Genomic DNA, 230,686 nt, shown 5'->3' with positions numbered 1-230,686 from the left:
CGTTACTGCCGGCGGCCACCGACATCGTGGCGATGCTTGGCCTGACCGGGCACCTGGTCGGGCGTACCCATGAGTGTGACTGGCCGCCGGGGGCCCTGGCCGAGGTCCCGGCGGTGACTGCGACGTCCCTGCCGGAGGCCCTGACCAGCCGGGAGATCTCGGCGGCGATCGCCGGTGACGCGCACCGGGGATCATCGCTGTACCAGCTCGACGTCGCCATGCTGGAGGACCTGAAGCCGGATCTGATCCTGACCCAGGATCTGTGCGACGTGTGTGCGGTCTCGTACGAGCGGGTCAACGACGCGGTTCGTCTGATCGATCTCGACACCACTGTGGTCTCCCTGGAGGCGCGGACCATCGACGGGATCCTGGACACCGTCGATGCCGTGGCCGCGCTGACCGGCGCCGAGGGCCGGGCGGCGGAGATCCGAGCTGACGCCGGACGTCGCCTCGCCGCGCTGCCCGGATCGGTGACCGGCGCCCCGACGGTGTTGTTCGTCGAGTGGCTCGACCCGCTGATGCCCGGCGGACACTGGGTGCCGGAGCAGATCGCCTATGCGGGTGGGCGGTCCCTGCTGCTCGGGCCGGGCGCGCACAGCACCCCGCACCTGTGGTCGGTGGTCGCCGACCTGGCTCCCGAGGTCGTGGTGTTCGGGCCGTGCGGGTTCACGCCCGAGCGCACCTTCGACGAGTTGTCGGTGGCGACGGCGCAACCCGGGTGGGCGGACCTGCCCGCGGTGCGTCAGGGGCAGGTGTGGGTGGTCGACGGGCCTGCCTACTTCAACCGCCCCGGCCCGAGGGTCGTCGACGGCGCGGAGATCCTCGCCGGCATCCTCGCGGGCCGTCCCGACTCCCGCGCTCGACGGGTACCCCTCGACGTGGCGTGACACCTCCGCGCCCGAGCTGCCGGGACGACCATCGGTCGGACCGCCGCCGCCTGCGTCGACATCGGCCGGGTCCGCCCGCGCGCCGTCACTCGGCAGCGGGGAGGGACACGACGCGGCGCTCGTAGGGTGCGATGGTGATGTTCGTGACGAGTCCGTCGTGGACGCTGATCCGGATCAGCGCGAGCGGGTGCCCGCCGGGAGCGACGACCGCGCCGGGGCGGCCGTCGACGAGGACTGGGACGGCGACGGCGATGCGGTCCACGAATGCCCTTGTCTCCTCCGCGACCGCCCGCGCGCCGCGGACGACGGGCTCGGCGCCGTTGGCGAGGAACCCGAGGTCGGCCGTGCGGACGACGTCGGGTGCCAGGAGCGTGACGAGCCGCGCGATGTCGCCACCACGCGCGGCGTCGAGGAAGGCGTCGATGACCTCGAGCTGGCGTGCGGGCCGCGGTGGGTCGACCGGACCGGCCGCCCGGAGTCGGATCCGCGCCCGACTCGCGAGCTTCTTCGCCGCGACCGTCGTCGTGTCGAGCACGGACGCGACCTGGTCGAACGGGACAACGAAGAGGTCGTGGAGCACGTAGGCCACCCGCTGCGGGGGAGAGAGTTCGCCGAGGACGACGAGCAGCGCGCGGGAGATGTTCTCACGACGGATGAACTCCTCGTCGGTCGCGAGGTGCGCGTCGGGGATGTTGTCGGCCCGGAGCGGGAGCTCGCCCCTGCGGTGGCGGGCGCGGAGCTGGTCCAGGCACAGGCGTGCGGTCACCGTGGTGAGCCAGCCGTCGAGGTTCACCAGTTGCGCGGGGTCGGCTGAACGCGCGCGCAGCCAGGCGGCCTGCACCGCGTCCTCGGCGTCGTGGTGCGAGCCGACGATGCGATAGGCCAACGACATCAGTCGTGCCCGCGACGCCTCGAAGTGATCGATCAGTTCCACGTCTGGTCACCTTTCCCGCGTGCCGGGCGTCAGGAGGGGCGGGAAACCAGAACCTGACGACCCTGCGCACATGGGAGGCACTGATGAGCTTACCGATCCCTCGACCACGTCGGCGCGCGTCATGATCGCCGTACTCGAAGGCGTGCTGCTCGGTGCGACGATCCTCTGCGCCCTCGCCAACGGCTTCGAGGTGGTGGCGAAGGCGATCAGGGCCGATTTCGTGCTGCGCAACTGCGCCGAGGTCGGGCTGTCCACGCGGTGGATCCCGTACCTCGCGTTGCTCGAGGGAGCCGGCGTCGTGGGGCTGGTGCTCGGCCTCCTGGGCGTGCGTCTCATCGGGCTGGCCGCGGCCGTCGGTCTCGTCCTGTTCTTCGTCGGCGCGCTCCTGGCTCACGTCCGGGCGCGGGTGTTCCACACCATCGCGTTTCCCGCCGTGTTCCTCGTCCTCGCCGTGGCCGCCGTGCCGCATTTCGGGTGGACGGCCGCCTGATCGGTGCTGCGAGCCGGAGATCCGCGGTAGGCCGTGATGTGATAGCCGGCATGGACTTGCTGATTCTCGGTGGAACGGCATGGCTGGGACGTGAGATCGCGCGGCAGGCGCTCGACCGCGGGCACCGCGTCACCTGTCTGGCCCGTGGTGACAGCGGTCCGGTGGCCGACGGTGCCGAGCTGGTGCGCGCCGATCGGCTCGGAGCGGACGCCTACGCGCGGGTAGCCGATCGGGATTGGGACGCGGTGCTGGAGGTCTCGTGGCAGCCCGCGATGGTGCGGGCGGCACTCGACGCGCTGGCCGGGAAGGCCCGTCACTGGTCGTACGTGTCCTCGGTGAACGCGTACGCGGACACCGATGTGCCCGGCGCCGACGAGTCCGCCCGCGTGGCCGAGCCGCTGACCGGGGACGAGGCGGACGGCGAGCAGTACGGCCCGGCCAAGGTCGCGTGCGAGCAGGCGTCCACGGCCGCGTGCGGCGACCGGCTGCTGATCGTGCGGCCGGGGCTGATCGGCGGTCCCGGCGACGACAGTGGCCGCACCGGCTACTGGGTCGCCCGGGCGGCGCGTGCCCCGCAGGAGCCGATGCTGGTGCCCGACACCCCCGACGTGGCCACCCAGGTGATCGACGTTCGCGATCTGGCGTTGTGGCTGGTGACCACGGCCGAGGACGGCCTCACCGGCACGTTCAACGCGGTCGGCCCGACCGTCCCGTTCGGTGATTGGGTGGAGCTGTGCCGGACCGCGGGCGGCCACGACGGCCCGGTCCGGCGGGTGCCGGCCGCCGCGCTGCTCGAGCAGAAGGTCGCGCAGTGGGCCGGCACCGACTCGCTGGCCATGTGGCTCGTCGAGCCCGGTTGGGAGGGCTGGTCCACCCGGGACGGTTCGGCGGCGACCCGGGCCGGGCTGCGCCACCGCTCCCGCGCGGACCTGGTCGCGGACACTCTGGCCTGGGAACGCGACAAGGGGCTGGACCGGGAGCGGGGCGCTGGCCTGAGCCCGCAACGGGAACGGGAGCTGATCGAGGCGCTGACCTAGCGGCCGCTGAGCAGCTCGGGTTCCAGTGGGCCGTCGGGGGAGCGGCGCGTCATGATCACTTCCTTGTGCGGGTCGCCGTCGAGCATCGCCTGCAGGATGTTGCTTCGGCCCTCGCTCACGCCCAGCAGCGTCGCGCCACCGTAGAGGGTGCGCAACTGACGCGGCTCCAGGCCGCTGGCCGCGCTCAGCTCGGCGGCGACGTCCGAATCGGGGCCGCCGGCGAGGAAATCGTGGATCTCGTCCAGGCGGTCCAACAGATGCGGTCGCTCCCGGGTCAGATAGTCGCCGAGCCGCTCGCCCTTGCCCGCGAAGGGGGAGTAGACCATGCAGATCAACTGCTCCTCGCCGAGCCCGTACGCCTCTGCGGCGAAGCCGTTGGCCCGCTCCCGCATCCGCACGGCGGCGTCCGGGCCGTCGTACCGCTGCCGCACCCGGTCGACAAGCCAGTCGGGGAACTCCTTGGTGTGCATCAGCCGGGTGGCGAAGGCGACGTACTCGTCGAGGCCCTCGCCGTAGTCCCGGCCGTACAGCCGCTCGCACTTGAGCCCGCGCAGGTGCGCCATCAGCGTCGGGTTGGCGCAGTCGGACTCGGTGAAGCTGAACGCCAGCTCGTCGAACGCGAAGCCGAGGAAGCCGGTCAGCAGCGGCCAGTGGTGCAACGAGGAGTAGCCGGTGTCCTCGAAGATAGAGAAGAACCGCAGCTCCTTCGGCACGTCCGAGGCCACGCCCCGGGCGGCCACCTCGTCTTTCGCGTCGGCGCCGAAGATCTCGGTGAAGTACACACCCGCGATCGCGTCGGCGGAGCGCAGGAAGCTGCCGAAACCGGCGTCCCCCGTCTGGCGCGGCTGCCGGCCGTGGTTACGCGCCAGCCGGTTCACCCAGAGGTAGTAGGACCGCTGCTCGGCAGGTGAGTCGCCGGTGATGACGAGATCGACCCCGCCGTCGTACGCGGTCGCGATGCCAAACGAGTTGACCATGCTGAGGTTGCACGAGTTGCAGAACGTGGGCCGGCCCTCGGCCATCGTCCGGTGCCCGGTCATCAGCATGTCCAGGCGGTTGCGGGCGAGCACCCGGGGCGACGCCGGCTCGTCGCGGCGGAACGGGCGCACCTCGTCGTCCTCGATCATGATCGCGGTGCAGTCCGGGTCCTCCGCGAAACCCAGCGCCTGGTACGCCCGGTCGATGTTGTCCATCACCGCCTGCGGCATGCCCGCCTGTCGGTTGGTGGCCGAGCGGAGCCGGAACGTGCTGCCGTACCGGTCGTGCAACAGCAGCTGCACCATCCGGACGAACGCCAGCGTGTACGTGCTGTCCTTGCCGCCTCCGTACGCGACGAGGACGACGTTGTCGCCGGGCCGCTCCCGGACCGGCAGCGCCGCGTACAGCCGCTGCGCGCAGTTCTCGGCGCCCGCGACGTCCTCGGCGGACAGCGCGTCGCGGAGCCCGGCGAGCGTGCGCGCTCGAATGTCGGCGAGGTCGGGCGGGACGGTCCTGGTTGTCGGCATGCGGTTTCCCCCGGGAGCGAACGGCGTACGGAATTCGTCGAGTGCATCGACGACCGTGCGCCGAAGACGGAACGAGACGGAATCAGGTGGTGGTCCGCGACCGGCGGGCGGCGGAGAGCTGGGCGGTCCGGCGCGCCGAACCGCGCTCGCTGCCGGTGGACACGGACTCGGGCGCGGCCGCACCGGTGAGGAACGTCGCCATGGCACGGATGGTCGGATGCCGGAACAGGTCGATGACGTGGACGTCACGACCGAACGCGGCGCGCAGGGCCTCCCGCAGCCGGATGATCAGCAGCGAGTTGCCGCCCGCGTCGAAGAAGTTGTCGGTCGCGCCGGCCGCGCCGCCGAGCACCTCCGCCCAGCAGGCGGCCACCCGCTCCTCGGCCTCGCCGACGGTGGCCTCCTTGGGCCGGTCGGCGGAACCGGCCGCGAGCAGGGCCAGCACCGCCTTACGGTCCAGCTTGCCGCTCGGCAGCAGCGGCAGGCTGTCGGTCACCCGCAGCACCGCGGGCACCATGTACGCGGGCAGCCGGTCGGCCAGGAAACCGCGCAGCTCGGCATCGCTCACCGCAGCGCCCGGTCGGGGTGCGGCCGCCGCCACCAGTTCGTCGCCGGACGCCGCGCGGCGCACCATCGCACAGGCCTCGCCGACCGCCGGATGGGTGAGGATGATCGCCTCGACCTCGCCCAGCTCGATCCGCGCTCCGCGCAGTTTGACCTGGTGGTCGACCCGGCCGACGTAGAGGATGCGCCCGTCCGAGGCGTACCGGACGAGGTCGCCGGTGGCGTACAGCCGCTCGCCGCCGGTGGTGGAGAACGGGTCGGGGATGAACCGCTCGGCGGTGAGCGCCGGCCGGTTCAGGTAGCCGCGGGTGACCCCGGCGCCGCCGAGGTGCAGCTCGCCGACCACCCCCGGCGGCACCGGACGCTTGCGCGGATCCAGGATGTACGCCTTGGTGTTGAGCATCGGCCGCCCGATCGGGATCGCTTCCCCCGGACGCACGATGTTGAACAGTGAGAACGTGGTGGTCTCGGTCGGGGCGTACATGTTGTAGATCCGCTCGACGCCGGGCAGTTCGGCGAGCCCCCGCAGCACCGACGGGGCCAGCACCTCGCCGTTGGAGACGACGGTGGGCGGGGAGCCGGGCGGGCCACCCATCTTCAGCAGCTCGCTCCAGATCGACGGCACCGCTGTGACAAGCGACAACGTGTCGGTGCCCGGTGTACGCGGCAGCGCGAGCGCGTCCTCGGCGATCACCACCGTGCCACCGCCGGCCAGCGCGGTGAAGATCTCCCACATGCACACGTCGAAGGTCATCGAGCTGATCAGCGGCACCGAGGTGAAGGTCTCCGGGCCCAGCTCACGGTGCGCCCAGGTGATGATGTTGATCAGGTTGCGGTGCTCCAGCACCACCCCCTTGGGGCCGCCGGTCGAGCCGGAGGTGAACAGGATGTACGCGGCGTTGGCCGGCCGTACCGGCGAGTCGACCGGGCCGTCCGGGCCGGTGCGCAGCCGCGGATCGTCCTCGGTCAGCTCGACGTGCCGGGCGGGATACCCGGCCACCCGCTCGGCGTACCGCGGCGCCGCGACGATCACGGCCAGGCCGGCATCCGCGACGATCTGGTCGAGCCGTCGCTGCGGGAGTGCCGGGTCCAGCGGCACCCACACGCCACCGGCCTTGAAGATGCCGAGCATGACGGCGAGCATCTCCAGCGAGCGGGGCAGACACACGCCGACCCGGGCCTCGGGGACGACGCCGAGATCCAGCAGCAGGTGACCGGCGCGGTTCGCGGCGGCGTCGAGCTCGCGGTAGCTCCACCGCCGGTCCCCGGAGCGGGCCGCGACGGCGTCCGGGGTGACCGCCGCCTGGCGTTCGAGCAACTGGTGGATGAGCAGGTCGGGCACCTCACCCGTGGTGTCGTTCCAGTCGTGCAGAACGAGCCGGACGTCCGCGTCGGTGGCCGCGATCAGGTCGGAGACCGGCTGCGCCGGATCCTCGACGATCCGGCCGAGGATCGTCTCCAGCCGCTCCAGCATGCGTTGCACGGTCACCGCGTCGAACAGGTCCTCGCGGTAGCCGATCCGGAACCGCAGACCCTGTTCCGTACGGGTGAGCGCGAAGTCCAGCTCCACCTTGGCCGTCGGGAGCAGCGGATAGGACACGCGGACGGTCAGCTCACCCGCGCTGGCCGGCGCGGGCACCTCCTCGTAACCGAACATGACCTGGTAGAACGGGTAGTAGCTGGGGTCGTGGGCGACGCCGAGCGCCCCCAGCACCGTCTCGAACGGCAGGTCCGGCTGCTCCATCGCGTCCAGCAGGCTGCCCCGCACGCGGCCCAGCAGGTCGCCGAACGACGGGTCGTCGCCGAACTCGGTGCGCACCACGACCGGCCGGGCGAGATAGCCGATCAGCTCGGCCGTCGCCGGATCGTCGCGGCCGGCGAGCGCGAGCGCGGTCACCACGTCGGTGACGCCGTGCTGGCGGAGCAGCACGTCGCAGGCCGCCTTGGTGAGCATGTACTCGCTCGCCCGGAACCGTCGGGCCACACCGGCGAGCCGGTCGGCCACGGCCGGGGCGAGCGTCCGGCTCAGGTACGCCATCCGGTGCCGCGTCACCGCCGGGCGGGAGCGGTCCAGCGGCAGGTCCATCACCTCCGGAGCGCCGGTCAGGTGTTTGGTCCAGAACGCCGCCGCGCCGTCACCGACCGCCGCCGCACGGCGACGAGAGTAACCGGCGTAGTCGGCGGGCTCCCGCGGCGCCGGCTCGGCGCCCGCGGCGTACGTCGCGTACAGGCTGATCAGCTCGGTGCGGAAGAGGTCCAGCGAGACGCCGTCGAAGACGACGTGGTGCACGCAGCCGACCAGCCGGTGCTCCGTCTCGGACACCCGGACCAGCAGGAACCGGGCGAGCGGCTCGGCGGCGAGGTCGAAGCCCCGGTCGAGGAAGGCCGCGACGTCGTCGTCCTGCCCAATCGCCACCTGCACCGGTCCGGGCGCCGCCACGACCTGCTCGACGTGGCCGTCGACGGCGCGCAGCCCGGTCCGCAGCGCGGGTTGCCGCCGGGCCAGTTCGGTCAGCGCGCGGCGCAGCGCCGCCGGGTCGAGCGGCCCGTCGAACCGCACCTCGAACGGCACGTTGTAGAACGGGTCGCCCGGCCGCATCTCCGCCATGAACCACAGCCGCTGCTGTGCCGCGGACGCGGGCAGGATCTCGACGCTCATCAGGCGTCCTCCCTCGGCTCGTTCAGTACGGCTGCGACCGCGGCCACCAGCGGCTCGCGCATCATCGTGTAGTGGTTGCCGTCGACCGTCCGGACGGTGAGCCCGCCGCCGGCCAGCTCGGTCCAGCGGGCGTACAGCGCCGGGTCCTCGTCGCGGGCCAGCACCAGCGTGTACGGCGTGGCCAGCGGCCGCGGCCGGTACTTCCACACCAGGTGCAGGTTCGCGACCCACAGGTCGAGCACCAGCGCCATCCGGTCACGGCCGGCGTCCGGCGGCAGGTAGTCGCCCTTGCGCGCGATGTCGAGCAGGTAGTCCAGGTGCTCGTCGTCGGTCATCTCGCGCAGCTGGTCGAGGCCGAGCAGACCGTCGCCGTAGTCCCACTGCAGGTTCTGCGCGAGGGCCGCCACGATGTCCGACCGGTCGGGCTCCTGGTCCGCGGTGACGAAGACCGGCGGGTGCGAGTCGAACAACGTCAGCTCGACCTGCTCGCCCTGGCTCTCCAACTCGGCGGCGATGGCGAACGCGTTGACGCCGCCGTAGCACCACCCGGCGACCGTGTACGGGCCGGCCGGCTGCTGCCGGCGGATCAGCTCGACGTACGCGGCGGCCCGCTGCTCGAACGTCGCGTACGGCAACTCGCCGTCGACAAGCGGTGGGGGTGCGATCGCGTACATGGGACGGTGCAGCGGCTCGGTCAGCCGGGCGAACGGCATGTAGCAGACCACCTCGCTGCCGGCCGGGTGCGCGAAGAAGATCGGCCGCCCGGCGGTCCCGAACCGGATCTCCACCAGGTGCGCCTCCTGCTCCGGCGCGTAGCCGTCGCGCAGCAGGTGGGCGAACCGTTCCACGGTCGCGCCCTGGAAGATCGCCGCCATCGGCAACTGCCGGCCGAACCTGCTCTCGATCTCGGTCATCAGCTTCAGCACCAGCAGCGAGTGGCCGCCCAGGTCGAAGAACCTGTCGTGCAGGCCGACCGGGCGGGTGCCGAGCACGTCCTCCCAGATCGCGGCCACGGCGAGTTCCACCGGGTCGCGGGGCGCGACGAACCCCGCGCCCTGTCGTTCGGCAGGTGGTGGCGGCAACGCCCGGCGGTCGATCTTGCCGCTGGTGGTCAGCGGGAAGTCGGCCATCGCGACCAGGGCGGCGGGCACCATGTAGTCGGGCACGAACGCGCGCAGATGCTCGCGCAGGTCCTCGGGCCGGAACGCCTCACCGCTCGGCTGGACATAGGCGACCAGGCGGCGGTCGCCGGGCCGGTCCTCGCGCACCATGGCGACCGCGCGGGCCACCTCCGGATGCCCGGCCAGCCGGGTCTCGATCTCGCCCAGCTCGATCCGGTAGCCGCGCAGTTTCACCTGGCCGTCGTCGCGGCCGAGGAAGAGCAGGGTGCCGTCCGGGCGGTAGCGGACCTGGTCGCCGGTGCGGTACAGCCGGGCGCCGGGGCGACCGCTGAGGTGGTCGGGCACGAACCGTCCGGCGGTGAGCCCGGGCCGGTCGTGGTAGCCGCGGGCCACCCCGGCGCCGCCGATGTACAGCTCGCCGGGCAGCCCGGCACTCACCGGTTCCAGGTGCTCGTCCAGGACGTACACCTCGGTGTTCGCGATCGGGCGGCCGATGGAGATCTGACCCGCGCCCGGCTCGACCCGCCAGCAGGTGGACCAGATCGTCGTCTCGGTCGGGCCGTACACGTTCCACACCGGAGCGGGACCGTCGGCGAGGACACCGGCCAGCACCGGCGGCAGCGCCTCACCGCCGACCAGCACCCGCAGCGCGCCGGTGTTGCGCCAGCCCGACCCGGTCAGCAGGTGCCAGGTGGCCGGGGTCGCCTGCATGACGGTGGCGCCGCGGTCGGTGAGCAGATCGCGCAGGGCGGCACCGTCCTGGCCGACCGCGCGAGGCACGACCACGACCTCGGCGCCACGCGCCAGCGGTGTGTACAGCTCCAGACCGGCGATGTCGAACGAGACGGAGGTGACCGCGGCCAGGACGTCGCCGGCGGTCAGTTCGATCTCGTCGGCCATGCCCAGCACCAGGTTCACCAGGTTGCGGTGGGTGACCTCGACGCCCTTCGGCCGCCCGGTCGACCCGGACGTGTAGATGACGTACGCGAGCCGCTCGTCGGACAGCGCCGGACCGGCCCCGAGCGGCCCGCAGGCGGCGATCGCGTCCCGGTCGAGATCCAGGCAGACCACCTCGCCGGCACACTCCGCGAGCGCCGGGCGCAGCTCCGCCTCGGTCAGCAGCGCCATCGCGCCCGCGTCGGCGCACGTGGTGGCGAGCCGCTGCGGCGGATGGCCGGGATCGAGGGGGAGATAGGCCGCGCCGGACATCAGCACGCCGAGCAGACCCACCACCAGGTCGACGGACCGCTCCAGGCAGACGCCGACCACGCGCTCCGGCCCGGCGCCGCGCTCGCGCAGGTACGTCGCCAGGGCGCCGGCCCGCTCGACGAGTTCGGCGTACGTGATCCGCTCGTCGCCGGACGACACCGCGACCGCCGCCGGGCTCGCCGCGGCCTGCCGCCGGATCAGCCCGTCCAGGGTGAGCCCGGCCTCCCGGGGGACGGCCGTGCTGTTCCATGCCGTCAGCATCGTGGCGAGCTCGGCGTCGTCGGCAAGCGACAGGCGGCCGACCGGCCGGCCGGTATGGGTCACCCCCTGCTCCAGCAGCCGGCGCAGGTAGCGGGCCAACCGTGCGATCGTCTCGGTGTCGAACAGGTCGGTGTTGTACTCGAAGAGCCCGAACAGGTGGTCGGCCAGCACCGCGTCGTCGAAGACGCAGAGCATGCACTCGTCCTTGGCCGTGTGGTTGTCGAAGATCAGCGCTTCCAGCCGCAGCCCGGACAACGGCACCGGGTCCTCGTGGAAGTCGACGAACATGAACGACGTCTGGTAGACCGGGTTGCGGCTCGGATCCCGGTCGACGTCCAGCTCGTCGAGCAGCGTCCCGAACGGGATGTCCTTGTGGTCGAACGCGTCCACCACGGTGCGCCGCACCGAGTGCAGCAGCTCCCGGAACGTCATCTCCGGACGGATGACCGTCCGCAGCGGCAGCATGGTCAGGAAATAGCCGATCAGCGCCTCCAGCTCGGACCGGCTGCGGGTCGAGGAGGTGGTGCCGACGATGATGTCCTGCTGCCCGGTGAGCCGGTGCAGCAGCAACTGCCACGCCGCCAGCACGACGACGTACACGGTCGTGCCCTCGCGGCGGGCCAACTCCCGGACCGCCTCGGTGAGCGCGACCGGCAGGTGGAACTCGTAGCGGGCGCCGTTGAACGTCTGCACCGGCGGCCGGGGCCGGTCGGCCGGTAGCTCCAGCACCATCGACGCCCCGCCGAGCCGCTCCCGCCAGTACGGCACCTCACGCGCCTTGATCCGCTTGTCCACCCAGCGCGGCTGCCACTCGGCGTAGTCGGCGTACTGGACCGGCAGGGCGCCCAGCTCGGGCTCCCGGCCGGCCAGCTTCGCGTTGTAGAACTCGGCGACCTCGGCGCCGAAGACGCCGAGCGACCGCCGGTCCCAGACCAGGTGGTCGATCGTGGCGATCATGACGGTGTGGTCCGCGGCCAGCCGGAGCACCGAGATGCGTACCAGCGGTCCGGCGACGATGTCGAACGGCCGGCGCACCTCGCCGGCGCCGAGCTCCCACATCCGTTGTTCCCGGGCCTCGGCAGGCTCGTCCGTCAGGTCGAACTCGCGGTATTCGTACGCCAGCTCGTCGTGCACCACCTGCACCGGCCGCAGACCGTCGAGCCGGAACGTGGTCCGCAGCGCCTCGTGTCGGGCGACGAGCGCGCCGAGGGCCCAGCGCAGCGCGTCCAGCCGCAGGTCACCGCGCAGGCGCCAGGCGAAGAAGACGTTGTACGCCGGGTCGTCACTGTCGAACTGGTGAATCAGCCAGATCCGCTCCTGGTCCACGGTGAGCGGACTGGGCCGGCCGTGGCCGCGCGGGGTGATCGGCTGCTCGGACGGCGCGGCGCCGCCCCGTTCCCGCAGCCGCCTGTCGAGCAGCGCCCGCTGCTGCGGGGTGAGTTTTGCCAGCCGGTCGGCGATGTCGGTCATGCCGCGTCCTGCTCGCCGCGGTAACGGTCCTTCAGCTCGGTGAGGTGCCGCAGGCTGTCCAGCACCCGGGCCTGCTCGACGCCGAAGTCGACGAGGCAGGCCACCTCGTGCACCCCGATGTCGACCAGATCCTCGATCAGCGTCTCGCACTTGTCGGGCGTGCCCAACAGCGCGATCGTGTCGTAGTAGCGATCGAACATCGCGCTCAGCATGGCCTCCCGCTCCTCTGTGTTCAGCTGCGAGAACACGCTGCCGAAGCTGTCCTGTTGGGCCAGGAAGTCGGTGAGGTAGTCGATCAGCGGGCGGCGGACCAGCTCACGGACCTCGTCGTCGGACGTGCCGACGAACGTGTGCGCCATCGCGCCGACCCGCCCGGGACCGTGACCGTTGTCCCGCCTGGCCTCCTGGTAGGCGGCGATCTTGCGGCCCAGGTCTGGCAGCTGCTGGGCGACCAGCCCGGTCAGCACGTTCGCGCCGGCCCGGCCGGCCTGGACGAACGTGTCGATGTTGCCCGATGCGGAGATCCAGATCGGCAGCTCCGGCTGCAACGGGCGCGGCATCGACCGGACCTGGATGGTCTCGCCGTCCGGCCGCTGCAACGGCACGGATTCGCCGCGCCACAGCCGCTGCACAAGCGTGATCCGCTCGAACATCTCGGTCCGGCGCTGCTGGTAGCGGTCCGGGCTCGGATCCGGGGCGAGCACGAAGTCGTCCGGATGCCAGCCGGAGGCGCAGGAGATCGACACCCGGCCGCCGGAGAGGTTGTCCACCACCGACCAGTCCTCGGCGATCCGGACCGGATGGTGCAGCGGCACGACCACGCTGCCCGCCCGGATCGACAGCCGCTCGGTCACCGTCGCGATCGCCGCCGCCAGCAGCGCCGGGTTCGGGAACAGGCCGCCGAAGTCGACGAAGTGCCGCTCCGGCACCCAGATGCCGGCGAAGCCGTGCTGGTCGGCGTACCGCGCGCAGTCCAGCAGCATCCGGTATTTGCCCGGGCCCTCGATCGAGCCGTCGCTGGAGAAGAAGAACAGGCTGAAGTCCATCCGGCTGGTCGGCCGCCGGGTGCGGCGGTCCCGGCCGGCCCGGGTGCCCGGCGATCCCTCGTCGGGCCGGGCGAACCACGGCAGTGCGCTGCGCCGCTCCTGCAACCTGCGTTCCAGCAGCCGGCGCTGCGGTTCGGACAGCGACGCCACCCGCTCCCGCAGCGCCCGAGTCGTGTCGACGTCAGACATCATTCTCCCCCAGCCGGTCGGCGGTCTCCTCGGCGGACAGCCCTTCCACCTCGCGCAGCAGCGCCTCGAACTCGTCGAGGCCGAGGCCCGCGGCCTGCTGCTGCCGGATCGCGGCGGCCACCCCGGGCACCGTCGCGGCCTCGAAGATGACGTTCATCGGCAGATCACCGTGCAGTTCGCGGAGCCGGGCGATGATCTGGATGGCGAACAGCGAGTTTCCGCCGAGCTCGAAGAAGTCGTCGTCCGCGGCGAAGCCGTCGCGGCCGAGGACGTCGTGCCACACCCGGGCGACGCTCTGTGCCACCTCGTCGTCGGGCCAGGTGTCGGCCGGATCCCAGGAGGAAGCCGCGGTGGCCGGGCCGCGCAACGACTCGGCGACCGCGTGCGCGTCGAGGGCGGCCCCGCCGGCCAGCACCGACCGCAGATCCACCGCGGACACCACGGCGCGCGGAAGCCCGGCGGCCAGTACCGCCCGGGCGGCGGCCACGCCCTCCTGCGCCCGTACGCCGGCCTCGCGCCGGTGCCTGGCGAAACCGTCGCGCATCGCCGGAGTGCCGGCCTGCTGTTCGTGCCAGTCGTCGAAGGCCCACTGCGCCCACGCGATAGTGGTCACCGGCCGGCCACTCGCGGCGCGCGCGTCCGCGAACGCGTCGAGGAACGTGGCCACCGCGGCGTTCTCCGCCTGGCCGATCCCACCGACAAGTCCGGTCGTGCTGGAAACGGTGAGGAAGAAGTCCAGGTCGCCAGGGAGCAGTTCGTCGAGCAGCAGGGTTGAGCGCACCCGGGCGTTCAGCACCGTGTCGATCTGCTCGGCGGTCTTCAGGGCGATCAGCCCGGAACCGCGTACGTCCACCGCGTGCACGACCCCGTCGACGGTGCCGAGGTGGTCGCGGGCCGCGTCCACCACCCGCCGCACGTCTTCCCTACTGGCCAGGTCGGCCGCGACGAAGCCGATTCGGCCGGACTCGGCCAACCGGACGAGCCGGTCCCGGGTCTGCGCCGGCAGCTCGGTCGTGGCCCACTCGTCGAGCGCCGGGAAGCCGGGCGGCCCGGCCAGCATGACCCGCGCGCCCTGGCCGATCATGTCCTCGGCGAAGGACAACCCGGGTTCGTGCGTGGCGCCGGTGACCAGATAGGTGGCGTCGCGGTTCCAGACCTGGTCGGCCGGCGCCGGGCCGAGGTCGATTCCCGCGTACGCCGGAAGCCAGCGCCGGCCGCCGCGCAGCGCGACCACCTCGTCGGGGCTGTCGGCGCTCAGTTCGGCCACCAGGTGCTCGGCCAGCCCGGTGTCGGACCGGCGGACGTCGACGCAGCGTGTACGGATGGCGTCGAACTCCTGGGCCAGCACCCGGGCCGCGCCGAGCACCGTCGCCCGTTGCGGCCCGTGCGCGCCCGTGCCGTCCACGTCGTGCAGCTCGTCGGTCAGCACGTCGATCCGGACCGGCCGGCTGTCTCCGGAGGCGCCGAGCGAGCGGGCAACGTCGAACAGTGCCGGCAGGCCCGGGTCGCCGCCGATGCCACGGGCGTCCACGACGTGATCGAACCGGCCGGCGGGCAGGCCGTCGTCGGCGATCCGCACGGTGTCGCCGCGGGCTTCCAGCAACGGCACGAGACTCGCGGCCAGACCGGCGTGGTCGGGCAGGACCAACCAGCTGCGCGGGCCGGTCGGCGCGGGTGCCGGCCGCGGTGCCCGCCGCCACACCGGCACGCTCGTCCAGCGGGCCGGGTCGAGACGGCCCGTCGGGCTCTGCTCACCCGGGCGGGGCAGCAGGTGGTCGTCGCCCTCGAACGGATAGCCCGGCAGTGAGACCCGACGCCCGGCAGTCCCGTGCCACGCCGCCCAGTCCACCGGCACGCCGCGGCTCCACAGCTCGGCGACGCCGTCGCGGAAGGACTTGACCTCGTCGGTGGGTGAACCCTGGCGGTGCCGCAGCAGAGCCACCGCGGCGACCGGCGCGTCGTCGCTGCCGTGCGCCCCGGCCAGGGTGGTCAGCGCGCTGCCCGGCCCGGCTTCCACAAGCACCCCGCGACCCAACACCGTGCGTACGCCGTCGGAGAACCGGACCGGTTGGCGGACGTGCCCGACCCAGTAGTGCGGGTCGGTGGCCTGCTCGTCGGTGATCCACGTGCCGGTCACGTTGGACACGAACGGGATCCTCGGCGCGGCGAGCGGGATGCCCCGAAGGACGTCGCCGAACTCCGGCAGGGCCGGCTCGACGAGCGCGGTGTGGAAGGCGTGCGAGGTGGCCAGCGCCTTCGGCCGCAGACCGTGCTCGGTGAGCCGCCGCTCGGCCTCGGCGATCTCGTCCGGCGTACCCGCGACCACGCAGGAGCGCGGGCTGTTGACGGCGGCGACCACGGCGTTTCCGTCGCCGTCGAGCAGCTTCTCGACGGTCTCGGCGGGCGCGGCCACGGTCAGCATCCGGCCCGGCGCCGCCTGGTTCATCAACCGTGCCCGCGCGGCCACCACGGTGATCGCGTCGTCCAGCGTGAACACGCCGGCCAGGCACGCGGCGACCAACTCGCCCAGGCTGTGCCCGAGCAGGGCTGCGGGCCGGATCCCGGCGGCCAGCAGCGTGCGCGCCACCGCGTAGTCGAGGCTGAACAGGACCGGCTGGGTGTGCACGGTCTGCCGCAGCCGCTCGGCCGCCGTGTCGTCGTCGGCGAAGGCGACCGCGTGCAGGTCGATCCCGAGCCGGCTGCCGAACCCCTTGGCGCACTCGTCGAAGGCGGCCCGAAACTCCGGCTCGCTGTCGTAGAGCCGCGCGCCCGCGCCCGGATACTGGCTGCCCTGGCCGGGGAGGAGGAAGACGGCGGCGGCCGGCTCGGACCGCGTCGCGGTGCGCGTGGCGCGCAGGGCCGCGATCACGTCGGCGGCGTCCGTGCCGGTCACCGCCCGCCGGAACGGGAATTCGGCACGGCCGCTCTGCAACGTGTACGCGACGTCCGGGAGGTGCAGTCCGGCGTCCGCGGCCAGCCGGTCGGCGAGCCGGGCACAGGCGGCGTCGAGCGCGGCCGGCGTCCGAGCCGACACCGGAAGGACCTGGCGGGTCTGCTCCGGCAGCCCACGGGCGGCCGTCGCCGGCGGCGCCTCCAGGACGACGTGGACGTTCGTGCCGCCGATACCGAACGAGCTGACCCCGGCCCGGGCGGGATCGGGCGTTCGCGGCCACGGCTCACCTGTCGCGCTGACCCGGAACGGGCTGCCGTCCAGGCCGGTCGCCGGATTGGCGCTCCGGTAGTGCAGCGTCGGCGGGAGGTACCGGTGCGCGATGGCCAGGGCCGCCTTGATCAGGCCGACCACGCCGGCGGCCGTGTCGAGGTGGCCGACGTTGCCCTTCACCGAGCCGAGCAGGCAGCTCCCCGGCGCGGCCACCGGCCCGAACACCTCGGTCAGCGCCCGCACCTCGATCGGGTCACCAAGCGGGGTCCCGGTGCCGTGCGCTTCGACGTACCGCACGGTCGCCGGGTCGACCCCGGCCACCGCCAGCGCCTCCGCGATCACCTCGGCCTGGCCGCGCGGCGACGGCGCGGTGAACCCGGCCTTCTCGGCGCCGTCGTTGTTGACCGCCGAGCCGCGGATCACGGCGTACACGTGGTCGCCGTCGCGCTGGGCGTCGTCGAGCCGCTTCAGGACGACCACCGCGGTCCCGTCGCCGACGACAGTGCCCGCTGCAGCCGCGTCGAACGGCCGGCAGTGCCCGTCCGGCGACAGGATGCCACCCTCGTCGTAGTGGTAGCCCTGGGCGTCGAGCAGCCGCACGGCAGCGCCGCCGGCCAACGCGACGTCGCACTCGCGCAGCAGCAGGCTCTGCGCTGCCAGGTGCACCGCCACCAACGACGAGGAACAGGCGGTCTGCACGGTCACGGCCGGGCCGCGCAGGTCGAGTTTGTACGCCACGCGCAGCGCGAGCATGTCGAGGTCGGTGCTGACGGCTGCCTGCACCGGAAGTGTGGTGCGACGGCGTTCCGGGTCGGCGTCGATGCGCTGCGACCGGTACCCGCTCGTGCTGCCGCTGGCGAAGACCCCGACCCGGCCGGTGAGCTGCTGCGGGGCGTACCCGGCGTCTTCCAGCGCGTGCCACGCGGTTTCCAGCAGCATCCGCTGTTCCGGGTCGGTCAGCTCCGCCTCGGCCGGGGTGTAACCGAAGAACTCGGCGTCGAACCGGGCGGGCCGTCGCAGGGCGCCGACCACCGGCACGTACGCCGGATCGTCACGGGTCTCGGCCGGCACACCGGCGTCGGCGAGCTGGTCCGGGGTCCACCGGGTGAGCCCCTCCTCGCCGGCCACCAGGGCGGCCCAGAACGCGTCGAGGGTCTCGGCACCCGGCAGGCGACCGGCCATCCCGACGATCGCAATGCCGAGCCCGTCGTCACCGTTGTCAGCCATGCCGTCCTCCCCGGGATCTGATTCGTCCCGCTGTATTCACTTTTCGAAATGGTTGTGCGACCTTGGAGACCACTGCGGCGTTTGTGGGGGAACGATGAACGAAGTGATCTTCCGCGTGGTCCGGAACGACGAGGAGCAGTACTCGGTCTGGCCGGCCGACAGCGACCTGCCGCCGGGCTGGTCGGCGACCGGCTTCGAAGGCGGCCGGGACGAGTGCCTGGCACACGTCGACCAGGTGTGGACGGACATGCGACCGGCGAGTGTGCGCCGGGCGGCCGGCTGAACGACCACGGTCAGCCCCCGACCCGCGTGATCAGGCCGGCGAGCAACCGGCCGACCTCGCCCAACTGTGCACGGTGGAAGAAATGGCCGCCGGGCAGCAGGACGATCTCCAGCGGGCCGTCCACGACGTCGGCCCACGACCCGAGCGCGGACGCCGGGCAGCGCAGGTCCGCCGTACCGCCGAGCACGACCACCGGCGCGTGCACCCGCTCCCGGCCGGCCGAACTCGCGGCCGCGACCGCGGACGTCCGCCGGGCGAAGGCCAGCCCCCGCCGAACCAGCGGGAGATAGAAGGAGCGCGCGTCGGCGTCGTCGAGGACGGCGGCGGGAATGTCGCCGTCGGCGCCCAGCGCGGCAGCGAGGGCGGCGTCGCTCAGCACGCTGAGGTCGGGCACGAGGTGGCCCTGGTGGGCCGGCACCGAGCCGGACAGCAGCAGCGCGTCGACCGGCCGGCCGGCGGCCTGTAGCACCAGGGCCACCTCGTAGGCCAGCATCGCGCCGAGGCTGTGCCCGCCGAGGATCAGAAGCCTGCCGTCCAACTGTGCCCGCACCTCGGCCAGCAGCCCGGCCAGCTCGGTGATCATGACGGCCGGGTCGTCGATCGGCTCTTCGCTGATCCGGGAGCCGTAGCCGGGGTACTCGACCGCCGACAGCGCGAACTCGGCCGGGAGAATCGACGCCCAGTCCCGGTACGCGTAGGCGCTGCCACCCGCGTGCGGCAGCATGATCAGCTGACCCGTCGTCACCGGCCGGACGATCGGCCGCAGCCACGGCGAGTCCGACAGGGACTGTGCTGTCACCCGTACGTTATCCACGGCACCTCCTCCAGGGCCGCGACCGTTTCGGCGAGCTCGTCGTGGGTCGCCACCGTGCCGGATATGGCGGCCGCGTTGACGGTGGCGCCGAGCTCCCAGCCGGCCGGGCTGCCCGGGCTGGTCAGCACCGTCACCCGGTCGGCGTTGGGGACCCGGCGCAGGGCCGGCACGCCGTGGATGGCCCGCACCTCCGTCACCCCGACGGGCGGGACGAGCAGGTAGTGGAAGGCGATCGGGTTGTCCGGCACGGCCTCGCGGCGTCCGTCGAACGGCAGACCGAGCGCGGCGCGTACGGCCACCTCGGCCGGGACCGCCGACTCGGACCGTACGGCGAGGTCGTCGACCCAGGCGCCGAGCCGGCCGTTCACCTCGATCACCCGCGGCCCGTCCGGGGTCAGCTTGATCTCGACGTCGGCGATGCCGGTGGTGACACCGAGCGCCTCGACCGCCCGGCAGGCGAGCGCCTCGACCTCGGCGACGAGTGCCGGCTCCACCACGGACCGGGTGCCGTACGCGCCGCGCTCCCGGAACGGCTCGGCTAGCGTGAACTTGCTGGAGGTGAACAGCGCCTCGGCGCGGCCCTGCCGGACGGCGCAGTCGACGGCCATGTAGTCGCCCCACGGCGCCGGCGTGGGCCGGCCGACGAGCAGCTCCTCGATGATCAGCGCGCTCTCCGGAACCCCGGGGCCGGTGCCGGCGAGCAGCCCGGTGACGAAGGCGTGCGCCTCGGCCGCCGTGTGCACGGCGCGGGTGTTCCGGCTGGACGCGCCCCACACCGGCTTGACCACGGCGGGAAGGCCGACCTTCTCCAGAGCCGCCTCCAGCTGGCCGGGCGCCGTGACCACCTCGGCGCGCAGCGCGTCGACGCCGCGTTCGGCGAACCGTTGCCGCTGGGCGTCCTTGAGGGTGATGGCCGGGATGTCGTCGAGCGCGTGGTGCGGCAGACCGAGCCGGGCGGCCAGCCGGGCCGTCGGCGCCAGCTGGAACTCGCTGAAGGTGACGATGCCGGCCGGTTGGTGCGCGTCGATCGCGGTGAGCAGCTCGTCCAGCCGGCCCGGCACGCCGGTCACGACCTCACCGCACATGCGCAGCGCCGGCATCATCTCCTCGGCGTGTGCCGCGGCCGCGGGGATCGGCGTTCCGGTCGCCGCCTCGGCGCCCACCACGAAAAGCAACTCGGCCTCGTTGCACGCGGCCACCTCGGCCAGCCGGGTCGGTGACAGGCTGCCGCGGTCGTAGACGACCACGAGTGTCGAACGGTCAGCCACGACGCGCCTCCGACGGCTCGGCCCGCACGCTGACATCGACCTCGCCGGCCGCCCGGCCGTCGACGATGGCGGCGGCCAACCGCGCGACGGTCGGGAACCGGAAGATCGCCTGGATCGGCACCGTGAGCAGAAACTCGCTCTGCAGCTCCCGGGTGACCTGGGTGGCCAGCAGCGAGTCGCCGCCCAGCGCGAAGAAGTCGTCGTGCACGTCGAGGTCGTCGGCCCACAGCGCCTTCTGCCAGATCCGGGCCACGGCCCGCTCGGCAGCCGTGCGGGGTCGGGTCAGGTCGGAGGTCGCCGATGCGGCGTCGTCCGGCGGCCAGGCGAGGATCTCCGCCGGGCCGGGCAGCGACCGGTCGTCGATCTTGCCGCTGCCGGTCAGCGGAAGCGCGGGCAGTCGCAGGCAGACCGTCGGCACGAGATGGCCGGGCAGCGTGACCGCACACCACTCCCGCAGCTCGCCGAGGGGCATCGGCTTGTCCCCGGCGGTGACGACGAAGGCGACCAGCCGGGTGTCGCCGGGGCCGAACTCGCGGGCCCGGACCACCGACGCCACGATGTCCGGGTGCTCGTTCAACCGGGCCTCCACCTCGCCCGGCTCGATCCGGTAGCCGCGAACCTTCACCTGGGCGTCGATCCGGCCCAGCAGGCGCAGCCGACCGTCCGGCGCCCACCAGGCCAGATCGCCGGTGCGGTACACGGTGGACGGCGTCGCCTCGTGTCCCCAGCGGTCCGGTACGAACCGATCGGCGGTCAACTCCGGCCGGCGCAGATAGCCGCGTGCCACGTTCGTCCCGCCGATCAGCAGCTCACCCGGCACACCCGCCGGTAGGGGCCGGTCGTGCTCGTCGACGACGTGCAGGACCGTGCCGTCGACCGGCTCACCGACGGTGACCTCGTCGGCCGTGGTGATCTCCGCAACGGTCGAGTAGATGGTGGTCTCGGTGGGGCCGTACCCGTTGAAGACCCTGCCCGCGACGGCCAGCAGCCGGCCGGCCAGCGCGGGCGTCAGCGGTTCGCCCGCCGCGACGACCTGTAGCCACTCCCGGCGGCCGCCCGGCGCCAGCGCCTCGGCCAGAGCCCACCAGGCCGACGGGGTGGCCTGCACCAGCCGTACCCGGTGCCTGTCGATCAGCCGGGCCAGCTCGTCCGGCGCGCGGACCTGATCGCGGTCGGCGATCACCAGGTGGCCGCCGTTGAGCAGCGGCAGATAGATCTCCACGGTGGAGATGTCGAAGGCGGCGGACGAGCTGACCAGGACGGCGTCCCCGGGCCGCACCCGCACCAGCCGGCCGACGGCGTCCAGCAGCCGGCCGACGGCCGCCTCCGGCACGGCCACACACTTCGGCTCGCCGACGGAGCCCGAGGTGTAGAGCAGGTATCCGAGCCGCGCCTCGGCCACCGCCCGCTCCGGGGCGAGGGCCGAGCCGCCCGCGCCCGCGTCCGGGCCGGGGTGGGTCACCGCACGGTCGGCGGGACCGGCCGCGATCGGTTCCGGGCCGAGGCGGATCACCGGGCGGTCGGCGGGAACCGTGGCGTCCGGGGTGGCCAGCACCACGCGGGCGTCGGCGTCGTCGAGCAGGAAGGCGATCCGCGCCGCGGGATAGCCCGGATCGACCGGCAGGTAACACCCGCCCGCCCTGAGCACGGCCAGTTGAGCGACGACGAGGTCGAAGCCCGGCGGCAGGCACACCGCGACCGCGACGTCCGGCCCCACGCCGTAAGCGACCAGGCGGTCGGCAAGCGTGTCGGCCCGCTTGTCGAGGTCGCCGTAGGTGAGCCGGTGCGAACCGTGGACCGCCGCGAGCCGGTCGGGCTCCCGACGTGCCCATTCCCGAACGATCTCGTGCCGAGGGCTCGGCGTGTCCGCCGCCTGTCCGGCGGCCCTGCGCCACACCTCGGGCGGGCCGGTGTCCTCCCCGCTGAACGCCCGGAGCCGCGTCAACGGCACCGACGGGTCGGCGGCGATGCGCTCCGCCGTACGGGCGACAAGGCCCGCCAGCAACGCGGCCTGGACCGGGCCGACCGACCCGGCGCTCAGCCCGACCCGTCCCTGTTCGATGACCAGAGCGACGTCGTCGGCCGCGTCGACCGCGTCCGTGCCACCCGCCGCACACGCCGCGACGAGATCGGCTCCGGTCCCGAGGGCGTCCAGGTCGGCCTCGATCACCCGGTGCGTCCCGTCGACGGTCACGGCCGGCCGCACCGTGCCGCTGCGGCGCAGCGCGCCGAGGACTATCGCCCAGGCGGCCACCACGGTCGGGGCGTCGACCGTCACCGGCACTCCGACGGTGGCGCTCATGACGCTGCCCGGGCGGGCTGCCGGTCGATCCTGCGGGTGGTGCGTGTCAACGCGATCGCGGGCACGATCAGGATCACCCCGGTGACGATGATCGACGCGGCGATGCCGAGAAAGTTGGCGGCCGCGCCGCCGAGCAGCACACCGATGATCGTGAAGTTGACCATCAGGGCGTTGAGCAGCGCGATCCCGCGCCCGCGCAGATCGTCGGGCAGGTCGCGCAGCAGGATGTTCGCGACGGGCACCTGGACCAGGCTCATGCCCATCCCGGCGAGTGCGCACCAGGCGCAGATCACGGCCAGGCCGCCGAACCGGAAGTGGTCGATCGGCCAGAGCAGCACCAGCGACACGGCGAACAGGGCCACCGCGGCGGCGAGCAGGTCGGCCAGCGGTACGCGTTTGACGAGCACCGGCCCGAAGAAGGCGCCGAGGATCGCACCCGCCCCGAGCATCGCCGTGGCCAGGCCGAAGTCGAAGGCGCCCAGCCCGAACGCGACGAGCAGCTGGGTGTTCACGTTCGTGGTGAACACCCCGAACGCGATCATCGCCGGCACCATCATCCAGGCCACGATCCGCAGCGTCGGGATGCCGAGCGCGCGGCGGATGCCGTCGCGCAGCGACTGCCAGTACTGCCCGGCCGGGGTGGCCACCACCGACGCGTTCCGCAGCACGGCCAGGTTGCCGAGCAGGAGCGCGCTGACGACGAACGTGGCGGCGTCGATGATGAACGACCACCGTACGCCTGTCGTCGCGATGAGCACGCCGCCGACCAGCGGGCCGACCAGGTTGAGCGTCTGCACCGTGCTCTGGAACAGCCCGATCGCCGCCGGGAGGCTGTGGTTGCCGACGACCTTCGGGATGGCCGCCATCCGGGCCGTCTCGAAGACCGCCTTGCCCAGGCCCTCCAGGAAGATCAGGACGAGTAGCAGGGCCGCGTGGTGTGACGCCGGGATCATCGCCAGCACGATCGCGACCCGGGCCAGGTCGGCCCCGACGAGCAGGCTACGCGGCGACATCCGGTCCACCAGCGGCCCGATGAAGGTGCCGAGGATCCCGGAGGGCACCAGCTGGGCGATCACCACCGCGGCGATGAACAGCGCCGGGGCGTCGGTCAAGGTGGCGGCCACGTAGACCACGGTGACCTTCACGATGCCGTCACCCAGATAGGAGACGACCACGGCCAGCCAGTAGCGGAGGTAGACCTTGTCGCGCAGCAGTTCTCTCACGTTCTCGACTCCACGGGAGCATTCGGGGACAGGTCCGGTACGGGGTCTTCGTCGAGCAGCCCGGCGAGCAGGCCCACGGTCGGCGCGTCGAACAGCGCGCGCAGCGACACGGCGAGCCCGTAGCGCTCCCGGGCCAGCGCGACGGCACGGGTGGCGAGCATCGAGTGCCCGCCCAGGTCGAAGAAGTCGTCGTCGAGACCGACCTCGGCGACGCCGAGCACCTCGGCCCAGATCTCGGCGAGCTGCTGCTGCACCGGGGTCCGCGGCTGGACCAGCGGGGCCGACAGGGCCGGCCGATCGGTGCCCGGCTCCGGCAGGGCAGCCCGGTCCACCTTGCCGTTCCCGGTCAGCGGCAGCCGATCCATCGTCACGAAGACGGCGGGCAGCATGTAGTCCGGCAGCGACCGGGCCAGGTGGGCGCGCAGCTCGTCCGGCGCCGCGGCGGCGCCGAGGACGACGTACGCGACAAGCCGCGCGTCCTGCTCGGCGCGCTCGTCGAGGACTGTCACCGCTTCGTGTACGGCGGGATGGTCGCCGAGGGCCGCGTCGATCTCGCCGAGCTCGATCCGGTGCCCACGGAGTTTCACCTGGTGGTCGAGGCGGCCCAGATACTGCAACTCGCCGTCCGGACGGACGAGACAGCTGTCACCCGAGCGATACAGCCGGCCACCCCACTCCGGTGGCCCGGTCACGAACCGGGCCCGGGTGAGATCGGGCCGCCCGGCGTAGCCGCGGGCCACCCCGGCCCCGCCGACGTGAAGCTCGCCGGGCGTACCGGTGGGCGCCGGCTGGCCGGCCTCGTCCAGGACCACGGCCGTCCAGCCCGCCAGCGGCAGACCGATCAGGCTGGCGTCGGGCTCGGCCAGGTCGGCCGTGGTCATCCGCCGCCACGTCGAGTGCACAGTGGTCTCGGTGATGCCGTACATGTTGACGAGCAGTGGCTGCTCGTCCCCGTGCCGGTGCAGCCAGGGCCGCAGCATCTCCGGCGTCAGCGACTCACCGGCGAAGATCACCCGGCGCAGGGCGGGCAGCGTGGCCGCGTCGGTGTCCTCCTCGTGGCGCGACAACTGACGGAAGGCGGCGGGCGTGAGATTCAGGACCGTGACGTTCTCCCGGCGCAGCAGATCGTGCAGCGCTGCCGGTGAGCGGCGGTCGTCCTCGTCGACGATCACGAGCCGCGCGCCGTGCAGGAGGGCGCCCCACATCTCCCACACCGACACGTCGAACGCCAGCGAGGCGAACAACGTCCACACGTCGTCGCGTGTGAACCCGAACCGGGCGCTGGTGCTGCCGAGCAGGGCGACGACGTTCGCGTGCTCCACCTGGACGCCCTTGGGCCGGCCGGTCGAGCCGCTCGTGTAGATCAGGTACGCCAGGTCGCCGGCCTCGGCGCCCGTCGCCTCCGGCGCCGTGTCGACGCCCGGGCCGACCGCGGCGATGTCGAGGACCGGCAGGCCGGACGGATGCTCCGCCGGCTGGTCCGTGACCAGCAGCCGGGCACCCGAGTCGGCGCAGACGAAGGCGTGCCGGTCAGCCGGGTGGGCGGGGTCGAGTGGAACGTACGCGCCACCGGCCTTGACCACCCCCAGCAGCGCGACCACCGCGTCCGGCGTCCGGCGCACTCGGACGGCGACCAGGACGCCCGGGCCGACGCCCTCCGCGCGCAGCCGGTGGGCCAGCGCGTTCGCCCGTCTGTCGAGCTCTCGATAGGTGAGGTGGCGACCGGCGTGCGTCACCGCGACGGCGTCCGGGTGGGCGGCGGCCCGCTCCGCGAACAGCTCGTGCAGGCAGGCCCGCAGCCCCGGCGTCAACGCGGTCATCAGGACGCCGCCTGGTCGAGGCCGCCGGCGCGTTGCCGGCTTCGCCGGATGGCACCCTCGAAGCCGCTCGGCGCGGACAGGTCGACGAGCGCGTCCGGATCGCGCACGAGCGCGTGCAGGGCTTCCGTGTAGGCGTCCAGCACCGCCGCCGCGGTCTCCCGCTCGTAGACATCGGTGTCGTACTCCAGCTCAAGCCGCATTCCGGGACCTCGGCCGATCGCGTACAGGCTCAGGTCGTACTTGGCCGACCCGGGCGGGCTGGAGAACTCGGGTGCGGTGTCGGCCAGGCCGTGAAAGGCGACGAGCGGCGAGTTCGGTTGGTACGAGAAGAGGACCGGGGCCACCTGCCCGGACGCCCGCACCAGCCGGTCGAACGGTGCGTCCTGCGCGTCCAGGGCCTCCCACGTCGCCTCGCTGACCTGGGCGACAAGCGCGGTGCCCGTCGCCGCGGCGGCGGGCCGGACGACGACCGGCACCACGTTCACGAAACAACCGACGGTCTCCTGCCACCGTGCGTGGACCCGCCCGGACGCCGGTGTGGCGACCGTGAACTCCGGCTGCCGGCCGGCCCGGCCGAGCACGACGACGAACGCCGCCATCAGGATCGCGAACGGGGTGACCCGGCACCGCCCGGCGAGCCGCCGCACCGCACCGACCGCGGCGGGCTCCAGGCGGTCGTGGACGGCCGCGCCGACGAACCGCGCCAGGCGGGGGCGTGGCCGATCCGTCGGCAACCGCACCGGGGGGACACCGGCGAGCGCGGCGGCCCGGGCCGCGACAGCACGGTCCATCGCCGCGGACCCGTCCGGTGACGATTCCCACCGGGCCACGTCGCCGTACGCCCGGGGGGCGCCGCCGGAAGCCGCGACATCGCCGCGCACCCGGGCCGAATACCTGTCGCCCAGGTCGCGGACCAGCTTGTTCACCGTCACCCAGTCGACGGCGATGTGGTGGAACGTCGCGACCAGGACGAGACGGGACCGGCCGCGGCGCGCCAGCACGAGCCGTACGGGTGGCTCCTGCTCCAGCCGGAAGGGGATCGCCGCCTGCTGGGTCGCGAGGCTGTCGAGGGCCGCGGCGGGATCCGCCTCGGCGGACAGGTCGATCGATGGCAGCGGCGGCGGCGCATCCGGTGCACCGACCCTGGCCAGCGGAATCCCGGCCGTCACGGGATAGGTCGTGCGCAGGATCTCGTACGCTGCCCAGACGTCGGCGAGCGCCCCCCGCAGGGCGTCCTCGTCGACCGGGCCGGCGAGTTCGAGCCGGACCGGCACGTTGTAGGGCACCGCGTCGTCGGCGAGCTGCTGGACGAACCAGATCCGCTGCTGGGCCGACGACAGGGGATGGTCGGCGGCGGCGGTCGCGGCCGGCTCGCCGGACGCGGGCGGGGGACCGACCAGGGCGGCCTGGACGACGGCGCAGACCTCGGCGACCGAGCGCTTGCCGAGCAGGTCGTCCGCCGTGAGATCGATCGTGAAGAGGGAGTTGATCCGGGCGGCGAGTCGGGCCGCGCCGTCGGGGCCGGCCGTCGTCGGCGACGCGTCCCAGATGGCGCCGACCTCCTCCAGCAGGTACCTGGAGACAGGCGGCAGCGTGTCGTCCATATCGCTCCCCCCGTGGCCCGGACGATGTGGACACTTGCACAGCTCAAACCGGCGGTCAAGCCACATATAGAGGATGAAAAATAATTCGGCAAGGATCTCTGGATGACTATTCGTCCATTGATCATCGTCGCCCTCCGTGACTGATCATCGTGGCGGTGGGGGAGCAACGCGGATTGCCCGGGGCGGTTAATCTAGGCCCGCGTTACCGGTCCATTCCCACGATTCCGCAGGCCACCCCACCCGGAGGATTCCTCGACGATGAATCGCGACGCTGGAAAGACCCGAGTCCTGATCATCGGCCTGGGTGACCTGGGCCGGCGACTGCTGCACATGCTGATCGCCGAGCCCGGCTCGCCGTACCAGGTGGTGGTGGCCGCGCGCTCGGCCGAGACCGCGCTGCGGCACGCCAACCTGGCCCGGTACACAGCGGCGAACCTGGGCGTGTTCACCTCGGTCGGCTCGGCCGCGATCGACCTGGAGGACATCGACCGCACCGCCGAGCAGATCGACCGGATCGGGCCCGACGTCATCGTCAACGCCGCCTCCCTGCAGGCCGCCCGGGCCATCCTCGACCTGCCGGCGGAGGTCTTCCGCGAGGTCGACGAGGCACAGCTCGGACCGTGGCTGCCCATGCACCTGGCGCTCAACCACCACCTGATGCTCGCGCGCAGCCGGGCCGACTCGGCCGCGGCCACGGTCAACACCGCCTACCCGGACGCGGTCGGTCCCGCACTGGCGTCGATCGGGATGGCGCCGCACATCGGCATCGGCAACGTGGGCAACATCGTCCCGGCGCTCACCTTCGCGGCCGCCGGTGAGCTGGGCCGCGACCCGGCCGGGCTGACCGTACGCCTGATCGCCCACCACTACTTCAGCCACCACGTGCACCGCTTCGGCGAGGCGCAGGGTGTCCCGTTCGCGATCGAGGTGTCCGACCGGGACACCGGCGAGGTGCTGGCGCCCGAGCCGGAGCGGATGTTCGCCCGCCTGACCGGGGAGCTGAAACGCCAGGGCGGGACACACGGTCAGCAGCTCACCGCGGCTTCGGCGCTGCAGGTGATCCGGGCCCTGTCCGGCGCCGAGGAGCAACGCCTGCACGCGCCGGGGCCACAGGGTCGCACCGGCGGCTATCCGGTCCTGGTCTCGGCCCACGGCATCCGGCTCGACCTGCCGGCCGGGATGACCGAGGCCGCGGCCGTCGCCGTCAACGAGGAGTGCCAGCGCATCGACGGCATCGACAGCATCCACCCCGGCGGCCGGATCGTCTTCGCCAAGGAGAACATGTCGATCATGCAGCAGCTGTTCGGCTACTACTGCCCCGAGATGGTCGTCGAGGACAGCCTGCCGCTCGCCCGTGAGCTGGCGGTCAAGTACGACGCCTTCGCCGACCGGGTGCGGTGAACGATGGCCGGGCCGAAGGTCGTCCTCTTCGATCTGGACGGGGTTCTCGTCGACAGCCAGGGAGCCGAGAACGACGCCCTGCTGTATCTCGCCGACCTGGTCGGCGCACCCATCACGGCGGCGGACGCCGAACTGATGTTCACCGGGCGCCGCATCGCGGAAAGTGTCGACTATCTGACCGAGTACGCGACGCGGCCGATGCCGGCGGACCCGGTCGGTGTCGTGCGGGCCCGGTGTGAGGAATTGGTCGCCGGTCGGATGCAGGCGGTACCGGGGGTCGAGTCGGCGCTGCGCGCCATCACCGTGCCGAAGTACGTCGTGTCGAATTCGCCGCTGGAGATGATCGGCGACCGGCTCCGGATGACGGGACTCGACGGTTACTTCCCCGAGGCGCATTTCTCGGCGTACGAACTCGGGGTGTGGAAACCCGATCCGGGGCTCTATCGCATTGCCGCCGAGTCGGTTGCGGTCGAGCCCGCTGACGCCTTGGTGATCGAGGACAGCATGGTAGGGGTGGTCGCCGCCGCGACGGCGGGAATGCGGGTCCTGTGGTACCGCCCGCAACCTGATCCGGCCGATCCTGACATCCCCGGCGTCCGCAGACTCCCGGACATGTTCGGCCTCGCCACCGCGGCGGCGACTGAGAGCGGAGACCTGTGGCATTTCGCCCCGCAGGCCAAAAAACCAATTCCGGATCGCGCATAGTACGGCGACGGCAGTAGGCGAATCGAGTCCGGTTCGCGTCCGTTGGTCTGCGTGTCGTCACGGCAACCTCTTCCGGCTCTTCGAAGTTAAGCGGGGTTGGGGTGTCCGCGGTGGCGTCGGGTGGTCGCGGTACGGGTCCGTAGCCGCTGATTCTCCGGATTCCGGAAGCCGTAGGCGTCGCGGGCGACGGTTTTGATGACGCGGTTGGTTCCTTCGGAGCCGGCGTTGGTGATCCCGGTGGTCAGGAACGCGTTGATTTGCGGCCACCAGGTCTCGATCGTGGTGGCGAGCCGGTGCAGTTCGGGCAGGTCAGAGGCGGCGCAGCGGTTGTAGAAGCGGTGCAACAGTCCGTGGACGAGTTCTCGGTCGGGCCGGGTGCGGGCGGTCGCGAGCAGGTCGAGCAGGTCTTCTTTCGCGTTCCACGCGGTCAGGATCGGAGCGCCGATCTTGGCCGGTAAGTTGTCGAGGATGTCGGCGAGACGGTCGACGTGTTTGCCGCTCATCCGGGCCGCCGAGCGAGTCAGCCGGTTACGGATGCGCCATTCGGGATCGGTGCTGCGGCCACGACGTCCGCGCTGGGTGAGGGTGACCCGGCGGCGGACCTCGGTGACGGCCCGATTGCCCAGCTGCACGACGTGGAAGTGGTCGACGACCAGCAGCGCGTGCGGCAACACCTGGCGGATCGCGGCCTTGAACACGGTGCACATGTCGATCGCGACCGCGGTGACCTGCTCGCGCCAGGCCGGTGAACGTGCGGCGAGCCAGCCGGTGACCGTAGTGGTGGTGCGGCCTTCGACCTGGGCCAGCAAACCTTGACCACCGGACAGGTCGCAGAAGCCGACATGCCACCGATCAGCGGTGACCGTCCACGATCCGGCCCGCTCGTCCCAGATCCAATGCGGCTTGCCGCGGCGGACCTCGTCGATGCCGAGGACCGCGACCGGCTCCGGCTCGGTCGGCAACACCGCGGCGGCATGGGCGGTGAACGCGGCGGCGACGATCGACCAGGAGAGGCCGTGATCGCGGGCGGCTTGCACGATCGTGCGGCCGCGGTCGGCGACCGCCGCCCCGGCCGCCTGCCGCAACCGGGCGGTCAGCCGCGAGCGGGCTGGGACCTGGGCCACCTGCTCGGTGAACGACTTGCGAGGGCAGGCGAGTGTCGCGCAGTACCAGCGGCGTTTACGCCAGCGCAGCCGCACCGCCCTGCCGGCGACCGTCAGGTCACGCGGGCGGGTCGTGGTCCACTGCTTCACGCGTACCGCCCGCTGACCGCACTGCGGGCAGCATCGTGCCTGTTCACAACCGGTGGACAGGTCCACCACGGGAACGCCCGCGGCGTCCAGCTCGACCCGCTCGGCGACCAGGCCGTCCAGGCCCAGCAGCCGGGTCGTATCGTTGACCATGCTCGCAGCTCTTCACTTGTGACTGTCCGATCTAGACACTCAGATGATCACCGATGGGCTGCGAGCTCCTATATCCGGGTCGCCGTCAGCCGCGAACCCCGCTCAACTTCGAAGTTCCGCGATTCGCCGCCCTCCGAGGAGACGATATTGTGAACCCGCTTCTACTGCCCGTCGTCGCCGCTGAGGCGTTGTGGGTACGCCTTGTGACCAGAGGGGCACCCCCAGCTGCCGGCCCAACCACGGGAACTGTGGGGGACGCCTCGGGACCGCTGGTGCGCATCGGTGTCCTGGGCGAGTCGCCCGCAGCTGGCTGCGGAGTTGACACACATGACAACGGGTTCCCAGGCTGCTTCGCGCGTGAACTCGTCGCACGCACAGGCCGGCCGGTCCAGTGGGAAGTGGTCGGGCAGGACGCTGCGACCGCCCGCCGCATCCGCTACCGACTCCTACCACAGCTCGGCGATGACCTGACTCTTGCTGTGCTCATCGCGGGCACTAACGACGTCCTCTCCCGACGCGCCCCCGAACAGTGGGGCGATGATCTCGCTGCCATCGTTGACGATCTAACAGAGCGCGCGGAGCACGTTGTCGTGACCGGGGTCCCACCCTTCGAGGCTTTCCCGTCGCTACCGACCACCCTGGGTCGTTACCTCGCCCAGCGCGGGGCCGCAATCGATGAGGCCTCTCAGCAGATCTGTGCGGAGCGGCCGCGGGCAACGTGGATCAGCTCGGCGGATTTCCCCCCTGAAGGCCCGGATTTCCCGCCTGCAGGACCGGACTACTTCGCTGAAGACCGTTTCCACCTCTCGGCCTTCGGTTACCGTCATTGGGCGCGATATGTCGCAGGCCACCTCGCCCTCGGCGAGCTTTGCTCCTGATCATTCAATGTGGCCAAAACGAGGAGGAGACCTGCCCCTCGTGCGCCCAGAACTGGACAGTGATGGACAACGACCTTCCGTTCATCGACGAACATCGCCTGCTCGTGTCAGCCCCCGCGCTTGCGGTATGGCGTTCTCTCGCCACAGTGCTCCCAGGTCCTTCAGGCCTGAGCACGGGAATCTTCGCCTGTCTGCTAGGCGCAGCGCCGCGCCAAGCCGCTGGGACGCCTCTCGACGAAGGCGCGACCTGGCCCGGATTCGAGGTCTCACAAGCCACGCGCGCGCGTCTCGTGCGGCTCACCGGGCGTCATCGATTCTCGCGGTACGCCTTGGTTTTGACCCTGGATCCACAGCCCGAAGGAATGATGCTCAGCGCTCGAACGTACGCGAGATTTCCAGGAGTCCACGGATGGGTCTATCAGCAATTGGTCATAGGTTCAGGCGCCCATCGTATCGTGGTGGCGCGCCTGCTCCGCAAGGTACGTCGCCGGGCTGAGACCCACGGCGGACACTGAGCCATTCCACGCAACGCGTTGAATCAGCGGCAGCGGACCCGCACCGCGGCCACCCGACGCCACCTCGGACACCTCAACCCCGCTTAACTTCGAAGAGCCCCTCTTCCTCGCCGGTCATCGCCGCAGACGGTGAGATCCGGTGCCAGCGCATCGCTGGTTAGACTGCCGTCCTTCACGACGATGAAAGCGAAGGCCGTGACCGCGACCCTCCCCACCAACACGCCGGCACCGGCACCGGCACCGGCACTGGAACCCGAACCGGGACCGCGGAATGAGCCCGCTCCGCCACCGACCAGCGTCGCCCCGCCCCGGCTCTACGCCCTGGACCTGCTGCGATTCGGTGCCGCAATGGCAGTCGTCCTCTATCACACCTTGCCGGTCGTCGCCTTGCGCTCCTTCGTATCCGTCGAGGACCTCGTCGGACACCCGTTGGCAAAGCTGTCGGCGTACGGCTGGCTCGGCGTGCAACTGTTCTTCCTCATCAGCGGCTTCGTCATCTGCATGTCCTCGTGGGGGCGCCGCCCGACCCAGTTCTTCACGTCGCGGGTGACCCGCCTCATGCCCGCGTACGTCCTGGCCGTGCTGATCACCGCCGCCGTGCTGACACTCTGGCCCGACCCGGACCCCAACGCGCACCCCGTCACCATGCGCCGACTCCTGGCCAACCTCACGATGTACCAATTCCACCTGGGCCAGGAACACATCGACCCGGTGTACTGGACCCTGGTGATCGAGGTGACGTTCTACGTCCTCTTCCTCGGTCTCGTCGTGGCCGGCCTCACCTACAAGCGCGTAGTCGCGTTCTGCCTGGTGTGGACGGTTGCCTCGTTCTACGCCCAGGCCTCGCACAGCGCGCTGCTGTCCACGGTCCTCGTGCCGACCTACGCCCCGTTCTTCGTCGCGGGGATCGTGCTCTACCTCATGCACCGGTTCGGCCGGAACCTGATGCTCTGGATGACGCTGGCGGTGACGTTTGCTCTCGCGGCGCAGTCGGTGATCGAGGAGACCGATGCCCGCAGCCAACGCGGCGACCAGATCAACAGTACGAACGCGACCCTGGCCCTGGTCGCGTTCTACGTCGTGATGATCGGTGTGGCATGCGGCTGGTTCGACTGGATCCGCTGGCGCGGCCTGGTCCTCGTCGGCGCCCTGACGTACCCGCTCTACCTGCTGCACGACGTGATCGGCGCGACGATAGCCCGCGAGACGTTATTTGTCCTCGGGCCGTACCAGATGTTGGCGGTGACCCTCGGTGGGCCCCTGTTACTCGCTTACCTGGTCTACCGGCTGTGGGAACGGCCGGCGGCCCGCTGGATAGGTCGAAACCTGCGGTCGAGCTTCGCCCAGATGCGGGCCCAGGGCCGACCGAGATCCTGACGTGGATCGACCAGAGGGCCCCGGGGTGGCCCCGGGGCCCTCTGTCATTTCGGCCGGACAGGTCCGACCCGTCCAGGAGGCGGAAAAGAGCCGTCGCCAGGTCGGTGCCGCAGCGGGGCGGCGGCAAAACGCGACGTGGAGTACCGTCAACGGGACGGCGCTGCTCGTCCCCCCGTGCGAGCAGCGCCGTCCTTGGCTGCTCGGCGCCAGGAGTTGCCGGACCGGCGTTGGCACCGCTTCTGCCGACGGTGGCAGCAACAGCATCTGGTCGGGGGCGACCATCCGGAACGTCTTGGTCACCGCCTCAGACGGTCGCCGGCTGCAGCTGATGCGGCATGTTCCAGCCCTCGGCGAGCCTGGACGGATGCACGTTCTGTCCGCCGCCGAAGAACTCGGTGAACTTCATGATGAGCGGGTCCCACTTCAGCGGGTCAACGTAGTGCGTCCCCGGGATGATCAGCTCCTCCTCGACGTGGGTCCGGAGGATCTCGACCTGGAAGGCGGTGGCGAAGGAGGGGGCGCCGCCGAAAGGGGTCGCCGACACGACCTTGCACTCCATCTGGATCGGGCATTCCGCGGCCCGGGGCGGAAGGACCAGATCCGAGGCCTGCTCGGTCAGGCCGGCGGTGACGAACTTCTCGGGCTCGTACCGGTAGCCCTGCGCTGCCTTGCCTTCCGGCACCACAGGCCTCCCGGTGGTCATCGCGATCCGGTCGACTGCTTCGACCATCGCCGACGACGGCAGGTTCAGGACGCATTCGCCCTCGCGCAGCAGGTTCGCCGTCGTCTGGCCGTGGTTACCCAGCCCCAACATGCATGACTGGCCCAGCCACCACGCCGAGGACATCGGCGCGAGGTTCGCGGTGCCGTCCTCGTTGCGGGTGCTGATCAGCACCACCGGGGTTCCGAAGTACAGCACCCTGAGCCCGGGGACCACATGCATGTCATTGCCTTTCGCAGGACGTGAGCGGAACCGACTCGCCGTGCGCAGCGCGAGCCGTGTTCGACTATCCGTGAACCACGCGAAAGGCGCTGGCGGCAATCGGACCCCGCGTTTCGGGCCGGACGGGTCGCCTACCGGAGGCACCGACCACCTCAGCCCCACCGTGCCCGGCGTCGGCTACCACGCCGCCCACACCGCGCGGGCGTGGCAGGCGGTTCTCGACGTGTTCGGCGAGAGCATCGGGGCGCGGTGACCCGAGGAGGGCCGCACGTCGGCGGTGGGGCAGGAGGCCCGTCGTCGGGTGAAAGGGCCGGTCACTGTCTCTGCACGGCGTCGGGACGGCGGGTCCGGTCCCCGGCCCAGGCCGCTTCGAGGATCGCGGTCAGGCTGGCGGTGTCGCTCGGGCCCGGATGGTTCTGGATCAGGCGGGTGACGCCACTGGCCATCTCCGCGAAGCGCGGGAGGTCGGCGCGTGCCACGCCGATGTCCGCCAGGGTGGGAGGGATGCCGATGTCGGCAAGGAGCCCGTCGAGCCAGGTGAGGAACGTATCCGCGGCCTCGGCATCCGAGGCGTCGGCCACGTCGAGCCCGCACACCCCGGCGAGGATGGCCAACCGGTCGCTGATGGCATCCCTGGCCGCGTCCAGCGCGTAGGGCAGGAGCAGCCCGACGCCCAGGCCGTGCGGCGTGTGCGTGGCCGCGCCGATGGGGTACTGGAGAGCGTGCGGGGCCGCGTTGCCCGCGTGGGAGAAGGCGAGCCCGGCGAGCATCGACCCGTAGGACATGTCCGCGCGCGCGTCCGTGTCGCCTCCGTCCCGGACCGCACGACGCAGGCTGCGGGCGATCCGCTCCGCGGCCAGGAGCGCGTAGTGGTCGGTGATCGAGTTGCGGCCGAGGAACACCTGCTCCACCGGGTCGCGCGGTCCGTGGGCCCGGGGTCGCGCGGTGTAGCTCTCCACCGCGTGACAGAACGCGTCGATGCCGGAGTGGGCGGTGACCGTCGCCGGGCAGGTGTAGGTGAGCTCGGGGTCGACGATGGCGAAGTCGGGCACGATGTGGACGCTGGAAACCCCCACCTTCAGCTCACGGTCCGGGTCGGTCAACACCGAGACGGGCGTGAGCTCGGAGCCGGTGCCTGACGTCGTCGGGACCGCGACGAGAGGAATCGTCGGCCCCGGCACCTTCGACTCGCCGTAGAAGTCGCGCGGCGACCCACCGTGGCGTCGGATGACGCCGACGATTTTGGCGAGGTCGATCACCGTGCCACCCCCGATGGCGAGGATCACGTCCGCGTCCACCTCGGCGGCGGCCGAGACGGCCAGGGCGACGTCGGCGAGCGGCACGTCCGAGGTCGCGTCGGAAAACACCTCGACGACTCCGACCTTCTCCCGCACGGCGGCCACGATCTCGGCCACGCCCGGCTGCCCCAGGAGAACCTGGTCGGTCACGATGAGGACGCGCGAGCCACTCTCGGCCACCACTCGTGGGATGTTCTGCGCGACCCCTTCGCCCACGATCAGCTGGCGTGGTCCGCGGACGGTCTCAAGCATGTCGGTGCCTCTCCGGAACGTCGGCGGCGATGTGCGGGGCGGACGTCCAGGTCACCTGCGCGACCCCGAGGGCGTCGGCAGGGTCGGCCAGCGGGTTCGTGCCGGCCGTGGCCCGGGTCGCGTCCGCCGGGTGGGGTCCGGTCACGGTAGGTCGATCGCCGCGTAGGTGAGGTCGAGGTACTCGAGGATGCCCTCGTGCGACCCCTCCCTGCCGATCCCGGACTGCTTCACGCCTCCGAACGGAGCGGACGGGTCCGAGATCAGACCACGGTTGATGCCGAGCATCCCCGTATCCAGGCCCTCGGCGAACCGCAGCGCCCGCTGAAGGTCACGGGTGAAGATGTAGCCGACCAGGCCGTACTCGGTGTCGTTGGCCTTCGCCAGCACCTCGTCGTCGGACGTGAACGAGACGATCGGCGCCACCGGGCCGAAGATCTCCGCCTCCAGCATCCGCGCGCCCTCGGGCACGTCGACGAGGACGGTGGGCGGGTAGAAGTAGCCGGGCCCGTCCGGACGCTCACCGCCCACCAGGACCCGCGCGCCGCGCTCGACCGCGTCGGCGACGAGCTCGTCGATCTTGGAGACCGAGGCCTCGTCGATCAACGCCCCGACGTCCACGCCGTCGTCGAGTCCGTGGCCCATCGACAGCGCGCCCATCCGCTCGGTGAAGCGCGCCGTGAACTCCTCGCGCACCGGCTCCTCGACGTAGATCCGGTTGGCCGCGATGCAGGACTCCCCGATGTTGCGCATCTTGGCAACCATGGCACCGTCGACCGCGACGTCCAGGTCAGCGTCGGCACACACGATCAGCGCCGCGTTGCCGCCCAGTTCCATCGAGGTACGCAGCACGTTGTCCGCCGCCTGTCGGAGCAGCACGCGCCCGACCTCGGTCGACCCGGTGAACGAGAGCTTGCGGGTCCGACTGTCGGCCAGCAGTGCGGAGACCACCGTGCCGGAACGCTTGGTGGTCACCACGTTGACGACGCCCGGGGGAACGCCGACCTCCTCCATGATGCGGGCCAGGAGCAGCATGGTGAGTGGCGTCTGCCCCGCCGGCTTGGTGATCGTCGTGCAGCCCGCGGCCAGCGCAGGAGCGATCTTGCGGGCACCCATGGCCAACGGGAAGTTCCAGGGCGTCACGAAGACGCACGGTCCGACCGGCTTCGGCACGGTGAGGATGCGATAGCCACCTCCGGGAGCGGTGCTGTAGCGCCCCTCGACGCGTACCGCCTCCTCGGCGAACCAGCGGAAGAACTCGGCGCCGTAGGCCACCTCACCCCGGGCCTCGGCGAGCGGCTTGCCCATCTCGAGCGTTATCAGCCGGGCGACCTCCTCGGATCGCTCGGTCAGTGCCCGGTACGTCGCGGTCAACAACTCCGACCGTCTCCGTGGCGGGGTCGCCGCCCACTCCGCCATCGCCCTGCTCGCCGCGTCCAGAGCGGCGAGCCCGTCGACGACGTCGGCGTCCGCCACCTCGGCGATGGTCTTGCCGGTGGCGGGGTCCTCGACGGCAAAGGTGGCTCCGCTCGCGGCGTCGCGCCAGGCGTCGCCGATCCGGAGCCGCCGGTGCTCGGGGGCCAGGACGTTCATCGGGTCACTCACTGCGTCGCCTCCGGTGATCTTCGTGGTGCCAGGTGCGGGCGCATGTCGACACACGCCCTAGCGTCCAGCCTCGGACAGCGACAGCCCGGTGTCCGCGTCGAACAGGTGCGCACGGTCCAGGTCGACCGTGACCTGCAGCCGCTCGCCCGGCGTACCGGTGACTGTGGGTCGTGCCTTGACCTTGACCATCTCGGTCCCCACTCGGACGTCGACCACCGTGCGGTCACCGAGCGGCTCAAGCCCGTAGAGTTCCCCCGCCAACGACGCGTCCCCGCGCTGCTCGACGGACAGGTCCTCCGCGCGCAGGCCCAGCAGCAGGGCACGACCGTCCTCGGCCGTGGTCCAACGGGGCCGCGGCAGCGTCCAGCCCTCGGCACCGACCAGACGGTCTCCCTCGGCACGGCAGGCGAGCAGGCTGATCGGTGGGCTCCCGACGAATCCGGCGACCCACTTGTTGGCGGGACGTTCGTACACCTCGGTCGGTGTTCCGACCTGTTGCACAGTTCCCTCCTTGAGGACCGCGACCTGGTCGGCCATGGACAGGGCCTCGACCTGGTCGTTCGTCACGTAGACGAATGTCGCGCCGAGGCTGCGGTGGATGCGGGTGAGCTCGGTGCGCATCTCGACGCGGAGTTTGAGGTCGAGGTTCGTCAGCGGCTCGTCCATGAGGAACGCGCGTGGGCTACGGACCAGCGCCCGGGCCAGGGCGACACGCTGCATCTCACCGCCCGACAACTGTGCGGGTCGACGCCGCAGCAGACGTTCGATGTGCAGCAGGTTCGACATCTGCTCGACGGCAGCGGCGATCTCGCTCGACGAACAGCGCCGCGCTCGCAGCGGCGAGGCGATGTTCTCGTACACCGTGTGTCGCGGGTAGAGGGCGTAGCTCTGGAAGACCATGGCCAGGTCGCGCGCGGCCGGGGTGTCACCTGTCGCGTCCCTCCCGTCCAGGTGCACCGATCCGGCGTCGAGCTTGTCCAGGCCGGCGATCGCTCGCAGGGTCGTCGTCTTGCCCGCCCCGGAGGGTCCGAGCACGACGAAGAACGCGCCGTCCGGCACGTCCAGCGTCACCCCGTCCAGGGCCTGGACTTTGCCGAAGGACTTGCGCAGCCCTTGCACTGCAACGGTTCCCATCAGGCCACCAGCTCTTCCGTGCTCACGTCGTAGACCGCCGGGGTACCACCGGTGTGCCGTAGCCCGACCTTCGCGTCAGCGGCGAAACGGACAGTCGGTGGCATCCGAACCCGGACGTCGCGCTGACCGCTGTGGTCGACCACGTAGATGATCTCGTCGCCCAGCCACTCCGCCGAGACCACGCGGGCCGGGACCGACCGTTCCGCCCCTGGTGCGGTGACTTCCAGCGCCTCCGGTCGGACGCCCGCGACCAGGCGACGGTCGCGCGACAGGCCCGGCGGTGGCGTGAGGACCAGTCCGCCCTGGCCGCGTAGCTCACCGTCGGCCACCTCGACCTCGATGAGGTTCATCGGCGGTGAGCCGATGAATGCGGCGCAGAACAGACTCGCCGGACGGTCGTAGACCTCCAGGGGTGTGCCGATCTGCTCGACGCGGCCCTTGTTGAGAATGGCGATCCGGTGACCGAGCGACATCGCCTCGACCTGGTCGTGGGTGACGTAGACCATCGTCGCCCCCAGTTCCCCCTGCAGGTGCTTGATCTCCGTGCGCATGTCCGCTCTCAGCTCGGCGTCCAGATTGGTGAGCGGCTCGTCCATGAGGAATGCGCGCGGTCGTCGTACCAGGGCGCGAGCGAGCGCGACGCGCTGCTGCTCCCCGCCGGACAGCTGACGCGGTCGCCGGTCCAGGAGCGGACCGAGCCGCATCAGCCGGGCGGCCTCGTCGACCCGCTTGTGCACCTCGGCCTTGGGCAGTCCCTCGGCACGCAGTGGGAACGCCAGGTTGTCGCGGGTCTTCAGGTGCGGGTAGAGAGCGTAGAACTGGAACACCATGGCGATGTCGCGCTCGGCGGGCGGCAGGTCGTTGACGAGCGTGTCGCCGATGCGGATGTCGCCGGTCGTCTGCCTCTCCAGGCCGGCGATGGCCCGCAGCGTGGTCGTCTTGCCGCAACCCGAGGGGCCGAGCATCACGAACAGCTCGCCGTCGCCGATGGACAGGTCCACGTGCTCGACCGCGACCGTCCCGTCGGGGTAGCGCTTGTGCAGCGCGGTCACCTCGATGCCCGCCATCAGCGACGCACCGCCCCGAGCGTGACGCCGGCGATGAGGTGCTTGCGCACCAGGTAGGCGAAGACGAGCACCGGTAGGGCGAACACCACGGACGCGGCGGCCACGAGACCCCAGTCCGTGGTGGTGCCACCGATGAGGCCGGCGATGGCGGGTGGAGCCGTCCGCACGTTGTCGCTGGAGGTGAGGAAGATGGCGAACACGAACTCGTTCCAGGAGAAGATGAGCGCGAAGACCGCCGTCGCGGCGATCCCGGGCACGAGCAGCGGCAGGGTGTATCGCCAGAACGCCTGCAACCGGGTGTAGCCGTCGAGCATCGCGGCGTCCTCGTACTCGGCCGGCACCTCGTCGACGAACCCCTTCATCATCCAGATGGTGAACGGGACGTTGAACGCGGCGTAGATGAGGATCAGGCCGAGCTTGCTGTCGATGAGCCCGACCTGGCGGTACATGAGGAAGATCGGGACCACGACCACCACGGGCGGCATGAAGCGGGTGGACAGGATGAAGAACAGTTGGTCCTTCTTGGCCTTCAGGGTGAAGCGTGAGTAGGCCCAGGCCGCCGGCACCCCCAGCACGGTGGCCAGCACCGTGGAGACCCCGGCGACCACGACGGAGTTGAGGAACGCGACGGACACGGCCGACCGGCCGCCGCCGGGCGCCACGAACACGTCCTTGAAATGCTCCATGGTGACGCTGAAGCCGAAGAACTTGGCCGGGATGGCGTAGACGTCCCGGTTCTCCTTGATGGACGTCTCGATCATCCACAGCACCGGAAAGAGCATCACGACGGCCAGCACGATCAGCAGCGCGACCTCCAGCCCGGAGCGGCCCCGGCTGCCAAGGCGGCGCGCGGGGGGCGTGTGATCCGCGGCCGGACCTGTGGCCACGGCCTCGTCGACGGAGACGGCCATCAGCCCTCCTTGAGCTTGTTCAGATAACGCAGGTAGAGCTGCGTGAGGACGATGACGACGAGGACCATGAGGATGCCGTACGCCGAGGCGGTCCCGGTGTTGAAGCCCAGGAACGCGACCTTGTAGACGTGGAACGACAAGGTCTCGGTGGAGACACCCGGACCGCCGCTGGTGAGGATGTAGACGAGGTCGAACAGCCGGAAGGCCTCGATGGCCCGGAACAACACGGCGATGAGGAGCAGCGGCCACACCAGCGGAAGGGTGATGGTGCGGAACCGGAACCACTCGGACGCCCGGTCGATCGAGGCAGCCTCGTACAGGTACTTGGGAACCGCGGTGAGGCCCGCGAGCGCGATGAGCATGATGAACGGCGTCCACTGCCAGGTGTCGACGACGATCAGGGAGACAAGTGCCGTCCGCTGCTTCGTGAGCCACTCCACCTGCCCCAGGCCGAGCGAGCCGAGCATGCTGTTGATCACGCCGAACTGCGCGTCGAGCATGAATCGCCAGAACAGCCCGACCACGACCGGCGACAGCATCATCGGCACCAGGAACAGAGTGGTCAGCACTCCCCGCCCGCGCGTACGCCGGGAGATCAGGTAGGCGATGGTGAAACCGAGCACGGTCTGCAGGCCGACCGCGCCGATCACGTAGATCAACGTCGTCAGGGCCCGCTGGTGGACCTGCGCCGACGTCAGGATGGCGGTGTAGTTGCCGAAGCCGACGAAGTTGGCGGGCCCCCCGCGGGTGGCCGAGTAGTCGGTGAACGACAGGTACAACGCCCACAGCAACGGGAACACCGACATCGCGAGCAACAGCAGCAGCGCGGGGGAGATGAAGGCCACGGCGAGCCCGCGATCGCTCAGCCGGCGGGACCGACCCGGTGCAGGTGGCGTCGCGGACGCCACCTGCCCGGGGTGTTCGGTCGTCAGAGGGACAGAGTCACTCACAGTCCGCCGCCGCCCTTGCGGCTGCTGGAGTCGAGCACGCCCTGCTGCTCCTTTGCGATGTCGTCGAGCGCGTCCTTCGGCTTCTTCGCACCGTTGAGAGCCGCGTTCACGTTTGTGTTCTCGATGTTGACCAGGCGCGCGTACTCGGGCACGTTCCACATGTCCCGCATCCGCGCGACCGAGTCGGTGTACACCTGGTTGAACGGCCCGGCGTTGAGGAACTCGGGCGACTCCAGGGCGTCCGTACGCGATGGCACGCCACCGGCCGCGGCCCACTTCTTCTGGACATCAGCCTGCTCGAACCACTTCATGAAGTTCAGGGCCTCGGCCTGGTTGGCCTTCGAGGAGTACGCCGAGACGTGCATCCCCATGCCGCCGAGCGGGACCAGGTTCGTCTTCTGGGTCGGCAGGGTGGCGAAACCCAGCTTGTCGAGGATCTGCGCCCGCGTGGTGCCGAGCGTCGACTGCTTCGGATCGAGCAGGCCGCCGCTGGCGGCGATCCAGTTGAACGCGATGCAGGCCTTGCCCTGGGCGACGGCCGCGTTCACCTCGTCGATGAACCAGTTGCCGGAGCCCTTGGCGGTCAGCGGCTTCATCTTGTTGACCAGGACGTCCATCGCCTCCTGGCCCGCGGCGTCGTTGAGGACGCCGTCGATCTTGCGAGTCTTGGAGTCCCAGAGGTTGCCGCCGTAGACGCCGTTGACCGTGTTGTAGGTGACGGCCGCGGCGTCGGAGCCGTTCGCCTGGTGGAAGGCCAGCCCGCTGACGCCGGGGTTCTCCGCCTGGCACTTCTCGGCGGCTGCGATCATCTGGTCCCAGGTCTGCGGTGGCTTGTCGCCGATCAGGTCCTTGCGGTAGATCATCGTCCAGGTGTCACCGAGCAGCGGCAGCCCGTACAGGCTGGCGTTCTCGTCGCGCTTGCCGGTCTCCGCCTGGGGATACTGGCCGTAGGCGGCCAGGAGGTACGGGTTGTAGGCAGTGACGTCGATGTTCTGCTTGACGAAGTCGGTGAGGTCGAGGATGTTGCCGTTCGTCACGGCCTCGCCGATGTGCTGCGAGTCCAGGATCGCGATGTCGAAGTCGGTCTTGTGCGCGGCGAACTGGGTGAACATCGCGTCGTGCCAGTTCGCGTTCGGCACGGTGTTGACCTTGATGGTCGCGTTCGGCCGTTCCTTCTTGTACTCCGTGTTCGCGAAGGTCTCCAGTGCCTGGGCGGGGGGCCAGTCGAACCAGATGAAGCTGAGGGTCAGCGGGTCCTTGGTGAGCTCCGGGACGGTCGCCGGCGCCTTCGGGGCGCTCGCCTTCGCGTCGTCGTCCTTGCTGTCGCCGCAGGCCGCCACGGTCGTGGCCATCAGCAACAGGGCCGCCGTCGCCAGCCGCACCTTTCGGCCGGGAACGGATGTTCGTCCTGTTCGGTGTGGATGCCGCATTCTCTTGCCTGCTTTCTGGTGGTGGGGGACTTCTAAGCCTCGCTATGCGCTTCGCCGAGCAGTTGCTGGGTCGTTCAAGCGTGTTACCGGGCTGTCGCGGGGCCGACCCGCGAACCGTCGTCACGGGATCGATGTGGAGCGATGGCGGGTGGAGCCGCGATGGTGCAGGATGGCGAGCATCCGGCACTTTTCCTATACGATCCAGTGGGGGCGTCAGCATCCCGCAGCGTTGTGACTGATGTCAACAGGTTCCCGAAGGCGCAAGAAAGGACCTCAGGTCACGATGGACGAGGAAGCGATGATCGCTCCGGGCCGTAGGGCCGTAACGGGTGGAACGCCGCCGGGCAGATCCGGCGGCCGGCTTGCCGACGAGGTGTACGACACGCTGCTCGGACAGCTGATGTCGCTACGGATCGAGCCCGGATCCCGCGTCACGATCGACGTCCTGGCGCGCGAGCTGGGGGTCTCGCAGACACCGATCCGAGACGCTCTGAACCGCATGGAGGCCGAGGGGCTGGTCGTGCGTGTGCCCCATGCCGGCTACCGTATTCCGCCCCAGATCACCCGTCACCGATTCGAGGACATGCTCGAGGTTCGCCTGCTCCTCGAGCCGGCGGCGGCACGCAGATCCGCCGAACGCGCATCCTCGGCGCAGGTGGCCGGTCTACAACGGATGCTGGAGGAGATGGCGGAGCTGGAGGGAGGCAGCGGGCACGCGGCCTACGGCGCCTTCGGGCTACGCGACGCCGCTTTCCACGACCTCGTCGCCCTGAGCGCGGAGAACCAGGTCATCCGTGAGGCGCTCGCTCGCCTGCACAGTCACGTGCACCTCTTCCGGCTTCACCACGACACCCAGGTCACCCACCTGGCCATGGCCGAGCACGAGGAGGTGGTGGCCGCGATCGCCGCGCGTGACCCGGACGCCGCCGCCTACGCGATGCGTCGGCACATCCTGCGATCGGGCGAACGTTTTCGACGATTGTTCGACGAGGTCAGGGACGCGGAGGGAATGGCGGTAGAGGCTTGACGGGCGGGCTGGGCCGAGGAATGCTATCAATCGATCGGATCGGATTGGATTTACCCCACCCCCAGACGCGAGGAGAAGCAGGTGCCCAGAGCGCTGCTCCTGACCGGCGACGCCGCCGAGGAGCTCGACACCATGTATCCCTACTATCGCGTGCAGGAGGGCGGTTGGGACGTCGAGGTCTCGTCCCGGACGTTGCGTGACGTGCAACTGGTCATCCACGAGTTCGACCCCAACTCCGACGCCTACGTGGAGAAGAACGGCCGGAAGCTGCCGGTCGACGTGCCCTGGGCCGAGGTCGACGTCGAGCGCTACGACGCCCTCATCATTCCCGGGGGGCGTGCCCCCGAGTGGATTCGGGTCGACGCCGACGTCCGGCGCATCACCGAGCACTTCTTCGCTCGCAACCTCCCCATCGCGCTCGTGTGCCACGGCGCGCAGGTGCCAGCGGTGTACGGGCTGCTCAAGGGTCGTAAGACTGCGTGCTTCCCGCCCATCACCGGCGACATGGAGAACGCGGGCGCGACGGTCATCGACGCTCCCGACGTCGTGGACGGCAACCTCGTCTCCTGCCGGGGATGGCCCGACATGCCGCAGTTCGGCAGGGCGATGATGGAGCTCTTCTCGAAGTCGGTCGACTCCGCATCGGCATGAGCACGACTGGCCTGCCCCGGTGACGGCACTTCGGACTGTCACTGTCGACGGCTCTCCCGTCCAGGTCCTGGAGGGCGGCACCGGGCCCGCGGTGCTGATGCTGCACGGCTCCGGACCCGGCACGACCGGGTCCGGCGCCTGGGCACCGACGGCGCAGGCGTTGGGCGCGTCCTGGCGCGTGGTGGCTCCCGACCAGGCGGGGTTCGGCCGTACACCTGTCCCGACGGGCCTCCGGGGCGGGCTTCGACTGTGGACGGAGCAGGCCGCCGCCCTGATGGATGCTCTCGGTATCGAGCACTACGCCGTGGTGGGTCACTCCATGGGCGGTGCCGTGGCGTTGGCGTTGGCCGCCGCCCGCCCCCAGCAGGTCACAGGTGTCGTGGCGGTCTCGACGATGGGCGCCCCCGGGGCGCCGCTGTCCGCCGACCTCGACGCGCTCTGGGCCGCCCCCGCCGGCCCGCTCGGGGCCCGAGACATGCTGAGCCGCCTCCTCTTCGACCAGGCGCTCGTGACCGATTCGGCAGTCGAAGCCCGTGCGACCGCGATGCGGGCGGGGGAGGCCGCGTTCGCGTCGTTGTTCCCTCCACCCAGGGCACGATGGGTCGACGATCTCACCCTCTCGGCGCAGACGCTGGCAGCGGTGCGCGCGCCAGTGCTGCTCGTGCACGGCGCCGAGGACCGCGTCACCCCGCTCGGGACGGCAGCCCGGCCCCTGCTCGAACACCTGGCCGATGTCCGTCTGCACGTGTTCGGCCGATGCGGGCACGTGCCGGCGATCGAGCACCCGCAGGAGTTCAGGGAACTGCTGTCGTGCTTCCTCCGCCGCCCGGCGCGCGGGCTCGTACCCGGGTAGAAGTCGCCGGTTCGCCGCGAAGGCGGCGGTCTTCCGCACGGCAACCACGCGGGTGGCTGCCTCGTCCCGGTCTCAGGTGTCGGCGGGCGCGGCGACCGGGCGGGTCAGCCGCGCCACCACGGATGCCAGCCGGTCGTCGAAGGCGGCGGCGTCCAGTGCGGCACCGAGTTCGGTGCGGCTGACCCGGGTGGCCGCGGCGTGCCGCTCGGTGCCCAGGTCGGTGATCTGGCAGTAGACGCCGCGGCGGTCGTGGTCGCAGCTGACCCGGGCGGCGAGTTGCTTGGCGGTGAGGCGACTGACCAGGCGGCTCATCGAGGACTGGTCGAGGGCCACCGCGTCGCTGAGGTCCTGGATGCGCATGCCGCGTGGATTGCCGCGGGTCAGCTCGTCGAGCACCAGCAACTCGGTGAGGGTGAGGTCGAACTCCCGCACGAGGCGCTTGTCGAGGGTCTGGCCCAGGCGGCCGGTGAGGACCGTCAGTTGCCGCCACAGGTCGAGCACGTCCGGCTGCCCGCCGCGTCGTTCCGCCATCCCGACCGCCCTCCAAGTCGTCGCCGTACATCTTACACGTCCATGTACACGCATTCATTCTTCGTAAGGCCGGAGCCCAGGACGCGGCCGGCTAGGGCGTAGAACGCTTAAAAATGTCTGCACCTACATGTATTCTGTGCGCGTCAATCCGGATTGCGCACCCGCTCGGAGGTAACGACCATGGCCAGCGACACCAGCGCGCCCCAACGCGCTCCCGGCGACAGGCCCGCTGTTCCGGATGCCGACCGCCTCGATCCCGCGTTCCTCAAGATGGCCGGAGTCCTGCTGCTGGCACTGCTCATGGCCCTGCTGGACGAGACCATCGTCAACGTCGGGGTGGACCGCCTCGGCACGGTCTTCGGGACCACGCTGCCGACCATCCAGTGGGTCACCGCCGGATACCTGCTCGCCGTCGCGGTCGCGACCCCGATCTCCGGCTGGGGCGTGGACCGGTTCGGCGTCCGTCAGGTCTGGGTGTTCTCGGTCGTCCTGTTCACCATCGGTTCGCTGCTGTCCGGACTGGCCTGGTCGGCCGGCAGCCTGATCGCATTCCGCCTGCTCCAGGGGCTCGGCGGCGGAATGATCTTCCCGGTCGTGCAGGCCGCCATCGCCCGCGCGGCGGGCCCGGCCAGGGTCACCAAGGCGATGGGCCTGATCTCGATCCCGCTGACCGTCGGGCCGGTGTTGGGTCCGATTCTCGGCGGCTTCTTCGTCGACGACATCAGCTGGCGTTGGATGTTCCTCATCAACCTGCCGGTCGGTGTCATCGCTCTGCTGCTCGCGCTCCGGACGCTGCCGGCCGACGCGCCGGACCCCGCAGCGCCGCGGCCACGCCTCGACGTCATCGGCCTGGCCCTGCTCTCACCCGGCTTCGCGGTGCTCATCTACGGGCTCACCACCGCGGCCCACCGTGGCGACCTCGGCGATCCGGCGGCGGTCACCGCCTTCGCCGTCGGCGCGGCACTGCTGCTGGCGTACGTGCTGCACGCCCGCCGCGTGACCGAGCCCCTGATCGACGTACGGCTGTTCACCCGGCGCGGTTTCACGATGTCGGTGGTCACCATGCTGCTCGTCGGGGCGGTCGCCAACACGCTGCTGTTCCTGACACCGCTGTACTACCAGCAGTCACGCGCGTTCGGAGCCCTGCACGCGGGCCTGCTCATGGTGCCCTCGGGCATCCTCGGCGCCGCAGGGGCGATCTCCGTCGGCAAGGCCGGCGCCCGGCTCACCGCCCGCGTGACCGCTCCGATCGGGATGCTGCTCGCCGCGATCGCCGCGCTGGTGCTGTCCGGCGTCGGTGACCACACCTCGACGGCCCTGACCGCGATCGCCTTCGGCGTCGGTGGCTTCGGCATCGGCTTCACCGTGCCCGGCCTGATGGGGTTCATGTACCTCGCGGTCGGCCCCGACGACGCTCCCCGGGCCACCAGCGCCCTGTTCATCCTCAACCAGATCGGCGGGTCGTTGGGCATCGCGGTGGTCGCGGTCGCATTGCAACAGCGGCTCAGTGACACCTCGGGCTTTCCCTCGCAAGCGTACGGCCGAACGTACTGGCTGGTGGCGGGCTTCGCCGTGGTGGCGGGGCTCGCCGCAGCCCTCCTACCCGGGCCGTGGCGGACCCCGCAGCAGCAACGACATCGCCCTCTTCGGTGAGCGGCGCGGCTGCTGACCGGAGAGGGCGACGTCGGTGCGGGTCACCGCCGTGGGCGTGTGCGCCGTACCGTTCGGGTCAGCGCGTACGTCACCATGATCGCCACCACGGTCGGCGCGCCGACCGTCCACGCGACCCGGAACGTCTCGACGAACAGCATGCTCACGACCACCGCCGCCATCGCGACCGCCGCCGCCGCGCTCGTGCGCCAACCGCCGGGCAGTGCCAGCGGCGACCGGCGCGTCTCGTCGGCGGTGCGCCGGCGGCGGAAGGCCACGTGGGTCGCGAAGATGAGCACCCAGGTCGTGGCGACGCCGAACAACGCGATGCCCAGCAGTTTCGCGAACGCGTCGTCGGGCGAGACGAGCGACACCGCCACCGCCAGGGGGAGCCCGATGGCCGACGCGGCGACCGCGTTCACCGGCACGCCGTGGCGGTTGACCCGCCTCGCCCAGGCGGGCGCCTGGCCGTCGACCGCGAGCGAGTGCAGCGTGCGGGTCGACACGTAGAAGACCGTGTTGAGGGCCGACAGCGCGGCGGTGAGCACCACGAAGTTCATCACCGCGGCGGCGGCCGGCAGCCCGGTCCATTCGAAGACCAACACGAACGGGCTGGTGGTGAGCGCGCCGTCCGGCGCCCGGCCGACGGCCTGCGACACCGAGACGATGACCACCATGCTGAGCAGGTAGTACAGGCATACGCGCAGAATCGTCCCCCGCGCGGCGCGTGGTAGGTCGCGTCCGGGGTCGGCCGACTCGGCGGCGGTCAGCACGAGCGCCTCGGTGCCACCGAAGCTGAATGTCGCCACGATCAGCGCGACCACGAGGCCGGTGAGTCCGTGTGGCAGGTAGGACGGCGCGTCGGTGATCGCCGACAGGCCGGTCGCCGGCCGGTCGGGCAGCCCGACGGTGACGAGCACGGCGCCGAGGACGAGGAACACCACGATCGCGGCGACCTTGATGGACGAGAACCAGTATTCGACGGTGCCGAAGGCTCGCACCGGAAACACGTTGACCGTGATGATCGCCGCGGCGGCGAGGGTGACCGGGATCCACAGCGGCACCTGCGGCCACCAGTACCGGACGTAGATTCCCACGGCGACGGTCTCGGTGCCGGCGCCGATCGCGACCACACCCCAGTACAGCCAGCGTTGGGTGAACCCGGCGAGGGGGCCGAGGTAGCGGTGGGCGAGCGCGCCGAACCCGTGCAGGTCGGGATGGGCGACCGCCATCTCGGTGGCGGCGTAGGTGAGGGCGATCGCGAGGAGTCCGCCGACGACGAAGGTGACAAGCACGGCCGGGCCGGCCATGGAGACGGCAAGTCCGGAGCCGAGGAACAGCCCGGTGCCGATGACCCCGCCGATCGTGAGCATCCCGATCTGGCCCGACGTGAGGCCACGGTGGAGCGATGACCTGGTAACAGGAGGTGACATGACCATGTCACCATGCAAACAAGCTGGTCGGGGCCGGACAACGAAGGAGAATACGCAGAACGTCAGGCAGGATCGGTGCCGTCGGTAGAAGCCGGACCTCCACCAGATCTTCGGAGGTGGTCCTCGGCGTCGGGCAGCGCGGACCTATCCGGGGATCGTCGTGTGGTCGATCGACGGCTCGGCGAGTTCGCCGAGGAGACGTTCGGCGCGCCGGGCGAAGAGCAGGGCCCCGCAGGCGGTGGAGTGGGCCCCGGCGCGTTCGGCCGCGGCCCGGACCACCGCGAGGGGTTCCCCCCGTGCCTGCGACAGGCGCGCCCGCAGCAGCAGGAGCAGCCCTTCGCCGTAGCGCTGGCCGTGCTCCCAGACGGCCTGGTCGGCCCGGTCGAGGGCGGCTCCGGCCCGGTCCGGGAGGCCGGCCGCCAGCCACATCTCCGCGATCAGAGCATGGTGGTAGGCGATTCCCCACTGTGGCGGGTCCAGCAGATTGGCGGCCAGCAGTGCCTCGGCCTCGGCGGCGACACCGGCCGGGTCGTCGCCGGTGAGAGCCCGTGCCCAGCACCAGCTCTGCCTGATGTAATGGTCGATCTGGGATTGGAGGCGGGCCAGCCCGGCGGAGACCCAGCGCTCGCCGGCACGTCTGGCCAGCTCCGCGTCACCGGCCATGGACGCGATCATCGTGGTGTAGTAGACCCAGACCGCGGCCGCGTACGGATCACCCGGGGTGTCCCAGGTATCGACGAAGGCCAGCGCCGACTCGACGTCACCGTGCAGCGCGGTCATCACGGCCCGCCATCCGGGTCCTTCCCCCGGAATGCTGCCGTCGCGCCGCAGCGGGGTTTCCTCGTCCGGCACGGAGGGGTCGCCGTCCTCTCCGGCGAAACAGCGGTACGCCTCGCCGATGTTGCCGAGGTCCCAGTGGTACAGGCCCCAGGCCTGTCGCCCGTATCGTCGGGCACCCGGATCGGAGGACGTCTGACCGTACTCGTGCATCCGGCGGGCGAACCGCCCACGATTCCTCTCCAGGCAGGTGTACGCGCCCATCAGGCGGATGAAGGCGAAGTCGGCGGCCTCCGCCTCCCGGGCGAGACCGCGGGCCAGATATTCGGCCCGCTCCAATAGATCGAAGGTCGAGGCGTCGTAGCCGGACTGCCGTCTGACCACGATGGCGAGCAGCGTGAGGGCCGACAGCTCCAGCTCCATGAGACCCGCTGCCCGGGTGATCTGCACGGCGGCACGCAGGTGCCGATTGGCGGACTCGAACGCGAGCTTGGACGCCGCGTAGCGTCCGGCGCGGATCAGCGCCTCGCCGGTGCGATCAGGCTCGGCCAGGGCGCCGGCTGCCCACAGGTGGAAGGCGAGACGTTCGGCGGCGGCCTCGTCGTGGGCGTGGGTCCCTTCGAGGGCATCCGCGACGCGCAGGTGTAGCCGGACGATCTGCTGTTTCGTCGTGGTCTCGGAGACCGACTCGCGCACCAGGTCGTGCGCGAAGCGTATCGAGGACGGATTGTCCGGCCCGGGTTCGAGCAGGCCGAGGGCGTGCAGCGGTTCGAGGCTTTCGAGGCAGTCCGCGACGTCCACGCCGGCGGCGCGCGAGAGCAGCCGCAGGTCGATGTCACGGCCGATGAGCGCGGCGACGTGCAGCAGTTCGCGGGCGTGGTCGTCGAGGCCGGCCATCCGGTCGCGGACGACGTCGCGCACTGTGGACGGAACCCCCGCCGGCGCGGATGCGCCGTCCTCGCTGAGCGCGCCGTCCTCGCTGAGCAACCGGGACAGTTCCCGGACGAAGAACGGGTTGCCGGCGGTACGGGCGTGGATGGCGCGGGCGACGGCGTCGTCGGGATCGTGGCCGGCCTCGTGGCGGATGAGTGCGGTGACGTCGGTCAGCCCGAGCGGGCCGAGTCGGAGCCTACGGTGGCCGGGCAGCCGGCTGGCCGTGGCAAGCACCTGGGAGAGGGCCGAATCGAGCACCGGCGCCCGGTCGCGAAGCGCGCCGAGGATGGCGGTGCCGTCGGGCAGCCGGCCGGCCAGGTGACTGAACAACCGCCGGGAGGCATCATCGGCCCATTGCAGGTCGTCGAGGATCAGGAGTGTCGGTCGTTGTGCCGAGGCGCTTCTGACGAGGGCGACCACCTGCTCGAAGAGCCGGAACCGGGCGCTACCGTCGGGGACCGCCCGGACGGCGTCGCTGCCCGGCCCGAGCAGGATGCCGAGCTCGCTGGCGAGCCACTTCTCCCGCTCCAGCGCGGGCAGACTGTCGACGACCGCGCTCAGCGCCTGCTCCCACGGCCACATCGACGGTGTTCCGTCGCCCTCCAGACAGCGGCCCCAGATCACCAGGGCGCCGTGCTGGTCCGCCATCGTCGCGGCCTCTTCCAGCAGGCGGGTCTTGCCGACCCCTGGTTCGCCCTCGAGGATGCCGATGGCCGTGCCCCCGGCGACGGCACTCTGCACGGTGCGTCGCAGCACGGCGAGTTCCTCGGTCCGGCCGACCAGACCGACCCCGGTGGTCACCCGGACCTCGCCCGCCGTGTCCACTGACGACGGCGACACCGACGGCTGGGCCAGAACCCGCAGATGTGCCTCCGCAAGTGCCGGACCCGGGTCGACGCCCAACTCGTCGGCGAGGCGGTCGCGGACCGCACGGAAGACCGCGAGTGCCTCCGCCTGGCGGCCTGCGGCACCGAGGGCACCGACCAGGCCGGCGTGCACGGGTTCGTGGAAGGGCGCCATCGATGCGGCAAGTCGCAGGGCGCGAAGCACCCGCTCCGGTCGGCCCAGGGACACCGCCCGCTCGGCGGCGGCCGAGCAGGTGTCGTAGAACTCGTCGTCGAGCACGGTGAGGGCGGCCGCCGCGCTCGTCCCGTCGGCGATCCCGCCACCTGCCGGGCCGTGCCACAGGCCGAGCGCACCGACATAGTGGTCGAGCGCCGCTTCGTGGTGCTGTGCCGAGGCGGCCGTGGCCGCGCCGACGAGTCTTCGGAAGGTGACGAGGTCCAGCGTGCCGGGGGCGGCGACGAACAGGTAGGAGTTGCCGCGACGGTGCAGGAACGAGCCAGCGCTGCGGGCGGGAAGGTCCGGTTCGAGGATCCGTCGTAGCGCGCCGACGTACTTCTGGATCACGTTGAGGGCGCTGGCGGGGGCGTCGTCGCCCCAGATCAGATCGATCAGCTCGCTCGTGCTGACCGGCCTGCCGACGCGGGCCAGGAGCAGCGCGAGGAGGTATGCCTGTTGCGGGGGGCCGGCGTCCAGCTCGACGCCGTCGCGCCAGATCCGGAGCGGGCCGAGGATCTGTAGGGACAGCGAGGACCGACCAACCGGCGGATCTTCGTCGCCGGGTGGGTCGGGAGGGACTGGCACGGCCACGCTTATCGACCCCGAACCGACATGACAGCGATCGTCGCTTGCGCCCACCTGCACGGCGTACGTGGACCAGTCGATTCTACCGGTTCGGCAAGTCGGCCTTGTTACGTCGAGGTGCGACGGTCGGCGGGTACCCGGTGGTTGCGGCGCCGAATCCGCTGCGCGGCGTCGCCTCCGACGCGGCCGGGGTCCGGGCGCTGCTGGACCGCATCGAGGGGCCGATCGTGCTTGTCGGCCACTCCTACGGAGGTGCTGTCATCTCCACGGCCGCGGCCGGCAGCGCGCACGTGCGGGCGCTTGTCTACCTGGCGGCGTTCGTGCCGGACACCGGTGAGGCGGTCGAGGAGTTGGTCGCCAAGTTCCCGGGCAGCACGGTGAACGAGTCGCTGAAGGTGGTGCCGCTGACCGACGGACACGTCGACCTGTACATCGACCCGGCGGTCTACCACGACCGGTTCGCGGCCGACGTCCCCGCCGAGGACGCGGCCGTGTACGCGATCGCGCAGCGGCCGGCCGCGGCGGCGGCGTTCGGCGAGCCGGCAGCCGGGCCGCAGGCGTGGTACACGATCCCGTCCTACACGCTCGTCAGCGGCGCCGACCTGATCATCCCGCCGGAGACGCAGGAGTTCATGGCGGAGCGGGCCGGGGCCACCGTCCGGGTGGCCGACGGCGCTTCGCACCTGGTCTTCGTCTCGCACCCGGACACCACCGTGGCCCTCATCGACCAGGCGGCCCGCGAGACCGCGAGCTGACGGGTCCGTTCCGCCGGGGCGCCGGCCTGGGACAGACAGTCGACGAGCTGTCCCAGGCCTGCCGTGGAGAAGGGTCAGTAGCGACGCAGGACGCGCTTGTCGGCATCCAGGTCGCGGTCCAGCTTGAGCACGATGAACTCGTTGTTGTCCGCCTGGCCGGCGGTGCGGCCCGAGGACGACGGGAAGTTGTTGTCGTTGAGGACGGCGATCGTACGGTCGTCGAGGATCACCACGTCCTCGATGGTCTGGAACGGGAACGTGAAGGTGCTGCCGAACCCGCCGACGTGCCGCGGGTTGGCGATGTTCATCAGGTCGGCGACAAGTGTCTTGTCGAGGCGCCCGTCCCGGTTCCGGTCGCGCTTGTCGGCCAGGTAGATCCTCTTCACCTTCGCCGTCTCACCCTGGCCGTTGTCCCGTTCGATGATCAGGAAACGGTCCCGGTCGACCATGATCGCGTCACCGATCGCGTGGTCGGCGGCGTCGAGCGCGTAGGTCCAGTGCCGACCGGTGTAGGCGTTGGTCCGGACGTCGAACTCGTTGAGCCGAAGGGTGCCCGTCGGGTCGCCCGCGACCGTGCCCTCGAGCAGCGGATAGAGCGTGCCGCCGTCCGGTGACTGGGCCATGCCCTCGAAGCCCTTGCTGCTGGAGATGTTGGCCGGGGTCGTACCGCGGGTCGGGTTCTCCGGAGCGAACACGCCGGGCAGTGGCACGGGCGCCTGCAGGAGACGACCCGCGCGGTCGAAGTGCAGCAGGTACGGACCGAACTCGTCACCGATCCAGTACGTGCCGTCGGCCGTCCGGGTGATCGACTCGACGTCGAAATCGGCGCCGGTGAGCACGCGGTCGGCACGGGTGAGAGCGAACGGAACCTTGCCGTACGGGTCGGTCAGGTTGATGCCGCCGACCACGTCGACGGCGCCGCCCGCGAAGCCGGGCGCGACCCGCTGGACCCGCAGCAGGAAGTCGGCGCTGTTGGCCTTGTTGCCGAAACCGTTGTCGGACAACACGTCGAAGGTGCCGTCGGTGTTGCGAAGGACGCCGCTGAACCCCTGGACCGGTTGGTCGAGGAACGGCGGGGTGATCCCGTTGATCGGGGCAGTGCCGAGTGCCGCGCCGGAGGGTTCGCTACCGGGAACGAATGTCGCCGCCGGCAGCATGGCGAACTTGATCAACTCGGCTCGGTGCCGCGTGCTCTGCTCGGCCGCGGACGCGGCGCCCGGCAGCGTCAGGATCAGCGCGGCCACCGCAGCGCCCACGCCCACCCGCTTGCGTACTGCCATCAATCCTCATTTCGTGGAGAACGAAGGACCATGGTGATCCGATGGCAAGGTAGAGAGACGCGGTGAACTCGGACTGGCCACAGGGAATCCGCGCCCGGACCGTGCGGTGACCCTTCAACGCGTGTCGGTGGTCAGCGGGGCAACGGGGGCAGCGTCGGGCTGTCGAGCCAGGCGGCGAACAGATCGTCCAGGGGCTCGCGGGCGAAGCGCTGGGCGTGCAGCCGGAACTGCTCGGTCGTGACTGTCGCGTGCTGGTGCTCGGCGACCCACGCCCGCAGGAGCGCGAAGAACGACTCGTCGCCAACCCGCCGGCGGAGGGCGTGCACCGTGAGCGCGCCACGCTTGTAGACGAGCGGGTCGAACATCCGGTTGACGCCGGGATCCGCGACGACGACGGTGCGCGGGCGATCCGCGACCCACGCGTACCACCGGGCGGCCAGGGCGTCTGTCGGCAGGTCGCCGCACACGCCGGACCACAGCCACTCGGCGTACGTGGCGAAGCCCTCGTTGAGCCAGATGTGCCGCCAGTCCGCCACGGTGAGGCTGTTGCCGAACCACTGGTGGGCCAGCTCGTGCACGATCAGCCGTTCGTGCGTGCGCCGGCCGTCGACGTGGTTGCGGCCGAAGACCGCCATGCCCTGCGCCTCGACCGGGTCGTCGAGGTCGTCGTCGGCGACCACGACGACATACTGCGTGAAGGGGTACGGCCCGAAGAGCCGCTGTAGCGCCGCCATGATCTCGCCGTGCCGGCCGAAGTCGTGGGCGACGGTGCGGCGCAGCGCGGGCGGCACCGCGGCGCGCTGCGCCACCTCACCGACAGCCAGGTCCACCATCTCGTAGCGGCCGATCTGGACGCTCATCAGGTACGGCGAGGTGGGCTCGCGCCGCTCGTACACCCAGGTCGTGGTGCCCGCGCCACGGTGCTGTCGCACGGGATCGCCGGTCACCAGGACCGTGTACGGGGAGGGGGTCGTGACCGCCACCCGGAAGGTGGCCTTGGCGCCGGGCTGGTCGTCGCACGGGAACCACGACGGCGATCCGTTCGGCTGGCTGGCCACGAGCACCCCGTCGGTGAGCTCCTCCCACCCGAGGTTGCCCCAGCGGCCGGAGATGGGCACCGGCTTTCCCGCGTACCGGATCTCCACCCGGAAGGTGTCTCCGACGCCGATCGGCCGCTCGGGTTTGATCTGCAGCTTGTCCGGGCGGTGCAGGTACTTCGCCGGGCGCCCGTCCACCCGGACGTCCTGGACGCGGAGCCGACCGAGATCGAGGGTGAACCGCGACAGCGACTGCACGGCCACCGCGGTGAGGTCCGCCCGGCCACCGAGGCGGTTCGTCGCGACCCGGTAGTCGAGTTCGAGGTCGTAGTGCCGCACCCGGTAGCCGCCGTTGCCGTGCTCGGGCAGGTAGGAGTCGCCGGAGCGGTCGGCGCCGGGCGTCGCGCCGCTCGACGTCGACGCCGCCGTCGGACTCACGCCGACCGTGCCGCTGGCGCCGGCCAGGTGGTGATCGGGTTACCCAACCACCGGCTGTCGCACGGCACGGCGTCGCCCCGGGTCACAAGCGAACCGGGCCCGACGGTGGTCCGCGCCCCGATGCTCGCGCCCGGCAGGACGATGCCGTGCGGGCCCAGCGCGGCGCCCGCGCCCAGTGTCACCTCGTCCATGCTCATGACACGATCATGGAACAGATGGGTCTGCACCACACAACCGCGGTTCACCGTCGCGCCGTCGCCGAGGCGCACCAGGTCGTACTCGGGCAGCCAGTACGTTTCCAGCCAGACGCCCCGGCCGATCGTCGCGCCGAGCGTGCGCAGCCACGCCGCCAGCAGTGGCGTGCCGGTCGCGAAACGGACCAGCCACGGCGCGGCGAGGACCTCGACGAACGTGTCGGCGAGTTCGTTACGCCAGACGAAGGAGGTCCACAGCGCGCGCTCGGTGACCCGGAAGCGCCCGACCAGCAGCCATTTCGCGGCCGTCGCGAGGGCGGCGGCGATGATCGCCGCGCCGAGCAGCACCGGCCCGGCGGTGAGCGCGGCCGCCCACCACCCGCCGGTCCGCCACACGAGCGCGAGGACGGCCAGCAGGCCGACCGCCAGGGCGCCGGCGCACATCACCGGAACGATCCGGCACAGTTCGATCGCGGCCCGGGCGAGCTTCAGCCGCAGTGGCGGGTCGAAGGTGCGGCTGGTGTCGGCCGCCTCCACGGTCCGGCGCAGCGGCATCGGCGGCGCGCCGAGCCACGACGAGCCCTTCTTCGCCTTGAACGGCGCCGACGACAACACGCCGACAAGCCCACGCTTGGGCACCGAACGCCCGGGCGCCGCCATCCCGGAGTTGCCGAGGAACGCCTGCTTGCCGATGCGGGCCGGGGCGACGCGCAGCCACCCGTGGCTCAGCTCGTAGGTCGCGACCATCGTGTCGTCGGCCAGGAAGGCCCCGTCGGCGACAGTTGTCATCGCCGGCACCGCGAGCACTGTGGAAGCCTCCACCCCGCGCCCCACCTTGGCGCCCAGCAGCCGTAACCACACGGGCGTGAAGAGACTGGCGTAGAGCGGGAACAGCCCGACCCGCGCCAACCCCATCAGCCGCTCGGTCGTCCACACCTGCCACGCCACCCGCCCCTGCACCTGGTGGTACCCGGTGCGCAGGCCGATGCTGAGCGCCCGGACAGCCCCGAGGATCAGCAGCGCGTAGCCCAGCACGTAGGCGACGCTCGCCACCGCGACGGCGGCCAGCACCGCGCCGACCGTCGGCCGGGCGGCGAGAGTCCAACCCAGCAGGGCGATCGCCGGCAGGGCGGCCACGACCGGCACCAGCCCCAGCAGTTGGGCGGTCAGCGCGTACGCGACCGGCCAGCCGCGCGACCGCAGTCGCGTTCGCGGGGGCCGCTGACCGGGCCACTCGGCGGGATCCTTGGCAGCGGGCGCGGCTGGCGAGCCGGCCCAGCGCTGATTCGCCGGTACGGCGCCGGTCACTGTCGAGCCGGCGGCGATACGAGCGCCCTTGCCGACGCGGGCGCCGGGCATCAGGGTGCTGCGGGAACCGACCCGGGCGCCCGCGCCGACGCGGACCCTGCCGACATGGACGACATCGCCGTCGACCCAGTGGCCGGACAGATCGACCTCCGGCTCGATCGCCGCGCCGCGACCGAGCTTCAGCAGGCCGGTGACCGGCGGCGCGGAGTGCAGGTCCACGTCGGGAGCGATGGACGCGCCGAGCGCCCTGGCGTACGTGGTCATCCAGGATGCCCCGGCGACACTTGTGGCGCCGGTCAGCTCCGCGAGGCGTTCGGCGGCCCACAGCCGCAGGTGTACGCCGCCACCACGCGGGTAGCTGCCGGGGCGTACCCCGCGCAGCAGCAGTCGCGCTCCCGCCGCGGCCAGGGCGATCCGGCCGAGCGGGCTGAACAGCAGAAGCCAGCCCAGCGCCACCCACCACCACGACACGTCAGGCGCCCACGGTGTCGGCACGAGCAGGGTGAGCACGGTGCCGAGGGCGGCCAGGACGGTCAGCCAGCGCAGCCCGACAAGCGCGAGCATCGGCGCCATCAGCGCGGCCTGGATCAGCCCGGCCCGCCTCGGCGTCGGCCGGACCTCCCGACGGACCGCCGCCGTGGTGTCGAGCGCGTCGACCATCGCCGCGAGCCGCGACAGTTTCGGGTGAAGATAGATGTCCGCCACCGAGACGCGGGGGTGCCGGCGGCGGATCCACGCCACCAGTTGCGCCGCGTTCAGGCTCCCGCCGCCGTGACTGAAGAAGTCCGCGTCGGCCTCGGTGGGGCGTACGCCCAGGATCTCGGCCCAACCGCCGGCGAGCCATTCCTCCGTCGCGGTCAGCTCGCCCGCGGTGTCCTGCGGCGTGGCCAGCGGCCAGGGCAGCGCGGCCCGATCCACCTTGCCGGACGTACGGGTCGGCAACTCGTCCACCACGGCCAGCAGCGGCACGAGCGCGGCCGGCAGTTGCTCGCGGATCCGCAGCGCCGCCGACGCGGCGTCGAACGTGACACCGTCGTGCGGGACCACGTACCCCACAAGCAGTTGGTTGCCGGCGGCGGTGCGTCGCACGGCCGCGGTGGCGCCGGCGACGTCGGGCAGCGCCTGGAGCGCGGCGTCGATCTCACCCAGCTCGATCCGGCGTCCGCCGAGCTTCACCTGTTCGTCACCGCGGCCGACGAACAGGAGTCCCTCGGGCTCCGCCCGGACGATGTCGCCGCTGCGGTACGCCCGCTGCCAGCCGAGCGCGGGCAGCGCCGCGAACTTCTCGGCGTCCTTGCCGGCGTCCAGGTAGCGGGCGAGTCCCACCCCGCCGATCACCAACTCGCCGGTCTCGCCCATTGCCACCGGAGCGCCGGAGGCGTCGACCACCGCGAGGTCCCAGCCGGCCAGCGGCAGCCCGATGCGTACCGGCCCCTCGCCGGTCATCCGCGCGGCGCAGGCCACCACCGTCGCCTCGGTCGGTCCGTAGGTGTTCCAGACCTCGCGGCCCTCCACGGCGAGGCGCTGCGCCAGTTCCGGCGGGCAGGCCTCGCCACCGAAGATCAGCAGCCGGACCTCCTCCAGCGCCTCGACGGGCCACAGCGCGGCGAGCGTCGGGACCGTCGACACCACCGAGATGCGCTGCTCGGCCAGCCACGGACCGAGGTCGACGCCGCTGCGGACGAGCGCCCGCGCGGCCGGCACCAGGCAGGCGCCGTGCCGCCACGCCAGCCACATCTCCTCGCAGGACGCGTCGAACGCCACCGACAGGCCGGCCAGGACCCGGTCCTGCGGACCGATCGCCTCGCTGGCCTCGTCGGCGAGGAACAACAGTGCCTCGGCGTCCACGAAAGCCGCCGCCGCGCCGTGGCTGACCGCCACCCCCTTCGGGGTGCCCGTCGAGCCCGAGGTGAAGATGATCCAGGCGTCGTCGTCCGGGCCGGGCCGGCCGTTCCGACCCCCGGGGGTACGACGCAGCGACACCGCCAACCCGTCGCCGAGGACCGCCGCGACTCCCGCCTCGGTGAAGACGAGCTCGGCGCGCTCCTCCGGATCGTCCGCGTCCACCGGCACGTAGGCCGCGCCCGCCGCGAGAACGCCGAGGATCGCCAGGTACAGCTCGGCCGTACCGGAGGAGATCCGGACACCCACGCGGTCGCCGACACCGATGCCGTGCCCGGCCAGCGACCTGCGGACGGCCTCGACCTCGTCGGCCAGGTCGCGGTACGTCAGCGCCGTGGCGCCGCTGTCGAGCGCGGCCGCGTCGGCGTGCGCGCGCACGGAGTCGTCGAGAATGTCGACGAGCGTGCGGCGGGCCGCCGCCGGGGAGGATCGGAACACCGCGGGGACCGCCGGTGCGGCAACGGTCGGCGGCAGCGAAGCCACCTGGGGTTGACTTGTCACGGGCACCCGGCGTTCACCATCTTCGTCTCACGGATCAGCGTCAACCAGGGGTGCGGCATGCGGACCCGCCCTGGGCAGCCCTCAACGCTACGTCGCGTCCGGCCGGAAGAGACGGCGAAGTAACGGCTTCGTGTCCACCACCACAGCGGCCCCTTCCACGAACACCGAACGGCTGCGACCTGCCGCCGACGACCGCACACACCCCGGTCCCCAATCAGGCTGTTTCGTCGTTGCGGGTGTGCACGGGTTTGCCGCCGCCGCGCAGATCCTCCGTCACCTGCTTTTCGGTCAGGGCGACAAGGTGCGAGTCGACGGTCGCCTCCTCCTTGAGGCGTGCGTGCGTCTCGTGAACGCGGGCGGAGAGATCGGCCTCGTCAGCCTCCGGAAATCGTTGTTTCAGCGTCTCAACCTGGCGTCGCAGGGCGATCTCCGGGTCAACGAGGCCGCCACTGGCTGCGGGTTCGGTCATCACACACCTCGCGTCTCATCATCAGTGTCTCCACCTGTGGTGCCCCGAACATCCACTCGACACTCATTCGTTCGCGCAAAGTTCACCTCCGGGTGCAGGCCTTCGCCCTCCGTCGGTGGGACGTTCAAGGAGGCTCATTCCCCTGACGTTTGGGCAGCCCATGATCATTAGTGTGGTCCTCACGCTGACGCTGTTCGGCGCCACGACATGGTCGGCGCTACAGCAACCGTTCGCCCGTCGCCCGGCCTTCCACCACCGCCTTACCGGAGCGCTGCTGGCGCTGAGTCTGGCGGTGGCCGCCGCGCTGATCACGACCGTGCTCGTGGCCCATCCGTGACGGCCGGCTGATCGTCTGTCGGCCGGTCCGAAGCCGACTTGTTCGAGGCGGCCCGCCCCGACGCCACTGGGCCGGGTAACGGCCCGACCGCTGGGCGCGACTCGGGCTTTCCCGTGCGACCACGACCCCACTTCTGCGTCGTCGATTTCACTCGTAGTTCACCGCAACCGGTGTGCGTCAACGGTGTTCCCGCAGGCAGCGGCGGCGTTGGCCGGTGGGCCGTCGTGTTCACCAGGTGAACGCGCCCGTTACCAAGATCCTTCCGAGCGTCGGCCGGAGTTCATCCGCGGCCCTCAGTTGGTCCCTAGGGTCTTGCGCCGGCACGCCTTTCGCTGTCCGCGACGCCCGGGAGCCCTTCATGAGTCAGGCCATCGACATCCGCACCCCGCCGGTGGGGGAGGGTCCACTGTGGCAGGCGATCGTCGCGCAGGCCCGGCGCCGGCCCGCGGCTGCGGCCGTGGTCGACGGCGCGGGTGCCCTGACCTACGCGGAGCTCGTCGCCCGCGTCGAGGAGCGGGCGGCGGAGTTGACGGTGGCCGGGGTGTCGGGCGGCGACCTGGTGGTTTTGCGCATGCCGCGCGGCCGGGATGCGATCGTGGCGATGCTTGCGGTCCTGCGGGTGGGCGCGGGCTACGTGCCCATCGACCCGGCCTATCCGGCGGCCCGTCAGGAGCTCATCCTCGCTGACGCGAGGCCCCGCGCGGTCATCACCCCGGATGGCGTCGCCGCGACGGACACCCCGGTCGGCACGGAAGCGCACGGAGTGGCCGGCGCGGCGTACGTCGTGTACACGTCCGGGTCGACGGGGCGGCCCAAGGGCGTGGTCGTGCCGATGTCCGCGCTCGCCGCGTTCTGCGCCGCCGCCCGGGAGCGCTACGCGCTGTCCGCCGCCGACCGCGTCCTGCAGTTCGCGTCGTTGAGCTTCGACGCCAGCGTCGAGGAGATCTTCCCGGCGTTGACCTGTGGGGCAGCCGTCGTGCTGCGCGACGATGACATGATCAGTCGCCCCGACCTGTTCCTGGACGGCTGCGCGGGACTCGGCATCACCGTGCTGGACCTGCCGACCGCGTACTGGCACGACCTGGTCGCCGCCCTGGACCGCGGCGAGGCGACCCTGCCCGCCACGATCCGGTTGACGATCATCGGGGGCGAGGCCGCGCGGCCCGACGCGGTGCGCCGGTGGCAGCGTGCCGCCGGCCCCCGGGTACGGCTGCTCAACACCTACGGGCCGACCGAGACCACAGTCGTCGCCACCGCCGCCGACCTGACCGGCTGGGCCGGCGACGTCGTGCCGATCGGGCACCCACTGCCCGGCGTCACCTGTCGCGTACTGGCCCCGGACGGCGCGGAGACCCCAGACGGTGAACCCGGGGAGCTGGCGATCGGCGGAGCCCAGGTCGCGGCTGGGTACCTGCGCCGGCCGGACCTGACCGCCGAGCGGTTCCGGCCCGAGCCCACCGGTCGCGAGTACCGCACCGGCGACCGGGTACGCCGTGCCGCGGACGGGTCGCTGGAGTTCCTGGGACGCCTCGACGAGCAGATGAAGATCCGTGGTTTCCGGGTGGAGCCGGGGGAGATCGAGGCGGCGCTGCGGACCGTGACGGGCATCGAGGACGCGGTTGTGGTGCTCGGTGAGCGGGGCGGCCAGGCGCGGCTGACCGGACACGTGGTGGGCGCGCGCGGGATCGACCTGACCGCCGTTCGCGCCGCCCTGGCCGAGGTGCTTCCCGCGTACCTGGTCCCGGCAGCTCTGGTGCGCCACGACCGCCTGCCGCTCACCGTGCAGGGCAAGGTCGATCGGCGGTCCCTGGCCGCGGTCGTCCCGGACGGCCCGGTCGTGGACGCCGGCCTCACCCCCGCGCAGCGCGCGGTCGCCCGGATCTGGACGGCGGTGCTCGGCATCCCGCAGGTACGCCAGGACGACGACTTTCTCGCGCTCGGCGGCGACTCACTCGACGCCGTACGGATGATCAGCGCCCTGCGGCACGAGCACGGCGTGGAGCTGACGCTGAGCCGGCTCTACGCGGCGCCCACCCTGGCGGAGGTGGCCACCCTCGTCCGGAGCGCCGACACCGGCGGGGTAGCCGAGACGGTCGCCGTGGCCGAGGGCGTCCCGGTGGCGCTGAGCGCCCTGCAGCGGGACTTCTGGATCGCCGAGCAGGTCTGCGCCGACCTGCCCGCGCACACCCTGGGCATCCGCTACCGCTTCGCCGAGCCGGTCGACCCCGCCGCGTTGGCCCGAGCCCTGACCGCGCTGGCTCGTCGACACCCACTGCTGCGCGCCCGGTTTCCCGACGACGGCGCCGAGCCGCGGATGGTGATCGGTTCCGACGCCCTGCTCGAGCTGGTGCAGGGGGAGCCGGTCACGGCGACGTTCGACCTCGCCGCCGGCCCGCTCGCGCGGGCGTACCTGGGCGCCGACGGTAGGCACCTGGTTCTGGCCGTCCACCATCTGGTGTTCGACGGCTGGTCCGCCACGGTCGTCGGGGAGGAGTTGGCCGCGCTGTACCGCGCTGCCCACACCGGTGCGGAGCCCGACCTGGCCCCTGCCGTCGCGCTGCCCGATCTGGCGGCGCGGAACACGGCCGCCCGCTCCGACGCCGCCCTGCGGGAGTACTGGCGGCAGCGGTTCGTCGACGCGGACCTCGACCTGGAACTGCCCGTCGACCGGCCGCGCCCGGTGGCCCGGTCCTTCGCCGCCGCGCGGCTCACCCGTTGCGTCGACCCGGCGCTGCTGGAGCGGCTGCGCGCCTACGGGCGAGGCGAGCGCGCGAGCCTGTTCATGGTGGTGCTGGCCGGGCTGCAGACGGTCCTCGCCCGCTACACCGGCCGCACCGACGTGACCGTGCTGACTCCGGTCGCCGGGCGCACCGGACCGGGCGAGGCCGCCCTGGTCGGGCCGCTGCTCAACATCCTGCCGATGCGCGGTGACGTGGCCGGCGCGCCGACGTTCGCCGAGTTGGTTGCGCGGGTCCGCGACGCCGTCCTGGCCGACCTCGACCACCAGACGCTCGCCCTGCCCGACCTTGTCGACGCGTTGGCGCGGCCCGGCAGCGGCAACCGGAACCGGGTCAGCCCGGTGATGCTCACCGTGCACAACACGCCGACGCCGCGCGACACGACCGTCCGGTACGCCGGGGAACTCGCGCCCGCCGCCACCATGGTGGACCTCGCCGTCGGCCTGGACTTCCCGGCCGACGGACCGCTGCTGACCATCGACTACGCCACCGAAATGTTCGACGAGCCACGGGTGGCGGCGCTGGCCGACCATCTGCTCACCCTGCTGGCCGCCGCCGCGAGCGACCCGTGCACCGAGGTGCTACGCCTGCCGCTGCTGACCGCCGAGGAGCGGCACCGGATCCTGCACGACTGGAACGACGTCGCGGCGCCCGTTCCGGATGCGAGGACGGTCCACGAGCTGTTCGAGCGGCACGCCGCGGCCACACCCGACGCGCCGGCGCTGACGTTCCGCGGCGTCACGATGAGCTACGGCGACGTGAACACGAGGGCCAACCGCATCGCCCGGCGGCTGCGGGCCGCGGATGTCCAACCCGGCGACCGCGTGGCGATCTGCCTGGATCGGGGCCTCGACCTGTTCGTCGCGATGTGGGGCGTGCTCAAGGCGGGCGCGGCCTACGTGCCACTCGACCCCGCCTACCCGCGCGAACGGCTCGACTACATGCTCGCCGACAGCGGCGCCGCCGTGCTGATCGACGCCGCGTACCTGCGGGACCCGCTGCCGGAGGACGGCAGCGACCTGCCGCCGGCCGCCGCGGCGGACGACCCGGCGTACGTCATCTACACCTCCGGCTCCACCGGCAAGGCCAAGGGCGTCGTCGTGACACACCGCAACCTGGTGCACGCCGCCGACATGTGGCAGCGCGCCTACGGCCTTCGCCCGGAATGGACGTACCAGCAGGCGGCCAGCTTCTCCTTCGACATGTTCGTCGGGGAGACGCTGCGGGCCCACACCACCGGCGGGCGGCTGGTCGTCGTGCCCCGGGAGACGCTGCTCGACCCGGCCGACCTGTACGAGCTGATGCGCGCCGAACGGGTCGAGTGCACCGAACTGGTCCCTGCCGTGCTGCGTGGGCTGCTCGCACACGCCGACCGCACCGGCGCGGGCCTCACCTGGCTGCGGATGCTCATCGGCGGCGGCGAGAAGTGGCACGTGCACGAGTACGAGCTGGCCCGCCGACTGGTCGGGCCGCACGGCCGGGTGGTGAACGCGTACGGCGTGACCGAGGTGACAGTCGACAACGTGTGGTTCGACGGCTCCGCGGCGCACCTGCCCGCCGAGGCGCCGCTGCCGATCGGGCGCCCGTTTCCCCGCAACCGCGTGTACGTGCTGGACGCCCACGGCGAGCCCGTACCCGCAGGTGTCGTCGGGGAGCTGTACCTGGGCGGCGCCGGTGTCGCCCCCGGATACCACGGGCGGCCCGAGCTGACCGCTCAACGTTTCGTCGACGACCCGTACGCCCCCGCACCCGGGGCCTGCATGTACCGCACCGGCGACGCCGCCCGCTTCCACGCCGACGGCACAGTCGACTTCCTCGGCCGCCTCGACGACCAGGTCAAGGTCAACGGTTACCGGATCGAACTGGGTGAGGTGGAGGCCGCGCTGGGCGCCCTGCCGGGCGTCGCGTCGTGCGCGGTCGCCGTGCACACCCCGACCTCGGGCATCGCCCGGCTGATCGGATACGTGGTCACGGCGACCGGCGAGGAGGCCGACGAGGCCGCGCTCCGTGACTCGCTGGGTCGTACCCTGCCCGTGCACATGGTCCCCGCCCGCGTGCTGACCCTGAGCGCGTTGCCGTTGACACCCAACGGCAAACTCGACAGGCGCCGCCTGCCCGCGCCGCCGTTGACCGGCGCCACCGTGACCGGCCCCACGCCGGGGACACCACGGGAGAAGGCGATCGCCGAGGCGTGGTCCGCCGTGCTCGGTGTCGCCGACATCGGTCTTGACGACAGCTTCTTCGCCCTCGGCGGGGACTCGTTCGCGGCGTTGAAGGTGGTCCGGCAGATCACGCCCGCGCCCACGCTGCTCGACCTCTACCAGCAGCCGACCGTACGCCGACTCGCGGCACTGCTGGACAGCCGCGTGGAGAGCCCTCCCGCCGAGCGGCGGATGCTGCACCGGCTCAGCCCGCGCGACGCGGACGTCGCCGCGGGTGGCGTGACAGTCGTCGGCGTCCCGTACTCGGGCGGCAGCGCGGTCGCCTACCAGCCGCTGGCCGACGCGCTGCCCTCCACCTGGGCACTGCTTGCCGTCGAGCTGCCCGGGCACGACTACGCGCGCCCCGACGAGCCGCTGCTGCCCTCGGCCGAGGTGGCCGAGCGGGTGCTCGTCGAGCTGCGGGAGGTCAGCGGACCGGTGCTGCTGTACGGCCACTGCCTCGGCGTCGCCGTCACCATGCAGATCGCGCGGCGCGCGGAGGAGGCGGGCGTCGAGCTCGCGGGTGTGGCGCTCGGCGCGGGCTTCCCGACGGCCCGACTGCCGGGACGGATCTTCGACTGGTTCTACCGGTTCGTGCCGACCGACGCGTTCACCTCCGACCGCGAGTACCTGGCCTACCTGCGGGGCCGTGGCGGCTTCACCGATGTGGACGACCCGCAGCAGCAGGCGTTCGTGCTGCGCAACGTCCGGCACGACGCCCGCGACGCCGAGGAGTTCTTCACCGCCGCCTACGGGGGACAGACCGCAAGACTGAAGGCTCCCGTGCTGGCCGTCGTGGGCTCGCGCGACCGGGTGACCGAGCACTACGAGGAGCGCTTCCACGAGTGGGAGCACTTCGGCGAGGGCGGCGTGCGCCTCGCGGTCCTGCCCAAGGCCGGGCACTTCTTCGTCAGGTCGCACGCGCAGCCGCTGGCCGCCGAGCTCGTGGCGTTCGCGGGCGGCGCGACGACCGAACCCGTTCGTCAGAACCACCAGGCGGGGCCGGCGCCAAGTCTCGCGCGCTTCGCGACGGTCGCCGCCGGTCAGTTCCTGTCGATGATCGGCAGTGGGCTCAGCGCTCTCGTGCTCAGTATCTGGGTCTTCCAACGCACCGGATCCCTCACCGACTTCGCCGTCGTCAACGCGATCGGCCTGCTGCCCGGCATTCTCGTCGGGCCGGTCGCCGGCGCGGTCGCCGACCGCTGGGACCGGCGACGGGTGATGCTCGCCAGCGACACCGTCGCGGGCCTGTCCATGGTGGCGCTGGCCCTGGTGGTGTTCGTCGGTGGTGGCCTGCAGCTCTGGCAGATCTACCTGGCGGTGTCGGTCACCTCGATGGCCGGCGCGTTCCAACGGCCCGCCTACCTCGCGGCCGTCACGCAACTGGTGCCCAAGCGGTTCCTCGGGCACGCCACCGGGATCAACCAGCTCGGTGTCTCGGTCGGCACCGTGTTCGCCCCGCTGCTCGGCGCCGGCCTGATCGCCACCGTCGGTGTCTCCGGCGTGCTCCTCATCGACACCGCCACCTTCGCGGCCGGGGTGCTGTCCCTGCTGCTCGTGCGGATCCCGAACCTGATGTTCCGTCGGCGGGAGGAGACGTTCCGCACCGAGATCGCCAACGGCTGGCGTTACATCCTCCGCCGCCCCGGCCTGCGGGCCGCGTTGCGGTTCTTCGTCGTCGACCATGCCTTCTACACGCTCGGCTTCGCCGTCATCACCCCGATGCTGCTCATCGAGCAGAGCCCCGCGGTGCTCGGTCTGGCCCTGGGTGCCGGGGGCATCGGAGGACTCGCCGGGAGTGTCGTCATGGGCGTCTGGGGCGGAACCGTCCGCCGCGCCCACGGTCTCATCCTCTTCATGGGCCTGGCGAGCATCGCGATGACAGTCGTCGGGCTCGGCGCCGGCCCGGTCTGGGTGATCGTGGGCATGTTCCTGCTGACCTTCGGTGAGTCGCTCGCCGAGGGGCACTGGATCGCCGTCGTGCAGACGAAGGTCGGCTTCGAGTTGCAGGGCCGCATCCTGTCGATCTTCATCTCGCTGATGATGCTCACGATGCCGATCGGCTACCTGGTGGTCGGCCCTCTCGCCGAACGCTACGTCCAGCCGCTGCTCGAACCCGGCGGCGCCCTCGCCGGCAGCGTCGGTGAGGTGCTCGGCACCGGCCCCGGCCGCGGACTCGCGTTGCTGGTGACAGTCAGTGGCCTGCTGCAACTCGCGTGGGCCGTGCGGGGCTGGCTCGACCGCCGGCTGCGCCTGCTCGAGGACGACCTGCCCGACGCCCTCCCACCCGCCGAGATCGGCTCCCGCGACGACCTGCAGCGCGTGGCCGACGCCGCCCTGCCCGCCACCCGCTGACATCCTCCCTCGCGAAAGGCCGCCACGTGTCTGTCGACACCCACATCGAGCACCCCATCGACGCGTACGGGACGCCCCTGATCGACGCGCGGGACCTCGTACCCGGCGTCCGGATCCTCGTCAAGGACGAGACCCGGTACGCGTCCGGAAGCCACAAGGAACCGGCCGCACGCCAGGTCGTCGCCCGGGCGATCGCCGAAGGTCGACGGCGCATCGTCATCGCCACCTGCGGTAACTACGGACGCGCGATGGCCATGGCCTGCGGCGCCATCGGCATGCCCTGCACCGTCGTGCTGCCCACCGGCTGGAGCGACGGCGGCGCCTTCATGCGCTCGGCCGGCGCGGACGTGCACCTGATCGACGGCAGCTACGAGGACGCGGTCGACGAGTCCCGGCGACTGGCCACCCTCGACGGCGCGATCGACGGCAACGTCGACGGACCCTACGTCGAGGCGGTGTTCACCGGCCACGGCACCGTCGCGCACGCTCTGCACGCCGAGCTGGACGAACCCCCGGCGGCGCTGTGGATCCCGGTCGGCAACGGCACCACGGTCATCGCCGTACACCGGGCGTTGGGCCAGCTCGGGTGGAACGTGCCGCTGCACGGCGTCGGCTCGGCCGGCAACAACCCGCTTGTGACGAGCTGGCCGGGACCGTACCGGATGCTCGATCCGGACGGCGTCGCCACGACCGACCACAACCAGCCGCTCGTCAACTGGCACGCGCTACAGGGTCCCGAGGCCCTCGACGCGATCAGAGCCAGCGGTGGTGCCGTGCACGCGGCCACCGACGACGAACTGCTCACCGCGCGGCACCTGCTCGCCGAGTACGGCGCCCAGCCCACCGCCGCGGGCTCGGTCGCCCTGGCCGGGCTGCTCGCGCACGCCCGCGGCACCGCGGTGACCGGAACCCACGTCGTCCTGCTCAGCGGCCGCTGATCCCGCCCACACCCGCCTCCGAGGAAGAACCATGACGCTCACCGCCGCGCCCGCGTCCATCCCCACCCCCGCACCGACCCTGTTGTTCGCCCGCGCCCGCACCACAGGCGCCGACGAGCGCGTCTTCCTCGGCAAGCTCGGTGTCCTCGCCCTGCTCACCGCGGCCGGGGCCACCCTCGCTCTGCGTCCGGAGCCGGGTGCGGTCGTCGCGGGCGTCCTGCTGCTGGCCGCCATGTACACCCACGCGGTCGAGCTCCAACACCAGGCGCTGCACCACTCCGCGTTCCGCAGGGCCTGGCCCCACCGCCTGGTGGGGGTGCCACTCGGCCTCCCACTGTTCGTCGTCTACAGCCACTACCGGGTACGGCACCTGCAGCACCACCGCTTTCTGGGCACCCCGCACGACACCGAGTTCTTCGGGTTCGACACGCGCCAATCGTTGACGCTCGCCACGCTGCTGCGCGGTGCGTTCGACTACCACCGCGTCCTGGTCGTGTTGCGGGACGTCGTCCGCAGCGCGGCCGGCCGGTGGACCTACGAGTTCGGTGACATCAGCCCGAAGATGCGGCGGCACGTCGTGCAGGAGCACCTGGTCCAGGGCGCCGCGGTTCTCACCGCCACCGGTCTGGCCCTCGCCGGTCTCGGTGAATATGTGGTGCTGCTCTGGGTTCTGCCGGTCGTCGCCGCCGTGCCGATGCACTTTCTCGTCGAGCTGCCCGAGCACATCCTCTGCGACACCGAGACCCCCGACGTGCTCCACAACACCCGTTCGATCCGGGGTAGCTGGTTGAGTACCTGGTACACAAACGGCAACAACCTGCACATCGAGCACCATGCCGCGATGAGCGTACCCATCAACCAGCTCCCCGCCCGGCACGACGAGACGAGGCGGTTCGCCAGGCACGTCGAGCGGACGTACGCCGACTTCTACCGCAAGCTGTGGCAGGCGCTGCGCCCTCCGAGGTAGCACCCGGCTCGCACCGCTGAGAGCGCACTCGACAGGTCCGGGATCCGCAGCCCCTGCGCCCCCGGCGATCCGGCCGCTGGTGGGGGAGAATCGAGTCATGTTTGTCATCAGGGAGCGGTTCTTCTCGATCGGCGACGACTTCGACGTGCTCGACGAGCACGGCGCCAAGGTCTTCCACGTCGACGGCAAGGTGTTCAGCGTCCGCAACAAGGTCGTCATCGAGGACGCGTCCGGCCAGGAGGTCGCCACGCTGCACCGGCACCTGGTGGCGCTGCGTCCGACGTACGAGATCCGCATCGGCGGCGAGAAGGCAGCAGAGGTCCGCAAGAAGCTGCTCACGCCGTTCCGCGACAAGTTCACCATCGACGTGCCGGGGCCCAACGACCTGGAGATGAAGGGTGACCTGCTCGACCACGAGTACGTCATCGAACGCGACGGCACCGAGGTGGCCGCGGTCTCCAAGCGGTGGCTGACGATCCGGGACACCTACGCCGTGCGGGTCACGGCCGGCATCGACCCGCTGCTCATCATCGGCAGCGTCCTCGCGCTCGACCTGGCCCTGGACCGCGACGAGAAGAAGAAAAAGGAGGACGAGGACTGACCGTCACCTCGCGGTGTGCCGCAGTACGCGCATGATCAGCAGTCCCGTCCTGCGCTGGGGCGGTCCCGGTTCGGGGCCACGCGCTCGTGGATACGCACTCCCTCGGGACGAGGTGGGCGTCAGGTGCGCAGGGTGTGGCTGGGGCTGGATGCGTAGGCGGCGCGGTAGTCGGTGCTGAAGCGTCCGAGGTTGGTGAAGCCCCAACGCTTGGCGATCACGGTGACGGTGGCACCGGTGGTCGGGTCGGCGGCCTGCAGGTCGCGGTGGGCGCGTTGGAGGCGGACCTGGCGGACGTACCGCATCGGCGTCGTGTCGTGGTGGCGGCGGAGCGCGAGTTGCAGAGCCCGAGGACCCACACCGGCCGCGGCGGCGACCTGGTCGACGGTGACCGGCTGGTCCGCGTGCTGGTCGATGTAGGTCACGGCTCGGCGTAACGCCTGCGGAGTGACCTCGCCGACGGCCCGTGGGGTCGCGGCGTGGGCGGTGTTGGGAAACACGGCAAGCGCCGTCGCCGCGAGCAGGTGGCGGGTGTTCCCGGCGACCAGAGGGTTGGTTAGCAGAGCGGGGTCGGACAGCACGCCGCGGGTGAGGTGGGAGAGCGTCTGGGTCCAGTGTCGGCCGAGTGTCGGCGAGATCGGCCGGGGGCCGTCGAAGCGCAGGTCCGCGCCGCTGATGCCGGTTTGGGTGTGGGCGACCTCTTCGAGCAGGGCACGGGGGAGGCGGGCGACGAACGTGTCGACGTTGTCGTAGGCGAGGTCGGCGGACTGGTCCGGCAGGATCAGCATCACGTCGCCGGGCCGTAATCGGTATTCGTCCTTGTTCTTGGCGATGGTGAAGCGGCCGCCCATCAGGTGGGTGATGTTCAGGTCGCCGTCGGGCGCGGTCTGGGCCTGGGTGCGGGCCGAATAGTGCAGGCGGGTCACGCCGACGTCGGCGAGGGCGGTGGTGGCGGTGCGCAGGCCGGCTCCGTCGCGGCCCTTGGCGTAGGAGCGGACCTTGATGTCGAGGAATGCCTGCCGAACGAAGTTGTGGGCCTGGTCGGTGTCGTTGGTGGCGTAGCGCTGCCAGTGTGAGCCGGAGTAGACCGTGCCGTCTGTCATGTCCACGCCTCTCCCGCTCGTGCTCTGGGCGAGCGTTCCCAGCCACGATACGCATCACCTTCGCGGCAGGCGTAGGTCGCCGCGCGATGTCTGGCGGTACCGCTCCTGTGCGGATATGCAGCAGGTGGATCGTCTCTCCGGCTCTTGCCGAGGCGATTCCGCGGGTGCCCTTGGTCAAGCAGTCGGGCGGGGGCACCCGTGTCCTACCGATCGGGTGACGCTGGCCCGTTTGGTGGTGTGTCCTCCAACAAGGTGAAACCTGAGCCATTTTCCCCTTCTGCGCGGGATTTCCGCTGACCGTCAGTACGGTGAGTGTCGGGCGATCGAGCAGGTCATCGCGGCACCGGCGCCCAGCCGCCAACGCTGCGCGCCGCTCGGCTGCGCTCGCGACCGCCTGCGGCTTCGGCGGGGTCGCGTTGGTGCCACGCACCTCTGCCCGCGTTCGGAAACCACTTACCAACGAGGGGGAAGAGACATGCTCGGTATCTCGCTACGTCGGCCGAAGACCATCGCCGCGACGCTCGCCGCCGCGACGCTTGTGACGGTGCTCGGCTCAGCCGCCCCACACGTGTACGCGGACGGCGGTGTGCATCCCACCCCGGACCAGGGGCACGGCGACAGACCGACAGTCGTCCTGGTGCACGGCGCCTGGGCCGACGGATCGAGCTGGAGTGGGGAGGTCCGCAGACTCCAGGCCCGCGGTTTCGAGGTCCAGGTCGCGCCGCAACCCAGCCGGGGGCCGTCGATCGACAGCGGCTACCTGAAGGACTTCCTGTCCACCATCGAGGGTCCCATCGTGCTCGCGGCCCACTCGTACGGCGGTTTCGTGGCGAGCGACGCCGCGACCGGCAACAACAACGTCAAGGCCCTCGTGTTCGTCGACGCGTTCGCCCCGGACAAGGGGGAGACCGTGGAGGAACTCACCGCCGGCTCCGGCTCGGTGCTGGAGCCGGCCCTGACCGACCCCACGAGCGTGTTCAAGCTCGTGCCGTTCCCCGGTGCCCCGGAAGGGGCCGTCGACGCGTACGTCCTGCCGAAGGTGTTCGTTCCCGGCTTCGCCAACGGTCTGCCTCGGCGGCAGGCGGAGGTGCTCGCCGTGAGCCAGACAGCCCTGGCCACGAACGCCCTGGCGGAGCCGGCCACCGAGCCGGCGTGGAAGACGATCCCGGTGTGGGCGGTTGTCGGGACCGAGGACCGGGTCATCCCGCCGGCCCGCCAGGAGGAGATGATGAAGCGCGCGGGGGCCGACATCACTCGGATCGACGCCGGCCACCTGGGCCTGATCTCGCATCCCGGTGAGGTTACCGAGGTCATCCTGGAGGCGGCCCGGACGACCGCCTGACGGGACCTGAGGACATCGGCGGCACATTGCCGGAAAGACAGAGACGTGCCTACGAAAAGGCCGGCCGTGGCATCGCGGTGAGCGATGCCACGGCCGGTCGCGGTGGGCGTTGAGGACCAGCGGGCGAGCTGCCGTGGTGCCCGGTTTCGTTGAGCACTCGGTGCACGACGGAAGTCGCTATATTGGACCTTGTGTACAAAAGCCTAAATTCACCAGATGCCACCGAATTCGTCGATAAGCGGGCCGTCGTCACGGGAGGTTCGCGCGGCATCGGCGCGGCCATCGTGCAGCGGCTGCTCGACGGCGGCGCGACAGTCGTCACCACGGCGCGTAACGCCTCCGACGAGACGCCGAAGGCCGCCACCTTCATCCAGGGTGACATCGGCACACTCGCCGGCGTGCAGGCATTCGCCGCGGCAGCGCTCGACCAACTCGGCGGCGTCGACATCGTCGTCAACAACGCGGCGGCGGCACGCGCCCACCTCGGGGGCATCTCGTCCATCCCCGACGAGGAATGGCTCGACGCCCTGTACCTCAACTACCTGTCCGCCGTACGGGTCAACAACGCGCTGCTCCCGGCGCTGCGCGAGGCCGGATCGGGCGCCGCGATCGTCAACATCTCCTCCGGAGCGGCGCTCACGCCAGCGCCGCCACTGGCCCACTACGGCGCCGCCAAGGCCGCCCTCAACACCTACGGCAAAGCCCTCGCCACCGAACTCGCGCCCGCCGGGATCCGCGTCAACACGATCATCCCCGGCAACGTGCTCACCCCCGGCGCCGACGCGATCCGCCAGAACTTCGCCGACGCGATGAACGTCGCGCTCGCCGACACCACGGCGGCCATCCCCATGGGTCGTCCCGGAGACCCGCGCGACATCGCCGAGGCCGTCGCCTACCTCGCGTCGGACCGGGCCCAGTGGGTCACCGGAACAAGCCTGACAGTCGACGGCGGCGAACTCCCCGTCGTCTAGGGCGCGTTCGGTCAGCCGTGTCCCCGCAGTTGCCGACGCTGGTCGGCGTGTCGGACCGTATCCACGACGAGACCCAGTGGCTCCGCGTCGCCGGCACGGGCCGCCATGCCCTCGACGCCGAGGGCGGTGAGAACGACGCTGGCGACGATCGGGAGATGCCCGAAGTTGTAGGCCTCCGCAGTCGTGCCGGGTGAGGCCGGTCAGCCACCGGCGGAGCGTCCCTCGACGGCGTGAGGTGGATAGCACAGTGCCTGGTCGTTGTGCCTGTCGAGCTGCCCCACCAGTGGGGCGGGCATGCCCGTGGCCGGTGGTGCGCCCGTGGCCGGGCGCGCGGTGGTGGCGCCGCCGCATGGCAGTCCGCCTGTCGTGCCTGGTTGCCACCCTCGGGGCGCAGACCGAGGTGAGCGCCGCCCGGGCCAGCCCGCCCCACGGATGGGGCAGCTCGACAGGCACTGACCAGCACCCCCTGCCCAGCCGCGGTTCGGGCGTCCGCGCGACACCACCTAGCGGGACGTGGCGGAGTCCGTCCGGAGCAACCGCGCGACGGCGTCCGGGCGGTCCAGTGGCACGATATGGCCGCTGCGCGGAATCAGCTCACCGGTCAGGTCGTCGGCAATGGGGGTGAGCTGCCGATAGAGCAGGTCGCCGACCGTGTTGCCGCCGACGGCCAGGGTGGGCGTGGTCAGCCGGCCCACCGCCGAGATCGCTGCCGCGTTCTGCTCGGCGGCGCGGTAGTAGCCGAAGCCGCAGCGCAGGGCCTCCCGACCGGTGTACGCGCTGACGAACGCGTCTCGGATCTCCGGGGGCACCCCCCGGCGTTCGAACGTGCCGGCCAGGAGAAAGAAGTCGAGGTACGCGGCCTCGTGGCCTTCGAGCACCGTCTCGGCCAGCCCGGGCGCCGAGTGGAAGCCGAACCACCACGGCGGTGCCGGGAAGCCACCGGGCAGGCCGGGCAGCGTCGACTCCATCAGCACCAGGCGACGCACCCGGGCCGGGTGCAGGGCGCCGAGGAGGAAGGCGGCGGGCACGCCCGCGTCCAAGGCCACGACCTCGGCCTGCTCGACCCCCAGTGCGTCGAGCAGGCCGAGCATGTCACCGGCGCCGGTCGCCGCGTCGAACCCGTCCGCCGCGCGAGCGCTGTCGCCGAGCCCTCGCAGGTCCGGTGCGATGACGCGGCGCCGCCCACCCAGCAGCGGCAGCACCTCGCGCCAGACCTGCCAGGTGTGCGGCCAGCCGTGCATCAGGAGCACCGGTGGGCCCGCGCCGTCCAGGGCAACGTTCAGTTCGGTGCCGTTGGTGCGGATCCTGCGCAACTCCATGTTTTACTCCCTGCCGGTTACCATTGGTTACCTGCATACCATGGGAGATCCCTGATGACCTGGCAAGAGGGTACTTTCGCCCCACCTGGTGAGCCCGGAGTAACCGGGGACCTGTTCAGCCCGGACTGCCCGACCCGGCAACTGCTCGACCGGATCGGCGACAAGTGGACCTCGATGCTGATCAAGGTGCTGGCGGAGAACCATCCGGCGGAACTCGGGTTCGCGGAGCTACGCCGCCGCGCCCCTGGGGTGTCGAACAAGATGCTGTCGCAGACGCTGCAGAGCTTGAGCCGCGACGGTCTGGTCACCCGCCGGGTCGAGGCAAGCGTGCCGCCGCGCGTCCATTACGCGCTCACCAGCCTGGGTCTCTCCTTGGACGCCCCGCTGGCAGTGGTCCGAGCGTGGGCCGAGCAGCACATCTCAACAATCGAGGAGCGCCGTCGCAGCTCCGACCAGTAGCACCGCCCGGCACGGGCGATTGAGCGGCGGCTCCGCCCGACGGAAGCACGACCCGCACGGGGCAGGTGGGAAGCCGACGATCGTCAGCCCCCACCTGCATGGCCGCATGAGGTGAATCGAGCGACGCAGCCGGGGTCAGCGCCCGGTGGGCACGATGTTCGAGGATTGCCCGTTCTGCTCGTCGCGCTTCAGGCGCTTCGCGGTCTGCTTCTCCTTGATCGTCTTGCCCTTTTTCTTGACGTTCGCCTTGGTCGTCGAGTCCTTGGACATGATCGAACCTCCTGAAGCAGGTAGGTGAACGTGCAGCGTGGTGCTCGCCTGACAGCGGCGTGCAGGTGACGGATGACCCGCGCGGCGGGCGCGAAGTCCTTCACTGCACGCCGACCCTACGCTGTTCTCGCTCGTGCCGGCGCTGTCAACCGCCGCTACCGGCGCACCCGACAGCGCAGGTGAAGCACCCGGTTGCCCTGAATCACCACGTCCGGATCCTCCAACAGGTGCTGCGCGTCAACCGACCCGAAGAAGCGCTTGCCGGACCCGAACACCACGGGTACGACGTCCATGCGTACCTCGTCGACCAGGCCTGCGGCGAGCGCCTGGCCACCGACGTCGCCGGCGGCGACCTCGACGATGCGGTCACCCGCGAGCGCCTGCGCCTTGGCCACCGCGGCCTCGACGCCGTCGACGAAGTGGAACGGCGCCTCGGGGTCCCAGCCCTCGGGCTGCCGCCGGTGCGTCACGACGACCACGTGGTCGATCCCGCTCGGAGGTTTCCCGTCCCAGCCGTCCGTCAGGTCGAAGACGTGGCGGCCGGCGATCGTGACCCCGATCTGGTCCCAGTACGGCCGGGTGTAGTCGTAGGACGTCTGCGACACCGTCAACGCGCCGCTCTCGTCCAACGCGACGTCACCGCCGGACAACCAGTCGAACAACGGTCCGGGCTGGTCATCGTCGTCCGCGATGAAGCCGTCCACCGACACCGAGCCGTACATGACCACCGTGCCCACGGGGCGCTCCTCTGCTTCGGGGCCCTCAAGTTAGCGCGTCGTGAGCTGTCGCTCTTGTACGAAATCAATCGACCGGCAGCGGCCAGTTGTCCAGCACGTGGCCGGGATGTTCGCGCAGGAAGCGCCGCCGGACTTCGACGTACCGGGTCGGCGTGAGCCCGGTGAACGCCCGGAACTCGTGGCCGAAGTGGGCCTGGTCGAAGTAGCCAGTTCTACCGGCGAGGTCACCCCAGTCGATCGGTCCGGCGGGGTCGATCGAGAACACGGTGGTGGCGAAGCGGTAGGTGCGGGCCAGCCGCTTCGGGGTGACGCCGACGAGTTCCTTGAACCGCCGCGCCAGGTGCGTGCTGCTGACACCTGCCGAAACCCTCAGGTCGTCGATGGCCACCGCCCCGCTGGTCGCCGCGATGACGCTGCTCGCCTGGCGGACCAGCCCCAGGCCGGCGGTCTCGCACAGCCGTCGCATCAGCTCCTCCTCGAGCAGCGTCAGCATCTCGTGTGGTCCCTCGGCCGTAGCCAGCCGGTCTCGCAGCTCAGCGATCGCGGGCCGGCCCCACACCTGCTCCACCGTCACCGGCCGGTCACACAGCTCGACCGCGGGCATCGGCAGGAACGGCGCCAGTCCCCACGGCTTGAAGTGCACCCCGACGGACCGGGTCCGGGGTGGGTAGCCGAACTCCCACGCGCGGGTGGGCATGGTGACCACGCAGCCGTCGGCGTACTCGGCCGTCTCGATGTCGGTGCCGGCGCGGATGCGGAACGGCGCCCCGAGGTTGACGATGAGCAGCGCCGCCGGCGGCGGCAACGTCAGCCGGGCGTACGGCGGCTCACCCGCCAGGTAGTAGAGGTCGTCGATCAGCCCGTCCAGCGGCGGTCGCGGCACTCTGGACACGTACTCCACGCCCACAGTATCGCCGGGGCCTCGCCGGTATCGCGTCCAGCCACGCTGCCGCCAGCTCTGGTTCACGGCGTGGCGGCAGCTGCCGACCGCGAGTAGTTGTACACGATGTAGCCCCGGTAGACGGCGAGCTTGTCGTACAACGCGCGAGCGTCGGCGTCAATCTCGGTGTTCCAGTACAAGCGCGGGGCGCCATGCTCGACGCCATCCTTCGCCACCCATTCGATCATCGCGGTGGCGATACCTCGCCGTCGTACGCGTGGATCCACGAACAGTTCCGCCAGGTAGCATCTCCCGGCACCCCAGATGCTGGCGTGGAACAGGTAGTGCGCGATGCCGACCATTTTGCCGTCGAGGCGTGCGCAGACGCCACGGACCTGCTCTCCGTTCAGCAAGCGCTGCCACGTCCGTTCGTAGCCATCGTCGTCGACCTCGATGGCGGGCCGACCCGGCCGGCCGGCCGGCCCAGTGCGAGTGGAAGCTCCGGGTCAACCCTTCCCACTCGTCGCGGTCGAGTTCGGTCATCGGGCCAATTGTCATCACGGTTGCCATCCTTCGTCATCGCACAGAGGCGCGCCCCGCAGGCCACTGAACGCCTGCGGGGCGCGTCCCCACTCACTGTTCGCGGCAGAACTCCTCGATGGGGTAGCCGACGTGCCGATCGGCGGTGGGCAGGTGGCCCAGGATCCGGTCCCCGGGCTGCAGTTCGGTCGAGTTGAGCACCACCGCGTCGGGCCCGAGCACCCGCACGTGCCAGTCGTCCTGAAGGATCAGGTTGACCGTCTGCCCGTTCGGCGCGACCGCGTCGATGGAGATCAGGGGCCGGGTCTCGATCTTGACTCGGCCGACGGTGACCAGGCGGGTCTGGCCCTTGGTGGTCACCGCGAGCACCTTGCTGCCCGCCTCCAGCTCGCTCAGGTAGTGCGTCCGCCCGTCCGCCGCGACGGTGTACGAGTGGATGGCACCGGCGTTCACCCGGAACGGCCGGGTCGGCATGTACGGCAGGGGATGCGTCTCGCTGACGCAGAGCACCATTCCCTTGGAGTGGGAACCCACCAGGATCCCCTCGTCCTGCCCGAAGTACGTGCACGTGTCCACGCAGGCGCGTTCGCCCATGCCCACGTGCCGCGTCCGGGTGACCTCCAGCTCCACCAGCGGGATCTCGCCGTGCTGGCCGGTCGCCGCGCGGCGCAGCGCGGTGGCGTCACCCACCGACCGGGCGGCCATCAGCACCCCGTCGGAGCCGACCTCCAGCACCCCGAAGAGAATCTCGGCCTCGGGCACGTCGTGGGCCACCGTGACGATCGTCCCCTCGGAGGCGGCCGCCGCGGCGAGCACGATCTCCAGCGGAATCTTGGTGGGATCGCGGAAGTCCAGGACCGCGACTTCCTCCTCGCGGGCCGCCGCACATGCCTCGTCGAGGGTCGGCGCGTCGACGATCTCGACGTACCGGCCGAAGCGCACCCCGGGGTGCGCCGCCTGTTGCGCGGCCCGCTCCGCGCTCGGGCCGGGCAGCACCACCGTGTCGGCCTCCCCGAGGTGGTCGGGCAACTCACCGCCGCGCAGCAGCAGCACCTTGCCCAGCGTCGGTGGCAGGCCCGCGAAGGCCGCCGGGTCGGACGCCACCACGGCGTCCAGACCCTGGTGTACGGCCTCCTCGAGAATGGCTGCGGTCGCCTCACCGGCCGCTCGGATGTCAAGCCAGCACAGTCTGTTGCCCGTCATGGTGTCCTCCCTTTAGGTCGTCGATCTGTTCCATCGGGTAGCGATGCACCAGTCGCGCCACCCTGCGCGCCAGTTGCTCCGGGTCGTGGGCCTGGAAGAGGTTGCGTCCCATCGCCACTCCGGCGGCCCCGCCGGCCAGCGCGTCGGCGACGAAGCGGAGCAACTCGGCCTCGCTGCCCCGTCGCGGCCCCCCGGCCACCAGGACCGGGATCGGGCAGATGCTGGTGAGGTCGAGCATCCCCGCCACCGAGCCGGGATAGACCGTCTTGACCAGGTCTGCGCCGAGGTCGGCGGCGATGGTGACCGCGTGTGCGAGCAGGGCCGGGTCGCGGGGATCGTCGATCCGCGGCCCGCGCGGGTACATCATCGCCATCAGCGGCAGGTTCCACCTGTCGCACGAGTCGGCGATCCGGGCCAGGTCCTGGATCTGCTGCTGCTCCTGCCGGGAGCCGAGGTTGACGTGCACGCTGACCCCGTCGGCGCCGAGGCGAATCGCCTCCTCCACCGCCGTGACGACGTACTTCGCGTCGGGGTCGGAAGCCTGGCTGGTGCTCGCGTTGAGGTGCACGATGAGCGACATGTCGGCGAACCTGTCCGGGCCGATGTGTCGCATGCTGCCCTTGTGCACCACGACCGCGTCGACACCGCCGCCGGCGAGCTGGCCGACGAGCCGGTCGATGGGCTGGCTTGGCGTCACCACCGGGCCGTCGGCGATGCTGTGGTCGACCGGCGCGACGACCAGACCGGCGGTGCTGTGATGGTGCAGTCGGCGTAGTCGCAACGACCGTGCCGAATGGCTGTGTAGTGGCATTCTCATCCTTCCTGTCCCGAAGGTGTGCGGCCCGGTCCGGTGGGCCGGGAGTCTCTTTCGAGCAGGTCAGGATCAGACGACTCTGAATTGGGCCATCATGCCCATCCCGCTGTGATCGACCATGTGGCAGTGATAGGGGTAGACACCGCGCCAGGTCGTGAACGTCGCCTGTAGGCGCACCGACTGGCCGGGAAAGATGGTCACGGTGTCCTTCAGGCCGGATTCCGTGGGGTCGGCCGGGCTGGGTCCGCGATCGAGCACCCGGAACTGCACCAGGTGCATGTGGAAGTTGTGGGGAATGGTGGCGCTCGCATTCGTCACCGTCCATTCCTCTGTGGTGCCCCACGCGATGGTGGTGTCGATCCGGTCCGGGTCGAAGACCTTCCCGTCGATGTACGCCCGGTGGCCCGTCCCCGGTTCGTCCATGCGCAACTCCACCTGCCGCCGTACCGTCGGGGTGGGCAGCGTCGGCAGCGTGCGCAGCCGGGCCGGCACCGCGCTGCGATCCCGTGCGGTGGCCGCTACGACGTCGAAGCGCATGACCTGGCCGACCTGCTCGCTCGGGCCCGGACCCAGGAGGTTCTCCAACACGACCGAGCTGCCCGGTGCGTAGCGGGCGAAGTCGACGACGACCTCCAACCGCTCCCCGGGGGACAGCAGCAGGTACGGCGTGTCGACGGGCGCCTCCAACAGCCCGCCGTCCGAGCCGATCACGGTGAAGATCCCACTGTCGGCGAGCCGCAGCAGGAAGATGCGCATGTTGCTGGAGTTGACCAGGCGCAGCCGGTACCGCCGCGCCTGCACAGTGAAGCGGGGCGTCGGCCGGCCGTTCACCAGAATGGTGGTGCGGTTCTCGACGTCGTCCATGGCCCAGACCAGTTGCGCGTCGGCGTCGAAGTGGGCGTCGCGCAGCACCAGCGGAACGTCGAAGGCGCCGCGCGGCAGCGGCAGGGCCTCCTCGGTGGCGTCGGTGAGCAGGTAGAGGCTGCTCAGCCCGCGATAGAGGTGCTCGGCCTCCATGTGGTGGGTGTGGTCGTGCATCCACAGCGTCGCGTGCGGCTGGTGGTTGGGGTAGGTGTAGACGCGCTCCCCGCCGGGCGCGATCGTCACACCGCCGGAACCGTCGTCGCCCGGCGCGGTCGCCCCGCCGTGCAGGTGCACCGCGGTCGGCATGTCGAGCCGGTTGCGCTGGCGGACCACCACCCGACGACCGGAGCGGGCCCGGATGGTGGGCCCGGGCAGGTCACCGTTGTAGGTGTAGACCTCGGTGCGGGTGCCGGGCAGGATCTCCAACCGGCGGCGGTACATGGTGACCGAGTAGTAGTCGGCGGTGGCCGTACGACGGACCGGCCGCAGTGTCTGAGGCACCGTGAGCGGGACGGTGAACGGCGCCGGGACGGCGGCCGGCGGCGCGCCGGTGGCCGCCGCGGCGGGCGTGTCGGCCAGCCGGTCGGCGAGGCTGGCGAGGCCACCGGTCGCGCCGAGGATGCCCGACGCCGCACCGAGGCGCAGCAACTGACGACGAGTGGACACGGTGGTCCTTTCCGAAACGGGGTGGTGCGAATTCCGGTGCGTCCGGCGGCCCGGTCCGGGCCATTGCGCCACGCCTTGATGATGAGCCGCGAAAGGGCGTCCGGAAGGTGTCGGAGGGTCGGTCGGGGACACTTGTCATCGTCCCGCTGACGTTCCGTCATGTGCGTTTTTCACAGTCGTACGCAAAGCGGGGTGACACTTGTCAGCGGATCGTTTCCAGCACTTTCCCGCGCTGCTCGCAAGCCCGGATGATCCGAGGCGGAACGGCCGCCGGCAGTCGGCGGAACCGCTCATCCGAACCGGCACCAGTGGACGGTTTCCGATGCCTATGGGAGGTCATGGAGATGCTGGCTGACGCCGTGCCACCGCACACCGTGGAACTGGACACCACAGGCGTGACCGGTCTGCGCCTGTACACCCGGGGGCCGGTGAGCCTGCCCTGGCTCGCCGACCACGTCGTACCTGTCGCGCGGACCGTCGCCGAGGGCAGTGGACGCATCGTATATCTCAGGCGGGGCTGGTTGCGCGGCCCACACGTGGACATCATCGCGCGGCGCGCCTTCGGTCCGCCGCCACCCTGGCACTCCATCGCCGCGCGGCTCAACGCCGGGCCGCTGGACGTCGCCACCGCACTCACCGAGGAGGTGTACCTGGCTCAGGCCGAGGAGTTCGGCCGGCTGGAGGGATTGCCACACCCGTACGGCACCCTGCAGCCGCACGGTCTTGTGGAGTTCCTCTGGGCCGCCGGCATGGAGGAGCCAGCACCGGTGTTCGGCCAGCTCAAGGATGTCGTGCGGAGCACGCTCGGCCGGCCGCTGATGCGCCTGGTCGACGAGTTGTCCGCCCACCCGGAGCGGGCGACCGTACGCCTCGCCGAGGCGTTCGTCGCGCTCGCCGACACGCACGCCCTCGGCGCCGCGTACGGGGCTCTCTCGTTGCGCTGGCACGCCGAGGCATTCCTGGCCTGGGCGAAGCCGGCCGGCAAGGTCCGGACCACATTCGCCAACCGTCTCGCGAAGGAGGCCGACCAGATCCGGCAGGTGGTCGCCGATCGGCTCGCCGACGCGCCGTCACCCGCCGCGTCGGGCTGGCGGGCCTCGCTCGGCTACTGCGCCGGCGCACTCGACAACGCGGCCGCGACCGGGATGCTCACCCCGGACCTGGTCGACTCGGTGGGCCCGGACGGTGGGCCCCGGCGGCGCCTCGCCGGTGAACCCGACACCGACTTCCACCGGGCGGTGGGGGAGTCGGGCGTGACCGAGTCGCCGTCGCCGTTCTTCGCCTCGTACAACCTGTTGACGAACCTGTTCTACCAGCAGTTGCCGCTGTTGACCGTGTCCCCGCTGCAGCGCTACTACATGTGCCACGCGGTCGCGGAGATCGTCGACGACGTGCTGGGGGAGCCCTGGCAGGAGCGACTGCGCAGCCAGCGCTGGAACCTCAACGCCTTCGCCCACTGACCCCCGGCCGCCCACCGCGCCCGATCACACCGTGCCCGATCACACCGTGCCCGATCACACCGCGCCCGATCACACCGCGCCCGAACCACTGCGCCCGATCCACGGCCTCGGCCGAGGGTCGGGCGCAGTCGCCTGTGCCGGACTCCGCAGGGCCGCGCCGACCGGCGCGTGTCGCGGCCGCGCCGACCGGCGCAGGGCCGACGTCGTGGCCGTGCCGGACGACGCGGCTAGGCGGTGTCGCGCGGACGCCCGAAGCGCGGCCGGGCAGGGGGTGCTGGTCAGTACCTGTCGAGCTGCCCCATCCGTGGGGCGGGCTGGCCGGGCGGCGCTCACCTCGGTCTGCGCCCCGAGGATGACATCGAGGGCACGACAGGCGGACTGCCGTGCGGCGGCGCCACAACCGCGCGGCGAGCCACGGGCACGCAATTGGCCTTGGGCACGCAACCGGCCTTGGGCACGCAATTGGCCTTGGGCACACAACCGGCCACGGGCACGCGATTGGCCATGGGCACGCGATTGGCCATGGGCACGCAACCGGCCACCGGCACGCAATTGGCCACGGGCACGCAACCGGCCACCGGCACGCAACCGGACACCGGCACGCAACCGGACACCGGCACGCAGCTGGCCACGGGCAGGCCCGCCCCACTGGTGGGGCAGCTCGACAGGCACAGCGACCAGGCACCGTGCCCTCCGCCTCACGCCGTCGAGGGACGGTCCGCCGGTGGCTGATCGGCATTGCCCGGCACGCCTGCGGCTGGGGTCACCGACGAGCATGGTCCACCGTGAGCGAGCCAGCCGCGTGAGCACGTCCCCGTCCCGCTGACCCTGCCCGCGTCCACGCCGTGCCGCGCCCCCTGCATCTGTCCGCAGCCGCAGCCGCAGCCGCAGCCGCAGCCGCAGCCGCAGCCGCAGCCGCAGCCGCAGCCGCGGACGAGAACGGCGACGTCCGGGCGGCGAGCTCCGGAACCAGGGCCGGAACTCACCGTCCGGACGCCGCCGTGCTGGCGGGCCGGTACGGCCACGGATCACTCCGGGCGCGGGTCCCAGCGGAACCGACGGACGGCGATCAGGGTGCCCAGCACGCCCCAGGCGAGCAGGACGCCGTGCTGTTTCCAGTGCAGGCCGTCGCCTGTGGTGAACGCCGACAACAGGGCGTCGTTGAACGGCTTCACGGGCAGCAGCCCCGCCAGGGTGTTCAACGTGTCGGAGTGGATGGGGAAGTAGCTGCCGGAGATGAAGACGAGCGGGAACTGTACGAACTGAACCACCGCGGGGGCCGCCTCGGAGTTGCTGACCAGCGAGGCGACCGCCGCACCGAGGGCGCAGTAGCAGACCGAGCCGAGCAGCAGCGTGACACCGACCGAGGCCCAGTCGGCGGGCACCGGCGCGTCGTACAGCGCGCCCACGCTCACCACCAGGACGACGTCGATGACGCTGACCATCAGGCAGTGTGCGAGGAGCCCGGCGAAGTAGATCCAGGCCGGCAGCGGGGTGGCGTGCAGTCGCTTGAGCACGCCGGTCTGCCGTCGGGCGGCGAGCGCGATGGCGAGCTGGCCGTAGCAGGCCCCGAGCACCGACACGGCGGCGATCGTCGCGGTGTAGTACTGCATGCCGGTGCGGCCGTAGAAGAAGTCGCTGGCCTCCCCGCCACCGAAGACCGCACCGATGATGGCGATGAACGCGATCGGAAAAACGAACGTGAAGATCATGGCCTGTGGGTTGCGCCAGAACGACAGCTGCTCGTACCGAATCTGGTGCAGCAGCACGGCCAGGTCGCCGCCGCGGCGGCGGCGGGACGGGCGGTCGGTGGTCGCGTCGGTGACGTCGACGGCGACGGGATTCAACGTGGTCATGCTGCCCTCCGGTTCCTGCGGCGCTCCCGACGTGACGTGGGCGAGGCTTCGGGCTGGCCGGCGGCGTCGCCGGTCAGGCTCAGGTAGACGTCCTCGAGGGTGGGCTGCTCCACCGCCAGTCGGTGCAGCGACGTCCCGCGTGCCAGCGCCCAGCCGGTCAGCCGGTGCAACGCCTCGGTGGCGTCGTCCACCTCGATGGTCACGTTCGTCTCGTCGATCTCACTGGGGACGACGGGCAACTCCTCCGGCGCCACACCGTCGGGACGGGCGAAGCGGATCCGGGTACGGGCGGTGTCTCGGCCGCCGATCGTCTCCGGGGTGCCCTGTGCGACCACGCGGCCCGCGTTGAGCACCACGATCTGGTCGGCGAGGGCCTGCGCCTCGTCCATGTAGTGGGTGGTCAGCACGACTGTGGTGCCGAGATCGCGCAGGCTGCGGACGACCTCCCAGGCGCCGCGGCGGGCGGTCGGGTCGAAACCGGTGGTGGGTTCGTCGAGGAAGAGCAGCTTCGGGTCGCCGATCACGCCGAGGGCGAGGTCCAGCCGGCGTTTCTGCCCGCCGGAGAGGTCCTTCACCTTGGCGTCGCGCTTCTCGTCGAGCCCGACGAGGTGGATTACCTCGTCCACGTCACGGGGGGCCGGGTAGTAACCGGCGCTGCGGGCGATCGTCTCCCGCACGCGCAGGTGCGGTTCCACAGCGATGTCCTGGAGGACCAGGCCGACCCGCTCCCGCAGCCAGCGTCGCTCGGCCCGGTCGCCCGGGTCGCGGCCCAGCACCTCCACGTGGCCGGCGTCGCGGCTGCGGAAGCCCTCCAGGATCTCCAGCGTGGTGGTCTTGCCGGCGCCGTTCGGGCCGAGGAGGGCGACGATCTCCCCCTGCTCGACGGTGAAGCCGATGCCGGCCACTGCCTCGTGTCCGCGATACCGCTTGCGCAGCCCGTCGACTACCAGGGCGCTCATCGGGGGTGCTCCGGTGCTGTCACGTTTTTTCCCTTTCGATTGGTTTTCCAGGACGCTAGGGCGTCCGGCGGCCGGAGAGTGGCGTCGCTGACCGACATCACCGTGGTCCGGGACAGATGTCACAGGCAGTCAGAGCCAGCCCTGCTCGTAGGCGATGCGGGCGGCGTCGAAACGGTTACGCCCCTTGAGCTTGCGCATCGCGGAGGAGGACAGGTTGCGGACCGTCCCGGCGGAGAGGAAGAGCTCCTTCGCGATCTCCTTCACCGAGGCGCCGCCGACGGTGAGGCTGAGGATCTCCCGCTCGCGGTGGGACAGGGCCTGCGCCCGCGCCCCGGGTGGCCCGATCAGGGCCGGGTCGATGGTGAGGCAGCCGGCGGCCACCCCGCGGACCGCGCCGACCAGGTGGGACAGGCGCGCGTGTTTCGGAATCACGCTGAGGACGCCCGCCTCCACCGCGCGATCCACGAGGGCTCGGGTGGGCGCGGCGGCGATCAGCGCGACGCCGCAGGAGGGGAGTGCCTCGCGTACCTGACGGGCGAGTTGAAGGCAGTCGGTGCCGGCCATCCCCATGCTCAGGAGCACGATGGAGGGACGCAGCTGCCGGACCGTGGCGACCACGTGCTGGCCACCGTTGACGAGACCGACGATCTCGAAGCCCGGGACCGTCCGCAGAGTCTCCGCGAACGCGTCCAGGACCAGAGCGTGGTCGTCGCAGACGACAATTCGAATGCTCATTGGGCCACCCCGCTGGTGAGAGAGTCGTCGCTGGCCGGCGTTGCCAGGGCCATTCCGACGTTGCCCAAAAGCATGGCGGCGCGACCGTGCCCGGAACAGTGCGCCGATCCCGAGACGGACATGAAATTGCGCGGCCGGCGAACCTGAATTTCCCCACCGCGCCGATGTGTGTTTTTCACATCGGGTCGGTGACGTCGGCACTGGTGGGGCCACCCCCCGCGACGACACCATTTCTCCATCGCAGGGCGAGCCTGATCCCCTGCCCCACCCGGAACGAGGATCACCATGGCGCACTCATCCGCCCCCGACCGCGACTCCCGTGTGGCGGGCACCGCCAACGCCTTCCGAGGCCTCGCCAGTGCGAGCTCCGGCCTGCGGATCAGCCAGCACGACGGGTGGACGACGTCCGACACCGCGGCTGCCGCCTTCACCTGGATCTGTCTGGCGGACGCCGCTCACGACGAGCGGGCCGCCTGAGATGACCGGGGTCGTGGAGCCGTCTCTTGTGGGCTTCCGGCGGCACCTGCGTCCGGAGGTCGTCGCCGGCGAGGCGACGTACCTCTTCTCGGAGCACGGTGTGACGGCCGTCCAGGCGGCCCGGATGGAACACCTCACCCCGCTGCTGGACGGCACCCGCGACGTGGCGACGGTGCTGCGGGAGGCCCCGGAGGAATGCGCGGGGCTGGTCCGCGACCTGGCCGAGGCCGGGCTGCTCGTCGCCCGTACCCCCGGTCGTGGACAGCACGACCCGCGGGCCGTGGCGTACTGGGAGTCGGCCGGGCTGGACAGCGATGCCGCGACCTCCGCCCTGACCGGCGCCGCCGTCCGGGTCCAGGCCGTGGGCGGGGTCGACGACACCGCGGTACGCGAGGCCTGCTCCACCGCCGGCCTCACCCTGATGACCGGCGAGGGTGCCGCGGACCTCGACGTGGTGCTCTGCGCCGACTACCTCGACGCCGAGCTGGCCGCGGTGAACCGGCGGCAGAGCGAAGCCGCACGACCCTGGCTGCTGGCCCGCCCGGTCGGCACCCAGCTCTGGATCGGCCCGGTGCTGCGACCGGGTCAGGCCTGCTGGCACTGCCTGGCGCACCGGCTCTGGTTGCACCGGCGGGCCGAGGCGTACGTGCAGCGCGTCCTCGGACGCGACGGACCGGTGCCCCGTCCCGCCGCCGCCGTGCCGCCGTCGGCCGCCGTCGCCGCCCACCTCGTCGCCCTCGAAGCGACGAAGTGGCTGGCCGGCCACCGCTACGCCGGTCAGCAGGCGGTGTGGACCGTGGACACCCTCACCCTCGACGGGCGGCGTCACGAGCTGCGGGCCCGCCCGCAGTGCCCCTCCTGCGGCGACCCGCAGCTCGTCCGCGAGCGCACCCGCCGCCCGGTCACCCCGGTCAGTCGGCCCAAGGCGTCGACCGACGGTGGTGGCCACCGGGCGCTCTCACCGGAGCAGGTGTGGCAGCGGTACGAGCACCTCGTCAGCCCGGTCACCGGGCTGGTCCGGGAGATCCGCCGGGACACGCACGGGCCGGAGTTCCTGCACTCCTACCGCGCGGGCGCCAACCTCGCCCTGGACGTGCGCGGCCTGGACGACCTGCGTCGAGGTCTGCGCAGTGAGCACGGCGGCAAGGGCGCCACCGCCGAGCAGGCTCGGGTGAGCGCGCTCTGTGAGGCGCTGGAACGCCAGTCGGGCACGTTCCACGGCGACGAGTTGCGCATCCGGGCCCGCTTCGGCGAGCTGGGCGACGAGGCCGTCCACCCCAACGCGGTGCAGTTGTTCGACGACCGCCAGTACGCCGATCGCGCCGCCTGGAACACCCGGCACTCGGCGTTCCAGTACGTCGGCCCGCGCTTCGACGAGCACGCCGAGCTGGACTGGACGCCGGTGTGGTCGCTGACCACCGGGCGGCAGCGCCTGCTCCCCACCGCCCTGCTCTACTACGGCACCCCGGCGGAGGCCAGCCAGCGGTGCCTGCGGGCCGACTCGAACGGCAACGCCGCCGGAGCCAGCCTGGAGGACGCGATCTGCCAGGGTTTCTTCGAGCTGGTGGAGCGCGACGCGGTGGCGCTGTGGTGGTACAACCGCACCCGGCAGCCGGGGGTGGACCTCGACGCCTTCGCCGACGGGTGGATGGTCGAGCTGCGGCAGGTGCACCGCCGGCTGCACCGTGAGGTGTGGGCCCTGGACCTGACCGCCGACCTGGGCGTGCCGACGTTCGTGGCCCTGTCCCGGCGCACGGACAAGCCGGCGGAGGACATCGTCTTCGGCTTCGGTGCGCATCTCGACCCGGCGGTGGCGCTGCGCCGGGCACTGACCGAGGTCAACCAGCTGCTGCCCGCCGTGGTGGAGGTGGACGCCCAGGGGAGTGGGTACGCCTGCGACGACCCGGAGGCCCGCCGCTGGTGGGCGAGCGCGACGGTGGCCAACCAACCCTGGCTGCGGCCGAACGCCGAGGTGTCGGCCCGTACGCCCGCCGACTACGGCTACGTCCCGGGCACCGACCTGCGCGACGACATCCGTACCGTGCAGCGGGCGGTGGCGGCGCAGGGCATGGAGCTGCTGGTGCTCGACCAGACGCGGCCGGACATCGGCCTGCCGGTGGTGAAGGTGCTCGTACCGGGTCTGCGGCACTTCTGGGCCAGGTTCGGGCCGGGGCGCCTCTTCGACCTGCCGGTCCACCTCGGGCGGCTGGATACCGCCACGAGGTACGAGGACCTGAACCCGATTCCGATCTTTGTCTGATCCATCGGCGAGTCGCCGGAGCGAGGAGGGCCCAGGTGAACAGCCACATGTCGTGGCGGCAACCCGGCCGGCAGGTCAGGACTGTCGCACTCTGGTCGTTCCCGGAGGACGTGCTCGTGGAGACCGGCGCCCCGGACGGCAGCGTGCTGCTGCTGACCCGGTGGGGTGAGATCCGGGTGACCGATCCGGACCCGACGACCGTGGAGTCGCTGCGCCGGATGAGCTTCGGCCCGGTGTCCCTGGAGAACGTTCTCCGGGGTGTCGCGGACGACGGCGTCGAGGACCTGCGTCGCCGGCTGGCCGCGTTGCTGGACCGCCTTCAGCACGTGGTGGTCCGGTCGGTGGGCCTGGACGACGGCCTCGGTCCGTGGCTGTCGGCCGTGCCCCTGACCCCGAGCGCGTCGTTCCGGGTGGCACCGCCGCCCGCCGACCGCCCGGTGTGGCTCTCCCCGGCGGTCCAGACGCGCCGCGAGTCGGGTGCTCTGGTGCTGGAGGTGCCCGGCGGCGCGTACCGGGTGGTCCTGCACCGTCCGGACGGCGGCCCGCTGGTCGAGGCGCTGGCCGTGCCGCGCACCGTGGCGGAGCTGACGGTGGCCGTGGGACTGCCGACGGCGCTTGTCGGTGAGGCGGTGGCGCATCTGCTCGCGACGGGCGTGGCGGTCGCCGGCGCGCCGACCGAGCCGGCGGCGGCGACCAGCGGGGACGGGCAGTCCGCGGGGCGGGCGCACGAGTGATGCTGCCCCCCGCTCGGGCGGCGCAGACCGTAACATCGAACTCCGCCGTCATCGCGGATCCGCCGCGAGGGCGCGTTCGCATACGCTCGCGCGGAGAAGATCGGCGCTCGGGGGGCGTGCACATGGACCGGACACCGTCAGACGACTCGAGACCGCTCAACGACGACGTGCGCACCGGCCCCACGGCGTCGCGACTGGCCCGGGCCGTGGTCGCCACCGTCGTCACCGGGCTCAGCCTGGTCGCGCTGCTCAACATCCTCGAGGCGGCGCAGGAGCCCCGCGCGGTCGTGCTCGCCCTGGTGTCGATGGGCGGCCTGCTGTCACTGCAACTGTTCTTCCTGACCGATCGGGCCCGTCGGCTCGCCGCGCCGGCCCGTCTGGGGCTGCTCGCCGCCCAGACGCTCCTCGGTTTCCTGCCGTTCTTCGTCTTCGGGCAGTCCTGGGTCGGGATGCCGGGCTTCGTCGCGGGCAGTTTCCTGCTGATGCTGGCGCCTCCCCGCTCCGTCGTGGCGTTCGCGGCGACGGTGTTCGGCACCGTCGTGATCCAGTCGGCGATGACCAGCGAGGTCCTGCTCGTCGCGTACACGACGGTGTCCACGATGCTGACCGGCCTGATCGTCTACGGGTTGTCCCAGATGTCCATCCTGGTCGGTGAGCTGCACACGACCCGCACCGAACTGGCCCGGTTGGCGGTGATCCGGGAACGGCTCCGCTTCTCCCGTGACCTGCACGACCTGCTCGGCTACAGCCTCTCCGCGGTCACCCTCAAGAGCGAGTTGACCCGCCGCCTGGTGGTCCGCAACCCGGACCGCGCGCTCGCCGAGCTGGACGACATCCTGGGCATCTCACGGCAGGCGCTGGCCGACGTACGGGAGCTCGCCAGCGGCTACCGCGACATGTCGCTGGGCGACGAGGCCCGCTCGGCGCAGTCGGTGCTGGCCGCCGCCGGCATCCGGGTACGGATGGAGATCGACCACCCCCCGCTGCCGCAGGCGGTCAGCACCGTGCTCGCCACCGTGCTCCGTGAGGGAGTCACCAATCTGCTGCGGCACAGCAGGGCGCGCAACTGCGAGGTCCTGGTGAGCGAGCAGGGCGGGCGCGTGCTCTTCACCATCGCCAACGACGGCGCCGACCAGGGGCCCGGCCTGCCGTCCGAGCACGGGGGCAGCGGGCTGCGCAACCTCAGCGACCGGGCCGGGGCGCTCGGCGGCCGCCTGGTCACCTGTTGCACCCCGGACGGCTGGTTCCGGCTCAAGGCCGAGCTGCCGGTGAGCCTGCCCGCCTCCGTGGACGCGCCCGCCCAGCTCGCGTCCTGACCGGGCCGGCCGGCAGGGGTCAGAGCCAGCCGGCGTCGCGGGCGATCCGGATCGCGTCGATCCGGTTTCGGGCGTTGAGCTTCGTCACCGCGGTGGTCAGGTAGTTGCGGACGGTCCCGGGGGACAGGAACAGCCGCTTGGCGATCTCGGTCGGCTCGGCGCCCTTCTCGGTGAGCCGGAGCACTTCGGCCTCGCGTGTGGTCAGCGGGCATTCGGCGCTGTCCCAGGCGGAGAGCACGAGTTGCGGGTCGACCACCCGACGGCCGGCCGCCACGCCCCGGATCGCGTCGGCCAGGATCTCCGGTGGGGCGTCCTTGAGGATGAAACCGGCGACGTGCGCCGCCATCGCCCGGCGCAGGTTGCCCGGCCGGCCGAGGCTGGTCAGCATCAGGCAGCGGCAGCTCGGCAACTGCTCGTGCAGCAGACCCGCCGCGGTCAGCCCGTTGATTCCCGGCAGGTCGATGTCGAGCACCGCGACATCCGGCCGTTGCGCCAGCGCCGCCGGCAGGATGTCGTCACCGGACGCCACCTCGGCGACGACGTCGATGTCGGGCTCCAGGGCGAGCAGTGCCAGGAGGGCGCCGCGGACCATGTTCATGTCCTCGGCGAGCAGAACCCTGATCGTCACCTGGCCAGCTTCGCATCAACGACGTCGACGGTAGGGGCCGCTCGTCCGACCATCGCGGCTCTCCGGCCGACAGTCGTCGGGCGTTGACCGTCCGGATATTCCATTTCGACTGAACGGCGGGTCAATCGGCGGCGGCGCGGAGGGCGACGCGGTCGGGTTTTCCCGACACGGTCAGCGGCAGCGCGTCGAGGAACGAGAAGCTGGCCGGCACGTGCGCCGGCGAGAGCCCGGCGGCGACGTGGTCGCGTAGTTGGGCGGCACCGCACCGGACCCCCGGACGCAGCTGCACCGCGGCGTGGGCGGTCTCGCCGTGGCGCGGGTCGCGTCGGTCGTACACGACGGCGTCGGCGACCGCCGGGTGGGCGAGCAGCACCCGTTCCACGGTGGACGGATGGATCTTCAAGCCGTTCGCCTTGATCACGCTGCCGATGCGTCCGACGAGGTGGAGGTATCCGTAGCGGTCGAAGCGGGCCAGGTCGCCGGTGCGCAGCCAACCGTCGTGCATCGTCTGCGCGGTCAACGCCGGGTCGCCGAGATAGCCGGCCATCGTGGTCGCGGCGCGTACCCAGACCTCGCCGGTGACGCCGCGCGGCGTCGCGGCCCGGCCGTCGGCCTCGCGGATCTCCAGATCGACCCACGAGAAGGGCCGGCCGACGCTGGGCAGGAGCTCCGGCTCGGCGTGATCGAGCGGGGTGAGGGTGCACATGCCGCCGGCCTCGGTGCTGCCGTAGAGCTGGGTCAGCCGTTCACCGAAGAGCGTCACCGCCTGGGCGATGCGGGTCGGAGCGGCGAAGGTGCCGCTGTAGAGCACCTGACGCAGCGAGGGCAGCGCCCGACGGGCGGCCTCCGGCCGGTCGACAAGCTGGTAGAGGTGCGGCACCGCCAGGTAGACGTCCGTCACCCGGTGCCGGACGACGGCGTCGACCACGTCGTCCAGGCCGAAGCCGTCGCGGAGCACCACCGCGCCCCCGCCGATCAGGACCGCGTCGACCATTGTCGCCGTGGCGTGGCTGACCGGGGTCACCGACAGCATGGTCACCGGCCAGTCCGGCGCGCCGTCGCCGGCGGACACCCGGATCCGGGTGTCGCGGGCGCCGAACGGTTGCCGCACCAACTTCGGGTCACCGGAGCTGCCACTGGTCAGGTCTACCACGGCGATGTCGTTCGGGTGCCAGGCGGCGGTCGGGAGGCGACCCGACCGGTGCCGGAGCAGGTCGTCGACGGCCAGTACCGTCAACGCGGGCGCCGCGACGGCCAACTCCCGACCCCGCCCGGCGTTCGCCGCGTCGACAACGAGGGTGCGGGCACCCGTGGCGCGCAGCACCCGCAGGCGGGCGACCGTGGACAGGTGCTCACCGTCGGCGCGGGCGTTCATCGAGCGTACGTGTGTGACGGTGGCGCCGAGCAGGTGCGCGGCGTACCGGGTGACGAGCATGGCCGGCACGTTCGGCTCGGTCAGCACGGCCACCGTCTCCCCGCGGGCCACACCCGCGCGGGCCAGTCCGACGGCGGTGGCCAGGATCGCCGCGGCGAGCGCACCGCCGGACGTCGATCCCTCCGGTCGGTGCAGGACCTGCCGTCCGGGTCGCCGTTGCAGGGCGTCCAGCAGCCGTCGTACGTAGTTCGCCTCGCCGGTCTCCACCCGTGACCTCCCGTCCGCGGCCTCCGCCCGCCGCCGGGCAGGAGGGGGCTCGGCCAGCCTCTGCCCGGACCCCACGTCTCGGCCAGCGCCACCACGATGTCCGTCACGGATGCCGGTACGGGTGTCACGAGCCCGGCATGACCGGTGTCACCGGAGTGCGGTGCGCGCGTCATCAGTCGACGACGGCGGCGGGGGTGGCCGGTGACAGTGGTGGCGGCGCCTCGTTGCGTCGTGTCCGGCGAGGTCCGGGATCCGTGGCGGCGAGACCCGAGACCAGCCCCGCGACGGATACGGAGTGCACCATGCAGACGACAACCCTCACCGACGGCACGGTCGTCGGGTTCCGCGACGACGTCCGGGCGGAGTTCGAAGCCGGTCGCATCGTCCTCACCAGCCCCGCCGGCGTGGTCGCGATGCGGCAGGTCGGCGACGGGCTCACCGCGGCGCTCCGCCGGCTCGCCGACGGGCCGGTCGACCCCGCCGACCTGCTCAGCGGGTTGACCGGGCGGGAGGCCGCCCAACTGCGCGGGTTCCTCGACCGGGCGCCCCACCTGCTCGCCCGGGGCGTCGTCGCGGCCGAGCAGGAGATGCTGCGGCTGGAGCGGACCGCGCCGGGAGCGGAGTACGCGCCGGTCACCGTGGCGCCGGCCGCCCGGGTGCGGCTGTCCCGCTTCGCCTTCTGCCGCTCCCGGGAGGGCGCGCTGGTGCTGGAGTCGCCGTTGGCCCGGCACCGGGTGCTCCTGGTGCACCCGGCCGCCCGACGCCTGGTGGCCGAGCTGGGCGCCCCGCGTACCCCGATGGACCTGGCCGGCGACGACCTCGACGTCGCGGCGGTCGGCACGCTGCTGGGTCATCTGGTCGGTGCGGGCCTCGTCGACGCGGGGGACAGCGCCGGCGGCTTCGAGTCCGAGACGGATCCGACGCTGCGCCAGTGGTCCTTCCACGACCTGCTCTTCCACTCGCGCACCCGCCCCGGTCGCTACGACGACCCGATCGGTGGGATCTACCCGCACCGGGGGGAGATCCCGCCGCTGCCGGCCGTCAAGGAGCCGCCGGTGGGCCGCACCGTGGAGCTGTACCGCCCGGACCTCGACGAGGTACTGGCCCGGGATCCGGCGTTCACCGTCGCGCTGGAGGGCCGCCGATCCATCCGCTCCTACGGCGAGGAGCCGCTCACCCTGCGCCAGCTCGGCGAGTTCCTCTACCGGGTGGGCCGGGTGCGGGTGCTGCGCGGTGCCGAGGGCGACCCGACCGGCAACGAGATCGTGGGACGGCCCTATCCGACCGGCGGGTCGGCGTACGAGATCGAGCTGTACCTGACCGTGCGCCGCTGCGCGGGCCTGGACGCCGGGATCTGGTTCTACGACTCGGTGGCGCACCGGTTGGTGCTTGTCAACGACGAGCCGGCCGACCAGGCGGCGATGTTGGACGTCGCCGCGGGAGCCACCGGCGGCGAGGCGGACGGTGACGTGCTGATCACCCTGACCTCCCGCTTCCAGCGGCTGTCCTGGAAGTACGCGGGCATCGCCTACGGGATGACGCTGCGGCACTGCGGGGTGGTCTACCAGACGATGTACCTCGTGGCGACGGCGATGGGGCTGGCGCCGTGCGGGCTGGGGATCGGCGACGCCGACCTGGCCGCCCGGGTGTTGCGGCTGGACTGGCTGCGCGAGACGTCGGTGGGGGACTTCCTGCTCGGCAGCCGGCCGGAGGGTGAGCTGGGCACGTGGCGCACCGAGGACGGCTGGCAGCTGCTCAACGGCGCGGAGTGGGCGCTGCGGGCCGGCGCGGAGCTGGGCCGCGAATGACCCGCCGAAGCGTCGTCGAGGGGGCCGTCCGGGCCTGGTGTGCGCCTTCTCCGAAAGGCTCTCACCTTGCCTCCGGGCGGCCCTTTCCCGATTGCGGCCGGCGCTTGTGTAATTGCCACCGTGATATGTGTCAGCAGGCGCTGGCAAAGCATGGACACGGCCGTTTGGTAGGGCCAGAATTGATTTCACCGGAAGGGTTGAAGAAAAGCCCTTCACCACAGAGGGAGAAATGACATGAGCATCGACGAGACCCAGGCCGCCGCCCAGGACGACAAGACCTTCGACTCGTTCGAGATCGCCGACCTGGAGGTCCTCGAGGTCGCCCAGGGCGTGGCCCTGCCGGAGCTGGGCGCGTCGAGCGGCAGCATCGGCACCTCGTCCTCCTCCTCGACCTGCTCGTCCAGCACCTGCTGAACGACAGTCAGAGTCGGACCGAGACCAGCCGGACCGGCGATCGGACACAGTGGATGAACGGCGGCGAGAACCACCTGTCGCCCTCGCCCACCCGCTCGCCCAGCACCTGCTGACGCGGCTGACGTCGGCTGTGCTCGTCCAAGTCGAAGTTGGACGAGTGCAGCCGACGTCGGTGCGCCTGGCCCTCGCTCAGCCGCGCCGGGAAACGTCCAGCGCGGTGGACCAGAGCGCGACGGCGGCCGGCAGGCCGACCACCGCGCGTACGGTCTCGTTGCCCGTGTCTAAACCGTACGCTGTCGCGCCGGCCGCGGCCACCAGGATCAGCAGCGCGCCGGTCCACCAGTAGCCGGGGACGTCGAAGATCTTGGCCAGCGGCAGGAAGTGCAACCCGACGACCAGGCAGACGGCCACCACGATCAGCCCTGGTGAACCGGCCTGGAGCAGCCCGAAGACGGCGCCGAGGATCAACGCGGTCTGGGCCAGGTTGACCAGGTGGAACCAGCGCATGGAGTGCGGGTGGACGCGGCGGACCCGGGACGGGCCGCGCGCCCGCAACCGCCGGCCCGCCACCAGGAGGGCGACGGCGGCGACCACGGCGACCAGGTCGAGGGCGAGTCGGACGCCGGTGGGAACCGGCAGGCCGGTCACGCCCACGATCAGCCAGAGCAATCCGTAGACGATCATTGTGACGACGCCCATGGCGAGCGGGCCTCGGCGATTCACGGACTCGCCGCCCAATTGACGCGCGCCGGTGTCAGCAGACATGAGTAGACCCTAGCGTAGGTCGCTCAAAAGGCGCAAACCACCCGCCGGGACTCGCCGTCAGCGAATTGCTGACAGTTGTCAGGAACATTGTTGTTCGATCGCCGCGCGGGTCGAGAATTGAATTCCCAGTGAATTTCCTGCTCGTCGAGACAATTCCGGAAAGGTGCGTCGACATGACGACCGAGGCGTATGAGCCGGCCACCGACGTGATCGGTGTGCGGCTCTACACCAGGGGGCCCCTGACGCTTCCCTGGTTGGCACGATCCGTGGTGCCGGTGGCCCGTGCGCTGCACGACGACGGCAACGCCGTCGTCCACCTCCGTCGCGGGTGGCGGCACGGTCCCCACGTCGACGTCGTCGCCTACGGCGGCGCCGGGGGTGTGGACTGGACCACCGTCGCCGCGGGGATGGACGCCGGCCCACTGGACCCGGCCCGTGCCCTGAGCGAGGAGGACTACCTCACCCAGGCCCGCGAGTTCGGCCGGTTGGAGGCGGTGCCCCCGCCGTACCTGCCGATGGCCGAGCACGGCGCGGTGCTGCTGCTGTGCCGGGAGGACACCGGCCCCCAACAGCCGGCGCTGCGCGCCCTGCCCGGTTGGGAGGTGGCGCAGAGCGTCCTGACCACACCGCTGCTGGACACCGTGGACGAGTTGGCGCTCCGCCCCGAGCAGGGCGCCGTACGCCTCGGCGAGGCCTTCGCGGCGCTCGCCGACTCCTACTTCCTGGGGCTGGCGCACGGCGTCTACTCGTTCCGGTCGCACGTCGAGGCGTTCCTGGCCTGGGCGCGGCCCACCCAGGACGTACGCCCGGCCTTCGCGGAGCGGTTGGCGCGGGAGGCGGCGGTGCTGCGCCCGGTGGTCGAGCAGCGGCTCGCCGGCACCCCCAGCGGCCCGGCGGCGGCCTGGCGGACGGCGTTCGCCTACTGCGCCGGCACCTTCGACGCGGCCGTGACCGACGGCACGCTCAGCCTCGACCTGCTCGACGAGATCACCGGCGGTGTGGACACCGCCGCGATGGGCCCGCCCAGCGCGCCCGACGTGGTGCCGACCGGCGACCAGCCGGACACCGATTTCCACCGCAGTGTCGCCGCGTCGGGCGCCTACGACCGGACCACCAAGTGGTTCGCCTCCTACCGCGTGCTGATCAACCTCTTCTACCAGCAGCTTCCGCTGCTCACCGTGTCGCCGATGCAGCGCTACTACATGTGCTACGCGATCAGCGAGCTGGTCGACGAGGTGCTCGGTGAGAGCTGGCAGGACCGGCTCAACCGGGACCGGGTCCGGGTCGTCGCGGCCGCGGGGAGGGCGGCATGACCCTCGCCCCCGCCGCCCCGGCGCCTCTCGCCCCGATCACCACCACCTCACCGGCGGAGCCCCTCTGGCAACTGCGGATCAACCCGCTGCGCCGCGCCCGCCTCGCCGACCCGACGCTCCGCGTGCTCCTGGCCGACCTGACCGACGTGGACCGGGCGCTGTCCGACAGCGCCGCCCACTGCGCCGACGATCTCTACCGGCTGATCGGGGCCAGCTCCGACGAGGCCGAACGCAAGCGCCTGGTGGAGGCCCGCCGCGCCATCTCCCGCGACCGGGAGCCCCGCACCGACCTCACCCATCTGCCCGCCGTGGCCGCCTGGGTCGCCGCCCGGCATCGCCGCGACGAGCTGCGGGCCCGGCTCGTCGCCGAGCACCCGGCGGCGGCCGAGCGGGAACGGGGGACCCTCGCCGGGCTGTTGGGCGACGAGGACCTGCGCCGTTCGCTGGCCCTGCTCGCCCCCGAGGTGCACGAGGAGGCCGAGCGCTACCGGGCCGCCGTGGCCACCGGCCAACCGGTGGCCGCCCGAGCCCGCAAGTCCGAGCGTGGCCTGATCCAGTACGTCACCCGGGCCATGGTCCGGACCAGCCCACTGGCCCGGTTCACCGCTGTCGGCATCGCCGTGCCCGGCCCCGACGGGATCGATCCACGCGACGTGCCGTTCACCGGGGCGCACTCCTTCCCCAGCCTGGACCGCGTCATGATCGCCTACGTGCTGGGCGGGCTGAACCCACCGGCCGGCGCGGCGCGGCTCGGCGTCTGGGTGGGGCTCTCGCCCACCTCCGCCGTGGAGCCGGAGCAGGGCGCGCTGTTCTTCCTGCGCCCCACCGAGGGCGGCTACCAGCGCCTCTCGGCACCCCTGCGGGGCCCGATCAAGCTGCTGATGGACGCGATCGCCATGGGCCCGCGACCCGCGCGGGCGGTGGCCGCGTACGTGTCCACGCACGCCGGCTGCCCACTGCCCGACGCCGAGCAGATCGTGCTGCGGGCGCTGGACAGCGGCATCCTGTGCACCTTCAACGAGGCCGAGAACGGCGACGCCGACCTGGCCGAACAGCTCGACCGGCCGGACACCGTGGCCGCCGACGCCCTCACCGACGTGCGTGCCGGGTTGTCCCGGCTGGCCGACGGGCCGGTGCTGGAGCGAGGCGCCGACCTGGCGACCCTGCGCGCCGACCTGGCCCGGGTCAGCCGGCTGGCGCAGCGGCCGGCCCAGGTGATGGTGGAGGAGGACTACCTCCTCCCACCGGCCACCGTGGACACCCAGCCGGTCCGGGGCAACCTGGCCGACCTGGGCGCGGCGGTGGAGCTGCTGTCGGTCTTCGACTGGCTGCACGACGTGCGCATGATGACCACCCGGGCCTTCGTCGGGCGCTTCGGCGCCAGCGCCGGCGTCTCGCTCGCCGACCACGCCGACGAACTCGTCGAGGCGGTGTCCGCCCAGGCCGTGGCGGCCGGGGAGTACGCCGCCACGCTCACCGACGACAGCCCGGTCGGCGACGACCCGCTGCTGCGCCTCTACGCGCTGCGCCGCCGGATCATGGCCTTCAGCCAGGCGGAGATCACCCGGGCCGCCGAGGCGGGCGAGCCCGAGGTGCGGTGGTCCGCCGAGCAGGCGTACGAGCTGGTCGCCGACCTGCCCGAGGAGTTCCGGCGCGACCCGCTCAGCTACGGGGTGCTCGCGCAGTGGGCAGGGGACCGGTTGGTCGTCAACGACGGGCTGCCGGGGCACGGCATGCTCTACTCCCGCTTCCTCGACGGCGACCGGCGACTCGGCGGGCGGGCGCTGCCGTACCTCGCCGACCGGCTCGCCGAGCGCTTCGGTTGGGACGGCGCACGGGTCGTGGAGGACCTGGGGCTGCACCGACTCAACGTCAACGCCCATCCTCGCGTGCTGCCGGACGGGTTGGGCCCGGACGACTGGTACGCGCTGCGGCTGGTGCACGATCCGGACACCGACACGCTCGCCGTCACCGACGCCGACGGGCAGCGGCTGCGGGTGCTGCCGCTGGGCACCGGCCACCCGGGGCTGTTCCCACCGCCCCTGTCGGTGGCGTCCTGCCTGGCGACCGGCGGCCGACTCAACAACTACCTGCTGGACCTCTGGCACGGCGGCAACCCGTGGGACCGGGCCCGTACCCGGATCGCCCCGCGGATCGCCGTCGGCGACGTGGTGGTGAGCCGCCGCCGCTGGTACGGCGGCGCCGAGCTGGACGGGGCGCTGGCCACGCCGGAGGGCCCCGAGCGGCTGCTCGCCCTCACCGGCTGGCGCGGCCGGTACGGCGTACCGGAGGAGGTGGTGGTCAAGACCGCCTTCGACGACGAGGCGCCCCGGTCGCTGCGCCCGGCCGACATCATGCCCCGCCGGCAGAAGCAGAAGCCGCAGTACGTCGACCTGACCTCCGCCCTCGGCACCCGGGTGCTGCCGCGGATGCTCGAACGTCGGGCCGACGGGAAGGCCGTGGACTACCTGGAGGAGGCACTTCCCGGGGTGGTCGACGGCACGCACGCCCACGAGTGGGTGGTCGAGATCGGCAGGCGCCCCGGCGGCCTGTTCCAGTACGGAGGGAAGAAGTCATGAGACTGCGCGCGCGACCGTACCTGCACTACGCGCCGACGCCCGACGGCGTCTACCTCGCCGGGGGCCGCGACCAGCTCGTCCTGCGAGGCTCGACGCTGCTGTTCCGGGTCGCCGACACCTGTGTGCCGCTGCTGGACGTCGGCACCACCGAGGACGAGATGGTGACCGCGCTGGGCACCGAGCGGGCCAGGCCGGCAGTGCGCCACCTGGTCGACCAGCTACGGGGGCACAACCTGCTGCTGGACTTCGCGGCGCACACCGTCGCCGAGCCGACCGAGGCCGAGCGGCAGCGGTGGGCCGGGCCACTTGCGTACCTGGAGGCGGTGTCCGCGGACCCGTACGCCGCCTTCGCGGCGGTGCGGGCGGCGCGGGTCGCGGTGGTGGGCCCCGTCGAGGTCACCGGGCCGGCGGTGCGGGGGCTGCTCCGGGCCGGGATCGGTGCGGCGCGGGCGCGGGACGCGGCCGACGACCTGACCGGCTTCGACGCGGTGATCCGCTGTTTCTCCGCCGACGAGACGCCCGAGCCGGGTGCGGTGCCGGTGCTGCCGGTGCTGCTGGACGACCGGGCGCTGGTGGCCGGTCCGCTGGTGACCGACACCGCGACCGCCGCCGGGTGGCCGGCGTGGCGGGACCGGGTCCTGGAGCAGGCCGCGGCGGACGACGTGCCGCCGGCCGCCCGTCCGGTCGCGGACGCGCTTGCCGGTGCCCTCGCCGCGCACCTGCTGTTCACCGTCATCGCGGGTCAGGACACCCGCCGGGATGCGCACGTCGTGCATTCCGACGCGCTCACCGCCGACCGGGTGGTGCTCGGCGCGCCGCTGGCCGACGACGAGCGTTGGCACCCGCTGGACGACGCCCAGCCCGTCGCGCTGCCCACGATCGACGACCTGACCCCGGCGGTCTCCGCCCTCACCGCCCGCTGGACCGGCCCGTACACCCGGGGGGACCGGGAACCGGAACTGCCCCAACTGCCGCTGTCGCAGCGCGAGCTGGCGTACCGCGACGGCCGGAACGGCTCGGTCTTCGCCGGCGGGCCGGACCTCCAGACCGCGTACGTCGCGGCGGCGATGGAGGGGATGCGGCGGGCGGCCGACGGCGGCGCGGCCGGACTGACCGAGGAGACGTGGCTGCTCGACGGCGCGCTGCGGCTGCTCGCCGCCGAGGCCGAGCAGGTCCCCACTGTGGACCCGGCGGACCTGGACCCGGAGACACGCCGGATCCGGCAGAGTCTGGGCGCCCAGCCGCACGTCGTCGACCTGCGCGCGGTGCCCGGCCTGGACTGGCGGCTGGCCCGGGTGCGCACCCCGGACGGGGAGACGCTCGGCGTGGCCTGGGGGCCGGACCCGGACACCGCCGTCCGGGCCGCCGTGGGGGTGGCGGTCACCGCCGGGCAGGTCCGGGCGGCAGGTGGCGAGCCGGCGCCCGCCCTGCACACCGACGCCCTGCTGCTCGCCGGTGACGGTGTGGTGGACGCGCTGCGCAAGCAGCTCACCGCGCTGGCCGCGGCGACCGGTCGCCGGTTCCGCGGCCGCGCCCGGCACGCCGATCCCGTCCTGGGCGAGCTTCCGTTCTGGTACGGCCCGGTCGAGGTGGCCGGCGACATCGAGGAGCAGACCGATGGGCACTGACACCGACCTGGTCAACCTCGGGCCGGGGTTCACCGCCGACGCCGCCGACGAGTGGCTCACCGCGCTGGCCCCTTTGCTCGCGGTCGACGCCACCGTGACGCTCGACTACGGATTCGACCTGAACTGGCAGACCGGGCAGTGGCGCCGCAGTGCCGCCGACGGTCGCGAGCACCTGTCGGTGCGGGTGTACGACGAGGAGGTGCAGATCGGCCCGCGCTGGGTCCCGGGCACCGACGCCGGCTGCCCGGTCTGCGCCGAGTCCCGCGAGCGTTCGGTGCTGGAGCACCCGTTGCAGGCCCGCCTGGACCTCAACCGCTGGCGGACCGGCACCGGCGACCCGCTGCTGCCGGACCTGCTGGCGGCGGCCGCCCGGAACCTGGCGGACGTGCCGCTGGCCCCCGGGGAGCTGGCGGTGGTCGGCGCGGCAGGCGTGCGGAGGCACCGGATCCCACGGCACTTCTACTGCTCGTCGTGCGCACCGCGCTTCCAGCCGGACCTGGACTGGCGGCCGGAGCCGCTGACCCTGCGCAGCCACCCGGCCGCGCCGGGCGACCCGACCCGGGCCGCGGACGGCTCCCGACTGGTCGTCCCGGGGGCGCTGCGCGACCGGGTCGTCGACGAGCGTTTCGGCCCGGTCCAGAAGATCATTCTGGAGTCGGCGGCGCCCTTCGCCATGAGCATGTCGATCATGCCGGACGCGCCGGCGTGGGGACACGGCCGGGCGATGACCTTCCGGGAGGCCGAACCGGTCGGCCTCATCGAACTCTACGAGCGCCTCGGCGGCTTCCCGTTCGACGCGCCGGTGCTCCAGGGGCTGACCTACCGCCAGGTCGCCGACCACGCGCTCGACCCGGCCACCCTCGGCGGGCACACCGACGAGCAGCTCGCCCACCCCACCGCCCGGGTGCTCCCGGTGCACCCGGACAGCCCGATGGACTGGGTGTGGGGCCACGACCTCGGCGCCGGACAGCCGGTGCTGGTACCCGCCGAGATCGGCTTCTACCAGTACGAGTACCGGTACAAGCTGAACCGCCGGGCCGCCCGCGCCGCGCGCCGGGCCAACCCACGGGAGAACCGCAAGCACTTCTACGACTCCTCCAGCGGCTGCGCGGCCGGCTCCTGCCTGGAAGAGGCCGCCCTGCACTCGCTGCTCGAACTCGCCGAGCGGGACGCCTTCCTGATCGCCTGGCACCGGGCCACGCCGCTGCCGGTGATCCCCACCTCGACGATCACCGACCCGGACAGCCAGGCCCTGATCGACCTCATCCACGCGCGCGGGTTCGACGTCCACATCCTCGTCGCCACCCACGACGTGGCCCTGCCGATCGTGTGGACCCTCGCCGTCAACCGGACCGGTGGATTCCCGGCCACCTTCCACTCCGGAGGGTCCGGCGCCAACCCGGCCACCGCCATCCGGGGCGCCCTACGGGAGGTCGCCCAACTCGTCACCGACCCGCAGGACCCGGACACCTCCGACATCGAGCCGATGCTGGCCGACCCGTGGAACATGGAGGAACTGGTCCACCACCCCCGCTACTACATGCATCCGGCAACGCTGGCCCGTGCCACCGCCGTGCTCGGCGGCCCGAAGACCACGATCGCCGAGGCGTTCGGTGACTGGCCCGGCCAGCTCGACCGGGCCGCCGCCGGTGACGTCCGGGGCGCCCTGGACCACGTCCGGGAGCTCTACGCGGCGGCCGGCATGGACCGGATGGTGCTCGTCGACCAGAGCACCCGGGAGCACCGGGACGTCGGCATCTCGGTGGTCAAGATGGTCGTACCCGGCATCCTGCCGATGTGCTTCGGCCACGCCCAGCAGCGGCTGCTCGGCCAGCACCGGCTCGCCGCCGCGCTCGCCGGCACCGCCCAGGCCGGACGCCCCCTGCCCTACGACCCCCACCCGTTCCCGTGAGCGCCGGGCTGCGGGTGCCCGCCCCGTACACCGACCACACCATCGGCCGGGAGTCGCTCTGGTACGCGTACGCCGCCGGGGCGGACGAGACGGTGATCCCACCCTGGCTGTCCGAGCCGGTGCCCCCGATGGAGACACACGTCCATCCGCCCACCCCGGCCGTCGCCGAGGGAGGCGCCCGTCGCCCACTGCCCTACGGGACGGCGGAGCTGCTGGGCCGGACCGCGTACCCGCACGGGCAGGTGACGGGGGAGGTGGCGGACCCGGTCGGGCACGCCCTGGTCGCCGCGTACGGGCCGCAGTGGTACGACCCGGACAACGTCTACAACCCCCACCGCGGCTACGCCTCGCCGCGCTGCCTGTACCCCGTGCAGGTCTTCGCCGACGACGGCGAGCACTGGGCGCTGCTGGAGCCCGAGCGGCACGCGCTCACCAGCCTGTCGCTACCCGGGCATGCGCCCCGGGCCCGGCAGCTCGCGCTCACCGGTCGCTACACCCGCATCCCGCGCGGCTACCGCTGGTTCCGTGGGTCCCTGGTCGCCATCGAGACCGGCTACGCGTTGCGCGCCCTCGCCATCGGCCTGCACCACTTCCGGGTGCCGGCGTGGCTGCGGCTGCCCGACGCCGGGGCCGGCGCGGTCCTCACCGAGATGGGGCTCGACCCCGCCGGGGAGTGGTCGCTGCCGGTCACCATCGGGTTGGGCGCGCCCCCGCTGGTGCCCGGCCCGACGCCCGCCGGGTCACCCGCGCCCGCCGAGGTGCCCGATCCGGTCCTCGCCGAGGTGGCGGCCCTGAACCGGGAGCAGGCGTTCACCGACCCGCCCACCCGGCTCGGCTCCGGCGTACCGGCGGGAGCGGCCGCCGCGCCGACCGCGCCGGACTGGGCGGAGCTGGCCTGGCGTCGTCACTCGGGGCGGATGCCGGCGGGCCGGCCCGGCTTCGACTCCCGCCGCCGACGGCTGCCGGCGGCGGTCGTGCACGACATCGTCCGCTGGCTGGCCGTGCCGGCGCCCGGGCCCACCCTGGCCGCCGTCCGCGACCGGATCACCGTCTCGGTCGCCCTGCGCGACATCGACGGGTACGCCGACGGTGTGCACCGGGTCGGGCCGGACGGCGACCTCGTCCTGCACCGGGCCGACCGGGAGATCACCGCGAAGCTGGAGGCGACGTACGGCTACCCGCTCACCCCGAACGACGGCTGCGGCGTCCGGCACGCGTCAATGGTGTGGTTCCTGTCGGTCCGCCCCCGGGAGCTGCACGCCGCCCACGGGCCGACCGCCTGGACGGCCACCCAGTACGCCGTCGGCTGGGCCGCGCACGGTCTCTCCCTCGCGGCCAGCGCGGCCGACCTGTTCGCCCGGCCGGTCCGGGCGTTCGTGGAGAACGCGACACGGGACCTGCTCGGCCTGGCCGGCGACGAGATGATCGCGCTCGCCGCGGTGGTGGGCACCCCACGGCACGCCAGCGGCGGGCTGCTCGACATCAGGTTGTGAGGAGAGGGGCCGTGCGCGCGAGCAGTGACCCGGGTCTGCGAGCCCCGCAATCGAGAACAGAGGAGATGCCGTGACCCAGACCGTGCTCCGCCCCGACCCCGCCGCGAGCCGGCCCACCGAGTGGAGTTCGTGGCACCTGCACCTCGCCTCGGACGCCCGTTCGGTGCAGGACCGGGTGATCCAGGAGGTGATCCGGCCGGTCGCCGCCGAACTCGACGGTCGGCCCTGGTTCTTCATGCGTTTCTGGCAGGCCGGCACCCACCTGCGATTCCGCGTCGGCGACCTGGACTCCGCGACGTATCAGCGGGTGGAGCAGGCGTTACGCGACCGGCTGGCCGAGGCCGGCCGGCTCGCCGACGACGAGGAGCCCCTCGACGAGGCCGGCTACCGGGCCGGAGCGGTGACCTTCGCCGCCACCGAACGCGGTGCCGACCGGCAGGTGCTCGACCTGATGCCGCCGGGCGTGCATCGGGCCGTCTACGAGCCGGAGCACCTGCGCTACGGCGGTCGGCCGCTGATGCCCGCCACCGAGCGGCTGTTCCAGCTGTCCAGCGAACTCGTCGTCGCCGTGCTGCCCAGCCGGCCCTCCGAAGGGCTGCGCACAGGCCTGGGCCTGCGGGGCACCATCGCCGCCGCGGCCGCCCTCGGCGGCCCCGCGCGGCAGGCCGAGTTCTACCGCCGCAGCATGGAGGCCTGGCGGGTGTGGGCCGGGCACTCCGGCACCACGCCCGAACAACTGGCCGCCCTCTGCGCCGTCGACGCCACCGGCCCGGTCCCCGACCCGGACGCACACGGCCCGTTCCGCCGCTGGCACGCCGCGATCGCGGACCTGGCCGAGCGGATCGCCGCCACCGGCGACACGCCGCCCGCCCAGATCCTCTTCTCCCACGTCCACATGCTGCACAACCGGCTCGGCCGCAGCCTCTTCGAGGAGTTGCGCACCTACGCCTGGCTCGCCGCGGCGTACCCGGACGGAAACCCGTCATGAGCAGCCCGCGGGTGGCGGTCGTCGGCGCCGGCATCGGCGGGCTGACCCTGGCCGCGGCCCTCGACGCGGCCGGCACGGCCTACGAGGTGTTCGAGCGGGCCGACCGGCTCACCGAGGTCGGCGCCGGCGTCCAACTCTCCCCGAACGCGGTCCGGCCCCTGCACCGGCTCGGTCTGCGGCCCACGCTCGACGCCCGGGCCGTCCGACTCGCCGCGGCGCAGATCCACGGCTGGTCCGGCCGTCCGGTGGCCCGCACCGAGCTGGGCGCGGCCTGCGAGGTGCGCTTCGGCGCGCCGTACCTGGGGATGCACCGTGCCGACCTGCGCGACGCCCTGCACGCGCGGGTGGACCCCACCCGGCTGCATCTGGGCCGGCGGCTGGCCACCGTGGACAACGACGGCGAGGAGGTGGTGCTCACCTTCGCCGACGGCAGCGCCCACCGGGCCGACGTGGTGGTCGGCGCGGACGGGCTGCGGTCGGCGGTCCGCGCGGCGCTCGTCCCGGACCGGCCGGTCTTCTCCGGCCTCGGCGTGTTCCGTGGGTTGGTGCCGATGGACCGACTGCCGGCGGGCGCCCGGGTGCCGGTGGCCCGGATGTGGCTCGGTCCGGGCCGGCACTTCGTCTGCTACCCGGTCAGCGGCGGCCGGGCGCTCGGCTTCGCCGCCATCGCCCCCCTGCACCAGCCGCCGGTGGAATCGTGGTCGGCCACTGTGGATCCGGCCGACCTGGTCGCCGCGTTCGACGGCTGGCACGCCCCGGTCGCCGCCGTCGTGCGAGCCGCCCGCGAGGTGCGGTACTGGGCGCTGTGGGACCGGGAACCGTTGACCGCCTGGTCGGTTGGCCGGGTCACCCTGCTCGGCGACGCCGCCCACCCGATGCTGCCCTTCCTGGCCCAGGGCGCGAACCAGGCCGTCGAGGACGCCGTCGAGTTGGCCTCCTGCCTCACCGGCGCCTCCCGCGCCGACGCCCCGGACCGGCTGCTGCGCTACCAGCGGCAGCGCCTGCCCCGGGCCACCGCCGTGCAGAGCGCCGCACGCGCCCAGGCCCGGTACCTGCACCTCGCCGACGGCCCCGAACAGGTCAGCCGTGACGTGGCGCTGCGGCAGGCCGCCGACCTGGACGCCCGTGCCTGGCTGTACGGGTACGAGCCGGGCGGGGTGGCGGCGTGACACGGGTCGCGATCGTGGGCGGCGGGGTGGCCGGGCTGGCCGTCGCCGCGCTGCTGCGCCGGCACGGGATGCCGTACCGCATCTACGAGCAGGCCGCCCGGTTCACCACCGTCGGCGCCGGCATCCAGCTCTCCCCGAACGGGGTGCGGATCCTGCACCGGCTCGGTGTGGGCCCGACGCTGCGCGAGCACGGCGTGGCCGCCGAATCGATCGAGACCCGACGCTGGGACGACGGCCGGCTCCTCTGCGCAGTCCCGCACGGCGAGGCGTGCGTGACCGACTTCGGGGCACCGTACGTGCTCATCCACCGTGCCGACCTCCAGCGCGGCCTGGTCGGGCTCCTGCCGGCCGCCGACCTCGGGCTGGGCCGGCGCGTCGTGCGTGTCAGCGAGGACGACGAGCGGGCCACGCTGCACCTCGCCGACGGCACCAGGGACACCGCCGACCTGGTCATCGGCGCCGACGGTGTGCACTCCGTGGTGCGCCCCGCGCTCATCGACGACAGTCCGCGCTACTCCGGCTACGCCGTCTGGCGCGGCCTGCTCCCGGTGGACGAGGTGCCCGCGCTGGGCCGCGTACCCCGGGTGCTCTTCTGGTTCGGGCCCGACGCCCACGTCACGTACTACCCGATCGCCGCCCGGCAGACGGTGCACGTCAGCGTGGTCCGCGCGCAGAGCGTGGAGACCGACGACCCCGGGGTCGAGGAGCTGATCGCCGCACTGCGCGGCTGGCATCCCGAGGTGCGCCGGGTCGTCGGCGCGGCCCGAGGGGTCGGCCGCTGGGGACTCTACGACCGGGACATCGCCGGGCCCTGGCACAGCCGCCGGCTGGTGCTGCTCGGCGACGCCGCCCACCCGACCCTGCCGTACCTGTCGCAGGGCGCCAACCAGGCGTTGGAGGACGCCCTGCTCGTCGCCGACCTGCTGGCCGCGGACCCGGCGACCGCCCTGGACCGGTACGAGCGGGCGCGTCGCCCCCGGCTGGCGGAGGTGCACCGGCAGGCCCGGCACCGGGCCGACCTCTTCCACCTGCCCGACGGACCGGCGCAGCGCGCCCGCGACGAGGAACTGGCCCGGCAGGTCGACCTGAACCACCTCCGGTGGCTCTACGGCCACGACCCCGACGCGGACCTGGCGCACGGCGCGCCGACAGGCGGCAGCGGCTGGCTCGGCCCGGACCACCGGTTCCGCGACTGAGGTGATGGGGCGAGGCTGCGACGGCGGAGTGACACGCGGGAAACGCGGGGAGCGGGCGGGCGGCCGTACGCGGACAATGGGGTGATGAAGCGAGACGTACGCGTGATGCGGTTGACCGGGGCGCGCGCCAACGGCGCGGTGGCGACGGGCGCGGCGGCCACCGGCGCGCGGGCTGCCGGGGCGGCGTCCCTCGGCGCCCTCGCCGTGGGGGCGCTGGCGGTCGGGGCCGTGGCCGTGGGGGCGCTTGTCATCGGGCGGCTGGCGATCCGCCGGGCGGTCGTGCGGGAGCTGCGGGTCGGCCGGTTGGAGATCGACGAGCTGGTGGTGCACAGCCGACCCGCCGCCGAGGCATAACCGCGACCCGGCGGACCGCCGGCGGGTGGGGAACCGTCCCGTCCGGTCCAGTTCCCCACCCCGGTCGTCAGGCCGCGGAGCGCTGCACCGCCGTGGCCGGGTTGCCGTCCACCGCCGCGGTCAGCTGCGGGACGATCTTCTCCAGCAGGAACGGCAGGCTCAGCGGGGTGATGAACGAGGTCGCCGCGCCGACCAGCTCCTCGTTCTCCAGGTAGATGTCACGACCCTCGGTCTTGACCTTGAGCTTGCTGTAGAGCGGGTCGGCCTGCACCTTCGTCCGGTCGGCGTCGTAGCTGTCGACAAGCCAGATCAGTACGCCGGTGTCGAGCATGTCGGTGCGCTCCCGGCTCAGGTTCGCGCCGAACTCCTTGCCGGTCACCTCGGCCAGCCCCGACGGCAGCTTGAAGCCCAGGTCGGTGAGGAACCGACCGCGCGAGTCCTGCGGGCCGTACACGTAGTAGCCCTCGTAGGTGGTGGCCATCAGGCCGGTCGCGCCGGCGAAGGCCGGGTTCGCCGTGCGTACCGCGGCGAACGTGGCCTCGACGTCGGTGACGACCTTGTCCGCCTGGGCCTTGCGCCCCACGGCGGTGCCGACCGTACGGGTGACGTCCTGCCAGGACACCCCATAGTCGACGGAGTCCTTCGGCTGGGCCACGGTCGGCGCGATCTTCGCCAGCTTCGCGTAGTCGTCGCTGGTCAGCCCCGAGTAGACGCCGAGGATGAGGTCGGGCCGCAGGGCGGCCACCTTCTCGAACTGGATGCCGTCGGTGTTGGTGAGCACCTGCGGCTTGGCACCCGCGCCCAGCGCGGCCTCGGCCCAGGGCCAGATCGCGCCCGGCTTCTCGCCGAACCACTCGGTGGTGGCCATCGGCACGACGCCCAGCGACAGCAGGGCGTCCTGCTCGACCAGGCCGACCACGGCGATCCGCTTGGGCTCGGCCGGGATGGTGGCGGTGCCGAACCTGTGCTCGATCGAGACCGGGAAGGCGGTGGAGGTGGTGGCGCCGGAGGAGGGCGCCGACGGCTCCGATCCACCGCCGCAGGCCGCGAGGAGAAGCAGGAGCGCGGTCGAAGCGACAGTCGCGCTCCGGCGGATTGAGGGAAGCCGCACGGCTGTTCCTTTCTGCCAGCGAGGCCCCAGGGTGGTGACCTCGAACGGGAGTGTAGGTTAGCCTCACCTAATTGAGTAATGCGAACGGGTGGACGGATGGAGCACGTGTTGACCCCAGGCACCGGCACCCACCCGGCGCCCGGGACCGTTTCACCCCGGAAGGCGCCGCGCGAGTCGTCTTCGCGCTCCGGTCGCCGCTGGACCGGCCTCGTCGTCGGCGTCGTCGCCCTCGCCGCCGCCGTGGCGCTGAGCATCGCGGTCGGCAGCCGTTCGCTCGGCCTCGGCACGGTCTGGCAGGTGCTCTGGCACGACGACGGCTCCTCCGCCGCGGAGATCGTGCACCGGCTACGGGTGCCGCGGACGATCCTCGGATTCGCCGTGGGCGCGGCGCTGGGCCTGGCCGGCACGGTGATGCAGGCGCTCACCCGCAACCCGCTCGCCGAACCCGGCCTGCTCGGGGTCAGCCTGGGCGCATCCACGGGCGTGGTGCTGGCCATCGCGCTCCTCGGAGTGACAAGCGCGAACGGGTACGTCTGGTTCGCCATCGCCGGCGCCGGGCTCACCTCGGCGGCCGTCTTCGCGCTCGGCGGCGCCGGCCGGGCGCCCACCCCGGAACGGCAGGTGCTCGCCGGGGTGTCCCTCACCTCCGTGCTCGGCGCCGGAGTCTGGGCGATCCTGGTGACCCACCGGGAGGCGTTCGACAGGTACCGGCACTGGGACGTCGGCTCGCTCGCCGACCGGGAGACCAGCACGATCACCCAGTTGGCGCCGTTCCTGGTGGTCGGCGTCCTGCTGGCGCTGGCGCTGGGCCGCCAACTCAACGCGCTGAGCATGGGCGACGACGCGGCGACCTCGGTCGGCGCGCACCCGGGACGGATCCGGGTGCTGGGCATGATCACGATCACCCTGCTGTGCGGGGCCGCGACCGCCGCCTGCGGGCCGATCTGGTTCGTCGGCCTGGCCGTCCCCTACGCGGCCCGGATGTTCACCGGCTCGGACCACCGCTGGATCCTGGCCTACTCGCTGGTCCTCGGCCCCACCCTGCTGCTCGTCTCGGACGTGCTCGGGCGGGTCCTGGTGGCCCCGGCCGAGCTGCCGGTCGGGGTGGTCACCGCGTTCCTGGGCGCACCGCTGTTCATCGCGCTGTGCCGCCGACGCCGACTGAGCACCCTGTGAGCGGCCCGGTGCTCCAGCTCCGCCCGTCCGGACGGACGACCCGCCTGGTGATCCGCAGCCGGGGCGGCCGGCTCTCGCTGCGGCTGCACCTGCGGGCGCTGATCGCCGGCACCGCGCTGCTGCTCACGGCGCTGGGCGTCGCGCTCGTCAACCTCTCCAGCGGCGACTTCCCGATCCCCGTGCCCGACGTGCTGCGCAGCCTCGTCGGCCAGGGCGACCCGGGCACCGACTTCATCGTGCAGGAGCTGCGGCTACCCCGCGTACTCATCACGCTGCTGGTCGGCACGGCCCTCGGCGCGAGCGGCACGATCTTCCAGGGGTTGACCCGCAACCCCCTGGGCAGCCCCGACTTCGTCGGCCTGACGGTGGGCGCGGCGACCGGCGCGCTCATCGTCCTGCTGCTGTTCAACGGCAGCGGCTTCCAGGTCGCGGCCGGTGCGATCGTCGGCTGTCTGGCCACCTCGGTCGCCATCTACCTGCTCGCGTTCCGCCGTGGGGTGCAGCCGTTCCGGCTGGTGCTGATGGGCGTCGGAGTGGCCGCGCTGCTCGACTCGTTCAACTCGTTCCTGATCTACCGCAGCCGACTGGACGAGGCGATCGCCGCCCAGGTCTGGCTGATCGGCAGCGTCAACGGCCCCGGATGGACCGAGGTGACCCTCGTCGGCGTCGCGGTCGCGGTGCTGCTGCCGGTCGCGCTCTACCACGGCCGGCACCTCGACATGCTGGCCCTCGGCGACGAGACCGCGATGCTGCACGGCGTACCCGTCGAACGCGGCAGGGTGGTGCTCGCGCTGGCCGGCGTCGGGCTCGCGGCAGGCGCCACCGCCGCGGCCGGGCCGATCGCGTTCGTCGCCCTCGCCGCGCCACCGTTGGCCGCTCGGCTGACCCGCTCGCCGAACGCCGGGATCCTGCCGGCCGCGCTGATGGGCTCCGCCCTGTTGACGGCGAGCGACTGGGTTGCCCAGCGCCTCCTGCCCGACGACGACGTCCCGGTCGGTCTCGTCACCGCCGCCCTGGGCGGCATCTACCTGACCTGGTTGCTCTTCCACGAGCGACGTAACGGCGGACAAGGAGCACAGCGATGACCGAGTCGCGGCTGCGGGCCGACGCGCTGACCCTGGCGTACGACAAGAGGGTGGTCGTCCAGGGCCTCGACGTGCAGATCACCGACGGGTCGTTCACCGTCATCGTGGGCCCCAACGCCTGCGGCAAGTCGACGTTGTTGCGCTCCCTGGCCCGGGTGCTGAAGCCGCAGTCCGGCGCCGTCTACCTGGACGGTCAGACCATCGCGTCGCAGCCGTCCAAGCAGGTGGCCCGGCAGCTCGGCATGCTGCCGCAGTCGTCGGTCGCGCCCGGCGGGATCGTGGTGGAGGAGTTGGTCGCCCGGGGCCGCTTCGCCCACCAGCGCCTGCTGCGGCAGTGGTCGCCGCAGGACGAGGCGGCGGTCGCCGACGCGATGCGCCAGACCGAGGTGACCGACCTGGCCGACCGGTTCGTCGACGAACTCTCCGGCGGGCAGCGGCAGCGGGTCTGGCTGGCGATGGCGCTGGCCCAGCAGACGCCGATCCTGCTGCTCGACGAACCGACCACGTTCCTCGACCTGTCGCACCAGTTCGAGGTGCTGGACCTCTGCGCCGACCTGCACGAGCAGGGCCGCACTGTCGTCGCCGTCCTGCACGACCTCAACCACGCCTGCCGGTACGCCACCGAGCTGATCGTGATGCGGGAGGGCCGGGTTCTCGCCCAGGGGCCACCCGCCGAGGTGATGACGGCGGAGCTTGTCGAGACGGTCTTCGGGATGCCCTGCCGGGTGATGACCGACCCGGAGACGGACACCCCGATGGTGGTGCCGGCCGGGCGGCAGCGGCGTCGACTGGCCCACGCCGGCGTCGTCGCGGCGGTCGACCGGGTCCCCGCGTGACCGGCGGAAGCGGCCTGCTCACCGCCACGCTCGGCAGGCAGCGGCGGCTCATCTCGCTGAGCACGCTGCTGATCACCGGCCACCAGGCCGGCGAAGCCGCGGTGCCGTTCCTGATCGGTGTGATCATCGACCGGGCCGTGGACGGAGGTGTCGGCAGCCTGGCCCTCTGGCTGGGTGTGCTGGCCGCCGTCTACGTCGGCCTGAGCTACAGCTACCGCTACGGCGAGCGTACCGGCGAACGTGCCGCCGAACAGGCGGCGCACGACCTGCGGCTACGGGTGACCAGGCGGGTGTTGCACGAGCGCGGCGGCGCGGAGGCCGACCGGCTGCCCGGCGCCCTGGTGTCGATCGCGACGAGCGACGCGGCCCGGGTCGGCGCGGTCGCCATCGCCGTCGTCTCCGGCGTGGCCGCCGTCGTCGGCCTGGTCCTCGCGGCGGTCCTGCTGCTGTCCATCTCCCTGCCACTCGGGCTCGTGGTGCTCCTAGGCACCCCGCCGCTGCTGCTGCTCACCCGCCTGTTCGGCAAGCCGCTGGAGGAGCGCAGCGAGACCGAGCAGGAGCACAGCGCGCACGCCTCCGGCATCGCCGCCGACCTGGTCATCGGCCTGCGCGTGGTCAAGGGCCTGCGGGCCGAGACAGCGGCGGTCGACAGGTACGCGCAGCGCAGCCGCAGCGCGCTGGCCGCGACCGTACGGGCGGCGCGCGCCGAGGCCGCGTACCAGGGACTGGTGCTCACGCTCAGCGGGACGTTCCTGGCGATCATCGCGGTCATCGGCGGGGTCCTCGCACTCCACGGCCAGATCAGCGTCGGTCAGCTCATCTCCTCACTCGGCCTGGCGCAGTTCCTGGTCGGTCCGATGTCCACGTTCGGCTGGGTGGGCGCCGACCTCGCGCAGGGCCGCGCGTCCGCCCGCCGCGTCGCCGCCGTCCTCGACACGCCCGTCGCGGTGCCCGACGGCACGGCGCACCCGGTCACGCCGGCCCGTGGTGGGCTCGCGCTGCGCGGGGTGCACAGCCCACCCCTGCGCGGCATCGACCTGGAGATCGCCCCCGGCGAGCTGGTCGGCATCGTGACCACCGACCCGGCCGAGGCGGCCGAACTGGTGCGGCTGCTCGGGCGGGTACGCGATCCGGTCGCCGGGGTGATCACACTCGACGGCGTACCCCTCGCCGACCTGGCGCCGGACGACCTGCGGGCCGTGGTGCTGGCCGTCGACCACCAGACCGACCTGTTCGACGACAGCGTCCGCGCCGCCGTCTCGCTCGCCGGGCGGGCCGCGCCGGCGAGCGTCGACGCCGCGGTGACCGCCGCGGACGCCGACGAGGTGGCCCGCGGTCTGCCCGACGGGCTGGACACGGTGCTCGACGATCGGGCCCGTTCGCTCTCCGGCGGGCAGCGGCAACGCATCGCGCTCGCCCGGGCCCTGGCCGGCGACCCGCCGGTGCTCGTCGTGCACGACCCGACCACAGCCGTCGACGCGGCGACCGAGTCCCGCATCGCCGGGCGACTGCGCGCGATGCGGGACGGGCGTACCACGATCCTGGTCACCGCCAGCCCGGCGCTGCTCGCCGTGACCGACCGGGTGATCGTCGTACACGACGGCATCGTGCGCACCGACGGCGCGCACGGCGACCTGGTCGCCGAGGACGACACCTACCGGGAGACCGTGCTCGCATGACCACCGACTCGACGACGTTGCTGCCGATCGCGACCGGACGTCGCACCCTGGCCCAGTTGCGGGCGCTTGTGCGTCCGCAACGGTCCCGGCTGGCCGGGGCGCTCGCCCTGCTTGTCGCCGGCACCGCGGCCGGGCTGGTGGGCCCGCCGCTGCTCGGGCGCATCGTCGATCTGGCCACCGGCGGCGGCAGCACCGGTGACGTGATCCTCGCCGGCGCGGGCCTGGTGGCCGGCGCTGTCGTCGAGGCGGCGTTGGCCGGGTTCGGTATCGCCCTGCTCGCGCAGGTCGGCGAGGGTGTGCTGGCCCGGCTACGGGAACGGTTCGTCTCCTCGGCGCTGCACCTACCGCTGGAACAGGTCGAGCGCGCGGGGACCGGTGACCTCACCTCCCGGGTCACCAACGACGTCGCCGTGATCGCCGAGGCGGCCCGCAGCGCGGTCCCCGAGTTCACCCGCGCCCTGCTGACAATCGTGCTCACCCTGGCCGGGATGGCCGTGCTCGACTGGCGTTTCCTTCTCGCGGCGCTGATCGCGGTGCCGGTGCAGGCGCACACGGTGCGCTGGTACGCCCACCGCGCCGTCCCGCTCTACGCCCGGCAGCGGGTCGCCGTCGCCGCGCAGCAGCACCACCTGCTCGCGACGATCGACGGCGCGCCGACGATCCGTGCGTTCCGGATCGCCGACGAGCATCGGGAGCGGGTCGCCACGAAGTCCCAGCAGGCGGTGGACCTGCTGCTGCGGGGCGTCGCGTTGCAGACCCGGTTCTACGCCCGGCTGCACGTCGCCGAGTTCCTCGGGCTCGCCGCAGTCCTCGGCACCGGCTTCTTCCTCGTGCGCGGGGACGCGGTGAGCATCGGCACGGCGACCGCGGCGGCGCTGTACTTCCACGGGCTGTTCGGCCCGATCAACGTGGCTCTCGCCCTTGTCGACGATGCCCAGGCCGCCGCGTCGGGGTTGGACCGGCTGGTCGGGGTCGCCGACCTGACCCCGCCCGTACGGCGACGTGCCGACGCCGGCGACGGCCCGGACGCCGTGGTGGTACGCGGGCTGGACTTCGCGTACCGGCCGGACCGGCAGGTGCTGCACGACGTCGACCTGACGATCGCCCGCGGCGAGCGGGTCGCCCTGGTCGGCGGCAGCGGCGCCGGTAAGACCACTCTCGCCAAGGTGATCGCCGGGGTGCACCAGCCGACCGGCGGGACCGTCGCGGTGCCGGCCGGCGAGGTCGCACTCATCACCCAGGAGGTGCACGTCTTCGCCGGGCCGCTCGTCGACGACCTGCGGCTGGCCCGCCCGGACGCCACCGACGACGAGGTGAGCGCCGCGCTGGACCGGGTGCAGGCGTTGGGCTGGGTGCTTCAACTGCCCGACGGCCTGCACACCGAGGTCGGCGCGGGCGGGCACGTCCTCACCGCGGCGCAGGCCCAGCAGTTGGCGTTCGCCCGGCTGCTGCTGGCCGATCCGCCGGTGGCGATCCTGGACGAGGCCACCGCGGAGGCCGGGAGCGCCGGAGCGCGCCTGCTCGAACGGGTGGCCACCGCTGCCCTGGCGGGGCGTACCGCGCTGATCGTGGCGCATCGACTCACCCAGGCGGTGAGCGCCGACCGGGTCCTGGTGATGGAGGCCGGCCGGATCGTCGAGGCGGGCACCCACCGCGAGCTGGTCGAGCGGGACGGCCCGTACGCCACGCTGTGGCGGGCCTGGTCGGACCAGCGCGCTCGGCACTGAACGCGCTGGTCCGGGCCGCCGGTCAGCGCTCGGCGTCGATCAGGCTCTGCGGGCGCATGTCGGTCCAGTTCGCGTTGACGTAGTCGACGCAGTCCTGCCGACCGGCCGGGCCGTGCACGGCCCGCCAGCCCGCCGGCACCTCGGCGAAGACCGGCCACAGGCTGTGCTGGTTCTCGTCGTTGACAAGCACCAGGAACGTGCCATCGGCGTTGTCGAACGGGTTCGTGCTCATCGGATACTCCTCGTTACCAGGGTGTGCGTTACCAGGGTGTGCAGGGCGTCGAACCAGAGGTGGGCGAGATCGTCCACCGCGCCGTCGGCGAACACGCCGTCCGGCCAGCTCCAGGTGGCGACCAGTTGCGGGCCGGTCGCGCGGTCCTCGGTCTGGGCGTTCAGCACCAGCTCGTACGTCTCGGGCATGGCGTCGTCGGCGCCGTTCTCGGCGGCCTCCGCCTCGGGGGCGAACTCCCAGTCGGCGGCCTCCGGGAAGTCGAACCGTCCCATGTAGTTGAACTGGATCGGCGGATGCGGCAGCGCGGCCAGCGTGGGCGCGGTCGCCGGGTTGAGGTAGCGGAGCAGGCCGTAGCCCATGCCGTTGTCCGGCAACTCGGCCAGGTGCTCGCGGACCCGCACCACCGCCTCGGCCACCGCCGCGCCGCCGGCCGACACATCGATCCCGGCGGTGTCCAGGCAGACCGGGAAGATGTTCGTGAACCAGCCGACCGTGCCGGACAGGTCGGCCCCGTCCACCAGGTGCTCCTCCCGCCCGTGGCCCTCCAGCGCGACGAGCACCGCGTCGCCCGCGCCGCCCCGCGCGGCCCGCCACCTGGTGACGGCCACCCCCAACGCGCCCAGCAGGACGTCGTTGACACCGGCGCCGAGCCCGGCCGGAACGCGGGTGAGCAGGGCCTCGGTGACGTCGGTGGGCAGGGTCAGGGTGATGTCGCGCAGGGTGCCGGCCACGTCGAGCGCGGCGTCGAGCGGGCGGCGTACCGGCAACGGGTCGCCCCGCCGCACGATCTGCTCCCATCTCGGCAGCTCCGCCACCCGGGCCGGGTCCACCGCCCGCTCGGCGAGGCCTGTCGCCCAGCGGCGGAACGACGTGCCGGTGGGGGCGGCGAGCGGGGTCCGGCCGGCGACCGCGTCCCGCCAGGCCGCGCCGATCTCCGGCAGCAGCACCCGCCACGAGACACCGTCCACGACCAGGTGGTGGACCAGCAGCAGCAGCCGGCCCGGCCGGTCCGCGCCGGCGTCCAGCCAGGCGGCCCGGACCATCACCCCGTTGTCCGGGTCGAGCCCGGCCTGCGCGACTGTCGCCTGCTCGACGACCGCGTCCCACAGGCCACGGTCGTCGAGGCCGCGCACGTCGACGCGGACGGTCCAGTCGGCGGCAGGCGACGAGCCGGGCGGCGGCACCGTCACCGACCAGTCGCCGGTGCGGTCCAGCCGGGCCCGCAGCAGGTCGTGCCGGTCGGCGACGGCCTGCAACGCGGCCAGCAGCGGCGCCCAACCCAGGCCCGCCGGGACCTGCACCACAGCGGACTGGTTGAACCCGTCGATCGGGCCGTCCACCTCGCGCAGCCAGCGCATGACCGGGGTCAGCGGGAACGACCCGACCCCGTCGCCGACCCGGCCGTCGGCCCGGTCGAGCACGGTCGCGACCACTGCCAGCCCGGCCACCGTACGCTCCGCGAAGACCTGCCGCGGGGTGAGTCGCAGGCCGGCCGCACGGGCGCGACCGACGAGCTGCATCGCGACGATGCTGTCGCCGCCCAACGCGAAGAAGTCCGCCTCGACATCCACCGACGGCAGGCCCAGCACGGCCGCGACCACCTCGCCCAGGACACGCTCCCGATCCGTGCGGGGCGCCCGGCCGGTGCCTGTCGCGCCGAGGTCGGGCGCGGGCAGCGCGGCCCGGTTCAGCTTGCCGTTGGCCAGGGTGGGTAGCCGGTCGAGGCGGACCACCGCGGACGGCACCATGTAGTCGGGCAGCTCGACGGCGACGGCGGCACGCAGCGCGGCCAGGTCGAGGTCGTCGCCGCCGACCACGTAGCCGGCCAGGAGGCGTACGCCGGGGCGGTCCTCGCGGGCGACCACCACGGCCTCGGTGACGCCGGGCTGCGCGGCGAGCACCGACTCGATCTCGCCCAGCTCCACCCGGAAGCCACGGATCTTCACCTGTTCGTCGACCCGGCCGAGATACTCCACCCGGCCGTCCTCGGTCCACCGCACCAGGTCACCGGTGCGGTACATCCGCTCGCCCGGCGCGCCGTACGGGTCGGCGAGGAAACGCTCGGCGGTCTGGTCCGGCCGGCCCAGGTAGCCACGTGCCAGTCCGGCCCCGGCGACGTACAGCTCGCCGGCCACGCCGGTCGGGGTGTGCCGCAGGGCCCGGTCCAGCACGTACACGCGGGCGCCCGCGACGGCCCGGCCGATCACCGGGGAGGTGGTGTCGCCGATCCGGGCGGCGAGAGCGTCCACAGTGGCCTCGGTCGGGCCGTACAGGTTGAACGCCTCGGTGCCGGGCAGCCCGCCCAGGCGCTGCCAGAGCGCGGGCGGCACCGCCTCGCCACCGACACCGACCACGGCGAGGGGGCAGCGCCCGTCGCGGATCAGGCCGGCGTCGGCGAGTTGCGCGAAGTGCGAGGGGGTCAGCTCGATGAAGTCGATCCCCTCGGCCCGGATCAGCTCGACGAGCTGCTCCGGGTCGCGCTGCAACTCCTCGGTGACGATGTGCAGGGCGTGCCCGTCGAGCAGCCACAGCTGTGGCTGCCAGGAGGCGTCGAACGCGAACGACCAGGCGTGCCCGACCCGCAGGTGACGGCGACCGGTGGCTTCGCGGGCGGGCAGGTGCAACTGCGCGCGGTGGCTTCGGAACAGGTTGACCAGGTTGCGGTGGGTCACCACCACGCCCTTCGGGCGTCCGGTGGAGCCGGAGGTGTAGATGACGTACGCCGGGTGCTGGGGGAGGGCCGGGCGTACCCGGTCGTCGTCGGTCAGGTCGTGCCCGGCGAGCGTGGCCAACGCCGGGTCGTCGACCAGGACGCGGTCGAGCCCGTCCGCCGTGACACCGACCCCGGCGGCGGTGACGAGCGCGGCGGGCCGCGCGTCGGCGAGCATCGCGGCGACCCGGGCCGGTGGGTAGGCCGGGTCCAGCGGGAGGTAGGCGGCACCGCACTTGAGCACCGCGAGGATCGCGGTGATCGCGTCGGCGGTGCGCGGCAGGGCCAGGGCCACCACGTCCTCGGCACCGACCCCCCGGCCGGCGAGCAGCCGGGCCAGCCGGTTGGCGCGGTCGTTGAGGTCGGCGAACGTCAGGCGAACCGGGCCGCAGACGACGGCGGTCGCGTCGGGCGACTCGGCCACCTGCCGCTCGAACAGGTCGGCGACCGTCGGGTCGTCTCCACTGGCCGGCGGCTGCGGGTTCCGGCCGCCGCGGTCCTCGTCCGAGACCAGGTCCAGGCGGCCCACCGCACGGTCCGGGTCGGTGGTGAACGCGGTCAGGACGGCGGTGAGCGCGTCGACGAGTCGTCGGGCGACCGGCGGGGCGAAGAGGTCGGGACGGAACTCCAGGCCCACCCGTAGCCGCTGGCCGGGGTCGACGACCCAGGTGAGCGGGTAGTGGGTGGCGTCGCGCCCACCCGCGTCGACGGCGGCGAGCAGGCTCTCCGACCCGTCGTCGGTACGCTCCGGGTAGTTCTCCACGATCAGCAGCGTGTCGAACAGCTCCCCGACGCCGGCCAGGCGCTGGACGTCGGCCAACCCGAGATAGTGGTGGTCGAGCAGCGTCGACTGCTCGTCCTGGAGCCGGGCCAGCAGCCCCGCCACCGGCTCGGCCGGGTCGAGGCGGACCCGCACCGGCACGGTGTTGATGAACAACCCGATCATCGACTCGACACCTGGCAACTGTGCCGGTCGTCCGGAGACGGTGGCGCCGAAGACCACGTCGTCACGGCCGGTGAGCCGGCCCAGCACGATGCTCCAGGCGGCCTGGACGAGCGTGTTCAGCGTCAGCCCTCGGGAGCGGGCCAGGCCGGTCAGGCGCGCGGTGACGGCCTCGGTCAGCTCCTGCTCGACCAGCTCGGGCACCGCCGGTTCGCGGTGCGGGTCGGCCGGGGCGAGCCGGGTGGCGTCGGTGACCCCGGCCAGCGCCGTACGCCACGCCTGCTCGGCGGCGGACCGGTCCTGCCCGGCCAGCCAGGCGAGGAAGTCGCGGTACGGCGGCGGGGTGGCGCCGCCGTCGGCGGCCTCGTACAACTCGGCGAGCTGCTCCAGCAGCGGCCCCCGGGACCAGCCGTCGAGCAGCATGTGCTGGTGGGTGAGGACCAACCGGTACGCGTCACCGGTGCGGACCAGCATCATCCGCAGCAGCGGGGCGACCGCCGGATCGAATCGGCGGCCCTCCTCGGCGAGGCAGCGCTGCCACGCCTCCTCCTGCCGCGCGGCGTCCAGATCGGACAGGTCCGCCTCGGCCCAGGGCAGCGTGACACCACGGTTCACCACGGCGACCGGTCGGCCGGAGTCGAGCTGGTGGAACGACGTCCGCAGGTTGGCGTGCCGCTGCAACAGCGCCTGCCCGGCGGCCCGTAGCCGGGCCGGCTCGACGCTGCCGGGCAGGTCGAAGACCATCTGCACGGTGTAGAGGTCGAGGCCGTCGGCGTCGAACGCGGCGTGGAAGAGCAGCCCGGTCTGCAACGGTGCGAGCGGCAGCACCTCGGCCACGTCCAGGCCCCGCCCGGCGATCTCGGCGGTCTCGGCGTCGGTGAGCGTGACAAGCGCGCCGCTGCCGCTGGCGGCGGTGAACGCCGACCCGGCGGCGGCGGCCAGCGCGGCAGGCGTCCGCAGGTGGAACACCTGCCGCAGGGTGAGCGACAGACCTGCGGCGCGGGCCCGGCCGACCAGCTGGATCGAGATGATGCTGTCGCCGCCGAGGCTGAAGAAGTCGTCGTCGACACCCACCGTGGGCACCGCCAGCACCTGTGCGAACAGGTCGACGAGCACCTGCTCACGCGGGTTACGCGCGGCCATGCCGGTGCCCGCGCCGGCGAAGTCGGGCGCGGGGAGGGCGGCCCGGTCCAGTTTGCCGTTCACCGAGACCGGCATCGCGTCGAGGACGACGAAGGCGGACGGCACCAGGTGCTCGGGCAGCAGCGCCGCGAGCCGGGCCCGCACCGCCGCCTCGTCCAGGGCGCCGGCCACGGTGAGGTACGCGACCAGGTGCGCGACGCCCGGCCGGTCCTCGCGCAGCAGCACCACCGCCGAACCCACCTCGGGCTGTGCGGTGAGCGCGGCCTCGATCTCGCCCAGCTCGACGCGCAGCCCCCGGATCTTCACCTGGCCGTCGCCCCGGCCGAGGAACTCGAGCACCCCGGGCGCGCTCCAGCGCACCTGGTCGCCGGTGCGGTACATGCGCTCGCCGGCCGGACCGTACGGGTCGGCGACGAAACGGTCGGCGGTCAGGTCGGGCCGGCCCCGGTAACCGCGGGCCACCTGCACACCGGACAGGTAGAGCTCACCGGGCACCCCCACCGGCACGTGGCGCAGCCCGGCGTCGAGCACGCTGACCCGGGTGTTCCACACCGGTGCGCCGATCGGAACCGAACCCGTGCCGGTACCACGCTCGGCGGGCCACGCCGTCACGTCCACCGACGCCTCGGTCGGGCCGTACAGGTTGTGCAGGGCTGCGCCGGGCAGCAGCTCCCGGCACCGATCGGCGAGAGCGCTGGGCAGCGCCTCACCGCTGCACAGGACGCGGCGCAGGGCGGTGCAATCGGCCGCGCCCGGCTCGGCGAGGAACGCGGCGAGCATCGACGGGACGAAGTGCACGGTGCTGACCCGTTCCCGTTGGATCACCTCGGCGAGGTAGACCGGGTCGCGGTGGCCGTCCGGCCGGGCCAGCACGAGGGTCGCCCCGGTGCTCAGTGGCCAGAAGAACTCCCAGACCGACACGTCGAAGCCGGCCGGGGTCTTCTGCAGCACCCGGTCACCCGCGGTGAGGCCGTACTCGTGCTGCATCCAGCGCAGCCGGTTGACGATGCCGGCGTGCTCGACCTCGACACCCTTGGGCGCGCCGGTGGAGCCGGAGGTGTAGATGACGTACGCCGGGTGCCGGGGGCCGGGCGGGGTGGGCCGCACGTCCGGGTCGTCGAGCGGTCCGTCGAGCACGATGGGCGCGTCCGCGTGCGGCAACCCGGCGACGCGCGACGCGGTGGCGCCGACGGCGAGCACCGCGACGGGCCGCGCGTCGGCGAGCATCGCCGCCAGCCGGGCGTCGGGATGGTCCAGGTCGAGCGGCAGGTACGCGGCGCCGGCCCGTCCGGCCGCGAGGATCGCCACCACCAGCTCGACCGAACGCGGAAGGGCGAGCGCGACGACCGTCTCCGGTCCGGCGCCGACGGCGGCGAGCACCCGGGCCAGCCGTTCGGTGCGCGCGTCCAGGTCGCGGTAGGTCATCTCGACCCCGTCCGGGTCGACGAGCGCCACCGCGTCAGGGGTCGCCGCGACCTGTGCGGCCACCAGCTCCGGCAGGGTCGCCTCGGGCAGCTCGCGGACCTCGCCGGTCCCGGCGGCCAGGATCGCCGCGCGCCCGTCCCGGTCGAGCAGGCCGACCCGACCGACCGGGGCGTCCAGCCCGCCGACGAGTTCGTCCACGACCGTGACGAGCGCCGTGGCGAGCCGCCCGGCGTACGCGGCGTCGAACAGGTCGGGCCGGTACTCGACGGCGAGGTGCAGGGTCGGGCCGGGCTCGGCGATGAGCGTGAGCGGGTAGTGGGTGGCGTCGTGCCCGTCGGTGCCGGTGACCGGCAGCCCGTCGTCGGCGGCGTCGCCGTCCGGGTAGTTCTCGAAGACCAGCAGGGTGTCGAACAACTCGCCGTGCCCGGCGATGCGCTGGATGTCGGTGAGGCTGAGGTACTGGTGTTCCATGAGCGCGGACTGCTCGTCCTGGATCCGGTCGAGCAGCGCGTGGGCGGGCTCGGCCGGGTCGATGCGGACCCGCACCGGCACGGTGTTGATGAACAGGCCGATCATCGACTCGACGCCGGGCAGGTGCGCCGGTCGCCCGGAGACGGTGGCGCCGAAGACCACGTCGTCGCGGCCGGTGAGCCGGGCCAGCAGCAGCGCCCAGGCGGCCTGCACGATGGTGTTCACGGTCAGGCCACGGGCGCGGGCGTTCGCGGTCAACGCCGCCGTCCGGTCCGCGGGCAACTCCACCTCGGCCACCTCGGGCGCCAGCGCGGCACGACTCCCGTCGGCGGGCGCGACACGTGTGGGTTCGGCCAGGCCGTCGAGCGCGGCGGCCCAGGCGTCCTCGGCGGTCCGCCGGTCCTGCCCGGCCAGCCAGGCAAGGTAGTCCCGGAACGGTCGGCCGGTCACCGGCGCGGTGTCGCCGTCGCGGTACAGGGCGGACAGCTCGGCCAGCAGTGGTCCCCGGGACCAGCCGTCCAGCAGCAGGTGGTGGTGGGTGAGCACGAGCCGGTGGGAGTCCGGGCCGGTACGCACCAGGGCCAGGCGCAGCAACGGCGCGACGGCCGGATCGAAGCGGCGGCCCTGCTCGGCGAGGAGCCGCTGCCAGGCGTCCTCCCTCGCGTCGGAGTCCAGCTCGGACAGGTCGGCCTCGGTCCACGGCACGGTGACGGCGGCCGGGACGACGCTGACCGCCGTGCCGGACGCGAGGTGGTGGAACGAGGCGCGCAGGCTGGGCTGCCGGTCGAGCAGCGCCTGACCGGCGGCGCGCAGCCGGGTGGCGTCGATCGGCCCGGTCAGGTCCACCACCATGCGGACGGTGTAGACGTCCGGGCCGGCGTCGTCGAGCAGGCTGTGGAACAGCAGGCCGGTCTGCAACGGCGAGAGCGGCAGCACCTCCCGGACGTCGACGCCGAGGCCGGCCAGTTCGCGCCGGTCAGCCTCGGTGAGGGTGACCAGGGACAGGTTCGACGGCACCGCGTCGGCGCCGGTCACGGTGCCGGCGACGGCCACCAGCCGGGCCGGGGTGCGATTGTGGAACACCTGACGCGGGGTGATCAGCAGGCCGGCGACCCGGGCCCGGCCGACCAACTGCATCGACATGATGCTGTCGCCGCCGAGGGCGAAGAAGTCGTCGTCGATGCTGACCGTGGGTACCCCCAGCACCTCGGCGAAGACGTCACAGAGCAGCTTCTCGCGGGGAGTGCGGGGTGTGCGGCCACCGCCGTCGGCGGTGAACTCCGGGGCGGGCAGGGCGGCCCGGTCCAGCTTGCCGTTCACGGACACCGGCAGCGCGTCCAGGGCGACGAACGCGCCGGGGACCATGTAGTCGGGCAGCGTGGCGGCGATGCCCGCCCGCAACCGGGCGAGATCGGTGCCGCCGACGACGTACGCGACGATCCGCTTGACGCCACCGTCGGTTCGCAGCACCACGGCCGCCTGCCGGACGCCCTCCTGCCGGGCGACGACAGCCTCGATCTCGCCGAGTTCCACCCGGAAGCCGCGGATCTTGACCTGGTGGTCGACGCGACCGACGAACTCCAGTGCCCCGTCCGGGGACCAGCGCACCAGGTCGCCGGTGCGGTACATCCGGGCGCCGGGCGCGGCGAACGGGTCGGGCAGGAAACGCTCGGCGGTCAGGCCGGGCCGGTTGTGGTAGCCACGGGCCAGGCCGAGGCCGCCGAGGTACAGCTCACCGACGGTACCGGGCGGGACCGGGTTCAGGCCGCTGTCCAGCACGTACGCCAACTGCCCGGGATCCGGATAGCCGATCGGCACGCTGCCGGTGGAGACCGGCGCACACTCCCACAGTGTCGCGTTGACGCTCGTCTCGGTGGGCCCGTACGCGTTGAACATGCGCCGGCCGGCGGCGAACCGCTCGGCCAACCGGGCCGGCACCTCCTCGGTGCCGACGAGCATGGACACCCCGAGCGGCAGTCGGCAGTCGGCCGGCAGCGCGCTGAGCACCGACGGCGGCAGGGCCAGTTGGGTGACCTCGTGCTTGGTGAGGTAGTCGACGAGCGGCGCGCCGGGGACGCGCAGTTCGGCCGGGACCACCACGAGCGCGCCGCCGGAGAGCAGCGCCTGGCACAGCTCCCAGTACGCGAGGTCGAAGCTGGGCGACGCGAAGAGCAGCACCCGACTGGTCTGCGTGACACCGAGCCGAAGCTGCTGGGTGGCGAGCAGCTTCGCGACGCCCTCGTGGGTGACGACGACGCCCTTGGGCTGGCCGGTCGAACCGGACGTGTAGATGACGTACGCGGCGTCCGAGACCTCCGGCTCGACACGAGCCACGTCCGGTCCGGACGCGGCCACGTCCACCACGGGCACGTCCCCGGGCAGCGCGTCGGTCAGCTCGACACGGGTGACGACGCAGGCCGGCGCGGCGTCCTCCAGCATGTAGCGCAGCCGGTCGGCCGGGTAGTCCAGGTCGAGCGCGAGGTAGGCGGCGCCGGAGCGCAGCACGCCGACAAGCGCGGTGACCAGGTCGACGCCGCGGGGGAGTGCCACCGCGACGACCTGCCCGGGGCCGACGCCACGGGCGGTAAGCGCCCGGGCCAGCCGGTCCGAGCGCACGGCCAGCTCGGCGTAGCTGATCTGCTCGTCCTCGCAGATCACCGCGATGTTCTCCGGGTACGCGGCGACCATGTCGGCGAACCGCCGGGGGAAGGTGGTGGCCACGATGCCGTCCGTGCTGCCGTTCCACTCGGTGAGGACCGTGGCGCGCTCGGTCGGGTCGAGGATGTCGATCCGGCCGACCGGGGCGGTCGGGTCGACGGCCAGCGCGGTGACGACGCGGACCAGTCGGTCGAGGATGGTGCGGGCGGCGTCGGCGTCGAACACGTCGGCGCGGTGCCGGATCTCCAGGTTGATCCGGGCGCCCGGCTCGGCGACCAGCACCAGCGGATAGTGGGTGGCGTCCTCGTCCTGCGCCTCGGTGACCCGCAGCCCGGGCACCGGCTCGGCGGCGCCCGGGTCGTCGGGGTAGCTCTCGAAGACGGTGAGCGTGTCGAACAGTTCGCCGTGTCCGGCCAGCCGTTGGATGTCGGCCAGCCCGAGGTACTGGTGTTCCATCAGCGCGGCCTGCTCGTCCTGCAGGCGTACGAGCAGGTCGTGGGCTGGCTCGGCCGGGTCGACGCGGACCCGCACCGGCACGGTGTTGATGAACAGGCCGATCATCGACTCGACACCCGGCAACTGCGGTGGCCGCCCCGAGACGGTGGCGCCGAAGACCACGTCGTCGCGGCCGGTGAGCCGGGCCAGCAGCAGACCCCAGGCCGCCTGCACCACTGTGTTGAGAGTGACGCCGAGGGTACGCGCGAGGTCGGTGAGTCGGCCGCTCAGCTCGGCTGGCAGCGCGGTCTCCACCGAGCCGGGGACGACCGGCTCGGGCGTGGTGCCGGCGGGCGCCATCCGGGTCGGTTCGTCGAGCCCGGCGAGCGCGTGCCGCCAGGCGGCGCTGGCCGCGTCCCGGTCCCAGCGGGCCAGCCACGCCAGGTACGCCTTGTACGGGGTGACCGGCGGCAACGAGCCGGGCTTGGCGTACAGGTCGAGCAGTTCCCGCACGAGCAGCGGCGCGGACCAGCCGTCGAGCAGGATGTGGTGGTGGGTGATGGTGAGGCGGTGTGCCGCGGGCCCGAGTCGGGTCAGCGTCATCCGCAGCAACGGCGGCCGGGCCATGTCGAAACGCTGTCGCTGGTCGGCGGTGGCGAGCCGGTCGAGTTTCGCGTCGCGGTCGGCCTCGGGCAGGCCGCTGAGGTCGTGCTCGGCCCAGGGCAGGCGGGCCCGGGTGGGGATCGCGGCGACTGTGGTGCCCTTGGCCGTACGCCGGAACCCGGCCCTCAGGTTGGCGTGCCGGTCGAGCAGCGCCTGCCCGGCCTCGCGCAGCCGGACGGCGTCCAGCGGCCCGGTCAGGTCCAGCGCCGTCGACACGGTGTAGACGTCGGGGGCGTCGGTGTCGTAGAGCGCGTGGAAGAGCAGCCCCTCCTGCAACGGCGACAGTGGCAGGACGTCCTCGAGCCCGGTCTTCTTCGTCACTGCGTCTCCCACTCGGACTCGAGGTCGGCGAACTCGGCCTCAAGGCTGTCGATGTCGGCCTGGCTCACCTCGACCAGGCTCAGGTCGGACGGGGTGTATCCCCCGGATTGCGGGTCGGCGGCGAGCGCCCGCAGCGCCTCCCGCCAGCGGCCGGCCAGGTCGCGGACGTGCTCCTCGGTGAGCAGGTCCCGTGGCCAGGTGAAGGTCGCGGCGAGCCGGGGCCCGTCGGCGTGGTCCTCGGTGGTCGCGTTGATCTCCAGCGGGTAGTCGGCGGGCATGCTGTCGTCGGCGCCGCCGCCCCAGCCCTCCCCGGCCGGTTCCCACGGCCCGTCGTCGGCGTTCCCGGCGGCGAACCGGCCGAGGTAGTTGAAGCCGATCGAGGGCTTGTCGTACCCGGCGAGCACGGTGGCCGTGTCGGGGTTGAGGTGGCGCAGCAGGCCGTAGCCGACGCCGTTGTCCGGCACCGCCCGCAGCCGCTCCTTGATCGTCTTCAGGGCGTCCGCGGGGTGCTCCGGGCCGAGGTCCAGCCGCACCGGGTACTCGCTTGTGAACCAGCCGACCGTGCGGGACAGGTCGGCGCCGGCCACCAGGTGCTCCTCGCGGCCGTGCCCTTCGAGCATGACCAGCCAACCGGCGCCGCCGGCCCAGTCGCGCAGCGCCAACGCGAGCCCGGTCAGCAGCACGTCGCCGACGCCGGCGTGGAAGCCGGTGGGCACTGTGGTGAGCAGCGGCAGGGTCTCCTCCGGTGGCAGCTCGACGGTGATCTCGTCGCAGGTGCCGGTGCGGTCGCGGGCCGGGTCGAGGGGTCGGTTGCCCAGCGGGGCGCGCGGCCCGGCCAGAACCTCGGTCCAGTACGGCAGCTGCGCCACAGTCCTCGCGTCGCGGGAGAGGCCGTCGAGTTCCCGGGCCCAGCGGCGGAACGAGGTGCCGGTGGGCGGGAGCGTGCTCGGTTCGCCCGCCTGCCGGGCCGCCCAGGCTGCGGCGAGGTCGGGCAGCAGGATCCGCCAGGACACCCCGTCCACCGCGTAGTGGTGCACGACGAGCAGCACGTGCCCGGGTTCGAGCAGCACCGCCTGGAGCAGGACACCACGGGCGGGGTCGAGCCGGTCGCGGGCGGCGGCGGCGATCGCCGGCAGGTTGTTCTCGTCGTACGGGGCCACCCGCACGACGTCGACGGGCACGCCGGGCTCGGGGATGTGCACACGGTCGCCGGTCACCCGGGCACGCAGCAGGTCGTGACGGTCGACGAGCGCCTGCACCACCTCGGCCAGCCCCGCCGCGGTGAGTCCGGCCGGGGCGTGCAGCAGCATCGACTGGCTGTATCCGGTGGTCGGGCCGTCCACCTCGGCGAGCCAGCGCATGACCGGGGTGAGTGGCGCGCTCCCGTACGCCTCGCGTGGGTCCTCGGTCACCGGGGCGTCGACGGTGGCGGCCTGGGCGAGCCCGGCCGGGGTCTTGTGCCGGAACACGTCCCGTGGGCTGATGCCGAGGCCTGCCGCGCGGGCCCGGCTGACCAGTTGGATCGAGACGATGCTGTCGCCGCCCAGGGCGAAGAAGTCGTCGTCGACGCCGACGGTCGGCAGGCCCAGCACCTCGGCGAACAGGTCACACAGGTGCTGCTCCCGGCTGGTGCGGGCGGCCGTGCCGCCGACAAGCGCGGAGAAGTCCGGGGCGGGAAGCGCGGCGACGTCGAGTTTGCCCGCGACGGTGCGGGGCAGCGCGTCGACCTCGACGAACGCCGACGGGATCAGGTAGTCGGGCAGCGTCGCCCGCAGCCGGTCGGTGTCGACGGGCCCACCCACGACGTACGCGACCAGCCGGCCGTCGCGGAGCACCACGGCGGCCTGGCCGAGGGCGGCCTCGATCTCGCCCAGCTCGATGCGGTACCCCCGAACCTTCACCTGCCCGTCGGCGCGGCCGGCGAACTCCAACACCCCGTCGCGGTTGAGTCGGGCCAGGTCCCCGGTGCGGTACATCCGTGCGCCCGCCGGCCCGAAGGGGTCGGCCACGAACCGTTCCGCCGTCAGGCCGGTCCGGTTGAGGTACCCGTGCGCCAACCCCGCCCCGGCCACGTACAGCTCACCGAGCACCCCCGGCGGCACCGGCCGCAGGGCGGCGTCGAGCACGTAGGTGCGGACGTTCGCCAGTCGGTACGCGGACCGGTCCGGACCGTGCCACCCGTAGGCGTCCACGGCCGCCTCGGTGGGCCCGTACAGGTCGTGGCAGGTCAGCCCCGGTGTGGCGCACACCCGCTGCCACAACTGCCCGTCGATGGCCTCACCGCCGACCAACAATACGCTGAGGCCCGCGTCCAACAGCCCGGCCGCGACCAACTCCCGCAGGTAGGTGGGCGTCACGTCCACCACGTCGAGGTGGTGGCGGCGGACGTAGCCGACCAGGGCGGTGTCGTCGCGGTACTCGTCGTCGTCGAGGACGTGCAGGGTGTGCCCGTCGAGCAGCCAGAGCAGCGGCTCCCACGAACCGTCGAAGGTGAACGACGCGACGTGCGCGACCCGACGCTTCGGACCGGCCATCAGTCGCTCGCGATGCGACGCGAACAGGTTCACGATGCCCCGATGCGGCACCACGACACCCTTCGGGCGTCCCGTCGACCCCGACGTGAAGATCACGTACGCGGGGTCGTCCGCCCGAGGGCGGGCGGGGTGGCCTTGCGGGCCCTCGAAGACTGTGGGCTCGTCGAGCAGCAGGCGGGCGGTGCCGGGCGGCAGGGGCACGTCACCGCCGGTCAGCACGAGCGTCGGCGCGGCGTCGTCGAGCATCGCGGCGATCCGGTCGGCCGGCTGGTACGCGTCCAGCGGCAGGTACGCCGCACCCGCCCTGAGCACGCCGAGGATCGCCGGGACGGTGAGCGGGCGGGGGACCGCGAGCGCGACCAGGCTTCCTCGGCCCACGCCGCGTCCGGCCAGTACCCCGGCCAGCCGGGACGACCACCTGTCCAGCTCGGCGAACGTCCACGACCGGCCACCGGAGACCAGCGCCACGGTCGCGGGCGTGGTCGAGGCCTGCGTCTCGAACAGGTCCACGATGGACCCCGGCGGGACCGTCGCGCCGACGTCGGCGTCGAGCAGCAGGTCCCGTTCGTCCGGGCTCAGGACGTCGATTCGGCTGACCACCGCCGACGGGTCGGCGGCGACGGTGGCGAGGACCCGCTGCAACCGCTCGACGAGGATCTGGGCGGACGACCTGCCGTACCTGTCGGTGGCGAATTCGAGGCTTCCCTCGATGCCGCCGCCCGGGGCGTCGGCGAAGTCGAAGGAGAGGTCGAACATCGCCGTACGGTGTCCGACGGGTTCGGGCGTTCCGGTCAGCTCGGCGAGCGTCCAGGTGTCGCCCCCACCGGGCAGGTAGGAGACCATCGTCTGGAACAGCGGGTGCCGGCCGAGTGACCGCACCGGGTTCAGGGCTTCCACGAGGTGGTCGAACGGCACGTCCTGTCTGTCGAACGCGGCGAGGTCGGTTTCTCGTACCCGGGCCAGCAGTTCGCGGAATGACGGGTCGCCCGAGGTGTCGGTGCGCAGCACGAGGGTGTTCACGAAGAAGCCGACGAGGTCGTCGAGTGCGGCGTCCGGTCGGCCTGCCACCGGTGCGCCCAGCGGTACGTCGGTGCCCGCGCCCAGGCGGGACAGCAGCACCGCCACCGCCGCCTGCACCACCATGAAGAGGCTGGTGCCTGTCGACCGGGCCAGGTGGCGTAGGTCGCGGGCCACCGCGTCGGGCAGGTCGAACTCGACGAGGTCACCGCGGTGGCTGGCCTCCGCCGGACGCGGGCGGTCGGCCGGCAGGTCCAGCTCGTCGGGCAGCCCGGCCAGGGCCTCCCGCCACGCCCGCACCTGGTCGGTCAGGCCGGCGGACTGCTCGCGCTGCCAGAGGGCGAAGTCGGCGTACTGCACGGGGAGCGGGCGGAACGCCGGGGCGTGTCCGGCGCGGCGCGCCTCGTACGCGGTGGTGAGGTCGGCGCGCAGCGGTGCGTCGGACCATTCGTCGCCGGAGATGTGGTGCACCAGCAGGAGCAACACGTGCTCGTCAGGTGCCACCCGGAACACGTCGACCCGCAGCGGTGGCTCCCGATCGAGCGCGAACGCGTGCTCGGCGGCGGCGTCGACGTCGCCGCCCTCGTGGAACGTGACCGGGACGGCGTCCGGTGGGAGGATGCGCTGGTAGGGGGTCCCGTCGACGTCCGGGAAGATGGTGCGCAGGGTTTCGTGTCGGGCGACCACGTCACCGACGGCCGCGACCAGTGCGTCGGCGTCCAGTCGGCCGCGTAGCCGCCAGGCGATCGGGATGTTGTAGGTCGGGTTCGGTCCTTCGAGCCGGTAGAGGAACCACAACCGTTGCTGGGCGTACGACAGCGGCACCCGGTCCGGACGTGGCCCCGCGACCAGTGGGGCGCGATTGGACCCGACCAGTTTCGGCAGTAGACCCGCCACGGTCGGTGCGTCGAATACCGCGCGGACGGGCAGTTCGACGCCCAGGACGGCGCGTACGCGGCCGGCGAGGCGCATGACCAGCAGCGAGTGGCCGCCGAGGGTGAAGAAGTCGTCGTCGATGCCCACCGACGGGAGGCCCAGCACCTCGGCGAAGAGGTCGCAGAGGTGTTGTTCGCGGCTGTTGCGGGCGGTCCGACCCACACTCGACGCGGTGAGGTCCGGGGCGGGAAGCGCGGCGACGTCGAGCTTCCCGGCCACCGTCCGGGGCAGCGCGTCCACCTCGACGAACGCCGACGGGATCATGTAGTCCGGCAACGTGGCCCGCAGCCGGTCGGTGTCGACCTCGCCCACGACGTAGGCGACGAGTCGGCCGTCGCGCACGACCACGGCGGCCTGGCCGAGGGCGGCCTCGACCTCGCCCAGCTCGACCCGGTACCCGCGAACCTTCACCTGTCCGTCGGCGCGGCCGGCGAACTCCAGCACCCCGTCGCGGCTGAGCCGGGCCAGGTCCCCGGTGCGGTACATGCGCGCACCCGCCGCACCGAAGGGGTCGGCCACGAACCGTTCCGCCGTCAGGCCGGTCCGGTTCAGGTATCCGTGTGCCAATCCGGCTCCGGCCACGTACACCTCGCCGAGCACCCCCGGCGGCACCGGCCGCAGCCCGCCGTCGAGGACGTAGGTGCGGACGTTCGCCAACCGGTACGCGGCCCGGTCGGGTCCGTGCCACCCGTAGGCGTCCACGGACGCCTCGGTCGGCCCGTACAGGTCATGGCAGACCAACCCCGGTGTGGCGCACACCCGCTGCCACAACTGCCCGTCGATGGCCTCACCGCCGACCAACAACACGCTGAGGCCCGCGTCCAACAGCCCGGCCGCGACCAACTCCCGCAGGTAGGTGGGCGTCACGTCCAGCACGTCGACCCGCTGCTCACGAAGCCGCGACACGAGAATTCCCGCGTCGCGGTACTCGTCGTCGTCGAGGACGTGCACCGTGTGCCCGTCGAGCAGCCAGAGCAGCGGCTCCCACGACCCGTCGAAGGTGAACGACGCGACGTGCGCGACCCGACGCTTCGGACCGGCCATCAGCCGCTCCCGATGCGACGCGAACAGGTTCACGATGCCCCGATGCGGCACCACCACACCCTTCGGCCGTCCCGTCGACCCCGACGTGAAGATCACGTACGCCGGGTCCTCCGCCGACGGTGCGGCCACGAACGGTTCCGCCTGCGGCACGGCCGAGCCCACCACCAGCCGAGGGCCGGTCCAGGGCACGTCGGTGTCCCCGGTGGTGACCAGGATCGCCGGCCGGGCGTCGTCGAGCATGGCCGTGATCCGGTCGGTCGGCTGGTACGCGTCCAGCGGCAGGTACGCCGCACCCGCCTTGAGCACGCCCAGGATCGCCGGGACGGTGAGCGGGCGGGAGGTGGCCAGCGCGACGAGGCCCCCGGCGTACGAGGCCAGTGCCCCGGCGAGCCGTGACGACCAGTCGTCCAACTCGGCGTACGTCCAGGCCCGGCCGCCGGAGACCAGGGCCACCGCCTCGGGGTTGGCCGCCGCCTGCGCGACGAACAGGTCCACGATGGAGCCCGACGGGATCGGTGTGGCGGGCGGCACGGCCAGCAGCCGGGAACGCTCGGCGGGAGCGAGCACGTCGATCCTGCTCACCACCGTCGACGGGTCGGTGGCGACGGTGGCGAGGACCCGCTGCAACCGCTCGACGAGGATCTGGGCGGACGACCTGTCGTACCTGTCGGTGGCGTACTCCACCTCGCCTCGGACGCCGCCGCGCGTCTCGAAGAAGTCGAAGGAGAGGTCGAACATCGCGACGTGCTGGCGTACCCGCTCGGTCTCGACGCGCAGCGACCCGAGGTGCCACGCGGCGTCGGCCTCGCCGAGGTAGGAGACCATCGTCTGGAACAGCGGGTGCCGGCCGAGTGACCGGACCGGGTTCAGGGCTTCCACGAGGTGGTCGAACGGCACGTCCTGTCTGTCGAACGCGGCGAGGTCGGTTTCTCGTACCCGGGCCAGCAGTTCGCGGAATGACGGGTCGCCCGAGGTGTCGGTGCGCAGCACGAGGGTGTTCACGAAGAAGCCGACGAGGTCGTCGAGTGCGGCGTCCGGTCGGCCTGCCACCGGTGCGCCCAGCGGGACGTCGGTGCCCGCGCCCAGGCGGGACAGCAGCACCGCCACCGCCGCCTGCACCACCATGAACATGGAGGTCCCGGTCGACCGGGCCAGCGCACGCAGCCGTTCGGTGACCTCGGCGGGCAGCGTGAAGTCGACCACGTCGCCGCGGTGGCTGGCCTCCGCCGGACGCGGGCGGTCGGCCGGCAGGTCCAGCTCGTCGGGCAGCCCGGCCAGGGCCTCCCGCCAGCCGTCGACCTGCGCGGTGAGCGCGCCCGACTCGGCGCGCTGCCACAGCGCGAAGTCGGCGTACTGCACGGGCAGCGGCGGGAACGCCGGCACCAGCCCGGCGCAGCGGGCGGTGTAGGCGGCCACGATGTCGCGGCGCAGTGGCACATCCGACCACTCGTCGCCGGCGATGTGGTGCAGCAGCAGGAGCAACACGTGCTCGTCAGGTGCGATCCGGTAGAGCCGGGCCCGCATCGGCGGCTCGTGGTCGAGGCGGAACCCGTACGCCCCGATCTCCGCGAGCCGGTCGGGGAGGTCCGCCTCGGCGATGTCCGCCACCGGCACCGCGACCGGCGCGGCGGGCAGGATCCGCTGGTACGGCTCGCCGCCGTCCTGCTCGCCGAAGATGGTGCGGAGGGTTTCGTGTCGGGCGACCACGTCACCGACGGCCGCGATCAGCGCGTCGGCATCGAGGCGGCCGCGTAGCCGCCAGGCGATCGGGATGTTGTAGGTCGGGTTCGGTCCTTCGAGCCGGTAGAGGAACCACAACCGTTGTTGGGCGTACGACAGGGGCACCCGATCCGGACGTGGTCCCGCCACCAGTGGGGCGCGACTGGACCCGACCAGTTTCGGCAGTAGACCCGCCACCGTCGGGCTGTCGAATACCGCGCGGACGGGCAGTTCGACGCCCAGGACGGCGCGTACGCGGCCGGCGAGGCGCATCACCAGCAGCGAGTGGCCGCCGAGGGCGAAGAAGTCGTCGTCGATACCGACAGACGGCAGGCCCAGCACCTCGGCGAACAGGTCGCACAACTGTTGTTCGCGGCTGTTGCGGGCGGTCCGGCCCACACTCGACGCGGTGAGGTCCGGAGCGGGCAACGCGGCGACGTCGAGCTTCCCGGCCACCGTCCGGGGCAAGGCGTCCACCTCGACGAACGCCGACGGGATCATGTAGTCCGGCAACGTGGCCCGCAGCCGGTCGGTGTCGACGGGCCCACCCACGACATACGCGACCAGCCGGCCGTCCCGCAGCACCACGGCGGCCTGGCCGAGGGCGGCTTCGATCTCGCCCAGCTCGATGCGGTACCCGCGAACCTTTACCTGCCCGTCCGCGCGGCCGGCGAACTCCAACACCCCGTCCCGGTTGAGCCGCGCCAGGTCCCCGGTGCGGTACATCCGCGCACCGGCCGGACCGAACGGATCGGCCACGAACCGCTGCGCCGTCAACCCGGCCCGGTTGAGGTACCCGTGCGCCAACCCCGCCCCGGCCACGTACAGCTCACCGAGCACCCCCGGCGGCACCGGCCGCAGGGCGGCGTCGAGCACGTAGGTGCGGACGTTCGCCAGTCGATACGCGGACCGGTCGGGACCGTGCCACCCGTAGGCGTCCACGGACGCCTCGGTGGGCCCGTACAGGTCGTGGCAGGTCAGCCCTGGTGTGGCGCACACCCGCTGCCACAACTGCCCGTCGATGGCCTCACCGCCGACCAACAGCACACTCAGGCCCGCGTCCAGCACACCCGCCGGCACCAGCTCCCGCAGGTACGTGGGCGTCACGTCCAACACGTCGATCCGCTGCTCGCGCAGGTGGCCGACAAGCGCGGCGGCATCGAGGTGGACGTCCGAGCCGACCACGTGCACCGTGTGTCCGTCGAGCAGCCAGAGCAGCGGCTCCCACGACCCGTCGAAGGTGAACGACGCGACGTGCGCGACCCGACGCTTCGGACCGGCCATCAGCCGCTCGCGATGCGACGCGAACAGGTTCACGATGCCCCGGTGCGGCACCACCACGCCCTTCGGCCGCCCCGTCGACCCCGACGTGAAGATCACGTACGCGGCGTCCTCGGCCGACGGCGTCGCCACGAACGGTTCCGCCTGCGGCACCGCCGAACCCACCACCAGCCGGACACCCGTCCAGCCTGGGGCCGGGTCGTCGCCGGCCGCGACCACGAGCACCGCCGGGGCGGCGTCGTCGAGCATCGCCGCGATCCGGTCGGTCGGCTGGTTCAGGTCGAGCGGCAGGTAGGCCGCGCCGCTGTCGAGCACGCCGAACACCGCCGGCACGGTGAGTGCCCGGGGCAGCGCGAGCGCCACCCGGTCGGTACGCGTGACGCCGCGCTCGCGCAACGCCCCGGCCAGCCCGGCAGCCCAGCGCTCCACCTCGGCGAACGTCCACTCGTGTCCGTCCGCGACGAGAGCGACAACCGTGGGCGTCCGGGTGGCCTGCTCGTGGAACAGCGCGCTGACAGTGGTGTCGGGCAGCGGCTTGGCGGTGTCGTTCCAACCCCGCAGGACGCGGTCCCGTTCCGCCGAGGTCAGCACGTCGACGGCGGCGAGGGGCGCGTCCGGGGCGTCGCAGATCCGGGTCAGCACCAGGGCCAGCCGGTCCAGCAACGTCCCGGCGGCGTCGGTGTCGATCAGGTCGGCGCGGTACTCCAGGTCAAGGTGCAGCCGCTGGCCGGGACGCGCGGTGAGCGTCAGCGGGTAGTGCGCGCAGTCGCGGACGGCCGCGCCCGTGACGCGGAGGCCGTCGGCCGGCGCCGGCAGCGACTCGCCGAGCGGGTAGTTCTCGAAGACCGTCAGGGTGTCGAACAACTCGCCGTGCCCGGCCAGTCGCTGGATCTCGGCCAACCCGAGGTGCTGGTGCTCCATCAGCCGCACCTGCCCGTCCTGCAGCCGGCGCAGCACCGTCGTCACCGAGGCGGCCGGGTCCAGGGTGATGCGGACCGGAATGGTGTTGATGAACAGGCCGATCATGGTGTCGGCGCCGGGGAGGTCCGGCGGTCGACCGGCGACCGTCGCGCCGACCACCACGTCGTCGCGTCCGGTCAGCGCCCCGGCCACGATTCCCCAGGCGCCCTGGACGACCGTGTTCAGGGTGAGCCCACGGGCGCGGGCGAGGGCGCTGAGCCGAGTGGTCGCCTCGACCGAGAGGTCCCGGACGAGGCGCTGCGGGACGACCGCGTCGGCCGGCGGTCGGCCAGCGAGGAGTGTCGGCCCGTCCAGCCCGGCCAGTGCCTCGCGCCACGCGGTCTCGGCCGCCGGGCGGTCCTGCGCGGCGGTCCAGGCGAGGTAGTCGCGGAAGTCGGCGGGCTCGGGCAGCGGGTCGCCCCGGTAGAGGGCGACAAGCTCGTCCAGCAACAGTGGCACCGACCAACCGTCGAGCAGCAGGTGGTGGTGGGTGATGACGAGCCGGTGCCGGTGCGGATCGAGCTGGATCAGGGCCATCCGCAGCAGCGGCGCGGTCGCCGGGTCGAGCCGGGTCGCGAGGTCGGTGTCGAGGAAGGCGGGGAGGTCGTCCTCGGCCAGGGTCAGGGCGGACCAGGGCAGCGGCACGTGTCGTGGCACCACGGCCACGGACTGCCCGTTCTTGCGGCGGCGGAACGCCACCCGCAGGTTGGGCCGACGGTCGAGCAGGGCCTGCCCGGCGGCCCGCAGCCGCTCGGCGTCCAGCGGCCCGTCCAGGGCGACGGTCAACTGTCCGGTGTAGACGTCCGGGCCGTCCGCGGCGAGGTGCGCGTGGAAGAGCAGCCCCTCCTGGAGCGGGGTCAGCGCCAGGATGTCGGCGATCCCGGAGGCCTGCCCGGGGGTGGCGGTCGCGGTCACGAAAGCTCCCATTCGGCCTCGAACTCGTCGATCTCGTCCTGGCTGAGTCGCAGCGTCAGGTCGGACGGGGTGAGCCCGCCGGCGGCCGGGCCGCGGGCGTGCACGACGAGGGCCTCCAGCGCGGCGAACCAGGCCGCGGCCAGATCGGCCACCGCCGCGTCGTCCAGCAGGTCACGCGGGTACGCCCAGGTCACCCCCAGCTCCGGGCCGGCCGTGGTGTCCTGCACGTACGCGTTGATCTCCAACGAATACGGCGCGACGGGCATGCCCAGGTCGAACCCGCCGGCCAGGATTCCGTGCCCGGCGACCGGCGTCCAGTTCCCGCCGTCGCCGGACGAGGCGGTGAACCGGCCGAGGTAGTTGAAGCTGACCTGCGGGGCGGGGTGGGCGGCCAGCTCAGGCTCGGTGTCCGGGTTGAGGTACCGCAGCATCCCGTACCCGATGCCGTGGTCCGGGATGGCCCGCAGTTGCTCCTTGAGCCGCTTCAGCGCGGTGCCGGCGCTCGGTCCGCCGGCCAACGCGTCGGCGACATCGATGTCGCCCGGGTCGAGACGGACCGGGAAGACGCTCGTGAACCAGCCGAGCGCCGGGGTGAGGTCGGCGTTCGCGACGACCTGCTCCTCCCGGCCGTGTCCCTCCAACGCGATGAGCACCGAGCGCTCGGTCCCCTTGCCGTGGCGGGCCCGCCAGTCGATCATCGCCAGGGCGAGCGCGGTGAGCAGCACGTCGTTGATGCCGGCGTGGAAGGCGGCGGCGACCGTGGTGAGCACCGGCTCGGTGGCCGCGGCGGGCAGCCGTACGGTGTGCCGGGCGACGGTGGCGAGGTCGTCCACCGGCCGCAGCGGGCGCCGCGTCAGCGCCGGGTCCGCGCCGGTCAGGATGCGCCGCCACAGCGCCAGTTCCGCGGTGCGTTCCGGTCGCCGGGCCGCCTCGGTGAGTGCCGTGGCCCACCGCCGGAAGGACGTGCCGGTGCGTTCCAGGACGGGGGTACGACCAGCCGTCCGCTGCTCCCAGGCGGTGGCCAGGTCGGCCGGCAGGATCCGCCACGAGACACCGTCCACGACGCTGTGGTGGATGACGAGCAGCAGCCGGCCCGGCGCGGAGGGCCCGCTGTCGAACCAGACGGCCTGGGCCATCACTCCCCGCTCGGGGTCGAGCCGCCCGGCGGCGGCCCGCTCCTCGGCCTCGACCACCGCGCCGGGCTCGGCCCGCCGCAGCCACGGCTGACCGGTGCCGCGCGGCGCGACGTGCAGCCGGCCCGGCGTCGTGGGGGTGGCGCGGACGAGCCGCGAGCGCAGCAGGTCGTGCCGGTCGGTGAGCGCGGTCAGCACGGCGGCCAGGTCGGCCTCGGTGGCGCCCGCCGGAGTGGCGAGCACCATCGACTGGCTGAACGCGTCGATTCCGCCGCCGGTCTCGTCGAGCCAGCGCAGGATCGGCGTGAACGGGATGTCGCCCACCCCGTCGTCGGGGCGGTCCCGGGCGCCGGTGTCGAGGTCGGTGACGACCTCGGCCAGCGCGGCCACCGTCCGACGCTCGAACACCTGGCGTGAGGTGCAGACCAGCCCCACCGCGCGGGCGCGCAGCACGAACTGGATGGAGACGATGCTGTCCCCGCCGAGGCTGAAGAAGTCGTCCTCGATGCCAACCCCGGGGACGCCCAGGACGTCCGCGTAGAGCTGGCAGAGCACCCGCTCCCGGGGCGTGCGGGGCGCGGTGCCGGTGGCCTGGGCGGCGTAGTCGGGTGCTGGCAGCGCGGCCCGGTCGAGCTTGCCGCTGGTCAGCACCGGCAGTCGGTCCAGCAGCACGAAGCCGGTCGGCACCATGTAGCTGGGCAGCCAGGATTCCGCGTGCAGACGCAACGCCTTCACCAGCGCCGTCGGATCGGCGGCCGCGGTCAGGGTGTTGGCGTGCGCGGCCACCCCGCCGGGACGGTAGGCGTGCCGGGGCTCGGCGTCGCGTTGGAAGACGACGTCCAGGTCCCCGCTTGTCGAGGAGCCGGCGAAGGTCACCACGACGCGGTAGTCGGACGCGTCGGCCAGCGCGTGGATGTCCTCGACGGACGGGGCGTCCGCCGCACCCAGGCGCGCGTTCGGCACCGCGGTGACCCGCAGTCGCCGCGGTCCGGCGGTCAACTGCTTCCGGACGTCCTCCAGGCTCCCGGCCCATGCGTACGTCGCCTCGGGCGTGGGCGCGGGCACGGGCGCGGTGGTCAGCACGACGTCGTAGCGGTAGCCGCTCAGCTCGTTGTCGTAACCGCCCCGCTTGACCCACACCTCGGCGCCCCGGATCGACCCGCTCGGCAGCGCGGCGAAGTAGTCCGGGTCGAGCAGCAGTTCGCGTTCGGCGCGGACCGCGGCCTCGACGGCGGCGTCCACCTCGGTGGGGGCGACGCCGCGGCTGGTCTGGATCGCCTCGTGCAGCATCCGGTGCAGGCGCAGGTTACGGACGTCTCCGACGAAGATCACCCCGCCGGGGGCGAGTCGCTCGGCCGCCGCGCGCAGCACGCCGGTCAGGTAGTCGGCGCTCGGGAAGTACTGCGCCACCGAGTTGATGACGACAGTGTCGAACCAGCCGGTCGGCACACCCTCCAGGTCGTGGGCCGGTTGGGCGCGCAGCGTGACCCGTTCGTCGAGTCCCGGAATCGTCGCCACCGCGGCCCGTAGCGTGTCGATGGCCTGCTCGGAGAGGTCGAGTCCCCAGTAGCTCTCGCACTCCGGGGCGAGTCGCGACAGCAGCAACCCGCTGCCGACACCGATCTCCAGGACGCGCCGGGGCCGGAGCGACCGGATCCGGTCGACAGTGGTGTCCCGCCACTCGCGCATCTGCTCCAACGGAATGGGGGAGCCGTCGAAGCTGCTGTTCCAGCCCGTGAAGTTCTCGTCGAAGCGCTCGACCCGGCCGGCCTGGTAGAGCAGTTCGTGCAGTTCCTTCCACTCGGCGACCTGGCTGTCGGCCCGGTCCTGCGGCGCGCTGTCCTCGGTCGGTACGACGTAGGCGGCCAGCCGCACGTCACCCGGGCGGTCCTCGCGGGCCAGCACGGTGACCTGACCGACGTTCGGGTGGCGGGCCAGCACCGACTCGATCTCGCCCAGCTCGATGCGGTATCCGCGCACCTTCACCTGGTCGTCGACCCGGCCGAGGAAGTCCAGCCGTCCGTCGGCACGCCAGATCGCCACGTCACCGGTGCGGTACATCCGTCCGCCGGGTGGTCCGTACGGGTCGGCGAGGAAACGCTCGGCGGTCAGGTCCGGCCGGTTGACGTAGCAGCGGGCCAGGCCCGGCCCGGCGAGGTAGAGCTCGCCTGGCACACCGGGCTCCACCGGCCGCAACGCGTCGTCGAGCAGGTAGGCGTCGGTGCCCGGGTCGGGGCGACCGATCGGGACCGAGGCGCCGTCGACCCGCTCCGGGTCACACTCGCCGAGCGTGGAGTTGACGGTGGCCTCGGTCGGGCCGTACGCGTTGAACATCCGGCGATCCCGCGCCCAGCGGGCGACCAGTTCCGGCGAGACCCGTTCGGTGCCGGCCAACAGGATGCCCGGTGGCAGTTCACACTCCGGGGGCAGCGCGGCCAGTAGCGCCGGGGGCAGGATCATGAAGTTGGTGCGGTGCCGGATCGCGTACTCGGTGAGTGCCGGCCCGGCGACGCGGCGGTCGGCGGGGACGATGACCAGTCGCCCACCGGAGAGCAGGGCCAGGCAGAGATCCCAGAACGCGACGTCGAAACTCGGCGAGGCGAAGTGCAGGACCCGGACGTCGGGGGTGAGCCCGAACCGCTCGAACTGGGTGGAGAGCAGCTTGGCCACGCCGGTGTGGGTGAGCAGCACGCCCTTGGGTCGCCCGGTGGAGCCCGAGGTGTAGATGACGTAGGCGGCGTGCTCGACCCGCAGGCCGGGCCGTTCGGGGTCGTCTGTCGACGCGTTCGCCAGCTCGGCCATCACCTCGGGGGCGTCGAGCAGCAGCCGGGGCACGTCGTCGGCTCGGGGCAGTCGGTCCGCCACCTCGGAGGTGGTGACCAGGCACACCGGTCGCGCGTCGCCGAGCAGGTAGGCGAGCCGTTCGGCCGGGTCGGCCGGGTCCAGCGGGAGGTAGGCGCCGCCGGCCTTCAGCACGGCCAGCTCCGCCACGATCATGTCCACCGAGCGGGGTACGGCGAGCCCGACCACCCGATCCGGGCCCAGCCCCTGGGCGACGAGCACGTGCGCCAGCCGGTTGGCCCTGGCGTCCAGTTCGGCGTAACTGACCTCGACGTCCTCGAAGACCACCGCCACCGCGTCGGGGTCACGTCGCGCCACCGTCGCGAAGGCGTCCGGGAGTGTGGTCGGGGCGACGGTCAGCGGGCCGCCACTGGAGTACGCCTCCCGGTCCGCCACGGTGCCGCCGGTGTTGCCACCGATGATCTGCATACAGTCGCTCCTGAAAGGGCCGGGGCGGTCGTCAGTAAGGTAAGCCTGGCCTAAACGTAGGGATTCGAGGCGCGACGGATCCGGGGCCCGGCCCATCGGCGCGAGCCCCGGAGGCCCGAACGAATCAGCGCCCGTGCGTCACGGGTGGCTGGTGAGGTAGCCGCCCATGCTGCGGAAGTAGTCAGTGGCGGTCAGCTCGGTGCCGTCGTCCAGGCGGACCCGCTCGATCGCGAGACCACGGCTCCGGCCACGGCGGGCCTCGGCGCCGGCCACGACGACGACGGCGTCACCCTCGCGGAAGAAGATGCGACCGGGCGTGCCGCCGTAGATGCCCTGCGAGACGGACGCGGCGACGATGCGCAGTCGCCGGCCCTCGTGGAACGCGTACGCGTTCGGGTACGGGTCGGACTGCGCCCGGACCAGCCGGTCCAGCTCCTCCGCCGACCAGGTCCAGTCGATGCGGTTGTCCTCATCGGAGCGCTTGTGGAAGAAGCTGGCCTTCGAGCGGTCCTGTGGCGTCCAGTCGGTCCTGCCGGAGGCGATGAGCGCGAGGCCGTCGACGGTGATCGGCCCGAACAGCTCAAGCGTCTTGTGGAACAGGTCGGTGGTCGTGTCCCGTGGGCCGACCGGGACCGACCGCTGCAACACGACGTTCCCGGCGTCCAGCTCCGCGTCCATCATGTGCGCGGTCACCCCGACCTCCTTCTCGCCGTTGAGGAGGGCCCAGATCAACGGCGAGAAGCCCGCGTACGCGGGGAGCAACGAGTCGTGCACGTTGAGTGTGCCCCGCCGGGGCAGCTCGAAGATCTGCGGGGGAATCCAGGTGCGCCAGTTGGTCGCCACGATGACGTCCGGATCGGCCTTCTCCAGCGGGACCAGCAGATCGTCGTCGGGCCGGTCACGGACCTCGACCGGAATGCCGTGCGCCGCCGCGAGGTCGGCGACCGAGTCGCTCCAGATCCGCTCGTACGCGTGGTCACTCGGCGGATGCGTAACCACGAGAGCGACCTCGTGTTCCGAGTCCAGCAGCGCTTGCAGGGTCCGATGCCCCCACGTCTGGTACCCGAACATGACTACCCGCACGGTTCCTCCTGGCCCATCCAACTCAGCAAAAGTTAGGTTAGTCTAACCTAGCTTCGCGCCGTCCCCGGGGGCGGCTCTTCCACGTGCAGGGTGTCGACCCACTCGATCTGACGATGAGGACTGCCGATGTCACAGGCCGCTCGGTACGGCGCAATTCCGGTCTACGACCTGCTCGGAATCGGCTTCGGTCCGTCCAATCTGGCCCTGGCTGTCGCCGTGCGCGAGCACAACGACGGCGCCGGGGCGGACCCGGTCACCGCCGTGTTCCTGGAGCGCCAGGCCCGGTTCGGGTGGCACCGCGGCATGCTGCTGTCGGACGCGACGATGCAGGTTTCCTTCCTCAAGGACCTGGTCACGCTGCGTAACCCCTCGAGCGAGTTCAGCTTCCTGTGCTATCTGCAGGACCGGGGACGGCTCGTCGACTTCGTCAACCACAAGAGCTTCTTTCCGCTGCGCGTCGAGTTCCACGACTACCTCGAGTGGGCCGCGGCCAAGGTCGACGACCTGGTCCACTACGGCCAGGAGGTCACCAAGGTCGTCCCGGTGCTCCGCGACGGCGTCGTCGAGGCGTTCGACGTGCTGGTGCGCCACAGCGGCGGCGTCGACTCGTACCGTGCGCGCAACCTCGTCGTCGCGACCGGGCTGCTCCCGCAGACCCCGGCCGGCGTGGAGGCCTCCGACCAGATCTGGCACAGCCGCGACCTCCTGACGAACATCGAGCGCCTCGACGGCACCGACCCGTCCCGGTTCGTCGTGGTGGGCGCCGGCCAGAGCGCCGCCGAGGTCACCGCGTTCCTGCACGAGCGGTTCCCGTCCGCCGAGGTGTGCGGCGTGTTCTCCCGGTACGGCTACAGCCCTGCCGACGACAGCTCGTTCGCCAACCGCATCTTCGACCCGGCCGCCGTGGACGACTACTTCACCGCGCCGTCGGAGGTCAAGACGATGCTGATGAACTACCACCGCAACACCAACTACGCGGTCGTCGACGCCGACCTCATCGAGGAACTCTATCGGCGCTCCTACCAGGAGAAGGTCAACGGCGTCCAGCGGCTGCGCCTGCTCAACATGTCCCGCCTGACCGGGGCCCGCGAGCACGACGGCAGGGTGGCGGTGACCGTCGAGACGCTCACCACCGGCGAGGTGTCGGTCCTCGACGCCGACGTCCTGATCTGCGCCACCGGCTACCAGCCGGTCGATCCGTTCCCGCTGCTCGACGACGCCGCCCGGTACTACCACCGGGACGAGTTCGGCCGGGCCGTGGTGCAGCGCGACTATCGCATCCGGGCGGACGCGTCGGTGCGGGCAAACGTCTACCTGCAGGGCGGCACCGAACACTCCCACGGCATCAGCGCCTCCCTGCTGTCCAACGCGGCCGTCCGCGCCGGCGAGATTCTCGGCTCCATCGTCGGCCACCGCGCCGACGACCGCCCGATGGCCACCCGCGTCGCGGTGAGCGCGGGCGTGCCGGACTGACGGTTCAGCCCGTCGATGCTCGGTGTCAGTCGGTGAGCAGGGCGACGACCACAAGCAGGACCAGCGCGAGCGCCATCGGTACGCCCGCCAGCACGGCGAACCGTACGGTCATCGGGTGCCGGTCGTGGCCGGTCCGTGGATCGATCACCGGATCCCGCTGAGTTGCGGTAACCAGGCCGAGACCGGTCACCAACAACAGGGCGCCGCAGCACAGCCCGATCCACGCCGGATAGCGCACCAGCACCAGCCGGTCGCCGGCCCACAGCAGCGCGACGCTTGCCACGGCGATCGACGCGGCGACGACGGAGGCCCACCGACGAGCGTGCGTCAGTGCGGCGACCAGCAGGAGGGCAGCCAGGGGTAGGAGGACCGCGACCATGGCCGTGCCGAGGGTGATCTCCGCCCGATCTCCCCTGAGCACGCCCCACAACCCGTCGACCAGGACCAGTGAGCCGACCGCCGGCGGGCCGGCCCAGAGCAGCTCGCGCGTTCTGCGCCGCGTCGGAGGCTCAGAGCGCAGCTCCGCCGCGATGCTGTCGGAGTACGTCTCCACGGGGCCGAACGCCTCGATCGGATCCTGCCCGGAGTCGGCGGTGAACGCCTCCACCTCGGCGACGATCTGACCGATCCGCGGTCCCGGCACCTCCCGTAGTCGAAGTGCGACAACGAGTTGATCGCTGTAGGAGTCACTCATCGTGCTTCCGTCCCCGTGGTGGTCAACAGCTCGGATGTCGTCGCGACGAAGGCGGCCCAGTTGTCCCGGCGCGCGCCCAGCGCGGCCCGCCCGGCGTCGGTGATCAGGTAGTACTTCCGGCCGGGGCCGCCGGCGCCTTCGCGCCACGCCGAGTCGATCAGGCCGTCTTCCTCCAGCCGCAACAGGATCGCGTACAGCGTGCCGCCCTTGACCTGGCCGAACCCCGCTGTCCTCAGCCGTTGCACGATCTCGTAGCCGTAGGTCTCGTGCTCGCCGACAAGCGCGAGCACGCACAGCTCCAGGACGCCTCGCATCCACTGTGCTGGCCACTGCGGCTCGTCACCCATGACTAGAAAGTACCGCTGACTAGTGAGCAACACAACCTAGTCGTCGCGGCGGTGACAGCAGTCCGAGACGCGCTGGCACAGGACGGCGAGCACGAGTGGCCCGATGTCGATCATGGCCGACTGTCATGATCATGCGGCTGATCGGCGGATAGCCCCCGGTGACCTGCTCCGTAACATCAGCGCCGATCACGGTCAACGACGGAGGACACCATGAACCAGAAGCTCCAGACCCGCGCGTTCGAGCGGGTGGCGCCGATCCTGCAGCCGGGGGAGCGGCCCATTACCGCGACCCGAGCGTTGGTCGGAGGCTTCTCGGCCAGTCGGCTCGGGACGGCGGTCACGCAGGGGCTGATCCAGGCGGCTGCCGGAGCGGCGGGCACCGCGCTGGCGCGGACCAAGAAGCAGTTCATCGTGCTCACCGACCAGCGAATGATCTTCCTGCCACAGACCTTCCTCGGTGGACCCGGCACGGGTGTGCTCGGCGAGGTGCCCCGGGAACACATCGCGCTCGCCGAGGCGAAGATCGGCGTGGTGAGCCTGTTGCGTCTCGCCTTCGGGGGCGCGGGGGACGGCATCACGCTGACCTTCCCCCGGGTGGACAAGAAGAACGCCGAGGCCCTCGCGGCGGCTCTGGCGCCGGTGCCGACCGCCTGATCTGCTCGGACGAGCAGCCGCCATCCGTCTCTTCAGAAAGGCGTGCTCACCGGTCTCGGCGACGGAAGTGCTTGCGGGAATCGCATTCCAGGGCGGAAGATCCGCGCTCAATAACTGGCGGGACTGTCGGCGGGTCGATAGACGGTGGGCCGACGGCCGCGCCTTTCCGAACCACCCGGGAGATTCGGGCCGCCCCGATTGTCGGAGCGGCCCGAATCCTCCTCAGGCGACGAAGACGCAAAAGGGATGTCCGGCCGGGTCGGCGTAGACCCGGAACGGCTCGTCGGGGCCGTTCTTCTGATCGGACAGCAGCCGGCCCCCGAGGGCCAGGACTCGCTCGTGCTGCGCCCGCAACTCCTCGATCGAGGTCACGCTGAGATCCAGATGCAGTTGTTGTGGCACCCGATCGTCCGGCCAGGTCGGCGGCGGCAACTGGTCTACCTGCTGAAAGGCTAGTTGCGGGGTGCCGTCGGCGGTCCTGAGCACGAGCCAGTCGTCACCGCGCTCGTCCGCCCGCCCCGGCTCCGGCGGCTCGTCACCGGGCCCGTACGTCAGGCCCAGCAGCGACCGGTAGAACTCCGCGAGTGACCTGGCGTCGGTGCAGTCGAGCACCACCTGACACAGCTTCGGGACCCTTTCCCCGTCAGTCACATTGATCACCTCCGAACGCCATTGTGCACCGTGATGATCGAGGCGGCACGGCGGACACGCGCGATTAGCGCACCACGACGGTAGCCGCGGATACCCAATTTTCCCCGCCCTAAACATTCATCGACATGCTTGCACCGTCTGATTTGGAGGTGTTACCGTCGGTCGTGAAAAATTTACATGCGGCAACTATCTGGGCGTGACGGAGCGTGAGTCCAAGGCCGCTCGTCAGACTCAGCCCATCCACGTGATTCTGCTCAACGCCCGGCGCATCCGGGCACGGCTCATGATGCGGGAGAGGTTGTGGACATTCCTCAGCTCCAGGCGCTTCTGACCACTGTGGAAGTCGGAAGCTTCACCGCGGCGGCGGTCCGGTTGAAGGTGAGCCAACCCACGATCACCCATCGGATCAAGACCCTGGAGCGGTCGCTGCAGGCGATCCTCCTGGAGCGACCGCCCGGCCGGGTTCGCCCCACCAGCAGCGGTCGGGCCCTGATTCCCTACGCCCGTGAGATAGTCCGGCTGGCCGCGGACGCACAGCGGGCGGTCTCCGTCCCGAGCGAGCCCCACGGCCGGGTGAGTGTGGGATCACCGGAGACCCTGACCAACCACCGGCTGCTACCGCTCATCGAATACCTGTGCGTCCGTCACCGGGAGATCGAGCTCTCCCTGCACTCGCTGGAGCCCCAGGACGCCCTGCGTCGCCTGCGCGACGGGCAACTGGACTGTGTCTTCCTGATCGGGGTGGAGCAGTCGTACGAGGATCTGGAGTTCAGCATCCTCCGGCCGGAACCGCTGGCGCTGGTGGCCGCCCCGGAGGACAGTTCGGGCCGGCCCGCGAACGTCGAGGACCTCTTCCACACGATGCTTGTCTGCTCCGACGTCGACGCCCGGCACTGCCTGGCCTTCCCGCTGCAGGACAAGTCCTTCCCGGCCCCGCCCCGCCGCACGCTGCAGCTCAATTCGCTGGAGGCGGTCAAGCGCAGCGTCGCGAACGGGGTGGGTGCCGGGCTGCTGCCCGAGGTGGCGGTGTCTCGGGACATCGCGGCGGGTGTCCTGCGCAAGGTGCCCTGGAAGCCGCCGACGCAGACGTTCACCCAGGCGGTGTGGCGGCGCGGCAGCATGCCCCACACCGCCCTGCAGGTCGTGCTCGCCGCCGCCGAACAGGTGATCCGGGAGGACTGAGGTCGCGCCCGTCACTGCCCGGCGAGCGCGGCGAGCGCGGCGAGCAGCTTGCGCTTGTCGGTCTTGCCGTGCTGGTTGACCGGCAGCGCGTCGGCCACGCGCATCCGGCTCGGCGCCATGTAGGACGGCATCGACCGTAGGCAGAAGGCCAGGAGATCGCTCTCCTGGACCGGTGGCGCGTCGGCGGCGAGGACCACGAACGCGGCCAGCTCCGGGTCCTGGTCCGGTGGTGTCACCACGACCGCGGCGGCCTCGGCCACCCCGGGGAACTGCAGCAGCCGCCGCTGCACCTCGGCCAGCTCCACCCTGTTGCCGCGGATCTGCACCTGCGAATCCACCCGTCCGCAGAAGCGCAGCTCGCCGTCCTCCCCGCGGTAGGCCAGGTCACCGGTGCGGAGCACCCGCTCACCGGAGCGCGGTTCGACCGGGTCGGGCACGAGGGTGGCGGCGGTCGCCTCGGCGTCGCCCCAGTATCCGGAGAAGAGCGCGGGACTGCGCAGGTACATCTCGCCGACGGCGCCGACCTCCTCGGTCACCTCGCCATCCCGTACCACCAGCAGCTCGGCGCCGACGTGGCCGGCGCCGATCGACAGCCGGTCGAGATCCTCGGGCAGCGGGTTCGGCACGTCGGCGAAGCTGGCCGCCATCGACTCGGTCGCGCCGTAGCAGTTGACCAGCCGGGCCGCCGGACGCAACCGCTGGAGCAGGCGCAGCTCGTGCAGCGGGAAGTCCTCGCCGCAGAACAGCACGCCGCGCAGGTCGGTCAGCTCGGCGATCTGATCGGGAACGTGTCGCAGCGCCTGCCGCCAGATCGACGGAACGCCGTTGACCTGCGTGGCCCGGGTGGTGCGCAGAACCTTGAGGAAGCGGGTGGGCCAGCGCAGCAGCGTCCGCGGCACCGGCACGACCGCCGCGCCGCTGCCCAGGGCCAGGCCGATGTCGAGCAACGAGAAGTCGAACTGCAGCGGCGCGGTCGAGGCCACCCGGTCATCGACCCCGACGATGCCCTCGGCGAGCATGCCCCGGTAGAAGGAGACCACCGCCCGGTGGCTCATCACGACGCCCTTCGGGAGCCCGGTCGTCCCGGAGGTGAAGATGATGTAGGCCGGGTCGGTGGGTGTCACCGTCCGGCGTCGGCGTGGCCGGGGCTCCGGCGGGGCCGGCACGTGGATGCCGTCGGGTCCGAACCAACCCTCGCCGGGGGCGGTGTCGGCGGGTGGGGTGGCGAACAGGCACAGCGCGGGTTCGGCGAGAGCCGCGATCGTGGCCCGCCGCTCGTCCGGCGTCTCCGGGCTCACCGACACGAACGGCAGCCCCCGCGACGAGCAGGCCAGCAGGAGCGCGATGGCCTCCGCCGAGGTGTCCGAGACCACCATCACCCGGTCGCCGACGTCGAGGCCGTACCGGTCCAGTGCGGCGGCGTGGCGTTCGGCGGCGGCTGCCAGCTCACCGAATGTGGTGTGCCGGGTGCCGCCGTCGACGTACTCCACGACGGCCGGGCTGTCCGGCGACGTACGCGCGGCGGCGAGGAGGAACTCGTCGAACCGTTCGTCGGGTCGGTGCGTGACATGGGACATGGGGCCTCCTGGTCAACAGTTCTGGGTGGGGATCGGCGGTGCGGGGGCCTCCGGCACGGCGCGGTGCGGTCGACCACCGACGAGCACCAGCGGCTCGTCCGGGCCGGTCCGCAGCTCGCACACGGTGCCGACGACGAGCGTGTGATCCACGGCGGTGAGCGTCTCGCGGACGTGGCAGACCATCGCGACGGCGACGTCCCGCAGCAGCGGTACGCCGTCGTGCAGGCGGTAGTCCACCGCCCCGAAGCGCTCCCGGGCAGTGCCGGCGGCGAAGCGGCGGACCAGCGCGTCCTGGTCGCGGGAGAGCACGTTGACCGCGAAGCGGCCGGCCGCGAGCAGGTCGGCGAGGGTACGACCACCGGTCCGGAAGGCCAGCAGCACACTCGGCGGCGCCACCGACAGCGACATGAGCGAGGTGGTGGTGCAGCCCACCGGGCCGGCCGGACCGAGCGCGGTCGTGATCGCGACGCACTTGCCCAGCCGGGACATGGCGGCGCGGTAGGCCCGCTCGTCGACTGCCGTCTCAAGGCTGATCATCGGTACACCTCTGTCCTGGTCGTCAGCTCGATGAGCCGGTCGAATACCCCGGTGAGCACCCCGGGCCGGGGGCGACCGCGCCGAGCCGAGTCGGCGGCGAACCGCAGCGCCTTGGGCAGCTCGGCCCAGGCCGTGGCCAGCGTGGGCTCGCCGCGGCGGGTCAGCCGGTGACAGTGGTGCCGGGCGGCCGCCCACAGGTCGTCGGCGTGCCGATGCAGGGCCTGGTCGTCGGCGCGGAACCGGTCACGCACCGCGGCCAGCACCACGGCCGGCTCGTGCAGCCACTCGCCCGGCCAGACGAGTTCCCCGCCGCCGCCGGGTCGGAGCCACCGGTACTGGTCGGGGTCGCCCACCTCGACGGGGACGCCCAACGCGTAGACGTCCCGGTTGTGCTGGTGCGGGGCACACCGACCCAGTGGTGTCAGCGCGGTCCGCAGCGCGGCGTCGTCGAGCCACCCGGTGAAGGGTCGCTGTTGACCGGCGGGCAGCAGCGCGTCGAACCGGTCACTCACCCGCCACCGGCCGTCCCGGTGTCCCCTCAGGACGAACCAGTGGGCGACCGACTGCGACAGGTGCTGCGGCGACCAGGGCAGGTGGTAGGTGTTGCCGACGACGATCACCGAGTCGTGCTCGGCGAGCTGCTCGGCGAGTGCCGCGCGGGCGGTCGCCCAGTCGCCGGTGGACGCGTACGCCAGCGACCCGCCGTCGACGCGATCGTGGTGCGAGAAGGCCAGCACGCCGTCCGGGGCGTCGAGGCGGACCCGGAGACGTACCGAGTCGGCGAGCCGGTCCGCGGCGGCCGGTCCGAGGTGGTCGACCAGGGCCGTGGTGTAGCAGGACAGTTCCGGCATCATCGGTCACCGCCGTCCCACGCGCACGCCACGGGCGGGTCCGCGAGGTCGCGTAGCTTGCGCCAGCGCACTCCCCGCCAGTCGCCCTCGTCCTCGTCCGGCGGCACGTCGATCCGCCACGGACGACCGCCGATGCCGGAGCCGTCGACCTTGACGCAGGCCTCCTGGACGGCCCAGATCTCGGTGAAGACCCGGTCTCGCCGGCGGGGCGGCAGCACGGCCAACTCGTCCAGATGACGACGGGCGCACCGGCGCAGCATCGACGCCGGAACCGGGTCCGGCGGTGTCTGCACGTCGACACCGACCCGGCGGCCGGCGGCCACGCCCACGGCCACGTACTCCTCGTCGTGCGAGATGCTGACGCCCACGTCGGGCCAACCGGCCAGCACCGGCTTGCCGTTCGGGCCGGGCACCAGGTCCGCTCCCGCGACCGGCGGCACGACCTCCGCGAGCAGCGACCGCAGCAGGGCCCGCCCGCCGAGGAACTGCCGGGCCCGCCAGGGTGCCATCGCCTGGGCGGCGGAGCGGTCCGCCCGTGTCGTGCCGTCGGTCGTGACGCCGCCGGCCGCCGCCCAGACCCCCGGGCCGACCTCACGCGCCCTCATCGGTCCAGCCCCGCGAGGATGTCGGTGGCGGCGCCGCCCATCACCGACAGCACGACCTCGGTCGTGCCGCCGCCGATGCCGAACAGGGCGGCCTGGGCGCGCAGGTGCTGCGGCCCACCGGTCCGGAAGCCGTACGCGCCCTGGAGGTGGGCGCACTCGCCGAGCACCCGTTCGAGGGCGCCCGCGGCGCTGGCCTTGAGCATCGCCGCGGCGGTCGCGTCCCGGCGCAACGCCACGGCCTCGGCCAGGCTGTCGGTGAGCGCCAGGTGCTGCCGGGCGGACAGCAGGGCGGCGGCGTACCGCTGGCGGACGCCCTCCAGGTGCCAGAGGGTGCCGTCACCGTATCGGCGGTCCTGGAGGTAGCGCAGGGTGTCCGCCAGGACCCGCCGGCAGAGCGCGACCGCCCACAACGCCCCGGCGAGCCGTTCGACGGCGATGTGGGCGGCGAATCCGCTCATGCCCCGGCCGACCCCACCGACCACGTGGTCGCGACCGAGCCGGACCCGGTCGAAGAAGAGATGCCCGGTGCCCGAGCCGTCGAAGAGGTCGGTCTCGGCCGCCTCGGCGCGGACGCCGGGGGCGGTGGCGGGCACCAGCAGCCAGGTGAAGTTGGTGAAGTGCGGGCCGGGCCGGTGCCGGGCCAGGACCAGCAGCGCGTCGCAGCGGGTGGCGTTCGTGATCCAGCGCTTGGTCCCGGTGAGCTCCACGTGGTCCTCGTGCAACGTCACGGTGGTGCCGAGCGAGGCCAGGTCACAACCGGCGACATCGTCGGTGGCGGCCAGGGCCACGACGGCGTCGCCACGCAGCGCGTCCGTCAGGGTCCGGGCGGCCGGACCGGTTCCGCCGGCCAGCAGCGGCAGGCAGGTGGCCAACGGTACGCAGACCGCGAGCGTGGTCCCCACCGGGCAGCGCTCGTCGACGGCGCTCAGCAGCGCGCCGAGCGCGGCCGGGTCCACCCCCTGCCGAGGATCACCGTCGCGGTACACCTGCGCGAGCAGGCCCGCGGCGCCCAGTGTCCGCCAGACGTCCGGCCCGGTCGCGCCGGGACCGAGGGCGTCGAGCACCCGGGGTGCGTCCGCCGCCGGATCGTCCAGCACCGTCGGAAGGGTCATCAGACGTTCACCTTCGTGGGCTCGCCGACGCTGGCCCGCTGCACCGCGCGCCACAGACTGCCGGCGGTCGCGAACGTCGAGTCGTTGAGATCCTCGTCCGGCAGCGACACACCGAGTTCGTCCTCGATGGTGAAGAGCAGGTCGATGGCCTTCATCGAGTTGAGGCCGAGGTCGTGCAGGCGGCTCTCCTCGGTGACCTGTCGACCGTTGAGGTACGGCAGGTACGGCACGAGCAGGTCCTGAAAGGTCTGGTTCACGGCTTCTCCAACTGGTCGGGCCGGGTCGCGAAGACGTCCCGGTCGGCGGTGAGGGCTGCGGCCAGGTCGGTCAGCAGCGTGCCGGGCGCGGGTCGACCCCGCTCCACCCGGCGCAGGGCGATGAAGGCGGTGGCGGTGAGCTGGTCCCAGCGGCGCAGGTGCGCCTCCGCGTCCAGGCTCTCCCCCCGGTGCAGGCGGTACGCGGCGTGCAGCTTGCGCGCTCGGCTCATCAGCCACGTCTCGGCGGTGAGTCGCCGGGCCGCGGCGACCGGGTCGCCGCACCGCGCGTACGCCTCGAGGTAGGCCGCCGGGTCGTCCAGGCGTACCGAGGGGGAGGGCGGCCGGTAGTCGTCGGTGATGGTGTAGACCACGGCCAGGTCGGCCATGGGCAGCCGCGCCCACGGCAGCGTCCAGTCGCCGGGTCGCGCGGCACCCCAGGCGGTCTCGTTGTCGTAGGCGTCGCCGATCAGCGCCTCCTCGCCGTGCAGGGCGACGAGGTAGCTGTGTTCCATGTGACTGTGGCCCGCGTACGGGAGCCACGGCATGTGGTAGCTGTCGCCGACGGCATAGACGACAGCGGCCCGTTCCGCCAGCGCGCGTTGACCGGTCGGGTCGAGGTGGCGGTGCTCGTGTCGGGCGACCAGGCCGACGTGCCCGGTCAGCTCGGCCAGGTGCTGGCGCACCGGCGGGTCGACGGTGGGCAGCCCGTCGGGACCGGGCCGCGGCTGGAAGCGCAGCGTCGCGCCGAGGGCCAGGTGCCGCTCCGGCTCGCCCCACCGGTCGGCGAGGACGGCGAGGTTGGCCTGGATGCAGTCGAGCAGCTCGGTACGGACGCCGGTGGCGACGGCGGCGGTCACGACGCCGCTCCCACCGGTCGCAGACCGGCCACCGCGCGGGCCAGCGCCTCGTCGGGCGGCGACTGGTCCTCCACGCCGCCGGCGAGGAAGTGTTCGTACGCGGCCAGGTCCAGGTAGCCGTGCCCGCTCACGCAGACGAGCACGCCCTGCTGGGACTCGCCGGAGGCGGCGATCCGGGCGGCCGCGGCCAGGGCGTGCCCGGACTCGGGCGCGGGCAGGAGGCTCTCGTGTCGGGTGAGCAGTCGTCCCGCGTCCAGGGCGTCGACCTGGTTGACCGCCACCGCGTCCACGTCACCCGCGTGCCGCATCGCGGAGATGAGCTTCGCCGCCCCGTGGAAGCGCAGGCCGGCGGTGTGCGCGTCGGGGATCTGGTAGTCGCTGCCGATTGTGTACATCGCCTCCATCGGGCCGCTGCCGGTCGCGTCGGTCTTGTCGTACGCGTAGACGCCCCGGGTGAGTTTCGGGGTGCTGCTGGACTCGGCGGCCACCAGCCGGGGTCCCTCCGCTCCGGCGGCCCGGGCGGCGGCGTGGAACGGCAGCGCGATGCCGCCGAAGTTGGAGCCGGCGCCGACGCAGCCGACCACCGTGTCGATCCGGGCGTCGAGTTCGGCGAGCTGGTCGGCCGCCTCCAGCCCGATCACCGACTGGTGCAGGATGCTGTAGGTCTCGCCACTGCCGATGCAGAACGCGACGCCGTCGTGGTCGGCGGCGTACTCGACCGCCTCGCCGATGGCGAGGGAGAGGCTGTTGCCGGCGGCGAGATCCTCGCTGGCGGAGACCTTGGTCAGGCCGCTGGGGCTGGGGTGCACCTCGGCGCCGAGCATCCGCATGAGCACCCCCCGGTACGGCTTGCGGCGCAGGCTGGACTCCACCATGAAGACCCGGCAGCGGAGCCCGAAGAGGGCGCACGCGGCGGCCATCGCGGTGCCCCACTGGCCGGCGCCGGTGCCGGTGACCAGCTCCTCGACGCCGGCCTGACGGTAGTAGTGGGCCTGGGCGAGGGCGGTGTTGAGCTTGTGACTGCCGGAGATGTTGACGCCCTCGTTCTTGACGTAGATCGGCACCCGTGCGCCGACGGCCTCCTCGAAGCCGCGGGCGCGCCACAGCGGGGTCGGCCGGTACTGCCGGTACCGCTCCACGACCGGGGCGGGGATGTCCCAGTACTCCTTCGTGGAGACGCTGTGCCGGACCAGCTCGACGGGCAGGTTGATCTTGACTTCGCCGCTCTCGCGGCGCGGCGTGACGTCCGGCGGCAGCGGCTCGGCCAGGTACGGCAGGACGCTGCGCCAGCGGGTGGGGACCTCGGTGGTCACGGCTGCACCTCCGCGGCGGTCACGACGTCGATGAGGTCACCGACGGTGCGGAAGCTGCGCCCCACGAAGAGGTCGTCCGGCAGCGTCGCGTCCAACTCGTCCTCGATGCGGACGAGCATGCCGACGAAGCCGAGCGAGTTGACGTGCAGCAGGTCGCCGACGAGCGGTTCGTCGTCGGAGATGACCTCGGGCGGAACGGACAGGCGGGACTCGGCGACGACGATCTTCTTGACGACGGTGGCGACGGCCGACCGGTCGAGTGACAGGTGCGTGGGCATGATCTCCCTCTCCAGGGGGCGGACGGACAGGACACGGGTCAGCCGCGCAGCGCTCCCGCCGCGTCGGTGACATAGCTGTAGGTGACGAGCGCGGCGAGGGTCACCGGACCCCGGACGTGCAGCCGGCCGGTGGCGATGGCGATCTCGGTGCCGAGACCGAGGGTGGGACCGTCGTGCAGCCGCAGCGAGCCGTTGACGACCACCATGGCGGCGTCGACGCCGCGCCGGAACGCGTCGGTGACCTCCGGATCGCGGGCGAGGACGCCCTCGGTGTGTCCGGAGCCGTGCGTGCGGATGTGCTCCAGCGCGGTGGCCGGGCCGTCGACGCCGACGAGCGCGACCACCGGTTCGAGGAATTCCCGGCCGACGTCGTACGGTCCCAGCGGTTCGGTCCGCAACCCGGGCGCCACCGGGACGTCGACCCCGGGGTCGACCCGGAGGGTGAGCGTCGCCTCGGCCTCCTTGAGCTGTCGGGCCAACGCCTCCAGGTACGCCTCGGCCACTGTCGAGTCGACGAGCACCGTCTCCACCGAGGTGCAGCCGGCGGGCTCGGGAAGCTTGCTGTCCAGCGTCACCCGGGCCGCCAGGTCGAGGTCGGCGCTGCGGTGCACGTACAGGTGGTTGACCCCGCCGCCGCTGGCGATGAGCGGGATGGCGCTGGTTCGGCAGGCGTCGACGAGCGCCGGGCTGCCGCGCGGGATCACCACGTCCACCTGGTCTGGTCGTTTCAGCAGGGCGCGGAGCAGCCGCCGGTGCGGGTCGTCGAGGACGGTGACCAGCCCGGTCGGCAGCCCGGCCTCGGCCAGCGCGGCGTGCGCGGTCCGTTCCAGCGCGGCGTTCGTGGCGGCGTTCTCCCGTCCGCCGCGCAGCAGGACGGCGTTGCCCACCACGACCGGCAGCAGCGCGCCGTCGACGGTGACCGTCGGCCGGGCCTCGTAGACCATCAGCACGACGCCGAGGGGGCGGGGCACCCGGTGCACCGTCCGCGCCGCGCCGGTGACCGGGACCTCGACCGTGACCACGGTCTCGATCTCCCGCCGGGCCTGTTCGGTGAGCGCCACCATGCGGTCCCGGTGGGCGTCGGTCAGCCGGAGCCGGTTCACCAGGGTGGGGGGCATGCCGGTCCGTTCGGCCTCGGCGACGTCGTCGGCGTTGGCCGCCACGATCAGCGGCCAGTCGGCGACGAGACGTCGGGCGAGCGCCGCGCAGTAGCCGCGGTAGGCGGGGTCGCCGACCGGCGGCGCGGCGGCGTACGCCGCCCGCGCGGTGGCGAGCAGTTCGTCAGGCACGTGTCGCCTCCGTCGTCGCGGCGAGGAACTCGTCGAGGTGGCCGAGGAGCAACGGCAGTTGTTCGCGGTCGAAGGCGGTGAAGTGCCCGCCGGGCAGCGGTCGCACCGTCAGCTGCGGCGTCGCCGATCGCCAGGCCGCGAGATGAGCGGCGTTCTCCTCCTGGGCGCAGGGCAGCAGCAGGGTGGGGCAGTCGTGCTCACCCGCCACCCGGTAGGCGGTGACCGCGTCGAGGTGGGCCTCGACCGTCCGGGCGACCCGGTCGGCGGGGAATCCGCCGTTCTCGGTCAGCGACTCGCGGACCCGCTCGCGCCACCGTCGCGCGGCCGACGGGTCGCGGTCGATGCCGGCCGCGGGGCTGTCGACCATGACGACCCGCGGTCGGCGGCCCGACGAGGAGCGCAGCCGCGCCGCCAGCTCCCACGCCACGACGCCGCCCAGCGACCAACCGAACAGCAGGTCCGGTGGGTCGGGCAGGCTGTCCAGCAGGGTCAGGTACCTGTCGGTCATCGCGGCGACCGTGGTGTCCGGCGTCTCGCCCGGGGCGAGACCGTGGCCGCGGATGCCGAACACCGGCCCACGACGGCCCAGCTTCAGCACCACGCCCGCGTAGGCGCCGAGGCCGCCGCCGGCCGGGTGGATCAGGACGCTGGACATGCCGGAGCGGGGCCGGCCCATCGGCAGCAGCATCGGCTGCGCGCCGTCCACGCCGTTCACCGCTTCCACCCGCGACCAGTGGCGAGATTCATGAGCAACGCACTCCTTACGTGTGTCGAAGATGACGTAGGTCTATTTCCGTCGTTACCGAAGCCATAAACACCGGCGCCTCCAAGAGTCGATTCAATATGTTGATGGGGGGCTCGAAAATGGTTATCGCCGCTGCTGCCCGACCAGCCATAAAGGTCTTCTATCGCGATATGAGGAAGGCTGATCGGAAGATGTCGTCAGGTCGGTTAGGGCATTGGTGCGGGGGTAGTTGGCGGTGGACGACGCGACCGCCGGCCGGCGGCAATTGATAAGCGTCGAATGGCATTCGGCCCACGTCCGGAGTGAAGGAATTCGTATGACACTGATGCTCGAACAACCGGTGGCCGCCGCTCGTTTCCGGGCCTTCGGTCCGCGCCACATCGGCGAGATCGCCAGCAGGTACGGCCTGCGCCCCGACCTGCGCGACAAAATCGCTCTACTGGCGCACGTCTTTCCGTTCCGGGTCAACGAATACGTCCTCGACCACCTGGTCGACTGGACGCGGCCCGAGAAGGACCCGATGTTCCGGTTGCTCTTCCCCCAGAGCGGCATGCTCTCCGCCGAGGACGAGCAGGCGTTGGCCGCCGTCGTGGACTCGGGTGCCCCCCGGGAGGTCGCCGCCGTGGTCGCCCGCATCCGCGCCGGCCTGAACCCGCACCCGTCCGGTCAGCGGGAGTACAACGTGCCGGTGCACCGGGGTGAGCGTCTGCCCGGCCTGCAGCACAAGTACCGCGAAACCGTGCTCTACTTCCCGACCCAGGGCCAGTCCTGCCACTCGTACTGCACGTACTGCTTCCGCTGGGCGCAGTTCGTCGGCGATCCCGCGCTCCGCTTCGCCACTCCCGGCCCCGACCGGCTGGTGGACTACCTGCGCGACCACCCCGAGGTCAGCGACGTGCTGGTCACCGGCGGCGACCCGATGATCATGAGCACCGAACGGCTGCGCGGCCACCTCGAACCGCTGCTCGACGTGCCGACCGTCCAGACCATCCGGATCGGCACCAAGTCGCTTGCCTACTGGCCGCAGCGCTACGTCGGCGACGCCGACAGCGACGGGCTGTTGCGCCTGTTCGAGCAGGTCATCGCGGCCGGCAAGCAGGTCGCGGTGATGGCGCACTTCACCCATCCGCGGGAACTGCGCGCACCCCTGGTGGCGACCGCGATGCGCCGGATCCGGTCCACCGGAGCGGTGATCTACTGCCAGGCCCCGATGGTCTCGCACATCAACGACCAGGCCGACGTCTGGGCGGAGTTGTGGCGGGCCGAACTGGCCGCCGGAGCGGTGCCGTACTACATGTTCGTCGAGCGCGACACCGGCCCGTACGACTACTTCAAGGTGCCGCTGGCCCGGGCGGTGGAGATCTTCCACGCCGCGTACCGCACGTTGCCCGGCCTCGCCCGGACCGTCCGCGGGCCGGTCATGTCGACCACCTCCGGCAAGGTGATCGTGGACGGTGTCGAGACCCACCCGGACGGCCGCTACTTCCAACTGCGGATGCTCCAGGCCCGCAACCCCGCGTTGGTCGGCCGCCCGTTCCGGGCCCACTACCACACCGGCGCGGCCTGGCTCAGCGAGCTGGAACTGGCCGCCGACGTGCCCGACGACATCCGAACGGCGGTGCTGTCATGACCTCGATGTCACCGAATCTCGCCCTCAACGAAAAGGTCGCTCGCCTGCGCGCCGAGGGACGACCCGTCGTCCACCTGGGTTTCGGCGAGTCCCGCCTGCCCCCGTTCGGGCCCCTGGTGGAGCAGTTGTGCGCGGGCGCCAGCCGCAACGCGTACGGCCCGGTCGCCGGGGCGCCGGACGCCCGGGCGGCGGTGGCCGGCTACTTCCGGCGGCGACGCCTGCCCACCGGCCCCGAGCAGGTGCTGCTCGGCCCCGGCAGCAAGCCGCTGCTGATGGCACTGAACCTGGTCCTGCCGGGTGACGTGCTGCTGCCCCGCCCCTGCTGGAACTCCTACGCCCCGCAGGCCCGGATGGCCGGCAAGCGGGCCTGGGGGGTGCCGATCCCGGACAGCTGCGGCGGCATCCCCGAGCCCACCGCGCTGCGGGAGACGATCGCGGCGGCCCGCCGCGAGGGCGGCGACCCCCGGATCGTCGTGCTCACCCTGCCGGACAACCCGACCGGTACGCTCGCCAGCGCCGAGCTGATCGGCGAGGTGTGCGCGATCGCCGAGGCCGAGAGGTTGACGATCGTCTCGGACGAGATCTACCGGGACGTGCTGCACCGGCCGGACACGCCCTTCGTCAGTCCCGCCGAACTGGTCCCGCACCGGACCGTGGTGACGACCGGCCTGTCCAAGTCGCTGGCGCTGGGTGGCTGGCGGATCGGAGCCTTGCGGGTGCCGCCGGGCGCCGCCGGCCGCCGGTTGCGCGACGGGCTGATCAGCGTGGCCAGTGACCTGTGGTCCACCCTGGCCGGCCCGATGCAGCAGGTGGCGGCGTACGCCTTCGCCGAGCCGCCGGAGATCCGGCAGCGGCTGGCGGCCAGTGCCCGGCTGCACGGCGCGGTGGCCCGGGCCGTGCACCGCTCCGTCGTGGCGGTCGGTGCGACGTGTCGCCCACCGACCGGGGCCTTCTACGTCTACCCCGACTTCACGCCGCTGCGGGAGACGTTGCACATGCGCGGCGTGACCGACTCGGCGTCGCTGGCCCGCTACCTGCTCGACGAACTCGACCTGGCGGTGCTCGCCGGGCACCTGCTCGGCGACGATCCGGACGCGCTGCGCTTCAAGGCCGCCACCAGCATGTTGTACGGCGGCACCGACGAGGAGCAGGAGGCCGCCCTCGCCGCCGAGGATCCGCTCGCCCTGCCGCACGTCGCCGACAACCTGACCCGCGTCGAAGAGGGCTTCGCCAAGCTCGGCGCCTGACCGCATCCCGGGAGAAGACACCATGGACCGATCCACCGTCCACACCGCCGTCATCGAGGTCACCGCCGAGGTCCTCGGCGTCGACCCGGACATCCTGCACGCGACCCCCACCCTGACCAACCTGCCGACCTTCAACTCGTTCCGGATCGTGGAGGTGGTGGAACGCGTCGAGGAGCGCCTCGAGGTCGAGGTCGACCCCATCGAACTGACGCCGGACAACCTGACCCGGCTGGACACCCTGACCGCTCTGTTCGAGCGGACCGCGCTGGGAAGCGGGACCCCGGCATGACCGTCACCGTGACCCGCCCGACCGGGTGGAGCGCCGCCGACCTCGACCGCGCGGTCGCCGAGGTCGCCGAGGTCGCCGCCCGACACGCCACCGAGTGCGACCGCGACGCGAGGTTTCCGGTGGAAGCCCTGGCGGCCATGCGCGCCACCGGGCTGCTGGGCCTGATGGTGCCCGCCGCGCACGGCGGCGCCGGCGGCGACCTCGCCGACCTGGTCGCGGTCAGCGGGCGGCTCTCGCGTACCTGCATGTCGGTCGGAATGATCTTCACGATGCACTGCCAGCAGGTGGCCGCCATCGTTCGCGACGGCGGCGCGCTGCGGGAGGAGCTGCTGCCCCGGATCGCCCGGGGCGAGCTGTACCTGGCCTCCGTGACCACCGAGGCCGCCACCGGCGGTCACCTGCTCTCCTCCGGTACCGCGCTGACCGGCGACGGCGCGGTGGTGCACGTGGACCGGTTCGCCCCGGTCGTCACCGGCGGCCAGTACGCCGACGCGTTCCTCGTCACGATGCAGGCCCCCGACGCCACCTCTCCCACCCAGCTGTCGCTGCTCTACGCGGAGCGCGACCAACTGGAGATCACCGTCCGGGGCGGCTGGAACCCGATGGGAATGCGGGGCACGCACAGCGCCCCGCTGCACCTGCGCGGCGACATTCCGGTCGGGCAGGTGATCGGCGCGCACGGCGGGTTCCGGGACATCGCCGTACGGACCTTCGCCCCGATGGCCCACCTCGGCTGGGCCGCGTGCTGGCTGGGTACGGCCGACGGGGCGCTCAGTCGCGTGGTGACCCTGCTGCGGGCCGAGCGCAGCCGCCGCAACCTCGACTCCGAGTTGCTGCTGCACCGGCTGTCCCGGGTCCGGCAGCGGCTGGACACCGTGCACGCCCTGGTGAGTCACACGGTCGCGGTCCTGACCACGACCGCCGATCCGACGCTCGTCGGGGTGCAGTTGCTCGTCAACGCGGTCAAGCTGACGGCCTCCGAGCTGTGCCCGGCGGCTGTCGACGACCTCGTCGAGCTTCTCGGCATGCGACACGGCTACCTACGTGACTCGGACCTCGCGCTGGAGCGGGCCCTGCGTGACCTGCGATCGGCGCCGCTGAACTACAGCAACGACCGGCTGCACGCGGCCGACGGTGTCCTGGTGCTCATGGATCGCGAGGTGCGTCATGTCTGACACCATGCACGACTGGTTCGCCGCCACGGTCCGCCGGCACCCGGGCGAGCCGGCACTGCTCGTCGACGACGCCACCTTCACCTACCGCGAGTTGGCCGCGCTCGTCGACAGCCTCGCCGCCGACCTGGGCCCGATGCCGACCGGGGCGCGGGTCGGTCTGCTCGCCGCCCGCAGCCCGCTCGCGTACGCCGGTTACCTGGCCATCCTGCGCGGCGGCGGGACCGTCGTACCGCTGAATCCGATCTTCCCCCCGGACCGCAACGCGACGATCGCGGCGCGGGCCGGGCTCTGGACCGTTCTCCTGGACACCACGATGGCCGCGTCGCTGGCCCCGGTGAGTGCCCCGCTCGTGCAGGCGACGCCGGGTGGGCGCGTGGTGGGCCGTGGACGCCGGCGGGACGCTGCCGTCGACCCGCCGGAGCCGACCGGCGAGGCGCCCGCGTACATCCTCTTCACGTCGGGTTCGACGGGCGTGCCGAAGGGGTTGCCGATCCGACACGACAACGTCCGGCCGTACGTCGAGCACCACGTGGCCCGCTACGACGTGGGTCCGGGCAGCCGGCTCAGTCAGACGTTCGACCTCACCTTCGACCCGTCGGTGTTCGACATGTTCGTCACCTGGACCGGTGGCGGCGCCCTGGTGGTGCCCCGCCGCGAGGAGCTGGCCGATCCGGCGGCCTTCGTCAACCGGCACGGGATCACCCACTGGTTCTCCGTACCGTCGGTGGTCTCCCTCGCCGGCCGGATGCGACGCCTGCCGGCCGGCCGGATGCCGGACCTGCGCTGGGGGTTGTTCGCGGGGGAGCAGCTCACCGCCGACCAGGCGGTGGCCTGGCACCGCGCCGCGCCGGACGCGGTGATCGAGAACCTGTACGGGCCCACCGAACTGACAGTGACCTGCACCGGGTACCGGCTGCCCGCCGACCCGGCCGAGTGGCCGCGGACCCGCAACGGCACCGTCCCCATCGGACGCTGCCTGCCACACCTGGAGTACGTGGTCCTGGACGAGCAGGGGCACCCGGCCCACGAGGGGGAGCTGTGCGTACGGGGACCGCAGCGCTTCGCCGGCTATCTCGACCCGGCCAACAACGCGGACCGCTTCGTGAGCTGGTCCCCGGGCCGGGCCGCCACCACCCACCCCGGTTCCGAGCCGTTGACGGAGGACCTGTGGTACCGCACCGGTGACCGGGTCGTCGACGACGGCGGTGAGCTGACCCACCTCGGCCGGCTCGACGCGCAGGTTCAGGTGCACGGCTACCGCGTGGAGCTGGGCGAGATCGAGGCGGTGCTCCGCCGGCACCCCGAGGTCGAGGACGCCGCCGTCTTCTTCGACGGCGTCGACCTGCGCGCCCTGTACGTGGGAGGCGCCCTGCCGGCCGAGCACCTGGCCCGCTGGGTGGCCGCCCGCCTGCCCGGCTACATGGTGCCGGCCCGGATCGCGTCCGTAGAGCTGTTCCCCCGCAACGACAACGGCAAGCTCGACCGTAGGAAGTTGGAGGCCCTGGCGTGTTGAGAGATTCCCACGACGCCCTCTGGTACAACTCCGTCACCCGGCCGGCGATCGACGACGGCCGCATCGCCCGCAGCGCGGTCACCCAGGGCAAGGGATGTTGGGTGCAGGACGCCGCCGGCACCTGGTACCTGGACGCGCGCGCCGCGATGTGGAACACCACGCTCGGCTACCAGGCCGAACGGGTGGTGGAGGCGATGTGCGACCAACTGCGTCGGCTGCCCGTCGCTCAGGTGATCCGCTACGAGGAACCGCCCGAGGTGGCGCTGGAGTACGCCCGCCGCCTCGTCGGCGCGCTGCCCGACCCGCTCAACCACGTCCGCTTCGGCAGCACCGGCTCGCAGATGACGAGCGCCGCGGTCCTGCTGTCGCGGTTCGTCCGCAAGGTTCGCGGCGAGACACAGCGGACGAAGGTCATCGCCTTCACCAACGGCTACCACGGCACCGGGGGCATCGCCAGCGCGCTGACCGGCGAGCGGCAGGCGCACGCGTTGCAGGCGCCGCTGGCTCCGGACGTCCACCACGTGAAGCCGTGGAACCTCGACGCGCTGGTGGGGATGGTCGACCGGCACGGTCCGGAGCGGGTCACGGCGATCATCGTCGAACCCGTCATGGGCACCGACGTGCTCGCCGCCCCGCCCGACACGTTGCGGCAGATCCGCGAGCTGTGCGACAGGCACGACATCCACCTGATCGCCGACGAGGTGACGACGGGCTTCGGTCGGACCGGTGCCCTGTCGGTGATGGTCGACAAGCAGGTGCTGCCCGACCTGCTGATCCTCGGCAAGGGCATCACCTCCGGCTACTTCCCCCTGGCGGCGTTGGTCAGCACCGACGCGATCTTCGACGAGGCGATCTCCCGACCCGAGTACGTCTTCCCGCACGGCTGCACGGCCGACGGTCATCCGGTGGGAATGGCCGCCGGGCTGGCGGTGCTCGACGAGTTGGCCGACGGGTCGCTCTTCGCCCACGTCCGCCGGGTCGGCGATCGACTCCGGGAGCGACTGCGGGACGAGGCGGCCGGCACCGGCCTGATCCACGACGTACGCGGGGCGGGCCTGATGATCGGCGTCGAGCTGCGTGACCGCGGTGAGCGGCCGGGCGCGAGCTTCATGACGACGGTCCGCCGCGCCTGCCAGGAGGCGGGGTTGCTGCTCACCACCACGAACAACACGCTGGTCCTGATGCCGCCGCTGGTGCTGACCGAGGCCGAGGCGGACGAGATCGTCACCCGGCTGGTCCGGGCCCTCGGCACGGTCACCGGGGAGCGGCCGTGAGCGACCGGCGCGGGCTCAGCGTGCACGACCGACCGACAGGCGTCCGGACCGACCGGCCCACGGTCGCCGTGGTCGACGGCTTCGGCTCGGCCAGCCGGCTGACGCAGGCCTTCCAGGCGGCCGGGCACGACTGCGTCCGGGTGCAGAGCGCTGTCGACATCCCCGAGTACTACCGCCGAGAGCTGGACCTGAGCCGCTACGCGGCGAACATCGTCCACCACGGTGACGTGTCGGCGACTGTCGGCCTGCTGGCGGCGTACCGGCCGCGGGCCGTGATCGCGGGCTCCGAGCAGGGGGTCGAGCTGGCCGACGCGCTCGGTGCGGCGGCCGGGCTGCCCGGCAACGGCACGGCGCTGAGCTACGCGCGGCGGACCAAGGACGCCCAGATCGCCACGATCGCCGCGGCGGGCCTGCCGGCCACCCGCCAGCTGCCGGTACGGGACGCGGACCAGTTGGCGGCCTGGCACCGGAAGGTCGGCGGGCGGGTGGTGGTGAAGCCGATCCGCAGCGCCCGCAACGACGGCGTGCACATCTGCGACACGCCCGCCGAGTCGGTCGCGGCGTATCTCCGGATCCGGTCGGCGGTCAACGACTTCGGCCACCGCAACGAGGGTGTCGTCGCCCAGGAGTACCTGACCGGCACCGAGTTCGTGGTGAACACGGTGAGCTGGCGCGGCCGGCACCGGGTCACCGACACCTGGCGCTATTCCAAGATCGACATCAACGGGGTACGCGACCGCATCATCGGCATCCGGTCCGTGCCGCCCACCGAGGCGTGCTGGACAGTGCTGCGCCGGTACGCCTTCGCCGTCCTCGACGCGCTCGACATCCGATACGGGCCCGCCCACCTGGAGATCATCATCACCGGCGCCGGTCCCCGGCTGGTCGAGGTGGGAGCGCGACTGTGCGGATCGGACGTCGCCCGGTACGCCGTCCTCGCCACCGGGGAGTCCCAGATCGACCGGACCGTGCAGGCGTACCTGGACGGCGACCGGTTCCTCGCCGAGATCGACGCCCCCTACCGGTGCGACGCACACGCCGCCATGGCCTTCCTCGTCGCACCCGTCGAGGGCCGGCTCAAGGGGTACCCGCTGCTCGACCAGGTCGAGCGACTGGACAGCTACCGGGGCCGGTCGGTGCGGGTACAACCCGGCGAACTGCTGCGACGCACCGTCGACGACAGCTCCGAACCGCTCGCGGTGGGTCTGGCCCACGCCGACGCGGCGACCGTGGAGAAGGACCTGAACACCATCTGCTACCTCGACGGGCCCGGGTTCTACGAAGTGGAGGAGGACGACAATGGGTGACAGGCGAACAATTGCTCTTGTCGACCCGTACGGCGCTGTCGACAAGCTGGCGGCGGCCTTCGCCGAGGCCGGCCTGGAGTGCGTACGGGTCCAGTCCACGCCGCAGCCGCCGCCCTCCTACGGCGAGGCCGACCTGCGCGGCTACACCGACAACATCGTCCACGACCGGGACTTCGACCACCTGGTGGCCCGGCTGGCGGCGCTGCGGCCGGTGGCCGTGGCGGTGGGCAGCGAGTTGGGAGTGGAGTTCACCGACCAGCTCAACGAGGCTCTCGGCCTGCCCGGCAACGGCACCGCGTTGAGCGAGGCCCGGCGCGACAAGTTCGTCCAGATCGAGACGCTGCGGGCGGCGGGGCTGCCGACCACGCGGCAGCTACGGGTCGCCGAGCCGGACCAGGTGGCGGACTGGCACCGTCAGATCGGCGGCCGGATCGTGGTCAAGCCGGTGCGCAGCGCCCGCAACGACGGGGTCGCCTTCTGCGACACGCCCGAGCAGTCACGGGCCGCCTACCACCACATCATGTCCCGCAACAGCGTCTTCGACGTGCCCAACGAGGGTGTCGTGGCCCAGGAGTACCTGCGGGGCGTCGAGTTCGTGGTCAACACCGTGAGCTGCCGGGGCCACCACCGGATCACCGACATGTGGCGCTACCAGAAGATCACCGTCAACGGCATCCGGGACCGGATCAACGGCATGACCTCCACGCCACACACCGACCCCGACTGGGAGCCGGTCGCCGAGTACTCCTACCGGGTGCTCGACGCGCTGGGGATCCAGTACGGCCCGGTGCACCTGGAGGTGATGCTGACCGCCGACGGACCACGGCTGGTCGAGGCCGGCGCGCGTCTGTGCGGCGCCGACGTCGCCCGCTACGCCGTGCTGCTGACCGGCGAGTCGCAGATCGACCGCACCGCGCAGGCGTACGCCGACCCGGATCGCTTCATCGCCGAGCACCGCAAGCCGTACGCGCTGGACAACCACGGCGCCATGGCGTTCTTCGCCTCCCCGGTCGAGGGCCGGCTGCGCGGCTACCCGCACGTGCGCCTGATCGAGGAACTGGCGAGCTGCCAGGGGGTCACCCTGCGGTTCAAGCCCGGCGAGCAGCTCGTGCGGACCGTCGACGACGAGAGTGAGCCGGTGGTGGTGGGGCTGATCCATCCGGACCGGTCCGTCCTGCTCCAGGATTTCGCCACAGTGTGCTACCTGGACGGATTCGGGTTTTACGACATCGATGCTGGGCAGTGAGCGGTAACGTGCCGTGGCGGCGCGGCCCCGGCGGGGGCGTCTCGGGTGGCTCGAGTGGTCGAGGGGGCAGCGTGGCGGGGGGTTGGCGCCGGGACTTCCGGTTCTTGTGGGCGGGGGAGAGCGCCTCCTTCTTCGGTACCCAGGTGTTCCAGCTCGCCATGCCGCTGACCGCGGTGCTGACCCTGGAGGCCACCCCCGGGCAACTCGGGCTGCTCGGCGCGGTCACCTTCGCCCCGTACCTGGTCTTCGGGATACCCGCCGGCCTGCTCGTCGACCGCTGGCAGCGCCGTGGCGTACTGATCATGGCCAGCCTCGCCCAGGGGGTGGCGATCGGCGCCATCCCGCTGCTCGCGGCGCTGGATCAGCTGACCTTCTCGTGGCTGCTGACGATGGCCTGCCTCGCCGGCGTCGCCCGGGTCTTCTTCCACATCGCCTACCGGTCCTACCTGCCGACGATCGTGCCACCCGAGCAGCTCACCGGCGCCAACTCCCGCCTGACCGCCAGCGAGTCGGTGGCGGAGATCGGCGGTCCCGGCCTCGGTGGCGTGCTGGTGCAGATCCTCGGGGCCCCGTTCGCGCTGCTCGTCGACGCCGTGACCTACCTGGCGTCGGCGGCCGGCGTCACCGCCGTACGGGCCCGGGAGAAGCCGGTCGAGCTCGACGGGACCCCGGTGCGGTCGCAGGTCGCGGAGGGGTTCCGGTTCACCTTCCGCAACCCGTACCTACGGGCGTTCCTCGGCGAGGCTGCCAGCTACAACATCTGCTGGCAGATCGTCCAGACCGTGTTGGTGATCTTCGCTGTTCGGGAGTTGGGCATGAGCCCCGGCACGCTGGGCTTCATGCTCTCCATCGGAGCGGTGGGCGCGCTGCTGGGCGCGGCGCTCACCGAACGCGTCGCGGGTCGGGTCGGTCTCGGTCGTACGCTGCTGGCGGCCGCGATCATCGGCGACCTCGCGCCGCTGCTGCTGCCGGCGACCCAGCGGGGCACCTGGGCCGCGCCGATCTTCGCCGTCGCGTTCTTCATCCAGGGCTTCGGGATCACCGGGTGCAACGTGCACACAATGAGCGTGCGGCAGGCCATCACGCCGCAGCGGCTGCTCGGCCGCACGAATGCCGCGTACCTCTTCGTGGCGATGGGCGTCAAGCCGGCCGGTTCGTTGCTCGGTGGCTGGTTCGGCACGGTGCTCGGCCCCCGCGGCGCCCTCCTGATCGGCACCGTGGGGCTGCTGAGCACCAGCCTGTTCCTCGTCCTCTCCCCGCTGCGCCGCGTCCGTACCCTGCACGACATCCTGCCCGAGGAGCGAACACCCGTGCCCGTCTGAGCGGCGGGCCGGGCCGCGCGCCGCCGGTGCCGGGCCCGCTCAGGCGGTGTCGACCCGCAGCGCCCGCCCGGCCGCGTCCAGCGCGGTCCGGCACTCGTCGGCGTCGAGGCCCAGCGCGATCGCGTACGCGATCCGCCCGTCCATCAGCCCCTGCGGCGGCGGTGACTTCACCTCGCCCGGCTGCGCCAGCGGCCCGTGTTCGACGATCGCGGCGGGCAGCGGGGCCCGGTCGAAGGCGATCTCGGCGATCCGGCTGTTGTCGTGGGGCGGGTAGTAGAACCGGATGGCGGCGACCTGCCGACGCGGCGCGACACGCACCTCCGGCGGGCGTCCGCAGGCAACGGCCGCCGCGGCCAGGCCCACGTCCGCGCCACCGCCCAGCACGTTGAGGTACGGGATCAGCCCGCCACCGATGCGGGCATTGACCTCGATCACCTTCGGCCCCCGCGCGGTCAGCCTCAGCTCGGTGTGCGTCACCCCGCTGGAGAAGCCGAGGGCGGAGTGCGTCCGCTCGATCACCTCGCGCAGCGTCGCGTCGTGCCACAACGGATCCGCCGGATCGACCACGTGCCCGGTCTCCTCGAAGTACGGCGCGAAGCCCACCTCCTTGCGGGCGATGCAGAGCGGGATCACCTCGCCCCGGTGCACCACCGAGTCGACGCTGATCTCCGGGCCGTCGGCGTACTCCTCCACCAGGATGTTGCGCTCGTGCACGGGCAACTCCGGGGCCATCCGGCCGCTGCCGGCGGTGAACCCGACGAACCGGCGTACCGCCGTGGGGTCGTCGGCCTTCACCACGCCGAAGCTGCCGGCCAGCGCGCGCGGCTTGAGCACCACCGGGAAGCCGATCTCCCGGGCCACCGCCTCGGCCTCGTCGCCGCCACCCACAAGTCGCGACTGCGGCTGCGGCACCTGGTGGGCGTCCAGCTCGGCGCGTGTGCGGTGCTTGTCCCGGCAGCGCTCGATCACCGCCGGGTCGCCGGGCAGGCCGAGGGCGGCAGCCATGTGCGCGGCCTGCACGATCCACGTCTCGTCCCAACAGATCACCCCGTCGACCGGGTCCCGCTCGGCCAGCGCCGTGGTGACCCGGACCAGCTCTCCGGTGTCGGCGAGATCGTCGACGACCGTCCAGCCGTCCAGATATCCGCGCTCCCACGTCGGCGGCTCGGTGACCACCAGGTGCACCCGGTACGCGGGACCTATCGATCGGAGCAGGTACTCCCGGTACGCACGGATTCCGGGGGTCACGACGAGGAGATGCGGCGAGCCCATGACTGCAATTTACCGATGTCACTCGATGCCCGCCCGTCCAGCGATCCACGGTTGGTCTTCCTCGGGCGGGGTACACGGCCCCGATGGTGCGGGGTCCCCGGCTGGGTTCGCCCGGCTTGCCGCCGAAAGTGCTCCGGGGGGTCCGATGTCGGGTTCATCAGCGCGGTCGAGCGGGCCGGCGATGACCGACGACGTGGTGGAACTGCGGGTTCACGGGGCCGCCACCGCGAGCGCCGCCCAGGTCCTGGACGTGCCACAGGTCGAGCAGGTCGCGGGCGACCGCAGTGGGGGTTTCTACCGACCTCGCCGCCAGTGTTCGTGCGACAGCGGGGATCGGGTGACGCTGGAGGCGTACCGCTGGGCCGACCTGCCCTCCGGAACCGTGGTCCGGACGCTGTCGCTCGTGTTCCTGCTGCCGTTCATGCTGGCCAACCTGGCGATCTGGATGCGGCCGGCCGACCCCGGCTCGGATGCGCTGGTCAGATCCCTGTGCCGGTTACTGGCGCTCACTCTCACCGCGCTGTACGTGCTCGCCTTCGCCGGCGTCACGCTGGACCTGATCGCGTGGAGATGCATGGGCTCGTCCCGTTGCCTGGCCGGGCGCATCTGGTTGTCCTGGTTGGGTGGGCAACCGGTGGGCCTGCGCCTGGCGGTACTCGCGGTGGTTCCGGCCGCCGCCATCGGCCTGCTCTGGCGGGCCAGCGCACGACCGGGGAAGGTGTTCGACGCGTTTCGGCCTCCCGCGGACGAGGTCTCCGCGCATCGACTCAGCGAGATCGGCCAGTGGGACGCCGGGCCACTTGTGGGCCGGCTGCGCTCGATCCACGTCGCGGCGGCGTTCGCGACACTCGACGTCACTCTGCTCGCCGCCCGAGCCGCGACCGGCGCCACGGCCGGCACGATCGCGCTGGCCGTGGCCAGCGGGACGGTGCTGGCCACCTGCGTGGTCCTCCTCTGCCTGCCCCGGCTGATCGACCGCGCCGCCTCCGACCAGCGACTGGACCGACTCACCCGCACGGTGCGGACGGTCGCCGTCGCCCTGACCATCGTGGTGACGGCCCACGTCCTGGCCAGCCCGACCTCGTGGAAAGAGGGGAACGGCCTGCCCGGCTACAGCCCGGTGCTCACCTCGCTCTTCGTTGCCCAGACGACCCTGCTGGCGGCGCTGGGAGCCGTGCTGCTCTGGCGCCGCGACCGGCGGGGCGGCGTCCCGTTGCTCGGGCTGGGTGCGCTGGTGATCGCGGCCGGCGCGGTCAGTCTGGCGGTGGCGGTGTCCGCCGAGTTCGTCTACCGGGTGGCGGATCTCCTGGACCGCGACGCACCGACCGGAGAGGGTCTGGCCTCCGGCCTGCCACAGGCGTTCACCTGGGCGATCTTCGGCTTCTTCCGGGCCGTGCTGTTCACGCTCGTGGTGGCGGTTCCGGTCGTCCTGATCTCCCGACGTCGCCGACTGCGTGCCGCGGCGGCCATCGTGGCGTGCGACTACCCGGATCGTCCGGCCGGAGCAGCGACCCGACTGCGGCAGGTGCGCAAGGCGATAGCTCGGGCTCGCTTCACGGAGAGACTCGTCCCACTGGCCGTGGTCTACGCCTGTCTCGCCGGGCTCGGCACGGCCACCACCACCGTCGGCCTGCTGGAGTTGCTCCCGAGCGAATCCGTGCAGCGGTACGCACGGCTACCCGGCAGCCTGATCACCTTCTCCATCGCGTTCGGGAGCTGGGGGATCGCCGCGATCATCCTCGGCCTGGCGGTCGGCGGAATCTTCGCCTACCGGACCGTCGAATTCCGGCGCCACGTCGGTGTCCTGTGGGACCTGGGCACGTTCTGGCCCCGGGCCGCCCACCCGTTCGCGCCACCCTGCTACGCGGAAAGAGCCGTGCCGGAGCTGACCCGACGAATCGTCCACCTGGTCTCGCGCGGCAACGCCGTGCTGCTGACCGCGCACAGCCATGGTTCGGTCCTGGCCGCCGCGACAGTGCTCCAGTTGCCGCCGCACATCAGCAGCCGAGTCGCGCTCCTCACCCACGGGTCACCGCTGAGTCGGCTCTACGCGCGACTGTTCCCCGCCTTCGTCGACGACGATGTGCTGCACGAGATCGGCGATCGGGTCGGGTGGCGATGGGTGAACCTGTGGCGCGACACCGACTCGATCGGCGGCTGGATCTTCTCCGCCCATCGGACAGTCGAGCCGGTCACCGTGGCCCGCCCGTCGTCGACGGTGGACCGGCGGCTACGAGACCCCGCCGACGTGGTGGCCCTACCCGGCGACAGCGTCCCGCCACCGATCCAGGGGCACCGGCCCGCCGGGTCGGACCAGCGGTACGCCGAGGCGGTCCGCACGTTGATCGAACGCCTTCGCCGGTGAGGCCTACCGCTCACACGGTGGCGAATCCCTCTCGCCAGGAGGGACAGCTCGGGGCCCAGCCGAGGTGCGTGCGCGCGAACCGGTTGCTCGCTCCCCGCGCCCAGCCCTGCCGCTCGCCCACGGTCACCGCGGGCGCCGGGACTCCGGCCGCCGCGCAGAACGCGGGCACCCACTCCGAGGCCGCGGCGGGCTCGTCGTCGCAGACGTTCACCACGCCGCCGGGCCACTCCAGAGCGGCGACCGCGGCGGTCGCGGCGTCGTCGATGTGCAGCAGGCTACTGACGTTCGCGTCGGCGGGGACCCGGCCGGCGGCGGCGAGCTGGGCCATCAGGCCATCGCGGGCGTACCAGGTGTCCGGCCCGTAGAGCGTGCCGTACCGCAGCACGACCCACTCGGGCGCCTCCGCGACGGCGGATTCGAGCGCGGCGACTCCTGCCACGGTGGTCTGCCGCGGCTCGGCGGCGTCGAGGTCGAGCGCGGTCGTCTCGGTCGCGGGCTCGGCGCCCGGCTCGTACGCCCAGGCGATGCTCTGTGCCACGATCCGGCGTACCCCGGCGGCGAGCGCCGCGTCGACCAGGTTGCGGGTCCCGACCCGACGCAGCCGCGAATTGGCGGCGAGGTCGCGGTTGTTCAGGCTTGTCAGCTGGTGCATCACCACGTCCGGCCGAGCGTCGCGGACGGCTGCCGCCACCGCGTCCCGGTCGAGCACGTCGACGGCGACCGGGCCGGTGCGGGACAACCCGATGACCTCATGCCCCTGGGCGGTCAGGAGCGGCTCGAGCCGGCGACCAATGACGCCTGTCGAACCGGCGAGAACGATACGCATGACTGTGTCTCTCCGTCAGTTCGGTCGGAACGAGCGGCGATGGCTCCGCCCTTCAGCTCGAAGATCATTCGCCCTCCAGCATATCGCCGAAGACCGGGCGGGGAGCCCGCTCCGCGGGGAGCCCGCTCCGCGGGGAGCCCGCTCCGCGGGCGCCGCCGGTACTTGCGCCCGAGCAGCGAAAAGCGAGATCATCACGCATGCTCGACCCCTCGCCCGAGGACAACGGGATCGCGCCGACGGTCTCCACACCGGATTTCGTGGGCCGTGCTCGGGAGATGGCGGCGCTCCGGGGCGCCCTGGCCCGGCCACCGGCGATCGTGCTGGTGGAGGGTGAGGCGGGGATCGGCAAGAGCCGACTGCTGCGGGAGTGGTTGGCGGCGTCCGAGCGGCGCAGCGCCCTGGTGTCGGTGTGCCCACCGCTTCGCGAGTCGCTGACGTTGGGGCCGATCGTCGACGCGTTCCGTGGGATCGACCACCCGGTGTCGCGACTGCCGCTCAGCGCGCTCGCGGGTGCGTTGCGGCCCCTGTTCCCGGAATGGTCCGCGGACCTGCCGCCCGCACTGCCGCCCCTGGACGACGCGAAGGCGGCGCGGCATCGCCTGTTCCGCGCCCTGGACGAGCTGCTGCGGGCCCTGCGTGTCGACGTTCTCGTGCTCGAGGACGCCCACTGGGCCGACGAGATGACGTTGGAGTTCCTGCTGTTCGTCACCTCCCGGCAGCAGACGGACGGGCCGAGCCTCGTGGTCTCCTACCGGCCGGAGGAGGTGGACGACGGATCGCTGTTGTTGCGGCTGACGTCCCGGTTGCCCGCCGGTGTGACCCAGCTGAGGATCGCCCTGGCGCCGATGCGACCCGACGACACCGCGGCGCTGGTGTCCTCAATGCTGGACCGCAACCCGATCTCGCAGGAGTTCGCGACGTTCCTGCACGAGCGGACCGGTGGCCTCCCGCTGGCGCTTGAGGAGTCGGTCCGCCTCATGTACGACCGCGCCGACCTCGTCTTCCGCGACGGGCAGTGGGTCCGGCTGAAGTTGCGCGAGCTACGGGTGCCGCCAACGGTGCGCGACTCCACCCGGGAACGGGTGGGTCGTCTGTCGCCGCCGGCGCAGCAGGTGTTGCGGGCCGCGGCCACGTTGGCTGAGCGGTCGTCGGTGGCCGCGATCGCGGTGACCGCAGGCCTGTCACCCGCCGAGTGTCGAGGCGCCATCACGGAAGCCGCCGACGCCGGTGTCCTGGACGCGGACGACCGTGGCGAGTGGCGATTCCGGCACGTGCTGGCCGCCACGGCCGTCTACGAGGCGATCCCGTTGACCGACCGCAGGCACTTCCACCTGCTGGCCGGCCGTGCCCTGGAGCACGTCCACCCGCCGCCTGTCGCACGCCTCGCCCACCACTTCCGCGCGGCGGGCGAGACGCCGTCCTGGGCGCGGTACGCCGAGCAGGGCGCCGAGTTGGCGGTGGCGTCGGGCGACCACACCAAGGCCGTCGACATGCTTGTCGAACTGCTGTCGTGGGCCGTGTTGCCGCCGCCGGATCGGGCGCGGGTGGCGCGCATCGCCGCGGTTGCCGCACTGGGCCGTCGCGAACCGGTCGACCAGGTCCACCACCGGGTGATCCGTACCCTGCGCGCGGTGCTGGAGACCCCCGGTCTCTCCGCCCGCCAGCAGGCCGAGATCCGCAACCCCCTGGGTCGGCTCCTGATCACGGCGGGTGAGGCGCAGGCGGCGCTCAGCGAGCTCGAGCAGGCGGTGGCCAACCTCGACCACGACCCGGTCGAGGCGGCCCGGGCGATGACCTACCTCGGCTGGGCCTACGCGGGGCCGTGGCCGGCGTCGACCCACAGGCGTTGGCTGGATCGCGCCGCCGAGCTCACCACCGAGTTCGCCTCTCCCGCGGAGCGGCTGAACCTGGCCGGCAACCGGGCCGCGGCGTTGCTCATGCTCGGTGAGGAGGAGGCCTGGGACGTCGTCGCCGGCCTGCCCGTCGACGGCGCGACCTCGGCGGAGCGTCTCGACGTGGCGCGCATCCACGCGAACGTCGGGACCGGCGCGGTGATCTGGGGCCGGTACGCCGACGCGGACACGCACCTCGCCGTGGCCATGCACCTCGCCGAGACCGAGCAGGCGTCCCGGTTGCAACTCAACGTCCGACTCGAACAGGCCAACCTGGCGTGGCTCACCGGCCGGTGGGAGGGTCTCGCCGAGCAGAGCGCGGCACTCGCCGACGCCGACCGGGACCGGCCGGCGCACTACCTCGGCAGCATCCGGCTCGCGGCCCGGCTGGCGGCCGCGGCCGGACGGCGGCGTGCCGCGGAGGAGCAGTTCCGCCTGGTCCTCGAGGAGTCCGCCCGTCTCGGCGCGGCCGACGACACGATGGAGGCCGCCGCCGCGCTGGCCCGGCTGTGGCTGACGGACGGAAACAGCGGCCGGGCTCTACAGGTCACCAACGAGCCGATGGACACCGTCCGGAGGAAGGGCATCTGGATCTGGGCGACGGACCTGGTCCCCGCCCAGATCGAGGCGCACCTCGCCCAGGGCGACCTCAGGACCGCGACCCGCCTGGGCGACCAGCTCGCCAGGGGGCTGCGTGGCCGTACGGCGCCCGCGCCCCGCGCCGCGCTCGCCGTGTGCCGTGCCCTGCTGCTCGCCGCGAGCGGAGACCACGCCCGCGCGGCGACGGCATTCGATCGGGCGGCGCGCGCCTGGAGCGCGTTGCCGCGCCCCTACGACGCCATGCTCGCCCGCGAGCGTCAGGCCGAGGCGCTCATCGCGCACGGCCAGGTCGAGCAGGGCCGGGAGCTGCTGGCCGCACAGTACGAGCACCTGTTCCGGCTCGGTGCCCGCGGCGACGCGGACCGGATCGCGCAGCGACTTCGCGAACACGGCGCCGAGGTTCCGCGACTGTGGCGCGGCGGTCGACGAGGGTACGGCGACCAGCTCTCACCGCGTGAGCTCGACGTGGTCCAACTTGTCGTCGCCGGCAAGACCAACCGGGAGATCAGCCGGATCCTGGCCAAGTCACCGGCCACGGTGGATCAGCAGCTCCGTGCGGCAATGCGCAAGTTGAAGGTGACCTCCCGGACCGCGCTGGCGGTCAAGGCGGTGGAGGCCGGAGTGTTCGCCGAAGAGGACTCCCTCGACGTCCCGTCGTGAAAATTGACGTATCCGCTGGATAGCGACGGCCGCTCGTCCACCCCGAGCATGGCTTCGTGATCCATAGCCACTGGGCAATGCGTGCCTGAGCGACACGTCACGCGTGACGACGCCGCCATCGAGGACCCACCGACACCCGAGCCGCCCCGCGAGCCGCGCGCCAGCGCCCCCGACGCCCATGACGCCGACGGTGCCGACGACCGCACGAACCACGATCCCTACCAACCCCTGTAGGTCGAAGGACTCCCATGAAACTCAAAGCCCTCGCGGCTTCGCTTGCCGCAGCGGTCGGCCTGAGCCTGATCCAGGCACCACAGGCGTCCGCCGCCGAGCCGGATCCCGGCGCCCCCGCCAACAAGATCGCCTCGAACCTCAAGGACCGCTTCCGCGCGGAGCCGAAGTCCGACTTCTGGATCACGTTCGACACCAGGGCCGACCTCGCGCCGACGAAGAAGATCACCGACTGGACCGCTCGCGGTCAGTTCGTCTACGACGCGCTGACCGCCGCCGCGAAGAACTCGCTGGCCTCCGTCTCCACCGAACTCGACCGGGCCGGCGTCACGTACACCTCGTACCCGATCGCCAACACCGTGCTCGTCAAGGGCGGCAACGAGAAGCTCGCCCTCACCGTGGCCGCGAAGACGCAGGTCGCCGAGATCCACGCGACGCCGCAGGTCGCGCTGGTCAAGCCGGTCGAGGAGAAGAGCCCGGCCGACCAGGAGGCCCGCCCCGCCCCGAAGGCCGCCGCCGAGGCAGGCACCTCGACGTGGGGTCTGGACGCCATCCACGCCCCCGAGGCCTGGGCCATGGGCGCCACCGGCGCGGGCATCACCGTGTCCAACCTCGACTCGGGCGTCCAGTTCGACCACCCCGCCCTGCTGCCCTCGTACCGCGGCACGAAGCCCGACGGCACGGTCGACCACAACTACAACTGGATGGCGACCCGGGGCACGTGCGCGGACGCGCCGTGTGACGACAACGGGCACGGCACGCACACCATGGGCACCATGGTCGGCGACGACGGCACCAACCACGTCGGCGTCGCCCCGGAGGCGCGGTGGATCGCGACGAACGGCTGCTGCGACAGCACCGGCGTCGAGTCGCTGCTCCGGTCCGGCTGGTGGCTGCTCGCCCCGACCGACGTCCACGGCAACAACCCCGACCCGTCCAAGCGCCCCCACGTCATCAACAACTCGTGGGGCCAGACCGAAGAGCACAGCTTCAACGACTTCTTCCAGGCCATCGACGACGCCTGGAGCGCCGCGGGCATCTTCAGCGTCTGGTCGTCGGGCAACACCAGCCCGTACGCGGACTGCGACACCGTCTCCTCGCCCGGCTCCGCCGAGAGCGCCTACTCCGTCGGCGCCACCAGGTCGGACGGCACGCTCGCGTTGTTCTCCCGCAAGGGCGAGGGTGAGGGTGGCCGGATCAAGCCCGAGATCTCCGCTCCGGGCGACGGTGTCCGTTCGTCCTACCCGGGCAACGGCTACGTCGAGATGTCCGGCACCTCGATGGCGGCCCCCCACGTCGCCGGCGCCGTCGCGGCGCTGTGGAGCTACGACCCGACCCTCATCGGGCAGGTCGAGGAAACCCGCCGCCTGCTCGGGGAGTCGGCCGTCGACGTCGACGACACCGAGTGCGGCGGCACCGCCGAGGTCAACAACAAGTTCGGCGAGGGCCGGCTCGACCTCGTCCGCCTGCTCGAACTCGCGCCCCGCAAGGGCGGCACCCTCACCGGCGTCGTCACCGCCAACGGCGCTCCGGTCCCCGCCGCCGACGTGACGATCAGCGGACCGTTCAGCCGGTCGATCGGCACCGACAAGGACGGCCGGTTCACCACGAACCTCCCGGTCGGCGACTACCAGCTCAGCACCAGGGTCTTCGGCTACCTGACCGCGACCGCGAACGTCACGATCACCCTCGGCCAGGACACCCCCGTCACGCTGCCGCTCACGGCCGCCGCGAGGCACGACATCAGCGGCACGGTCGTCGACGAGAAGAAGCGGCCCGTGCCGAACGCCGACGTCTCCCTCACGGACACGCCGCTGAAGCCGGTCCGCACCGACGCCAACGGTGCGTTCACGATCAGCGCCGTCCCCGAGGGCGGGTACACGCTCACCGTCAAGCCCAACGCCTGCTTCTCGCCCACGACGCTCCCACTGACCGTCGGCGCGCAGAACGAGTCACGCGAGATCCCCGTCGGGCTCGTCGTCGACGAGGGCGGTTACCGCTGCGCCGTCTCCGACGGTGAATACCTGCGTGGCACCGACCCGGTCGCGTACACGAGCGGTGTGTGGGCGACGGTGAAGCTGCCGTTCCCGATCGCGCTCTACAACGGCAGCCACGACACCCTCGGCATCAGCCTGCGTGGCGTGATCTCCCCGGACACCAGCACCGGACCCGGCAGCGGCGGTGCAGGCGTCTTCCCGTTCTACGTCCAGACCCCCGTCGAGTTCGCTCCGGGTGGGGGAGTCTTCACGGCGGCCACCAAGGTCAACGGTGAGGACGCGTTCGTCGTCGAGTTCCGCGACGCCAAGCTCTGGGCCTATCCGGACCGGTTGGAGAACACCGAGCCGGTCAGCTACTCGGCCACGCTCACCCGCTCCGGCACCGTGATCTTCGGCTACGGCGACGGCGTCGGGACCGACGACCCGGTGACCGCCGGCGCGCACGCCGTCACCGGCATCCAGGGCTGGGCCGGCGTCGACGGCATCCGGTTCTCCGACAGCGCCCCGGTGCTGCGGGACGGGATGATCGTCACCTACGACCTGCCCGACTTCGGATACCTCGACGCGACTGTCGTCGACGCGAACGACGGGCTGCCGGTGGCCGGGGCCAAGGTCGCCTTCACCAACAAGCAGGGGCTCGTCGAGACCGTCACGACGAACGGGACCGGCGTCGTGCACCGCCAACTCCCCGTCGGCGACTACACGATGACCGTCGACGCGCCCAACTACACGACCGCGGCGTACCCCTTCTCCCTCGACAAGCTCTACGCGAGCGCCACGATCGACGCCCGGCTGACCACGGGCGCCGCCGGCCTGAAGGCCGACGGCCTCAACGCGCTGATGGGCACCGACCAGAGCGGTGTGGGCTCGCTGACGCTCACCAACAACGGCTCGGCCCCCCTCACGTACACCCTGGGGGAGGCCGCGCGCCACCCCGACCTCGACGCTGCCGGCGCCACCTCGCGCACCGGGAAGGGCGCGGCCAGCACGATCGACCTCACCGCGTGGAAGAGCGGCGCGAGCGGCATGAAGCCGTCGAACGTCGACGGCAAGGCGGCGACCGCGAAGGCCGCCGAGGCACAGGCGGCCGCCGAGGTCGGCGCGACCTCCGGCGGCGACGTCATCACCCGGATCGGCATCCCCGGCACGATCGAGGAGAAGGAGCCCTCCGGCGTCGGCTACGACGGCGACGTCTGGGTCCACGACTACAACAAGCGGACCAACACCGCCTACACGGTGACGGGTAAGCCGACCGGGAAGGTCTTCGACGCGTCGTGGAACCCCGCGTACCGGGCGTTCGACATGGCGCTCGACACCAAGACCGGTGACATGTGCCAGATGGAGGACAGCCCGGCCAGCTACATCCACTGCTTCAACCGGGACACCGGAAAGGAGACCCGGCAGGTCAAGGGTGACTGGTCCACGCTGCAACTGACCGGACTCGCCTACAACCCGACGCGGGACGTGTTCTACGTCGGCGGCCGGAAGAACGGCATGATCGGCACCGTCGCCGGGACGTCGCACGACAAGCCGGGTGCGCTGCTGTCCTTCTGCGCGCCGCCGCTACCCGAGGTGATGGGCCTGGCGTACAACCAGGCGTCCGACACCATCTGGTACACCGACCTCACCTCGAACCGGCCCACCCGACTGTTGCAGGTCGACCCGGACGACTGCTCGCTTGTGAACGCGTGGTGGTTCCCCGGCCAGAAGGCGGGCCAGGGCGGCGGCCTCGAAACCGACTCGACGGGTGCGCTGTGGGCGGTGGACCAGGTCGCCGACGACGTCGTGCTCGTCGACGTCGAGGACGACCTGGTCACCGACCTGCCGTGGCTGTCGCTCTCCTCGACCGGCGGCACCCTCGCCCCGGGCGAGTCGACGACCGTCAAGGTCTCCATCTCCTCGAAGGGTGCCAAGCCCGGAGCCCTCGGCGCGAACATCGTGGTGCGGTCCGACTCCGGACGCCAGTCCAAGACCTACGTCCCGGTGACGCTCACGACCACGAAGTACCAGGTCGGCGTCAACGCCGGTGGCCCGTCGTTCACCGACGGCTCCGGCTACACCTGGTCCGCCGACCAGGCCGCCGGTAAGAAGGCGTGGGGCTACGAGGGAAAGACGAAGGTCGCCGCCACGAAGGCCGCCATCAACGGTACGACTGACGACGCCCTGTTCCAGTCGCAGCGCACCACGCACGAGAAGAAGCTGTTCTACCGCTTCCCCGACGCGCCAAAGGGCACCTACGCGATCGATCTCGGGTTCGCCGAGATCGAGAAGGCGGCCAGGGGCAAGCGGGTGTTCGACGTCGTCGTGGACGGATCGCTGGCGGAGTACGCGTACGACGCGGCCGCAGTCGTCGGGCCGAACACCGCCGACTGGCGTACCGCAGTGGTGCGGCACGAGGGCGGTCCGCTGACCGTGGAGCTGCGGGGCGCGAAGGGACTGAAGACCCCGACAGTCGCCGCGCTGCGGGTGACGCTCGACCCGCGTTCGGACGCGGCGGAGCCGGAGCCCCAGCCGGAGCAGCCGGAGCCGGGCCCCGTGCCGGTGGCCCCGGCCGGCCGTTCGTACTCGATGAAGGTGACCGACGGGCTCTACCGCCAGGGCACGCAGGAGTCCGGGTGGCACGGCGACGACCTCTGCGGCCCGCTGTGGTTCGACTCCAGCTTCCTGGCCCCGTTCTACGACACGGCCTGGGACGGCGTGTGCGTGACGACGAACGGCACGCTGACCTTCGACCGGGCCAGCACGCAGGGGAACAACACGGCACTGCCGTCGCCGTACCCGATCGACGCGATCTATCCGCTCTGGGACGACCTCATCGTCGACGACGAGGCGGGCATCTACTACGGCACGACCCAGGTGGACGGGCTGGCGGCGCAGGTCGTCGAGTGGCGCAACGTCGCCTTCTACAACGACCGGACGGCTCGGGTGAGCTTCTCGGTCACCCTGATCGCCGACGGACGGATCCAGATCGGGTACGGCGACGGCGTCGGCGGCGACAACCCCCTCACCCGAGGGTCGTCGGCGACGGTCGGCCTGGAGAGCCTGACGCGCAACCCCGCGAGCCAGTACTCCTTCAACCAGCCCGTCCTGAAGGCCGGCCAGGGGCTGGAGTACACCCTCCCGGCGGCCGGCACGATCGAGGGCACGGTCACCGACGCGAACGACCGCAAGCCGATCGAGGGCGCGATCGTCACGCTCAGGGGGCCGAACGGGGAACGGGTCATCACGACCGACGTGAAGGGCCGGTGGAAGGCCCAGGCGCTTGTCGGCGAGAACACGGTGCAGATCGAGGCGCCGAACTACGTCACCGCCAGCCACCCCGTGACCATCACGAAGAAGGACCAGGCCGAGGTGGTCGACACGGCGCTGACCACGGGCATCGCCACGGTCACCGGAGCTGACCTCGACTGGCTCCTGGACAAGAACCAGAAGGCGACGGCCGACGTGACGGTCACCAACACCGGCTCCGCCCCGCTCGACGTGCGGCTCAGCGAGCAGAATCGCACGAGCGACGGCGGACACGGGGCCGCCGACCTTCCCTGGCTGGCCCTCACGGGCGCGGCCGCGACCGGCACGGTCACGCTCGCGGCCGGCACGTCCACCACGGTCACGGTGACGGCCGACAACGCCGGCATCAAGCCCGGCGTGCTCGTCGGGGACGTGCTCGTGGCATCGAACGCCGGCAAGGGCGAGGCCCAGCTCAAGCCGGTCCGCCTGGCGACGTCCGCCTACTGGAAGGGCGTCGACGCGGGCGGGTCGGGGTACGTCGATTCCGACGGCTTCTTCTGGGCGCCCGACCAGCAGCTCGGCTCGCGGGCGTGGGGCTACGTCGGCGGCAAGGCGCGTAGCACAAGGGCCGACATCGCCGGCACCGAGGACGACGCGTTGTTCCGCACCCAGCGGACCGGCGAGACGTTCAGCTACGTGTTCAAGAACGCCCCCGCCGGCACGTACCGCATCGCCCTCGGCTTCGCGGAGATCGAGAAGGTCAAGGCCGGCAAGCGTGCCTTCGATGTGCTGGCCGACGGCAAGGTCGTGCTCTACGACCACGACGTGCAGGCGACCGTGGGTGCGCTGACCGCGGACACCAACGCGGCCATCGTGGAGCACGCCGGTGGCGATCTGACGATCGAGCTTCGCCGCGACAAGGGCGAGCACGACCCGATCCTCAACGCCCTCAAGGTCCAGCAGGACCCGCGCCTGTGAGCTAGCCGAACCTGTCCCGCCAACAGTGGTCCGAGCCTCCCCGGAACGGCATTTCGGGGAGGCTCTGACCGCTACTCGACGATCCGGCCCTGGCTCCGGAGGCGTCTCCCGATCCTTGAGTCGCGCCCGCGCCGCCGGCGGGCGGTGAGCACCCCGGCGGTCGCCAACAGTGTCCCCGCCAGGAGCCACATCCAGCGGTCGTGGGCCGCGTCCCAGCCGTCGCCCGCGCCGACGAGTAGGGCCGCCGAGGTCGGCAGCAGCGCCACCACCGTCATCGCGAGCAGCAGCATCGGGGCGGCGAGTGGACTGCCGATCCCGCGCGGCGACCGTCGCCAGCCGACCGTCGACGCGAGGAACGCGACCGCTGCGACTGCCGCGGCCTCGCGGGTCAGGTCCGCGTACGGCAGCGACGCCGTCGCCGGCCCGGACCGTGTCACCAGCAGCGCCGCCGCCCAGCACGCAACGCCGACGACCGCGGCGGGGACCGCTCGTAGCAGCGCGCCGAACCAGGCCGGGACCGGCAGGGTCTCCGTGGTCGGCTTCGCCGGGTCGTCGAGGACGAACGTGACGCCGAGGCCGACGCAGGCCACTACCAACCGCAGCAACGTGACGTGGTTGTCGGGGGACAGGAGCGACCCGGTCACGGCCGGTGGGGTCACAATCGCTACACCGACGACGCCGGCCGCCAGCAGCGGCGAGATCCGCGTCGCCCGCAGCGTCGGCCAGAGCAGCGCCGCCACCGTCCGCAGTCGCCCGCCCCGCCGCAGCGCGGACGCGGTGCCGGTCTGCCCCGACGCGCCGACGGCGGGCACATCGCTCACGGGACGCACGGCAGCGCCTCGGCGTCCGGCGCGAGCGGCTGCACCGGCACCCCGAAGATGGCACCGAAGCGCTCCAACGGTGTGTCGGGCGCGGTCAGCTCGGCCCAGTGCCGCTCGACGAGCGGCGGCACCTCGGGGGACTTCCGCTCCAGCAACTCCAACGCCGGTGCCGCCGCCCGGTCGGGTGCCCAGATGCTGTACAGGCCCGATACATCGCTGAAGACGAGCGCACCGGTGCTCGTCTCGTCCAGTGACCGCATCCCGGCCAGAGTGGTCGGCGACGCCCGCCCGACCAGCCACACCAGGAGCGCCGCCCGTGCCCCGCAGAGGAAGTTCCCCCCGTCGTACGCCTTCGCGGCCATCAGCCGGTAGGCAACCTCGGCGGCCAGGGCGGCAGCTGCCCGATCGTCGCCCCACGCGGTGTCGACCCGGACCGCCTCCGGGGTGCCCGCCGCCGCGTCCTCGACCTTCCAAGCGGCCACCGCCTGCATGGCCTCGGCGACGGACCCGGCGCTTCCGGCGGAGATCTCCTCGGTGAGGGCCCGCTGCCGCACCGCGAGCGGTGGCCCGGACGAGGCGGCGCTGTCCGGCACGACCGCGCGGACGGAGGTGACCACCGACTCCCACCCGGGAACGAACCCGTCGAACCCGTCGAAGTAGCAGTAGGTGACGTCGCCGCGCCTGACGCACGACTGGATGCTCGCCGGCCGGTCTGCGACTGTCGCACGGGCCGCCGCCATGCCCGGGTCGGGTAGCGACTGGGTCACCCCACCGCCGACGGTGAGGATCAGCCCGACGGCGAGCCCGGCCGCGACGACCGACCGACGCGCGTTGGCCCGGGCCAGCACGGCCGCGACGAGCAGCACGGTGATCCCGACCAGATACGCGAGGTGCCGGGCCGCGGGCCGCTCGGAGACGCCGGCGGGTACCGGGACGGGGAACTCACTGATGTAGACCGGAAGCAGGAACCGCCAGCCGGACCCGACGAGGGTCACGATGATCGCCGTGAACTCCACCACGAGGATGAGCAGGACGAGCAGCGGGGCGATCAGCAGGGAGCGGATCAGGACGCCGGAGAGCACCCCGACCGCGCCGAGGAGCAGCGTCAGCGCCGACGGGGTCAGCAACGTGGCGACGTCGACCGACCCGGCCGCGCCCGGCAGCGCCGCGGACACTCCGACCCGGACGCCGACGAGCAGCAGGCTGAGGCCGGCCAGCGGCAGCAGCGCCAGCAGGAACCCGCCGACCCGCCAGGCCGGCGGCAGCACCAGCACGTCGTAGGACGCGTCGACCTTGTGCCGGTGCGCCCGTAGCGTGACGAGGTTCGCCACGATCAGCGCCGACCCGCCGAGGATCGGCAACGCGAGCAGCTGGATGGTGATCAGCTCGTCGGGGAGCACCGGATATCGGTTCGCCGAGCCGGACAGCCAGCCCCACAGCCACGGGCCGAGGAACAGCAGCGGGGCCGCGAGGGTGAGCGGGTGTCGCAGCATCCGGACCGACTCGAACCGGGCGAGGGCGAGGAGCGCTCGCCGCCGCCCGCGCGTGGACGACGGCGTTGGGCGGACCGGCGTGGCCACCGTCAGGGTTGCCGTCATCGCGCGCCGCCCGCGACCGCCGACGCCTCGGTGCCGGTGCCGGTGCCGGTGCCGGTGCCGGTGCCGGTGCCGGTGCCGACGAGCGTCAGGTAGCCGTCCTCGATCGACGGCTCCACAAGCGCGGCCCCGGGTGGCGGGTCGCCGACGTGCCGGTGCAGCCCCGTGCCCGTCCGCCACGACGCCAACGCCCCTGCCTGTCGCGCCGCGCTCGTCCACACCCGGCCGCTGGCCAGCCCGGCCAGCTCGGCCGGGGTGCCCTCGAACCGCACCCGGCCCCGGTCGAGGACGACCACCTCCTGGCACAGCGACATGACGTCCTCGGTCTGATGCGTGGAGAGCAGCACCGTCTTGCGCTCGCCGAGGTCCGCGATCAGCTCCCGGAACCGCAGCCGCTGCTCCGGGTCGAGGCCGACGGTCGGTTCGTCGAGGATGACGAGGTCCGGGTCGCCGACCAGGGCGGCTGCCAGCGCGAGCCGTTGCCTCATGCCGCCGGACAGGGTCCGGATCCGGGATCGCCGTCGGTCGTCGAGGCCGACGGCGGAGAGCACCCGGGCGACCTCGGTGTGCCGCGCCGTCCGGTGGGTGAGCTCCTTGAGGATCGCGACGTAGTCGACGAACTCGAACGCGGTGAACGACGGGTGGAAGCCCGGGTCCTGCGGCAGGTAGCCCAGCAGACGCCGGACCGCGAGCCGCCCGGGTGGTGTGCTCGGGTCGTGGCCGAAGACCCGCAGCGTTCCGCCGTCGGCCGACAGTGCGGTCGCGATGATCCGCAGCAGCGTCGTCTTGCCCGCGCCGTTGGGGCCGAGCAACCCGGTCACCCCGGTGCGCAGCCTCAACGACACGTCGTCGAGCGCGATGGCGCGCCCGTACCGCAGCGTCAGACCGTCTGCCTCAACGGCAGTCATGAAACCCTCCTCGTCAGGTTCGGAACGTGGTAGCGGTCGTAGGTGCCGCGCTGGCGGGACAGCGCCACGGCGGCGATCCCGCCGACGATCGCGACGCCCACCTGCCCGGCCACCGTGAAGACGAGCCGATCGCCGAAGGTGGCGGCGACCACCGCCGCCCAGCCGACGCCGACGACGACAGCGGCCGGTCCCGCGCCGATCCGGGCCGAGAGCAGCAGTGACAGCACGGTCAGGGCGAGCGACGGCAGGAACCAACCGGTCGCGCGCAGCCCGTACTCGTAGATGAAGAGACTGGCCACGGCGGACAGCGCGGTGGTCGCGGACAGGACCGCGAGGCACCGCAACAGCAGTAACCGGAACGAGCGGATCGGAGCGACCACCGCGATCTCGTAGGTGGGGTCGATGCCGGGCGCGAAGGACATCGCGACCGCGACCAGCGGCAACAGCGGGGCGACCGCGAGGAACACGACCGGGTCGGTCAGCACGGCGATCGTCGCCGTCAACGCGGCCGTGACCGCGATCGCCAACAGCCACGACAGCCGCAGCGCCGGCGTCGCCGCGAGCAGCCGCGCGGTGTGGTCGGGCACGCCGACCGCGATCATCAACCGTTCGACGGGCCCCGGCCGCGGCGCGTCCAGGGCGGCGTCGAGGCGGGCCCAGCCTCCGTCGACCGCCCACCCCAGGTCGACGGTCGCGGCGGCGGCGAGGCGTTCGCGGCACTCACCGCACCCGGCCAGGTGCGCCTCCGTGGACCACAGGGCAGGGGCGGCGAGGGTACGCCTGCCGTAGGCACGGAGGTCCTCGTCGAGCAGATGCCAGGTCATGCCAACTCCTCTCGCAACTGCCGGCGGGCACGCATCGCCCGCGTCTTGACGGTGCCGGCGGGGATGCCGAGCAGGACGGCGGCCTCGGCGGTGGAGAGGCCGTCGAGGACTGTGGCGCGGATGACCGCGCGTAGCTCCGGGGAGAGGCGGGCGAGGGCGCCGCCGAGGTCGCCGTGCTCGAGACCGATCAGCACCTGCTCCTCGGCGGACGACTCGTCGCGGCCGCGCAGGCGGGCCAGTAGCCGGCCGAGCCGGTCGCGGGACGTGCGGCGACGCAGCGCGTCGATGAGCCGGCGGGACCCGATCCTCCACAGCCAGGCGGCAGCGTCGGTGTCGCGGGGCCGGAACGTGGCCGCGGCGCCGGTCCACACGGCGAGGAACGTCTCCTGCACGACGTCGTCGACGAGGGCGTCGTCGGCGCAGCGGTAGCACAGACGCAGGCGCAGCCACGGCGCGTGCCGGCGATAGAACGCCTCGAACGCGTTCCGGTCGCCGCCCGCGGTCAGGGCCAGGAGTGCGGCGTCGTCCTGGGCGGTCATGCCTACCTATCGCAGCGACACCGGGTTTCGGTTCGCCATCCTGGCACGACCTCCCGGGGCGCCGGGCCCACGCCGGCCGGCAGACCGGCCGACGGTAGGCCCGGCGCCGTCGCCCGTCAGCGGCCCTGCAGGCGCTTCACGTTGTCGCCGAAGGTCCACCCCTTCGACCCGTCCCAGTTCGCCGACCAGGTCATCAGGCCCTTGAGGCCGGGCACGGAGTTCCAGGCCTGCGTGACGAGCGACGTCGACAGGTGACCGCCGCCCGCCCCGACCTGCGCGGGCAGGCCCGGGACCTGCTTGTCGTACGGCACGCGAATGGTGGTGCCCTGGATGGTGAGGCCGTTGTTGAGGCACTGCGTCTGCACCGTGAAGCCCTGCACCGTGCCCGCCGGGTACGAGTCGCCCGCGCAGCCGTACATGCTGCCGTTGTAGTACTGCATGTTCAGCCACCAGAGCCGGCCGTTGTCCACGTACTTCTTGATGATCGGCAGGTACGAGCCCCAGATCGAGCCGTAGACCACGCTGCCGCCGGTGACGTAGGCCGTCTCCGGTGCCATGGTCAGGCCGAAGTTCGACGGCATCCGGGCCAGCACGCCGTCGATGATCCGGATCAGGTTCGCCTGCGACGTCGACAGGGTGTTGATATTGCCGCTGCCGGTCAGGCCGGTCTCGATGTCGATGTCGATGCCGTCGAAGTGGTAGGCCGTCAGGATGGGCACGATCGTCGCGACGAACCGGTCGGCGACCGCGGTGGAGCTCAGGTCGATGCCCGCGGCGGCTCCGCCGATCGACATCAGGATGGTGGCGCCGGCCGCCTTGGCCTGGCACATCTCGGCCGGGGTGGCGACCTTCACACCGGCGTCCATGCCGTTCTCCCAGAGGACCGTGCCGTCCGCGCGGATCACCGGGAACGCCGCGTTGATGACGTTGTAGCCGTGCTGGTTGAGCCGGCCGTCGGTGATCGGGATCCAGCCGAGGCCGGGGTGTACGCCGTTGGAGGCGCCGTCCCAGTTCTCCCAGTACCCCTGCAACACCTTGCCGGTGGGGCGCGACTTCACCGCGCAGGTCCCGCCGGTCGGCGGCGGCGTGGTGGGGGGCGCTGTGGTCGGTGGTGGCGTGGTGGTCGGAGGTGGCGTGGTGGGGGGCGTGGTCGTCGGCGGTGGCGTGGTGGGCGGCGGAGTGCTTCCCGAGCACGCGCCCAGGTCACGCCACAGCGACGGGGTCGCGGCGGGGTTCCAGCCGGCTCCGGGGTGCGCGGTGTGGCCGACAAGTGCCTGGTAGAGCCGGCCGCCGTAGGTGACCTGGGCGCCCGTCTGGTAGGTGGCGCCCTCGGCCCAGGCCGGGGCGGTGCAGGCGACCATCGGGACGGCGTTGGCCGAGGACACGGCTGCCACGCTGCTGGGGACGAAGGCGACGGCGGCCGTGACGGTCATCGCCGCCCCGGCCACCACTGCGAAAATCCGACGGCTCCTCATGGCTCACTCCCCAGGCTTCGACGACCCGCGACCCCCACATATTGACGTTCTTAACATTTAATATCAAGGGTTGTTTACAGATCCGGGGAGCGGGAGTGTGGCGTGAGGTGCGCGCCATGGGGGTGCTGTACGACTACCTCCGTACCGAGAGCGCCCTGTAGGATTTCGGCCATGATGTGCTTCGCCGCCTGGCGTACCCGCCGCTGAGGGTCGGCTTGCCGCCGTTCCGGCCGCTAGCTGGCCATCTGATGCCCGTTTTGTTGGCTTTCAGAACCTCAGCTTGAGAGGCACACCCACATGCGCATCCGCTCGTTCCTTCCGCATGACCTTGCCCGGCTCACCGAACTGACGATCGAGACGTTCGGGCCGTTCTACGAGGAGTCCTTCCGCCCTCTCGTGGGCGAGGCGGTTTTCGCCAACCAGCACGGTGCGTGGCGCGAGGACTACGTCAAGCAGGTCGCCGGGCTCCACGACCCCGCCGAGCACCGGTACGTCGCGGTCGCCGAGACCGACGGTGTCGTCGCCGGCTACGTGGCCTGGGCAGTAGAGCCCGAGCGCCGAAACGCCAGCGTCACGATCCTCGCCGTGTCCGCGCGGCACCGCCGGCTCGGCGCGGGCACCGTGCTGTGCGAGCACGCGTTCGCCGCGATGCGGGAACTCGGTGCCGAGGTCGTCACGATCGGCACGGGCGGGGACGGATTCCATGCGCCCGCCCGAGCCCTGTACGAAGCACTTGGTTGCACCCCGCTGCCGATCGCCGTCTACTACCGGGAACTCTGAGCTAAGGCCTGTTTCATAAGAACTGGCCGGCCTGCGGCGGGCCCGGACGACGACCGGCGGCGTTGCGGTTTCGTCCGGATACGACACCGGTATCCGGACGAAACCGCGCCTTGCCGGATCGCCGCCCGGACTCCGCCTCGGCTCGACCGCCCTTATGAAACAGGCCTCAATCCGGGCGGGCCCGGCGTGACGCCGAGCCCGCCCGGTTCGGTCCGGCCGCGATCCTTACGCGAGGGGCGCGAGCCGGAACTGCTGGTTGGTCTGTCCGTGGCAGTCGTACAGCTGGATCTGGGCTCCGTTGGCCGTGCTCCAGACGTCCAGGCACCGTCCGGACTGGACGTTGCTGATGGTGCCGTTGGAGTTGACGTTCCACTGTTGGTTGGTCTGGCCGTGGCAGCCGTAGATCTGGACCGCCGCGCCGTTGCCGGAGCCCGCCGCGTCCAGGCACATGTTGCCGTACACCTGTAGTTGTTTGCCTGCGGTGTAGGTCCATGCCTGGTTCGTCTGCTTGTTGCAGCCCCAGAGCTGGACCCGGGTGCCGTTGTTGTGTGAGGCGTTGGGTACGTCGACGCACCGGCCGGACTGCGTCCCGACGATCTCGCTGGCGGAGCTGGGCGGGACGGTGGGCGACGCGGTAGGCGACGCCGTGGGTGTCGCGGTCGGTGTCGGCGTGTTGGTGGGGGTCGCCGTCGGGCTGGTCGGCGTCGAGGGCAGCAACGGGCAGGTGCTGCGGTAGGTGACCACGCCGCTGGAGTCCAGCAGCGGGCAGAGGAACTGGCTGTACCGGGCGTCGTTGTCGACGAACATCTTGACGAACGGCAGCATGGTTCGGACCATCACCGGGTTGGACCGTCCGACCATGAACCCGTGGTCCGCGCCGGCGACCTCCACGTAGACGCTCTCCGTCGTGGTGGGGAGGCTGTTGTACAGGCCGGTGGCGTAGGACGGGGTGACCACCGTGTCCGACTGCCCAGCGAAGATCATGGTGGGCACCCGGTCGTTGGCCAGGTTCGACGACGGCGAGTACGGCGCGATGCCGACCACTGCCTTCAGGGACGGGCGTCGGATGGCTGCGCTCAGCGCGCCACCGCCGCCCATGGAGTGACCGGCGACCGCCAACCGGGTGGGGTCGACCCGGTCGCGTACCGGGCTCTGCTGGGTCAGGTAGTCGAGCGCGGCGAGCAACTGGGTGCCCCGGGCCGTGTCGAAGTCGTTACGGCTGTTGGTCTCGATGCCGATCACGACGAAGCCGTGGGAGGCCAGCCACGGGCCCATCCAGGCCAGTTCGGCGGAGAACAACGCCGTGTAACCCGGCGAGATCGCGATGGCCCCGAAGGTGCCCTGGCTGGTGTCGGTCGGGTAGTAGATCCGGCCGCCGTTGAAGCCGAAACCGGTCGGGACGCTCACCGACGTGTTGGCGAAGGGGCCGTTGACGGCGGTGACGCTGGTCCGGGTGGGGTCCGGGCCTCGCTGGTACGGGTTGTCGGCGGCCGATGCCGATCCGGTCGTCACCGTCAGGGTGAACAACCCGACCGCGGCGGCGATCCCGGCGGCGGCGAGCTTGAACAGCCGTCCGCGAAGCCGCTGGGACACTCGGTCGGCCGCGGGTGGGGGCTGGTGTGCGGGTCCTCGCACGGTGGGTACCTCCTGGTGATGGGGGGTGGGCGTCGTCCGGTGCCGAGCCTGCCCGCCCGGAGCAGAATTACCGCAGCCGTTCCGGAAATCTGCGCCACAGTGGTCGGTCCGCTCGGCGGGACGGATCCGGGGAGGTCTTGCTGATCCTCCGACGGATTGAGCTGAAACCTCGATCGCTGGCGTTAACGTTCACATTTATCGATGGCTCTCAGGCTGGCAGAAAGTTCCAGGATTCTCAACCGGTAGTTTCGGGCCTGTTACGGATCGGGAGGCCGGGGTGCGTATCGCGACCCCGAGGGGACACCGGCGAGAGGTACGCGGCCCTACCCGCACCGGACCGCGGTTACGCATCACGCCTTTCGGGAAGGGGTGGTCCTGACGCGTACCTCCTCAGTGGACGGAGACCGACATCCTGGACAACCTTGCCGTGGTCGGCGGCCCGAAGTCGCCGGTCTCCCCACCGGTCATGATCGGCTTCTTCGTCCTCGTCGCGGTCGCCATCGTCGTCATCCTGTTCCTGCGCTCGCGCAACAGATAGCACCACGCGACCGTCCGGTCGGCTCGGGTTCCGGGCGGTGATAGGCGTGTCGCTCGACGAGTGCCAGTCTCTCGGCGGTCCTACCGGGTCGGCCGATTGTCGACCAGCGGCACCTCGCGGATGAAGGACGCGCACAGCAGCGCGACGGCGCCGGCCACCGCGGTGCCGATGGCCACGATGTGCAGGCCGTGCGTCACGGCCGCGGACCAGGCCGCCCGCACCGCCGGGGCCATCGAGTGGAGTTTCTCCGGGTCCAGTCGGGTGCTGCCCGAGGCGAGTAGGTCGGCCGAGCCGAGTCTGTCGGTCAGGGTGTTGGTCAGGGCGCCGAGGTAGAGCGCCCCGAAGAGTGCCGCGCCGATGCCGCTGCCCATGGTGCGGGTCAGCGAGCCCATGCCCATGGCGGCACCGATGTCGCGCGGCTCCACGCTCATTCGGGTGATCAGGATCGTGTTCTGGATGAGGCAGCCGAGCCCGATACCGAGCGGGATTCCGACCAGGGAGGCGAGCATCGGGTTGGTGTCCGGCCCGAGCAGGAGCACCAGCAGCATGCCGACCACGACCCCGGCGCCGCCGATGATCGGCAGGATCCGGTAGCGGCCGGTCCGACGGATGTAGGCGGAGCTGCGGTTCATGACCACCACCATGCCGACCATCATCGGGATCAGCAGGAAGCCGCTCTTGATCGGGTCGACGCCGCGGGCGCTCTGGAAGTACTGCGGTAGGAAGTTGACGGTCGCGACCATCGTCACGTTGAACGCGAAGCCGAGCACCTGGGCGAGCGAGAAGTTGCGGGTGCCGAACATCCGGAACGGCACCAGCGGCTCGGGTGCGCGACGCTCGACGTAGACGAACGCGGCCGTGGCGACGACCACCACCGCGGTCAGCCCGATGATCAGCGGGGAGTCCCACGCGTACGTCGTGCCGGCCCAGCCGGTGACCAGGGTGAGGCAGACCACCGCTGCGGTGAGCAGCACCGTGCCGAGGTAGTCGATGCGCACCCTGGCCGCCTTCGGCCGCATCGGGACGTTGACCCCGATGACAGTGCCGAGCAGGCAGAGCAGTCCGAACGGGACGTTGACGTAGAAGATCCAGTGCCAGCTGAGCGAGCTGGTGATGACGCCGCCGACGAGCGGGCCGGCGATGAGCGCGATGCCCAGCAGCAGTCCCGTCCAGCTGGAGATCCGGGTGGACTCCCTGGGCGGCAGGAGCGCCTGCACCATCGCCATCGCGCCGACCAGCAGGCCGCCCGCGCCGACACCCTGCAACGCCCGGAACGCGATGAGCTCGCTCATGCTCTGGGCCAGGCCGCACAGCATGGAGCCGGCCAGGAAGACCGCCACCGACAGCAGGAACATGGTCTTGCGGTTGTAGAGGTCGCTGAGTTTGCCCCAGACCTGCGTGGAGGCGGCGATCGCCAACGCGTAGGAGGTGATGATCCAGGTCATCGACGTGAGTCCGCCGAGGTCGCCGACGATGCTCGGCAGCGCGGTGGCGACGATGTAGCTGTCCATCATGCCGAGGAACATGCCGAACAGCGCGCCGGCGATTCCGAGCTTGAAGAGTCGAGGGTATGCCGTCGCCTGCTCCGGCGGCGAGGCCGTGGCGGCGGTGGTCGTCTCGGGCATCGTGTCTCGGCCTGCTGTCCCGTTCTGTTGCTGACTATTCACTGTTGGCTGCTCCCGGGGCAGGCGGCATCGCGGGCGCACCGGGGCGCCCGTCCGCCGTGGAGAAGGGAAAAAGTCGGCTTACGTACGTGGTGGAGGAAGCCCTTCGGCGATGCCGTCGAACACCTCGCGGAGCACCCGCGACATCGCCACCGTTGGGTCGGTCTGCACGTAACGGTGCAGGACCGCGTTGACGGCGCCGATCGTGACGTTGGCGACCAGCCGTGGATACAGATCGAGCTTGGGGTCGGTGCCGGTGCGCTCGGCGATCGCCTCGACCAGGTCGTCGACGGTGTTGCGGGCCAGGGCGACCTGCATCTCCGGCGTCGCGTTGAGCTTGCGGATCTCGAGGATCTGCTCGTCGGTCGGCCGGCCGAACGGGACGCCGTCGTCGCGCAGCGGCTCGATCAGGGCCTCGGCGATCGCGGTCCACAGCGGTTCGGCAGCCGGGCGGGTGCGCAACAGCTCGGCGCTGCGGTGGATGCGGTGGTTGACCCGGTAGGCCAGCGCGTCGTACTTGCTGGCGAAGTAGTTGCTGAACGTCCGTAGGGACACCCCGGCTCGCGCCGCGACGTCCTCCCGGACGAAGTTGTCGAGGCCGCGTTCGAACATCAGCTCGAGAGCGGCATCACTGAGCGCCTTGCGGGTGTCGCGCTTCTTGCGCTCGCGCAGCCCGAACGATGCTTCCTCCGGCATGGGAGAAACAGTACCCACATGATTGCCCTGAAGGCAAGTTTGCCTACAGGGCAGTTTCGATCCAGGTTGTCAGCGTTGCTCGCCCAGTGCTCCGGGCAGCCGCGGGTGGGTGCGGGTCTCCCAGGCCCACTGGGCGATGCCGACGCGATTTCGCACCCCCAGCTTGCGGTGGACGCTGGCCAGGTGGGTCTTGACGGTTCCGGTGGTGATGAACAGCCTGGTGCCGATCTCGGGGTTGGTCAGGCCGTCGGCCACCAGGGAGACGATCTCCATCTCGCGGTCGGACAGCGCCGGCTCCGGTGTGCGGCCGGGCGCGGCGGTGGCCCTGGAGAGTTCGCGGAGCAGCCGGACCGTCACGGTGGGGCTGATCAACGCGTCGCCGGCCACCGCGGCGCGGACCGCCTCGGTGAGAAGCGCCGGCCCGGAGTGTTTGACGAGGAATCCGCTGGCGCCGTGGCGGAGCGCGGTGTGCACGTAGGCGTCGAGGTCGTAGGTGGTCACCACCACGACCCGGGCGGCGACGGGAGCGTCGGCCGCGCAGAGCCTGCGCGTGAGTTCGAGTCCGTCCATCCCGGGCATGCGGATGTCGGCGATGACGACGTCGGGACGCAGTCGCTCGGTCAGGGCCAGCGCCGTTGCCCCGTCGGCGGCCTCGCCGACGACCTCGATGTCCGGGGCGGCCCCCAGGATGGTGCGGAACCCGAAGCGAACGGAGTGCTGGTCATCGGCGAGGAGTACGCGGATTGTCATGCTGCCGCCCGCAGCACGTCGGCGGGCAGGTCGACGCGTAACTGCCAACCGGAGGGCGGGTGCGCGCCGTAGTCGAGCGTGCCACCGAGCATGTCCACCCGTTCGGCCAGGGCGTTCAGCCCGGTGCCGCTGTGCCGTCGCACCGGATCGCGTGGACCGTGGACCGCGACGGGGCTCTGCTGGTCGGCGGGCGAGCTGTTCGTCACGGTCACGGTGACGCCTCCGAGGTTGCGGCGCAGCCGTACGTCGACGGCGGCGCCGGGGTGGGCGTGGCGGCGCACGTTCGTGAGCGCTTCGACAACCACGCGGTAGACGGTCGTGCTCGCCTCGGGCAGCAACGAGGATTCGAGCCCCGGATCGACAGCGACGGTGACGGGCCCGTCCCAGGCGGCCGCGTACCGCTGGATCAGATTCGGCAGCTCGCTGGCATCCGGCAGGGGCGTACGGACCGCGCCGGTGACGTCCTCCAGCTCGCGGAGCAGCCGAATGGTGCGGTCCATCGCGTTCAACGCGCGGGTGCCGTCGGCTTCGATGGCCTGGAGCACGTCGGCGACGTCGACGCCCTCGTCGAGCAGGATGCGCCCAGCCTGCGCCTGGATCACCATGGCGCTGACGTCGTGGGCGACGAAGTCGTGGAGGTCGGTGGCGAGTTGGACGCGTTGCGCCCGGCGGGCCAGCCGTACCGCGCGTACCCGGGCCTCGTCGAGGCGGCGCAGGTACCGGCCGGCGGCGATGCCGGCGAACCCGGCCGACGACCAGAAGACGCAGACCGCGACGCGGTCGCGCCAACCCAGCTCGGCGGCGCCGGTGATCGGGACGGCCAGCAGACTCTCCGCGAGGATCGCCACGGCGACCGTCAGTACGGAGATGCGTGACGTCGCCACCCGGCACACCACGGCGAGGTAGGCGATCAGGACCGCCGTGGTCAGCAGGGGCCACGGCCCCGCCGGCATCGGAGCGCCGCCGTGGTGCCACAGCGCCACCGTGCCGAGCGACAGCACGGACACCAGGCCGCTGCTCACGCCGACCAGGTGGCGGGCGCGCGGCCAGACCGCCGCGTGCCCGGCGAGCGTCGCAACGGCCACCGCCGCCGCGACGGCGAGCGCTGGGTGGCCACCCGGACCCCAGAAACCGGCCGGTACGACGACAGCGAGGCAGGCGCCGATCGCCAGGCTCGCTCGTGCCGTACGGCCGAGGGAGTGCCGCCCGGACCGGACTCCCGGTGCGCTCAGCGAGATCACGAGTTCACGGTAACCGCGCCGCGTCGCCGGCCGGTATCTGCCGATCGGCAGATGGCGACGGGTTCCCGAGCGCGGAGATCCTGGCGTCACGATGCCGGTCACGGGCGTGGCCGGCTCATCCACGGGGAGGCAGAGATGCACGCGGCACTGACGGATGACGCCCCGGCGTCACGGCACCATCGATATGTCGCCGGCTGGCCGGAGGCCGGCGTCCTGGTCGGGTCCCTCCTGCTGGTCGCTGTCGGGGTCCTGTGGTGGCTGCGCCCCAGCAGCTATCCGTTCGGCCCGCGGGACCGGTTCGCGGACCTGTCCCTCATGACCTACGTGCCGTCGGACACGGCTGTCGCGCTCGCCCTGACAGCCGGCGTCGTCGGGCTGGCGCTGGCCAGCCTGCTCCGCAGCGGCCGGGCCGGCGCGGCGGTCCGGGTCGGCGGCATCGTGGTCGCTGCCGTCGCGGCGACGCTGCTCGGCTTCCTGGTTCCCGACATTCAGGTGCTCACCATCACCGCGTACCTGATGACGCTGGCAGTGCCTGCCGCGATCACCGCCGCACTGGCCACGCGCCTGTTCAGGTCGGCGAGGCCACGCAGCGGTCGCGCCGCGGGCATCGGTGGCATCGCCGTCGGAGCGGCGGCCTTCGTCGCGCTGCTGCTGTGGTTGGGCTACATCGCCCGCGACGCCGAACCGATCGGATACCGGCCGTTCGTCGTGTTCGGATCCCTGGCCGTCGGCGTCTGTTGGGCCGCGGTGCTGGTCCGTCTCCTGCGACACCACCGCGGCCACTGCCAGTCCTGTGGTCGACCCGGAGCGGCCTGGACGACACCAGCGTCCGCATCGTCTTGGGGTCGCGTCCTGACCTGGTCCGCCGCCCTGTGCCCACTGCCGTACGTGGTGACCAGACTGAGCTGGCTGACGCCCTGGCCCATCGGGGAGAGCGCCGACACCCTCGCCGCGCATCCGGGTCTGCGCATCTTCGGACTGGCCCTCGCGGTCGCCGGCGAGGCCGGTACCTGGCTGACCCTCGGACTGATCCGGCCCCGCGGCGAGGTCTTCCCACGCTCACTGCCATTCCTCGGGGGTCGGCCGGTACCCGTCTACGCGGCGGTCGTACCCGGACTGGTCGTGGCCCTCATGATGTGCATCGCCGGTCACTCGCTGGTGCAGCAGTCCTTCGGCGCTGGCAGCGACCTCTCGGATCACCTCCTGGTCCTGCTGATGCCCTTCCCGCTCTGGGGGCTCCTGCTCGCCACCGCCACCCTCGCCTACTGGTACCGGCGACGCCCCGAATGCCGTGTGTGCACACTCGCCACGACGAGCGGTTCCGCGACGAGGGAGGCGTGATGGGCGCATTCGTGACCACGTGGGCAGCCGGCGACTATCCGGCCATGGCACGGCGGCTGATGCCGGTCGCCGAAGCCGTGGTGGCGGCCGCCGCGCCGGGGCCGGACGACCGGGTGGTCGACGTGGCCACCGGTACGGGCAACGCGGCGATCCTTGCCGCACGGCGCGGCGCCCGTACCGTCGGGGTGGACCTGGAGCCCACGCTTGTGGAACTGGCCCGGCGTCGCGCCACGGATGGCGGCCTGGCGGTCGACTGGCGGGTCGGCGACGCGGGCCGCCTACCGCTTCCCGACGACTCGGCCGACGTGGTCCTGTCGGTGTTCGGCGTGATCTACGCGAACGACCACGAAGCGGCGGCCCGAGAACTGGGCCGGGTGTGTGCCCCCTCGGGCCGAGTCCTGCTGGCCGCGTGGACACCTGGCAGTCTGTTGCCGGCCATGGGTCAGGTCCTCGGCGGATATCTTCCGCCACCCCCGGCCGGAAGTGCCCCGCCGAGCCGGTGGGGCGACGCCACGCTCGTCGGACAGCTCCTGGCGGCCGCCGACTTGCGGATCACGTCGACTGTCGTCCACCGGTTGGGTTTGAGCTTCGCCGACGCCGACGCGGCGACCAACCTGCTCATCGACACCGCCGGGCACGTCGTCGCCGAACGGGAACGGCTCATGGCCCAGGGCCGGTGGGAGGCGTTGCGCGCGGACCTGCGCTCGTTCGTCCGCGACCGTGGGGTCGCCGACGGCGGTCGCTTCCGGTTGGAGGCGGAATACCTGCTCACGACGGCCGTACCGGCAGCAGCGGTGACACCGTGACCCGGGCCGACGCCGCGCTGCACCACGCCACCCGCCGTTGAGGACGCCGGGTCAACCGGTGCGCGTCTCTTCGACGCGACGCGCCGCCCGGGACGGAACCCGGGCGGCGCGTCGCCGGCAGAGGCCGGATGCGGTACTAGGCGCGCGTGCTCCACTGCTGGTTGGCGCTGCCTTGGCAGGCCCAGAGGTGCAGTTGCGTTCCGTTGGCCGTGCCGGAGTTGACGGCGTCGAGGCAGAGCCCCGACTGGGCCGAGGTGATGGTGCCGTTGGAGTTCAGGTTCCACTGCTGGTTGGACTGGCCGTTGCAGTCCCAGATGATGACAGCGGTGCCGTTGCTGCTGCCCGCCCCGCTGGCGTCCAGACATTTGTTGCCGTAGACGGTCAGGGCGCGGTTGGAGGTGTGGGTCCAGCGCTGGTTGGTGCGACCGTGACAGTCCCACAGCGCCGGGCGGGCCCCGTTCGTGGTGCTGGAACCGGGGACGTCGACGCAGCGGCCGGACTGGTTACCCACGATCTGCACGTTCTGCTGACCACCCGGCGGCGGGCTCGACGGCGGGGGAGTGGTGGTGGGCGGTGCGCTGGTGGGCGGCACGCCGGACCCGAACTGGCTGAAGAACCGCCACACCTCCTGCTTGACCCAACTCCGCGCGCCGCTCTCACAGCCGGCACACCCGTCGACAGGCCCCTGCTGGTGGCCACCGTCGAACGCCGCCCAGACCACCGGGTATCCGGGCTGGCACGAGTAGGCGGTGGTGATGTGGGTCAGGCTGCCCGCCCTCGGCTCCGGCGGGGTCTGCGCGGCACAGCCGTTGTTCCGGACGAACCTGTCGCGCAGCGACCGTCCGCTCCCGATGTTGTCGTTGATGCCGTGAATCCCCAGGTACGCCACCGGCTGGGTGCCGCCGCTGCACCCGCTGATCGCGCCGGGGGCCGCGATCGCCGCGACCGCGCGGAAGACGTTCGGCCGGGAACACGCCAACGAGTAGCTCATCGCGCCGCCGTAGCTGAACCCGACCGAGAAACGTTGGGTGGTGTCCACGCAGAGCGCGTTGTCGATCATGCGGATCATGTCGTCGGTGAAGGTCACGTCCTCACCGTTGGCGTTGCCCCAGCCGCCGCCGATGCCCTGCGGGGCGACGAAGATCGTCGTGTTGTTCGCCTGGGAGAGCATGCCGTAGTAGGCCCACGGAGCTCCGTCGGAGCCGCCGCCCGCGACCTGACTCGAGGTGCCACCCAGCCAGTGGAACCCGAAGGCCAGCCGGTGGGCATAGGTGTTGTCGTAGTTGTCGGGCAGCCGAAGGATGAAGCTGCGGCTCTTTCCGCTGCTCTGGATGGTGTGGTTGCCGCTGCTCAACCCGGGTGCCTTGCCGCAGCCGGCGGTGGTGGCGGCGGACGCCGATGCGCCGGTCATGATGACGTACGCACCGACGGCGACGAGCATCATGGCGGCCATGGCCGCCCCTATCCAGGGGGTGGAGAGTTTTCGAAGTGGCACAGTCAAACCTCCTCAGGTTTGCGTTGCTGACGATGTGGCTCTTTACCCGCGTTTGTGACACGCGGCTGGGCGGACGTCCCGTTGTGGTTGTCGGGACAGCGGCCAGCAGGGGACGGCGTGGCGGGACGCGGCGATGCCGACGTCCGCATGGGCGGGGACGGGCGGCGCGGCGGCGCTCGCCTGTCGTCCGGGCACGACGACTGTGCGTCCTGCCGCGACCGTGGGGATGTTGCTGGCCGCCCGTACGCGGGTATGACGCGTGCACGCGGAGCTGACTGTCGACCGATCCGATGGCATCGTGATCCTTCCGCAGTCGAGATCCGTTTACCGCGCCGAAATAGATTAGCATCATCGTCTGACGTATGACGTCGTTGCCTGACGTGGTGCTGACCAGTGGTCAGATTCGGTGACTCGGGGTGCCCTGTGCGGTAACGATCCGCAGGTCAGAGCATCGGAGCGAGTCCGTTCTCCGGTCGTCCTTCCCCAGGCTGAGCGATTGACCTCCGTCACTATGAGTCGCCGATCGCGCACCAAGGAGTGAGATCGGGTCCGCAGGGGGTCGGGTAGACGGGCTCGCATCTGGACGCTGGCACCGAGCGACCCCCGGCGGCATGGTCGAGGGTGTGTCGAGCGCTCCTCGGGGTAGCGGTAGGGAAGCACACAGGCAACCCCGGAGGAGGACGAGATGACCGACCCCAGGTACGTACCGTTCGCGCTTGCCGCGCCCGAACAGCTCATCGACGACGACGGCGCGGGTGCCGACTCTGGCGGAGAGATCGTCGGCGCGGACGACGCGAGGGCCGACGCCGCCCGGACCGGAGCCGACGTGGACCTGTCCCACGCCTCCCGCGACAGCGACGGCGTGCCGACCGGCGCCGCGGATGCCGAGGCCGACCGCCAGCGCGCCGCCGGCGACGGGTGACCCGCGACGGCCCCGTCGTCCCGCACGACTCCACAGCCGAGCACGGGACGGCCCGGGGGCAGGTGGCAGACTCATCGGCGTGAACGACGTGGCCGCATCGTCGGTGGATGGTGAGCTGGAGAGTGTCAGTCTGGTGGACCTCGCCGTCTCCCGGCTGACCCGGGAGATCCTCAGCGGCAAGAGCGACCCGGGCGAACGCCTGGTGGAGGAGCAGTTGACTCGGCGGCTGGGGATCAGCCGGGCTCCGTTGCGGGAGGCGCTGCGGTTGCTGGCCCAGCAGGGGTTGGTCGAGCACGTGCCGCGGCGGGGCGTCCGGGTGGCCACCCTGTCCGACCGCGACGTGCGGGAGCTGTACGAGCTGCGGGACGTCCTGGAGCAGGTCTCGGTTCGGGCCGGGATCCCGGTCGGCCGGGAGAGCGACCTGGCCGGGTTGCGGGCGACCCTGGATCGGATGCGGGAGGCGACCCGGGCCGGTGACCGGATGGCGGTCGCCGAGTCGCATCGGGAGTTCCACGTCGCGCTTGTGGCGCTCGCCGGTAACCGTCAGCTCTCCGCCGTGTACGGGTCGATCCTGGTGAAGTTGCAGCTCTACATGGCGATCAATCTGCGCCGGGAGGCGGAGCTGGCGCAGCCGCTGGACGGGGTACACCGGCACGAGCGGCTGTTCGAGGCGGTCGCCGGGGGAGATCCGGAGGAGGTGCTCTCCGTGCTCGCCGGGCACGGAGCGCGCTCGTACCTCGGTTAGGCGGGTAGGGCGGCCGGAGTGCCGTCATGTCGTCGTTACACAGCGCGCTGGTTCTCGTAACAGTTCGGTCGACAATCGACTGTATGCCAGAGCCAGCAGAGTCCATGTCGGAGCTTCGGTCGGCGTACCGCGACGGTGGCCTGACCCCGGCGGCCCAGGCCGAGCGCGTCCTGGATGGACTGGCCGGGCGTGCCGACGGACCGGTCTGGATCAGCACCGTCCCGGCCGATCGCCTGCGCGCACGCGCCGAGTCGCTGACCCGCCACGGTGATCCCGCGCTGCCGCTGTACGGGATCCCGTTCGCGGTCAAGGACAACATCGACGTGGCCGGCATGATCACCACCGCCGGCTGCCCCGACTTCGGGTACCGGGCCGCCGAGGACGCGCCGGTGGTGCGCCGGCTGCTCGACGCCGGTGCGATGCTCGTCGGCAAGACCAACCTCGACCAGTTCGCCACCGGCCTGACCGGCGCGCGCTCGCCGTACGGCAGCGGCGAGAGCGTCTTCGGCGGCGGGCTGATCTCCGGTGGCTCCAGCTCCGGCTCGGCCGTCGCGGTCGCCGCCGGCCAGGTCAGCTTCGCCCTGGGTACGGACACCGCCGGCTCCGGTCGGGTGCCGGCGGCGCTCAACGGGATCGTCGGCCTCAAACCGACCCGGGGCCTGCTCAGCGCGGCCGGCGTGGTCCCGGCCTGCCGCTCGCTGGACTGCGTGTCGGTCTTCGCCGCCGACGTCGCCGGCGCCGTCGAGGTGTTGCACGCGGCCCGTGGCGTCACGGCGGCCGACCCGTGGGGGCGTCCGCTGCCGGAGGAGCGGGTGGTTGCCCGCATGCCGGGGACGCTACGCCTCGGGGTGCCCCGGGCAGAAGACCTCGAGTTCTTCGGCGACGCCGGGCAGGAGGCCCGGTTCGTCGCCGGGGTGCAACGGCTGCGCACCTTCGTCGGGACCCCACGGTCCGTGCCGCTCGGCGACTTCTTCGAGGCCGGCGACCTGCTCTACCGGGGACCCTGGGTGGCCGAACGGCTGGTCGCGCTGGACGGCTTCCTGCGGTCGCATCCCGAGTCGGTCCTCGCGGTCACCCGGGCCGTGCTGGAGACCGGGCGGCGCTACGACGCGATCGACGCGTTCCGGGGCCAGCACCGCCTGCGCGAGCTGCGCGCACAGGTCGACACGCTCTGGCAGGACATCGACGTGCTGGTCGTGCCCACCGTCGGCACCACGTTCACGCTCGACGAGATCGCCGAGGACCCGATCGGGCGCAACGCCATGCTCGGCCGCTACACCCAGTTCGCGAACCTGCTCGACCTGGCCGCGGTGACCGTACCCAACGGGTTCACCAGCACCGGCCGCCCGGCGAGCCTGACCCTCATCGGCCCGGCGTTCAGCGACACCACCCTGGCCCGGCTGGCCGCCACCCTCACCGACGGCAGCGCACCGACCCGCACGGTCGAGGTCAACCCACCACCGGCACAGCGCCCGGTGGAACTGCTGATCGCCGTGGTGGGTCGGCACCTGACGGGCGAGTCCCGCAACGGTGAACTGGTCGAACACGGTGGCGCCCTCGTCGACACCGCCCGCACCGCACCGCTCTACCGGCTCTTCCGGATGGACACGCCCGACGGCGAGGGACTGCCCGGCCTGGTCCGGGTGGCGCCGGACGGACCGGCGGGCCATCCGATCGAGGTCGAGCTGTGGCGACTGCCCGGTTCCGCGGTCGGCGGGTTGCTGGCCGGGGTCCCGACCCCACTCTCGCTCGGCTGGATCCGGCTCGACGACGGGCGCGACGTGCTCGGTTTCCTCTGCGAGGCGTACGCCGTCGGCCCACCGGCCGAGGACATCAGCGCCACCGGTGGGTGGCGGGCCTACCGGCGCGCCGCCACCCGGCGCTGACGTGCCAGCACCAGCGATCACGACAGGAGGCGAGAGGATGGGCACCATCGGGCCGGTACCGGCCAACCCCTACCCGTGGCCGTACGACGGCGCGGCGGACACCGCGCGTACCGCACTGCTCTGTATCGACTGGCAGACCGACTTCTGCGGGCCGGGCGGCTACGTCGACGCGATGGGTTACGACATCGGCCTCACCCGGGCCGGTCTGCCGGCCACCGCCCGGCTGCTGGAGCACGCCCGATCGCTCGGAATGCTCGTCGTGCACACCCGGGAGGGGCACGACCCGCAACTGTCGGACCTGCCGGCGAACAAGCGGTGGCGGTCGGCGCGCATCGGCGCCGAGATCGGAGCGGCCGGCCCGGCCGGCCGGATCCTGGTCCGGGGCGAGCCGGGTTGGGAGATCGTGCCCGAGGTCGCCCCGGTGGCCGGTGAGGTGATCATCGACAAGCCGGGCAAGGGCGCGTTCTACGCCACGAACCTCGACCTGGTGCTGCGTACCCGGGGCATCACCCACCTGATCCTCACCGGCATCACCACCGACGTCTGCGTGCACACCACGATGCGCGAGGCGAACGACCGGGGCTACGAGTGCCTGATCCTCTCCGACTGCACCGGCGCCACCGACAAGGCCAACCACGACGCCGCACTGCACATGGTCACCATGCAGGGCGGCGTCTTCGGCTGCGTCACCACATCCGACGACGTCATCGCCGCCACGGCCCAGTGAGGTGCGCCCATGCTGACCATCCCCGCCGCACGGCCCGGCCCGTACACCTTCGACCTCTCGACCACGGCGCTGCTCGTCATCGACATGCAGCGCGACTTCCTGGAACCCGGCGGGTTCGGTGCGAGCCTGGGCAACGACGTCGGCCAACTGCGTCGTACCATCGCGCCGCTCGCGGCGCTGCTGGCCGACGCCCGCGCCGTCGGCCTGACAATCGTGCACACCCGCGAGGGGCACCTGCCCGACCTGTCCGACTGCCCACCGGCCAAGCTCAGCCGCGGAGCGCCCAGCAGGCGGATCGGTGACCCCGGACCCAAGGGCCGGATCCTCATCCGCGGCGAGTACGGCCACGACATCATCGACGAGCTGGCCCCGCTGCCCGACGAGCCGGTCATCGACAAGCCCGGCAAGGGCGCCTTCTACGCCACCGAACTGGACGCCCTGCTCGTGAAGCGGGGCATCCGCAGTCTCCTGGTCACCGGGGTCACCACCGAGGTGTGCGTGCACACGACCGTCCGGGAGGCCAACGACCGTGGGTACGAGTGTCTCGTGCTCGCGGACTGCGTCGGGTCCTACTTCCCCGAGTTCCAGCGGGTCGGGCTCGACATGATCGCCGCCCAGGGCGGGATCTTCGGGTGGGTCGCCGAGTCGGCGCAGGTCCGCGCCGCGCTGCCCACCACCGGAGTGTTGCAACCCTCTTCCTGACCGGGAGCAGCCATGGTCTCGACAAAGCCCACCGTCGCCCCGCTCCCGTACTGGGTACGCGGCGACACCAACGCCTTCTTCGGCTTCGGCGTCAACGTTCTGGTAAACGTGCTCACCCTGACCGGGCTCTGCCTCGCCGTGGTGAACCTTCCCGAGGGGGAGGTGTTCGGCACCATCCTGCCGGCGCTGGGCATCGCCCTGGTCGCCGGCAACATCTACTACACCCACCTGGCCCGCCGACTGGCCCGACGGGAGAACCGCACCGACGTGACGGCCCTGCCGTACGGGCCGAGCGTGCCGCACATGTTCATCGTCATCTTCGTCATCATGTTGCCGATCTACCTGCGTACCCAGGATCCCGTACGGGCCTGGGAGGCCGGGCTGGCGTGGGCCTTCATCATCGGCGTGATCGTGCTGATCGGCGCGTTCGTCGGGCCCTACATCCGCCGGTACGCGCCCCGGGCCGCGCTGCTCGGCACCCTCGCGGGGATCTCCATCACGTTCATCTCGATGAACCCGGCCGGGCAGATGTGGCGGATGGCCTGGGTGGCCCTCCCGGTCCTCGCGCTGTTGCTGATCGGTCTGCTCACCGACGTGAAGCTGCCGTTCAACTTCCCGATCGGGCTCGCCGCGCTGCTGCTCGGCACCGCGATCGGCTGGGCCGGCGGTGCGATGTCGGTGCCGGACGTGACGGCTGCGGCCCGGGACATCGCGATCGCCGTACCCTCGTTCAAGCTGGACCTGCTCTTCACCGGGCTGGCCGACATGGCGCCGCTGCTGGCGACGGCGATTCCGCTCGGCGTCTACAACTTCACCGAGGGCATGACGAACGTGGAGAGCGCCGCCACCGCGGGGGACAACTACAACCTGCGCAGTGTGCTGCTGGCCGACGGTGCGGGCGCGGTGATCGGGGCCGCGCTGGGCTCGCCCTTCCCGCCGGCCGTCTACGTCGGACACCCGGGGTGGAAGGCGGCCGGTGGACGCAGCGGCTACTCGATGGCGACCGGCGTGGTGATCGCGGTGCTCTGCTTCCTCGGCATGTTCGGGCTGCTCGGCGCGATCTTCCCGACGGCGGCCATCGTGCCGATCCTGCTCTACATCGGGTTGCTGATCGGGGCGCAGGCGTTCCAGGCGACCCCCCGGGCGCACGCCGCCGCCGTGGTCGCCGCGCTGATCCCCAACATCGCGGCCTGGGCGACCGGGCAGATCGACAACGCGTTGGCGGCGGCCGGCACCACCGCCGCCGCGGTCGGCGACGACGCCCTCAACGGCGCGGGGGTGATCTACGACGGGCTGCTGGTGCTCGGTCAGGGTGCGATCCTCGCCGGCCTGGTGCTCGGCGCGGTGGTGGTCTTCATCATCGACAAACGGTTCGTCCGGGCCGCGATCTTCGCCGGCACCGGAGCGGTGCTGTCGTTCATCGGGCTGATCCACGGCGAGCGGATCGAGTGGAACGCCAACGGTCAGGTGGCACTCGGCTACCTCTTCGTCGCGGCGATCTGCGCGGTCTTCGCGCTGGGTCGCCCCACACCCCGCGAGCCCGACCCGGAGGAGGCCGCACTGGACCGGGAGCACGGCCCGGCTGACGTCGGCACCGATCGGACCGACGGCGAGCGGCGGACGTCGGCGCTGAGCGGCTGAGCCGGCGGGCCCGGTCGGAGGCCTCCCGGCCACCGACCGGGCCGGCCAGTTCCCGACCCACCGGATCGAAGGGACGTACCGCATGGAGATCGACCGGACGGACGTGGTCGCCGAGGTGACGGCGGCCTTCGCCGCCTACGAGCGGGCGCTGGCCGATGGTGACGCCGAGGAGATCTGCGGGTACTTCTGGGACTCCGACCAGACCGTGCGCTTCGGCATCGCCGACCATCAGTACGGGTTGGACGAGCAGCGCAAGTGGCGGGCCGCGCAGCCACCGCTGCCGGCCGGTCGGCGGCTGGTCGACCCGGTGGTCACCACGTTCGGCCCGGACCTGGCGGTCGTGACGACCCGATTCGGGTACGCCGACGCCGACGCCACAGGGCGGCAGACCCAGACCTGGGTCCGCCTGCCCGGCGGCTGGCGGATCGTCACCGCCCACGTCTCCGTCACGCCCTAGTGGTCCAACGTCACTTGATCTGCCGGCTGGCCTACTCGGCTAGCTCATGAAAAAGATCATGGTCGCGAGGCTTGCCCCCATGGCCAGGTGCTCCCAACGGAGCAGGTCCGTGATCGGTCGATTGCGCAGCCGGACGAGTACGGCCGCCATCGAGCAGAGGTAAGCCGCCGTGGCGGCGCGTAGCAACACGAGCGCCGCGTCATGGCCGGTGACGGTGCCGTGGTCCATCCGGGGCCCGGCGGCCATGTGGTGGGCAGCCATCGACCCGCCATGTTGATGCATCAACACGGCGAGCGCCATGAGCACGGCCCCGGCCGTACGGTGCCACTCCACCTGCGGGCCGCGCTCGGTCGGACCGCTGGTGACGAGTGCCACCGCGAAGGTGAGCAGCAGCAGCGCGCCCGCGTACTCCACGACCGGTGCGGCGTCGAGGGTCACCGCGACCATGACAGCCACCATCGCACCCGCGAGCATCCGGGCCCTGCGGGACGCGCCCGCCCGCGGCACGACGCAGCAGCAGGCCGACACCGCGGCCGACCCGAGCATGATCATCTCGAGCGTCAGGACGTCACCGCCGGCGTCACGCCGGGGCGTGACCATTGGGCGGTGGGGCGGCCGTTGAGCCGCCACGGGTGACCACTGACCCGCGGCCAACCCTGCGGTGAGTCCTCCCAGCTCTCCTGCCGGCCGTACACGGTGAGGTCCAGGGCGTGGTAGCTGGTCATCAACGCCTCCACGCCCCGCCCGGTGGTCCAGTAGGTCTCGTAGACCTGGTCGCCGTCGCGCAGGTAGCAGGCGATGAACCCGAAGTCACGACCGTCGGCCAGAGCCGGGTCGGAGTCTTTCGCCGAATACCAGGGGAACGGGTAGCCCATGAACTCCGCGAACGGGGCACTTTCCTCGTAGGCGCCCTGGCAGAACACGGCGTAGGTGACGTCCCGGGCGTGCAGGTAGTCCAGCATCTGCAGGTGACAGGTCGAGAAGGTGCACCCCTCACACTGATGCTCGTGCGGCTTGCCGTCGTGCCACATGTGGAAGTAGGCGATCAGCATCCGGCGGCCCTCGAACACCTCCACCAACGGGGTGTCCCCGCCGGGGCCCCGCACCGTCACCGTCGGCATCACGGTCATCGGCAGCTGACGACGAGCGGCCGCGATGGCGTCTCCTTCGCGGGTATGGGCCTTCTCCCGGACCAGCAGTTCGTCGCGCTCGCGCAGCCAGGTCTCCCGATCGACGACCGGGGGCACGGCGGCGCTGGTGGGCTGGTTGCTCATGGCACTCTCCTTCGTGGAGTGGGGATCGGTCACAGATACAGACGACCGAGTCGGCGATCGTCATCGGTGACCGATGACGGATGGGGTCCGCGGTCGTCAGTACGGTGGTGAGGACCATTCAGCCCCGGGGAGATCACATGTCCGACTCGCCTGACGAGCAGGCGGTCTGGCTGCAGCGCGCCTTCGACGAGCACCGGCGCGAGCTACACGTGCACTGCTACCGCCTCGCAGGGAACGTCACCGACGCGGACGACCTGGTGCAGGAGGCGTTCCTGCGTGCCTGGCGGGCCCGCGACCGCTTCGAGGGTCGGGCGTCGGCGCGCACCTGGTTCTACCGGATCGCCACGAACGTCTTCCTCGACAGCCGCAAGGCGGCCGGTCGCCGGACGGTTCCGTATGGTGACCCGCTGGAGTGGTCCACCGAGCTCGGTCCCTATCCAGACGCCCTGTTGGCCGACGATCCGCAGACCGGTCTCGCCGCCCGGGAGACCGTCGAGCTGGCCCTGATCGCAGCGCTCATGTACCTGCCGCCGCGGCAGCGGGCGGCCTTCGTGCTGCGCGACGTCTACGGCTGGACGCCGCAGGAGGTCGCCGGCACGCTCGACACCGCCGTAGCGGCCGTCAACAGCCTCCTCCAGCGGGCCCGCCAGACCCTCCGGCGGCACGCTCCGTCGGACCCACAGGACTGGCGCCGCCCACAGCTCACCAGCGAGGACGAAGAGATCCTGCGCCGCTACGCCAACGCGAAGGACCCGGAGACGGTCCGGGCACTGCTCGCCGAGGACGTACGGATCACGATGCCGCCCGAGCCGCCGGTCGTCGGGATCGACGCGGTCGCGGAGTTCCTCGGCCGACCGCTCGACTGGCGTACCTTCCCCACCTCGGCCAACGGGCGCCCGGCACTGATCAACTATCTCCGCCGGCCCGGCAGCCCGCACTATGAGGCGCTTGTCGTCGACGTACTCCGGATCGAGAACGGGAAGATCGTAGAGAGCAACGCCTTCATCGGTGCCCGTCACGTCGCCGCCTTCAGCATGCCCGCCACGCTCGAGCCCTAGACGAGTAAGTCTCAAGCTCAGTGGCCGAGTCTGCGCTGGGGGTAGTGGCAGGGCGAGGACGAAGGCGTCGAGGAGTCAGCGGATCTCGGCGACGGTCAACGCGATGATCTCCGGGTGCCGCCGGGCTGCTGAGCCGGGTGCTCGGCGCGGCCGGTGGGGTGGGTGTCCCACCAGCGCGGCAGATCCACGTCCGGCGTTTCCGGGCTGGCGAAGTGGAACGGCACGCCGGCATGCCGTGCGATCGCCTGGCCGTGCTCGATCGCCTGTTGCGCCTCCGGCCACGGCGGCACCTGCCCGTTGAACAGGCGGATGTCGCTGCCCTCTCGGAGCGTCGCCAATCGCACCTCATCGACGTGATCGTGGTCTCGGCCCGGTCGGCTGACGATCGCCACCAGGTCGACGCACCAGCCCCGGGAGTCGCCGTCCCAACAGGCTTCGACCGCGAGGATCGGTGCGGCGATGGCGTCGACCTTCGCGATGAGCTGCGTGGTCGTCGGCGGCGGTGGCTCGGGCGGCAGCAGACCCTGTCGGTCCAGTTCGGCGCGTCGCCCGACCAGCAGATCCTGTGCCTCGTACAGGCCGGGTCGCGGTTGCGGTCCGCCTTCCCCGCGCAGGAGGAGGATCGCCTGGATCAGTCGATCCGTGCACAGGGCCTCGTCTATCTGCGTCAGCAGCCGTGGCTCTACCGCGTCCCACCAGCCATCGGGTGTCAGCACCCGGCCATTATCGTCGGGCGGCGTCCATGTTGGTGGACAGCGTCCCGCGCTGGGGTCGACGGCTCGGCGGGCCGCACCCCGGCTGCCGCGTGTGGTCCGAGCATCGATCGACCGAGAGGGTGCTCCGCCCGTTTCCGTCCGCGCGACGCCTACGGCTTTTATTTTTTGTCCCTTCGTGTGCTTGCGGCCACCGCTTCCTGCTGTGCTCACTTCTTGACGGTCGGCAGTGGGTGGCCAATTATGCGAGACGGCCCAGCCATTTGTCGCCGTCGAGGCCCGTGCGGCGGCGCACTTCGCAAGCCCTGATGGTCCCGGGATTGACATAGGCGGAGATGAACATGGTGGTATCCGGGCGGGCGCCGCCCTACGCTGATTACCCGATTGTCCTGGTCGGAGCCGTGCAGGGGGCCATGCCGTCCGGGGCGCCGCTTCCCGGGCGCCCCGACGCGGCAGGTGGGTGATTTAGGACGGTTCAGGGACATCGTTCCACCGTTTGGGTGACCGGTCCGTTTCGGTGGGTGTGGTGCGATCCCGGGAAAGAACCGCGCCCGGACGTGCAACTTGCCGAATAGGAGCCGTTCGCATCGGTATCTTTCGACAATTGACGGTGCGCCGGTATAGTGCCTCCAATTCCCCTGGAGCGTGCCGGAAGGCGTCTGGTCTGCGTGATGAAATCTGGGCTGGAAAGCGCGTCGACAAGCCCGCGCTTCGTCGGGCGGCAACCACAGTTGGCGCACATCAGGAGAGCCCAGGCCGCCGTGCTCAGCCGTGGCTGGCAAATGGTCTGCGAGGTGGTCGGGGAGCCGGGCATCGGCAAGACGCGTTTCGTCCACGAGGCACTGGAACGGAGCGTCCCCGCCGTCGCCTGGGCCGTCGGGACCTGCTCGCCGGATGAGCGAGGAGTTCCCTTCCACGTGTTCCGGCACGCCTTCACGGCGGGGCAGTCACCCCGACGCGGGCTGCGTGCCGGACGGTCCAGCGGGCAGACCTGGGCCGAGTCCGCCGCCGAGGTGCCGCCGGCGCCGGCGCGGGCCTCGGACGCCCAGCGGTTCCGGACCTACCAGTTGGCCCGTCGGCTGATCGGCCTGGCCGCCCGGGACGGCCTGGTGCTGGTCCTCGACGACCTGCACTGGGCGGACGCATCCTCCACCGGGCTGATCGCCCACCTGCTGCGGTATCCGGTGCCCGCCCCGCTGCTGCTCGTGCTCGTCTACCGCCCGCGGCAGATGGCGACCCCGATGCCGTTCGGCCCACCAGATCCCGGCGAACACGCCGACGCGGCGACGACGTCACGCGATCGGATCGAGCTGCCACCGCTCAGCCTCGCGGAGGTCGCGCTGCTGCACCCCTGCGTCGGCCAGGCGGAGGTGCGCCCCCGGTACGACCTGACCGGCGGCATCCCCGGTTACCTGGCGGCGCTGCCGGTCGACACCACCTCGACGGGCGCCGATCCGACCCGTACGACACCGGGTGCCCGGCTGTCCGACGCGTCGGTGGCCGAGTTGCGCCGCGAGTGGAGCGGCCTGCCCCCCGTCGACCTGGCCTGCCTACGGGCCGGGGCGATCGTCGACGCGCCCTTCTCCACGGATCTGCTCGCCGAGGTCGCGCAGGTCCCGGCGGCACTGGCGGTCGAGGTCGGCTGGCGGTTGGCCCGGCTCGACCTGATCCGCCGTGTCCCCGGCACCGGACGGTTCGCCTTCCGGCACCCGGTGCTGCGCATGGCCGTCGCCCAGGACACCGACCCGGCGTGGCAGGCGGAGGCGTCTGGGCGGGCGCTGACCGCGCTTGTCGAGCTGGGCGCCCCACCCGTGGACCGGGCCCGCTACGCGGAGCGCCTGCTCGCCCTCCCGAACGGCCGCTGGGTCGACCGCTGCGTCACAGTGCTCTGCCGGGCCGCGCAGGAGGTCCGGTGCGAGACACCGGACCTGGCCATCCGCTGGCTGCGGCTGGCGCTGCGTGCGCTGCGGCCGACGGCCGGCCTGACGCAGCGTCGCCACGAGGTGTCACTCGTGCTCGCTCAGATCATCGGGGAGGCGGGTGACCTGGCCGAGAGTCGGGCGCTGCTGCAGGAGATCGTGCCGCTGTTCCCCGCCGACCCACCGGGACGACGGGCGCAGGCAGTGGCGCTCTGGGCGCGCGTGGAACGCCTGCTCGGCAACTACGCCGAAGCGGCGGCGATCAGCCGACGCGAGCTGGCCGCCCTGCCCGCCGAGGCCGGACCCACAGGTGGTTACCGACTCGCCACCGAGATCGGCGTCGCCGGCATCCTGGCCGGCCGTCCGGTGGCCGGGCTGCCCGACGTGCTCGGCGGAGATCTCGGCGGCTCCGGCGCGGACCGGGCCGGCCTGCTGGCCGTCCGGAGTCTGGCCGCCGTCCACGACGGTGCGCTCGACGACGCCCGGGGCCTGCTCGACGCCGGTGCCCGGATCGTCGACTCGCTGCCGGACGGGGACGTGCGGGACCACCCCGACTGCCTCACCGCGCTCGGCCTCACCGAGTTGTACCTCGAACGGCATGCCGACGCGGGACGGCACCTCGACCGCGGGCTGACGCTCGTCCGCGCCTCGCACCGCGACGACGGGCTGTGCCAGTTGCTGCTCGGCCGCAGTCAGGTGGCCTACCACGGCGGCCAACTGCCCACCGCCATCGGACTGGCCACCGAGGCGGGCATCGTCGCCCGACGCATCGGCAGTCACCACCTGCTGAGCTTCGCCCTCGCGTTCGAGGCGGAGGCGACCGCGTGGCGTGGTGACCTGCGCGACGACGACCGGGCGGTGGCACTGGCCCGCAGCGCCGCCGGCATCGCCACCGACCTCGCCACCTGGTGCGGTCGTACCGCCGCGACGGCCCTGGCGACCGCGGCGCTGCTGTCCGGTGATCCGGCGACCTGCGCCGACCTGGTGCGGTCGGCCGGCGGCGACAGCCGGCTGAGCCGTCTCCAGAGCACCCTCCGGCCCAGGTGGTTCGAGCTGCTCTGCGCCGCCGCCCTCGCCGCGGGTGACCTGACCGACGCCGAGCGGCAGGCGCGGCTGGCGCTGGCCGAGGCGAACCAGGTAGGTCTGCCCGGGCAGCGGGGCTTCGCCGAGTCCGCGTACGGCGAGGTGCTGCTCGCCCGCGGCGAGGCCCTGGCGGCGCTGCCGCACCTGGAGACCGCGGCCGACCTGTTCCGCTCCGGCGGGATGGTGCTCCGGCGCAGCCTCGCGCTGGCCTCGCTGGCCCGGGCGGCCGAGGCCGCGGACCAGACCGGCCTGGCGGCGCGGGCCCGCCGCCGCGCGCTGGAGCTGGCCGGGTGGTGCGGGACGGAACGGGTCGCCCTGCGGCTGGCCCGTCCGGTCGGCCCGCGCGAGGTCGCCGCCCTGACCGACCGGGAGTGGCACATCGCGCGGCTGGCGGCGACCGGGGCCACCAGCCGACTGATCGGGCGGCAACTGAACATCAGCCCCCGCACCGTGGAGGCGCACCTGACCCGCATCTACCGCAAGGCGGGTGTCGCCTCCCGGTCGGCTCTGGTCGCCTGGGTCGCCCGGCTCGATGACACCGGTCGATGACCACCTCCCGGGCCCGATGACACCGTTTCGTGCAACGTCGACAGGCCGGGCAGCACGAGGCCGCGCCGCCACCGTCGTGGCCCGACAGCCGCTCACATACTCGACTGCATCGGGCGCGAATCCCGTGCACCGGTGGTGGATGGAGGACGAGATGCTGGGCAGTAGATCCGTCAGGAGCCCGCGTACCGTCACCGCGCCGGTGCCGGTGCCGGCGATGCCGTTCGCCGCCGCCACGGTGGCGCTACTCGTGCTGGCCGGCTGTGGTGGCGAGCCGGTGGACGCGGCCACCCCGGCGCCCCAGGGTTCGGCGGCCTTCGGTCGGGACCGGGCCGCGCTCGTGCTCACCGCCTTCGACCAGGCCGACTCGGCGGCCTCGGTGGCCGGCGACGTCGAGGCGTTGCGGGCCCAGGAGGTCCCGCCCTCGCTGGACCTGAGCATCGCCGCGGTACGCCGGGCCACCTACAACCAACGAACGCAACCGTCCTTCCAGCACATCAACCCGGCCTTCGCGGTGCCGCCCGGCGACCCGGCCTGCTTCCTCGTCACGGCCACTCTGCGGCTGACCGGCTCGGAGTTGGCACCGACCGACGTGAGCCAGTTCGTGCGGGGCGCCGACGGGCAGTGGAAGCTCAGCCACAACGTCCAGGTCACCCAACCGTCACTTGTGGTCGCCCGGAGCATCGACGGACGGCCGGCCACGGCGGGCGGGACCGCGCTCGACGAGACCAGTCGCCGGGCCCTCGCCGCCGAGGTGTTCGCCCGCAGCATCGGTTCCACGACGGGCAACCGGTCCCTCGTCGCGTCGAGCCCGTTGCTCGACGGCCAGTTCGCCGGTGGTTGGGAGGTCTACGGGCAGCAGCTCGCCGGTGTCGGCGCGGCGGCGCGGCGGACGATGGACCGGGCGGAGTGGTCGGACTGCGCGGTGGCGGTGCCGACCGGCACGCTCACCTTCCTGACGATCCACGCCACCGACACGCTGCGTCCCGCGCCCGGCGGCCCGGCCACCGTCCAGATGGTGCCGCAGAGCCCGGATCTGATCGCCACCGGTCATCGCGCGGCGGTCCGCGGCACGTCGATCCGGGTCACCCGGGTGGAGACGTTCGTGCTGCTCGTGCCCCCGCAGGCCACCGGCACGTCGGTGCTGGGGCTCAACGACACCGCGCTGACCGTCACCGCCGGCTGACCTGCCGTCGAGCGTCGACGACGCCGCCGGCGGCAGAAACCTGTGGCATCACTCGGATCGGACGCCCGGGACCGCGACGATGACAGCAGCCGTGATCGCCGGCGGGGCCGGCCGTCCGGCCACCAGGCTCGGGAGGAACCATGTGGCGTCCGCGCTTCCGATCGGATTACGTGCCGGTGCGGCTGCCCGACGGTCCGCTCGTGGTGCTGGGGGAGACCCGCAGCCTGCTCATCGACGACCCGGTCGCCGCGGACCTGGCCGACCAGCTCGACGGCGTCGCGCCGCTGGCCGACGTGGTGGCTCGGCTGGCCACCCGACACCCGGTCGCCGCCGTCGCCGCCGCCCTCGCCCGACTGCGCGACCACGGCCTGCTGGTGTCCGGTCCGGCGCACACCTCCCCGGCCGAGGCCGCCGGCTGGGACGCCCGGGGTGTCCCACCCGAGGCCGGCCAACTGTGGATGGCCGGCGGAGCGGTCACCATCGTGGACCTCGGCGCGCCCCGGGTGGCCGAGACCGCCGACGCGCTGCGCGCCCTCGGGCTCGCCGTGACAGTGGTCGGACCGGACCAGACCGACCTCGGCCCCGACACCGCCCAGGTGCTGGCGCTGCCGTCGTCGATGCTCGACCCCCGGCTGGCGCTGGTCAACGAGCGCCACCTGGCCGCCGGTCGAGCGTGGACGCTGGCCCGGCCGCACGGCAACGTCGTCTTCCTCGGCCCGCACCTGGTGCCGGGCCGCACCGGATGCTGGGCCTGCCTGCGGCAGCGGTGGCAGGAGAACGAGCAGGTGAACACCTTCCTCGACGGGCAGGAGCTGACCGCTCCGCTGCCGCAGCCCGGCCGCGCGGTCCTGCCCGGACTTGCCACCATGGCCGCCGGGCTGCTCGCCGCCGAACTCGCCGTGCTCGCCGTCCGGGGCACGTCACCGCGCCTCACCGGCCGCATGGTCGCCCTGGACACCCGGGACCTGAGCACGGAGAGCCACCAGCTGGTACGCCAGCCGCAGTGCCCCGCCTGCGGTGACCCGGACCTGGTCGGCAAGGCCGAGCCCCGGATCGACCTGCCCCCGAGCGGCGCCCAGCCCAGTCGGGGCGGGGAGTCCCGTACCCGGGAACCCGCCGAGGCGTACGCCGCGCTGGCCCACCACGTCAGCCGGTATCTGGGCGTGGTGAGTCGGCTGACCCCGCTGGAGGCGACCGACAACGGCGTCACCCACACCTACTCGGCCGGGCACAACTTCGCCCAGCCCCGCCAGCTCGCCGCGTTGCGCCGCAACCTGCGCGGGCAGAGCGGCGGCAAGGGCCGGACCGACCTGCAGGCCCGGATGAGCGCGGTCGGGGAGGCGGTGGAGCGCTACTGCGGGGTGTGGCGCGGCGACCGCCCCGTGCACCGGGCCACCTACCGGCAGCTCGGCCCGGACCGGGCGGTGCACCTGCGGGAGCTGCTGCTGTTCTCGGAACGCCAGTACGCCGACCGGGACCGGCTCAACCGCGACCTGGGCCACCTACACCGCGTTCCCCGCCCGCTGCCCGACGACGTGGAGCTGGACTGGACCACGGGCTGGTCGCTGACCCGCCAGACACCGCGCGAGCTGCCCGCCGCGCACTGCTGGTACGGGCATCCGGAACTGACCGGGCTGGGGGTGTGCTCGGCCGACTCGAACGGCTGCGCGGCCGGCGGCACCCCGTCCGAGGCGATCGTGCAGGGTTTCTGCGAACTCGTGGAGCGCGACAGCGTCGCCCTGTGGTGGTACCACAGATCCCGGATGCCGGGGGTCGACCTCGCCTCGTTCGCCGACCCGTGGACCGCCGCCTGCGTCGACCACCACGCCGCCGCCCTCGGCCGTGAGCTGTGGGCGCTGGACCTGACCGCCGACCTCGGCGTACCCACGTTCGCCGCGGTGTCCCGGCGGCTCGGCGCGGGGCCGGAGGACGTGCTTGTCGGCTTCGGCGCGCACCTGGACGCGCGGGTCGCGCTGACCCGGGCGCTCACCGAGGTGAACCAGTTCCTGCCCGCCGTGGCCGGACCGACCTCCGGTAGCCGGTACGGCGTCGACGACCCGGACACGGCGCGCTGGTTCGGCACCGTGCGGGTGGCCGACCAGCCCTGGTTGGCCCCGGATCCCACCCGGGCGCCGCGCACCGCCGCGGACCACCCGGCGCTGACCACCGGCGACGTCGGGGACGACGTGCGGCGGTGCGTACGCCGGGCGGAGCGGGCCGGCCTGGAGGTGATCGTCGTCGACCAGTCCCGTCCGGACGTCGACCTGGTGGTCGTGAAGGTCGTCGTGCCGGGCCTGCGGCACTTCTGGCGCCGGCTCGGTCCGGGCCGGCTGTGGGACGTGCCGGCCCGCCTGGGCCGGAACCCGCTGGCCGTCGACGAGACGTCGGCCAATCCGCTGAACGTCTTCTTCTAGTGAGGGACACGCAGATGACCAGCATGGTGGACCCGGTCGGTGGGCGGCCGGCGTGAGCGGCTCCGTCGGCGGTCCGCCGGTGCAGGAGTCGTACCGGCTGCGCCGGGACGCGGAACTGCGACTCGGTGAGGACGGCTCCCTGACCCTGCGGCAGACCCGCTTCCAGCTCACCCTGGAACAACCGGGCATGGGCCGGCGGGCGCTGCTGCTGCGGCTCGCCGCCGACTGGGTCAACGACGTCGAGGTCGGCCGGCTGATCAGCGGGCTGGAGGGGGAGAACCGGGTGCTGCCCGCGCAGCTACTGCTGCGCCGGCTGCTCGCCCACTCCTGGCTGGAGCGGCGCGTCCAGGTCGACGACCGGGCGCTGCTCGACCTGGTGCCCACCGGCCTGGGTCGGGGCAGCCTGCCGGAGAGCCGCCTGCACGCACCCGGGGTCCGCTACCGGCTCTCCCGCTTCGCCACCCTCCAGCACGAACACGGCATGCTGACGGCCGCATCGCCGCTGAGCACGATCGCGGTCGGCTGCGCCGACGCCGCCCTCGGCGCGGTGCTGGCCGCCGCCGTGCCGGGCGTCGGACCCGAGGCGGTGGCCCGCACGCTCGGCGTGCCGCCGGAAGCCGCCGGACGGGTGCTCGACGAGTTGGCCACCGCCCGGATCCTGGTCACCGACGCCGAGTTCACGGCGGAGTGCGACGACGCCCCGCTCGCCTACTGGTCGCCCGAGGAGTTGCGGCTGCACCACCGCTCCCGGGCCGGCCGGCACGCGCTGCCGGTGGGTGGCACCTACCGGATGCGGGAACGCTTCGCACCACTTCCCCTGCGCCGCCCGTACGACGGGGGTCGGGCGGTCGAGCTGCCGCTGCCGGACCTGGCGACGATCACCAAGGCGGACCCCGCGTTCAGCCAGGTCGTCACGGACCGCCGCAGCGTGCGCGACCACGACGACGCGGCACCGCTGCCCCTGGAGCGGCTCGCCGAGTTCCTGTACCGGTCGCAGCACACGAACGCCGTCGGCGAGACCGGTGGGCAGGAGGTCGGCCACCGGCCCTACCCGGGCGGCGGCGGAGTCTACGAGCTGGAGATCTATCCACTTGTCGCCCGCTGCGCCGGGCTCGACCCCGGGCTCTACCACTACGACGCGGTCGGACACCGGCTGGAGCCGGTCGCCGGGTGGGGGCCGGCCGCGGACCGGCTGCTGGCGTACGCCCGGGCGGCCGGCGCCCTGCCTCGGCCACCGCAGACGGTCCTGGTGGTCACCGCCCGGGTCCAGCGGCTCATGTGGAAGTACGAAGGGATGAGCTACGCCATGATTCTCAAGGACGCGGGTGTGCTGACCCAGCAGATGTATCTCGTCGCCACCGCCATGGGGTTGGCGCCCTGCGCTCTCGGCGCCGGGGACTCCCAGTCCTTCGCCGAGTTGTCCGGGCTCGACCCGCTCGTCGAGCCGAGCGTCGCCGACTTCCTGCTCGGCTCGCGCCGCTCCACCGGCCCGGCCGGGGTGGGGGGCCGGCCATGAAGTTCCGGCGGCAGGCGTTGCGCCAGTTGGAGGCGCCCGAGCAACTGGACCGGGCGGTACGGCTGACCACGGTGCCGAACTGGCTGGCCACCACCGCGCTCGTCATCGTCGTGGTCGCGGCGGGTGTCTGGTCGGTGCGCACGGTGGTGCCCCGGACCGTCGAGGCGGCCGGGGTGCTGATCCACTCGAACGGGATCTCGGCCCTCGACGCGCTCGACAGCGGCCAGGTCACGAAGGTGTGGGCGGCGCCGCACCAGCGGGTGCCGAAGGGCACTCCCCTCTACAGCCTGCGCACACCGGACGGCAAGGTACGGGTGGAGACCGCGCCGGGCGACGCGTACGTCGTGGCCTGGCTGGTCTCCGAGGGTGAGATCGTCACCCCGGGCACGCACCTGGCCGACCTGGAACGGCTCGACACCGCCGGGGACGCGTTGCAGGCCGTCGTCTACGCCCCGGCCGTCGCCGCGCCGCTGCTGCAACCCGGGGTGTCCGTCGAGGTGGCCGCCGCGGCCGCGCCGCGCAACGTGTTCGGCACCCTGGCCGGCCAGGTGACCACCGTCGGCGCGTTTCCGGAGACCGAGGCCTCGCTGCGCGCCTTCCTCGGCACCGGGCCGGACGTCCGGCGGCTGCTCGCCCGCGGCAGCGTGGTCCGGGTGACCGTCGCCCTGGCGCCCGACCCGGGCGCCCCGGGCGGCCTGCGCTGGACCAAGTCCCCGCCGCCGTTCCAGCTCAACTCGGCAAGCGAGGTCACGGCGTGGTTCACGGTGGACCGGGAACACCCGATCGACTGGTTGCTGCGGCGATGAGCGCGCCGACGACAGCCACCAGCGGCGCGCCGGCACTGCCCAGGATCCGGCGGCGACGCGTCCGTACGCCCACCCTGATCCAGATGGAGGCGGTGGAGTGCGGTGCCGCCGCGCTGGGGATCCTGCTCGCCCACCACGGACGGCACGTGCCCCTGGAGGAGCTGCGCCGGGTGTGCGGGGTGAGCCGGGACGGCTCCACCGCGGCCACCGTGCTCAAGGGCGCCCGCCGGTACGGGATGGTGGCCAAGGGTTTCCAGATGGACCTTGCCGGCCTGGCCACCGTGGCGCTGCCGGCGGTGCTGTTCTGGCGGTTCGAGCACTTCGTGGTGCTGGAGGGGCTCGGGCGCAAGGTCTTCATCAACGATCCGGCCACCGGTCCCCGGGCGGTGAGCTGGGAGGAGTTCGACGGCGCCTTCACCGGCATCGTGCTCACCATGGAGCCCGGCCCGGAGTTCCGGCCCGGCGGCACCCGCTACCGGCTGGTGCGGGCGCTGGCCGAGCGGTGGCGCGGCCCCGGCTCGGCGATCGCGCAGATGCTGCTGCTCGGCCTGCTGATCGCCGTTGTCGGTCTGACCATCCCGGTGATGGCGAAGGTCTTCGTCGACCGGGTGCTGCTGCAGGAGGACCGGGCCGCGTTCGCCGGGCTGGTGGCGGCGGTGGCGGTGGCCACCGCGCTGACCTTCCTGGCCAGCCTGCTCCAGCAACGTCTGACCGTACGCGCGGAGACGGCGCTCGCCCTCGCCAGCGCCGCCCGGTTCTTCCGACATCTGCTGCGGCTGCCGCCGGCCTTCTTCGACCAGCGGCAGGCCGCCGACCTCAGCCAGCGGGTCCGCGGCAACGAGGTGGTCGCCGAGGTGCTGACCCGTCGGACGGCCACCACCGTGGTGGACACCGGCCTGGTGCTGGCGTACGGGGCGCTGCTCTGCCAGTACGACCTGCTGCTCGGACTGTGCGCGGTGGTCCTCGCCGGGCTGAACGTCAGCGTGCTGCGCTATGTCGCCTCGACCCGGTCGACGGCCGTCGCCGGACTGCAGGCGGACCGCAGCAAGCTGGTGACCACCGTGTACACCACGGTTCAGATGATCGAGACGGTGAAGGCCGGCGGCGAGGAGGAACGCGCGGTGGCCCGGTTCGCGGCCCGCCATGCCACCGTCGCCAGCCGTCAGCAGCGGCTGGGGGTGCCCACCGCGGTGCTGTCCGTCCTGCCGGCGCTCCTCGCCTCGGCGACCACCGCGGTGCTGCTCGGCCTGGGCAGCCGGCAGGTCGTGGCGGAGGCGATGAGTGTCGGCGTGCTCGTCGGCATGCAGAGCCTGGCCGCCGCGATGAACCGCCCGTTGGGCAATCTGACCGCGCTGGGCTCGCGCCTGCAGGACATGAGCGCCGACCTCAACCGGCTGCGTGACGTGGAGCGGTATCCGCTGCCGGCGACCCAGGACCAACCCAACCGTCAGTTGACGCCGATGGAGGGCCACCTGCGCCTCGAGGAGGTCACCTTCGGCTACAACCCGCTGGGCCGTCCCCTGCTGGAGAACTTCAGCCTGGACCTGCCGCCGGGGGCGCGGGTGGCGCTTGTCGGACGCTCGGGCAGCGGCAAGTCGACTGTGGGTCGGCTGGTCGCCGGTCTCTACCGGCCCTGGACCGGACGGGTCACCGTCGACGGCCTGGAGCGGACCGCCGCCGACGACGGCCTGTGGGCGGCCACCGTCGCCATGGTGGACCAGGACCAGCGGCTGTTCGAGGGTACGGTCCGGGACAACGTCACCATGTGGGACCTCACGGTCGCGGACGAGGACGTCGTCACCGCGCTCACCGACGCGTGCCTCTACGACGAGGTCGCGGCCCGTCCCGGTGGCCTGGGCAGCCCGGTACGGGAGAACGCCCGCAACTTCTCCGGCGGCCAACGGCAGCGGCTGGAGATCGCCCGCGCGCTCGTGCGCAACCCCCGGGTGCTGGTGCTGGACGAGGCCACGAGCGCGCTGGACGCCGAGACCGAACGCCGGATCGACATGCACCTGCGCCGCCGGGGGGCGACCTGCCTGATCGTGGCCCACCGGCTGTCCACGGTCCGCGACTGCGACCTGATCGTCGTGCTGGACGGCGGTCGGGAGGTCGAGCGCGGCACCCACGAGCACCTGGTCGCCCAGGACGGGGCGTACGCGCGCCTGGTCCGGGACCACTGACCACGACGAACCGAGGAGACGCTGATGAGTGGCGTGGTGGAGGATTCCCCGGCCGGCGGCCTGATCGGCTTCTGCGCGGACGGCGTACGCGAGGTCTGCCGCCTGGACGGCCCGGTGGCCGGCTGGCTGGTGACCGGGGGCGAGGCCGACCTGTTCGCGGTACGCCGGGCCGGAATGAGCCCCTCGCGTCGCCACCACGTGGCCCGGCTGCCCGCCGGTGGCCTGGTACCGACGTCCACCGCGATCGGTGCGTGGCAGCTGATCCTGGTGCCGCTGCCCGGCACGGAGTTGCGCGGGCTGTCCCGGCGTCACCTGTCCCTGCTGGAGCGGCACGTCCGGCTCGGCCGGGTGGCGGACGAGGGGCTGTCGCCGCGGGCGCGGACCGCCGCGACGGAGCTGGTCGAGGCGGTGGACCTGGTGCTCGTCACCGTCGCCGACGCGTTGCGCCGGGGGCAGGCGCCCCGGGAGGCGTCCACCCTGTGCGGACGCGAGATCATCTCGCTGGCGCAGGGGAGCGCCCTCACCTCCACCGGTGGCGCCTGGTGGCTGCGCAGCGCCGGCGGGCAGTTGCGCCGCAACGACGGCGGCCCGGCGGAGATGTCCGGGGAGCGGGAGCTGCTGCTGGTCACCGAGCGGGACTGGGTGGTGGCCGAGTCGCCGTGCGCGGTGGAGAGCCACGGGAGCTGGGACCTGCTTGTCAACGGTCAGCTCCGCTCGGCCGTCGACCAGCACGTGGCCCGGCTGTTGCGGATGGTGGAGACCCGGATCGAGGAGGCCGACGCGGCCCTGCTGAGCGCCGTGCGGCGGCGCCGGCTCACCGACGCGGCGGTGCTCGCCGCGGCGGCCCGCCGGTCGATCGGGGTGATCGGCGCGGGCGGCGCGGTGCCGGTCCCGGACACCGAGGCCGGCTTCGACAGGTACGACCGGGCGGCCTCGGTGCTCCGCGTGGTCACCGCCGGGATGGGCACCCCGATCAACGAGCCGGCCGACCGAAGCCGCGCGCCGCTCGACGACCGGGCGGCGGTGCACGCGGTGACCCGGGCGTCCAGCCTGTTCCTCCGTGCCGTGCGGCTGCCGGACCGCTGGTGGCGGCGCGACCTGGGTCCGCTGGTGGGGTGGCGGGCCGGTGCCGACCCGGAGCACGCCGTGGCGGTGCCGCTGCTGTTCCGCCGCGGGCGCTACCACCACGTCGACCCGGACACCCGGGCGTACGCCCCGATCGACGCGACGGTGGCCGCGACGTTCGCCGCCGAGGCGACCGAGGTGCAGGCGCCGCTGCCGCCGACCGCGCGGATGCGCCACCTGCTGCGGGCCGGGTTGGTCGGCGCGTCCCGGGACGTACGGGGTCTGCTGTTCGCCGCCGCCTGCGTGGCGGTGCTGGGCCTGGGCGTGCCGCTGGCCACCGGCGAGGTGCTCGGCCAGCTGGCCCGGCGGGGCGAGGTGAACGGCCTGGTCGGCTTCGTGGCGCTGATGCTCAGCGCGGCGGTGGTCGCGGGGCTGGTCGGCGTGGTGCAGAACCTGCGTCTGCTGCGGTTGGACGGCCGGTTGCAGTCCGGCGCGCAGTTGGCGATCTGGGACCGGCTCATGCGGCTGCCGGCCCGGTTCTTCACCGGCCGCAGCAGCGGTGAGATCGCCAACTCGATGTTGGGGATCTCGTTCGTCGGTGAGGCGCTGAGCGCGTTGCTGCCGCAACTCGTCTCGGCGGCCGCGACGGTCGCGGTGACCCTCGGCATGCTCCTGGTGGTCGAGCCCGTGCTCGGGCTGTGGGGAGTGGGGATCGTCGCCGTCACCATGCTGACCTTCGGCGCGTTCGCCGTCCTGATCGTCCGTCAGCAGCGGTCCGCGTTGCCGGCCGAGCACCGGGCGGCGGCGATGACCAACCAGTTGCTCGGCGGCATCGTGAAGATCAAGCTGGCCGCCGCCGAGACCCGGGCCCACGCGCGCTGGTCGGAGGTGGCCGCGACGGCCCGCGCGGCGCTGCAACGGGTTCGGCAGAGTCAGGCGGGCCTGGTCGCCTTCGGCACCGTGCTGCCGGTCGCCGGCCAACTGGTCCTGTTCGCCGTGCTGATGGGGCCGCTCGCCGGCCGGGTCGCGCCCGCCGACTTCTTCATCCTCAACGTCGGCTTCGCGATGCTGCTCGGCGCGCTGCTGGTGCTGGTGTCGGCCGGGGTCGAGGTGATCGCGGCGGTGCCCCGCCTCGGCAGCCTGCGGGAGATCCTGCGCGCCGAACCCGAGGCGCGTCCGGACCGGGTGGACCCGGGCGAGTTGCGCGGCGAGGTCGCGCTGCACCGGCTCACCTTCGCCTACCAGCCGGACGAGCCGCCGGTGCTCGTCGACATCGACCTGCACGTACGCCCGGGTGAGTTCGTCGCCATCGTCGGACCGAGCGGCTGCGGAAAGTCCACGCTGCTCCGACTGCTGCTCGGCTTCGAACGCCAGCAGCAGGGCGCGGTGCTCTACGACGGCCAGGACCTCTCCGAACTCGACGTACACGCGGTCCGCCGGCAGTGCGGGGTGGTTCTGCAGGACGGGCAGCTCTTCGCCGGCTCGGTCCGGGACAACATCTGCGGCGCCGGCAGCTACCCCCTGGACCAGGTCTGGGAGGCGGCCCGGATGGCCGGCCTCGCCGACGACCTGGAGGCGTTGCCGATGGGGATGAGCACGATGGTGCCGTTCGGCGGCGGCACGCTCTCCGTCGGGCAACGTCAGCGGGTGCTCATCGCCCGCGCGCTGGCGCCGCTGCCCCGGATCATCTTCCTCGACGAGGCGACGAGCGCACTCGACAACCGGACCCAGGAGGTGGTCAGCCGGAGCACCGCGGCCCTGGCCGCGACCCGGGTGGTCATCGCCCACCGGCTGTCCACGGTCCGTGCGGCGGACACCATCGTGGTCCTCGAAGCGGGGCGGATCGTCCAGCGGGGCACCTTCGACGAGCTGATGGGAGACCCGGAGGGGCTGTTCCACAGGTTGGCGCGGCGGCAACTGCTCACCGAACCGGGACGGGCCGACGCGGTGGCGCAGAGCCGGCAGGCCGACGGGCAGCCCGCGACGGGCTGACGGGCCGGTCAGCCGTTGTCGATGACCGTGCTGTCCTCCAGGCACACGTCCGTGTCGAGATGGTTCTCCAGCAGTTCGGCGACGTGCGCCTCCGACTGGTTCTCCACGGCGAGGCGAAACGCCTCGGTGAGCACGTTCACCACGCCCTGGGTCAGCAGCAGGGTTTCCCGATCGAGGTCGGCCCAGGACGACCGGGCGCCACCGCGGACCAGCTCCGGGGCGAGGGCCAGCAGCCGGGCGGTGACGGCGGCGACCAGCTCGTCAGCCACCGGCCGGAGGCTGTCCAGCACCTCGCTGAGGGTCTGCAGGGCCGGCACCGTGCCGACGCGTACCCGATGCAGGTCCAGGGCGGCGCGCAGCGGGCGGGGCCGGACCGTGCGGACGGTGCCGTCGGTGGTCCGGCCGATCACGCCGTGCCGGGTCAGCGCGTGGGCCAGCGCGGGACGGTCGGCGGTCAGGCGTTGCAGCATCGCGGTCAGCCCGTCGGGCGCCTCGTCACTGGCCCGGACCCCCAGCATCGCCTCGATGGACACCAGGTTGAAGCCCTGCCGCTGCAGGGCGAGGATCGCGTCCAGACGGCGGACGTGGGAGTCGTCGTAGAGCGCGGCCCGACCGCGCCGCACCGGCGGCGGCAGCAGTCGCCGGGCCTGGTGGGCGCGGATGTTGCGCGGCGACATCCCGACCTTGCGGGCGAGCTCCTCCACGCTGTACCCGGCCGGGCCGCCGGGCGTCGTCGTCACCTCGTCGATGCTCACGATGGCCTCCGGCAGCACTCGGTGACGGAACACGGCACCCCGTCGAACCGCTGTCACTGCTGGCGGTCCGCCGATCGCAGCCTAGGTGCGGGCACCGGGCGCTCGACAGGCGAGGAATTACTACTTGTCCACAGTGGTGTCGCTCATTAGAATTGCTCGCCCGCCGCAAGTCGCTGATTCTCAATTACCCGGCTTTCGCCGCAGCGCGACCCTTTCGCGGCCACATTCGGTGAAATCCCCGCTCGGTGGGCGGACCGGATCCGCCGGTGACCCACGATGAGGTGAAATCGGCGGCCCGGACCCTCCCGCGCTGCCTGTCGCCGCCGCCGGCGGTCGACCACCGAAGGGAGCAGGGTGTGACACCTGTCGATCGAGCGGTCTTCGTGGCCGCGTACAGCCGGCTTGTCGCCGACGTCTGGGCCGACCCGGTCAAGGAGCAGGCGCTCGATCGGGACCCGCGCGGGTTCCTCGCCGGCTACGGGCTGCATCTGTCCGAGGATGTGCAGGTCCGGGTGGTGCGGGACGTTGCCGACGCCGATCCGGACCTGGAGGTGCAGATCGAGTCGTGGCACCTGGCGGGGACCACCGGCGTCTTCGTGCTCTTCGTGCCGTCGCTGCTGCCGGTGGCTCAGGCCGAGCTGGCCGAGGACGAGCTGGACAGCGTCGTCGCGGGCCTGGACCCCAGCTGCGCCTGCTGCTGCCCGTGCTGCTGCACCTGACACCGATGTCTGCCGCCCACCGGTCGGCGCGGCAGATTCTGGTGGCAGAAAGCCGAAATCATTGATTGTCGAAGCTCGATCTTCGTAGCGTTCTCGCCACAGCGATCGACCCCCCGTCCCACAGCGAGCCCCGAGGAAAGGACCGAACGATGAGCAACGACGACCAGGAATATGGCGCGAGGTTCGTGACCAAGTACTCGGAACTGGTCACCGCGGTGTGGCGCAGCGACGACGAACTGCAGCGCCTGCTCGCCGACCCGACCGGCTACGCGACGGCGGCCGGCCTGCCGGTCGCCGCCGGCTCCCGGGTCGAGGTCGACCGCGCACAGCCCGCCACGCTCTACACCAAGGACCAGATCGTCGCCGACTGGGCCGGCACGCCCGGCCTGCACGTGCTGCACGTGCCCGAGGTGCCGCTCGTCGACCTCAACGAGCTGACCGAGGCCGAGTTGGAGAGCGTCGCCGGCGGCGTCGCCCCGATCGCCGACAACAACGTCAACATCATCGCCGTCCTCATCCTCTAAGTTCCCCACCCCCGCCGGGAGCCTCGATGACTGACACGACCGAGACCATCGCCTTCCGATCCGGCACCTACCGGACGGCCACCGTGGAGCAGACCTGGGAACGGATCGGCGGCCTGCTCGACAGGTTCCGGATCACCCGGGTCGCCGACATCACCCGGCTCGACGAGATCGGCCTACCGGTGCACGTCGCCTACCGGCCGGTCGGAGCCACCATGGCGGTGAGCGTCGGCACCGGCGCCACGGCGACGCAGGCCCGGGTCAGCGCGGTCATGGAGAGCATCGAGTCCTGGCATGCCGAGAACCTCCGGCCGGGGACCGTCGTCCGGTCCCCGGCCGAGGCGCTCGACCTTCCGTACGACGTCCGGTGGCTGCACCTGGCGGAACGGTCACCCCTCACCCCTGCCGTCGAACTCGACTGGGTGGCCGGCCGTGGGCTGGTGACCGGTGCGCGTTGCCTGGTGCCCCGCGCCACGATCGAACTCGACTTCACCATCCGGCGGGGCTGGGACCGAGCCCTGTTCACCCCCAGCAGCAACGGGCTCGCCACCGGGAACACCTTCGCCGAGGCCAGCCTGCACGCCCTGCTGGAGGTCATCGAACGCGACTGCATCGCCCCGTACTGCACCTCGCCGTTGGCCGAGCGCACCTACGCCGACCCGGGCACCGCCACCAATGCGATGACCCGCACCGTGCACGAGGCGCTGCTGCGGGCGGGGTGCTGGGTGGAGATCTGCGACATCACCAACGCGGTCGGCGTGCCCTGTTACGCCGCGTCGATCTGGTCGGAGGATCTCCCGGTCACCTTCGGCGGCTTCGGTTGCCACGTGGACCCGGAGATCGCCGTCGGTCGGGCCATGTCGGAGGCGGCGCAGTCGCGGCTGGTCATGGTCTCCGGTGCCCGGGACGACATCGACGCCACCGCGTACCACGACGTCGGCGCGCCGCCGGTGCCACCTCCCACCGTCGACCGGCCCGTCCGGCCGGTCCGCCGGGACTTGCCACCCGTGGGGGACGTGACCCAGGTGCTGCGGGAGCTGGCGTCGCGGGTGCAGCGGGTCACCGGCGTCGAGCCGTTCAGCGTCGACCTGACGCACGACGACATCGGCATACCGGTGAGCAAGGTGTTCGCCCCCGGCCTGCGGATGTTCGACGAGCGGGCCCTGAGTATCCGACCAGGAGTGCCCCGTGACTGACGTCGTCTTCATCGGTCCGAGCCTGCCGGCCGACGAGGTCGGTCGGCTGCTGCCCGACGCGGTGGTGCTGCCGCCCGTCGCGCACGGCGACCTGCTCCGCCTGGACGTCGCCCCCGGCGACCGGGTCCTCGTCATCGACGGGTTCTTCCTGCAACACCCGCCGGTCCGCCACCGGGAGATCCTGCACCTGCTCGACCGCGGCGTGACGGTGGCCGGCGCCGCCAGCATGGGCGCGCTGCGCGCCGCCGAGCTGTGGCCGTTCGGGATGCGGGGCGTGGGCGAGGTGTTCGAGCTCTACCGCGACGGCGTCGTCACGGGCGACGACGAGGTGGCGGTCGTGCACGGTCCCGCCGAGGAGGGCCACCGCGCGTTGAGCGTCCCGCTCGTGAACATCCGGGTCGCGCTGCGCCGCGCCGTCACGGCCGGCGTGCTCAGCGACGCCGACGCCGAGCTGCTGCTGACCATCGGCCGGGAACTGCCCTTCCGGCGGCGCTCGTACCGGGCGTTGGAGCGCAGCGCGCCCCCCGAGGCGGCGGACGTCGTGCAGCGGTTCCTGGCGTGGCACCGGCGGGAGCCCTCCGACGCCAAGGGCGCCGACGCGCGGCTGCTGCTGTCGATGGCGGCGCGCAACGCGCCCGAGCTGTGCCCCGCGCACGCCGGTGACAAGCCGATCGACAACCTGCACACCCGCTTCCTGGACAGCTGGCGATCGCGGTTCGCCGGCGCGTCGGTCGGCGGGCACTGGGTCAGCGACCGGGAGGCCGCGGCGGTGCTGATGCTGCTGCACCCCGAGGCGGCCCTCTGGCACCGGCGGGGGGTGCTGGCCGGGTTGGCCGAGGTCGACATCGCCGACCCGACCGTCGAACAGCGTGCCCGCGAGGTGGCCCGCCGGCGAGGGCTGACCGCCGGGTTGCCGACCGGGTGGGACTGGCTCACCGACCGGGAACGGGATCTCGGCGACAGCGAGGCGGTGCTGCGGGTGTTGGTGCGGGCGTTCGGCACCACGCCGTACCGCAGCCTGGCGCTGTGGATGGTCGCGGCGCCGCTGCGTACCCCCGCGTTGCTCGCCGCGGCGCGGCAGGTCGCGGCGACCGCGGCGTCGCTCAACGAGACCCTCGTCCCGCGGACGACGGGGCAGCGCCGGCCGGGTGGTCGGCTGCACTTCCGCACCGAGGTCGTCGACGCGTGCTTCGCGCGGCTGTGGGGCTGCGCCGACGACGGACTGGAGGCGGCGGCGTGGGACCGGGGGTTCGTCGACCTGGCGGCGCTCCGGTACGCCGCCGAACCGCTCGTCGCGTACGTCAAGGCGTTCGGTGCCCCGCGACTGCCCGCGGTGGCCACGTACGCGCAGGAGGACACCCTGGCCGCTACCGCGGCCCGGGTCGGCTGAGGAGGAGTCGATGAGCGGCACGGTCAAGGCGGCACTGATCTACCCCCCGCTTACCGATCCCACCTCGGGATACCACTCCCTGAACTACCTCGACTCGTACGCCCGGGCGCAGGGACACCGGCCGGCGGAGATCATCGACGCCAACATCGAGGCGTTCCACCACTCCTACACCCCGTCGGCGTACGACTGGCTCCGGCGGGAGCTGTCCCGGGTCTCCACCAAGGACCTCAGCGGCCCGGACGCGCTGATGGCCCGGGCGAACCAACTCGGCCTGCCCGACCCCGACCCGGAGCGGCTGCGCCGGTCGATCGCGGTGTTGCAGGACCCGACCCTGTTCTACGACTACCGGCACTACCAGGACGCCGTCGAGGGCGTGATCTCCTGGATGGACGCGCTCGGCACGGTCGGGTTCCCCGGGCAGTTCCACGCCGGCTTCCGGCTCCACCCGCCACCGATGGTCTCGATCGGTTCGGTGGCCGCGCTCACCGACGAGACGCTGCTCGCCCGGCTCAACCGGCCCTTCCAGCCGTACTACGAGGACGTGCTGATCCCGCGGCTGGCCGCCGGTGGAAACCAGGTGATCGGCATCAGCGTCACCTACCAGTGGCAGCTGCCGTTCGCGCTCTGGATCGCCCGACTCGTGCGGCGGGCCTGCCCGGACGTCTTCCTCATCGCCGGTGGCACCGAGATCTCCGACGTCTGGAAGTGCGCCAGCAAACCCGAGTACGTCTTCCAGGTGCTCGCCGACTTCGACGCGATAGTGGTCGGGGAGGGGGAGAGCGCGTACACGGAGATCCTGGACGCGGTGCAGACCGGCACCCTGCCGGCCGGGCACCCGAACGTCCGGCTGCACCCGAAGTACGGCCGC

The 230,686-nt window shown here is 72.2% G+C and carries 163 protein-coding genes (2 of these 163 running past the window's edge); 81 read left to right on the top strand and 82 right to left on the bottom strand.

From position 1 onward, the window contains the following. Positions 1–887 carry the 3' portion of an ABC transporter substrate-binding protein gene (locus ACGFH8_RS02275; protein ID WP_393362152.1) on the top strand. It extends 13 nt beyond the left edge of the window, so only the last 887 of its 900 coding nucleotides appear in the window; the start codon falls outside the window, past its left edge; it ends in the stop codon at positions 885–887. An 85-nt stretch (positions 888–972) separates the two neighbouring features. On the opposite strand, the gene ACGFH8_RS02270 is transcribed toward ACGFH8_RS02275, so the two are convergent. Beyond that, entirely contained in the window at positions 973–1,821 is an 849-nt protein-coding gene (locus ACGFH8_RS02270; protein WP_393362149.1) for a sigma-70 family RNA polymerase sigma factor, read from the bottom strand. A 70-nt stretch (positions 1,822–1,891) separates the two neighbouring features. Between ACGFH8_RS02270 and ACGFH8_RS02265 the strand changes: the two genes are divergently transcribed. Together ACGFH8_RS02265 and ACGFH8_RS02260 are read left to right on the top strand one after the other, a co-directional pair. Then, positions 1,892–2,311, top strand: a complete 420-nt coding sequence (locus tag ACGFH8_RS02265; protein WP_393362145.1) for a DoxX family protein — start codon at positions 1,892–1,894, stop codon at positions 2,309–2,311. A gap of 50 nt (positions 2,312–2,361) precedes the next feature. Next, entirely contained in the window at positions 2,362–3,348 is a 987-nt protein-coding gene (locus ACGFH8_RS02260) for an NAD-dependent epimerase/dehydratase family protein (protein WP_393362142.1), read from the top strand. Here the strand turns inward: ACGFH8_RS02260 and ACGFH8_RS02255 are convergent. From ACGFH8_RS02255 to ACGFH8_RS02235, 5 genes are all read right to left on the bottom strand, one after another. Beyond that, positions 3,345–4,853, bottom strand: coding sequence for a hypothetical protein (locus tag ACGFH8_RS02255; protein WP_393362140.1), 1,509 nt, complete (start codon positions 4,851–4,853; stop codon positions 3,345–3,347). The two genes, ACGFH8_RS02260 and ACGFH8_RS02255, sit on opposite strands and share 4 nt — an antisense overlap. 82 nt (positions 4,854–4,935) lie before the next feature. After that, a complete protein-coding gene (locus tag ACGFH8_RS02250) occupies positions 4,936–8,076 on the bottom strand; it encodes an amino acid adenylation domain-containing protein (protein WP_393362138.1) in 3,141 nt (1,046 codons plus the stop codon). After that, complete coding sequence (locus tag ACGFH8_RS02245) at positions 8,076–12,137, bottom strand: amino acid adenylation domain-containing protein (protein WP_393362135.1); 4,062 nt, start codon at positions 12,135–12,137, stop codon at positions 8,076–8,078. Before ACGFH8_RS02245 ends, ACGFH8_RS02250 begins: the two co-directional genes overlap by 1 nt. Beyond that, a complete protein-coding gene (locus ACGFH8_RS02240; RefSeq protein WP_393362133.1) occupies positions 12,134–13,372 on the bottom strand; it encodes a MupA/Atu3671 family FMN-dependent luciferase-like monooxygenase in 1,239 nt (412 codons plus the stop codon). Before ACGFH8_RS02240 ends, ACGFH8_RS02245 begins: the two co-directional genes overlap by 4 nt. Continuing rightward, positions 13,365–17,762 (bottom strand): SDR family NAD(P)-dependent oxidoreductase, encoded by a 4,398-nt coding sequence (locus ACGFH8_RS02235; protein ID WP_393362130.1) that lies wholly within the window; start codon positions 17,760–17,762, stop codon positions 13,365–13,367. The genes ACGFH8_RS02240 and ACGFH8_RS02235 overlap by 8 nt, the downstream gene beginning before the upstream one ends. A gap of 94 nt (positions 17,763–17,856) precedes the next feature. Here ACGFH8_RS02235 and ACGFH8_RS02230 point away from each other — a divergent pair, with 94 nt between their 5' ends. Then, positions 17,857–18,045: an MbtH family protein gene (locus ACGFH8_RS02230; protein ID WP_393362127.1), complete on the top strand. Its 189-nt coding sequence runs from the start codon at positions 17,857–17,859 to the stop codon at positions 18,043–18,045. 10 nt (positions 18,046–18,055) lie between these two features. On the opposite strand, the gene ACGFH8_RS02225 is transcribed toward ACGFH8_RS02230, so the two are convergent. From ACGFH8_RS02225 to ACGFH8_RS02200, 6 genes are read right to left on the bottom strand one after another with little or no spacing between them, the layout of a single operon-like run. After that, the gene (locus tag ACGFH8_RS02225) at positions 18,056–18,859 is read right to left on the bottom strand and encodes a thioesterase II family protein (RefSeq protein ID WP_393362125.1); all 804 of its coding nucleotides are present in this window, start codon (positions 18,857–18,859) and stop codon (positions 18,056–18,058) included. Next, positions 18,841–20,127, bottom strand: a complete 1,287-nt coding sequence (locus ACGFH8_RS02220) for an acetyl-CoA carboxylase biotin carboxylase subunit family protein (protein ID WP_393362122.1) — start codon at positions 20,125–20,127, stop codon at positions 18,841–18,843. The genes ACGFH8_RS02225 and ACGFH8_RS02220 overlap by 19 nt, the downstream gene beginning before the upstream one ends. Further along, the gene (locus ACGFH8_RS02215) at positions 20,120–22,429 is read right to left on the bottom strand and encodes an amino acid adenylation domain-containing protein (protein ID WP_393362119.1); all 2,310 of its coding nucleotides are present in this window, start codon (positions 22,427–22,429) and stop codon (positions 20,120–20,122) included. The genes ACGFH8_RS02220 and ACGFH8_RS02215 overlap by 8 nt, the downstream gene beginning before the upstream one ends. Further along, positions 22,426–23,652 carry an MFS transporter gene (locus ACGFH8_RS02210; protein WP_393362116.1) on the bottom strand — a complete coding sequence of 409 codons (1,227 nt, stop codon included), beginning with the start codon at positions 23,650–23,652 and terminating at the stop codon, positions 22,426–22,428. The genes ACGFH8_RS02215 and ACGFH8_RS02210 overlap by 4 nt, the downstream gene beginning before the upstream one ends. Beyond that, positions 23,649–25,472, bottom strand: coding sequence for an amino acid adenylation domain-containing protein (locus tag ACGFH8_RS02205; protein ID WP_393362113.1), 1,824 nt, complete (start codon positions 25,470–25,472; stop codon positions 23,649–23,651). Before ACGFH8_RS02205 ends, ACGFH8_RS02210 begins: the two co-directional genes overlap by 4 nt. Further along, positions 25,472–27,076 (bottom strand): condensation domain-containing protein, encoded by a 1,605-nt coding sequence (locus ACGFH8_RS02200; protein WP_393362110.1) that lies wholly within the window; start codon positions 27,074–27,076, stop codon positions 25,472–25,474. Before ACGFH8_RS02200 ends, ACGFH8_RS02205 begins: the two co-directional genes overlap by 1 nt. 258 nt (positions 27,077–27,334) lie before the next feature. Here ACGFH8_RS02200 and ACGFH8_RS02195 point away from each other — a divergent pair, with 258 nt between their 5' ends. Together ACGFH8_RS02195 and ACGFH8_RS02190 are read left to right on the top strand one after the other, a co-directional pair. Then, entirely contained in the window at positions 27,335–28,477 is a 1,143-nt protein-coding gene (locus ACGFH8_RS02195; protein WP_393362108.1) for a hypothetical protein, read from the top strand. Positions 28,478–28,480: 3 nt separating this feature from the next. Then, complete coding sequence (locus ACGFH8_RS02190) at positions 28,481–29,182, top strand: HAD family hydrolase (protein ID WP_393362105.1); 702 nt, start codon at positions 28,481–28,483, stop codon at positions 29,180–29,182. A gap of 86 nt (positions 29,183–29,268) precedes the next feature. Here the strand turns inward: ACGFH8_RS02190 and ACGFH8_RS02185 are convergent, their stop codons facing one another. Then, a complete protein-coding gene (locus tag ACGFH8_RS02185) occupies positions 29,269–30,585 on the bottom strand; it encodes an ISL3 family transposase (RefSeq protein ID WP_393362102.1) in 1,317 nt (438 codons plus the stop codon). A gap of 272 nt (positions 30,586–30,857) precedes the next feature. On the opposite strand from ACGFH8_RS02185, the gene ACGFH8_RS02180 reads away from it, so the two are divergent. Beyond that, positions 30,858–31,463 carry an SGNH/GDSL hydrolase family protein gene (locus tag ACGFH8_RS02180; protein WP_393362100.1) on the top strand — a complete coding sequence of 202 codons (606 nt, stop codon included), beginning with the start codon at positions 30,858–30,860 and terminating at the stop codon, positions 31,461–31,463. 710 nt (positions 31,464–32,173) lie between these two features. Beyond that, complete coding sequence (locus ACGFH8_RS02175; RefSeq protein ID WP_393362097.1) at positions 32,174–33,355, top strand: acyltransferase family protein; 1,182 nt, start codon at positions 32,174–32,176, stop codon at positions 33,353–33,355. 304 nt (positions 33,356–33,659) lie between these two features. Here the strand turns inward: ACGFH8_RS02175 and ACGFH8_RS02170 are convergent, their stop codons facing one another. Then, positions 33,660–34,298 (bottom strand): flavin reductase family protein, encoded by a 639-nt coding sequence (locus tag ACGFH8_RS02170; protein WP_393362094.1) that lies wholly within the window; start codon positions 34,296–34,298, stop codon positions 33,660–33,662. A gap of 70 nt (positions 34,299–34,368) precedes the next feature. On the opposite strand from ACGFH8_RS02170, the gene ACGFH8_RS02165 reads away from it, so the two are divergent. Further along, entirely contained in the window at positions 34,369–34,551 is a 183-nt protein-coding gene (locus ACGFH8_RS02165; protein WP_393362091.1) for a hypothetical protein, read from the top strand. 61 nt (positions 34,552–34,612) lie between these two features. On the opposite strand, the gene ACGFH8_RS02160 is transcribed toward ACGFH8_RS02165, so the two are convergent. From ACGFH8_RS02160 to ACGFH8_RS02125, 8 genes are read right to left on the bottom strand one after another with little or no spacing between them, the layout of a single operon-like run. Next, entirely contained in the window at positions 34,613–35,848 is a 1,236-nt protein-coding gene (locus tag ACGFH8_RS02160; RefSeq protein ID WP_393362088.1) for an iron-containing alcohol dehydrogenase, read from the bottom strand. Further along, positions 35,841–35,993, bottom strand: a complete 153-nt coding sequence (locus ACGFH8_RS02155) for a hypothetical protein (RefSeq protein ID WP_393362085.1) — start codon at positions 35,991–35,993, stop codon at positions 35,841–35,843. Before ACGFH8_RS02155 ends, ACGFH8_RS02160 begins: the two co-directional genes overlap by 8 nt. Beyond that, positions 35,990–37,450, bottom strand: a complete 1,461-nt coding sequence (locus ACGFH8_RS02150) for an NAD-dependent succinate-semialdehyde dehydrogenase (protein WP_393362083.1) — start codon at positions 37,448–37,450, stop codon at positions 35,990–35,992. Before ACGFH8_RS02150 ends, ACGFH8_RS02155 begins: the two co-directional genes overlap by 4 nt. A gap of 57 nt (positions 37,451–37,507) precedes the next feature. Further along, positions 37,508–38,584: an ABC transporter ATP-binding protein gene (locus tag ACGFH8_RS02145; RefSeq protein WP_393362081.1), complete on the bottom strand. Its 1,077-nt coding sequence runs from the start codon at positions 38,582–38,584 to the stop codon at positions 37,508–37,510. Beyond that, positions 38,584–39,651 carry an ABC transporter ATP-binding protein gene (locus ACGFH8_RS02140; RefSeq protein WP_393362078.1) on the bottom strand — a complete coding sequence of 356 codons (1,068 nt, stop codon included), beginning with the start codon at positions 39,649–39,651 and terminating at the stop codon, positions 38,584–38,586. The genes ACGFH8_RS02145 and ACGFH8_RS02140 overlap by 1 nt, the downstream gene beginning before the upstream one ends. After that, positions 39,651–40,562, bottom strand: a complete 912-nt coding sequence (locus tag ACGFH8_RS02135; protein ID WP_393362076.1) for a carbohydrate ABC transporter permease — start codon at positions 40,560–40,562, stop codon at positions 39,651–39,653. Before ACGFH8_RS02135 ends, ACGFH8_RS02140 begins: the two co-directional genes overlap by 1 nt. After that, positions 40,562–41,470, bottom strand: coding sequence for a carbohydrate ABC transporter permease (locus tag ACGFH8_RS02130; RefSeq protein ID WP_393362073.1), 909 nt, complete (start codon positions 41,468–41,470; stop codon positions 40,562–40,564). Before ACGFH8_RS02130 ends, ACGFH8_RS02135 begins: the two co-directional genes overlap by 1 nt. A gap of 38 nt (positions 41,471–41,508) precedes the next feature. After that, positions 41,509–42,864 (bottom strand): extracellular solute-binding protein, encoded by a 1,356-nt coding sequence (locus ACGFH8_RS02125; protein WP_393362070.1) that lies wholly within the window; start codon positions 42,862–42,864, stop codon positions 41,509–41,511. A gap of 361 nt (positions 42,865–43,225) precedes the next feature. On the opposite strand from ACGFH8_RS02125, the gene ACGFH8_RS02120 reads away from it, so the two are divergent. The 3 genes from ACGFH8_RS02120 (at position 43,226) to ACGFH8_RS02110 (ending at position 45,473) form a co-directional block, all read left to right on the top strand. Then, positions 43,226–43,969 carry a GntR family transcriptional regulator gene (locus tag ACGFH8_RS02120; protein WP_393362067.1) on the top strand — a complete coding sequence of 248 codons (744 nt, stop codon included), beginning with the start codon at positions 43,226–43,228 and terminating at the stop codon, positions 43,967–43,969. 81 nt (positions 43,970–44,050) lie between these two features. Beyond that, positions 44,051–44,620 carry a DJ-1/PfpI family protein gene (locus tag ACGFH8_RS02115; protein WP_393362064.1) on the top strand — a complete coding sequence of 190 codons (570 nt, stop codon included), beginning with the start codon at positions 44,051–44,053 and terminating at the stop codon, positions 44,618–44,620. 19 nt (positions 44,621–44,639) lie between these two features. Then, positions 44,640–45,473: an alpha/beta fold hydrolase gene (locus tag ACGFH8_RS02110; RefSeq protein ID WP_393362061.1), complete on the top strand. Its 834-nt coding sequence runs from the start codon at positions 44,640–44,642 to the stop codon at positions 45,471–45,473. 72 nt (positions 45,474–45,545) lie between these two features. Here ACGFH8_RS02110 and ACGFH8_RS02105 read toward each other — a convergent pair whose 3' ends face one another. Beyond that, a complete protein-coding gene (locus ACGFH8_RS02105; protein ID WP_393362059.1) occupies positions 45,546–46,004 on the bottom strand; it encodes a MarR family winged helix-turn-helix transcriptional regulator in 459 nt (152 codons plus the stop codon). Between the two features lie 180 nt (positions 46,005–46,184). Between ACGFH8_RS02105 and ACGFH8_RS02100 the strand changes: the two genes are divergently transcribed. Continuing rightward, complete coding sequence (locus ACGFH8_RS02100; RefSeq protein WP_393362055.1) at positions 46,185–47,657, top strand: DHA2 family efflux MFS transporter permease subunit; 1,473 nt, start codon at positions 46,185–46,187, stop codon at positions 47,655–47,657. Positions 47,658–47,698: 41 nt separating this feature from the next. Here the strand turns inward: ACGFH8_RS02100 and ACGFH8_RS02095 are convergent, their stop codons facing one another. Beyond that, on the bottom strand, positions 47,699–49,027 hold the full coding sequence (locus ACGFH8_RS02095; protein WP_393362052.1) for an amino acid permease: 1,329 nt from the start codon (positions 49,025–49,027) through the stop codon (positions 47,699–47,701). A 204-nt stretch (positions 49,028–49,231) separates the two neighbouring features. Further along, a complete protein-coding gene (locus ACGFH8_RS02090) occupies positions 49,232–52,444 on the bottom strand; it encodes an ATP-binding protein (RefSeq protein WP_393362049.1) in 3,213 nt (1,070 codons plus the stop codon). Positions 52,445–52,584: 140 nt separating this feature from the next. On the opposite strand from ACGFH8_RS02090, the gene ACGFH8_RS02085 reads away from it, so the two are divergent. After that, positions 52,585–53,199: an alpha/beta fold hydrolase gene (locus ACGFH8_RS02085; protein ID WP_393362046.1), complete on the top strand. Its 615-nt coding sequence runs from the start codon at positions 52,585–52,587 to the stop codon at positions 53,197–53,199. Positions 53,200–53,273: 74 nt separating this feature from the next. Here ACGFH8_RS02085 and ACGFH8_RS02080 read toward each other — a convergent pair whose 3' ends face one another. The 4 genes from ACGFH8_RS02080 to ACGFH8_RS02065 all read right to left on the bottom strand — a co-directional run bounded on the left by ACGFH8_RS02080 (position 53,274) and on the right by ACGFH8_RS02065 (position 60,328). Next, positions 53,274–54,479: an esterase-like activity of phytase family protein gene (locus ACGFH8_RS02080; RefSeq protein WP_393362044.1), complete on the bottom strand. Its 1,206-nt coding sequence runs from the start codon at positions 54,477–54,479 to the stop codon at positions 53,274–53,276. Positions 54,480–54,610: 131 nt separating this feature from the next. Further along, a complete protein-coding gene (locus ACGFH8_RS02075) occupies positions 54,611–55,954 on the bottom strand; it encodes a M1 family metallopeptidase (protein ID WP_393362041.1) in 1,344 nt (447 codons plus the stop codon). Continuing rightward, entirely contained in the window at positions 55,951–59,859 is a 3,909-nt protein-coding gene (locus tag ACGFH8_RS02070) for a Pls/PosA family non-ribosomal peptide synthetase (RefSeq protein WP_393364429.1), read from the bottom strand. Before ACGFH8_RS02070 ends, ACGFH8_RS02075 begins: the two co-directional genes overlap by 4 nt. Positions 59,860–60,073: 214 nt before the next feature. Beyond that, on the bottom strand, positions 60,074–60,328 hold the full coding sequence (locus tag ACGFH8_RS02065; RefSeq protein ID WP_393362038.1) for a three-helix bundle dimerization domain-containing protein: 255 nt from the start codon (positions 60,326–60,328) through the stop codon (positions 60,074–60,076). Between the two features lie 172 nt (positions 60,329–60,500). Between ACGFH8_RS02065 and ACGFH8_RS02060 the strand changes: the two genes are divergently transcribed. From ACGFH8_RS02060 to ACGFH8_RS02040, 5 genes are all read left to right on the top strand, one after another. Next, positions 60,501–60,665: a hypothetical protein gene (locus ACGFH8_RS02060; RefSeq protein ID WP_393362036.1), complete on the top strand. Its 165-nt coding sequence runs from the start codon at positions 60,501–60,503 to the stop codon at positions 60,663–60,665. 358 nt (positions 60,666–61,023) lie between these two features. Then, positions 61,024–67,959, top strand: a complete 6,936-nt coding sequence (locus ACGFH8_RS02055; protein WP_393362033.1) for an amino acid adenylation domain-containing protein — start codon at positions 61,024–61,026, stop codon at positions 67,957–67,959. A gap of 26 nt (positions 67,960–67,985) precedes the next feature. Next, complete coding sequence (locus ACGFH8_RS02050) at positions 67,986–68,897, top strand: pyridoxal-phosphate dependent enzyme (RefSeq protein WP_393362030.1); 912 nt, start codon at positions 67,986–67,988, stop codon at positions 68,895–68,897. A gap of 31 nt (positions 68,898–68,928) precedes the next feature. Beyond that, complete coding sequence (locus tag ACGFH8_RS02045) at positions 68,929–69,864, top strand: fatty acid desaturase family protein (RefSeq protein ID WP_393362027.1); 936 nt, start codon at positions 68,929–68,931, stop codon at positions 69,862–69,864. Between the two features lie 97 nt (positions 69,865–69,961). Continuing rightward, the gene (locus tag ACGFH8_RS02040; protein WP_393362024.1) at positions 69,962–70,465 is read left to right on the top strand and encodes an LURP-one-related/scramblase family protein; all 504 of its coding nucleotides are present in this window, start codon (positions 69,962–69,964) and stop codon (positions 70,463–70,465) included. A 119-nt stretch (positions 70,466–70,584) separates the two neighbouring features. On the opposite strand, the gene ACGFH8_RS02035 is transcribed toward ACGFH8_RS02040, so the two are convergent. Continuing rightward, positions 70,585–71,565: an AraC family transcriptional regulator gene (locus ACGFH8_RS02035; RefSeq protein ID WP_393362021.1), complete on the bottom strand. Its 981-nt coding sequence runs from the start codon at positions 71,563–71,565 to the stop codon at positions 70,585–70,587. Between the two features lie 475 nt (positions 71,566–72,040). Between ACGFH8_RS02035 and ACGFH8_RS02030 the strand changes: the two genes are divergently transcribed. Next, on the top strand, positions 72,041–72,907 hold the full coding sequence (locus ACGFH8_RS02030) for an alpha/beta fold hydrolase (protein ID WP_393362018.1): 867 nt from the start codon (positions 72,041–72,043) through the stop codon (positions 72,905–72,907). A gap of 191 nt (positions 72,908–73,098) precedes the next feature. Further along, positions 73,099–73,878, top strand: coding sequence for an SDR family oxidoreductase (locus tag ACGFH8_RS02025; protein ID WP_393364426.1), 780 nt, complete (start codon positions 73,099–73,101; stop codon positions 73,876–73,878). 503 nt (positions 73,879–74,381) lie between these two features. Here the strand turns inward: ACGFH8_RS02025 and ACGFH8_RS02020 are convergent. Next, entirely contained in the window at positions 74,382–75,197 is an 816-nt protein-coding gene (locus tag ACGFH8_RS02020) for an alpha/beta fold hydrolase (RefSeq protein ID WP_393362015.1), read from the bottom strand. A gap of 54 nt (positions 75,198–75,251) precedes the next feature. Between ACGFH8_RS02020 and ACGFH8_RS02015 the strand changes: the two genes are divergently transcribed. Further along, positions 75,252–75,656 (top strand): winged helix-turn-helix transcriptional regulator, encoded by a 405-nt coding sequence (locus ACGFH8_RS02015; RefSeq protein ID WP_393362012.1) that lies wholly within the window; start codon positions 75,252–75,254, stop codon positions 75,654–75,656. 135 nt (positions 75,657–75,791) lie between these two features. Here ACGFH8_RS02015 and ACGFH8_RS02010 read toward each other — a convergent pair whose 3' ends face one another. The 7 genes from ACGFH8_RS02010 to ACGFH8_RS01980 form a co-directional block, all read right to left on the bottom strand. Then, a complete protein-coding gene (locus ACGFH8_RS02010; RefSeq protein ID WP_269215350.1) occupies positions 75,792–75,926 on the bottom strand; it encodes a hypothetical protein in 135 nt (44 codons plus the stop codon). A gap of 155 nt (positions 75,927–76,081) precedes the next feature. Continuing rightward, the gene (locus ACGFH8_RS02005) at positions 76,082–76,663 is read right to left on the bottom strand and encodes a dihydrofolate reductase family protein (RefSeq protein WP_393362008.1); all 582 of its coding nucleotides are present in this window, start codon (positions 76,661–76,663) and stop codon (positions 76,082–76,084) included. Positions 76,664–76,727: 64 nt separating this feature from the next. Then, complete coding sequence (locus tag ACGFH8_RS02000) at positions 76,728–77,564, bottom strand: helix-turn-helix domain-containing protein (RefSeq protein WP_393362005.1); 837 nt, start codon at positions 77,562–77,564, stop codon at positions 76,728–76,730. Between the two features lie 62 nt (positions 77,565–77,626). Next, positions 77,627–77,956, bottom strand: a complete 330-nt coding sequence (locus ACGFH8_RS01995) for a GNAT family N-acetyltransferase (protein ID WP_393362002.1) — start codon at positions 77,954–77,956, stop codon at positions 77,627–77,629. A 220-nt stretch (positions 77,957–78,176) separates the two neighbouring features. Beyond that, positions 78,177–79,286 carry a 3-dehydroquinate synthase II family protein gene (locus tag ACGFH8_RS01990; protein WP_393361999.1) on the bottom strand — a complete coding sequence of 370 codons (1,110 nt, stop codon included), beginning with the start codon at positions 79,284–79,286 and terminating at the stop codon, positions 78,177–78,179. Further along, on the bottom strand, positions 79,258–80,097 hold the full coding sequence (locus ACGFH8_RS01985; RefSeq protein ID WP_393361996.1) for a 2-amino-3,7-dideoxy-D-threo-hept-6-ulosonate synthase: 840 nt from the start codon (positions 80,095–80,097) through the stop codon (positions 79,258–79,260). Before ACGFH8_RS01985 ends, ACGFH8_RS01990 begins: the two co-directional genes overlap by 29 nt. 72 nt (positions 80,098–80,169) lie before the next feature. Next, positions 80,170–81,630, bottom strand: coding sequence for a multicopper oxidase family protein (locus ACGFH8_RS01980; RefSeq protein WP_393361993.1), 1,461 nt, complete (start codon positions 81,628–81,630; stop codon positions 80,170–80,172). A gap of 344 nt (positions 81,631–81,974) precedes the next feature. Between ACGFH8_RS01980 and ACGFH8_RS01975 the strand changes: the two genes are divergently transcribed. Beyond that, the gene (locus tag ACGFH8_RS01975; protein WP_393361990.1) at positions 81,975–83,090 is read left to right on the top strand and encodes a hypothetical protein; all 1,116 of its coding nucleotides are present in this window, start codon (positions 81,975–81,977) and stop codon (positions 83,088–83,090) included. Positions 83,091–84,118: 1,028 nt separating this feature from the next. Here the strand turns inward: ACGFH8_RS01975 and ACGFH8_RS01970 are convergent. The 3 genes from ACGFH8_RS01970 to ACGFH8_RS01960 form a co-directional block, all read right to left on the bottom strand. Further along, complete coding sequence (locus ACGFH8_RS01970; protein WP_393361987.1) at positions 84,119–84,946, bottom strand: ABC transporter permease; 828 nt, start codon at positions 84,944–84,946, stop codon at positions 84,119–84,121. Next, a complete protein-coding gene (locus ACGFH8_RS01965; protein WP_393361984.1) occupies positions 84,943–85,905 on the bottom strand; it encodes an ATP-binding cassette domain-containing protein in 963 nt (320 codons plus the stop codon). Before ACGFH8_RS01965 ends, ACGFH8_RS01970 begins: the two co-directional genes overlap by 4 nt. 129 nt (positions 85,906–86,034) lie before the next feature. Further along, on the bottom strand, positions 86,035–86,640 hold the full coding sequence (locus tag ACGFH8_RS01960; protein ID WP_393361981.1) for a response regulator transcription factor: 606 nt from the start codon (positions 86,638–86,640) through the stop codon (positions 86,035–86,037). A 285-nt stretch (positions 86,641–86,925) separates the two neighbouring features. Between ACGFH8_RS01960 and ACGFH8_RS01955 the strand changes: the two genes are divergently transcribed. From ACGFH8_RS01955 to ACGFH8_RS01940, 4 genes are all read left to right on the top strand, one after another. Next, positions 86,926–87,117, top strand: coding sequence for a hypothetical protein (locus tag ACGFH8_RS01955; RefSeq protein ID WP_393361978.1), 192 nt, complete (start codon positions 86,926–86,928; stop codon positions 87,115–87,117). A 13-nt stretch (positions 87,118–87,130) separates the two neighbouring features. Next, positions 87,131–89,377, top strand: coding sequence for a TOMM precursor leader peptide-binding protein (locus ACGFH8_RS01950; protein WP_393361975.1), 2,247 nt, complete (start codon positions 87,131–87,133; stop codon positions 89,375–89,377). 35 nt (positions 89,378–89,412) lie between these two features. Further along, entirely contained in the window at positions 89,413–90,111 is a 699-nt protein-coding gene (locus tag ACGFH8_RS01945; protein WP_393361972.1) for a hypothetical protein, read from the top strand. Between the two features lie 122 nt (positions 90,112–90,233). Further along, on the top strand, positions 90,234–91,427 hold the full coding sequence (locus tag ACGFH8_RS01940) for a sensor histidine kinase (RefSeq protein WP_393361969.1): 1,194 nt from the start codon (positions 90,234–90,236) through the stop codon (positions 91,425–91,427). Positions 91,428–91,446: 19 nt separating this feature from the next. Here the strand turns inward: ACGFH8_RS01940 and ACGFH8_RS01935 are convergent, their stop codons facing one another. Both ACGFH8_RS01935 and ACGFH8_RS01930 read right to left on the bottom strand, forming a co-directional pair. Further along, complete coding sequence (locus tag ACGFH8_RS01935) at positions 91,447–92,055, bottom strand: DNA-binding response regulator (protein ID WP_393361965.1); 609 nt, start codon at positions 92,053–92,055, stop codon at positions 91,447–91,449. 121 nt (positions 92,056–92,176) lie between these two features. Then, a complete protein-coding gene (locus ACGFH8_RS01930) occupies positions 92,177–93,697 on the bottom strand; it encodes a class I adenylate-forming enzyme family protein (protein WP_393361962.1) in 1,521 nt (506 codons plus the stop codon). Between the two features lie 302 nt (positions 93,698–93,999). Here ACGFH8_RS01930 and ACGFH8_RS01925 point away from each other — a divergent pair, with 302 nt between their 5' ends. Continuing rightward, positions 94,000–95,505: a SagB family peptide dehydrogenase gene (locus ACGFH8_RS01925; RefSeq protein ID WP_393361959.1), complete on the top strand. Its 1,506-nt coding sequence runs from the start codon at positions 94,000–94,002 to the stop codon at positions 95,503–95,505. A gap of 234 nt (positions 95,506–95,739) precedes the next feature. Beyond that, positions 95,740–95,919 carry a thiazolylpeptide-type bacteriocin gene (locus ACGFH8_RS01920; protein ID WP_204940828.1) on the top strand — a complete coding sequence of 60 codons (180 nt, stop codon included), beginning with the start codon at positions 95,740–95,742 and terminating at the stop codon, positions 95,917–95,919. 189 nt (positions 95,920–96,108) lie between these two features. Here ACGFH8_RS01920 and ACGFH8_RS01915 read toward each other — a convergent pair whose 3' ends face one another. Beyond that, positions 96,109–96,684 carry a hypothetical protein gene (locus ACGFH8_RS01915; protein WP_393361957.1) on the bottom strand — a complete coding sequence of 192 codons (576 nt, stop codon included), beginning with the start codon at positions 96,682–96,684 and terminating at the stop codon, positions 96,109–96,111. 173 nt (positions 96,685–96,857) lie between these two features. Here ACGFH8_RS01915 and ACGFH8_RS01910 point away from each other — a divergent pair, with 173 nt between their 5' ends. The 9 genes from ACGFH8_RS01910 to ACGFH8_RS01870 all read left to right on the top strand — a co-directional run bounded on the left by ACGFH8_RS01910 (position 96,858) and on the right by ACGFH8_RS01870 (position 109,316). Continuing rightward, positions 96,858–97,997: a hypothetical protein gene (locus ACGFH8_RS01910; RefSeq protein ID WP_393361954.1), complete on the top strand. Its 1,140-nt coding sequence runs from the start codon at positions 96,858–96,860 to the stop codon at positions 97,995–97,997. Then, positions 97,994–100,576, top strand: a complete 2,583-nt coding sequence (locus tag ACGFH8_RS01905; RefSeq protein ID WP_393361951.1) for a hypothetical protein — start codon at positions 97,994–97,996, stop codon at positions 100,574–100,576. Before ACGFH8_RS01910 ends, ACGFH8_RS01905 begins: the two co-directional genes overlap by 4 nt. Then, positions 100,573–102,204, top strand: coding sequence for a hypothetical protein (locus tag ACGFH8_RS01900; protein ID WP_393361948.1), 1,632 nt, complete (start codon positions 100,573–100,575; stop codon positions 102,202–102,204). Before ACGFH8_RS01905 ends, ACGFH8_RS01900 begins: the two co-directional genes overlap by 4 nt. Next, complete coding sequence (locus ACGFH8_RS01895; RefSeq protein WP_393361945.1) at positions 102,194–104,116, top strand: TOMM precursor leader peptide-binding protein; 1,923 nt, start codon at positions 102,194–102,196, stop codon at positions 104,114–104,116. Before ACGFH8_RS01900 ends, ACGFH8_RS01895 begins: the two co-directional genes overlap by 11 nt. Then, positions 104,113–105,609 carry a hypothetical protein gene (locus tag ACGFH8_RS01890; RefSeq protein ID WP_393361942.1) on the top strand — a complete coding sequence of 499 codons (1,497 nt, stop codon included), beginning with the start codon at positions 104,113–104,115 and terminating at the stop codon, positions 105,607–105,609. The genes ACGFH8_RS01895 and ACGFH8_RS01890 overlap by 4 nt, the downstream gene beginning before the upstream one ends. Before the next feature lie 70 nt (positions 105,610–105,679). After that, positions 105,680–106,597 (top strand): thiopeptide-type bacteriocin biosynthesis protein, encoded by a 918-nt coding sequence (locus ACGFH8_RS01885; protein ID WP_393361939.1) that lies wholly within the window; start codon positions 105,680–105,682, stop codon positions 106,595–106,597. Continuing rightward, on the top strand, positions 106,594–107,766 hold the full coding sequence (locus ACGFH8_RS01880; RefSeq protein WP_393361936.1) for an FAD-dependent monooxygenase: 1,173 nt from the start codon (positions 106,594–106,596) through the stop codon (positions 107,764–107,766). The genes ACGFH8_RS01885 and ACGFH8_RS01880 overlap by 4 nt, the downstream gene beginning before the upstream one ends. After that, a complete protein-coding gene (locus ACGFH8_RS01875; protein ID WP_393361933.1) occupies positions 107,763–108,962 on the top strand; it encodes an FAD-dependent monooxygenase in 1,200 nt (399 codons plus the stop codon). Before ACGFH8_RS01880 ends, ACGFH8_RS01875 begins: the two co-directional genes overlap by 4 nt. A gap of 84 nt (positions 108,963–109,046) precedes the next feature. Next, positions 109,047–109,316: a hypothetical protein gene (locus tag ACGFH8_RS01870; protein ID WP_393361930.1), complete on the top strand. Its 270-nt coding sequence runs from the start codon at positions 109,047–109,049 to the stop codon at positions 109,314–109,316. 67 nt (positions 109,317–109,383) lie between these two features. Here the strand turns inward: ACGFH8_RS01870 and ACGFH8_RS01865 are convergent, their stop codons facing one another. Next, positions 109,384–110,427 (bottom strand): iron-siderophore ABC transporter substrate-binding protein, encoded by a 1,044-nt coding sequence (locus ACGFH8_RS01865; protein ID WP_393361927.1) that lies wholly within the window; start codon positions 110,425–110,427, stop codon positions 109,384–109,386. 96 nt (positions 110,428–110,523) lie between these two features. On the opposite strand from ACGFH8_RS01865, the gene ACGFH8_RS01860 reads away from it, so the two are divergent. Genes ACGFH8_RS01860 through ACGFH8_RS01840 form a run of 5 tightly spaced genes read left to right on the top strand, consistent with a single transcriptional unit; the run spans position 110,524 to position 116,930 of the window. Continuing rightward, positions 110,524–111,603 (top strand): FecCD family ABC transporter permease, encoded by a 1,080-nt coding sequence (locus tag ACGFH8_RS01860; protein WP_393361924.1) that lies wholly within the window; start codon positions 110,524–110,526, stop codon positions 111,601–111,603. Next, positions 111,600–112,688: a FecCD family ABC transporter permease gene (locus ACGFH8_RS01855; RefSeq protein WP_393361921.1), complete on the top strand. Its 1,089-nt coding sequence runs from the start codon at positions 111,600–111,602 to the stop codon at positions 112,686–112,688. The genes ACGFH8_RS01860 and ACGFH8_RS01855 overlap by 4 nt, the downstream gene beginning before the upstream one ends. After that, positions 112,685–113,524, top strand: coding sequence for an ABC transporter ATP-binding protein (locus ACGFH8_RS01850; protein WP_393361918.1), 840 nt, complete (start codon positions 112,685–112,687; stop codon positions 113,522–113,524). The genes ACGFH8_RS01855 and ACGFH8_RS01850 overlap by 4 nt, the downstream gene beginning before the upstream one ends. Beyond that, positions 113,521–115,203, top strand: coding sequence for an ABC transporter ATP-binding protein (locus ACGFH8_RS01845; RefSeq protein WP_393361915.1), 1,683 nt, complete (start codon positions 113,521–113,523; stop codon positions 115,201–115,203). The genes ACGFH8_RS01850 and ACGFH8_RS01845 overlap by 4 nt, the downstream gene beginning before the upstream one ends. Continuing rightward, positions 115,200–116,930 carry an ABC transporter ATP-binding protein gene (locus ACGFH8_RS01840; protein WP_393361912.1) on the top strand — a complete coding sequence of 577 codons (1,731 nt, stop codon included), beginning with the start codon at positions 115,200–115,202 and terminating at the stop codon, positions 116,928–116,930. Before ACGFH8_RS01845 ends, ACGFH8_RS01840 begins: the two co-directional genes overlap by 4 nt. A 22-nt stretch (positions 116,931–116,952) precedes the next feature. On the opposite strand, the gene ACGFH8_RS01835 is transcribed toward ACGFH8_RS01840, so the two are convergent. The 5 genes from ACGFH8_RS01835 to ACGFH8_RS01815 all read right to left on the bottom strand — a co-directional run bounded on the left by ACGFH8_RS01835 (position 116,953) and on the right by ACGFH8_RS01815 (position 143,823). After that, positions 116,953–117,162: an MbtH family protein gene (locus ACGFH8_RS01835; RefSeq protein WP_393361908.1), complete on the bottom strand. Its 210-nt coding sequence runs from the start codon at positions 117,160–117,162 to the stop codon at positions 116,953–116,955. Further along, a complete protein-coding gene (locus tag ACGFH8_RS01830) occupies positions 117,159–127,931 on the bottom strand; it encodes an amino acid adenylation domain-containing protein (protein ID WP_393361905.1) in 10,773 nt (3,590 codons plus the stop codon). Before ACGFH8_RS01830 ends, ACGFH8_RS01835 begins: the two co-directional genes overlap by 4 nt. Further along, the gene (locus tag ACGFH8_RS01825; protein WP_393361902.1) at positions 127,928–138,337 is read right to left on the bottom strand and encodes an amino acid adenylation domain-containing protein; all 10,410 of its coding nucleotides are present in this window, start codon (positions 138,335–138,337) and stop codon (positions 127,928–127,930) included. Before ACGFH8_RS01825 ends, ACGFH8_RS01830 begins: the two co-directional genes overlap by 4 nt. Further along, entirely contained in the window at positions 138,334–142,740 is a 4,407-nt protein-coding gene (locus ACGFH8_RS01820; RefSeq protein WP_393361899.1) for an amino acid adenylation domain-containing protein, read from the bottom strand. The genes ACGFH8_RS01825 and ACGFH8_RS01820 overlap by 4 nt, the downstream gene beginning before the upstream one ends. A gap of 138 nt (positions 142,741–142,878) precedes the next feature. Beyond that, positions 142,879–143,823, bottom strand: a complete 945-nt coding sequence (locus ACGFH8_RS01815; RefSeq protein ID WP_393361897.1) for a methionyl-tRNA formyltransferase — start codon at positions 143,821–143,823, stop codon at positions 142,879–142,881. Positions 143,824–143,949: 126 nt separating this feature from the next. Between ACGFH8_RS01815 and ACGFH8_RS01810 the strand changes: the two genes are divergently transcribed. Beyond that, positions 143,950–145,296, top strand: a complete 1,347-nt coding sequence (locus tag ACGFH8_RS01810) for a lysine N(6)-hydroxylase/L-ornithine N(5)-oxygenase family protein (protein WP_393361895.1) — start codon at positions 143,950–143,952, stop codon at positions 145,294–145,296. Positions 145,297–145,321: 25 nt separating this feature from the next. Here the strand turns inward: ACGFH8_RS01810 and ACGFH8_RS01805 are convergent, their stop codons facing one another. Both ACGFH8_RS01805 and ACGFH8_RS01800 read right to left on the bottom strand, forming a co-directional pair. Beyond that, the gene (locus ACGFH8_RS01805; RefSeq protein WP_393361892.1) at positions 145,322–145,990 is read right to left on the bottom strand and encodes a hypothetical protein; all 669 of its coding nucleotides are present in this window, start codon (positions 145,988–145,990) and stop codon (positions 145,322–145,324) included. Next, positions 145,987–146,337, bottom strand: a complete 351-nt coding sequence (locus ACGFH8_RS01800; RefSeq protein ID WP_393361889.1) for a PadR family transcriptional regulator — start codon at positions 146,335–146,337, stop codon at positions 145,987–145,989. The genes ACGFH8_RS01805 and ACGFH8_RS01800 overlap by 4 nt, the downstream gene beginning before the upstream one ends. Before the next feature lie 210 nt (positions 146,338–146,547). Here ACGFH8_RS01800 and ACGFH8_RS01795 point away from each other — a divergent pair, with 210 nt between their 5' ends. Continuing rightward, positions 146,548–146,991, top strand: a complete 444-nt coding sequence (locus ACGFH8_RS01795) for a hypothetical protein (RefSeq protein ID WP_393361886.1) — start codon at positions 146,548–146,550, stop codon at positions 146,989–146,991. A gap of 222 nt (positions 146,992–147,213) precedes the next feature. Here the strand turns inward: ACGFH8_RS01795 and ACGFH8_RS01790 are convergent, their stop codons facing one another. After that, the gene (locus ACGFH8_RS01790) at positions 147,214–147,642 is read right to left on the bottom strand and encodes a VOC family protein (RefSeq protein WP_393361883.1); all 429 of its coding nucleotides are present in this window, start codon (positions 147,640–147,642) and stop codon (positions 147,214–147,216) included. A gap of 300 nt (positions 147,643–147,942) precedes the next feature. Here ACGFH8_RS01790 and ACGFH8_RS01785 point away from each other — a divergent pair, with 300 nt between their 5' ends. After that, the gene (locus tag ACGFH8_RS01785; protein ID WP_393361880.1) at positions 147,943–148,824 is read left to right on the top strand and encodes a LysR family transcriptional regulator; all 882 of its coding nucleotides are present in this window, start codon (positions 147,943–147,945) and stop codon (positions 148,822–148,824) included. Between the two features lie 11 nt (positions 148,825–148,835). On the opposite strand, the gene ACGFH8_RS01780 is transcribed toward ACGFH8_RS01785, so the two are convergent. The 11 genes from ACGFH8_RS01780 to ACGFH8_RS01730 are packed head-to-tail and all read right to left on the bottom strand — an operon-like array spanning position 148,836 to position 158,215. Then, positions 148,836–150,401 carry an AMP-binding protein gene (locus ACGFH8_RS01780; protein ID WP_393361877.1) on the bottom strand — a complete coding sequence of 522 codons (1,566 nt, stop codon included), beginning with the start codon at positions 150,399–150,401 and terminating at the stop codon, positions 148,836–148,838. A 12-nt stretch (positions 150,402–150,413) separates the two neighbouring features. Beyond that, positions 150,414–150,938, bottom strand: a complete 525-nt coding sequence (locus tag ACGFH8_RS01775; RefSeq protein ID WP_393361874.1) for a flavin reductase family protein — start codon at positions 150,936–150,938, stop codon at positions 150,414–150,416. Then, a complete protein-coding gene (locus ACGFH8_RS01770) occupies positions 150,935–151,792 on the bottom strand; it encodes a hypothetical protein (RefSeq protein ID WP_393361871.1) in 858 nt (285 codons plus the stop codon). Before ACGFH8_RS01770 ends, ACGFH8_RS01775 begins: the two co-directional genes overlap by 4 nt. After that, complete coding sequence (locus ACGFH8_RS01765; protein WP_393361868.1) at positions 151,789–152,394, bottom strand: 4'-phosphopantetheinyl transferase family protein; 606 nt, start codon at positions 152,392–152,394, stop codon at positions 151,789–151,791. The genes ACGFH8_RS01770 and ACGFH8_RS01765 overlap by 4 nt, the downstream gene beginning before the upstream one ends. Continuing rightward, entirely contained in the window at positions 152,391–153,506 is a 1,116-nt protein-coding gene (locus ACGFH8_RS01760; RefSeq protein WP_393361865.1) for an acyl-CoA dehydrogenase family protein, read from the bottom strand. The genes ACGFH8_RS01765 and ACGFH8_RS01760 overlap by 4 nt, the downstream gene beginning before the upstream one ends. After that, a complete protein-coding gene (locus tag ACGFH8_RS01755; RefSeq protein ID WP_393361862.1) occupies positions 153,506–153,763 on the bottom strand; it encodes an acyl carrier protein in 258 nt (85 codons plus the stop codon). The genes ACGFH8_RS01760 and ACGFH8_RS01755 overlap by 1 nt, the downstream gene beginning before the upstream one ends. Then, positions 153,760–154,620 (bottom strand): hypothetical protein, encoded by an 861-nt coding sequence (locus tag ACGFH8_RS01750; RefSeq protein ID WP_393361859.1) that lies wholly within the window; start codon positions 154,618–154,620, stop codon positions 153,760–153,762. The genes ACGFH8_RS01755 and ACGFH8_RS01750 overlap by 4 nt, the downstream gene beginning before the upstream one ends. After that, positions 154,617–155,933, bottom strand: coding sequence for a TrpB-like pyridoxal phosphate-dependent enzyme (locus tag ACGFH8_RS01745; RefSeq protein ID WP_393361856.1), 1,317 nt, complete (start codon positions 155,931–155,933; stop codon positions 154,617–154,619). The genes ACGFH8_RS01750 and ACGFH8_RS01745 overlap by 4 nt, the downstream gene beginning before the upstream one ends. Further along, positions 155,930–156,211: an acyl carrier protein gene (locus ACGFH8_RS01740; protein ID WP_393361853.1), complete on the bottom strand. Its 282-nt coding sequence runs from the start codon at positions 156,209–156,211 to the stop codon at positions 155,930–155,932. The genes ACGFH8_RS01745 and ACGFH8_RS01740 overlap by 4 nt, the downstream gene beginning before the upstream one ends. Positions 156,212–156,249: 38 nt before the next feature. Further along, entirely contained in the window at positions 156,250–157,500 is a 1,251-nt protein-coding gene (locus ACGFH8_RS01735; protein WP_393361850.1) for a glutamate-5-semialdehyde dehydrogenase, read from the bottom strand. After that, complete coding sequence (locus tag ACGFH8_RS01730) at positions 157,493–158,215, bottom strand: thioesterase II family protein (protein WP_393361847.1); 723 nt, start codon at positions 158,213–158,215, stop codon at positions 157,493–157,495. The genes ACGFH8_RS01735 and ACGFH8_RS01730 overlap by 8 nt, the downstream gene beginning before the upstream one ends. Positions 158,216–158,561: 346 nt before the next feature. On the opposite strand from ACGFH8_RS01730, the gene ACGFH8_RS01725 reads away from it, so the two are divergent. From ACGFH8_RS01725 to ACGFH8_RS01685, 9 genes are all read left to right on the top strand, one after another. Beyond that, positions 158,562–159,875 carry a KamA family radical SAM protein gene (locus tag ACGFH8_RS01725; RefSeq protein WP_393361844.1) on the top strand — a complete coding sequence of 438 codons (1,314 nt, stop codon included), beginning with the start codon at positions 158,562–158,564 and terminating at the stop codon, positions 159,873–159,875. Continuing rightward, entirely contained in the window at positions 159,872–161,122 is a 1,251-nt protein-coding gene (locus ACGFH8_RS01720; RefSeq protein WP_393361841.1) for a pyridoxal phosphate-dependent aminotransferase, read from the top strand. The genes ACGFH8_RS01725 and ACGFH8_RS01720 overlap by 4 nt, the downstream gene beginning before the upstream one ends. Positions 161,123–161,144: 22 nt before the next feature. Beyond that, positions 161,145–161,411: a phosphopantetheine-binding protein gene (locus ACGFH8_RS01715; RefSeq protein WP_393361838.1), complete on the top strand. Its 267-nt coding sequence runs from the start codon at positions 161,145–161,147 to the stop codon at positions 161,409–161,411. Further along, a complete protein-coding gene (locus tag ACGFH8_RS01710) occupies positions 161,408–162,586 on the top strand; it encodes an acyl-CoA dehydrogenase family protein (RefSeq protein WP_393361835.1) in 1,179 nt (392 codons plus the stop codon). The genes ACGFH8_RS01715 and ACGFH8_RS01710 overlap by 4 nt, the downstream gene beginning before the upstream one ends. Next, positions 162,579–164,099 carry an amino acid adenylation domain-containing protein gene (locus ACGFH8_RS01705; RefSeq protein ID WP_393361832.1) on the top strand — a complete coding sequence of 507 codons (1,521 nt, stop codon included), beginning with the start codon at positions 162,579–162,581 and terminating at the stop codon, positions 164,097–164,099. Before ACGFH8_RS01710 ends, ACGFH8_RS01705 begins: the two co-directional genes overlap by 8 nt. Continuing rightward, on the top strand, positions 164,093–165,373 hold the full coding sequence (locus tag ACGFH8_RS01700) for an aspartate aminotransferase family protein (RefSeq protein ID WP_393361829.1): 1,281 nt from the start codon (positions 164,093–164,095) through the stop codon (positions 165,371–165,373). The genes ACGFH8_RS01705 and ACGFH8_RS01700 overlap by 7 nt, the downstream gene beginning before the upstream one ends. Further along, positions 165,370–166,680 carry an ATP-grasp domain-containing protein gene (locus ACGFH8_RS01695; RefSeq protein WP_393361827.1) on the top strand — a complete coding sequence of 437 codons (1,311 nt, stop codon included), beginning with the start codon at positions 165,370–165,372 and terminating at the stop codon, positions 166,678–166,680. The genes ACGFH8_RS01700 and ACGFH8_RS01695 overlap by 4 nt, the downstream gene beginning before the upstream one ends. Then, complete coding sequence (locus ACGFH8_RS01690; RefSeq protein WP_393361824.1) at positions 166,673–167,926, top strand: ATP-grasp domain-containing protein; 1,254 nt, start codon at positions 166,673–166,675, stop codon at positions 167,924–167,926. Before ACGFH8_RS01695 ends, ACGFH8_RS01690 begins: the two co-directional genes overlap by 8 nt. A gap of 71 nt (positions 167,927–167,997) precedes the next feature. After that, a complete protein-coding gene (locus tag ACGFH8_RS01685; protein ID WP_393361821.1) occupies positions 167,998–169,248 on the top strand; it encodes an MFS transporter in 1,251 nt (416 codons plus the stop codon). Positions 169,249–169,287: 39 nt separating this feature from the next. Here the strand turns inward: ACGFH8_RS01685 and ACGFH8_RS01680 are convergent, their stop codons facing one another. Further along, positions 169,288–170,520 (bottom strand): acetyl-CoA carboxylase biotin carboxylase subunit family protein, encoded by a 1,233-nt coding sequence (locus tag ACGFH8_RS01680; protein WP_393361818.1) that lies wholly within the window; start codon positions 170,518–170,520, stop codon positions 169,288–169,290. Between the two features lie 181 nt (positions 170,521–170,701). Between ACGFH8_RS01680 and ACGFH8_RS01675 the strand changes: the two genes are divergently transcribed. Further along, complete coding sequence (locus tag ACGFH8_RS01675) at positions 170,702–172,885, top strand: hypothetical protein (RefSeq protein WP_393361815.1); 2,184 nt, start codon at positions 170,702–170,704, stop codon at positions 172,883–172,885. Between the two features lie 10 nt (positions 172,886–172,895). Here ACGFH8_RS01675 and ACGFH8_RS01670 read toward each other — a convergent pair whose 3' ends face one another. Beyond that, positions 172,896–173,711 (bottom strand): NAD-dependent epimerase/dehydratase family protein, encoded by an 816-nt coding sequence (locus ACGFH8_RS01670; RefSeq protein WP_393361812.1) that lies wholly within the window; start codon positions 173,709–173,711, stop codon positions 172,896–172,898. Between the two features lie 197 nt (positions 173,712–173,908). On the opposite strand from ACGFH8_RS01670, the gene ACGFH8_RS01665 reads away from it, so the two are divergent. Both ACGFH8_RS01665 and ACGFH8_RS01660 read left to right on the top strand, forming a co-directional pair. Next, positions 173,909–176,863: an ATP-binding protein gene (locus tag ACGFH8_RS01665; RefSeq protein ID WP_393361809.1), complete on the top strand. Its 2,955-nt coding sequence runs from the start codon at positions 173,909–173,911 to the stop codon at positions 176,861–176,863. A gap of 248 nt (positions 176,864–177,111) precedes the next feature. Beyond that, positions 177,112–183,297 carry a S8 family serine peptidase gene (locus tag ACGFH8_RS01660; RefSeq protein ID WP_393361806.1) on the top strand — a complete coding sequence of 2,062 codons (6,186 nt, stop codon included), beginning with the start codon at positions 177,112–177,114 and terminating at the stop codon, positions 183,295–183,297. A 71-nt stretch (positions 183,298–183,368) separates the two neighbouring features. Here ACGFH8_RS01660 and ACGFH8_RS01655 read toward each other — a convergent pair whose 3' ends face one another. The 6 genes from ACGFH8_RS01655 to ACGFH8_RS01630 form a co-directional block, all read right to left on the bottom strand. Next, positions 183,369–184,118: a hypothetical protein gene (locus ACGFH8_RS01655; protein WP_393361803.1), complete on the bottom strand. Its 750-nt coding sequence runs from the start codon at positions 184,116–184,118 to the stop codon at positions 183,369–183,371. Then, on the bottom strand, positions 184,115–185,716 hold the full coding sequence (locus ACGFH8_RS01650) for a hypothetical protein (RefSeq protein WP_393361800.1): 1,602 nt from the start codon (positions 185,714–185,716) through the stop codon (positions 184,115–184,117). The genes ACGFH8_RS01655 and ACGFH8_RS01650 overlap by 4 nt, the downstream gene beginning before the upstream one ends. Next, entirely contained in the window at positions 185,713–186,621 is a 909-nt protein-coding gene (locus tag ACGFH8_RS01645; RefSeq protein WP_393361797.1) for an ABC transporter ATP-binding protein, read from the bottom strand. The genes ACGFH8_RS01650 and ACGFH8_RS01645 overlap by 4 nt, the downstream gene beginning before the upstream one ends. After that, positions 186,618–187,445, bottom strand: a complete 828-nt coding sequence (locus ACGFH8_RS01640) for a hypothetical protein (RefSeq protein ID WP_393361794.1) — start codon at positions 187,443–187,445, stop codon at positions 186,618–186,620. Before ACGFH8_RS01640 ends, ACGFH8_RS01645 begins: the two co-directional genes overlap by 4 nt. Beyond that, on the bottom strand, positions 187,442–187,984 hold the full coding sequence (locus tag ACGFH8_RS01635) for an RNA polymerase sigma factor (RefSeq protein ID WP_393361792.1): 543 nt from the start codon (positions 187,982–187,984) through the stop codon (positions 187,442–187,444). The genes ACGFH8_RS01640 and ACGFH8_RS01635 overlap by 4 nt, the downstream gene beginning before the upstream one ends. Before the next feature lie 116 nt (positions 187,985–188,100). After that, positions 188,101–189,459 (bottom strand): carbohydrate-binding protein, encoded by a 1,359-nt coding sequence (locus ACGFH8_RS01630; protein WP_393361789.1) that lies wholly within the window; start codon positions 189,457–189,459, stop codon positions 188,101–188,103. A gap of 297 nt (positions 189,460–189,756) precedes the next feature. Here ACGFH8_RS01630 and ACGFH8_RS01625 point away from each other — a divergent pair, with 297 nt between their 5' ends. After that, a complete protein-coding gene (locus tag ACGFH8_RS01625) occupies positions 189,757–190,239 on the top strand; it encodes a GNAT family N-acetyltransferase (protein ID WP_393361786.1) in 483 nt (160 codons plus the stop codon). 225 nt (positions 190,240–190,464) lie between these two features. Here ACGFH8_RS01625 and ACGFH8_RS01620 read toward each other — a convergent pair whose 3' ends face one another. From ACGFH8_RS01620 to ACGFH8_RS01600, 5 genes are all read right to left on the bottom strand, one after another. Next, the gene (locus ACGFH8_RS01620) at positions 190,465–191,874 is read right to left on the bottom strand and encodes a ricin-type beta-trefoil lectin domain protein (protein ID WP_393361783.1); all 1,410 of its coding nucleotides are present in this window, start codon (positions 191,872–191,874) and stop codon (positions 190,465–190,467) included. Between the two features lie 618 nt (positions 191,875–192,492). Next, a complete protein-coding gene (locus tag ACGFH8_RS01615; RefSeq protein WP_393361780.1) occupies positions 192,493–194,037 on the bottom strand; it encodes an MFS transporter in 1,545 nt (514 codons plus the stop codon). Between the two features lie 120 nt (positions 194,038–194,157). Then, positions 194,158–194,772, bottom strand: coding sequence for a TetR/AcrR family transcriptional regulator (locus ACGFH8_RS01610; RefSeq protein WP_393361777.1), 615 nt, complete (start codon positions 194,770–194,772; stop codon positions 194,158–194,160). A gap of 69 nt (positions 194,773–194,841) precedes the next feature. Then, on the bottom strand, positions 194,842–195,522 hold the full coding sequence (locus ACGFH8_RS01605) for a response regulator (protein ID WP_393361774.1): 681 nt from the start codon (positions 195,520–195,522) through the stop codon (positions 194,842–194,844). Further along, positions 195,519–196,763: a sensor histidine kinase gene (locus tag ACGFH8_RS01600; RefSeq protein ID WP_393361771.1), complete on the bottom strand. Its 1,245-nt coding sequence runs from the start codon at positions 196,761–196,763 to the stop codon at positions 195,519–195,521. The genes ACGFH8_RS01605 and ACGFH8_RS01600 overlap by 4 nt, the downstream gene beginning before the upstream one ends. Before the next feature lie 135 nt (positions 196,764–196,898). On the opposite strand from ACGFH8_RS01600, the gene ACGFH8_RS01595 reads away from it, so the two are divergent. Next, on the top strand, positions 196,899–198,104 hold the full coding sequence (locus ACGFH8_RS01595) for a hypothetical protein (protein WP_393361768.1): 1,206 nt from the start codon (positions 196,899–196,901) through the stop codon (positions 198,102–198,104). Then, positions 198,104–198,910, top strand: coding sequence for a class I SAM-dependent methyltransferase (locus ACGFH8_RS01590; RefSeq protein WP_393361765.1), 807 nt, complete (start codon positions 198,104–198,106; stop codon positions 198,908–198,910). Before ACGFH8_RS01595 ends, ACGFH8_RS01590 begins: the two co-directional genes overlap by 1 nt. Positions 198,911–199,046: 136 nt before the next feature. Here the strand turns inward: ACGFH8_RS01590 and ACGFH8_RS01585 are convergent, their stop codons facing one another. After that, entirely contained in the window at positions 199,047–200,363 is a 1,317-nt protein-coding gene (locus tag ACGFH8_RS01585) for an RICIN domain-containing protein (RefSeq protein ID WP_393361762.1), read from the bottom strand. Positions 200,364–201,090: 727 nt separating this feature from the next. On the opposite strand from ACGFH8_RS01585, the gene ACGFH8_RS01580 reads away from it, so the two are divergent. The 7 genes from ACGFH8_RS01580 to ACGFH8_RS01550 all read left to right on the top strand — a co-directional run bounded on the left by ACGFH8_RS01580 (position 201,091) and on the right by ACGFH8_RS01550 (position 207,485). Continuing rightward, positions 201,091–201,327 carry a hypothetical protein gene (locus tag ACGFH8_RS01580; RefSeq protein WP_393361759.1) on the top strand — a complete coding sequence of 79 codons (237 nt, stop codon included), beginning with the start codon at positions 201,091–201,093 and terminating at the stop codon, positions 201,325–201,327. A gap of 79 nt (positions 201,328–201,406) precedes the next feature. Beyond that, complete coding sequence (locus ACGFH8_RS01575) at positions 201,407–202,072, top strand: GntR family transcriptional regulator (protein ID WP_393361755.1); 666 nt, start codon at positions 201,407–201,409, stop codon at positions 202,070–202,072. Positions 202,073–202,155: 83 nt separating this feature from the next. Further along, a complete protein-coding gene (gene atzF, locus ACGFH8_RS01570; protein ID WP_393361752.1) occupies positions 202,156–203,958 on the top strand; it encodes an allophanate hydrolase in 1,803 nt (600 codons plus the stop codon). A gap of 37 nt (positions 203,959–203,995) precedes the next feature. Next, on the top strand, positions 203,996–204,685 hold the full coding sequence (locus ACGFH8_RS01565; protein WP_393361749.1) for a cysteine hydrolase family protein: 690 nt from the start codon (positions 203,996–203,998) through the stop codon (positions 204,683–204,685). A 9-nt stretch (positions 204,686–204,694) separates the two neighbouring features. Further along, positions 204,695–205,387: a cysteine hydrolase family protein gene (locus tag ACGFH8_RS01560; protein WP_393361746.1), complete on the top strand. Its 693-nt coding sequence runs from the start codon at positions 204,695–204,697 to the stop codon at positions 205,385–205,387. A 12-nt stretch (positions 205,388–205,399) separates the two neighbouring features. Next, positions 205,400–207,028: a regulator gene (locus ACGFH8_RS01555; RefSeq protein ID WP_393361743.1), complete on the top strand. Its 1,629-nt coding sequence runs from the start codon at positions 205,400–205,402 to the stop codon at positions 207,026–207,028. A gap of 82 nt (positions 207,029–207,110) precedes the next feature. Beyond that, on the top strand, positions 207,111–207,485 hold the full coding sequence (locus ACGFH8_RS01550; RefSeq protein ID WP_393361740.1) for an AtzH-like domain-containing protein: 375 nt from the start codon (positions 207,111–207,113) through the stop codon (positions 207,483–207,485). A 39-nt stretch (positions 207,486–207,524) separates the two neighbouring features. Here the strand turns inward: ACGFH8_RS01550 and ACGFH8_RS01545 are convergent, their stop codons facing one another. After that, positions 207,525–208,037: a hypothetical protein gene (locus ACGFH8_RS01545; RefSeq protein ID WP_393361737.1), complete on the bottom strand. Its 513-nt coding sequence runs from the start codon at positions 208,035–208,037 to the stop codon at positions 207,525–207,527. Positions 208,038–208,045: 8 nt separating this feature from the next. Next, positions 208,046–208,759 carry a DUF899 family protein gene (locus ACGFH8_RS01540; protein ID WP_393361734.1) on the bottom strand — a complete coding sequence of 238 codons (714 nt, stop codon included), beginning with the start codon at positions 208,757–208,759 and terminating at the stop codon, positions 208,046–208,048. A 137-nt stretch (positions 208,760–208,896) separates the two neighbouring features. Between ACGFH8_RS01540 and ACGFH8_RS01535 the strand changes: the two genes are divergently transcribed. Beyond that, positions 208,897–209,817: an RNA polymerase subunit sigma-70 gene (locus tag ACGFH8_RS01535; RefSeq protein WP_393361731.1), complete on the top strand. Its 921-nt coding sequence runs from the start codon at positions 208,897–208,899 to the stop codon at positions 209,815–209,817. Positions 209,818–209,912: 95 nt separating this feature from the next. Here the strand turns inward: ACGFH8_RS01535 and ACGFH8_RS01530 are convergent, their stop codons facing one another. Next, positions 209,913–210,533 carry a hypothetical protein gene (locus ACGFH8_RS01530; RefSeq protein ID WP_393361728.1) on the bottom strand — a complete coding sequence of 207 codons (621 nt, stop codon included), beginning with the start codon at positions 210,531–210,533 and terminating at the stop codon, positions 209,913–209,915. 668 nt (positions 210,534–211,201) lie between these two features. Between ACGFH8_RS01530 and ACGFH8_RS01525 the strand changes: the two genes are divergently transcribed. The 7 genes from ACGFH8_RS01525 to ACGFH8_RS01495 all read left to right on the top strand — a co-directional run bounded on the left by ACGFH8_RS01525 (position 211,202) and on the right by ACGFH8_RS01495 (position 225,237). After that, on the top strand, positions 211,202–214,081 hold the full coding sequence (locus tag ACGFH8_RS01525; protein WP_393361725.1) for an ATP-binding protein: 2,880 nt from the start codon (positions 211,202–211,204) through the stop codon (positions 214,079–214,081). Between the two features lie 151 nt (positions 214,082–214,232). Further along, positions 214,233–215,264, top strand: a complete 1,032-nt coding sequence (locus ACGFH8_RS01520) for a hypothetical protein (RefSeq protein WP_393361722.1) — start codon at positions 214,233–214,235, stop codon at positions 215,262–215,264. 140 nt (positions 215,265–215,404) lie between these two features. Then, entirely contained in the window at positions 215,405–217,678 is a 2,274-nt protein-coding gene (locus ACGFH8_RS01515) for a TOMM precursor leader peptide-binding protein (RefSeq protein WP_393361719.1), read from the top strand. 52 nt (positions 217,679–217,730) lie between these two features. Further along, the gene (locus tag ACGFH8_RS01510; protein ID WP_393361716.1) at positions 217,731–219,194 is read left to right on the top strand and encodes a SagB family peptide dehydrogenase; all 1,464 of its coding nucleotides are present in this window, start codon (positions 217,731–217,733) and stop codon (positions 219,192–219,194) included. Then, positions 219,191–220,000, top strand: coding sequence for a hypothetical protein (locus tag ACGFH8_RS01505; RefSeq protein WP_393361713.1), 810 nt, complete (start codon positions 219,191–219,193; stop codon positions 219,998–220,000). Before ACGFH8_RS01510 ends, ACGFH8_RS01505 begins: the two co-directional genes overlap by 4 nt. Beyond that, entirely contained in the window at positions 219,997–222,180 is a 2,184-nt protein-coding gene (locus ACGFH8_RS01500) for an NHLP family bacteriocin export ABC transporter peptidase/permease/ATPase subunit (protein WP_393361710.1), read from the top strand. The genes ACGFH8_RS01505 and ACGFH8_RS01500 overlap by 4 nt, the downstream gene beginning before the upstream one ends. 24 nt (positions 222,181–222,204) lie before the next feature. Further along, positions 222,205–225,237 (top strand): ATP-binding cassette domain-containing protein, encoded by a 3,033-nt coding sequence (locus ACGFH8_RS01495; protein WP_393361707.1) that lies wholly within the window; start codon positions 222,205–222,207, stop codon positions 225,235–225,237. Between the two features lie 8 nt (positions 225,238–225,245). On the opposite strand, the gene ACGFH8_RS01490 is transcribed toward ACGFH8_RS01495, so the two are convergent. Beyond that, entirely contained in the window at positions 225,246–226,025 is a 780-nt protein-coding gene (locus tag ACGFH8_RS01490) for a MerR family transcriptional regulator (protein ID WP_393361704.1), read from the bottom strand. Between the two features lie 323 nt (positions 226,026–226,348). Between ACGFH8_RS01490 and ACGFH8_RS01485 the strand changes: the two genes are divergently transcribed. The 5 genes from ACGFH8_RS01485 to ACGFH8_RS01465 form a co-directional block, all read left to right on the top strand. Continuing rightward, positions 226,349–226,711, top strand: a complete 363-nt coding sequence (locus tag ACGFH8_RS01485) for a hypothetical protein (protein WP_393361701.1) — start codon at positions 226,349–226,351, stop codon at positions 226,709–226,711. 149 nt (positions 226,712–226,860) lie between these two features. Further along, the gene (locus ACGFH8_RS01480; RefSeq protein WP_393246266.1) at positions 226,861–227,235 is read left to right on the top strand and encodes a class IIb bacteriocin, lactobin A/cerein 7B family; all 375 of its coding nucleotides are present in this window, start codon (positions 226,861–226,863) and stop codon (positions 227,233–227,235) included. A gap of 26 nt (positions 227,236–227,261) precedes the next feature. Beyond that, a complete protein-coding gene (locus ACGFH8_RS01475) occupies positions 227,262–228,428 on the top strand; it encodes a YcaO-like family protein (RefSeq protein WP_393361698.1) in 1,167 nt (388 codons plus the stop codon). Beyond that, on the top strand, positions 228,421–229,818 hold the full coding sequence (locus ACGFH8_RS01470) for a TfuA-like protein (RefSeq protein WP_393361695.1): 1,398 nt from the start codon (positions 228,421–228,423) through the stop codon (positions 229,816–229,818). Before ACGFH8_RS01475 ends, ACGFH8_RS01470 begins: the two co-directional genes overlap by 8 nt. Before the next feature lie 10 nt (positions 229,819–229,828). After that, a protein-coding gene (locus tag ACGFH8_RS01465; protein ID WP_393361692.1) for a B12-binding domain-containing radical SAM protein crosses the window boundary here: on the top strand, positions 229,829–230,686 show its beginning. It continues 1,263 nt past the right edge of the window; the window shows 858 of its 2,121 coding nt (coding positions 1–858); it begins with the start codon at positions 229,829–229,831; its stop codon lies off the right edge, out of view.

The sequence above is a fragment of the Micromonospora sp. NPDC049175 genome, assembly GCF_043197345.1.
Taxonomy (GTDB): Bacteria; Actinomycetota; Actinomycetes; order Mycobacteriales; family Micromonosporaceae; genus Micromonospora.
This window is presented reverse-complemented; position numbering and strand designations above follow the sequence as displayed.

Excerpts from the sequence above, each read along its gene's own strand:
- ACGFH8_RS02265 (WP_393362145.1), top strand. The coding sequence starts at position 1,892 with ATGGGAGGCACTGATGAGCTTACCGATCCCTCGACCACGTCGGCGCGC.
- ACGFH8_RS02260 (WP_393362142.1), top strand. The coding sequence starts at position 2,362 with ATGGACTTGCTGATTCTCGGTGGAACGGCATGGCTGGGACGTGAGATC.
- ACGFH8_RS02255 (WP_393362140.1), bottom strand. The coding sequence starts at position 4,853 with ATGCCGACAACCAGGACCGTCCCGCCCGACCTCGCCGACATTCGAGCG.
- ACGFH8_RS02250 (WP_393362138.1), bottom strand. The coding sequence starts at position 8,076 with ATGAGCGTCGAGATCCTGCCCGCGTCCGCGGCACAGCAGCGGCTGTGG.
- ACGFH8_RS02245 (WP_393362135.1), bottom strand. The coding sequence starts at position 12,137 with ATGACCGACATCGCCGACCGGCTGGCAAAACTCACCCCGCAGCAGCGG.
- ACGFH8_RS02240 (WP_393362133.1), bottom strand. The coding sequence starts at position 13,372 with ATGTCTGACGTCGACACGACTCGGGCGCTGCGGGAGCGGGTGGCGTCG.
- ACGFH8_RS02235 (WP_393362130.1), bottom strand. The coding sequence starts at position 17,762 with ATGGCTGACAACGGTGACGACGGGCTCGGCATTGCGATCGTCGGGATG.
- ACGFH8_RS02230 (WP_393362127.1), top strand. The coding sequence starts at position 17,857 with ATGAACGAAGTGATCTTCCGCGTGGTCCGGAACGACGAGGAGCAGTAC.
- ACGFH8_RS02215 (WP_393362119.1), bottom strand. The coding sequence starts at position 22,429 with ATGAGCGCCACCGTCGGAGTGCCGGTGACGGTCGACGCCCCGACCGTG.
- ACGFH8_RS02205 (WP_393362113.1), bottom strand. The coding sequence starts at position 25,472 with ATGACCGCGTTGACGCCGGGGCTGCGGGCCTGCCTGCACGAGCTGTTC.
- ACGFH8_RS02200 (WP_393362110.1), bottom strand. The coding sequence starts at position 27,076 with ATGGACGACACGCTGCCGCCTGTCTCCAGGTACCTGCTGGAGGAGGTC.
- ACGFH8_RS02195 (WP_393362108.1), top strand. The coding sequence starts at position 27,335 with ATGAATCGCGACGCTGGAAAGACCCGAGTCCTGATCATCGGCCTGGGT.
- ACGFH8_RS02190 (WP_393362105.1), top strand. The coding sequence starts at position 28,481 with ATGGCCGGGCCGAAGGTCGTCCTCTTCGATCTGGACGGGGTTCTCGTC.
- ACGFH8_RS02185 (WP_393362102.1), bottom strand. The coding sequence starts at position 30,585 with ATGGTCAACGATACGACCCGGCTGCTGGGCCTGGACGGCCTGGTCGCC.
- ACGFH8_RS02170 (WP_393362094.1), bottom strand. The coding sequence starts at position 34,298 with ATGCATGTGGTCCCCGGGCTCAGGGTGCTGTACTTCGGAACCCCGGTG.
- ACGFH8_RS02160 (WP_393362088.1), bottom strand. The coding sequence starts at position 35,848 with ATGCTTGAGACCGTCCGCGGACCACGCCAGCTGATCGTGGGCGAAGGG.
- ACGFH8_RS02145 (WP_393362081.1), bottom strand. The coding sequence starts at position 38,584 with ATGGGAACCGTTGCAGTGCAAGGGCTGCGCAAGTCCTTCGGCAAAGTC.
- ACGFH8_RS02140 (WP_393362078.1), bottom strand. The coding sequence starts at position 39,651 with ATGGCGGGCATCGAGGTGACCGCGCTGCACAAGCGCTACCCCGACGGG.
- ACGFH8_RS02135 (WP_393362076.1), bottom strand. The coding sequence starts at position 40,562 with ATGGCCGTCTCCGTCGACGAGGCCGTGGCCACAGGTCCGGCCGCGGAT.
- ACGFH8_RS02125 (WP_393362070.1), bottom strand. The coding sequence starts at position 42,864 with ATGGCCACGACCGTGGCGGCCTGCGGCGACAGCAAGGACGACGACGCG.
- ACGFH8_RS02120 (WP_393362067.1), top strand. The coding sequence starts at position 43,226 with ATGGACGAGGAAGCGATGATCGCTCCGGGCCGTAGGGCCGTAACGGGT.
- ACGFH8_RS02105 (WP_393362059.1), bottom strand. The coding sequence starts at position 46,004 with ATGGCGGAACGACGCGGCGGGCAGCCGGACGTGCTCGACCTGTGGCGG.
- ACGFH8_RS02100 (WP_393362055.1), top strand. The coding sequence starts at position 46,185 with ATGGCCAGCGACACCAGCGCGCCCCAACGCGCTCCCGGCGACAGGCCC.
- ACGFH8_RS02095 (WP_393362052.1), bottom strand. The coding sequence starts at position 49,027 with ATGCTCACGATCGGCGGGGTCATCGGCACCGGGCTGTTCCTCGGCTCC.
- ACGFH8_RS02080 (WP_393362044.1), bottom strand. The coding sequence starts at position 54,479 with ATGGCAGTACGCAAGCGGGTGGGCGTGGGCGCTGCGGTGGCCGCGCTG.
- ACGFH8_RS02065 (WP_393362038.1), bottom strand. The coding sequence starts at position 60,328 with ATGACCGAACCCGCAGCCAGTGGCGGCCTCGTTGACCCGGAGATCGCC.
- ACGFH8_RS02055 (WP_393362033.1), top strand. The coding sequence starts at position 61,024 with ATGAGTCAGGCCATCGACATCCGCACCCCGCCGGTGGGGGAGGGTCCA.
- ACGFH8_RS02045 (WP_393362027.1), top strand. The coding sequence starts at position 68,929 with ATGACGCTCACCGCCGCGCCCGCGTCCATCCCCACCCCCGCACCGACC.
- ACGFH8_RS02040 (WP_393362024.1), top strand. The coding sequence starts at position 69,962 with ATGTTTGTCATCAGGGAGCGGTTCTTCTCGATCGGCGACGACTTCGAC.
- ACGFH8_RS02035 (WP_393362021.1), bottom strand. The coding sequence starts at position 71,565 with ATGACAGACGGCACGGTCTACTCCGGCTCACACTGGCAGCGCTACGCC.
- ACGFH8_RS02030 (WP_393362018.1), top strand. The coding sequence starts at position 72,041 with ATGCTCGGTATCTCGCTACGTCGGCCGAAGACCATCGCCGCGACGCTC.
- ACGFH8_RS02020 (WP_393362015.1), bottom strand. The coding sequence starts at position 75,197 with ATGGAGTTGCGCAGGATCCGCACCAACGGCACCGAACTGAACGTTGCC.
- ACGFH8_RS02015 (WP_393362012.1), top strand. The coding sequence starts at position 75,252 with ATGACCTGGCAAGAGGGTACTTTCGCCCCACCTGGTGAGCCCGGAGTA.
- ACGFH8_RS02010 (WP_269215350.1), bottom strand. The coding sequence starts at position 75,926 with ATGTCCAAGGACTCGACGACCAAGGCGAACGTCAAGAAAAAGGGCAAG.
- ACGFH8_RS01990 (WP_393361999.1), bottom strand. The coding sequence starts at position 79,286 with ATGACGGGCAACAGACTGTGCTGGCTTGACATCCGAGCGGCCGGTGAG.
- ACGFH8_RS01985 (WP_393361996.1), bottom strand. The coding sequence starts at position 80,097 with ATGCCACTACACAGCCATTCGGCACGGTCGTTGCGACTACGCCGACTG.
- ACGFH8_RS01975 (WP_393361990.1), top strand. The coding sequence starts at position 81,975 with ATGCTGGCTGACGCCGTGCCACCGCACACCGTGGAACTGGACACCACA.
- ACGFH8_RS01970 (WP_393361987.1), bottom strand. The coding sequence starts at position 84,946 with ATGACCACGTTGAATCCCGTCGCCGTCGACGTCACCGACGCGACCACC.
- ACGFH8_RS01965 (WP_393361984.1), bottom strand. The coding sequence starts at position 85,905 with ATGAGCGCCCTGGTAGTCGACGGGCTGCGCAAGCGGTATCGCGGACAC.
- ACGFH8_RS01960 (WP_393361981.1), bottom strand. The coding sequence starts at position 86,640 with ATGAGCATTCGAATTGTCGTCTGCGACGACCACGCTCTGGTCCTGGAC.
- ACGFH8_RS01955 (WP_393361978.1), top strand. The coding sequence starts at position 86,926 with ATGGCGCACTCATCCGCCCCCGACCGCGACTCCCGTGTGGCGGGCACC.
- ACGFH8_RS01940 (WP_393361969.1), top strand. The coding sequence starts at position 90,234 with ATGGACCGGACACCGTCAGACGACTCGAGACCGCTCAACGACGACGTG.
- ACGFH8_RS01925 (WP_393361959.1), top strand. The coding sequence starts at position 94,000 with ATGCAGACGACAACCCTCACCGACGGCACGGTCGTCGGGTTCCGCGAC.
- ACGFH8_RS01920 (WP_204940828.1), top strand. The coding sequence starts at position 95,740 with ATGAGCATCGACGAGACCCAGGCCGCCGCCCAGGACGACAAGACCTTC.
- ACGFH8_RS01915 (WP_393361957.1), bottom strand. The coding sequence starts at position 96,684 with ATGTCTGCTGACACCGGCGCGCGTCAATTGGGCGGCGAGTCCGTGAAT.
- ACGFH8_RS01910 (WP_393361954.1), top strand. The coding sequence starts at position 96,858 with ATGACGACCGAGGCGTATGAGCCGGCCACCGACGTGATCGGTGTGCGG.
- ACGFH8_RS01905 (WP_393361951.1), top strand. The coding sequence starts at position 97,994 with ATGACCCTCGCCCCCGCCGCCCCGGCGCCTCTCGCCCCGATCACCACC.
- ACGFH8_RS01900 (WP_393361948.1), top strand. The coding sequence starts at position 100,573 with ATGAGACTGCGCGCGCGACCGTACCTGCACTACGCGCCGACGCCCGAC.
- ACGFH8_RS01895 (WP_393361945.1), top strand. The coding sequence starts at position 102,194 with ATGGGCACTGACACCGACCTGGTCAACCTCGGGCCGGGGTTCACCGCC.
- ACGFH8_RS01880 (WP_393361936.1), top strand. The coding sequence starts at position 106,594 with ATGAGCAGCCCGCGGGTGGCGGTCGTCGGCGCCGGCATCGGCGGGCTG.
- ACGFH8_RS01870 (WP_393361930.1), top strand. The coding sequence starts at position 109,047 with ATGAAGCGAGACGTACGCGTGATGCGGTTGACCGGGGCGCGCGCCAAC.
- ACGFH8_RS01860 (WP_393361924.1), top strand. The coding sequence starts at position 110,524 with ATGGAGCACGTGTTGACCCCAGGCACCGGCACCCACCCGGCGCCCGGG.
- ACGFH8_RS01850 (WP_393361918.1), top strand. The coding sequence starts at position 112,685 with ATGACCGAGTCGCGGCTGCGGGCCGACGCGCTGACCCTGGCGTACGAC.
- ACGFH8_RS01840 (WP_393361912.1), top strand. The coding sequence starts at position 115,200 with ATGACCACCGACTCGACGACGTTGCTGCCGATCGCGACCGGACGTCGC.
- ACGFH8_RS01835 (WP_393361908.1), bottom strand. The coding sequence starts at position 117,162 with ATGAGCACGAACCCGTTCGACAACGCCGATGGCACGTTCCTGGTGCTT.
- ACGFH8_RS01820 (WP_393361899.1), bottom strand. The coding sequence starts at position 142,740 with ATGCAGATCATCGGTGGCAACACCGGCGGCACCGTGGCGGACCGGGAG.
- ACGFH8_RS01810 (WP_393361895.1), top strand. The coding sequence starts at position 143,950 with ATGTCACAGGCCGCTCGGTACGGCGCAATTCCGGTCTACGACCTGCTC.
- ACGFH8_RS01805 (WP_393361892.1), bottom strand. The coding sequence starts at position 145,990 with ATGAGTGACTCCTACAGCGATCAACTCGTTGTCGCACTTCGACTACGG.
- ACGFH8_RS01800 (WP_393361889.1), bottom strand. The coding sequence starts at position 146,337 with ATGGGTGACGAGCCGCAGTGGCCAGCACAGTGGATGCGAGGCGTCCTG.
- ACGFH8_RS01795 (WP_393361886.1), top strand. The coding sequence starts at position 146,548 with ATGAACCAGAAGCTCCAGACCCGCGCGTTCGAGCGGGTGGCGCCGATC.
- ACGFH8_RS01780 (WP_393361877.1), bottom strand. The coding sequence starts at position 150,401 with ATGTCCCATGTCACGCACCGACCCGACGAACGGTTCGACGAGTTCCTC.
- ACGFH8_RS01775 (WP_393361874.1), bottom strand. The coding sequence starts at position 150,938 with ATGATCAGCCTTGAGACGGCAGTCGACGAGCGGGCCTACCGCGCCGCC.
- ACGFH8_RS01770 (WP_393361871.1), bottom strand. The coding sequence starts at position 151,792 with ATGATGCCGGAACTGTCCTGCTACACCACGGCCCTGGTCGACCACCTC.
- ACGFH8_RS01765 (WP_393361868.1), bottom strand. The coding sequence starts at position 152,394 with ATGAGGGCGCGTGAGGTCGGCCCGGGGGTCTGGGCGGCGGCCGGCGGC.
- ACGFH8_RS01760 (WP_393361865.1), bottom strand. The coding sequence starts at position 153,506 with ATGACCCTTCCGACGGTGCTGGACGATCCGGCGGCGGACGCACCCCGG.
- ACGFH8_RS01740 (WP_393361853.1), bottom strand. The coding sequence starts at position 156,211 with ATGCCCACGCACCTGTCACTCGACCGGTCGGCCGTCGCCACCGTCGTC.
- ACGFH8_RS01725 (WP_393361844.1), top strand. The coding sequence starts at position 158,562 with ATGACACTGATGCTCGAACAACCGGTGGCCGCCGCTCGTTTCCGGGCC.
- ACGFH8_RS01720 (WP_393361841.1), top strand. The coding sequence starts at position 159,872 with ATGACCTCGATGTCACCGAATCTCGCCCTCAACGAAAAGGTCGCTCGC.
- ACGFH8_RS01715 (WP_393361838.1), top strand. The coding sequence starts at position 161,145 with ATGGACCGATCCACCGTCCACACCGCCGTCATCGAGGTCACCGCCGAG.
- ACGFH8_RS01710 (WP_393361835.1), top strand. The coding sequence starts at position 161,408 with ATGACCGTCACCGTGACCCGCCCGACCGGGTGGAGCGCCGCCGACCTC.
- ACGFH8_RS01705 (WP_393361832.1), top strand. The coding sequence starts at position 162,579 with ATGTCTGACACCATGCACGACTGGTTCGCCGCCACGGTCCGCCGGCAC.
- ACGFH8_RS01690 (WP_393361824.1), top strand. The coding sequence starts at position 166,673 with ATGGGTGACAGGCGAACAATTGCTCTTGTCGACCCGTACGGCGCTGTC.
- ACGFH8_RS01680 (WP_393361818.1), bottom strand. The coding sequence starts at position 170,520 with ATGGGCTCGCCGCATCTCCTCGTCGTGACCCCCGGAATCCGTGCGTAC.
- ACGFH8_RS01675 (WP_393361815.1), top strand. The coding sequence starts at position 170,702 with ATGACCGACGACGTGGTGGAACTGCGGGTTCACGGGGCCGCCACCGCG.
- ACGFH8_RS01670 (WP_393361812.1), bottom strand. The coding sequence starts at position 173,711 with ATGCGTATCGTTCTCGCCGGTTCGACAGGCGTCATTGGTCGCCGGCTC.
- ACGFH8_RS01665 (WP_393361809.1), top strand. The coding sequence starts at position 173,909 with ATGCTCGACCCCTCGCCCGAGGACAACGGGATCGCGCCGACGGTCTCC.
- ACGFH8_RS01660 (WP_393361806.1), top strand. The coding sequence starts at position 177,112 with ATGAAACTCAAAGCCCTCGCGGCTTCGCTTGCCGCAGCGGTCGGCCTG.
- ACGFH8_RS01650 (WP_393361800.1), bottom strand. The coding sequence starts at position 185,716 with ATGACGGCAACCCTGACGGTGGCCACGCCGGTCCGCCCAACGCCGTCG.
- ACGFH8_RS01645 (WP_393361797.1), bottom strand. The coding sequence starts at position 186,621 with ATGACTGCCGTTGAGGCAGACGGTCTGACGCTGCGGTACGGGCGCGCC.
- ACGFH8_RS01640 (WP_393361794.1), bottom strand. The coding sequence starts at position 187,445 with ATGACCTGGCATCTGCTCGACGAGGACCTCCGTGCCTACGGCAGGCGT.
- ACGFH8_RS01635 (WP_393361792.1), bottom strand. The coding sequence starts at position 187,984 with ATGACCGCCCAGGACGACGCCGCACTCCTGGCCCTGACCGCGGGCGGC.
- ACGFH8_RS01630 (WP_393361789.1), bottom strand. The coding sequence starts at position 189,459 with ATGAGGAGCCGTCGGATTTTCGCAGTGGTGGCCGGGGCGGCGATGACC.
- ACGFH8_RS01625 (WP_393361786.1), top strand. The coding sequence starts at position 189,757 with ATGCGCATCCGCTCGTTCCTTCCGCATGACCTTGCCCGGCTCACCGAA.
- ACGFH8_RS01615 (WP_393361780.1), bottom strand. The coding sequence starts at position 194,037 with ATGCCCGAGACGACCACCGCCGCCACGGCCTCGCCGCCGGAGCAGGCG.
- ACGFH8_RS01610 (WP_393361777.1), bottom strand. The coding sequence starts at position 194,772 with ATGCCGGAGGAAGCATCGTTCGGGCTGCGCGAGCGCAAGAAGCGCGAC.
- ACGFH8_RS01605 (WP_393361774.1), bottom strand. The coding sequence starts at position 195,522 with ATGACAATCCGCGTACTCCTCGCCGATGACCAGCACTCCGTTCGCTTC.
- ACGFH8_RS01595 (WP_393361768.1), top strand. The coding sequence starts at position 196,899 with ATGCACGCGGCACTGACGGATGACGCCCCGGCGTCACGGCACCATCGA.
- ACGFH8_RS01590 (WP_393361765.1), top strand. The coding sequence starts at position 198,104 with ATGGGCGCATTCGTGACCACGTGGGCAGCCGGCGACTATCCGGCCATG.
- ACGFH8_RS01585 (WP_393361762.1), bottom strand. The coding sequence starts at position 200,363 with ATGGCCGCCATGATGCTCGTCGCCGTCGGTGCGTACGTCATCATGACC.
- ACGFH8_RS01580 (WP_393361759.1), top strand. The coding sequence starts at position 201,091 with ATGACCGACCCCAGGTACGTACCGTTCGCGCTTGCCGCGCCCGAACAG.
- atzF (WP_393361752.1), top strand. The coding sequence starts at position 202,156 with ATGCCAGAGCCAGCAGAGTCCATGTCGGAGCTTCGGTCGGCGTACCGC.
- ACGFH8_RS01565 (WP_393361749.1), top strand. The coding sequence starts at position 203,996 with ATGGGCACCATCGGGCCGGTACCGGCCAACCCCTACCCGTGGCCGTAC.
- ACGFH8_RS01560 (WP_393361746.1), top strand. The coding sequence starts at position 204,695 with ATGCTGACCATCCCCGCCGCACGGCCCGGCCCGTACACCTTCGACCTC.
- ACGFH8_RS01555 (WP_393361743.1), top strand. The coding sequence starts at position 205,400 with ATGGTCTCGACAAAGCCCACCGTCGCCCCGCTCCCGTACTGGGTACGC.
- ACGFH8_RS01550 (WP_393361740.1), top strand. The coding sequence starts at position 207,111 with ATGGAGATCGACCGGACGGACGTGGTCGCCGAGGTGACGGCGGCCTTC.
- ACGFH8_RS01545 (WP_393361737.1), bottom strand. The coding sequence starts at position 208,037 with ATGATCATGCTCGGGTCGGCCGCGGTGTCGGCCTGCTGCTGCGTCGTG.
- ACGFH8_RS01540 (WP_393361734.1), bottom strand. The coding sequence starts at position 208,759 with ATGAGCAACCAGCCCACCAGCGCCGCCGTGCCCCCGGTCGTCGATCGG.
- ACGFH8_RS01535 (WP_393361731.1), top strand. The coding sequence starts at position 208,897 with ATGTCCGACTCGCCTGACGAGCAGGCGGTCTGGCTGCAGCGCGCCTTC.
- ACGFH8_RS01525 (WP_393361725.1), top strand. The coding sequence starts at position 211,202 with ATGAAATCTGGGCTGGAAAGCGCGTCGACAAGCCCGCGCTTCGTCGGG.
- ACGFH8_RS01520 (WP_393361722.1), top strand. The coding sequence starts at position 214,233 with ATGCTGGGCAGTAGATCCGTCAGGAGCCCGCGTACCGTCACCGCGCCG.
- ACGFH8_RS01515 (WP_393361719.1), top strand. The coding sequence starts at position 215,405 with ATGTGGCGTCCGCGCTTCCGATCGGATTACGTGCCGGTGCGGCTGCCC.
- ACGFH8_RS01505 (WP_393361713.1), top strand. The coding sequence starts at position 219,191 with ATGAAGTTCCGGCGGCAGGCGTTGCGCCAGTTGGAGGCGCCCGAGCAA.
- ACGFH8_RS01500 (WP_393361710.1), top strand. The coding sequence starts at position 219,997 with ATGAGCGCGCCGACGACAGCCACCAGCGGCGCGCCGGCACTGCCCAGG.
- ACGFH8_RS01495 (WP_393361707.1), top strand. The coding sequence starts at position 222,205 with ATGAGTGGCGTGGTGGAGGATTCCCCGGCCGGCGGCCTGATCGGCTTC.
- ACGFH8_RS01480 (WP_393246266.1), top strand. The coding sequence starts at position 226,861 with ATGAGCAACGACGACCAGGAATATGGCGCGAGGTTCGTGACCAAGTAC.
- ACGFH8_RS01475 (WP_393361698.1), top strand. The coding sequence starts at position 227,262 with ATGACTGACACGACCGAGACCATCGCCTTCCGATCCGGCACCTACCGG.